Origin of the sequence: Halosubterraneus shenae, assembly GCF_050510935.1 — an archaeon.
Taxonomy (GTDB): domain Archaea; phylum Halobacteriota; class Halobacteria; order Halobacteriales; family Haloferacaceae; genus JBDGPU01.
Window position 1 is genome coordinate 273,202 of sequence record NZ_JBNLVO010000004.1, and the last position, 226,118, is coordinate 499,319.

Annotated in this window: 197 protein-coding genes, 6 tRNA genes and 1 pseudogene (2 of these 204 only partly in view); 102 read left to right on the forward strand and 102 right to left on the reverse strand. The window is 66.7% G+C overall.

Annotated elements, in window-relative coordinates:
- The 4 genes from ACQE3M_RS10465 to ACQE3M_RS10480 all read right to left on the reverse strand — a co-directional run.
- Nucleotides 1-82, reverse strand: partial view of an amino acid ABC transporter ATP-binding protein gene (locus tag ACQE3M_RS10465; protein WP_430505552.1) — the beginning only. Its footprint begins 746 nt before the window's first position; only the first 82 of its 828 coding nucleotides appear in the window; it begins with the start codon at nt 80-82; its stop codon lies beyond the left edge, outside the window.
- Nucleotides 79-786: an ABC transporter permease gene (locus tag ACQE3M_RS10470; protein WP_430505553.1), complete on the reverse strand. Its 708-nt coding sequence runs from the start codon at nt 784-786 to the stop codon at nt 79-81. The genes ACQE3M_RS10465 and ACQE3M_RS10470 overlap by 4 nt, the downstream gene beginning before the upstream one ends.
- Complete coding sequence (locus tag ACQE3M_RS10475; protein WP_430505554.1) at nt 786-1,799, reverse strand: ABC transporter substrate-binding protein; 1,014 nt, start codon at nt 1,797-1,799, stop codon at nt 786-788. Before ACQE3M_RS10475 ends, ACQE3M_RS10470 begins: the two co-directional genes overlap by 1 nt.
- Nucleotides 1,800-2,109: 310 nt before the next feature.
- On the reverse strand, nt 2,110-2,658 hold the full coding sequence (locus ACQE3M_RS10480; protein WP_430505765.1) for a DNA-3-methyladenine glycosylase family protein: 549 nt from the start codon (nt 2,656-2,658) through the stop codon (nt 2,110-2,112).
- A 156-nt stretch (nt 2,659-2,814) separates the two neighbouring features.
- Here ACQE3M_RS10480 and ACQE3M_RS10485 point away from each other — a divergent pair, with 156 nt between their 5' ends.
- The 3 genes from ACQE3M_RS10485 to ACQE3M_RS10495 all read left to right on the forward strand — a co-directional run bounded on the left by ACQE3M_RS10485 (nt 2,815) and on the right by ACQE3M_RS10495 (nt 5,519).
- Nucleotides 2,815-4,785, forward strand: coding sequence for a 3-hydroxyacyl-CoA dehydrogenase/enoyl-CoA hydratase family protein (locus tag ACQE3M_RS10485; protein ID WP_430505555.1), 1,971 nt, complete (start codon nt 2,815-2,817; stop codon nt 4,783-4,785).
- Between the two features lie 154 nt (nt 4,786-4,939).
- Nucleotides 4,940-5,014: transfer RNA gene (locus ACQE3M_RS10490), tRNA-Glu, on the forward strand.
- Nucleotides 5,015-5,135: 121 nt separating this feature from the next.
- The gene (locus ACQE3M_RS10495; protein WP_430505556.1) at nt 5,136-5,519 is read left to right on the forward strand and encodes a DUF5820 family protein; all 384 of its coding nucleotides are present in this window, start codon (nt 5,136-5,138) and stop codon (nt 5,517-5,519) included.
- Nucleotides 5,520-5,540: 21 nt separating this feature from the next.
- Here the strand turns inward: ACQE3M_RS10495 and ACQE3M_RS10500 are convergent, their stop codons facing one another.
- Together ACQE3M_RS10500 and ACQE3M_RS10505 are read right to left on the reverse strand one after the other, a co-directional pair.
- Nucleotides 5,541-7,403, reverse strand: coding sequence for an acetyl-CoA carboxylase biotin carboxylase subunit (locus ACQE3M_RS10500; protein WP_430505557.1), 1,863 nt, complete (start codon nt 7,401-7,403; stop codon nt 5,541-5,543).
- A gap of 1,038 nt (nt 7,404-8,441) precedes the next feature.
- Entirely contained in the window at nt 8,442-9,197 is a 756-nt protein-coding gene (locus ACQE3M_RS10505; protein ID WP_430505558.1) for an SDR family NAD(P)-dependent oxidoreductase, read from the reverse strand.
- 161 nt (nt 9,198-9,358) lie between these two features.
- Here ACQE3M_RS10505 and sdhC point away from each other — a divergent pair, with 161 nt between their 5' ends.
- From sdhC to ACQE3M_RS10530, 5 genes are all read left to right on the forward strand, one after another.
- Complete coding sequence (gene sdhC / locus ACQE3M_RS10510; protein WP_430505559.1) at nt 9,359-9,784, forward strand: succinate dehydrogenase, cytochrome b556 subunit; 426 nt, start codon at nt 9,359-9,361, stop codon at nt 9,782-9,784.
- 1 nt (nt 9,785) lies between these two features.
- Nucleotides 9,786-10,157 (forward strand): succinate dehydrogenase/fumarate reductase transmembrane subunit, encoded by a 372-nt coding sequence (locus ACQE3M_RS10515; RefSeq protein ID WP_430505560.1) that lies wholly within the window; start codon nt 9,786-9,788, stop codon nt 10,155-10,157.
- 2 nt (nt 10,158-10,159) lie between these two features.
- Nucleotides 10,160-11,056 (forward strand): succinate dehydrogenase/fumarate reductase iron-sulfur subunit, encoded by an 897-nt coding sequence (locus tag ACQE3M_RS10520; protein ID WP_430505561.1) that lies wholly within the window; start codon nt 10,160-10,162, stop codon nt 11,054-11,056.
- A 36-nt stretch (nt 11,057-11,092) separates the two neighbouring features.
- The gene (locus tag ACQE3M_RS10525) at nt 11,093-12,946 is read left to right on the forward strand and encodes an FAD-binding protein (RefSeq protein WP_430505562.1); all 1,854 of its coding nucleotides are present in this window, start codon (nt 11,093-11,095) and stop codon (nt 12,944-12,946) included.
- Nucleotides 12,947-13,156: 210 nt separating this feature from the next.
- The gene (locus tag ACQE3M_RS10530) at nt 13,157-13,387 is read left to right on the forward strand and encodes a TrmB family transcriptional regulator (RefSeq protein WP_430505563.1); all 231 of its coding nucleotides are present in this window, start codon (nt 13,157-13,159) and stop codon (nt 13,385-13,387) included.
- Nucleotides 13,388-13,619: 232 nt separating this feature from the next.
- On the opposite strand, the gene ACQE3M_RS10535 is transcribed toward ACQE3M_RS10530, so the two are convergent.
- Nucleotides 13,620-13,856, reverse strand: a complete 237-nt coding sequence (locus tag ACQE3M_RS10535) for a hypothetical protein (protein WP_430505564.1) — start codon at nt 13,854-13,856, stop codon at nt 13,620-13,622.
- Between the two features lie 1,094 nt (nt 13,857-14,950).
- Between ACQE3M_RS10535 and ACQE3M_RS10540 the strand changes: the two genes are divergently transcribed.
- Both ACQE3M_RS10540 and ACQE3M_RS10545 read left to right on the forward strand, forming a co-directional pair.
- Nucleotides 14,951-15,268: an antibiotic biosynthesis monooxygenase gene (locus ACQE3M_RS10540; protein WP_430505565.1), complete on the forward strand. Its 318-nt coding sequence runs from the start codon at nt 14,951-14,953 to the stop codon at nt 15,266-15,268.
- 44 nt (nt 15,269-15,312) lie between these two features.
- Nucleotides 15,313-15,948 carry a uracil-DNA glycosylase gene (locus tag ACQE3M_RS10545; protein WP_430505566.1) on the forward strand — a complete coding sequence of 212 codons (636 nt, stop codon included), beginning with the start codon at nt 15,313-15,315 and terminating at the stop codon, nt 15,946-15,948.
- A gap of 17 nt (nt 15,949-15,965) precedes the next feature.
- Here the strand turns inward: ACQE3M_RS10545 and ACQE3M_RS10550 are convergent, their stop codons facing one another.
- Entirely contained in the window at nt 15,966-16,160 is a 195-nt protein-coding gene (locus tag ACQE3M_RS10550; RefSeq protein ID WP_430505567.1) for a hypothetical protein, read from the reverse strand.
- Between the two features lie 67 nt (nt 16,161-16,227).
- On the opposite strand from ACQE3M_RS10550, the gene ACQE3M_RS10555 reads away from it, so the two are divergent.
- The 3 genes from ACQE3M_RS10555 to sod all read left to right on the forward strand — a co-directional run bounded on the left by ACQE3M_RS10555 (nt 16,228) and on the right by sod (nt 17,892).
- Complete coding sequence (locus ACQE3M_RS10555) at nt 16,228-16,983, forward strand: DUF2064 domain-containing protein (RefSeq protein ID WP_430505568.1); 756 nt, start codon at nt 16,228-16,230, stop codon at nt 16,981-16,983.
- A gap of 75 nt (nt 16,984-17,058) precedes the next feature.
- Nucleotides 17,059-17,142: transfer RNA gene (locus tag ACQE3M_RS10560), tRNA-Ser, on the forward strand.
- Between the two features lie 150 nt (nt 17,143-17,292).
- Nucleotides 17,293-17,892, forward strand: a complete 600-nt coding sequence (gene sod / locus ACQE3M_RS10565) for a superoxide dismutase (RefSeq protein WP_430505569.1) — start codon at nt 17,293-17,295, stop codon at nt 17,890-17,892.
- A gap of 65 nt (nt 17,893-17,957) precedes the next feature.
- On the opposite strand, the gene ACQE3M_RS10570 is transcribed toward sod, so the two are convergent.
- Nucleotides 17,958-18,377: a DUF7522 family protein gene (locus ACQE3M_RS10570; protein WP_430505570.1), complete on the reverse strand. Its 420-nt coding sequence runs from the start codon at nt 18,375-18,377 to the stop codon at nt 17,958-17,960.
- Nucleotides 18,378-18,490: 113 nt separating this feature from the next.
- On the opposite strand from ACQE3M_RS10570, the gene ACQE3M_RS10575 reads away from it, so the two are divergent.
- The 7 genes from ACQE3M_RS10575 to ACQE3M_RS10605 all read left to right on the forward strand — a co-directional run bounded on the left by ACQE3M_RS10575 (nt 18,491) and on the right by ACQE3M_RS10605 (nt 25,395).
- Nucleotides 18,491-18,820: a DUF5827 family protein gene (locus ACQE3M_RS10575; protein ID WP_430505571.1), complete on the forward strand. Its 330-nt coding sequence runs from the start codon at nt 18,491-18,493 to the stop codon at nt 18,818-18,820.
- Between the two features lie 5 nt (nt 18,821-18,825).
- Nucleotides 18,826-19,791 carry an ATPase gene (locus ACQE3M_RS10580; protein ID WP_430505572.1) on the forward strand — a complete coding sequence of 322 codons (966 nt, stop codon included), beginning with the start codon at nt 18,826-18,828 and terminating at the stop codon, nt 19,789-19,791.
- 53 nt (nt 19,792-19,844) lie between these two features.
- Entirely contained in the window at nt 19,845-21,731 is a 1,887-nt protein-coding gene (locus ACQE3M_RS10585; RefSeq protein ID WP_430505573.1) for an ATP-binding protein, read from the forward strand.
- A gap of 182 nt (nt 21,732-21,913) precedes the next feature.
- Nucleotides 21,914-22,936 carry a thymidylate synthase gene (gene thyA, locus ACQE3M_RS10590; RefSeq protein ID WP_430505574.1) on the forward strand — a complete coding sequence of 341 codons (1,023 nt, stop codon included), beginning with the start codon at nt 21,914-21,916 and terminating at the stop codon, nt 22,934-22,936.
- Nucleotides 22,933-23,526, forward strand: coding sequence for a dihydrofolate reductase (locus tag ACQE3M_RS10595; RefSeq protein WP_430505575.1), 594 nt, complete (start codon nt 22,933-22,935; stop codon nt 23,524-23,526). The genes thyA and ACQE3M_RS10595 overlap by 4 nt, the downstream gene beginning before the upstream one ends.
- 187 nt (nt 23,527-23,713) lie before the next feature.
- Nucleotides 23,714-24,487, forward strand: a complete 774-nt coding sequence (gene psmA, locus ACQE3M_RS10600; protein ID WP_430505576.1) for an archaeal proteasome endopeptidase complex subunit alpha — start codon at nt 23,714-23,716, stop codon at nt 24,485-24,487.
- Between the two features lie 56 nt (nt 24,488-24,543).
- Nucleotides 24,544-25,395: an MOSC domain-containing protein gene (locus tag ACQE3M_RS10605; protein WP_430505577.1), complete on the forward strand. Its 852-nt coding sequence runs from the start codon at nt 24,544-24,546 to the stop codon at nt 25,393-25,395.
- A gap of 29 nt (nt 25,396-25,424) precedes the next feature.
- Here ACQE3M_RS10605 and ACQE3M_RS10610 read toward each other — a convergent pair whose 3' ends face one another.
- Nucleotides 25,425-26,165, reverse strand: coding sequence for an SDR family oxidoreductase (locus ACQE3M_RS10610; protein ID WP_430505766.1), 741 nt, complete (start codon nt 26,163-26,165; stop codon nt 25,425-25,427).
- Between the two features lie 132 nt (nt 26,166-26,297).
- Between ACQE3M_RS10610 and ACQE3M_RS10615 the strand changes: the two genes are divergently transcribed.
- The 8 genes from ACQE3M_RS10615 to ACQE3M_RS10650 all read left to right on the forward strand — a co-directional run bounded on the left by ACQE3M_RS10615 (nt 26,298) and on the right by ACQE3M_RS10650 (nt 36,775).
- Nucleotides 26,298-27,449: a metal-dependent hydrolase family protein gene (locus ACQE3M_RS10615; protein WP_430505578.1), complete on the forward strand. Its 1,152-nt coding sequence runs from the start codon at nt 26,298-26,300 to the stop codon at nt 27,447-27,449.
- A gap of 158 nt (nt 27,450-27,607) precedes the next feature.
- On the forward strand, nt 27,608-29,035 hold the full coding sequence (locus tag ACQE3M_RS10620) for a helix-turn-helix transcriptional regulator (RefSeq protein ID WP_430505579.1): 1,428 nt from the start codon (nt 27,608-27,610) through the stop codon (nt 29,033-29,035).
- A gap of 104 nt (nt 29,036-29,139) precedes the next feature.
- Nucleotides 29,140-29,214, forward strand: a tRNA-Glu gene (locus ACQE3M_RS10625).
- A 155-nt stretch (nt 29,215-29,369) separates the two neighbouring features.
- On the forward strand, nt 29,370-30,485 hold the full coding sequence (locus ACQE3M_RS10630; protein WP_430505581.1) for a hypothetical protein: 1,116 nt from the start codon (nt 29,370-29,372) through the stop codon (nt 30,483-30,485).
- Nucleotide 30,486: 1 nt separating this feature from the next.
- Nucleotides 30,487-31,503 carry a hypothetical protein gene (locus tag ACQE3M_RS10635; protein ID WP_430505582.1) on the forward strand — a complete coding sequence of 339 codons (1,017 nt, stop codon included), beginning with the start codon at nt 30,487-30,489 and terminating at the stop codon, nt 31,501-31,503.
- A 3-nt stretch (nt 31,504-31,506) separates the two neighbouring features.
- Complete coding sequence (locus ACQE3M_RS10640; protein ID WP_430505583.1) at nt 31,507-32,196, forward strand: hypothetical protein; 690 nt, start codon at nt 31,507-31,509, stop codon at nt 32,194-32,196.
- The gene (locus ACQE3M_RS10645; RefSeq protein WP_430505584.1) at nt 32,193-33,932 is read left to right on the forward strand and encodes an ATP-binding protein; all 1,740 of its coding nucleotides are present in this window, start codon (nt 32,193-32,195) and stop codon (nt 33,930-33,932) included. Before ACQE3M_RS10640 ends, ACQE3M_RS10645 begins: the two co-directional genes overlap by 4 nt.
- Entirely contained in the window at nt 33,929-36,775 is a 2,847-nt protein-coding gene (locus tag ACQE3M_RS10650) for an outer membrane protein assembly factor BamB family protein (RefSeq protein ID WP_430505585.1), read from the forward strand. The genes ACQE3M_RS10645 and ACQE3M_RS10650 overlap by 4 nt, the downstream gene beginning before the upstream one ends.
- A 57-nt stretch (nt 36,776-36,832) precedes the next feature.
- On the opposite strand, the gene ACQE3M_RS10655 is transcribed toward ACQE3M_RS10650, so the two are convergent.
- The 13 genes from ACQE3M_RS10655 to ACQE3M_RS10715 form a co-directional block, all read right to left on the reverse strand.
- A complete protein-coding gene (locus ACQE3M_RS10655) occupies nt 36,833-39,565 on the reverse strand; it encodes a COG1361 family protein (protein WP_430505586.1) in 2,733 nt (910 codons plus the stop codon).
- Entirely contained in the window at nt 39,558-40,541 is a 984-nt protein-coding gene (locus ACQE3M_RS10660; RefSeq protein ID WP_430505587.1) for a hypothetical protein, read from the reverse strand. The genes ACQE3M_RS10655 and ACQE3M_RS10660 overlap by 8 nt, the downstream gene beginning before the upstream one ends.
- Before the next feature lies 1 nt (nt 40,542).
- Nucleotides 40,543-43,311 carry a carboxypeptidase-like regulatory domain-containing protein gene (locus ACQE3M_RS10665; protein ID WP_430505588.1) on the reverse strand — a complete coding sequence of 923 codons (2,769 nt, stop codon included), beginning with the start codon at nt 43,309-43,311 and terminating at the stop codon, nt 40,543-40,545.
- Entirely contained in the window at nt 43,311-44,528 is a 1,218-nt protein-coding gene (locus ACQE3M_RS10670) for an FtsZ/tubulin family protein (protein WP_430505589.1), read from the reverse strand. Before ACQE3M_RS10670 ends, ACQE3M_RS10665 begins: the two co-directional genes overlap by 1 nt.
- Before the next feature lies 1 nt (nt 44,529).
- Nucleotides 44,530-46,605: a hypothetical protein gene (locus tag ACQE3M_RS10675; RefSeq protein ID WP_430505590.1), complete on the reverse strand. Its 2,076-nt coding sequence runs from the start codon at nt 46,603-46,605 to the stop codon at nt 44,530-44,532.
- Entirely contained in the window at nt 46,602-47,723 is a 1,122-nt protein-coding gene (locus tag ACQE3M_RS10680) for a hypothetical protein (RefSeq protein ID WP_430505591.1), read from the reverse strand. Before ACQE3M_RS10680 ends, ACQE3M_RS10675 begins: the two co-directional genes overlap by 4 nt.
- Nucleotides 47,720-47,974, reverse strand: a complete 255-nt coding sequence (locus ACQE3M_RS10685) for a hypothetical protein (protein WP_430505592.1) — start codon at nt 47,972-47,974, stop codon at nt 47,720-47,722. The genes ACQE3M_RS10680 and ACQE3M_RS10685 overlap by 4 nt, the downstream gene beginning before the upstream one ends.
- A complete protein-coding gene (locus tag ACQE3M_RS10690; protein ID WP_430505593.1) occupies nt 47,961-49,130 on the reverse strand; it encodes an FtsZ/tubulin family protein in 1,170 nt (389 codons plus the stop codon). Before ACQE3M_RS10690 ends, ACQE3M_RS10685 begins: the two co-directional genes overlap by 14 nt.
- Before the next feature lie 132 nt (nt 49,131-49,262).
- A complete protein-coding gene (locus tag ACQE3M_RS10695) occupies nt 49,263-50,657 on the reverse strand; it encodes a hypothetical protein (RefSeq protein WP_430505594.1) in 1,395 nt (464 codons plus the stop codon).
- 2 nt (nt 50,658-50,659) lie between these two features.
- Complete coding sequence (locus ACQE3M_RS10700) at nt 50,660-52,258, reverse strand: cell division protein FtsZ (protein ID WP_430505595.1); 1,599 nt, start codon at nt 52,256-52,258, stop codon at nt 50,660-50,662.
- 82 nt (nt 52,259-52,340) lie between these two features.
- A complete protein-coding gene (locus tag ACQE3M_RS10705; protein ID WP_430505596.1) occupies nt 52,341-54,227 on the reverse strand; it encodes a hypothetical protein in 1,887 nt (628 codons plus the stop codon).
- A gap of 195 nt (nt 54,228-54,422) precedes the next feature.
- Nucleotides 54,423-54,674: a hypothetical protein gene (locus tag ACQE3M_RS10710; protein WP_430505597.1), complete on the reverse strand. Its 252-nt coding sequence runs from the start codon at nt 54,672-54,674 to the stop codon at nt 54,423-54,425.
- A 236-nt stretch (nt 54,675-54,910) separates the two neighbouring features.
- Nucleotides 54,911-55,423, reverse strand: coding sequence for a macro domain-containing protein (locus tag ACQE3M_RS10715; protein WP_430505598.1), 513 nt, complete (start codon nt 55,421-55,423; stop codon nt 54,911-54,913).
- 221 nt (nt 55,424-55,644) lie between these two features.
- On the opposite strand from ACQE3M_RS10715, the gene ACQE3M_RS10720 reads away from it, so the two are divergent.
- The 5 genes from ACQE3M_RS10720 (at nt 55,645) to ACQE3M_RS10740 (ending at nt 60,084) form a co-directional block, all read left to right on the forward strand.
- On the forward strand, nt 55,645-56,670 hold the full coding sequence (locus ACQE3M_RS10720; protein WP_430505599.1) for an NAD(P)/FAD-dependent oxidoreductase: 1,026 nt from the start codon (nt 55,645-55,647) through the stop codon (nt 56,668-56,670).
- A 127-nt stretch (nt 56,671-56,797) separates the two neighbouring features.
- Nucleotides 56,798-56,872, forward strand: a tRNA-Glu gene (locus tag ACQE3M_RS10725).
- A 332-nt stretch (nt 56,873-57,204) separates the two neighbouring features.
- Entirely contained in the window at nt 57,205-58,668 is a 1,464-nt protein-coding gene (locus tag ACQE3M_RS10730; protein ID WP_430505600.1) for a cytochrome ubiquinol oxidase subunit I, read from the forward strand.
- A complete protein-coding gene (locus tag ACQE3M_RS10735; protein ID WP_430505601.1) occupies nt 58,661-59,719 on the forward strand; it encodes a cytochrome d ubiquinol oxidase subunit II in 1,059 nt (352 codons plus the stop codon). The genes ACQE3M_RS10730 and ACQE3M_RS10735 overlap by 8 nt, the downstream gene beginning before the upstream one ends.
- Nucleotides 59,719-60,084, forward strand: coding sequence for a hypothetical protein (locus tag ACQE3M_RS10740; protein WP_430505602.1), 366 nt, complete (start codon nt 59,719-59,721; stop codon nt 60,082-60,084). Before ACQE3M_RS10735 ends, ACQE3M_RS10740 begins: the two co-directional genes overlap by 1 nt.
- Nucleotides 60,085-60,125: 41 nt before the next feature.
- Here the strand turns inward: ACQE3M_RS10740 and ACQE3M_RS10745 are convergent, their stop codons facing one another.
- The 3 genes from ACQE3M_RS10745 to sfnG form a co-directional block, all read right to left on the reverse strand.
- Nucleotides 60,126-60,728 carry a CinA family protein gene (locus ACQE3M_RS10745; RefSeq protein WP_430505603.1) on the reverse strand — a complete coding sequence of 201 codons (603 nt, stop codon included), beginning with the start codon at nt 60,726-60,728 and terminating at the stop codon, nt 60,126-60,128.
- 89 nt (nt 60,729-60,817) lie between these two features.
- Nucleotides 60,818-61,414, reverse strand: coding sequence for an NADPH-dependent FMN reductase (locus tag ACQE3M_RS10750; protein ID WP_430505604.1), 597 nt, complete (start codon nt 61,412-61,414; stop codon nt 60,818-60,820).
- A gap of 3 nt (nt 61,415-61,417) precedes the next feature.
- The gene (gene sfnG / locus ACQE3M_RS10755) at nt 61,418-62,581 is read right to left on the reverse strand and encodes a dimethylsulfone monooxygenase SfnG (protein ID WP_430505605.1); all 1,164 of its coding nucleotides are present in this window, start codon (nt 62,579-62,581) and stop codon (nt 61,418-61,420) included.
- Between the two features lie 362 nt (nt 62,582-62,943).
- Between sfnG and ACQE3M_RS10760 the strand changes: the two genes are divergently transcribed.
- Together ACQE3M_RS10760 and ACQE3M_RS10765 are read left to right on the forward strand one after the other, a co-directional pair.
- Nucleotides 62,944-63,276 carry a MoaD/ThiS family protein gene (locus tag ACQE3M_RS10760; protein WP_430505606.1) on the forward strand — a complete coding sequence of 111 codons (333 nt, stop codon included), beginning with the start codon at nt 62,944-62,946 and terminating at the stop codon, nt 63,274-63,276.
- Between the two features lie 43 nt (nt 63,277-63,319).
- Entirely contained in the window at nt 63,320-63,610 is a 291-nt protein-coding gene (locus ACQE3M_RS10765) for a hypothetical protein (RefSeq protein WP_430505607.1), read from the forward strand.
- A 26-nt stretch (nt 63,611-63,636) separates the two neighbouring features.
- Here the strand turns inward: ACQE3M_RS10765 and ACQE3M_RS10770 are convergent, their stop codons facing one another.
- The 6 genes from ACQE3M_RS10770 to ACQE3M_RS10795 form a co-directional block, all read right to left on the reverse strand.
- Nucleotides 63,637-64,260 carry a thymidine kinase gene (locus ACQE3M_RS10770; protein ID WP_430505608.1) on the reverse strand — a complete coding sequence of 208 codons (624 nt, stop codon included), beginning with the start codon at nt 64,258-64,260 and terminating at the stop codon, nt 63,637-63,639.
- A gap of 887 nt (nt 64,261-65,147) precedes the next feature.
- Entirely contained in the window at nt 65,148-66,185 is a 1,038-nt protein-coding gene (locus tag ACQE3M_RS10775; RefSeq protein ID WP_430505609.1) for an amidohydrolase family protein, read from the reverse strand.
- Between the two features lie 75 nt (nt 66,186-66,260).
- Nucleotides 66,261-67,493: an HD domain-containing protein gene (locus tag ACQE3M_RS10780; RefSeq protein ID WP_430505610.1), complete on the reverse strand. Its 1,233-nt coding sequence runs from the start codon at nt 67,491-67,493 to the stop codon at nt 66,261-66,263.
- A gap of 63 nt (nt 67,494-67,556) precedes the next feature.
- On the reverse strand, nt 67,557-68,738 hold the full coding sequence (locus ACQE3M_RS10785) for an HD domain-containing protein (RefSeq protein WP_430505611.1): 1,182 nt from the start codon (nt 68,736-68,738) through the stop codon (nt 67,557-67,559).
- Between the two features lie 125 nt (nt 68,739-68,863).
- A complete protein-coding gene (locus ACQE3M_RS10790) occupies nt 68,864-69,424 on the reverse strand; it encodes a helix-turn-helix domain-containing protein (protein WP_430505612.1) in 561 nt (186 codons plus the stop codon).
- A gap of 229 nt (nt 69,425-69,653) precedes the next feature.
- Nucleotides 69,654-69,738: transfer RNA gene (locus ACQE3M_RS10795), tRNA-Leu, on the reverse strand.
- A gap of 173 nt (nt 69,739-69,911) precedes the next feature.
- On the opposite strand from ACQE3M_RS10795, the gene ACQE3M_RS10800 reads away from it, so the two are divergent.
- Nucleotides 69,912-70,472, forward strand: a complete 561-nt coding sequence (locus ACQE3M_RS10800; protein ID WP_430505613.1) for a DUF420 domain-containing protein — start codon at nt 69,912-69,914, stop codon at nt 70,470-70,472.
- Nucleotides 70,473-70,529: 57 nt separating this feature from the next.
- Here ACQE3M_RS10800 and ACQE3M_RS10805 read toward each other — a convergent pair whose 3' ends face one another.
- From ACQE3M_RS10805 to ACQE3M_RS10815, 3 genes are all read right to left on the reverse strand, one after another.
- A complete protein-coding gene (locus ACQE3M_RS10805) occupies nt 70,530-71,225 on the reverse strand; it encodes a halocyanin domain-containing protein (RefSeq protein WP_430505614.1) in 696 nt (231 codons plus the stop codon).
- A gap of 177 nt (nt 71,226-71,402) precedes the next feature.
- Nucleotides 71,403-72,908 (reverse strand): amidophosphoribosyltransferase, encoded by a 1,506-nt coding sequence (purF, locus tag ACQE3M_RS10810; RefSeq protein WP_430505615.1) that lies wholly within the window; start codon nt 72,906-72,908, stop codon nt 71,403-71,405.
- A gap of 986 nt (nt 72,909-73,894) precedes the next feature.
- The gene (locus ACQE3M_RS10815; protein WP_430505616.1) at nt 73,895-74,956 is read right to left on the reverse strand and encodes a M20/M25/M40 family metallo-hydrolase; all 1,062 of its coding nucleotides are present in this window, start codon (nt 74,954-74,956) and stop codon (nt 73,895-73,897) included.
- Between the two features lie 135 nt (nt 74,957-75,091).
- Here ACQE3M_RS10815 and ACQE3M_RS10820 point away from each other — a divergent pair, with 135 nt between their 5' ends.
- The 3 genes from ACQE3M_RS10820 to ACQE3M_RS10830 all read left to right on the forward strand — a co-directional run bounded on the left by ACQE3M_RS10820 (nt 75,092) and on the right by ACQE3M_RS10830 (nt 77,218).
- Nucleotides 75,092-75,433: a hypothetical protein gene (locus ACQE3M_RS10820; protein ID WP_430505617.1), complete on the forward strand. Its 342-nt coding sequence runs from the start codon at nt 75,092-75,094 to the stop codon at nt 75,431-75,433.
- A 118-nt stretch (nt 75,434-75,551) separates the two neighbouring features.
- Nucleotides 75,552-76,511, forward strand: a complete 960-nt coding sequence (locus ACQE3M_RS10825) for a zinc-dependent metalloprotease (RefSeq protein WP_430505618.1) — start codon at nt 75,552-75,554, stop codon at nt 76,509-76,511.
- Nucleotides 76,512-76,711: 200 nt separating this feature from the next.
- On the forward strand, nt 76,712-77,218 hold the full coding sequence (locus tag ACQE3M_RS10830) for a phosphate-starvation-inducible PsiE family protein (protein ID WP_430505619.1): 507 nt from the start codon (nt 76,712-76,714) through the stop codon (nt 77,216-77,218).
- A 188-nt stretch (nt 77,219-77,406) separates the two neighbouring features.
- Here ACQE3M_RS10830 and ACQE3M_RS10835 read toward each other — a convergent pair whose 3' ends face one another.
- The 3 genes from ACQE3M_RS10835 to ACQE3M_RS10845 all read right to left on the reverse strand — a co-directional run bounded on the left by ACQE3M_RS10835 (nt 77,407) and on the right by ACQE3M_RS10845 (nt 79,919).
- Nucleotides 77,407-78,057 (reverse strand): ribonuclease HI family protein, encoded by a 651-nt coding sequence (locus tag ACQE3M_RS10835; RefSeq protein WP_430505620.1) that lies wholly within the window; start codon nt 78,055-78,057, stop codon nt 77,407-77,409.
- Between the two features lie 228 nt (nt 78,058-78,285).
- Entirely contained in the window at nt 78,286-79,515 is a 1,230-nt protein-coding gene (locus tag ACQE3M_RS10840; RefSeq protein WP_430505621.1) for a TIGR04347 family pseudo-SAM/SPASM protein, read from the reverse strand.
- Between the two features lie 20 nt (nt 79,516-79,535).
- On the reverse strand, nt 79,536-79,919 hold the full coding sequence (locus ACQE3M_RS10845; protein ID WP_430505622.1) for an Htur_1727 family rSAM-partnered candidate RiPP: 384 nt from the start codon (nt 79,917-79,919) through the stop codon (nt 79,536-79,538).
- 87 nt (nt 79,920-80,006) lie between these two features.
- On the opposite strand from ACQE3M_RS10845, the gene ACQE3M_RS10850 reads away from it, so the two are divergent.
- Nucleotides 80,007-81,119, forward strand: coding sequence for a radical SAM protein (locus ACQE3M_RS10850; RefSeq protein WP_430505623.1), 1,113 nt, complete (start codon nt 80,007-80,009; stop codon nt 81,117-81,119).
- Nucleotides 81,120-81,143: 24 nt separating this feature from the next.
- Here the strand turns inward: ACQE3M_RS10850 and ACQE3M_RS10855 are convergent, their stop codons facing one another.
- Nucleotides 81,144-81,764, reverse strand: coding sequence for a helix-turn-helix domain-containing protein (locus ACQE3M_RS10855; RefSeq protein WP_430505624.1), 621 nt, complete (start codon nt 81,762-81,764; stop codon nt 81,144-81,146).
- A gap of 237 nt (nt 81,765-82,001) precedes the next feature.
- Here ACQE3M_RS10855 and ACQE3M_RS10860 point away from each other — a divergent pair, with 237 nt between their 5' ends.
- Both ACQE3M_RS10860 and ACQE3M_RS10865 read left to right on the forward strand, forming a co-directional pair.
- Nucleotides 82,002-82,529: a halocyanin domain-containing protein gene (locus ACQE3M_RS10860; protein WP_430505625.1), complete on the forward strand. Its 528-nt coding sequence runs from the start codon at nt 82,002-82,004 to the stop codon at nt 82,527-82,529.
- A gap of 165 nt (nt 82,530-82,694) precedes the next feature.
- Entirely contained in the window at nt 82,695-83,363 is a 669-nt protein-coding gene (locus tag ACQE3M_RS10865; protein WP_430505626.1) for a helix-turn-helix domain-containing protein, read from the forward strand.
- A gap of 65 nt (nt 83,364-83,428) precedes the next feature.
- On the opposite strand, the gene ACQE3M_RS10870 is transcribed toward ACQE3M_RS10865, so the two are convergent.
- Both ACQE3M_RS10870 and ACQE3M_RS10875 read right to left on the reverse strand, forming a co-directional pair.
- The gene (locus tag ACQE3M_RS10870; RefSeq protein ID WP_430505627.1) at nt 83,429-84,079 is read right to left on the reverse strand and encodes a dienelactone hydrolase family protein; all 651 of its coding nucleotides are present in this window, start codon (nt 84,077-84,079) and stop codon (nt 83,429-83,431) included.
- 207 nt (nt 84,080-84,286) lie between these two features.
- Nucleotides 84,287-85,798: a phosphoenolpyruvate carboxykinase (ATP) gene (locus tag ACQE3M_RS10875; RefSeq protein ID WP_430505628.1), complete on the reverse strand. Its 1,512-nt coding sequence runs from the start codon at nt 85,796-85,798 to the stop codon at nt 84,287-84,289.
- A gap of 329 nt (nt 85,799-86,127) precedes the next feature.
- On the opposite strand from ACQE3M_RS10875, the gene ACQE3M_RS10880 reads away from it, so the two are divergent.
- The 7 genes from ACQE3M_RS10880 (at nt 86,128) to ACQE3M_RS10910 (ending at nt 95,852) form a co-directional block, all read left to right on the forward strand.
- Nucleotides 86,128-86,694 (forward strand): gluconate 2-dehydrogenase subunit 3 family protein, encoded by a 567-nt coding sequence (locus ACQE3M_RS10880; protein ID WP_430505629.1) that lies wholly within the window; start codon nt 86,128-86,130, stop codon nt 86,692-86,694.
- On the forward strand, nt 86,691-88,328 hold the full coding sequence (locus tag ACQE3M_RS10885) for a GMC family oxidoreductase (RefSeq protein ID WP_430505630.1): 1,638 nt from the start codon (nt 86,691-86,693) through the stop codon (nt 88,326-88,328). Before ACQE3M_RS10880 ends, ACQE3M_RS10885 begins: the two co-directional genes overlap by 4 nt.
- Before the next feature lie 117 nt (nt 88,329-88,445).
- Nucleotides 88,446-89,612 carry an alpha-1 4-glucan-protein synthase gene (locus tag ACQE3M_RS10890; RefSeq protein WP_430505631.1) on the forward strand — a complete coding sequence of 389 codons (1,167 nt, stop codon included), beginning with the start codon at nt 88,446-88,448 and terminating at the stop codon, nt 89,610-89,612.
- The gene (locus ACQE3M_RS10895; RefSeq protein ID WP_430505632.1) at nt 89,605-90,786 is read left to right on the forward strand and encodes an extracellular solute-binding protein; all 1,182 of its coding nucleotides are present in this window, start codon (nt 89,605-89,607) and stop codon (nt 90,784-90,786) included. Before ACQE3M_RS10890 ends, ACQE3M_RS10895 begins: the two co-directional genes overlap by 8 nt.
- Nucleotides 90,787-90,888: 102 nt before the next feature.
- Complete coding sequence (locus ACQE3M_RS10900; RefSeq protein ID WP_430505633.1) at nt 90,889-92,535, forward strand: ABC transporter permease; 1,647 nt, start codon at nt 90,889-90,891, stop codon at nt 92,533-92,535.
- Nucleotides 92,528-93,688 (forward strand): ABC transporter ATP-binding protein, encoded by a 1,161-nt coding sequence (locus tag ACQE3M_RS10905; protein ID WP_430505634.1) that lies wholly within the window; start codon nt 92,528-92,530, stop codon nt 93,686-93,688. Before ACQE3M_RS10900 ends, ACQE3M_RS10905 begins: the two co-directional genes overlap by 8 nt.
- Before the next feature lie 4 nt (nt 93,689-93,692).
- On the forward strand, nt 93,693-95,852 hold the full coding sequence (locus ACQE3M_RS10910) for an ArnT family glycosyltransferase (RefSeq protein ID WP_430505635.1): 2,160 nt from the start codon (nt 93,693-93,695) through the stop codon (nt 95,850-95,852).
- Nucleotides 95,853-95,904: 52 nt separating this feature from the next.
- Here ACQE3M_RS10910 and ACQE3M_RS10915 read toward each other — a convergent pair whose 3' ends face one another.
- From ACQE3M_RS10915 to ACQE3M_RS10925, 3 genes are all read right to left on the reverse strand, one after another.
- Nucleotides 95,905-96,603 (reverse strand): dolichyl-phosphate hexose transferase, encoded by a 699-nt coding sequence (locus ACQE3M_RS10915; protein ID WP_430505636.1) that lies wholly within the window; start codon nt 96,601-96,603, stop codon nt 95,905-95,907.
- A gap of 127 nt (nt 96,604-96,730) precedes the next feature.
- Nucleotides 96,731-99,286, reverse strand: a complete 2,556-nt coding sequence (locus tag ACQE3M_RS10920; RefSeq protein ID WP_430505637.1) for a sensor histidine kinase — start codon at nt 99,284-99,286, stop codon at nt 96,731-96,733.
- 182 nt (nt 99,287-99,468) lie between these two features.
- The gene (locus tag ACQE3M_RS10925) at nt 99,469-100,821 is read right to left on the reverse strand and encodes an erythromycin esterase family protein (protein ID WP_430505638.1); all 1,353 of its coding nucleotides are present in this window, start codon (nt 100,819-100,821) and stop codon (nt 99,469-99,471) included.
- Nucleotides 100,822-100,953: 132 nt separating this feature from the next.
- Here ACQE3M_RS10925 and ACQE3M_RS10930 point away from each other — a divergent pair, with 132 nt between their 5' ends.
- The 3 genes from ACQE3M_RS10930 (at nt 100,954) to ACQE3M_RS10940 (ending at nt 105,567) form a co-directional block, all read left to right on the forward strand.
- Entirely contained in the window at nt 100,954-101,580 is a 627-nt protein-coding gene (locus ACQE3M_RS10930) for a phosphoribosyltransferase (protein WP_430505639.1), read from the forward strand.
- 354 nt (nt 101,581-101,934) lie between these two features.
- A complete protein-coding gene (rdfA, locus tag ACQE3M_RS10935) occupies nt 101,935-102,546 on the forward strand; it encodes a rod-determining factor RdfA (protein WP_430505640.1) in 612 nt (203 codons plus the stop codon).
- A 1,074-nt stretch (nt 102,547-103,620) separates the two neighbouring features.
- Complete coding sequence (locus ACQE3M_RS10940) at nt 103,621-105,567, forward strand: archaea-specific SMC-related protein (protein WP_430505641.1); 1,947 nt, start codon at nt 103,621-103,623, stop codon at nt 105,565-105,567.
- Here ACQE3M_RS10940 and ACQE3M_RS10945 read toward each other — a convergent pair.
- The 4 genes from ACQE3M_RS10945 to ACQE3M_RS10960 form a co-directional block, all read right to left on the reverse strand.
- Complete coding sequence (locus tag ACQE3M_RS10945; RefSeq protein ID WP_430505642.1) at nt 105,540-105,695, reverse strand: hypothetical protein; 156 nt, start codon at nt 105,693-105,695, stop codon at nt 105,540-105,542. The genes ACQE3M_RS10940 and ACQE3M_RS10945 overlap by 28 nt on opposite strands.
- A 393-nt stretch (nt 105,696-106,088) precedes the next feature.
- Nucleotides 106,089-106,958 (reverse strand): succinate--CoA ligase subunit alpha, encoded by an 870-nt coding sequence (gene sucD / locus ACQE3M_RS10950; protein WP_430505643.1) that lies wholly within the window; start codon nt 106,956-106,958, stop codon nt 106,089-106,091.
- Nucleotides 106,955-108,100, reverse strand: coding sequence for an ADP-forming succinate--CoA ligase subunit beta (sucC, locus tag ACQE3M_RS10955; RefSeq protein WP_430505644.1), 1,146 nt, complete (start codon nt 108,098-108,100; stop codon nt 106,955-106,957). The genes sucD and sucC overlap by 4 nt, the downstream gene beginning before the upstream one ends.
- Before the next feature lie 171 nt (nt 108,101-108,271).
- A complete protein-coding gene (locus ACQE3M_RS10960) occupies nt 108,272-109,447 on the reverse strand; it encodes an inorganic phosphate transporter (RefSeq protein ID WP_430505645.1) in 1,176 nt (391 codons plus the stop codon).
- 303 nt (nt 109,448-109,750) lie between these two features.
- Between ACQE3M_RS10960 and ACQE3M_RS10965 the strand changes: the two genes are divergently transcribed.
- The 5 genes from ACQE3M_RS10965 to ACQE3M_RS10985 all read left to right on the forward strand — a co-directional run bounded on the left by ACQE3M_RS10965 (nt 109,751) and on the right by ACQE3M_RS10985 (nt 117,256).
- Nucleotides 109,751-110,617 (forward strand): hypothetical protein, encoded by an 867-nt coding sequence (locus ACQE3M_RS10965; protein ID WP_430505646.1) that lies wholly within the window; start codon nt 109,751-109,753, stop codon nt 110,615-110,617.
- Nucleotides 110,618-110,679: 62 nt separating this feature from the next.
- Nucleotides 110,680-111,384: an SDR family oxidoreductase gene (locus ACQE3M_RS10970; RefSeq protein WP_430505647.1), complete on the forward strand. Its 705-nt coding sequence runs from the start codon at nt 110,680-110,682 to the stop codon at nt 111,382-111,384.
- A 192-nt stretch (nt 111,385-111,576) separates the two neighbouring features.
- Entirely contained in the window at nt 111,577-112,986 is a 1,410-nt protein-coding gene (locus tag ACQE3M_RS10975) for a sodium-dependent transporter (protein ID WP_430505648.1), read from the forward strand.
- Nucleotides 112,987-113,065: 79 nt separating this feature from the next.
- Nucleotides 113,066-114,457: an NAD(P)/FAD-dependent oxidoreductase gene (locus tag ACQE3M_RS10980; RefSeq protein ID WP_430505649.1), complete on the forward strand. Its 1,392-nt coding sequence runs from the start codon at nt 113,066-113,068 to the stop codon at nt 114,455-114,457.
- Nucleotides 114,458-114,526: 69 nt separating this feature from the next.
- Complete coding sequence (locus ACQE3M_RS10985) at nt 114,527-117,256, forward strand: AAA domain-containing protein (protein WP_430505650.1); 2,730 nt, start codon at nt 114,527-114,529, stop codon at nt 117,254-117,256.
- Nucleotides 117,257-117,298: 42 nt separating this feature from the next.
- On the opposite strand, the pseudogene msrA reads toward ACQE3M_RS10985, so the two are convergent.
- From msrA to ACQE3M_RS11015, 6 genes and pseudogenes are all read right to left on the reverse strand, one after another.
- Nucleotides 117,299-117,933 (reverse strand): annotated as a pseudogene (gene msrA / locus ACQE3M_RS10990) (peptide-methionine (S)-S-oxide reductase MsrA).
- 61 nt (nt 117,934-117,994) lie between these two features.
- Nucleotides 117,995-119,113, reverse strand: coding sequence for a DoxX family protein (locus ACQE3M_RS10995; RefSeq protein WP_430505651.1), 1,119 nt, complete (start codon nt 119,111-119,113; stop codon nt 117,995-117,997).
- A 1,010-nt stretch (nt 119,114-120,123) separates the two neighbouring features.
- A complete protein-coding gene (locus tag ACQE3M_RS11000; RefSeq protein WP_430505652.1) occupies nt 120,124-121,779 on the reverse strand; it encodes an SLC13 family permease in 1,656 nt (551 codons plus the stop codon).
- A gap of 207 nt (nt 121,780-121,986) precedes the next feature.
- Nucleotides 121,987-122,232: a hypothetical protein gene (locus tag ACQE3M_RS11005; protein WP_430505653.1), complete on the reverse strand. Its 246-nt coding sequence runs from the start codon at nt 122,230-122,232 to the stop codon at nt 121,987-121,989.
- Nucleotides 122,233-122,316: 84 nt separating this feature from the next.
- A complete protein-coding gene (locus ACQE3M_RS11010) occupies nt 122,317-125,115 on the reverse strand; it encodes an ATP-dependent helicase (RefSeq protein WP_430505654.1) in 2,799 nt (932 codons plus the stop codon).
- Nucleotides 125,116-125,375: 260 nt separating this feature from the next.
- On the reverse strand, nt 125,376-127,496 hold the full coding sequence (locus ACQE3M_RS11015) for a PGF-CTERM sorting domain-containing protein (RefSeq protein WP_430505655.1): 2,121 nt from the start codon (nt 127,494-127,496) through the stop codon (nt 125,376-125,378).
- Nucleotides 127,497-128,082: 586 nt separating this feature from the next.
- On the opposite strand from ACQE3M_RS11015, the gene ACQE3M_RS11020 reads away from it, so the two are divergent.
- Nucleotides 128,083-128,835: a pirin family protein gene (locus ACQE3M_RS11020; RefSeq protein ID WP_430505656.1), complete on the forward strand. Its 753-nt coding sequence runs from the start codon at nt 128,083-128,085 to the stop codon at nt 128,833-128,835.
- A gap of 45 nt (nt 128,836-128,880) precedes the next feature.
- Here the strand turns inward: ACQE3M_RS11020 and ACQE3M_RS11025 are convergent, their stop codons facing one another.
- Nucleotides 128,881-129,330, reverse strand: a complete 450-nt coding sequence (locus tag ACQE3M_RS11025) for a UPF0179 family protein (RefSeq protein WP_430505657.1) — start codon at nt 129,328-129,330, stop codon at nt 128,881-128,883.
- Nucleotides 129,331-129,495: 165 nt separating this feature from the next.
- On the opposite strand from ACQE3M_RS11025, the gene tmcA reads away from it, so the two are divergent.
- The 3 genes from tmcA to ACQE3M_RS11040 all read left to right on the forward strand — a co-directional run bounded on the left by tmcA (nt 129,496) and on the right by ACQE3M_RS11040 (nt 132,531).
- A complete protein-coding gene (gene tmcA, locus ACQE3M_RS11030; protein WP_430505658.1) occupies nt 129,496-131,823 on the forward strand; it encodes a tRNA(Met) cytidine acetyltransferase TmcA in 2,328 nt (775 codons plus the stop codon).
- 3 nt (nt 131,824-131,826) lie between these two features.
- Nucleotides 131,827-132,303: a DUF456 domain-containing protein gene (locus ACQE3M_RS11035; RefSeq protein WP_430505659.1), complete on the forward strand. Its 477-nt coding sequence runs from the start codon at nt 131,827-131,829 to the stop codon at nt 132,301-132,303.
- 66 nt (nt 132,304-132,369) lie between these two features.
- Nucleotides 132,370-132,531 (forward strand): hypothetical protein, encoded by a 162-nt coding sequence (locus ACQE3M_RS11040; RefSeq protein WP_430505660.1) that lies wholly within the window; start codon nt 132,370-132,372, stop codon nt 132,529-132,531.
- 56 nt (nt 132,532-132,587) lie between these two features.
- Here the strand turns inward: ACQE3M_RS11040 and ACQE3M_RS11045 are convergent, their stop codons facing one another.
- The 7 genes from ACQE3M_RS11045 to ACQE3M_RS11075 all read right to left on the reverse strand — a co-directional run bounded on the left by ACQE3M_RS11045 (nt 132,588) and on the right by ACQE3M_RS11075 (nt 140,601).
- On the reverse strand, nt 132,588-133,319 hold the full coding sequence (locus ACQE3M_RS11045) for a GNAT family N-acetyltransferase (protein WP_430505661.1): 732 nt from the start codon (nt 133,317-133,319) through the stop codon (nt 132,588-132,590).
- A 101-nt stretch (nt 133,320-133,420) separates the two neighbouring features.
- Nucleotides 133,421-133,801, reverse strand: coding sequence for a hypothetical protein (locus tag ACQE3M_RS11050; RefSeq protein ID WP_430505662.1), 381 nt, complete (start codon nt 133,799-133,801; stop codon nt 133,421-133,423).
- Between the two features lie 25 nt (nt 133,802-133,826).
- Nucleotides 133,827-135,527: an FAD-dependent oxidoreductase gene (locus ACQE3M_RS11055; RefSeq protein WP_430505663.1), complete on the reverse strand. Its 1,701-nt coding sequence runs from the start codon at nt 135,525-135,527 to the stop codon at nt 133,827-133,829.
- Complete coding sequence (locus tag ACQE3M_RS11060; RefSeq protein WP_430505664.1) at nt 135,524-137,242, reverse strand: electron transfer flavoprotein subunit alpha/FixB family protein; 1,719 nt, start codon at nt 137,240-137,242, stop codon at nt 135,524-135,526. The genes ACQE3M_RS11055 and ACQE3M_RS11060 overlap by 4 nt, the downstream gene beginning before the upstream one ends.
- Before the next feature lie 2 nt (nt 137,243-137,244).
- The gene (locus ACQE3M_RS11065) at nt 137,245-138,096 is read right to left on the reverse strand and encodes an electron transfer flavoprotein subunit beta/FixA family protein (protein ID WP_430505665.1); all 852 of its coding nucleotides are present in this window, start codon (nt 138,094-138,096) and stop codon (nt 137,245-137,247) included.
- A 273-nt stretch (nt 138,097-138,369) separates the two neighbouring features.
- Complete coding sequence (locus tag ACQE3M_RS11070; protein ID WP_430505666.1) at nt 138,370-138,699, reverse strand: 4Fe-4S dicluster domain-containing protein; 330 nt, start codon at nt 138,697-138,699, stop codon at nt 138,370-138,372.
- 138 nt (nt 138,700-138,837) lie between these two features.
- Nucleotides 138,838-140,601 (reverse strand): glutamate--tRNA ligase, encoded by a 1,764-nt coding sequence (locus tag ACQE3M_RS11075; RefSeq protein ID WP_430505667.1) that lies wholly within the window; start codon nt 140,599-140,601, stop codon nt 138,838-138,840.
- A gap of 488 nt (nt 140,602-141,089) precedes the next feature.
- On the opposite strand from ACQE3M_RS11075, the gene ACQE3M_RS11080 reads away from it, so the two are divergent.
- The 5 genes from ACQE3M_RS11080 (at nt 141,090) to nirK (ending at nt 147,061) form a co-directional block, all read left to right on the forward strand.
- Nucleotides 141,090-141,305: a hypothetical protein gene (locus tag ACQE3M_RS11080; RefSeq protein WP_430505668.1), complete on the forward strand. Its 216-nt coding sequence runs from the start codon at nt 141,090-141,092 to the stop codon at nt 141,303-141,305.
- A 209-nt stretch (nt 141,306-141,514) separates the two neighbouring features.
- Complete coding sequence (locus ACQE3M_RS11085; protein WP_430505669.1) at nt 141,515-143,515, forward strand: ABC transporter ATP-binding protein; 2,001 nt, start codon at nt 141,515-141,517, stop codon at nt 143,513-143,515.
- Between the two features lie 87 nt (nt 143,516-143,602).
- Nucleotides 143,603-143,965 carry a DUF7522 family protein gene (locus ACQE3M_RS11090; protein ID WP_430505670.1) on the forward strand — a complete coding sequence of 121 codons (363 nt, stop codon included), beginning with the start codon at nt 143,603-143,605 and terminating at the stop codon, nt 143,963-143,965.
- 145 nt (nt 143,966-144,110) lie between these two features.
- On the forward strand, nt 144,111-145,676 hold the full coding sequence (locus ACQE3M_RS11095; protein WP_430505671.1) for an ABC1 kinase family protein: 1,566 nt from the start codon (nt 144,111-144,113) through the stop codon (nt 145,674-145,676).
- Nucleotides 145,677-145,957: 281 nt separating this feature from the next.
- On the forward strand, nt 145,958-147,061 hold the full coding sequence (gene nirK / locus ACQE3M_RS11100) for a copper-containing nitrite reductase (protein WP_430505672.1): 1,104 nt from the start codon (nt 145,958-145,960) through the stop codon (nt 147,059-147,061).
- A gap of 136 nt (nt 147,062-147,197) precedes the next feature.
- Here nirK and ACQE3M_RS11105 read toward each other — a convergent pair whose 3' ends face one another.
- From ACQE3M_RS11105 to ACQE3M_RS11120, 4 genes are all read right to left on the reverse strand, one after another.
- A complete protein-coding gene (locus ACQE3M_RS11105; protein WP_430505673.1) occupies nt 147,198-147,746 on the reverse strand; it encodes a hypothetical protein in 549 nt (182 codons plus the stop codon).
- Nucleotides 147,747-147,812: 66 nt separating this feature from the next.
- Nucleotides 147,813-148,280 carry a hypothetical protein gene (locus tag ACQE3M_RS11110; RefSeq protein ID WP_430505674.1) on the reverse strand — a complete coding sequence of 156 codons (468 nt, stop codon included), beginning with the start codon at nt 148,278-148,280 and terminating at the stop codon, nt 147,813-147,815.
- A 179-nt stretch (nt 148,281-148,459) separates the two neighbouring features.
- Nucleotides 148,460-148,879 (reverse strand): hypothetical protein, encoded by a 420-nt coding sequence (locus ACQE3M_RS11115; protein ID WP_430505675.1) that lies wholly within the window; start codon nt 148,877-148,879, stop codon nt 148,460-148,462.
- Between the two features lie 143 nt (nt 148,880-149,022).
- Complete coding sequence (locus tag ACQE3M_RS11120) at nt 149,023-150,531, reverse strand: hypothetical protein (RefSeq protein ID WP_430505676.1); 1,509 nt, start codon at nt 150,529-150,531, stop codon at nt 149,023-149,025.
- A gap of 90 nt (nt 150,532-150,621) precedes the next feature.
- On the opposite strand from ACQE3M_RS11120, the gene ACQE3M_RS11125 reads away from it, so the two are divergent.
- The 6 genes from ACQE3M_RS11125 to ACQE3M_RS11150 all read left to right on the forward strand — a co-directional run bounded on the left by ACQE3M_RS11125 (nt 150,622) and on the right by ACQE3M_RS11150 (nt 152,839).
- Nucleotides 150,622-150,855, forward strand: coding sequence for a DUF2249 domain-containing protein (locus tag ACQE3M_RS11125; protein ID WP_430505677.1), 234 nt, complete (start codon nt 150,622-150,624; stop codon nt 150,853-150,855).
- Between the two features lie 2 nt (nt 150,856-150,857).
- Nucleotides 150,858-151,202, forward strand: a complete 345-nt coding sequence (locus tag ACQE3M_RS11130; protein ID WP_430505678.1) for a cupin domain-containing protein — start codon at nt 150,858-150,860, stop codon at nt 151,200-151,202.
- A gap of 94 nt (nt 151,203-151,296) precedes the next feature.
- Nucleotides 151,297-151,560 (forward strand): DUF2249 domain-containing protein, encoded by a 264-nt coding sequence (locus tag ACQE3M_RS11135; protein ID WP_430505679.1) that lies wholly within the window; start codon nt 151,297-151,299, stop codon nt 151,558-151,560.
- On the forward strand, nt 151,557-152,210 hold the full coding sequence (locus tag ACQE3M_RS11140; RefSeq protein WP_430505680.1) for a hypothetical protein: 654 nt from the start codon (nt 151,557-151,559) through the stop codon (nt 152,208-152,210). Before ACQE3M_RS11135 ends, ACQE3M_RS11140 begins: the two co-directional genes overlap by 4 nt.
- Nucleotides 152,211-152,258: 48 nt before the next feature.
- Nucleotides 152,259-152,504, forward strand: a complete 246-nt coding sequence (locus ACQE3M_RS11145) for a DUF2249 domain-containing protein (RefSeq protein ID WP_430505681.1) — start codon at nt 152,259-152,261, stop codon at nt 152,502-152,504.
- A gap of 161 nt (nt 152,505-152,665) precedes the next feature.
- A complete protein-coding gene (locus ACQE3M_RS11150) occupies nt 152,666-152,839 on the forward strand; it encodes a hypothetical protein (protein WP_430505682.1) in 174 nt (57 codons plus the stop codon).
- Nucleotides 152,840-152,938: 99 nt separating this feature from the next.
- Here the strand turns inward: ACQE3M_RS11150 and ACQE3M_RS11155 are convergent, their stop codons facing one another.
- From ACQE3M_RS11155 to ACQE3M_RS11165, 3 genes are all read right to left on the reverse strand, one after another.
- Entirely contained in the window at nt 152,939-153,283 is a 345-nt protein-coding gene (locus ACQE3M_RS11155; RefSeq protein WP_430505683.1) for a hypothetical protein, read from the reverse strand.
- Complete coding sequence (locus tag ACQE3M_RS11160) at nt 153,280-153,420, reverse strand: hypothetical protein (RefSeq protein WP_430505684.1); 141 nt, start codon at nt 153,418-153,420, stop codon at nt 153,280-153,282. Before ACQE3M_RS11160 ends, ACQE3M_RS11155 begins: the two co-directional genes overlap by 4 nt.
- A 91-nt stretch (nt 153,421-153,511) precedes the next feature.
- Nucleotides 153,512-154,162 carry a helix-turn-helix domain-containing protein gene (locus ACQE3M_RS11165; RefSeq protein ID WP_430505685.1) on the reverse strand — a complete coding sequence of 217 codons (651 nt, stop codon included), beginning with the start codon at nt 154,160-154,162 and terminating at the stop codon, nt 153,512-153,514.
- A gap of 410 nt (nt 154,163-154,572) precedes the next feature.
- Between ACQE3M_RS11165 and ACQE3M_RS11170 the strand changes: the two genes are divergently transcribed.
- The 4 genes from ACQE3M_RS11170 (at nt 154,573) to ACQE3M_RS11185 (ending at nt 157,618) form a co-directional block, all read left to right on the forward strand.
- A complete protein-coding gene (locus tag ACQE3M_RS11170) occupies nt 154,573-155,757 on the forward strand; it encodes a multicopper oxidase domain-containing protein (RefSeq protein ID WP_430505686.1) in 1,185 nt (394 codons plus the stop codon).
- A 286-nt stretch (nt 155,758-156,043) separates the two neighbouring features.
- Nucleotides 156,044-156,370 carry a hypothetical protein gene (locus ACQE3M_RS11175; RefSeq protein WP_430505687.1) on the forward strand — a complete coding sequence of 109 codons (327 nt, stop codon included), beginning with the start codon at nt 156,044-156,046 and terminating at the stop codon, nt 156,368-156,370.
- Nucleotides 156,371-156,742: 372 nt separating this feature from the next.
- Complete coding sequence (locus ACQE3M_RS11180) at nt 156,743-156,904, forward strand: hypothetical protein (RefSeq protein ID WP_430505688.1); 162 nt, start codon at nt 156,743-156,745, stop codon at nt 156,902-156,904.
- A 144-nt stretch (nt 156,905-157,048) separates the two neighbouring features.
- Complete coding sequence (locus ACQE3M_RS11185; protein WP_430505689.1) at nt 157,049-157,618, forward strand: amphi-Trp domain-containing protein; 570 nt, start codon at nt 157,049-157,051, stop codon at nt 157,616-157,618.
- A gap of 142 nt (nt 157,619-157,760) precedes the next feature.
- Here ACQE3M_RS11185 and ACQE3M_RS11190 read toward each other — a convergent pair whose 3' ends face one another.
- Complete coding sequence (locus ACQE3M_RS11190; RefSeq protein WP_430505690.1) at nt 157,761-160,049, reverse strand: nitric-oxide reductase large subunit; 2,289 nt, start codon at nt 160,047-160,049, stop codon at nt 157,761-157,763.
- A 210-nt stretch (nt 160,050-160,259) separates the two neighbouring features.
- Here ACQE3M_RS11190 and ACQE3M_RS11195 point away from each other — a divergent pair, with 210 nt between their 5' ends.
- Nucleotides 160,260-161,120, forward strand: a complete 861-nt coding sequence (locus tag ACQE3M_RS11195) for a universal stress protein (RefSeq protein ID WP_430505691.1) — start codon at nt 160,260-160,262, stop codon at nt 161,118-161,120.
- A 210-nt stretch (nt 161,121-161,330) separates the two neighbouring features.
- Here ACQE3M_RS11195 and ACQE3M_RS11200 read toward each other — a convergent pair whose 3' ends face one another.
- On the reverse strand, nt 161,331-162,182 hold the full coding sequence (locus ACQE3M_RS11200) for a formate/nitrite transporter family protein (RefSeq protein WP_430505692.1): 852 nt from the start codon (nt 162,180-162,182) through the stop codon (nt 161,331-161,333).
- Between the two features lie 531 nt (nt 162,183-162,713).
- Between ACQE3M_RS11200 and ACQE3M_RS11205 the strand changes: the two genes are divergently transcribed.
- Together ACQE3M_RS11205 and ACQE3M_RS11210 are read left to right on the forward strand one after the other, a co-directional pair.
- Nucleotides 162,714-163,517 (forward strand): M48 family metallopeptidase, encoded by an 804-nt coding sequence (locus tag ACQE3M_RS11205; protein WP_430505767.1) that lies wholly within the window; start codon nt 162,714-162,716, stop codon nt 163,515-163,517.
- Complete coding sequence (locus tag ACQE3M_RS11210) at nt 163,518-163,751, forward strand: DUF6199 family natural product biosynthesis protein (RefSeq protein ID WP_430505693.1); 234 nt, start codon at nt 163,518-163,520, stop codon at nt 163,749-163,751.
- Nucleotides 163,752-163,828: 77 nt separating this feature from the next.
- Here the strand turns inward: ACQE3M_RS11210 and ACQE3M_RS11215 are convergent, their stop codons facing one another.
- Nucleotides 163,829-165,148 (reverse strand): phosphoribosylamine--glycine ligase, encoded by a 1,320-nt coding sequence (locus tag ACQE3M_RS11215; RefSeq protein WP_430505694.1) that lies wholly within the window; start codon nt 165,146-165,148, stop codon nt 163,829-163,831.
- Between the two features lie 105 nt (nt 165,149-165,253).
- Complete coding sequence (locus ACQE3M_RS11220) at nt 165,254-165,655, reverse strand: SNARE-associated domain-containing protein (RefSeq protein WP_430505695.1); 402 nt, start codon at nt 165,653-165,655, stop codon at nt 165,254-165,256.
- A gap of 121 nt (nt 165,656-165,776) precedes the next feature.
- Between ACQE3M_RS11220 and ACQE3M_RS11225 the strand changes: the two genes are divergently transcribed.
- Entirely contained in the window at nt 165,777-166,826 is a 1,050-nt protein-coding gene (locus ACQE3M_RS11225; protein WP_430505696.1) for a restriction endonuclease, read from the forward strand.
- Between the two features lie 249 nt (nt 166,827-167,075).
- Here the strand turns inward: ACQE3M_RS11225 and ACQE3M_RS11230 are convergent, their stop codons facing one another.
- The 3 genes from ACQE3M_RS11230 to ACQE3M_RS11240 all read right to left on the reverse strand — a co-directional run bounded on the left by ACQE3M_RS11230 (nt 167,076) and on the right by ACQE3M_RS11240 (nt 168,575).
- Nucleotides 167,076-167,684, reverse strand: a complete 609-nt coding sequence (locus tag ACQE3M_RS11230; RefSeq protein WP_430505697.1) for a hypothetical protein — start codon at nt 167,682-167,684, stop codon at nt 167,076-167,078.
- A 151-nt stretch (nt 167,685-167,835) separates the two neighbouring features.
- Complete coding sequence (locus tag ACQE3M_RS11235) at nt 167,836-168,243, reverse strand: hypothetical protein (RefSeq protein WP_430505698.1); 408 nt, start codon at nt 168,241-168,243, stop codon at nt 167,836-167,838.
- A gap of 209 nt (nt 168,244-168,452) precedes the next feature.
- Nucleotides 168,453-168,575, reverse strand: a complete 123-nt coding sequence (locus ACQE3M_RS11240; protein WP_430505699.1) for a hypothetical protein — start codon at nt 168,573-168,575, stop codon at nt 168,453-168,455.
- Nucleotides 168,576-168,683: 108 nt separating this feature from the next.
- Between ACQE3M_RS11240 and ACQE3M_RS11245 the strand changes: the two genes are divergently transcribed.
- Complete coding sequence (locus ACQE3M_RS11245) at nt 168,684-169,259, forward strand: MaoC family dehydratase (RefSeq protein ID WP_430505700.1); 576 nt, start codon at nt 168,684-168,686, stop codon at nt 169,257-169,259.
- Nucleotides 169,260-169,478: 219 nt separating this feature from the next.
- Here the strand turns inward: ACQE3M_RS11245 and ACQE3M_RS11250 are convergent, their stop codons facing one another.
- Together ACQE3M_RS11250 and ACQE3M_RS11255 are read right to left on the reverse strand one after the other, a co-directional pair.
- Complete coding sequence (locus ACQE3M_RS11250) at nt 169,479-170,216, reverse strand: MBL fold metallo-hydrolase (RefSeq protein WP_430505701.1); 738 nt, start codon at nt 170,214-170,216, stop codon at nt 169,479-169,481.
- Nucleotides 170,217-170,219: 3 nt separating this feature from the next.
- A complete protein-coding gene (locus ACQE3M_RS11255; protein ID WP_430505702.1) occupies nt 170,220-171,026 on the reverse strand; it encodes an MBL fold metallo-hydrolase in 807 nt (268 codons plus the stop codon).
- Nucleotides 171,027-171,897: 871 nt separating this feature from the next.
- Between ACQE3M_RS11255 and rdfA (ACQE3M_RS11260) the strand changes: the two genes are divergently transcribed.
- Nucleotides 171,898-172,533 (forward strand): rod-determining factor RdfA, encoded by a 636-nt coding sequence (gene rdfA / locus ACQE3M_RS11260; protein ID WP_430505703.1) that lies wholly within the window; start codon nt 171,898-171,900, stop codon nt 172,531-172,533.
- Nucleotides 172,534-173,415: 882 nt separating this feature from the next.
- Nucleotides 173,416-174,549 (forward strand): mandelate racemase/muconate lactonizing enzyme family protein, encoded by a 1,134-nt coding sequence (locus ACQE3M_RS11265; RefSeq protein WP_430505704.1) that lies wholly within the window; start codon nt 173,416-173,418, stop codon nt 174,547-174,549.
- 68 nt (nt 174,550-174,617) lie between these two features.
- Here the strand turns inward: ACQE3M_RS11265 and ACQE3M_RS11270 are convergent, their stop codons facing one another.
- From ACQE3M_RS11270 to ACQE3M_RS11290, 5 genes are all read right to left on the reverse strand, one after another.
- Nucleotides 174,618-175,487, reverse strand: coding sequence for a fumarylacetoacetate hydrolase family protein (locus ACQE3M_RS11270; protein WP_430505705.1), 870 nt, complete (start codon nt 175,485-175,487; stop codon nt 174,618-174,620).
- A 28-nt stretch (nt 175,488-175,515) separates the two neighbouring features.
- The gene (locus tag ACQE3M_RS11275) at nt 175,516-176,709 is read right to left on the reverse strand and encodes a CaiB/BaiF CoA transferase family protein (protein ID WP_430505706.1); all 1,194 of its coding nucleotides are present in this window, start codon (nt 176,707-176,709) and stop codon (nt 175,516-175,518) included.
- Between the two features lie 62 nt (nt 176,710-176,771).
- Nucleotides 176,772-177,674, reverse strand: coding sequence for an MBL fold metallo-hydrolase (locus ACQE3M_RS11280; RefSeq protein WP_430505707.1), 903 nt, complete (start codon nt 177,672-177,674; stop codon nt 176,772-176,774).
- Nucleotides 177,675-177,708: 34 nt separating this feature from the next.
- Nucleotides 177,709-178,491 carry an enoyl-CoA hydratase/isomerase family protein gene (locus ACQE3M_RS11285; RefSeq protein ID WP_430505708.1) on the reverse strand — a complete coding sequence of 261 codons (783 nt, stop codon included), beginning with the start codon at nt 178,489-178,491 and terminating at the stop codon, nt 177,709-177,711.
- A gap of 298 nt (nt 178,492-178,789) precedes the next feature.
- Nucleotides 178,790-180,028, reverse strand: coding sequence for a hydroxyacid-oxoacid transhydrogenase (locus tag ACQE3M_RS11290; protein ID WP_430505709.1), 1,239 nt, complete (start codon nt 180,026-180,028; stop codon nt 178,790-178,792).
- A gap of 554 nt (nt 180,029-180,582) precedes the next feature.
- On the opposite strand from ACQE3M_RS11290, the gene ACQE3M_RS11295 reads away from it, so the two are divergent.
- The 3 genes from ACQE3M_RS11295 to ACQE3M_RS11305 all read left to right on the forward strand — a co-directional run bounded on the left by ACQE3M_RS11295 (nt 180,583) and on the right by ACQE3M_RS11305 (nt 183,734).
- Nucleotides 180,583-181,416, forward strand: a complete 834-nt coding sequence (locus ACQE3M_RS11295; RefSeq protein WP_430505710.1) for a tripartite tricarboxylate transporter substrate-binding protein — start codon at nt 180,583-180,585, stop codon at nt 181,414-181,416.
- A gap of 129 nt (nt 181,417-181,545) precedes the next feature.
- Nucleotides 181,546-183,105, forward strand: coding sequence for a tripartite tricarboxylate transporter permease (locus tag ACQE3M_RS11300; RefSeq protein ID WP_430505711.1), 1,560 nt, complete (start codon nt 181,546-181,548; stop codon nt 183,103-183,105).
- Nucleotides 183,102-183,734, forward strand: a complete 633-nt coding sequence (locus ACQE3M_RS11305) for a tripartite tricarboxylate transporter TctB family protein (RefSeq protein ID WP_430505712.1) — start codon at nt 183,102-183,104, stop codon at nt 183,732-183,734. Before ACQE3M_RS11300 ends, ACQE3M_RS11305 begins: the two co-directional genes overlap by 4 nt.
- 114 nt (nt 183,735-183,848) lie before the next feature.
- Here ACQE3M_RS11305 and ACQE3M_RS11310 read toward each other — a convergent pair whose 3' ends face one another.
- Nucleotides 183,849-184,277 carry a universal stress protein gene (locus ACQE3M_RS11310; RefSeq protein WP_430505713.1) on the reverse strand — a complete coding sequence of 143 codons (429 nt, stop codon included), beginning with the start codon at nt 184,275-184,277 and terminating at the stop codon, nt 183,849-183,851.
- A gap of 131 nt (nt 184,278-184,408) precedes the next feature.
- Here ACQE3M_RS11310 and ACQE3M_RS11315 point away from each other — a divergent pair, with 131 nt between their 5' ends.
- The gene (locus tag ACQE3M_RS11315) at nt 184,409-185,167 is read left to right on the forward strand and encodes an IclR family transcriptional regulator (protein WP_430505715.1); all 759 of its coding nucleotides are present in this window, start codon (nt 184,409-184,411) and stop codon (nt 185,165-185,167) included.
- Between the two features lie 71 nt (nt 185,168-185,238).
- Here ACQE3M_RS11315 and dapA read toward each other — a convergent pair whose 3' ends face one another.
- The 3 genes from dapA to ACQE3M_RS11330 form a co-directional block, all read right to left on the reverse strand.
- A complete protein-coding gene (gene dapA, locus ACQE3M_RS11320; protein WP_430505716.1) occupies nt 185,239-186,150 on the reverse strand; it encodes a 4-hydroxy-tetrahydrodipicolinate synthase in 912 nt (303 codons plus the stop codon).
- A complete protein-coding gene (gene xacF / locus ACQE3M_RS11325) occupies nt 186,151-187,605 on the reverse strand; it encodes a 2,5-dioxovalerate dehydrogenase (RefSeq protein WP_430505717.1) in 1,455 nt (484 codons plus the stop codon).
- 142 nt (nt 187,606-187,747) lie between these two features.
- Nucleotides 187,748-188,710, reverse strand: a complete 963-nt coding sequence (locus ACQE3M_RS11330; RefSeq protein ID WP_430505718.1) for a C-terminal binding protein — start codon at nt 188,708-188,710, stop codon at nt 187,748-187,750.
- Nucleotides 188,711-189,230: 520 nt separating this feature from the next.
- Here ACQE3M_RS11330 and ACQE3M_RS11335 point away from each other — a divergent pair.
- Together ACQE3M_RS11335 and ACQE3M_RS11340 are read left to right on the forward strand one after the other, a co-directional pair.
- Complete coding sequence (locus ACQE3M_RS11335) at nt 189,231-190,910, forward strand: aldehyde ferredoxin oxidoreductase family protein (RefSeq protein WP_430505719.1); 1,680 nt, start codon at nt 189,231-189,233, stop codon at nt 190,908-190,910.
- A 1,096-nt stretch (nt 190,911-192,006) separates the two neighbouring features.
- Nucleotides 192,007-193,152 (forward strand): site-2 protease family protein, encoded by a 1,146-nt coding sequence (locus ACQE3M_RS11340; protein WP_430505720.1) that lies wholly within the window; start codon nt 192,007-192,009, stop codon nt 193,150-193,152.
- 34 nt (nt 193,153-193,186) lie between these two features.
- On the opposite strand, the gene ACQE3M_RS11345 is transcribed toward ACQE3M_RS11340, so the two are convergent.
- Complete coding sequence (locus tag ACQE3M_RS11345) at nt 193,187-193,909, reverse strand: hypothetical protein (RefSeq protein ID WP_430505721.1); 723 nt, start codon at nt 193,907-193,909, stop codon at nt 193,187-193,189.
- A 125-nt stretch (nt 193,910-194,034) separates the two neighbouring features.
- The gene (locus ACQE3M_RS11350) at nt 194,035-194,553 is read right to left on the reverse strand and encodes a CNNM domain-containing protein (protein ID WP_430505722.1); all 519 of its coding nucleotides are present in this window, start codon (nt 194,551-194,553) and stop codon (nt 194,035-194,037) included.
- 148 nt (nt 194,554-194,701) lie between these two features.
- On the opposite strand from ACQE3M_RS11350, the gene ACQE3M_RS11355 reads away from it, so the two are divergent.
- Both ACQE3M_RS11355 and ACQE3M_RS11360 read left to right on the forward strand, forming a co-directional pair.
- Complete coding sequence (locus ACQE3M_RS11355; RefSeq protein ID WP_430505723.1) at nt 194,702-194,836, forward strand: hypothetical protein; 135 nt, start codon at nt 194,702-194,704, stop codon at nt 194,834-194,836.
- Complete coding sequence (locus tag ACQE3M_RS11360) at nt 194,833-195,831, forward strand: YeiH family protein (RefSeq protein ID WP_430505724.1); 999 nt, start codon at nt 194,833-194,835, stop codon at nt 195,829-195,831. The genes ACQE3M_RS11355 and ACQE3M_RS11360 overlap by 4 nt, the downstream gene beginning before the upstream one ends.
- A 68-nt stretch (nt 195,832-195,899) precedes the next feature.
- Here ACQE3M_RS11360 and fdhF read toward each other — a convergent pair whose 3' ends face one another.
- Together fdhF and ACQE3M_RS11370 are read right to left on the reverse strand one after the other, a co-directional pair.
- Nucleotides 195,900-199,292, reverse strand: coding sequence for a formate dehydrogenase subunit alpha (gene fdhF / locus ACQE3M_RS11365; RefSeq protein ID WP_430505725.1), 3,393 nt, complete (start codon nt 199,290-199,292; stop codon nt 195,900-195,902).
- Nucleotides 199,293-199,295: 3 nt separating this feature from the next.
- Nucleotides 199,296-200,843, reverse strand: coding sequence for an NADH-ubiquinone oxidoreductase-F iron-sulfur binding region domain-containing protein (locus ACQE3M_RS11370; protein ID WP_430505726.1), 1,548 nt, complete (start codon nt 200,841-200,843; stop codon nt 199,296-199,298).
- A 134-nt stretch (nt 200,844-200,977) separates the two neighbouring features.
- On the opposite strand from ACQE3M_RS11370, the gene ACQE3M_RS11375 reads away from it, so the two are divergent.
- The 4 genes from ACQE3M_RS11375 to ACQE3M_RS11390 all read left to right on the forward strand — a co-directional run bounded on the left by ACQE3M_RS11375 (nt 200,978) and on the right by ACQE3M_RS11390 (nt 206,936).
- Nucleotides 200,978-201,157 carry a hypothetical protein gene (locus tag ACQE3M_RS11375; protein WP_430505727.1) on the forward strand — a complete coding sequence of 60 codons (180 nt, stop codon included), beginning with the start codon at nt 200,978-200,980 and terminating at the stop codon, nt 201,155-201,157.
- Nucleotides 201,154-202,149: a magnesium/cobalt transporter CorA gene (gene corA, locus ACQE3M_RS11380; RefSeq protein WP_430505728.1), complete on the forward strand. Its 996-nt coding sequence runs from the start codon at nt 201,154-201,156 to the stop codon at nt 202,147-202,149. The genes ACQE3M_RS11375 and corA overlap by 4 nt, the downstream gene beginning before the upstream one ends.
- Nucleotides 202,150-202,278: 129 nt before the next feature.
- On the forward strand, nt 202,279-203,178 hold the full coding sequence (locus ACQE3M_RS11385) for a proteasome assembly chaperone family protein (protein WP_430505729.1): 900 nt from the start codon (nt 202,279-202,281) through the stop codon (nt 203,176-203,178).
- Between the two features lie 638 nt (nt 203,179-203,816).
- The gene (locus ACQE3M_RS11390; protein ID WP_430505731.1) at nt 203,817-206,936 is read left to right on the forward strand and encodes a carboxypeptidase regulatory-like domain-containing protein; all 3,120 of its coding nucleotides are present in this window, start codon (nt 203,817-203,819) and stop codon (nt 206,934-206,936) included.
- Between the two features lie 162 nt (nt 206,937-207,098).
- On the opposite strand, the gene ACQE3M_RS11395 is transcribed toward ACQE3M_RS11390, so the two are convergent.
- From ACQE3M_RS11395 to ACQE3M_RS11435, 9 genes are all read right to left on the reverse strand, one after another.
- Nucleotides 207,099-207,173 (reverse strand) — tRNA-Val (locus tag ACQE3M_RS11395).
- A gap of 95 nt (nt 207,174-207,268) precedes the next feature.
- Nucleotides 207,269-207,532 (reverse strand): DUF7553 family protein, encoded by a 264-nt coding sequence (locus ACQE3M_RS11400; protein WP_430505732.1) that lies wholly within the window; start codon nt 207,530-207,532, stop codon nt 207,269-207,271.
- Between the two features lie 1,152 nt (nt 207,533-208,684).
- The gene (locus ACQE3M_RS11405; RefSeq protein WP_430505733.1) at nt 208,685-209,218 is read right to left on the reverse strand and encodes a cob(I)yrinic acid a,c-diamide adenosyltransferase; all 534 of its coding nucleotides are present in this window, start codon (nt 209,216-209,218) and stop codon (nt 208,685-208,687) included.
- Nucleotides 209,215-209,454, reverse strand: coding sequence for a glutathione S-transferase N-terminal domain-containing protein (locus ACQE3M_RS11410; protein WP_430505734.1), 240 nt, complete (start codon nt 209,452-209,454; stop codon nt 209,215-209,217). Before ACQE3M_RS11410 ends, ACQE3M_RS11405 begins: the two co-directional genes overlap by 4 nt.
- Nucleotides 209,455-209,526: 72 nt before the next feature.
- The gene (locus tag ACQE3M_RS11415) at nt 209,527-210,495 is read right to left on the reverse strand and encodes a carbohydrate kinase family protein (protein WP_430505735.1); all 969 of its coding nucleotides are present in this window, start codon (nt 210,493-210,495) and stop codon (nt 209,527-209,529) included.
- Nucleotides 210,496-210,659: 164 nt separating this feature from the next.
- Nucleotides 210,660-211,613 (reverse strand): bifunctional 2-dehydro-3-deoxygluconokinase/2-dehydro-3-deoxygalactonokinase, encoded by a 954-nt coding sequence (kdgK1, locus tag ACQE3M_RS11420; protein WP_430505736.1) that lies wholly within the window; start codon nt 211,611-211,613, stop codon nt 210,660-210,662.
- A 114-nt stretch (nt 211,614-211,727) separates the two neighbouring features.
- Nucleotides 211,728-212,966, reverse strand: a complete 1,239-nt coding sequence (locus tag ACQE3M_RS11425; protein WP_430505737.1) for a mandelate racemase/muconate lactonizing enzyme family protein — start codon at nt 212,964-212,966, stop codon at nt 211,728-211,730.
- Nucleotides 212,967-213,040: 74 nt separating this feature from the next.
- Complete coding sequence (locus ACQE3M_RS11430) at nt 213,041-213,961, reverse strand: dihydrodipicolinate synthase family protein (protein ID WP_430505738.1); 921 nt, start codon at nt 213,959-213,961, stop codon at nt 213,041-213,043.
- 296 nt (nt 213,962-214,257) lie between these two features.
- On the reverse strand, nt 214,258-215,502 hold the full coding sequence (locus tag ACQE3M_RS11435; RefSeq protein WP_430505739.1) for an HAD family hydrolase: 1,245 nt from the start codon (nt 215,500-215,502) through the stop codon (nt 214,258-214,260).
- A 106-nt stretch (nt 215,503-215,608) separates the two neighbouring features.
- Here ACQE3M_RS11435 and ACQE3M_RS11440 point away from each other — a divergent pair, with 106 nt between their 5' ends.
- The 7 genes from ACQE3M_RS11440 (at nt 215,609) to ACQE3M_RS11470 (ending at nt 223,078) form a co-directional block, all read left to right on the forward strand.
- On the forward strand, nt 215,609-216,670 hold the full coding sequence (locus ACQE3M_RS11440) for a glucose 1-dehydrogenase (protein WP_430505740.1): 1,062 nt from the start codon (nt 215,609-215,611) through the stop codon (nt 216,668-216,670).
- A complete protein-coding gene (gene gfcR / locus ACQE3M_RS11445) occupies nt 216,667-217,302 on the forward strand; it encodes a transcriptional regulator GfcR (protein WP_430505741.1) in 636 nt (211 codons plus the stop codon). The genes ACQE3M_RS11440 and gfcR overlap by 4 nt, the downstream gene beginning before the upstream one ends.
- A 78-nt stretch (nt 217,303-217,380) precedes the next feature.
- Nucleotides 217,381-218,430 carry an HTH-type sugar sensing transcriptional regulator TrmB gene (gene trmB, locus ACQE3M_RS11450; protein WP_430505742.1) on the forward strand — a complete coding sequence of 350 codons (1,050 nt, stop codon included), beginning with the start codon at nt 217,381-217,383 and terminating at the stop codon, nt 218,428-218,430.
- Between the two features lie 213 nt (nt 218,431-218,643).
- Nucleotides 218,644-219,990, forward strand: a complete 1,347-nt coding sequence (locus tag ACQE3M_RS11455; RefSeq protein ID WP_430505743.1) for an ABC transporter substrate-binding protein — start codon at nt 218,644-218,646, stop codon at nt 219,988-219,990.
- A gap of 12 nt (nt 219,991-220,002) precedes the next feature.
- Nucleotides 220,003-221,043, forward strand: a complete 1,041-nt coding sequence (locus ACQE3M_RS11460) for a carbohydrate ABC transporter permease (RefSeq protein ID WP_430505744.1) — start codon at nt 220,003-220,005, stop codon at nt 221,041-221,043.
- The gene (locus ACQE3M_RS11465) at nt 221,040-221,951 is read left to right on the forward strand and encodes a carbohydrate ABC transporter permease (RefSeq protein ID WP_430505745.1); all 912 of its coding nucleotides are present in this window, start codon (nt 221,040-221,042) and stop codon (nt 221,949-221,951) included. The genes ACQE3M_RS11460 and ACQE3M_RS11465 overlap by 4 nt, the downstream gene beginning before the upstream one ends.
- Entirely contained in the window at nt 221,951-223,078 is a 1,128-nt protein-coding gene (locus ACQE3M_RS11470; protein WP_430505746.1) for an ABC transporter ATP-binding protein, read from the forward strand. The genes ACQE3M_RS11465 and ACQE3M_RS11470 overlap by 1 nt, the downstream gene beginning before the upstream one ends.
- 92 nt (nt 223,079-223,170) lie before the next feature.
- On the opposite strand, the gene ACQE3M_RS11475 is transcribed toward ACQE3M_RS11470, so the two are convergent.
- Both ACQE3M_RS11475 and ACQE3M_RS11480 read right to left on the reverse strand, forming a co-directional pair.
- Nucleotides 223,171-224,364 carry an AGE family epimerase/isomerase gene (locus ACQE3M_RS11475; RefSeq protein WP_430505747.1) on the reverse strand — a complete coding sequence of 398 codons (1,194 nt, stop codon included), beginning with the start codon at nt 224,362-224,364 and terminating at the stop codon, nt 223,171-223,173.
- Nucleotides 224,365-224,547: 183 nt separating this feature from the next.
- On the reverse strand, nt 224,548-226,118 hold the 3' portion of the coding sequence (locus ACQE3M_RS11480) for a trehalase family glycosidase (protein ID WP_430505748.1). It continues 10 nt past the right edge of the window; only the last 1,571 of its 1,581 coding nucleotides appear in the window; its start codon lies beyond the right edge, outside the window; its stop codon occupies nt 224,548-224,550.

The window sequence follows — 226,118 nt, forward strand, 5'->3', positions numbered from 1 at the left end:
CGGGCTCGACCTCGATCGAGACGTTCTCGAGCACGCGGTCGTCGCCGAACCGCACCGAGAGGTCGGTGGCGGAAAGCGTCACGACCGATCACCTCGCCCCTGTCGGCGGAGCGCCGACCCGAGCCCGTTCACGACGAGCACGAGGATTACGAGGATCAGGCCGAGCACGAGCCCGATCTCGTAACGCCCCTGCCTCGCCTCAACGGTGATCGCGGTGGTCAGGGTGCGCGTGTATGACTCGCCGTCGCTGAACACGATGTTGCCGCCGACGATGAGGATCGACCCGACCTCGCTGATCGCGCGTCCGAAGCCCGCGAGGACGGCCGTCACGATCCCGTAGCGGGCCTCCTTGACGACGACGAGCCCGACGTCGACTTTCGTCCCGCCCATCGCGTAGGCCGCGTCGCGCACGGACTCCTCGACCCCCTCGACGGCGGAGAGGCTGACGCTCGTGATGACGGGCGTCGCGAGCACGAACTGCGAGGCGATCATCGCCTTCGGCGTGAACGCGAGGTCCAGGACCCCGAGCGGGCCGCTGTTCGAGAGCAGCATGAGGACCACGAGGCCGACGACGACGCTGGGGAACCCCATCCCGGTGTTGATAACGGCCGTGACGACGCGCTTGCCCGGGAAGTCGGTGAAGCCGACGAGCAGCGCGACCGGGAGGCTGAAGAGGGTGCTCAGCCCGACGGCGGTCAGACTCACCTGGAGCGAGACGACGACGATGCTCACGACGTACGCCCAGCCGCCCTCGGGTAGCTGTATCTGGAGCAGCAGCGGGTCCATCAGTAGTTTGCCGGCACCTCGTTCTCCACCCAGTACAGGTACTGCTTCTCCCGCGTCGTGAGCGACGACGCCTCGTTCGCGGAGTAGCCCTGCGGGACGTACTGGCCGAAGTTCGGTTCCTCCGAGATGGCGTTCGGGAAGAACAGCTGCGACCCGTTCGCGGTGTACTCGCTGATCATCGTCTGGGCCTGCGGGCTCGTGATGAAGCCGATGTACGCCATCGCCGCCTGGTAGTTCACGTCGCCGTACTTGGCGGGATTCACGGCCATGATGCCGTACGGGTTCTTCAGGAGCACCGGCCCGCCCTTCAACGGCCCCTGCACGTGGATGACGAGCCCGATCTCGTCTTGCATCGAAAGGTAGGTGCCGCGGTCGGCCAGCGTGTAGGCGCCGGTCTGGTCGGCCTGGACCAGCGTGTCGCCCATCCCCTTGCCGATCGCGCGGTACCACTCGCCGCTCGGGTCGACACCGGCCTCGTCCCAGACGATGAGCTCCTTCTTGTTCGTCCCCGAATCGTCGCCACGCGAGACGAACGTGGCCTCCTGCTCGGCGATGGTCGCGAAGGCCTCCGTCGCGCTCTCCATCCCGTTGATCCCGGCCGGATCGTCCTCGGGGCCGACGATGACGAAGTCGTTGAACATCACGTCGCGGCGGTTGACCCCGAAGCCGTCCTGCATGAACTGGTCTTCCGCGTTGCGCGCGTGGACTAGGATCACGTCCGCGTCGCCGTCGCGGGCGGTCCGGAGGCTGGCGCCGGTCCCCTTCGGGATCGTCTTCACCGTCACGCCGTACTGCTCCTCGAAGACCGGGTTCAGCTCGTCGAGCAGGCCCGTGTCGTACGTGCTCGTCGTGGTCGCTAACACGAGCTCGCCGTCGCCGATCCGTCTCGACCCCTCGGCCATCTCGGTCGGCGTTTCCGCGGCGCTCTGTCCCTCCTGTCCAGTGCATCCAGCCAGACCGATCGCGGAGCCGAGTCCCACTGCCTCGAGGAACCGGCGGCGTTGTATCGACATAGAAACATCGATGGACGACGACCACTTAACGATTTGGGAGCTGTCGGGTCCCCGGCGGAAGCGACGGCCGCCGGCAGTCGGCCGGCAGCGACAGCCCCAGCAGCAGGCCGACAGCGACGGCCCCAGGCAGCCGGCCGGCCGCGGGGGGGCGATCCGCCGCGAGTACGAGGATTTACATACGAACCCTCGGCCAACACCGCGCGTGACGTAGCCACTGACGACGCGGCGGCACGCGGGTGTCCGGTGTCACCGTCGCTGTCGACCGTGAAGCGACACCGGCTGTCAGCTCACCCACGACGAAAAACGGCTCTCAGCCCTCGTACTCGGCCCAGATGTAGCGCGTGCCGTAGCTCCGGTACGGCCGCCACGTCTCCGCCACCTCCCGCATTTCGTCCCGACTCATCCCGCCGTCGTTGCCGTAGACTGCCTCGATTCCCTTCCGGATCGCGAGGTCGCCGAGGGGGAGCACGTCCTCGCGACCCAGCACGAAGATGAGATACATCCGGGCCGTCCAGTCGCCGACGCCCCGGATCGCGGTCATCTCGTCGACGACTTCGTCGTCCGTGAGGTCGGCGAGGCCTTCGCGCGTCAGGTCCTGTGACCGGAACGCCTCGGCCGCCGAGCGGAGATAGTCGACCTTCGTCTCGCTCAATCCGGCGTCGCGGAGCGCGTCGGTGTCGGCCGCGAGCACCCGCTCCGGCGTTACCTCGTCGTCGAGCAGCCCGAACGTCCGCTCGCGGATGGCGTTCGCCGACGCCGTCGACAGCTGCTGGTTGATGATCGATCGGCAGAGCTGGCGGAACTCGTTGTCGGCCGGCTCGATGGTCAGCCGGCCGTGGGTCTCCACGAGCCGGTCCATCTGCGGGTCGCTTCGTAGGGTGCGCTCGATCTCCTCGTGCACGCTGTGATCGAAGCGACCGATTCTCAAGTGGGTTTCGTCCCGGCGTAAACTCGGCGATCGTTTCTCGTTCACAAAAGGGAAACGTTGAATCGGCCGGCTGCCGACCGCCCGCACATGGAACTCGACGACGTCGACCGAATCACCGTCCTCGGCGCGGGGAACATGGGTCACGGGATCGCCGAAGTCGCCGCCCTCGCGGGCTACGACGTGGTGATGCGGGACATCCAGGAGGAGTTCGTCCAGAACGGCTACGAGCAGATCGAGTGGTCCCTCGACAAGCTCGCCGAGAAGGACCGGATCAGCGAGGCCGAGGCCGACGACGCGCTCGACCGGATCACGCCCGTCGTCGACCTCGAAACGGCGGTCGAGGACGCGGACGTCATCATCGAGGCCGTCCCGGAGAAGATGGAGATCAAGAAGGACGTCTACTCCGAGGTGGGGAAATACGCGCCGGAGGAGGCGATCTTCGCCACGAACACGTCGAGCCTCTCGATCACGGAGCTGTCGGAGGAGACGGACCGCCCCGAGCAGTTCTGCGGGATGCACTTCTTCAACCCGCCGGTCCGGATGCAGCTGGTCGAGGTAATCTCGGGGGCGCACACCGACGAAGCCGTCCTCGACCTGATCGAGGACCTCGCCGAGTCGATGGGGAAGACCTCCGTTCGGGTCCACAAGGACAGCCCCGGCTTCATCGTCAACCGGGTCCTGGTCCCGCTGATGAACGAGGCGGCCTGGATCGTCGAGGCAGAGGACGCCACGATCGAGGAGGTGGACTCCACGACGAAGTACGGCATCGGGCTCCCGATGGGCGCCTTCGAGCTCGCGGACCAGGTCGGCATCGACGTCGGCTATCACGTTCTCGACTACATGCACAGCGAGCTGGGGGAGGCCTACCGACCGTGTCCGCTGCTCATTAGCAAGGTCGAGAAGGACGAGATCGGCAAGAAATCGGGGAAGGGGTTCTACGACTACGAGGACGGCGGTCCCGAGATCCCGGGCGACGCGATCCGCGACGACGTCCGCCGCCGACTACTCGCGATCATGGCGAACGAGGTCGCCGGGCTGATCGAGAACGACGTCGCCGACGCCGACGCGATCGACGAGGCCGTGATGCTCGGGGCGGGCTACCCCGAGGGCCCGGCGACGATGGCCGACGACGAGGGGTTGGACACGCTCGTGGAGACGCTCGAGGAGCTTCACGAACAAACCGGCGAGCCGCGGTACGAGCCAACCGACTACCTGCGTGAAGCCGCCGACGCCGGCGGGTTCTATGTCGAGACCGAGCCCGCTAACGGGGAAAGCGAGTTCGAGACGCTCGACGTGAGCGTCGAGGACGACGTCGCTCACGTCCAGCTCGACCGCCCGCACCGGATGAACACCATCAGTGAGGACCTGCTGGACGAGTTCGCCGTGGCCATCGACGAGCTCGCCGATGACGACGAGGTCCGCGCGGTGCTGCTGTCCGGCGCCGGCGACCGGGCGTTCTCCGCCGGGGCCGACGTCCAGAGCATGGCGACCGGCGGAAGCGACCCCCTGAGTGGGGTCGAACTCTCGAAGAAGGGGCAGTCGACCTTCGGCAAGCTCGAGGAACTCGACAAGCCGGTCGTCGCCGCCATCGACGGCTACTGTATCGGCGGCGGGATGGAACTCGCCACCTGTGCGGACTTCCGCATCGCGTCGACGCGCTCGGAGTTCGGCCAGCCGGAACATAACCTCGGTATCCTCCCCGGCTGGGGCGGCACCCAGCGACTCACACGCATCGTCGGCGAGGGCCGCGCGAAGGAGATCATCTTCACCGCCGACCGCTACGACCCCGAGACGCTGGAGGAGTACGACTTCCTCAACGAGGTCGTCGCTACCGAGCGACTCATGGACCGCGCGTTCGAGTTCGCCGAGGACATGGCTGCCGGCCCGCCGATCGCCCAGAAGTTCACCAAGCGTGCGATCCGTGCGGGGCGGACGGACAGCGAGGCCGGCCTCGAAGTCGAGTCGCAGGCGTTCGGGCACCTGATGAACACCGACGACCTCATGGAGGGTGTCACGGCGTTTATGAGCGACGAGGAACCGGAATTCGAAGGCAAGTAGGGTCGGATCGTCGCTCGCGCGTTCCCGTGATGCCTTCCCGGCAAAGCACCGGAATTCCCGCCGCGGATCGCAACCCGGGAGTGGACTGAGAGCCCATTGCACGGCCGAGTGAGTTGAAAAGGGTTAAACCGAACCAGCCAGAACCAGTTGATACGCTCGATTGGTGTAGTCCGGCCAATCATGTTGGCCTTTCGAGCCGACGACCAGGGTTCAAATCCCTGATCGAGCATCCTTCAGCAGTCACGTACCGGAGAGCGATGCCGCCGTCGTTCCGCGCTGAGATAGCTGCCGGCAGGACGCTGATCCAGCCGGAACGCGACGTTTTCAAGCGTCGACCGCGAACGGCCGCCATGAGTCTCCCGGACCTCCCGACCGGCTGGCAGGTGTGGAACGAGGAGCCCGACGGCCGCGTCATTCTCACGTTTCGCCCGGACGTGTTCACCGAGGACGAGTACCCCGCGGAGTGTCTCCCGACGATCTACGTTACGAACGGGTCGCGGAAGCGACGGCCAGGGGCCGGGCAGTATCAGACTGAGGAGTGGCACGTCGAGCTCTTCCTGGAGCCGGAGATTGAGGTCCTGACCGAAACGTTCGACACTCGCGACGCCGCGCTCGAGGGCGCGGTCGACGTCGCTGGACGGTTCGCCGACGGTGACGTCGATCCCCGAGCACACTACCAGATTCCGCGGGAAGACTACTTCGCGGCACTCGACCGACTGACTGGCGGCGACTGAAACGGACCCGTCGGTTCGGCGCTACTCCAGCACGATCAGCACGTCGCCCATGTCGACGCTGTCGCCCTCGCCGACGGCGACGTTCGTGACGGTGCCGCCGCGCTCGGCGACGACGTCGTTCTCCATCTTCATCGCCTCGAGGACGCAGACGACGTCGCCGGCGCCGACCTCGTCGCCCTCCTCGACGTTGACCGAGAGGATCGTCCCCTGCATCTCGGCCTCGATGGCCTCGCCGCCCTCGGCGACTTCGACCGCTTCGCCACCGCTTTCCTCCTCACTGCCGCCAGCTCCCTGCGGACGGCCGCCACCGCCGCCACCATCGGCTCCGCCGCCGGTTTCGGGCGTCGGGATCGACGGTGCGCCCTCCTCCTCGAGGGAGACGTCGAAGCGCTTGCCGTTGACCTCGACGGTGAACTCGCGCTCGGTAACTTCCGCTTCCGCTTCGCCCTCGGCCTCGAGGACGCCCTCGGTCCCCCACTTCTCCTGGGCGTCGACGAGGCGGTCCCGGTCGAGCTCCTCGTCGAGGTACTTCGTCGTGTGCGTGCCCGCGCGGAACTCGTCGTCGTCCAGCATGAGCCGATGGAACGGGATGATGGTGACGACGCCCTCGAGGTCGTACTCGGCGAGGGCACGCCGCGAGCGTTCGAGACACTCCTCGCGGTCCTCGCCCCAGACGATGAGCTTCGCGATCATCGAGTCGTAGTCGGTGACCAGTTCGTCGCCCTGCCGGAGGGCGTCGTCGACGCGGACGCCGATGCCGCCCGGCGCGTCGTAGACGTCCAGCGAGCCCTCGCTGGCGGGCTGGAAGTCGTCGGCAGCGTTCTCGGCGTTGATCCGGAACTCGATCGCGTGGCCGTCGAGGTCGACTTCGTCCTGCGCGATGGAGAGCTCGTTGCCGGCGGCGACCCGGAGCTGCTCCTTCACGATGTCGAAGCCGGTGAGCTCCTCCGTGACGGTGTGTTCGACCTGGATACGGGTGTTCACCTCGAGGAAGTAGAAGTTCGCGTCCGGCCCGAGCAGTTCGCCCGGCTCGCGGTCCTCCTCCTCGACGAGGAACTCGACGGTGCCCGCGTTGAAGTAGTCGGCCGCGCGAACGCCGCGGCGGGCGGCGTCGCCGATCTCCTCGCGGAGCTCGTCCGAGAGCGCGGGGGAGGGCCCCTCCTCGATCACCTTCTGGTGACGGCGCTGGAGCGAGCAGTCGCGCTCGCCGAGGTGGACGACGTTGCCGTCCTCGTCGGCGATGATCTGGACCTCGATGTGGCGCGGGTTCTCGAGGTAACGCTCAAGGTAGACCGAGTCGTTCGAGAAGTACGCCTCGCCCTCGCGCTTCGCGGACTCGAGCTGGTCCGCGGCCTCGTCGGCGGACTCGACGACTTTCATCCCGCGGCCGCCACCGCCACCTTCGGCCTTGATCGCGATGGGGTAGCCGTGCTCGTCGCCGAAGTCGGTGACCTCCTCGACGTCCTCGACGGGTTCGGTCGTGCCGGGGACGATGGGCACGTCGGCCTCCTCCATCACGCGGCGGGCGTGGGTCTTCTCGCCGAGGCGCTCCATCGACTCGCTGGAGGGGCCGACCCAGGTGAGGCCGTCCTCCTCGTGGACGCGCGCCGCGAAGTCGGCGTTCTCCGCGAGGAAGCCGTAGCCGGGGTGGATCGCGTCGGCGTCGGCCTTGTTCGCGGCCTCGATGATCGCCTCCTGGTCGAGGTAGGAGTCGGCCGCGCGGGCGGGGCCGACGTTGTACGCCTCGTCCGCGTACCGGACGTGGCCGCCGTGTTTGTCGGCCTCACTGTAGACGGCGACCGTGTCGATGCCGAGTTCCTCGCAGGCGCGCATCACCCGCACCGCGATCTCGCCGCGGTTGGCAACCAGAACCTTGTCGAACATTCTTGCGGGTCTCTTCCACCAACGGGTACCTCATTCTGTCGGTCCAAGCCGACGAGAGCGGGCAACGGATTCGCCGGTTTAGCGGGAGATTCGCTCCAGCAAGGGGTAATACAGCCACCCACACCCCGGTGAATAGACATTTATACCATTACCACAAATGATGGCGTAGCCGGATCTTGGGGGATCCTGGCGTTTCGCGACGCGGCATCCGTCTGGATGGCGCTCGCAGTGGAAGGAGGGAATGCGACGCGTCGGGCACCATCGTGCCCGTGATTCTCGTTTCCTTTTAAGTCAAGCTACCCAGGTACGGATCGGCGAGCAGTTGAGTGGTCGCGTTCGACGCGATAGAGAGCCGTTCTCGTCGCTCACCGAGAAGCACCCTGATGGTCCTACTTCGAGATCGGATGTACAGATTTGGACCCTAACTGCTCTTGACAGCACCGCAAACACCCAGAAAGCCCTCGGCCGCTCGCGGTCGCTGTCCCGAAAATCGGAGATTTTCGGGCTCCGAGAAATCTTCGATATCTCGCGAAGCAGGATATCTGAACCTCTCCGCACCGGTCGGTTCAGATAGTGCCTGTCTCAGCGACTCCCCTCCGGCGCGACCGGCCGTCGCCCTTTCAGTCCGCCAGGACAGCACCGCCCAGCCACCGCGACAGCGACAGCACCGCAACCGCAGACGCACCGCATGCCGGTTGTCCGGCGTACGGAGCTAGCCCGAGGGCCGCCGCGAGCGACGGCCCTGCCACCACTCACGGGCGGGACTGAAAGGGGCAGCCGCTGTGCGGGACGCCCTGCGACGCTAGCACCGCAATCCCGGCGAGCGACCGAACGAAGTGAGGGAGCGAGCCGGGTGAGGAGCGCAGCGAGCAGCGCGACCGCTCAGCGGCTGGGGCTTTCTGGGCATGCTGAGTGGTGTCTCCCGCCAAATCACCCGAACTTGTTTATAAACGCAACCGAGCAACAGCTGAGGCTTTCGAGGCATGCGGAGTGGCGTCGCCCGCGACGACGACCGATCAACCACAGAAACGGACTCGATCAGACCGCACTAAGCCCACCGTCGACGACGAGCTCCGCGCCGGTGATGTAGTCGGCCTTGTCGCTGGCGAGGAAGACGACGGCCTCCGCCACGTCCTCGGGGCTGCCGAAGCGCTCGGCGGGGATCTCGCCCTCGTAGCGCTCCTCGCGCTCGGCGCCGATGGTCGGGACGTCCTCCGTCGTCATCGCCGTCTCGATGACGCCCGGGAGGACGGCGTTGACGCGGATGTCGGGGCCGAGCGCGTCGGCCATCGACTTCGTGAAGTTGGAGACGGCGGCCTTCGCGCCGTCGTAGACGGGGTGGTTCTCGTTGCCGTGGAGGGCGGCGATGCTGGAGACGTTGACGACGACGCCTTCGTCCATGTGCTCGGCGGCGGCCTGCCCGCCGAAGAAGGCGCCCTTCGCGTGCGTGTCCATCATCTCGTCGTAGTCCGCCTCGTCGACCTCGACGTACTGCTCCGCGCGGAAGATGCCGGCGTTGTTGACGAAGACGTCGACGCCGCCGAAGCGGTCGGCGGTCTCGGCCGCGCGCCGGAGGTCGTCCGGGTTCCGGACGTCGCACTCGACGTGGACCGCGTCCTGGCCCGTGAGCTCGGTGACGACGACGTCCGTCGGCTCCTCGGCGATTCGCGGGTCGCGCCGCACGTCCGCGACGACGACGTCGGCGCCGTTGTGCGCGGCGGTCAGGCAGATCTCGCGGCCGATGCCGGAGGCGCCGCCGGTGACGACCACGGTGTCGCCTTCGAGCAGGTTCATGCTCGAGTGCTCGCGCGGGTGCGCCGTGAAAGATGTGGCCGAACAGGTGTTCGGCCGGTTTTGAGAGGCGGACGATTCAGGAGCGTCGCGGGACGGAAGTCGCCTCGCCGCTCGCGATGTTAGAAACTACTATACCACCGCGGGACTGACCCGCAAACGGCATGAGTCAGTCGTACAATCGTGGCCTCATCGAGGACTTCGGCCGCTGGCGGGAGTTCTCCGCGGGGATGTGGGCCTGGATCTTCCACAAGTTCACCGGCTGGGTGCTTGTGGGGTATCTGTTTACCCACATTGCCGTGCTGAGTACCGCGATACCGGCAGCGGGTGCGGGAGAGGCAACTCTGGCGGCGGGCAACGACGTCTTCACGCAGACGATCGTAACCCTCGAAGAGTTGCTCCTCGTCCGCATCCTCGAGGTCGGCCTCCTTGCAGTCGCCGTGTTCCATATTCTCAACGGCACGCGGCTGCTGTTCGTCGACCTTGGTATCGGATTGGAATCGCAGGACAAGAGCTTCTACGCGTCACTGATCCTGACCGGCGCGATCACGGTCGCCTCAGTGCCGACGTTCCTCGCGGGGGCGTTCTAACATGGCTGAACGATACAGCTCCTTCACGCCGGGCGGCACGTCGTGGCTGCTCCAGCGTATCACGGCGGCGTTCCTGATCGTCGTGTTGGCCTTCCACTTCTTCCTGCTGCACTTCGTCCACCACGCGGACGAGGTCTCGTTCCTGATGAGCGCAGGACGGATGGAACACTGGACGTACTACTCGCTGATGGTCCTGTTCCTGCTGACGGCGACGTTCCACGGCGTCAACGGCGTGTACAACGCGCTGATCAACCAGGGCCTCTCGGGCCGCAAGAAGACCGTCGTGAAGTACACCCTCGTGACGGCCAGCGTCATCCTGATCGTCCAGGGGATTCGCACGGCGAACGCCTGGGCCGGGATTCCCCTCTACTAACCATGAGCACGCAAGTTCCCGACCAGACCGACGAAGAGACCGAGACCGACGCGGCGGACGCCAAATCCCCCGGCGAGGTCCGCCGCGAGGAGAAGCGCGCTCGCGCCGCCGAGGCGGAAGCTGAAGCGGCCGCGGAGGAGGCCGAGGCCGCCGAGTCCGGGAAGGCAGGCGAGAACACGGTCGAACTGCAGGTGTTCCGCTACGACCCGGAAGTCGAGGGCAAACAGGAACCGCGGTTCGACGAGTTCCACGTCCCCTTCGAGAAAGGGATGACCGTCCTCGACGCGCTCATCTACGCGCGGGACCACTACGACTCCTCGCTCACCTTCCGGCACTCCTGCCGGCAGGCCGTCTGTGGCTCCGACGCGCTCTTCATCAACGGCTCCCAGCGACTCGGCTGCAAGACACAGATCTCCGAGCTTTCGGCGCCGGTACGCGTCGAGCCGCTCCCGCACGCCGAGGTCCAGAAGGACCTCGTCGTCGACATGGAGCACTTCTACGACCAGATGGAGGCAGTCGAGCCGTACTTCCAGACGGACGAGCTGCCCGACGAGGAGCTCGAGGAACAGCGCCAGAGCCGCGAGAACCGCGAGAAGATCAAGATGTCGACGCGGTGTATCTGGTGTGGCGCCTGTATGTCCTCCTGTAACGTTGCCGCCGGCGACAACGAGTACCTCGGCCCCGCCGCCATCAACAAGGCCTACCGCTTCGCGATGGACGAGCGCGAGGGCGAGGAGATGACGGAGAAGCGCCTGGAGATCCTCGAACAGGAACACGGCGTCTGGCGCTGTCAGACCCAGTTCTCCTGTACCGAGGTGTGTCCGAAGGACATTCCGCTGACGGACCACATCCAGGAGCTCAAGCGCGAAGCCGTGAAGAACAACCTGAAGTTCTGGTAACTCCCCGACCACCGAACACAACGAGACAAACACACTATGCACGAACACGACGTAATCGTGGTCGGCGCGGGCGGTGCCGGCCTTCGAGCCGCGATCGCAGCCAACGAAGCCGGTGCGGACACGGCGATCGTCTCGAAGCTCCACCCGGTCCGCTCGCACACGGGCGCCGCGGAGGGCGGCATCAACGCCGCGATCCGCGAGGGCGACTCGTGGGAAGACCACGCGTACGACACGATGAAAGGGTCCGACTACCTGGGCGACGCCCCGGCGATCGAGACCCTCTGTCAGGACAGTCCCGAAGAGACGATCCAGCTCGAGAACTGGGGGATGGCGTTCTCCCGCGAGGAGGACGGCACCGTCTCCCAGCGCCCGTTCGGCGGGCTCTCGTTCCCGCGCACCACCTACGCCGGCGCCGAGACCGGCCACCAGATGCTCCACACGATGTACGAGCAGGTGGTCAAACGCGGCATCGAGGTGTACGACGAGTGGCACGTGACGGACCTCGCGGTCACCGACGAGGACGACCCTAAGGACCGCTCCTGTCACGGGGTCGCCGCCTACGACGTCCAGACCGGGAAGGTCGAGGGCTTCCGCGCTCGCGACAGCGTCATCCTCGCGACGGGCGGCCTCGGCCAGGCGTTCGCCCACACGACCAACGCCATCGCCAACACCGGCGACGGCGTCGCCATGGCGTACCGCGCCGGCGCGCCGATGGAGGACATGGAGTTCATCCAGTTCCACCCCACGACGCTCCCCTCGACCGGGGTCCTCATCTCCGAGGGCGTCCGCGGCGAGGGTGGCATCCTCTACAACAGCGAAGGCGAGCGGTTCATGTTCGAACACGGCTACGCGAACAACGACGGCGAGCTCGCCTCCCGCGACGTCGTCGCTCGCGCCGAACTGACGGAAGTCGGCGAGGGCCGCGGCATCGACGACGAGTACGTCCACCTCGACATGCGCCACCTCGGGGAGGACCGCGTCCTCGACCGGCTGGAGAACATCCTCCACCTCGCGGAGGACTTCGAGGGCGTGAACGGGCTCGATGAACCGATGCCCGTCAAGCCCGGCCAGCACTACGCGATGGGCGGCATCGAGACGAACGAGAACGGCCAGACCTGTATCGACGGGCTGTACGCGGCCGGCGAGTGCGCCTGCGTCTCCGTCCACGGCAGCAACCGCCTCGGCGGCAACGCCCTGCCCGAGCTCATCGTCTTCGGCAAGCGCGCAGGCCGCCACGCCGCCGGCGAGGACCTCGGCGAGCCCCAGATCACGACCGGCAAGGAAGGCGAGTACGAGATGGGCGAGGTCGACTCCCCCGTCCCGCTCGGCGAACCCGAGGCCAGCGAATCCACCGAAGCCGCAACGGAGTCCGAGGGGTCCACCGCCGCTGACGGCGGCGCTGCCGACGGCGACGCCGTGCTCGAGGAAACCGTCGAGGAGCAGCGCGAGATGATCGAGGACCTCCTCGAATCCGACGGGATCAACCACGCGGAGGTGCGCTCGACGGTCCAGGAGACGATGACGGACAACGTCAACGTGTTCCGCGAGGAGGACGGCCTCAAGCAGGCCCTGCGCGACATCCGTGCGGCGCGCGACCGCTACGAGGACGTCGCCGTCTCGGACCCCTCGCGCACGTTCAACACGGACCTGACCAAGACGCTAGAGACGCGGAACCTCCTCGACATCGCGGAGGCGATCACGGTCGGCGCGCTCGCGCGCAACGAGTTCCGCGGCGCCCACTGGCGCAAGGAGTTCCAGGAGCGGCGCGACGAGGACTGGATCAAGCACACGATGCTGTCGTGGAACGACGGCGAACCGGAACTCTGGTTCAAGCCCGTGCTCCTCGAAGGGGAGTCGAAGACGTACGAGCCGAAGGTCCGCTCGTACTGAGCCGGAGTCACGGTCCCTGCCAACGCTTCCCAGTGCGACAGCGGTCGAACGTTTTGCCGTCTTTTCGTTCTTCGTGCGTCCAGTGTCGTCCTCGGTCAGTATCGCAGACTCGAAAACCGGCGGCCAGCGGCGGCCAACGTGCCGTCTTTCGGTTTTCGACAGCTGTTGAAATGGGGGTTTATTATCGTCGAACTACTCACTCCGCACACGATGATTGAGACCGATACTGTGGGTCCGGCAGGGCAGGCCGCGATGCCGCCGGAACTGCAGTCCCCTCGCGCGAAGCTCGTGTACCTGTATCTCTCGACGAACGAGGGCGGCACGGTGTCCGAGATGGCCGATTCGCTCGGGATGAAGAAGATCGCGCTGTACGGCGTTTTGAAGACCCTCCGAAAGCAGGACCTCGTCGACCGCGACGACGACCGATTCGTCCCCGCGTAATCCGATTTTGCGGTCGGTTGCTTAGATGTATATCCTGACGCCCTCGATAGCATTGCGAACAGGTGAAAGCCCTCAGCCGCTCTTTATCAGTAGCTGGAAATACAATTTCTTTATTCAGTGTGGATGACGAAACTGGCCCTCCAAATCGGTCAGTACATACTATTCAGCGACCGGTTTTCTCAGACAAAACCTTAGAAAAATGCGGTTTAAAAATAGTAGTCTCTCAGGAATTTTAAATAGCATGAGATATAAATATAGCATACAGGTCTTCTATTGGGATCTCATCTTGTTTCCTTACGTGTCTCTCGAATTTATCCTCCGCTTCCTGCTCTTGTCCGTAATCTGCCCCATCTATATCGAGGATCGCGACACTATTCCCGTCACATTCTGATATTTGTATCTCATTCTGAGTTTTACTTACGGACATCTTGTACTCTGTTCCATTCACGGTGATCCTCTCCTTGCTCATACGTCCTGCGTGGAATGGTAGGTAATTGGTTCTTTTGAACGACCATGGTTTGATATATTCCGACTGGACTGTGGTCAGTACGCAGTCAAAGAGTGATGGCCGTTTCACGATGTTTCTGAATAAAGAAACCGTATTTCTGACTACTGTTTCAAGCAAATTTAAGCAGGCGATCCGGTCTTGCGCTCGACAGCACCGCAAACGCCCAGAAGGCCCTCGGCCGCTCACGGTCGCTGAGCGACATATCTGAACCTCTCCGCACCGCCCGGTTCAGATAGGGGTCGACTCAGCGACTCCGTTACACCGCGACCGGCCGTCGCCCTTTCAGTCCGCCAAGACAGCGACCGCAACCGCTCAGCACCGCGACCGCAACCGCTCAGCACAACGACCGCAACCGCTCAGCACAACGACCGCAACCGCCCAGCAACCGCGACAGCACCGCCCAGCTACCGCAAGCCCCGGCCTCCCTCGCACGTGTCGCTCGTGCGCGCCGACCGCCCAAGGACCGCACGCTCGACAGCCGGCGAGCGACGATCGCCGAAGAGCCGCCGTGCGCGACGCCCCGGCCACCACTCCCGGGCGGGACTGAAAGGGGCAGTCGCTGAGCGGGACGCCCTGGGAAGTAAGCACCGCAACGGCGAACGAGCGAAGCGAGTGAGCCGTGAGGAGCGCAGCGAGCAGCGCGACCGCTCAGCGGCTGGGGCTTTCTGGATGTGCCGAGTGGTTTCAGAGGCGACGACAACCGACCAACCGACGAGGAGCGAACGCGAGCAGTTGGGAGCTTGCGTCCTGGAGGCGAACTGAGCGACACCACGAAGATAGCGATGGCTGACCTTTCGAACGCGGGTGGTTAAAATCGTAGTAAACCCTCGGAAATATTATCAGCCAGGCGTGTAAGAAGGCGGTATGGTTCAAACGGTTCCCCTTCGAATCCCGCTTGGTCCCGAAGTCCTCATCATCCTCCTCATGATACTGCTGCTGATCGCTGGGATATATATTCTGTTCGTCATGAACGAATGAGCTATCGCGGTTAATGTTCGTACACTGCCGATGCCGAGGATACTAATCACCTGGAGTGGAAATCCGGAGACGTACTCATGATCGTCCGAATCTGGCACGGCACGACGACGCCCGAGAACGCCGCGGAGTACGAGGAGCTGGTCACCGAGGAGAACTACGACAAGATCGAGGACAAGTCCGGGGATGGCTACGTCGGCTACGAGATGGCCAGGCGCGACGAGGGCGACCGGATCGAGTACGCCACCATCACCCGGTTCGAGTCGTGGGAGGCCGTCGAGGAGTTCGGCGGCGACGACTGGGAGCAGGCGTTCGTCCCGCCGAAGGCCCAGGAGCTGCTCACCGACTACGACGAGTACGCCGAGCACTACGAAGTCGCCCATAGCGAGGGCGTCTAACCGCGAAGCCTGGGTTTTTCACCCTCGATCCCCTGCGCTCCACTGTGGACGCGCACCAGATGGAGTTCGAGAACCCGTTCGGGATGGACGAGGACTGCGAGAACTGCGACGCCCTCTGCGGCTCGCGCGAATCGCTCGTCCACGGCTACGGCGACGTCGGCGGCGAGTTCCTCGTCGTCGGCGAGGCGCCGACCGAAGGCGCGGACCGGACGGGCATCCCCTTCACCGGCGACGCCGCCGGCGAGCGGGTCCAGTCGATCTTTGGCGACCTCGGCTTCGTGCGCTCCGAGCCGGACGCGACGGAGCCGGACGTCCAGAACCTCTTTTTCACCTACCTGACGCGCTGTCGCCATCCGGAGCGAACCCCGACCGACGAGGAAGTCGCCACCTGCGAACCGTTCCTCAACGCCGAGATCCGGATGATCAACCCACAGATCATCGTGCCGGTCGGCGACCGGGCGCTGGACGCGCTCGCGATCGACTACACGACGCGAAAACCCGACAGCTTCGACGTCGAGACCGAGCACGCGACGACGATCCGCGGTCGCGGCTTCGAGCTCGTCCCGATGAAGGAGCCAGCGGCGATGGACGACGCGGACGCCGACGCCTTCCGGGAGCACATGCGCGAGAACGTCCTGAGCCGGGACTATCGGCAGACGAAGGGCCGGCAGGAACGCTGAACTGACGCGGGTCCCTCCTACCAGTACGTCGTCCGCGGGCCGACGCCGACCCGGCCGGCGACGACGCCGATCAGCACGACCACGCCACAGACGCCGGCAACGGCGACGGTTCCGGGCGTCGCGAGCGCGGCGGGGAGGCCGGCCACACCGCTTGCGGTCACCAGCAGCACGACGAGCGCGGCGAGGAACGCGAGGAGTCGACGGAGTTGCATACCTCCCTCCACGACGGAGACGCACTAAAAACGGCGGCTTCAAGGCGCCGAGGCGCCGAGGGCGCGTATGACCGTCGTGGCCGTGCTGGCCGACCCACCCCGCGAGGGGCACGCCCTGTCCGCACTCGCCGAAACGAGCCCGCTCTCGGCGGCCGAGGCAGCCGAACTCTCGGAGGCCGCCCTCCGGGATACCGTGCTCGCCGTCGCCCGCTCGGGGAGCGACCTGCTCGTGAACTACCCGACCGACGACCAGCTGCCCGACGCGGCCGTCACCGACACGCCCGCTGCGGCCGAGCTCCGGGCCATCGTCGGTGACACCCTCGACTCGCTGGACGACGTGCGCTTCGAGAAGCAGGTCGGCTCCTCCTTCGACGCCCGCGTCGGCAACACCGTCACGCACCTGCTGCGCGAGGAAGGGGAGCGCTCCGTCGCCGTCGTCCGCCCGAACGCGCCGTTCCTCACCCGGACGCTGCTCGACGGCGCCTCGATGCAGCTCCGGTCGAACGAGGCCGTTCTCGGGCCCTCGACGGCGGGCCGCACCTACTATGCCGGCTTTACGGAGCCGATCGACTTCGACGGTGCGTTCGCGAGCCCCCCGCTGGAGACGCTGACGGCGCGGACCCGCGACGTCGACGGCGACGTCGAGTTCCTGGAAACGCAGCCGACGATCGCGACCGGCGCGGACCTGCTCGACGTGGTCCCCGAGATTCGTGCCCGCGTCGCCGCCGAGCGCAACGTTCCCGTCCACACGGCGGAGGTCGTTCACGACCTCGGGCTCGACGTCGTCGAGGAGGACGGCGAGCCGACGCTGGTTCGCGAGTGAGCAAGTAGCCGTTCTCCGGGACCGCCGTGCCGGACCGACATTCATTAGTCGGGCCGCAGGCAACGTCCGGGTGCTGGTGGGATGGCAGAGTGGCCTATTGCGCCTGCCTTGAAAGCAGGTGGCCTCACGGCCTCCTGGGTTCAAATCCCAGTCCCACCGCCTTTTCGTTCCAGTATCCTGACAGCGTGAGCGTCGGCGTCGAAATCGACGTTTGCGGTCCCAGCATGCGTCCCGTCGGCTGCCACGCGTTACCATTCACCTCATCAATCTTTAAGAAGTCTGGCAGCTAATAACGGAGTAGGTGATACAATGAGTCACGAACTCGATCCGCTTCCGTACGACTACGACGCACTCGAACCGCACATCTCCGAACAGGTCCTCACGTGGCATCACGACACCCACCACCAGGGCTACGTCAACGGTCTCAACAACGCCGAGGAGACCCTCGCGGAGAACCGCGAGGACCACGAGTTCGGCAGCACGCCGTCCGCGCTCGGCAACGTGAGCCACAACGGCTCGGGTCACTACCTCCACACGCTGTTCTGGAACAACATGTCCCCGAACGGCGGTGGCGAGCCGGAAGGCGAGCTCCGCGACCGCATCGAGGAGGACTTCGGGTCCTACGAAGCCTGGAAGGGCGAGTTCGAGGCCGCTGCCGGCGCCGCCGGCGGCTGGGCCCTCCTCGTCTACGACCCGGTCTCCAAGCAGCTCCGGAACCTGAAGGTCGACAAGCACGACCAGGGCGCGCTGTGGGGTGCGCACCCGATCCTGGCGCTCGACGTCTGGGAGCACTCCTACTACCACGACTACGGCCCGGCCCGCGGTGACTTCATCCAGGCGTTCTTCGAGGTCATCGACTGGGACGACGTGGCGGAGAACTACCAGAACACCGTCAGCAACCACGAGTAAGTCGACCCGGCGGTCGCCGGATCGTGTGCGGTTGCAATCCCGATTTCTTTTGGCCCCTCGTCCCGCTAGTCGTCCGACTCGGCGTCCAGTGCCGCGGCGAGCCCGGCGGGGTCGACGACACCCTCGAGTGACTCGGTCAGCGCGCGGAAGTCGCACGGCTCGACGTGACTGTCGAAGCTCGCGAAGAGCCCGACGCGGTCGGTCCCTTCGCCGAAGAACGTCCGATACTGGTCGTACTCGTCGAACCCGCGAACGGTGTACCAGTACTCGGCGTAGTGCAGGTCCTCGTAGCTCTCACGCGTGACGTAGCCGTAGCGCTCGACGTCGACGTACTGGCTCACGTCGACGTCGTCGATGGTCGCCGCGACGTCGTCACGCAAGAACAGCGACGCGTGCCGCTCCCCGTCGAAGATCCAGATGTCGCGCAGGCGTTCGCCGCCGAAGTATCGACACGCGTCGACTACCTGACTCGTCGGATCGGCCATCGATGTGTGCCCGTGGTAGGCACCCCCAATACGTGTTTCGCATGTGGGAACGAGCGTCGGCGCGAACCGTCCGGACCGCCAGCATTTACTCAACCGCTGCCGAACGACGAGTTATGCCGGAACCAAAGGACGCGTTCGACGAGATCTACCCCTGTGACTTCTACACGGCCGAGGAGCTGCTGGAGCCGGACAAGATGTACACCGTGCCGGAGATAGCCCGCCTGCTGCAGGGGCTCGACCCCGACGCCGAGGTCGACGAGGGGACCGAGGCCGTCCTCGTCGACTGGGCCATTCCGTGGGTCATGACGAACGCGGACGACCTCGTTATCGGTGAGCCGCTGGAGGAGGAGGGCCCGGGCTACTACGGCCTGGCCACGGACGCGACGGAATCTACCGAGGGAGCGGCCGACGAGGGGGCCAACGCGGACGACCCCGCCGAGTAGTTCGCGTGACCGAAATACCGACGGACGCGACGCTGCTCGTCGCGGGTGGCACGCGAGTCGATGCCGGCAAGACGACCTTCTCGACGGGGCTGCTGTCCAGGCTCCGGAGCGACGGCGCGGACCCGACGGGCGTGAAACCCCGCGCAGGCAACGACTTCTGGTTCGACCACGACGACGTTCGGACGGCGATCACCGACGGTCGCCTGTACGGCAAGGACGCACGTCGGCTCGCGGCCGCCAGTGCCGGGCCGCTCGGCCAGGGTGACGGCGTCGAGGGCGCCAACGGCGTCGAGGGCGCCAACGATGTCGGCGGCGTCGACGGCGTCGACGGCACCGAGAGCACCGAGAGCGATGCCGAGGAGTTCGCGCCGGAACGCATCAACCCGATCCATCGCCTCTGGCGGCCGACGCCCGGCCACACCGGCCTCCTCGGCGAATCGGATCGCACCTTCCTCGTCGACCGCGTGGCAACCAGCGGCGACCCCCTGTTCGTCGTCAACGGCGCCGCGGCGGACGCCGGGATCGTGCCGGAACCGGTCTTCGAACACCTGCCGCTCGAGGCGGCACCGCGCGTTCGGAGCGTCGACGAGTTCAACGAGCTGATGCGCGACTACCACGTTCCGGGGCTGACGCGGCTGGCCAACCGCGTCGAGGCCGCGCAGGGGCCGGTCGTCGTCGAATCGTACGGCGACGTCGCGTACCCGCTGGAGGTCGCCGTCGACGCCGTGGCGGTGGTCGACCCTGGCCGAGTCCGGGTGTACGAGGGCGACCGATACGAGACAGCCCGGGAAGTCGCCGCCGGGAGCGCCCGCGAGGGGCAACTGGAGGAACACACCGACGCCGTAACCGAGATGATCGAGCCGCTCGCGACGATTGGGTTGCCCGCGCTCACGAGCGAGGAACGGGAACGACCGGAGCGCATTGCTGACGCCTACGCGGCTGCGTACGACGCGCTCCTCGACGGGCCGTGAGGTTTCCCGGATCTCAACCTATTTCCGTATCGGACCGGATTACACAGTAACCGATGCGAGAGGGGACCCGGCGGTGGATCGGCGGCGCGCTCGTCTGTGCGCTCGGGCTTCTGCTAACGTCGCTGACGGTCGGCGACATGTATCAAGACGTCAGGCTCGGGGAGCCGGTGTGGACGACGGTCGCCGAGAACAGCATCCCGCTCCTGCTCGACCTCGGGCTGATCGGCGTCGGGGCCGCGATCGTCACCGGGTATCGACGATTCGAATCGCCGACGACGGTCGCGGCTGCCGTCATCGCCGGAAGCCTCACCGTCCTTCTCCTCGTCGGCTGGGTGTTCGCCTTCCAGCGCTTCCAGTCGTCGTCCCGACCGATGGTTCTGGTGACGCACATGACGACCCTCGGCGCGGTCATCGGGGGCGTGTTCGGGACCTACTACGGCCGCCAGCAGTCCCAGCGCGGGCAGCTGGAGGCCGAGCGCGACCGCATCTCGAGCCTGTTCGAGAACAGCACCGACTGCATCGCCGAAGTCGAGTTCGTCGACAGACAGCCCGTCGTCCGGGCGGTGAACTCGGCCTTCGAGGAGACCTTCGGAATACGCGAATCGGCGGTCGTCGGCGAACCGCTCGACAGGTACGTCGTCCCACCGGATCGCCGGGAGGGCTCCCGCGAGATCGTCGACCGGGCGATCAACGGGGAGCGGTTCGAAACCGAGGTCGTTCGCGAGACGATCCGCGGGGAGCGGACGTTCCACCTCCGCGCGATCCCCCTGAACGACTCCGAGATCGCCTCCGACGGCTACGCGGTGTACACCGACGTCACCGAGCAGAAGCGCTATCGTGAACGGACGGAGCTGCTCCACGACGCCACGCGAGCGCTGATGGAAGCCGAGACGTCGACGGAAGTCGCCGAGCGCGGCGTGACTGCCGCGGCCGACATTCTCTCGCTCGAGATCGTCGGCATCTTCCAGCACGCGGACGACGAACTCGTGCCGATCGGGACGACGGACGAGGCGGAAGAGATGTTCGGCGGGATAGCGAACCTCCCGATCGACGGGAGCATCGCGGGGGAGGCCTTCCGCAACGGCGAGGCCGAATACGTCGACGACGTCGGCGACGATCCGCGCTCGTACAGCAACGACACCCCTGCAAGCAGCGAACTGATCGTGCCACTCGGCGACCACGGCGTCCTCATCGCCGGCTCCCGCGCCCCCGACGACTTCGCCGAGTCGGAGCGCTCGCTGGTCCGGATCCTGGCCGCAAACGTCGAAAGCGCGCTCGAGCGTGCGGACCGGGAGGCCGCGCTCCGGGAGCGCGAGGCCGAGCTCTCCCGGCAGAACGACCGACTGGAGACGTTCGCCCGCGTCGTCTCCCACGACCTACGGAACCCGCTCTCGATCGCCAGGGGGTATCTGGACATGGCGCTGGAGGGCGAGGAGAAGGCCATCGACCGCGTCCGCGACGCTCACAGTCGGATGGACGACCTCATCGAGGACCTGCTGACGCTCGCCCGGAGCGGCGTCGCCATCGACGACCGGCAGCCCACCTCGTTCGAGGCGGTCGCCCGCGACGCCTGGAAATCGGCCGACGCGGACGGCCTGGAGCTGACTATCGAGGACGACTGGGAGCTCGACGCGGATCCGGACCGGCTCCGACAGCTCCTCGAGAACCTCTTCCGCAACAGTGCGGAGCACGCGGACGGCGACGAGACAATTTACGTCGGCATGCTCGCGGACGGGCCGGGCTTCTACGTCGAGGACACTGGCCCGGGTATCCCGGAAGCGGAACGTGACGACGTCTTCGAGTTCGGCTACTCGACGCGCGACGGGGGCACCGGTATCGGCCTCGCCATCGTCGGCGAGATCGTCGACGGCCACGACTGGGACGTCTCCATCGAGGACGGGCGCGCCGGCGGTGCGCGGTTCGAGTTCACCGTCGAGTAGCGGGCGGTCGCCGGCGCCGTCGATCTCCCGGTCACTGTCGCCTTCTCCGCCGCTGTCGCGTTCCTTGCCACCGTCGCGTCCGGCGATCGCGACGACCGACCGGTGTTCGGACGACACCCCCTTTCGGGCGATCGGCGGGATTTTTACTCCGGCACGCCCGTTCACTGGTAAGACCTCGACACATGCAACAGTACCTCGACGTCGTGCGCGACACAATCGGGTCGGGCGCGTACAAACCGAACCGGACCGGCGTGGACACGGTCGCTTCGTTCAGTCAGCAGTACACCGTCGACCTCTCGGAGGGGTTCCCGCTCCTGACCACCAAACAGCTCGACGGCTACCGCTGGAACTCGCTGATCCACGAGGTGCTGTGGTACCTCTCCGGCGAGGAGCACATCCGGAGCCTCCGCGAGGAGACGAAGATCTGGGACGCGTGGGCCGACGCTGAGGGGCGGCTCGACACCGCCTACGGCCGCTTCTGGCGGCGCTTCCCGGTTCCCGAGGGCGGCCTCGAGGGCGAGGCCTGGCCAGAGGACGCCAATCGCTGGGTCACCGTCGAGGAGGACGCCGAGGGGGACCGCCATCGCACGTTCGACCAGATCCAGTACGTCCTCGACACGCTGGCGGAGAACCCCCACTCGCGCCGGATGGTCGTCAACGCGTGGCACCCCGCCAACGCCGCGGTGTCGACGCTGCCGCCGTGTCACTACACGTTCGTCATCGACGTCATCGACGACGAGCTGAACCTCCATCTGACGCAGCGGTCCGGCGACGTCGCGCTCGGCGTCCCCTTCAACATCGCCGCCTACGCGCTGCTGGCGAAGGCCATCGCCCAGCAGACCGGTTTCGAGGTCGGCGAGTTCGGCCACACCATCGTCGACTCACACGTCTACTGCGGCACGGGCGAGCGCGGCGACTGGTACGCGGACGGGCTCGACGAGCTGCAGGCCCGGATGGCCGACGTCGACAGCAAGGAGGAGTACCGTGACGTGAAGGCGTGGCTGGAGGAGACCGCCCCGGCGGAGGCCGAGGGCGAGGAGGGGTACGACCACGTCCCGAACCTGCTCGAGCAGCTCGCGCGTGAACCCCGCGAGCGCCCGACGATCGACATCGCCGACAAGCCGCTCGACGAGCTGACGGCCGAGGACGTCCAGCTCCGCGACTACGAGTCGGCCGAGGGGCTCAGCTTCGCGGTCGCGGAATGAGCGGCGACGGTGAGGTGAGCGAAGCAAGCGGCGGCGAGGAGACCGACGCGGGCGATGGCCGTGAAACGCCCCCCAATCTCGACGTGCCCGAGGACCTGACGCTCGCCCTCATCGCCGCGGTCGCGGAGAACCGCGTCATCGGTCGGGAGGGCGAGATGCCCTGGCACTATCCGGCCGACCTCCAGCACTTCAAGGAGACGACGACGGGCCACCCCGTCATCATGGGCCGGCGAACGTACGAAAGCATCGTCGACGCGCTCGGCGAGCCGCTGCCGGAGCGGACCACCGTCGTGCTCTCTCGGTCGGCCCTGGACCTCCCCGAGAACGCCGTGCAGGCGACCGACCTGCAGGAGGCCGTCGAGACGGCGGCCGCGGCCGCGGACGACATGGGCGTCGACACCGTCTACGTCGCGGGCGGCGGAACGGTGTACGAGGCGTTCCTCCCGGTCGCCGACCGGCTGGTGCTGACCGAGATCCACGAGACGGTCGCCGGCGACACGCGATTCCCGGCGTTCGCCGAGGACGAGTGGACCGAAACCGCCCGCGACGACCGCGAGGAACTGTCGTTCGTGACCTACGAACGCGCCTGAACCGGCCGAAAGCAGAGTCGCTCTCGGTATCGGTGTTCTTGTGTCACAGCTCGCGGCTCTCACCCCGGTGGGCCGGCCGCCCTGCTGGCTGTTTGCATCGCTGTCCGTTTCGGGAGGCTTTTTCCCTGCTCGCCCGCTACAGTATCGTAATGATAATCGAAGGAGCTACGCGACGAGGTGGGCGCCGATGATGGGTAACGATCAGCAGGCCTACGACCGCGGAACGTCCCTGTTCTCGCCCGACGGGCGTATCTACCAGGTCGAGTACGCCCGCGAGGCGGTGTCGCGAGGGGCTCCCAGCGTCGGCGTGACCACGAGCGACGGCATCGTCTTCGCCGCGATGAGCCGTGCGTCGTCGCCGCTGATGGAGTCGGAGAGCATCGAGAAGCTCCACAAGCTGGACGACCACGTCGGCACGGCCTCCGCGGGCCACGTCGCCGACGCGCGCCAGCTCATCGACTACGCCCGCCAGATGGCGCAGTCGAACCGCCTGCGCTACGGCGAGCCGGTCGGTATCGAGACGCTGACGAAGTACGTCACCGACCACATTCAGGAGAACACGCAGCTGGGCGGGACGCGCCCGTACGGCGCCGCGCTCCTCATCGGCGGCATCGAGAACGGCGAGCCGCGCCTCTTCGGCGCCGACCCCTCGGGGACGCCCCACGAGTGGAAAGCGACCGTCATCGGCGGCGGCCGCCAGGAGATCCAGACGCTGTTCGAGGAGGAGTGGAGCAAGGACCTCTCGCTCGAGGAGGGCATCGAGCTGGCCGTCGAGGGCCTCCGCGAGCACGAGGAGGACCTCGAACCGGCCGAGCTGAGCGTCTCGACGGTCACCGAGGCTGAGGGCTACCGGACGCTCACCACCGAGGAGATCGAGGATCACGCGCCGGAGCTCCCCGAGGAAGACGAGGACGACGACGCTGACGCGGACGCCGACGAAGCCGACGGCGACGAGGAATAACGCCGCCGACGGCCGTCGAACTCTATCTTTTTATTAACTCCCGACAACCACCAGCCATGGTACACGTCGCGGAACTCGTCGCTTACCCGGTCAAGTCGCTCGACGGCTGCGAGCGTGAGCGCATCCGCCTCACCGGCGACGGCCCGCTCGTCGGCGACCGCGTCTACGCCCCCGTCGAGGGCGCCGTCGACCCCGCGGACGCGTCGGTCGGCGCCAACGGCGGCTACGTGAACGGCAAAAGCGAGCGGCAAATTCATCGGATCGACGCGAGCTACGAGACGGCGAGCCCCGCTGACGCGACGCCGACGGCGGTCACCCTCGATGCACCGGGGATGGACACCCGAACGTTCGAACTGCCTGAGCAGGCGGACGCCGCCGGCGACTGGCTCTCCGCGTTCCTCGGGTACGACGTCGACCTTGCCCGCGAGGATGGGCCGCACCAGGACCGGTCAGGTCGGTTCGGCCCTTCCGTTATCTCCGAGGCGACGCTCGAGGAGGTCGCGTCGTGGTTCGAGGACCCCGCCGTCGACGCCCGGGAGATGCGCCGTCGCTTCCGGCCGAACGTCGTCCTCGCGGATTGCCCGGCGTTCTGGGAGGACCGGCTGTTCGCCGGGCACGACGAGCGCGTCCGCGTTCGGGTCGGCGACGGCGAGCTGACCGGCGTCGGCCCGTGTGCCCGCTGCGTCGTCCCCTCGCGGGACCCGGAGACGGGCGCGGAGCTGCCGAACTTCCGCGAGACCTTCTTAAAAAGGCGCCGCGAGACGATGCCCGAGTGGTCCGGCGGGGAGCGGTTCGACCACAACTTCCAGCTGATGACGACGACGGCCGTCCCCGAGTCCGCGTGGGGGACCGAGGTCGCCGTCGGCGACGAGGTCGAGATCCTCGAAACCGTCGCTGTCGAGGCGTAGTCCCCGGGCCGCGGCGGCGGTCGCGACCGTCAGAGCCCGCTGTCGCTGTACTTGTCCCGACGGAAGAGGTCCATTTCGTGGATCGACGAGCCCTCCTTGCCGGCCGCGTAGGCGATCGCGTCGGCGACCTCCGCGGGCTCAGTTACCTCGCCCGGCTCGAAGCGCTCCTCGAACGGCTGCCCCTCCTCGCTCATGAACTCCGTTCGGACCTCGGAGGGGTTGATCACGGAGACGCCGACGCCCTCGTCGCCGACCTGCGCGGCGACGCTGTGGGCGAACCCGCGCGCCCACCACTTGGTCGCGGCGTACACCGGGTTGAAGGAGCGCGGGAACTTCCCCGCGAAGCTCCCGACGACGACGAGGTTGCCGCCGCTGTCGGTGAGGTGCGGTAGCGCGGCGCGCGTGAGGTAGAAGGTGCCGTCGACGTTCGTCTCCTGCATCGCCTCGTACTCCTCGTCGCTCATCGTCGCCACGTCGCTGCCGCGGCCCACGCCGGCGTTCGCGACGACGACGTCCAGCCCGCCGAGGCGGTCGACCGTGGCCTCCACGGCAGCCTCGACCTCGACGCTCTCGCGGACGTTGGCCGGGACGCTCGTCGCCTCGACGCCGTACTCGGTCCGGAGGTCGACCGCGATCGATTCCAGCTGCTCCTCGCGGCGCGCGAGGAGCGCGACGTCGGCGCCCTCGCGGGCCAGCGCGTGGGCGGTCGCCTCGCCGATGCCGGAGCTCGCACCTGAGACCAGTGCCGTGGCGGAGTTGAGTGCCGTCATGAGCGTCCCTGCGTCGGCCAGCACCGTGAGTGTACTCCCTGCAGGAAGATGGGTAGCCGGCCGTGTCGCGGCGCAACCGGTGGCCGCTGCCGGGACCCGACCATTAAGGCGGCCAGCCCTGCACCGATCCACATGCACATTCTACGAGGCGGCCGCGTGGCCGACGTTGACGGAACGCGAGAAGCGGACGTGGGGATCGAGGACGGCGAGATCGTCGCGGTCGGCGACCTCGGCGACGGGGACAGCGAGACCGACGTCTCCGGCCAGGTCGTCGCGCCGGGGCTGATCGACGCGCACGTCCACGTCTCGATGGACGGGCGCCCCGACGTGTCGACCGCCGTGGCGGAGTCCGACTACACGGCGGGCTATCGCACCGCGGCCAACCTCGAAGCTGCCGTCGAGGCCGGCGTGACGACCGTCCGCGATCTCGGTGCGCGCGACACGCTCGCGCTCGACGCCGCCGAGAGCGTCGCCGACGGCACCCTCCGTGGCCCGCGGATCCTCGCTGCCGGGCAGGCGGTCATCATGACCGGCGGCCACGGGCACTGGACCGGGCGCGAGGCCGACGGCCCGCACGAGGTCCGGAAGGCGGCCCGCGAGCAGCTCAAGCGCGGCGCGGACGTGGTGAAGTGCATGGCCACCGGCGGCGTGCTCACCGAGGGCGCAGTCACCGGCGCACCCGAGCTCACGGAAACGGAGCTCGCGGCGCTCGTCGACGCCGCTGCGCCGACGAACACGCCAACGGCCGCGCACGCCCACGGCGAGGTCGGGATCAAGAACGCGACGCGAGCGGGGATCACCAGCATCGAGCACGGCACGTTCATGGACGCGGAGGCGGCCGAGCTGATGGCCGAGAAGGGAACCTACTGGGTCCCGACCGCGAGCGCGCTTGCGGGCATCGTCGACCACGGCGTCGAGGCCGGTATCCCGGAAAGCGCCGTCGCGAAGGCGGAGGACGCCGCCGACCGCTTCGTCGAGGCGTGGGAGCACGCGCTCGACGCCGGCGTCACTATCGCGATGGGCACGGACGCGGGCACGCCGTTCAACTTCTTCGGGAACATCCCCGAGGAGCTGGAGCGCATGGTCGAGTACGGCCTCTCCCCGGAGGACGCGCTCGAAGCGGCGACGGTCAACGGCGCCGCCCTGCTCGGGCTCGAGGACGTCGGCAAGGTCGCCGAGGGCTACCAGGCCGACCTCGTCGTCCTCGACGACGACCCCAACGCGGACGCGACCGCCTGGCAGGAGCCGGACGCGGTGTTCACCGCGGGCGACCGGGTCGCGTAATCGACGCCGAGGACCGCCTCGCTTGTCCGGAATCGGCGGTGCGCGGTTCGCCCGGAACCGCCGATACTCGGCTCACCGGAGCCGCCGATGCACGGTTCGCCCGGATGTTGCCCCCGGTCGTAAGCGCTTTTTACGGCCCGGGACGCTGATACAAGTAGATGTCACGCGCAGCGCTCCTCGTGACCACCCTCGTCCTCGTCGCCGCGGTCGGCGCCGGGGTCGCTGGAACGGGGGCGGCCACAGCAGGATCCGGGTCGATGGGGAGCGATGCGACGCCGTCAGGGTCGCTCTCGGCGGACGGACCGCCAGCCGCGCTCCAGCAGAGCTTCGACCGCTCCGTCGTGCGGATCCGCGTCGACGCCGACGGGAGCGCACGCTGGACGTTCCGCTACAAGCGAACGCTGGAGACGGACCAGGAGCGCGAGGACTTCGCCGCCTACGCCGAGGAGTTCAACGAGAACGAGACGGCGCTGTACGACTCCTTCAGGTCCGATGCGACGGCGCTCGTCGCGGAGGGTAGCAACCAGACCGGCCGCAACATGACGGCGACGAGCTTCGCTCGCAACGCGGCGATCGAGTCCTCGCTCGGCAACGACGTCGGTGTCGTCGAGCTGTCCTTCACCTGGGAGTCGTTCGCCGAGGTCGACGGCGACACCGTCGTCGTCGGCGACGTGTTCGAGGGCGGCCTCTACGTCGGCCCCGACCAGGAGCTGGTCGTCGACGCCGGCGACGGGCTCGTCTTCGAGTCGGTGGCTCCCAACGGCACGCAGTCGAATCCCGAATCGCTCCGCGAGAGCGACACTGTGACCTGGACCGGCGAGCAGCAGTTCACGGACCAGCGGCCACGCATCGTGCTCGTTCCGGAATCGGCGGCGACCGCGACGGAATCGGGAGCGGCGTCGACGCCCGCGACCACGCCGTCGGAAACGTCGACCGCGACGGGCGCCGGAGACGGTGACGGCGGGGCGAACTGGCTGCCGTTGCTCGCAGTGGCACTCGTCACGCTAGTCGGCGCAGGCTGGTATCGGGAGCGATCCGGAACCGCCGGCTCCCCGCTCGCCGCCATCGACCCCCGGAGTACGGACGGGGGCAGCGCCGTCGGTGCTGGCGACGACGAGTCAGGCGGGACTGCCGCTCGCAGGGACGACCCCGGCACCGAAGGGACGGCCGGGGCCGGAACGGGCGCCGGGGACGGAACGGGCGCCGGGGCCGTCACTGACGCCGATACCGACGCCGCCGGCACTGCTGCGGCTGGCTCGGCCGCCGCTGGGGGGGCCTCGGACGACGAGTCAGGGTCCGGGGAGGCCGCCGAAGGGACGGCAAAGGAACCTGCAGTTCCCGACGAGGCGTTCCTCTCCGACGAGGACCGCGTCCGGAAGCTGCTCCGGGAGAACGGCGGGCGCATGAAGCAGGTCCGCATCGTCGAGGAGACCGGCTGGTCGAAGTCCAAGGTGAGCGTCCTCCTCTCGGAGATGGAGGACGAGGGCGTCGTCTCGAAGCTCCGCGTCGGCCGGGAGAACGTCGTGAGCCTCGACGGCCACGAGCCGGAAGCCGCGAAGTCGCCGTTCGACGACGAGGACGCCTGAGAGGGCCGGGGGCTCGAACGCTCCCCGGTCGGGCGAACCGAGCGTTCCCAAGTGGAAGCCTTATCAGTGATCGGTGGTTACGGGTGAATGCGACGACGACGCGTGCTCTGATGGTGTAGTCCGGCCAATCATATTGCCTTCTCGAGGCAATGACCGGGGTTCAAATCCCCGTCGGAGCATCACTTCCTTCGTCGCTTTCTCCTCTCGAAGCTACCGGAGGGTCCGAGACTCCGGCACCGCTCGTGAGTCGTGCGAGTTGCTGGCGGATGAATTCTGCTTCATCCGCCGGCGGTGTGCAGTACATTTACTATGATACATATTTGTTGATCAACCAATGCCACTGAGACCAGTCGATACCGATAAACTGGGTGATATCTGTATTTCGATTGCCCAGGAGAACTTCGGGTTCCTCTACCTCGATCGAGTGGCGAACCGTATCAAAGAGGAGTACGAAGCCTCGGAAACCGGTCTGACGAAGACCGGCACGCTCACCCGCGGGGCAATAAAGGAGTCCATGCAGGAGATCGCCGGCGCCGAGTACGAGAACCTCAGGCAGATCCGCTCCGGAGTGTACTACTACGACGTGTTCAGCGCGGGTCACGACAGGCGGATCCCGAACCAGCTGAAGGACCTGTTCGTCTCGACACAGCAGGTCGTCACGGCCGAGCAGATCCGCAACGAGTTCAACCTCGCCGTCGACGACGTCGACTTCTTCGTCGACAAGCTGGTCGAGAACGATATGCTGTTTCGGATCGCTACCGGCTCCCAGGAGTACTACTCCGTCGGGTCGTTGCTGAAGGAACAGACCGGACAGAACAGGCTCGAAGACGAACTTCGCGAGCAGGCGAAAAGCTCGGCACCGATCGGCGTGCTCGCACACGACGAGCTCGAACAGATCATCTCCGTGAACGCGACGTCCGACGTCATTCGCTATCTCGAGCAGCAGCTGGAGTTTCTGGCGGACCTCGACGGAGAGTACCTCGTCTGGGGCGCGCTCGACGAGTACGGCCGCTGGCTGGCCGAGGAGATAAGCGACGACGTGCTCGACGAGTTCGGGGCGGCCGGCCACGCGATGTCCGTCCCGGAGTACCGCGAGGTGGTCACCACAGCGATCGAGCAGCGCACCGACATTCTCGACAGCATCAGTCGACGGCGGCGTGACGACGTCGTCGACGCGGTGCAGGACGCCCTCGAGACAGTGGTGGGCATCGAGGTCGACGGCCGGATCGCCGCCCACCGCGAGCCGCTGGACGAGGAGATCGAGGCGCAGGCCGAGAAGGTCGTCGACCCCCTGCTGTCTGACCTGACCGCGGCGACTCCATCGGTTCTCAAGGAGGAAGCCGCCGAGGAGATCGAGGAGATGCGACTGGCGGAGACCGAAGAGGCCAACGACTACCTCCGGAAGCAGGTCCGGGGGCGTGCCGAGGAAAAGATCGAGGAGGCGTTCTGAGATGCGCAACAAATTCACCGAGTTCACGACGACGGAGCGCAACGGCGACAAGGTAGTAACCGCACAGCCGGCAAACGGCGTCGACGAGCCCGTCCGGTTCGACGGGAGCATCGCCGAGAGCGGGTCCAGCGAGGAGCTGGAGGCCAACTGGGAGGGGATCATCGCCTCGCTGGCACAGCAGCACCTCGGCGGCCAGCTCACCATCGACGACGGCCGCGGCGTGATGGATCGCGAGGAGGCCGTGCAGGCGCTCGTGGAGTCCGACGCCGAGCGCGTGAAGAACCAACACGCGGCACACGCAGTGATCGAGTACCTTGCGTCCGAGGACATCCTCCGGCTGGAGGACGACCAGGTCGTGTTGCTGATGTCCTCGGAGAACCTCCAGGACGAGAACGCCTACGCCATGCTGAACAACTGGGCGGCGACCCTCGACGCCTGCGTCGAGCGCATCGATGCCGCAGTCGATCGCGTCGAGCGCAACCAGGAAACCCTCGAGAAGCACGTCGAGAACCTCGAGGACACGACGTCCATCGAGCAGGATTACGCGCAGAAGAAGGAGGAAATCGAACAGGAGATCAAGGCGATGCTGGGTGGCCGTAGCCCCTCGGAGCTCGAGGGGGATGAACGAGAGCGGTTCAAGCGAATGCGCGAGCGGTACCACCGCTACGAATCCCTCGAGGAGAGCGTCTCCGGCGGGCCGAAGGGGCCGGAAATGGAGGGACCGCAGATGCTTGCGGAACTCGTCGAGGAATTAGAGAGCGTGAAGTTCGCACTCCAGGACCACAGCACGAAGTTCCGGACGCTGGCGGTTAGCAAGAACCTCCAGGACAGCGACGCCCGGGAGATGGTCCGGAACTTCACGGAAGTCGCCGCCGAGATCGGGGGTGCCACCGACCCGAAGGACAAGATGGAGGAGATCTCCGACGAGGAGTTCATGGACCAGATCTCGGAGGTTTCGGAACGCACCGAGGAGACGGAGCTCGCGGCCGAGGAGTCGACCACCATCACGGAACGGTAACGCATGCAAGCCTGTTCGTTCCTCGGAACGCTCGGTCGCGCGCGGGTCGTCGTCAGCGACCGCCGCGAGGTACGCGCCGTCGACGGGGACGCAGCCTGGGACCCGGTCGCGGACGTCCACGACTCGGTCCGCGATCTCGTCGACCTTTGCACGGCCGGGCTCCCGCTTCCCCCCCTCGACCACAGTCCGCCGAGCGAAGCGGACGACGCCGTCGCGGCCATCCTGGAGGACCGGTATCGCGAGCTGTCCGACCGCGAGGTGTGCACCGACGGCGGCGGAGAATGGGATCCCGATGAGGATACCTCCGAGCCGACCGACGACCCGCCAGGAACGCAGTACGACGTGTATCGCCGGATCGACACGGTCGACGGAGAGCCGGTCGTTCCACTGCGTCGGACAGGTCCGACGGCCGCGAACTGGTACGTGCTCGGCGACGTGCTGCCGTCGTACGCCTCGGCCGTCGCGGCCGACTGCCGAACCCTCGCGGATCGCCAGCGCCTCTGTGGGTCGCCCGCCGTGGGGAAGGAATGGACGGCGGTCGCGGACCTGCTGTCGGCAGTTGCATCGTTCGTCGACTATCAATCAGCACTCGCTCGCTGGATCCACGTCCCCGACCGGGATAGCGTGGTCGCCGCGGATCAGGCTCGCGACGTCGCCGACCGACTCACCAACGAAACGAGGAATCTCAGATGACAGGTGTCAACCTCAGACCGATTCAGAAGGACGACAGACCGACCTCCCACGTCCGCGTGGGCCAAAGTAAGATCGGTGGGGAGACGGACGTCGTCTGTGTCCGCCACCGCGGCCGAGAGGCGTACTTCCGCGCGGAGACGGAGGACGACAGGGTAATGGACAACGTCGGCAGCAGGGCGTATATCCACGAAAACGTCGCCGACATCTACGGTGGCGTGAGTTACGACGAACCGTTCTACGTCGATGCGGACGCGTCGAAGGCGTCGGTGCCGGCGGCCAACGAGGTGACCATCTATCCGAACGAGGTGGCGACGGACGCCCTCGCGGAGTTCCTCCGCGAGACGGAGTTCTTCGTCCACCGGATCGAGGAGGTCGCGGAGATCCGCGGCTCGCTCGTGCGCTTTACCGTTAACGACATGGCGCCGGACGCCTACGGCACGCTGCGCGTAACGGAGGAGACGGACCTGACCTTCGAGGACGAGCCAGCGACCCCGGAGCCGGCGTCGCGAGCTGGTGGTCGAGGCGGCCACGACGGGGCCGGCGGCGCCGGCGGCGCTGGGCGCGGCCCGGCCGACGGCGACGACGACGGCGCGACGGTCTCCGTCGACCCGACAGTCCCACAGGTAAACTTCGAGGACGACGTCGCGGGGCTCGACGAAGTGAAGCAGACGGCCCGCATGCTCCTCGCCCTGTTCGACCAGGACGTCCACGAGCAGGTCGTGGAGATGTACGGCGAGGAATTCGCTGACCGCGGCGGGAGCATGCTCCTCTACGGGCCGCCCGGCTGTGGAAAGACCCACGTCTCCGAGGCGATCGCCTACGAGGCGAAGTACAACGCGGGTATCGAGGAGCAGTACGGTGAGGTGACGTTCCTCGAAGTTCGTGGTAGCGACATCCAGTCGAAGTACGCGGGGGAATCGGAAAAGAACGTCAGGGCGGTGTTCGAGCGGGCACACTCGATCGCCCAGGACGGGTTCGCGGTGCTGTTCTTCGACGAGATCGAGACGCTGATCCCCGACCGTAGCGATGACAATCTCCAGCGGCACGAACGAGCCGTCACGAACGCGGTGCTCCAGGAGATGAACGACGTCGAGGACAACCTGTTCGTCATCGGCGCGACCAACATGCCGTTCAACATCGATCCGGCTGCGAGTCGTCGGTTCCCGATCCAGCAGTTCATTCCGCAGCCGGACGAGGACGTGATGGCCGAAGTGTGGCGGAAGCAGCTCTCTTCACTGCCGAACGCGGAGCGGATAGACTTCGAACGGCTGGGAGCGGAGAGCGTCGGCTACACGCCCGCGGAAGTCGCGGACCGTATCCTCGGTAGCGACCTCCAGCGGGAGCTTATCACCAGCGTCGTCGAGGGCGACCCGCAGGAGGTAACGACGGAGTACCTGCTCGAACAGGTGGCTGAGACGGAGCCGAAGACGATCCGTCAGTTCATTACGAGCGTCCGGAACCAGGTGGACGAACTCGAAGGATATCCACAACTCCGGTCGTACGTCCACGAACAGGCCGACCAGCTCGGGATCCCGCTCGACGGCGCGAACAACAACACCCTGGGCGACCTGTTCGCCGGGTCGAGTGAGGCGGCGGCTACGGACGACGACGACGACGCGGCACCGACCGGAGACGCCAGGGACGGACCGACCGGAGACGCCGGGAACGGACCGACCGGAGACGGGGCGGCTGCGCCGGGCGAGCACGACGACACCCGGTCGCCGGGAGACCGATGACCTCCGAGGGCCGGCGATACGTCCGACGGACCTCCTTCGAGATCGGGGACGTCGACGACTGGTCAGTGACGGAATCGACGGTCGCGCTACTCGCCGGGTCGACGATCCACCTCGTCAGCGACAGCGTCGATACTGTCGAACTCGACGGTCCGGCTCGTCAGGTGGGGCTGAACGACAAGCTCTTCGTGCTCTTTTCGGAGAAGGTCGCGGCCTACAGCACCTCCGGGACCCGGCTGTGGACCGCGGAGGTCGAAAACGCAGTAGGGGTGGCCGCACCGGTTGCCAGCGACTTCGTCGTCGTTCTCACCGATGACCGACTGCTCGGCCTCGACGCGACGGCCGGATACGAACGGTTCGCCGTCGAGCGACCCGACTCCGACGTCGCGGCGGTCCCCGAGATCGTCTGCACGGACACGTCGCTCGTCGTCGCGGCCTGGTCGTTCCTCACGATCCTCGAACCGACCGGCGCCACACAGCTCCGCACGACGCTCGACGGCGCGATCCACGGCATCGGTGTCGTCGGCGACACCGTCGTCTGCGTGATGAAGGACGATCGCCTTCTCGGGATCGACGTCGAGACGGGTGACGAGAAGTGGTGTCACGAGTGGGTGGTCGACCGCATCGACCCGTTCGCTCACCAGGAGCTGCTCGTTCGAACCGCGGAGGGGATCCGGATGGTCGACCCCGACGGGGAGTGGCACAACCCTTCCCTCGACGATGGGTTACCGATCGCCGCCGCTTCCGGCGAGCCGGTCTGCGTCGTCGTCGATTCGCTCGTGAACGTGTACGCGCGGACGACCGGCGAAGCGGACTTCGACGCCGCCGTTCCCACCGACGCGATCGAGCCCACGGCCAGTTCGCTCCCGGTCGTCGTCGAGAACGTCAGCGACACGCCGAGCGTCACTACTGCGTCGGTCGAGGCCGACGGGGCGACTATCTCGACCGGAGCCGAACAGCTTGCGCTCACGCCGGGTGAGCGGGAGCGGATCCGCGTCGGCATCGGATCGATCCGGGCCGAGGACGTCGACGTCGACGTGTATCTCGAAGACGAACTCGTGACGTCGGCAAACGTTCCCGTCGCCGGCGGTGTGGATGCACTTTCGGTGTCGACAGCGCCGGTCGCCGCCGACGCCGACGGCTGGACAGTCGAGGTAACGGTCGAGAACACCGCGTCCGTGCCGGTTCGGCAACTCGCTCTCGACCCGGGCGACAACGTCCGCGAGAGCCTCGAGAGCGGCGAGACGTGGGTCGTAACGGTTCCCCACCCCGACGAGGGGGAGATCGTCCTCTCCGTGGCCGACTCGAAACGTCGCGTCGAACCGTCGATTCCGGAGCACCCGCTCGTTGCCGAGGTCGAGTTCGAGGAGGGACTCGTCGTCGCATCCGTGTCGAACCGGACCACGGCTCGCGTGGTCGACACTGTCCGGATAGCGTCGTCGGCGGTGGCCCGAGAGTTCGAACACGAGTTCGACGGCGGCCCTGACTCCAGGCTCGTCGTCGCAACGCCGCCGGTCGAGACGGGCACGGCGACGGTTACCGTCTCGGGACGATTCGTGTCGGCACGTGAGACGGTCGAGATCCCGCCCAACTCGGTTCCGGCTCTCGGTTCCGGAGGGGCCACCGATGCGAACGCCGGCGGGCAGTCCCGGGCGGTGGATTCCGCCTCGCCACCGACAGCGGAGGGCCAAGCGCGGGGCGCCGACGCCGCCTCTCGGCGGACCGGTCGAGGGGACGACGAGGCCGATAGCGGGGGCGGTGGTTCCCGTGCCGACGCCCAGGGAGAGAGTCGGGCCAGCGGTGCTGATGCGGCGTTCCCGCTGGAACTCGACCGTCGCTGGGATTCCGAGCTCTCGAACACCGCGTCGAACGAACGCGCGAACGCCGTCACCATCGGCGACGTGCTCTTCGAGTACGTCGACGTCGCGAACGTCGGGTCGGAAGGGACGCAGGTCGTCCTCTCCAGCGAGGACGCTGACACGACCGAAGTGGTCGGACCGGGCGAGTCGGCGACGTTCGTCCGGAAGCACACGTTCACCGAGGAGGGCGGCCGGGTCCCGGGCGTCGCCGTCGAAACGCCGGCCGGCCGACGCGATGCTGACGCGGTCGAGCCCGCAATAGAGACGCCGGAGTGGTACTGTCTCGCCGCCGTCGTTCCGTCGGCGGACGGGCCGCTGCTTCGCCTCGAGATCGCCAATCGGAGCCAAATGCGGGTACAGGTCGCCGACCTTTCGCTGCCGTCCTTCTCGTTTACCGAATCGGTCGGGAGTTTCCAGGTGAGCCCACGATCGACGGTGGTCGAGACCATCCCCCTCTCGGGACCGCCGGCTCAGGAGCTGTCGGAGCCCGAGTTGCTCTCGTTCTCCGCCGGTCCCGACGTCGGTCAGCAGGACGAGTATCGGACGCTCGTCGCGCTCCCGTCCCCCGATCGCGGCTTTCAGGAACTCGACTTCGAGATCGACGACGAAACGGTCCTCGACGCGGAGGGCGGGACGGTAGTCGTCAGGTGCCGGAACACCGGCACGGAGCCGGTCGAGAACCTGTCTATCGAGGCGGACGGGACCCAGGTCCGAGAGATCCTCTACGACGCGTTGACCCTGGAATCACTGGCCGCCGGCGACACGGTGACTCACTACGTCGACGTCGGTGACACGGCCGACGAGCTCGACGTTTCGCTCTCGCTGGCGACGGATGCCGGACGGGCGGAAACGGTCCAGATCCGCGCGAGCGACCCCGAAGCGTCCGCAGTCGAAGTCGCTCGTCCCCAGCTGCCGAAGCCCGAGGACGTGTCGCTCCCACCGCGGACGTCGACGAAGTTCTCCGTCGAGCGGGAAGAAGACGCGTAAGGGTTCGGGCGGCTGCGGTCGGTGAACGCCCCCCTGACCGCAAAAAGTGTCGGACGGTTACCGGAGGAAGTCGCCCGTGCTGGCCTCGCGGACCTCCAGTACGTACGTTCTGGCGTTCAGCACCTCGCGGGTGACCAGGAGCGCGAAGCCGACGGCGAGGATGGCGCTGATCCCGTACAGCGTCACCATCGTGATCAGCAGCTCACGACTCGCGGCGGCGGCCTCGTTCTCCGTCGCGTCCGCCTCGCTCGTGGCACCGGCTTCCCTGAACCGCTCCTCGGCGGTCGCGTAGTCGCTCTCGATGGACGCGCGGAGGCGCTGCATCTCGTCGATCCTGGTGGGGTTCGCAACGATCGGCTGTCCGAGGAACGTCAACGTCGCGTTCGCTCGTAGCTCCGACCGGGCGTTACGGGCCTGCTGACGGCGTTCGATCCCTTCGTCGACGAGCCGCTGGTACTCCGCGAAGTGCTTCTCGGCGCTCTCCTCGTGAGCAGCGGCTTGCTCGTCCTTGCCTCGATGCGCGCTGAGCGTTGCGAGCCCGCTCGATGCGCGGTATCGGTCGAGTGCGGTCGCGTCCTCGTCGGCGAGGACCGACTCGTAGTGCTGCTCCTGCTCCGTGACGATCGTGTTTACCGGGTCGGCAGTTACCTCCAAGATCCGTTCGAAGTCGCTGGATAACTGGTCGTCCTCGATCTCGTCGACGTACTCCACGATCAGGTTTCGCGCGACGAGTGCGCTAACGACCCGTGGCTGCGCCGCCTCGTAGCTCCCGTTGGCCTGCTGTTGTTCGACGGTGTCGACCGATTCGAGCAGTATGACCGTGCTCTGGGCGATCGTGAGACTTCTCCGGAGGTCGGCCCCGCTGACGTCGTCACCCTCCCTGAGTCGTTCCTCCAGCGAACGGAGCCCGCTGGTGGCGCTCGATTCGGCTTCGCCTTGCCAGCCACTCCCGTCGGACTGCGAGTCGAGGTCCTGCGTGATGTCCTCGACGGAGAGCAGCCGGGCCGTGGCGGACACCGTTATCGTCACGGGCTCGACGCCGTCCGCGTCGACGCGGATCTTCCACTCGTACGTCTGGTAGGCCTCGGCATCGGTACCGAACTGGAGATCGAACACGAGCGAGTCGGATTCCCCCGCCGGTATCGTCGACGACGGTGTCGACGTGACCGAGAGCCAGCGGTCCGGTCCTTCGACGATGCTGACCTCGAGGTTCCGGAGGTCGTTGTACCCCAGCCGCTCGCCGACGTCGATACTCCGGGTCAACCGGTCGGTTATCGTCACCTCACCGAACTGCGCCTCCGTTTCGCTGACGGTCATCTCCGTGTCGTGGACGACCGTGACCTCGCGGGTGATGGTCTCCGTGCCGGCGTCTTCGGTTTCGACGGTGATCATGAGATCGTAGGTGCCCTCCGGGAGGTTGGAGTCAGCCGCGATCTCGATGGTGGCGTCCTCGCTGTCGGTGCCGGCGACCGTCGCCGGCGCGTCCACGACGGAAGCGGAAAGCGACGGGTTGTTTGCGGTCGCGTCCACCGACACGACGTTCATCTCGAGGTCACCCTCGTTGGGGATCGACACCGTCGTCTGCATGGTGTGTTCCGAAACCTGATCGCGTGGCTCGTCGAAGACGAAGTCCTTCGGCGAGCTACTGAGCCGACCCAGGTCGGCCGGATAGATGACTCGTGCGACGAACTCGACGCGCTGTGTCGGACTATCCTGGTGGTCGCCGCTGATCAGCACGTCGAACGTGAGCTCGCTGTGCTGTCCGGCGTTCTCGCTGGCGGTCACTGTCACGCCCACCTCGCCCGATCCGCCCGGCTCCGTGCTGAACCCGTATGGGACGTCGAAACTGATCTGTCCATCAGTGTCCCCGGATTCGACGGTCGTATCGAGCCCGTCTAGCCCCTGGTACCCGCCGATCTCGTCGACGATGAACGAGGTCGACACTCGCTCCCCGACGAGGACGTCGCCCAGGTCGACCGGTTCGTCGACCGAGGCGACAGGGGGTTTCGACACCTCGACGGCGACGGTGACCGTCCGAGTGTTCCCCAGCGAGTCCGTCACTGTGGCGTCGAAGTAGTGGGTACCCGCTGCTACCGAGTCGTCGACCGTGACGTCGATCTCGAGCGGTTCGCTGCTACCTGCGTCGATCCGGTCGGGAACCGAGTTCGCCTCGGGGGTGATTCCGGACGGGACGCCGGAGAAGGAAACGCCCTCGACGACCATCACTCCGTCACCGACGTTCGGAACGCTGGTCGTGACGGTCGTCTCCGCGGTCTGGTCGCCCTCGAAGACGACCGTGCCGGTCGGCGAGTCGATCGTACCGAAGGCGGGTTCGAGTACGTCGGCGTCGAGGTCCAGCCATTCCTCGGTTTCGTAGGTCCCGTCCTGATAGTAGACGTCGACGTTGGTGCTGTACGTCCCCTCAGTCACACCCGATTGGGCACGAGCCACGTATTCAACGACGTACTCTTCGCCAGCAACGACGTCCCACGTCGAATCAGTCCCGCTGGTGCCGCCGCCGGACCACTGGGAGAACTCGAACTGGACGTTACCGCCGTCCTTCTCGACGTAGTCGTCGCTGCCGAGGGTGACAGTCCCGTTCTGGCTCGCCACGAAGCTGAACTGCATGGTCGTCGCATCGCTGTCGTCGTCCAGTGCGGCCTCGACCTCGACCACGCCGGAGGCCGCTACTGCGGGCACCGTCCACGCGGAGAGCAACACCAGGACGGTAATCACCGCGACCGCCCCGTGTTTCCAGCTCAGTCCGTCCGGACCGCGCAACTCAGGCATTCTCCACCTCCTGGGGCGTGACGATCCGATCCCGTGCCGCTGCCTGGGCGTCCGCGGCCCAGATCGACAGCCGCCAGATAAGGACCCCGGCGACGCCGACCATCGCGGCCGCGTACGCGACCACCAGTGCTACCGTCGCGATACCTGCTGCGATAAGCGCGTTGCCGGCAGTGTCGCTTATCTCCGTTGCCCGACCATCGGCCGTGGCGACGCCGTGCTTCTCGGCGATCGACGCCGCCTCCGAGGCCGACTCACGGGCCCGTAGCGCCAGCGTGTACTCGGTGACGCTCCGGACGGGAGCGAGCAGCGCCGTGTTCACCCCCTCGCAAGCGACTCTGCACCTGTCGACGAACGCCGCGGCATCACCGACGAGCTCGTCGTGTCGGCGCATGTCGCTTTCGTACTGCGAGCGAAGCTGGTCCCGCTCCAGCTTGACCTCCGAGTAGCGATCGGTGTCGCCGGACCGGTTGTAGGCGTGGACGGCGGCGGACAACAGCTCGAGTTCCGCCGGGGTCGAGTTGGCCGTCTGGGCCGATTCGTAGATGCGTTCGCCCTGGACGGCGTAGAATCGGTCGAGGGCGACGAACCCGAACGCAGCGTAGCGCTCGCCACCGGCAGCTTCCAGCTGCTGCAGTGCCACGTACGCCTCGTCGGCGTGGTCGAGGCTCTCGACGGGATCCTGCTGGGCCGTGGTGTAAGCCCGCTCGAACGCGAGCAGGGCGTTCAGCAGGTTCGTCATCTGCGTTCTATCCTGCTGGGTGAACGCGTCGCTCGTCTGGGTCTCGACGACCGCTCGACTGCGTGCGAGATCGAGCTCCGCGTATTCGGAAAGCGCCTCCGAGTCACGGAGGTCGTTCAACGCCCGGATGAACTCCTCGGGCGACTCCGGGGAGCTCTGTGCCGCTGCGCCGCCGGCGACCGCGGCCATCAGCAGGACGCCGACGAGACACGCCGATAGCAGTGTTTTCCGGGACATGTTAGAATACCGTCTCCTCGAGTCGGTCGACCAGTTCGGGGTGCTCGAACAGCTCCTCGACCGCGTCGAGCTGTTTGAGGCCGACGAAGAAGTGAGCGCGCTGTTCGATCGGCGACGTATCACGACGCCCCGTCGCGTGTTCCCGGACTTGCTCGTACTGGGCCCGGGCCGGGGTAACCGTCGATACCTGGTCGCGCTTCTCGCCGAGCAGGTCGTTTATCTCCTCGAGGCGGTCGATCATTTCCCGCCGATGATTCGCCTTCTCGTCGGCAGTGAACGCGACGAGCTCGTCGACGCGAACGTCGCCGGTCCACTTCGTCCGGGTCTCGCGGAGCCCCTGACAGGCAGTGAATAAGTCGACGTTCTGCTTGTTCGTCATCGCGCGACGCGTGTAGCCGATGGCGTGGTCGACCGCATCCAGCACAGCGTCGACCACCGTGTTCGGGTCGACGTTGTACCGGAGGAACACGACGCCGCTGTCCTCGAACCGACCGATCGCGGACAGCACTTCCGAGAGGACGCTCGCGTAATAATAGGGGATGGCGCCGTCACGGTTCGACGGCGTTAGTTCCGAGATGTCCCGGTGAAGTTCGTCGATCCGCTCCCGTTGTGTCGGGCTGAGCTCGAACGTGAACGAAGCATCGATCGTTTCGGTCACGTCGTCGCCCCTCCGGACCGAGATGGCGGCCAAAGTCCCAGTGACAGGACCGTCCTCATCGAAGTCGACGCGAGCCTCGTAGTCACCGACCGGAAGCGAGCCGAAGGAGGCGATGCCGCCGTCGGTGGACGCCGTTCGAGTGCCGGCGGTTCGCCGGACGTGCTCGTCGGCCGGTTCGAGGACGACGTCGATCCCGGGAACCGGTTCGCCGTCGATCGCGGCCTGGATCGAGAGGTCGCCGGTCAGCGGTTCGAGCCGAACTGTGTCCGTAAGTGGCCCTGTTTCGACGTCGTACCGTTCGTGGTCCACCTCCAGTTCGCAGTCGGCGGCGTCGACGGTCCCCGGAACTTCGAAGTCCACCTGCCCGTTCTCGTCCGTCCCCTTTTGCTGGCTGCTCCCGTCGGGGAGCGTCAGCGTCGCGGTCGCGCCGGCGACCGGTCCGTCGGTCGCGTCGCTCGTGACGGTCAGCGTTCCCGACTGGGGCTGGACTCGCAGCTCGACGGTCGAATCGCCGGGTCGCACGTGCTCCTCCTCGCCGCCCGGCAACCTCGCGACGTAGTGCCCCTTCTTCAGCGTTACACTGTCCCTCCCGTCGATGTGTGCGCTTTGATGCTCGGGATCGTATCGGTCGCCCTTCGCCCGCTGTGGGTCGAAGGAGACGGCCCTCGTCCCGTCGACGAGTTCGCCGGTTATCGCGTCGACGATCCGAACTTCCGGCGACATTTTGGGTGTGGCTGACGCGGCCGATTTGCCGGTTCCGGACCCGCTTCGTATAACTATCACCCCGAGGACTAACAGCAGAGCGGCACCGCCGACTAGCAAGAGGGGAACGAACGGCGACTGAACGGGGTCCGTCAGCGTCTTTTTCACCCACGAGACGGCTTCGCCAACCATCGACCCCGGAGCGGAGCTCGACCCGTTCTCGACGGTTACCTCGACGGCGAACGCTTGCTTGTCCGCCGGATCGAGGACGACTCGGTCGACGTCGTCCCCGAACTGCTGGTTGAGGTCCCCGAAGCGGACGGTGCCGTTCTCGTAGCGCACGTCGGAGAAGTGGTGGGTTTCGCCGTCGGCTAGCGCGACTGTCGCATTGATGACCCCGTCGCCCTCGAGCCGATCCGTTGCGTCTTCGAGAACCAGCTTTCCGTTCTCGTAGGACCCCGTGAGTGTGGATCCGAACGTCAGTTCCCGCGCCTTCAGCACCAGATCACCGCGTTCGACCTCGATCCGGGTCGTGCTGTCGACTGTTCCCCCGTGCTCGAACGAGACGGAGCCGGACTCGGCGGTGACGCGTTTCGTCGTCAGCGTCGTCCCGCCGTCGTGCTCCGTGGTGATGGTAACGACGTAGCTCTCGCCGGTGAACAGCAGCGGGTGATGCAAGACGACGTTCGTTTCGGTGACCTCGGTGTCCTCGATGGGCGTCGCGAGGTCGACGGTGGCACCCCGGATCGTGAGCCTGTCGGGACTGCCGGTAACGGTCACCGTCCCGTTCTGGAGGGCCAGCCTGCGGAACGCGGCGTCGTGGTCGACGACGACTTTCCCGCCATCGGACCTACGGAACGTTCCGTTGAGAACCGCACTCTCGTCGCCGGCTGTCGCGTCGAGGCGAATCTTCGTTCCGTCGGTAACACCGACGGCGCTCCGCACGTCGAAGACGAGCCGATCGGTTCCGTCGAAGCTGATCCCGGCGTCGTCGAGTGCGATGTACTGGAGGTTTCGGTTGGTAACGGTCCCGCTCCTGTTCTGCTGAGTCGTCACCGTCACGTTAACTGAGTCGAGGGATCCGCCCGGCACCCTGTCGTTGTCCACCAGATCGACTCTGTAGACGTTCCAGCCGTCCTCGGTCGTCTCCGGATCGACCGAATCGGCGATCGGTTGCCCGTCGACGGCGACCGCTATCGAGTCGTCAGTGTCGTTGCCCTCGGGGAAGGCGGATTCCTGCACCTGGATCTCGAGGGTGCCAGCGTCGTGTTCCGCCTGGACGTCGAGATCGGACTCGTTCTCCTGGACGGCGTCGGCGGCGACGACGCCGGCGAGTGCCGTCATCGCGAGCAGCGCGGCGGCGAGAACGACGAGCGTGGCTGCCGTCCGTGAGGGGGCAGTCTCCGACATCACGTTTCGAGGAACCTCCGGTACTCGTTGAGATTCTCCTCGATACGCTCCATCTGCTCCGCGGAGATGGAGCCGTTCCCGAGGCGCCGACCCCGCTCGAGGCGGTCCCTGTGGGTTTCGTACTCGTCCCACGACGTGCTCAACAGCGGCTCGAGGTCGAACCCGCCGAACAGCAGCAACACGTCGACCTTGGATCGACCGCCCTCCTTGATCGAGACCGTCGACATCCCGGGCGCGTCGATCCCGCGGTCGCTTTTCCACGACTCGAACTCCGTCTTGACGTCGCTCTCGGAGATCTCGGAGCCGGCAAGCTTTCGCGGCGCGCGAACGATGGCGTACGCTGCCTTGGTCGTGGAGACGTCGAGCGGCACGTACGGGTTATCGGCCGCCACGTCGAACATGTACTCGAGGTCGTAGACGTTCGCGTCCATCTCCGTCGCCACGGCGGGGGTGAAGTGATACGCGCCGATCTGGGACGGGACGCTGATGTAGTCCTGGACGTCGATCACGCCCTGTGTTTCCCGGCCGGCGCTGATCATCAGGTCGAACGCCTCGATAAGCCGTTCGTTCACTACGTCGTTGGGGTGGTGGTCGGAATCGCCCGCCTCCAGGTTCGCGATGTGACTGTTCGCTCCCAGGATGACCATGTCGGCGTTCTGTGAGCCGTCCGGGCTCCGAAGCAGCCGGGAGAGTCCACAGACTGCGTTGAACTGCTGTTGGGGCGGCTCGTCCTCGTAGGGCCAGACCCCGAACGCCGTGTGGATCACGTCGTTCATCCAGCTCGGGTACTCGGCCGTGTCGACGCCCTCCTTCAGTCGTCGAATAGTGTAGGGAATAGAGCCGTTGCCGGTCCCGCCGCCGAGCGTCGCGATGTGCATGAACGCGTCGGCGGTCTCGACGTTGGAATCGATGCTCCGGAGGATCCGGTTGAAGCTATCGCGAGCCAGCCGCTCACCGTCCGCGAAGACGTTGCCGGCACCCTCGTCGTCGCCGAAAATCAGTACGCGGTCCTCGAACCCCTCGTCGCCGAAGGTGCCTTCCAGCCGCTGGATCGTGTTTCGAATGTCCGCCCTGTTCGTGTTCATCACGACGATCCGGTCCTCGATACCCGGGTTCGAGCGACGGGTGAAGAACTGCGAGGCGATCCGGCCTCCACCCTCCCCCGAGGCGATCACCGCCCATCGCGTAAACCGATCGTTGTAGGTCTGATTGTCCATGTTACTGTTTCGTAAGTTCCTGCGGTCCACACTCGACGTCCGTCGACGCATCCGAACTCCGGATGGTCTCGGTGATGAGTTCCTTCGTCGCCGGTACCGAGAGGTACCGGTTCCGGATCTCCTCGTAGCTCATCGAATCGCCAGCTGAAACGTTATGCTCGATGATGTTCGCCAGCCGATTCGCGAACTGCTCGCCGTCGTACACGAGTACGTCACCGTCGACGCGCCGGGCCGTGAGTCCTTCCTCCTCCGCCCACAGCGCGAGCATGCAGGGAACGTACTCCTCACTCATCGGCAGGTCCATCGCCGCCGAGAGGTACTCTTCCTCCTCGAACCGGTCCGCGAAGAGCGATTCGGCGTCCTCGAGCGCGTCCCGTGCATCGGCCTCGATCCCGTCACAGACCGACTCGCGAAGCGGCTGTTCGGTCAACAGCGCCTCCGCCTCGACGTCGTCTTCGACCACGACCTCCCGAGCGATCGGGGCATAGCCATCCTCGTCCGTGGACACTTCCAGGGAGTACTCCCCGTACGGAACGTCTTCGAACGTCACGACGTCGAGCAGATGTGTCCGAAACGTCTCCGACTCGGAGAACGCCGGGCCGTCCAGCGACACCGAAACGGGTCGTTCAGGGCCGCCCTCCTCGAACCCCGCCTGGACGGTCACGCCATAGGTCTCCCCGAAGTCGTCGGCGACGAGCGCCGGCGTGGTTGGCTCGTGGACGACACCATCGGTCTCCGCTGCGTAGAGCTCCATGAACTGTCCGGGCTGTTTCACCTTGAGGTCGCCTGGCTCGACGCGACCCTCCTTGCGAAGCGCCTCCTCGACGTCGTCGCTTACGGGACCGTACGCCTCGGCGATAGCTGCCTTCTCCTCGACGGCGTCGAGTGCCGAGGAAAGCTCGCCGACCGCGGTGAGCCACGTCCGACGGAACGATTCGAGGTCGCTGGCGGCGTCGAGCTCGCCGACGTACGCCTCGTCGTTAGCCGACTGATACTCGTAGAAGTCGTCCGGGACGGACGCCGTCGAGAGGGTGTTCAGGCAGTCGGCAAGCGTCTCGCTCATCTCCTCGACCATGGTCGTACAGCGGTCCCGGGCGCGCTCGGAGATCTCCTCGAGATCGGACAGTTCGAGCGCGCTATCGATCTCCGCGAGTTCCCGCTGGATCGCCTCGACGTCGTCGACCAGCGCGGGGGAGACGTACTCCGTGACGACCGACGACGTCACGGTGTCCAGCAGGGAGTCGAGCTCCTCCCGCTGGGCCTCGAAGCCAGCCGAGAGGTCGCGTTCGATCTCCGCCCGCGTATCGACCAGCACGTCCGCGGCTTCGGCGTACTCACCGCGGTCCAGTGCCGCCCTGGCTGCTCCTGCGCCACGATCGACCGCGTCACCGCTGTAGTCGTTCTCCGCGGCGAGCCTTTCGAGCTCGTCGACCGCTTCCGTCACGGCCTCGTCGAGCCGCTCGTCGTATCCATCGATCACGTCGATCAGGTCCGCCGGGTTCGCCGCCTCCGGCTGCGGTGGGTCGCGGATCTCCGACACGAGCCCGGCGTTCCGGAGCTCCTCCTGGGCTGTCCGGCAGGCGTCGGCCTCCTGCTCGACGTGCCGGACGGCGGCGTCGGTGAGTTCGCTTCGGGTCTCGTCGATCCGTTCGTCGAGTCGCTCGATTTTGCGGAGGTCACCCGGGCCGCTAACCGTGAACCGGTTCGTGGCGCGGTCGAACTCGACACCCGCCTCCGCAAGCTGATCGAGCACGTACGTTATCTCGTCGTTGGTTTCGGCGGCATCCCAGCCGTCGAGTCGGTCGCTCAACCGGTCGTACTGTTGCAGTAGCGTCCGCATCCGCTCACCGACGTTCTGTGCTTCCCGCTCGAAGTAGTGGGACGTCTCCTGGGCCGCGTCGGGACTCGACTGGCGTGCGTACACGACCGCCGCGGCGACGATCACGGAGGGGATGCCGATCCCGAGCGCGTACACTCCGGCGGTCGATCCCAGATACAGGAAGACTCCGAGACCGACGAGCGCCGTCAGGAGGACGATGCCACCGATTCTGATGGTGAAGCTCAAATCATCTCTCATACTACCACCTCGAACAGCAGCTCGATTCCGGGGCCAGCGACGAGGACGCCGAGACTACCAACGAGTGCGAGCACCGCGCCGAGGAAAACCTTCCAGAGGTTCCCCAGCCGGTAATCGACCGTCGAATCCCGGCGTCGCTTCCGGCGGATCCGTTTGAGGTCACGCAGCGACACTGCTCGTCCGATGACCCCGCCGACACCGATCCCGACGACGAAGGTGCCGAGGAGCACGCCCGTTACGGTCAGGCGAGCGGCTCCTGCCTGTTCCTCGACGGCGCCGAGATAGGCCGCGAGCGACTCCTCCAGTCTGCTCCGCTCTTCGGTATGATACTTCCGGTGTTCGAGATAGGCCGCCGTCGCATCGCCGTTGCCCCTGACGGCCGCCGTGAGGAGCGCGTCCTCGACGGTATCGCTCGCCGACTCCAGACTGGCGAGTCGTTCGTCGTACGCTACCAGGACCGATCTGTCGACAGCCGCGATCGGGTTCTCCGAATCAGCCCCCGCTTCGAGCGTTTTCGCGAGGTCGCGGGCGTTCGTGACGCTTCCCTCGTACTCGTCGCGACCTGTCTCGAACTGGCGTCTGGCCGCTTCGTCGAAGAAGTACACCGTCTCGGGCTGGCCGAGGTACCCGGTCGACGTGCCGCCGGTCGACCGCACTGCGACCGTCGGAGAGCCGGTGTTCTCTCCCGCGCGACCGTCGAGGTGCATCGAGAGGTCCGTCGAGTTCGTTCTCGCCGTCGCCCGCAGCTGGATCCAGTGGCTATCGACGGTTACCTGCTCGAAGGCGTCGAGGCCCGTGAGTCCCCACGCGTCGGTGGGTTCGGGCGTGCTCTCGCCCCCGTCCGCCGTACACAGCACGACGCGGAACGAGGTGCCCTCAAAGAGCGCGACCTCGTCGGTTTTGACGTCACCGTTCTCCAGCAGCACGACGAGCCGCTGGGGGTCCCCCGTACAGACGTTCTCGGGGGTGTCGTAGTCGGCTGCAGCGTCGGCAGACCCGATGGAGTGACTACCTGGGTCGGCGGCGACACTCCCCGTCCCGCCGGCGACGCTTCCCGGGACGACCGCTAGCGAGGTCGCCAACAGGAGCGCCAGCAGGAGGGTCGTGTTTCGGTTCATCGGTCCGCCACCTCCTCGTGATACGCCCGCAGTCCGCCGAGCGCGAGCCCCACGCCGATCCCGAAGACGAGTCCGCCCGCGGCTACGAAGCCGAGTGCGTCGCCCAGTTGGATCGCCGCCCGTGCCGTCTCGTAGCGGCTAACGGGGTCGTCGGCCGCCAGAGGGACATTCAGCAGTACCGCGACGACGAGCGCGCCGACCACGACGACGGCGGCGCCCACGCGATAGAGAGGGGGATCAGGCCGGGACATGTGCCTCCGCGATCTCTTCGATCTCGGACAGTCTGTCGAGATCCTCCCGCCCGAACGTGTACAGCGTCGTACACGAGACCAGGTTTCGGTTGGTCGGGACCATCCCGAGGTTCACCTCCGAGGTGTGTTCTCGAAGCCGACGACGGATCTCCGAAACGTCGATCCGCTGACTGCCGCTGATGTACTCCCGTGGCGCACGGATGTTGCCGAGGGCCTTCTCCGCATCGGCGAACGGGACGTTCTCCACCGTTTGCTTCGCCTGCGCCGAGTAGGTGAGCTCTACCGCATCGACCTCCTTGTCGCCGATCTTCGGGAGGAAATATCCCGGCAGCGACTTCGTCATCTGGACGGCACGCCCGATCGTTCCATACCCGATTTCGCCGCCGTTCGTCCCGTTGCGGGACAGCGACGTCACGATGTCCTGTATATCGATAATCGGTGCGTCGACGTCCTCGTACTCCCCGGGGTCGATCTGTTCGATGACGGGGCCGGCGACGAGGTCGACGAACGCCCCCGCAATGTACTCGTTGTACTCGGAGAACCGACCCTCGGCCGCGTTCTCGTATCCGAGACGCTGGTTGTCGACGAGGATGAGTCCGTCGGCCGTGTTCTCCAGCCTGTCGAGTCCGTACACCGTGTTCGCCGCCTGCCGGCCGGCGCTGACCTCGTCGTCGGAAACGTCGTGGACGGGGTCCTGCGTGTTCGGGAGCACGCCGACTGCGATAACCTTCACGTCGCCGCTCGCGTACTCCCTGATGGCTTCGATGACGTGGGGCGCGATCCCACAGCCGGTTCCACCGCCCAAGCCGAGAAAGACGAAGGCGAACGGAACGGTTCCCGCCTCGCCGAACCGTTCGGATAGCATCGAGACGAGCGTCCCCGAATGGTTCTCCATCGTTTCGTCGGCTCGCCGGGGCTGGCGTCCGAACCCACCTGTGACCAGCTCCTCGAACCCCGGCTCGGTCCCCGGGACGAGTCCCTCAGAATCGGAGACGCCGATCCATCGGTCGTCACCGATGTTCGAGAGGTTCTCGAGATCCCGAACAGTCGAGTTGAGCGCGAGCGGTGCGGCCTCGATCCGCATCCCGTCGTGGGCGAAGATGTCGTCCACGATCGCGCTCCCCGCCTGCCCGGCACCGATAAATAAGTAGACCATTAGTCTGTGTGATTTATAATCGACATGTGCATTCTAAATAATTGACGTGTGTGTTCGCCACGTGATTCGTGTAATAAACGTGACGAGGGACGGGTACCGCAGCCCCGGAACCGCCAGCGGTCGTCGTCCCCATCATCCGCGAAGGCTCCGTAGCATCACGCTGTACTGGTTCTGTTCATACAGCCCTTCCACGTGGTCGAGGACCGCGTCGAGCGACTCGATCGTTCCAGCGGCCCGACGGGTGTGACCGTCGTCGGCGTCGTCGGCTGCGTCCTCCAGCTCAGCGTCGACGAGCGAGAGGAAATACAGCGGAATGGAGTGGTTGTGGTCGGCCCGCTGGTCGACGTACTCGCGCTCGATCGCCGCTCGGCGCTGCCTGACACGTTCGAGTTCGGCGTCCAGGTCCGCCGCCTCGTCGTCGGCTTCCGGCGCTGACCCGTCGCCAAGCTGGTCGACCAGCTCCCGGCGGTAGAACTTCAGCTCCTCCCGAGCGGCGAAGGGAACGACTCGGTTCGTATCGTCGACCCGCTCCACGCGGGCGGAGAGGTCCGCGGCACGCTCCCGAACCGCTACCGCCGGGGGGGCCGTGGCGTCCTCGAGCTCCCCCCGAACCGCGTCCGCCAGCGAATCGACCTCCGCGGCGTCGAAGTCGGCAAGCAGCGCGTCTGTGGTCGCCGCGCGGTCGAGCCGTTCCACCACAGCTTCCAGCTCCTCCGCAGCTTCCCCCGCGTCGCCGGTCTCGAGGGCGTCCAGGAGCTTGCGGGCCCGACGACTCCGCGGCATCGCGGAGTGCCGGACCCGAGCCACTGCATCCTCGACCGCACTGCCGTCGCTCGTGTCGCACTCCTGTGACGACTCCCCGACAGTTCGTGTTGCTTTCCGAACGCGTTGCTCGACGGAGCCCTCGGCGTCGACGTCGAGCTCGTCCAGCAGCGTCTCCACGGCGTCCACCAGCCCGTCGTGTTCCGCCTCGTCCGTGTGGCGTTGCCGCTCGAGCGAGCGATAGCCGTCGACCAGTTCCGGGACGGAATCGACGTCGGCGTTCGGGCCCAGCTCAGTCATCGCCTGCTGACTCCGCTCCCGTTCGTCCAGCTGCTCGGCCGTCGACGTCAAGGTCTCTTCCAGCTGCTCGGTCGTTGCCGGCCGGGATTCGGAAAGCTGGTCGAGCAGTCGCTTTGCCAGCGGTGAGCTCGGCCGCACCTCCTCACGAACGTTCGTCGCCGCCCGAACGGGCGTCTCAGCCGCCATGTCGGTTCGTGCGTCACGCCTCGGCTGGCCGCGATCGACCGCCCGCTCGATGGCCTCGGCCTTCCGACGCGGCGCGGCGTCCGCCGGCACCTCGCCCGAACCGCTCAACTCGTCGCGGACTTGCGCGTACGTCTCGTCGATCGACGTCGCGAGCGACTCCAGCTCGCGCTCGACGGCGGCAGTCCGCGGATCGGTGCCAAGGATCGTCGCGATCGACTCGAGGTCGTCGTCGGAGCCGCCGAAGATCATGAACAGCAGCGGGACTGCGGTGGCGGTCATGGTCAGGCCATGTTCTCACGGCCGAGACAGGAGAACAGCAGGTCAACGTGCTCCCACACATCCCGGAGGTTCTCCGCCTGCTGACTGTTGCCTTCCTTGATCTCGGCGGCGTGTTCGTACATCCGTTCGATCGACGGCATCCGCGGGTTCCACAGCGTCCCCCACAGGTAGACGTCGTCGAGTGCGGGAGTGACGAGCTGTTCGACGTGGATGTCGACGGATTCGGTTCCCGGCTGATAGGACGCATCGAGGAAGTCCTCGCTGGCGAGCATTTCGCGGAAGGCACCGCTGGAAACGTGTTCATTAACGCGCTCCATCTTCGATTTCGGCCCGTACAGCAGGAACGTCCCGCCCCATGCCGATTCGGGGTCGAACTTCGCGAGCCGGTTCTGATACAGTGCGTTCGACGCGAGCGTCTCGAGCTGGGACAGCGACATCTCGTCACCGCGTGCCCGCCCGAGCACGGGCGCGAGGATCACCGCGGGTCGGCCGTCGCCATCGAGATCGAGCGGATACTTGTCTTCGACCGGCCGGAAACTATCCGCGACGTCGAACACGTCGCCGTGGATCGACATTTCCGCGTCCTGCTCCACGAACTGTGGGGTCGACGACATGGTGAACGCTTCGAGAAACGCGACGAGCGGTCTGTTCAGGTCGGCATACTGCGGCGGATTGTACTTCTCGAGTCCGTCTATCTGGGGCGCGATGTCCGCGCCGACGGCTTCGAGCCGCCCGTTGTCGAAGGGGATGATCGCGTCGACGGCACGCGACATTCGCGCGAGCCCCACGACGCCGTTAACTCGGGCCTTCCCGCCCACGCTCGAGCCGCCGTTCCCGCCGGACGGAATGACGACCGAGGAGAGCAGCGCCTTCGAGATGACGAAGTCGTCGTTCAGGACTTCCTCCCGGATTCCGTCCGCGAGGACGGGAGTGGACCCGCAACCCGTCCCCTTCGTCACGCTGTGAACGAACATCAGCGCCTGGGCGTCACGGATCTGCTGTGAATCCATGTCCCACCGTTCACGGAACGGGTTGCCGCCGTCCTCGAAGTCTCTTTCCATCACCTCCTTCCCAGCGTCCCAGCGCCGGCCCATTCCCTGGTAGTCGTGAGCACCTTGCCCAATGATGGAGTTCATCATCAGCTCCTCGCGGGAGTATCCCTGCTCCTCCTGCGCGTAGTAGGTCTGCTCGAGCTCGGCGATGTTCGTGTTGAGAATGCCGTATCCCGCGAGCCCACCTTCCCAGATCAGCGCCCGACCGTCGTTCTTCTGGCGCAGTGTGTCCCGTCGCATCAACACTGCGTCGAGGATGTTGTTCCCGGCCCCGCCCACGCCGATCAGGAACCACTTCTTTCCATAGGTGCCAGTCCCCACCGGGCTCGCCCCAGGGTCCGGACCCCCGTCGTTTCCGCCGTCGTCAGTCGGGTCGTCGCCCGCCGCTCCCGCGTCGACCGGTTCGTCGCCGTCGAAAAGGCGGTCGTACCGATCCGCGTACACCGCCCTGATCGCTGGTGTCTCGTCCGCGTGGCTTTGCAAGATGTGGTCGTCGAGCGATCCCTCCTCCCATTGGTCCTGGCTAAGCGAACAGATTTTACAGCGCATGTGGGCGGTTCTTAAACTGAATCTGTTTGAAGATTCCTTAAGTCTACCTGTCGCCTGCTTGGGAAATGGTCGGTCGCGTCGACTAATCGTATCGTTCGATGAATCGTTCGCGGGCCGTGCGAACCGCAGCAGGGGGTCTCGATCCGTCGGAGACGACGACCTCGAGGAACGCCGGAGGATCCGTGGACTGGAGAGTCACCTCGTCGAACAGGTCCGACTGGTGAGAGAGGAATCGCTCGACGTTCGACAGCGTGGACGGCGTCCCGATCCCCGGCGGCAGTTCGCTCGTCTGATACTGGATCCGGTCGTCGTCCGCCTCCCGGGCCTGTTCCTCGATCTCACGCAGCAAGTACAGCGCCGAATCCAGCACTTCAGCGGGCCGCTTGCTCGTTTCGTCGTCCCCGAGGTCGTCAGTCAGGTCGTCGGAACCGGTATCGGACGGGGAGGACGTGTCGTCCGCCGACCCGGTGTCGTGTGGGGGGTGTCTCGTCCCTGAGTCCTCCCCGGAACCGATCTCGACGCGGCCGGAATCGATAGCGACGTCGACGTCGTAGTGGGCCGCGAACGACGGCACCACCGCGGCGACGAGAGCTTCGTCGACGTCCTGCGGGATGTCGACGCTCGATCCACCGTGGCTGAGCCGGCCGTCCAGCGATCGGAGGAATTCGACGGCAGTGAGGAGCCGTTGGCTGCGCTCCTCGACCGTCTCGAGCAGCCTGTCGCAGTCGTCGAACTTGCACTCCTGGAGCGACGTCTTCGCGTCGCGAACCTGTCGCTCGATCGCCGCGGCTCCGTGGACGTCCTCGTCCCGGTTGTCGATCAGGACCTCCCGAATCCGTCGAGCCACGGGGTCCGGAAACCGGTCGAGCTGCTCCTCCACGGTATCGATCCGGGACTCGACGGTGCTGATCCGGTCCGCAGCCTCGTCCTCGCGCTCCCCGAGGAACGTCTCGACCTCGTCGCGATGCTCGACCGCCGTCGTCACCGCGTCGCCGATGGCGGCCAGCTCGGTTCCCTGGTCGAGTTGCCGCTCCAGCACGTCGCCCACGTCGTCAACGTGGACCGCACTCTCCTCGGGCAGCAAGGCGACCTCCCGATACTCGGTCGGCAGGTTCGACAGCGTGTACTCCCCGCCGAACCGGGAGGCGACGCTGATCCCGCCCAGCTCCGTTCTGACGCCGGACCGGACGCGCTGTCGGAGATCGCGAGCGATCCGGTCGACGCTCGTCTCCGGGTCGAGTTCGGCCAGCCGGGACTCGATCCGGGACACCTCCCCCTGCAGACGGGTTGCGTCCACTTCCCGCTCCAGCTCCTGTAGCTCCGAAGAAAGATCGTCACAGCGGTCGTGGAACGCCTCTTGCTCCGATCGCGCTTCCGCGACGCCGCTCGGAGCAACGTGTTCGAACTTCTCGAGGTCGCCGATTTGCTCATGGAACGTCGAGTCGAACTCCTGGCGAGCCGCTTCGATCTCCGCCTCGATATTACCGATCCGCCCGGATGCCTGGTTGATGACGTCCTGTTCCCAGTCGTGTGTCAAGGCGCCCCCGACGACTAACATCGAGGCAGCGATCGGGATCGAGAAGAATATGACGAGCTGACCGGTCCCGATCCCCTGACTGAGCAGCTCGGAGTAGACGCCAAAAAACAACACGAGATATGTAACCGCCGCGAAGCCGGCCGCGGCGACGGCGACGTCACGATTATCGAGCGTTCGCATTGCCAGCCCCTGTACCCCCCATGCGACAGCGATAAACAGAAACAGGAGAGTGACGAGAGCTGGTTGCTGTTTAAAAACCACTGCAGCTTCGAAAACGACGCCGACCTCGAACAGGGGGCCGAGTACCCCGTGGACGCCCACTGTTTTCGACGTCCAGTCCAGCAGCGCGAGGATCGTCTGCACGAACGTTACGACGAGGGGCAGGCCCGCGATCCCCCACGCGACGGTCGAAAGACCTCGATTTGTTTTCATTAGATAATGCACAACGTGGGATGCTCTTAATGGTAACTGCATCGGGAAACGAGCCGCGTGTACACGTAAACGTCCGGTCGCTCGTTCGAACGTTCTGACGGCGTCTGTCCCGTTCCGCTCGGTGTGAGCGAGGCCGGATCATTGACCACGTAGTTTTACCCAGCTCACCGGACGCCGATACGTCACAGCCCCTGGCTACCAGTGTCGGCCGACGTGATAGACGACCCCCCACAGGAACGACAGCGTGACCATGATGACGGCGATGCCGGCGAATTGTTCGTTCACCGGGATCGTCACCCCCGTGAGCGACCGGATCGTTTCGATGGCGAACAGCGATGCTTCACCGAGCGGCGGGGCGAACGTCCAGACGTATTTGGACAACACTGCGCCGATGAGCAGCGTCGCGAAGGACGTGAACGCGTGGGAACCCCCGGATTTGGCTGGCATGTGTGGATCAGGAACTGCCGGTGTCAGTTACGTTCGCCCTGCTCGATAGAGCCGTGAACGCGACCCCGCGCCGTCCGTTCAGCGGTAGCTTCCTCGGCATACACCTGCCAACTAACTAATAGTTGAAGAAGGTATGGTTCGGTGCGAGGGCGGAGTGGCGGCCGCGGTGCCGGGGGACCCGCGCACAGTGCGGAAGCCCGTCTGGCTTTCAGTCCCGGTGTCGCCGTCGAGGACATCTATCCGTCCGCACGAACTGCCTCGGCGACGCGCTCGACCGTTTCGTACTGGCCGTCGGTGTACGCGATGACTCGAACGTCACGCAGGCCGCTCGGGTCGTACGCGTCGACCGCCTCGCAGACAACCCGGGCACCCTCCTCGAACGCGAACCCCGCGGCACCCGTCCCCAGCACGGGGACCACGACCGACGCACAGCCGCGCTCGTCCGCGGCGGCGAGCGCGTTCCGCGTCGCCGTCCGGATACTCTCGGCCGTCGCCCGTCCGTCGCCGTAGTGGGGCATTACCGCTGCGTGGATCACGTACTCCGCGTCGAGGTCGTACGCGTCCGTGACGGCGACCTCGCCGAGGTCGACCGGGCCCTTCGAGACCGCCGCCTCGTTGATCGGACCGTTCGCGTCCCGCCGGAGCGCACCGGCCACGCCGCTGCCCATCCGGAGGGTCGTGCCGGCCGCGTTGACCAGCGCGTCCGCACGCTGGGCGGCGACGTCGCCCTGGATGACGCTGAACTCCATCCCCTGACTTCGACCTTCCGGCCCAAAAATCCGCAGTTCGGCTACAGCACGCCGCCGAGTCGAACCGGCGGAGCAGCCGGAATGTCGTCCTCGAGATGGACCCCCGGAGCGCGTGGCCCATGACCTTCCTTTGCCACACGATCCCACTCCCCTTTCGCGGTCTGGCGCAAGCGCCGCCAGCCGGCGATTACCCTTTTGAACGTCGGCACCACTGCTAGAATATGACCGATAACCAGACCGTCCAGGAGTACGAGGTCGTCGTCATCGGCGGCGGCCCGGCCGGCCAGACGGCTGCGCTTTACAGCACGCGACTGGGGCAGAAGACCGCGCTCGTCGACCGCGGCGGCGGCCGCGCGGCGATGATGCAGGACGTGCACAACGTCCTCGGCGTCACCGAGGAGACGAGCGGCCCCGAGTACCTCAACGTCGGCAAGGAGCAGCTTACGGAGTACGGCTGTGACCTCCACCGCGACGTCGTCACGTCCTGTACGCGCCGCGAGGACGGTACGATCGTCCTCGCCGGCAACGACACGGAGTACCGGACCGACTACGTCGTCCTCGCCACCGGGTTCAACGACGTCCGGCCGGACCCGCCGCTCCCGCGCACCGGCCGCGGGCTCCACTACTGTCTGCACTGTGACGCGCACATGTTCGTCGACCAGCCGACGTATGTGATGGGCCACAACGAGAGCACGGCCCACGTCGCGGCCATCCTGCTGAACTTCACCGACGAGGTCGACGTCCTCACGCGCGGCGAGGAGCCCGAGTGGAGCGAGGAGACCCAGACGATGCTCGAGAACCACCCCATCGACGTCGTCCACGCGGACATCACGGGCGTCAACAACGGGGAGGACGGCTGGCTCGACTCGCTGGAGTTCGAGGACGGGACGGAACGCGAGTACAAGGGCGGCTTCGCGATGTACGGCTCCAAGTACAACAACGGGCTGGCGACGGAGCTCGGCGCCGACGTCAACGACGACGGCACCGTCGCGGTCGAGGACCACGGCGAGACGACCGCCGAGAACGTCTACGCCGTCGGCGACCTGACGCCGGGCCACAATCAGGTGCCCATCGCGCTCGCGGACGGCGCGAAGGCCGGGATCTCGATCCACTTCGACGCCCGCGACTTCCCGCGAGCGCCCGAGGCCATCGAGGAGGCCGGCCCCGTCCGGGACGAAGAAGTGCCCGGCATCCCGGACGAGCTGCTCGAGCAGGCCATCGAGTTCCACACCTACGACGACGACTGACGACGCGCCCTCGACGGCGTCCTCGACAGCGAACCGACCGCCGCGCGGCACGTGAAAGCGCAACACGGCGAGGTGGAAACGGAACTGTTTTAATTCAACACCGGCTATCGTAGGATGCGTTAAGCCCGCTCTGATGGTGTAGTCCGGCCAATCATATTGCCTTCTCGAGGCAATGACCGGGGTTCAAATCCCCGTCGGAGCATCCCACTTTTCGAAGGGCGTCAGACTCGCCAGCGACGGCGCTGGTAGTTATCCGTCGCTAGCGACAGTGCTGCTATTCCTCCATCGCCAGCGACAGTACTACGATTCTTCCGTCGCTCGCGACGGTGAAACGCTCGGAGTCGCCGCCAGACACCCTCGCGTGAGGCGTTGCTATCGCGGCTATGTGCGTGAACCGCACTCAGTTTTTCCTAGCTGTTAGGAATCCGCCCAAATGGTTTTCAGAGTTGGCTGAGGACATCGATACGACCACTGAGTGCTAGCTTCGGTTCGCGAACCCGGCAATCGCGACCGAGAGCTTTCCCAAGATACACAATGATCGACCCAGTCGCCGCCAGTCGCTTCCAGTTCGCGGTCACCACCATCGTCCACATCATCTTCCCCGTGATGAGTATGGGGCTCGCGCCCTTCCTCATCTACTTCACGTGGAAGGACATCCGCGACGGTGACCCGGTGTACGAACAGCTCCGCCGGTTCTGGACGAAGATCTTCGCGATCAGCTTCGTCGTCGGCACCGTCACCGGACTCGTGCTGGAGTTCGAGTTCGGCACGAACTTCGCCGCCTTCTCCGTCTTCGCGGGCGAGCTGTTCGGCGGCCCGCTGGCGACTGAAGGGTTGATGGCGTTCATGCTCGAGGCGACGTTCCTCGGCGTGTTCCTGTTCGGCCGCGAGCGCGTGTCGGACGCGATGTACTTCGTCGCCACGCTGGCCGTCGCCGTCGGCACGTGGCTGTCGGCGGTCTGGATCCTCATCGCCAACTCCTGGATGCAGACGCCGCGCGGCTACGAGGTCGTCGTCGAGAACGGCCAGCGGGTCGTCCACCTCGTCGACCCGGTGGCGGCGTACCTCAATCCGCGGTTCCCCTTTATGTTCGTCCACATGCAGAACGCCGCGGTGGAGTCCGTGGCCCTGTTCATGTCCGGCGTCGCGGCGTACCACGTCTTCCGGCACCACGTCTGGGGCTACCCGGTCGAATCGATCGCGTTCTGGGAGAAGTCGCTGAAGGTCTCCCTGGTCGCACTGGCCATCACCGCGCCCCTGCAGGTGTTCCACGGCGACCTCTACGCCCGGCACGTCTTCGAGACGCAGCCGCAGAAGTTCGCGGCGATGGAGGCCGTCTGGGAGACCGATTCGTACGTGCCGGAGTACCTCATCGCCTTCCCGACCAGCATCGAGAACCTGCTGAACCCGCGGGCGAAGGACATCTTCGGCATCGGGATCCCGGGCGGCGCCTCCTGGCTCGCCAGCGGTGGCGACCCGCAGGCGACGATCACGGGGCTCAACGAGTTCGAGGGCTCCCCGCCGGTCGCAATCGTCTTCTGGGCGTTCCGCGCCATGGTCGCGATGGGCTTCTGGTTCATCACGCTGGCCTTCTGGGGCTGCTACCGCTGGTGGCGCGGCGAGCTGTTCGAGGACGACCTGCTCCACAAGGCGCTGATGGGCTCGTCCCTGCTCGGCATCGTCGCGGTCGAACTGGGCTGGGTCGTCACCGAGGTCGGCCGCCAGCCCTGGCTCGTCCAGGGCGTCCTGAAGACGAGCGAGGGCGTCTCCCCGGGTCTGACGGCTGCCGAGGCAACCGTCACCCTCGTCGCCTTCGTCGTCGCGTACACGCTCCTGTTGAGCCTCTACACCTACGTCGTCGCGCGGATCATCCGCGCCGGGCCGCCGACCGGCGACGAGCTCCGCTCGGTGACGGACGAGTCGCCGGACGGGATGGGACCGGGCGAGCCGACACCCGCCACGGACGCGGACTCCGGGGAGGTGACGGTCGATGACTGACACCGCCGTGCTGGCTGCCACGGTACTTCCCGACGCCGTCGGGGGCCTCCCCCTCGTCGCCGACGTCCTCGGCGGCGGGCCGCTTCTCGGGCTCCCGTTGACGCAGCTGTGGTTCGCGACGCTGTTTTTCATCCTCGGGATGTTCCTGTTCCTCGACGGGTTCGACTTCGGGACGGGCGTGCTGTACGCCCTCCGCGACGACGAACACGAGCGGGAGCAGCTGCTGGCGGCGATCGGCCCGTTCTGGGACGGCAACGAGGTGTGGCTCGTCGTCTTCGGCGGCGCGATGTTCGCCGCGTTCCCGCCGGTGTACGCCAACCTGTTCAGCCGGCATTACCTCCTCATGTTCGCCATCCTCGCGGGGCTGTTCCTCCGGGGGCTCGCGCCGGAGATGATCGAGCAGCGGGAGGACGAGGCCTGGCGGACCTGGTGGGGCCGGTCGTTCGTCGTCGGGAGCGCGGTCACGCCCTTCCTGGTCGGCCTGTTCGCCGGCAACTGGGTCGTCGGTGCGACGTCGCTGGTGTCGCTCCCGGGCGTCGTCGTCGGATTCGCGCTAGTGGCGCTGTGTGTCGTTACCGGCGTCGCGTTCGTCCGCCTGAAAAGCCGCGGCCCCTTGCGCGCGGAGGTTGCGCCGATCGGACTCCAGGCGCTGGTGGCGTACCTCGTCCTCGTGGTCGCCGCGCTCGGGTCCATCTACGTGACGACGCCGGCGCTCCAGTCCGAGATCCTTTCGCCCGCCGTCATCGGGCTCGTCGTGCTCACCGTCGCGCTCGCGGTCGGATACGCGGTCGCGACTCGTCGGGACCAGTACCACGCCGCGTTTACCGCGGGCGCCGGGCTCGTCTTCACGTTCGTCGTCGTCGTCGCCCGGCTGCTGTACCCCTACGTCGACCCTGCGGCCGACCTGACGGCCAGCGAGGCGATCATCTCCCCGCTCCCGCTCAACCTGATGACGATCATGGGCGCGATCATGATCCCGATCGTGCTCGGCTACTTCGTGATCCTCTACTCGACGTTCGCCGGCCCGATCGAACCGGAGGAGACCTACTGATGGGGGAGTCGGAACCCACAGCGGACTCCGAGGAGGACACCGAGGCGACGGAAGCCGACGAGTCCCCGTCGGAGAAGACTGAGTCGACGTCTGAGGTCGCGGAGTCGACGGAGCCGGCCACTGCGCCGACGTCGCCACCGGCCAGCCAGCCGCCCTCGCTCGGATCGCGGATCCTGATCACCTGGGCTGGCCTCACTGCGGTCACCGTGATCGGCGGCTTCCTCAGCGCCGCACTGTCGGGACCGGTCGGCTTCATCGTCTACCTCGCGACGTCACTCGCGGTCGTCGCCGTCCTGCTCTACAACGTGAACGAACTGGTGAAGGACTGGGTCGCTGCGAGTCAAGCCGGATCGACCGCGGACTGATCCGTCTCCGGCCTCGTGTACCGACCTCGCGAGGCCGATGCCTATTCGTGTTCCCGGATCGCGCCGACCAGCTCGGCGAGCGCGCACGTCGCGCTCTTCGCCTTGACCGTCGCGCGGTCGCCGTCGAGCTCGAACCGGCGGGCGCACGTGTACGACTCGTTCGTCCCCCACGGCGCGGCGAACGCGACGCCGACGTAGACGAGGCCGACGGGCTTGTCCTTGCGACCGCCGCCCGGCCCGGCGATGCCCGTCACCGAGACGCCCCAGGTCGTGTCCGCCCGGTCGCGGACGCCCTGGGCCATCGCGCGGGCGACGGGCGCGCTCACGGCCCCGTGGGCGTCGAGGTCCTCCCGCGGCACCGACAGCTCCTGCCGCTTCGCGTCGTAGGCGTAGGTGACGAGGCTCCGGTCGAAGTAGTCGCTGGAGCCGGGCACGTCCGTGATGCGTGACCCGACGAGCCCCCCCGTGAGCGATTCGGCGGCGGCGACCGTCTCCTCGCGCTCCCGGAGCAGGTCGCCGACGGCCTCCTCGACCGCGTTCTCGCCGGTCCACTCGCCGTCGACCAGCTCCGGGGCCGTTCCCGCGCCGTCCGGTTCCGCGCCGTCCGGTTCCGAGCCGTCCGAATCCGTCGTCTCGTCGCTCATAGCTGACGAGTCGCTCCCCAGCCGCTTGAAGCGTTGGGCTTCGCCGGCGAGCCGTCGATCTACTTATAAAAGGGCGTCGCGCGAGCGCGTCAGAACTGCGGACCGAGGCTGCCGAGCGTGTCCGCCTCGTCGACGGCGCGGTCGAGTTCGACCGTCGCGCGGCCGAGGTCCGCGAGTCGCTCGCGGACGTCCTCGTCGGCCACTCGCTTGTCGTCGTCGAACTGCTCGTCGTTGGCGTAGACGCTGCCGCCGACCGTGTTGGCGCCGAAGAAGCTGAAGATGGGGCGCAGCTCCTGGTCGATGGCGAGGTAGTGGTGGTTCGTCGCGCCGGTGGCGACGAGCCCGACCGCCGCCTCCTCGAAGGGAGCGACGTCGGCGGCCCACATGCCGCGCGGCACCATGTCGAAGAGGTTCTTCAGCGCGCCCGACAGCGATCCGCGGTAGACGGGCGTGCCGACGACGTAGGCGTCGGCCTCGACGACCTTCTCGAGGGCCTCGGCGGTGTCGCCCTCGTAGTTCTCGAGGCCGCGACCGTCGGCCGTGACGAGGTCGTACTCCGCGAGGTGCAGCAGCTCCGTGTCGACGTCGTGCGTCGCCGCCGCGGCTTCGAGGGCGACCTCGACCGCCGAGCGTGTCTTCGAGGGGTTCGAGACGCTGCCGACGATGCCGAGTAGCGTGTCCGCCATCGGTCAGTCGTCGCTCGGGCCGGTGGCGACTTCGGCGCCAGCGACCTCCTCGACCTCCTCCTGCTCGAGGTCCAGCTCGTCCTCGTCGAGGGGCTCGGCCTCCTCGACGGCCGGGATAATGTCCTCGCCGAAGATCTCCAGTTCGGTGTCGTAGTGGAGGAAGCCGGTGAGCACGATGTCGATGCCGATGGCGTCGAGCTGGCGGATGCGCTCGACGATCTGCTCTTTGGTGCCGATGAGGCCCGTCTTGAAGCCGTCGTTGTACTGGACGAGGTCCTCGAAGTCGGAGTCGTCCCACATGCCCTCGCCGGCGTCGGTGGCCTGGCCGGCCTCCCCGACCTGCTCCTTGAAGCCCTCGACGGCCTCCTCGGTGGCGTTCTCGATGATGCTCTCGAGTACGTCCTTTGCCTCCTCCTCGGTGTCGCGCTGGATGACGAAGGCGTTCGCCGCGAACTTCGGCGGCTCGGTGCCGAACTCCTCGGCGTACCCCTTCACGTCCTCGATGATGTCGTTCAGCTTCTGGAGGTCGCCGCCGTTGAGGAACAGCACGTCGGAGTGCTTGGCGGCCATTTTGCGGGCCGCCTTGGAGTTGCCGCCCTGGAAGACCTTCGGCGGGTTCTGCTTCGGCGCGGGCTTCGAGGGCGCGCCGTCGAAGCCGGTGACGTCGTGGCCGATCTGGTAGTGACGGCCGTCGTACTTGAGCGGGCCGTCGGACCACATGCCGCGGAGCACCTCGATGAACTCAGCGGAGCGCTCGTAGCGCTCGTCGTGTTCGAGCCACGGCTCGCCGAAGCCGGTGAACTCGTCTTTGAACCAGCCGGAGACGACGTTGATCGAGAAACGCCCGTTGCTGATGCGGTCGGAGGTGGCGATGTAGTTGGCCAGCGGCGCGGGGTGCCAGAGACCGGGATGGACGGCGCCGATGAGGTGGAGCTCCTCCGTCTCGGCGGCCAGCGCCGTCGCGATCGAGAGCGCTTCCAGCTGCTTGTTCGCGCCGTAGCTCCCGAAGAAGCGAGCCTGTGCGAGCGCGTAGTCGAAGCCGACGTCCTCGGCGGTCTGCGCGAGGTCGCGGTTGTACTCGTACGTCCAGTCCGTATCCATGTCCCAGTCCGTGACGACGAGACCGCCGCTCACGTTGGGAACCCAGTAGGCGAACTCCGTGTCCATACCCGAATGTGGACGCCCAGGCGTATATACACGTCCCAGCTGGTGAGTTCTGAAGCCTCTTGACGACGCCGGCAAGAACTGACGGGGACTGTTTGCGGCAGTTCGGGCGGTTGACAGTCCGATCGCACGCTCGTTCGTCCGGCCGTCGTCGGCCGGCGGCGGTCAGTTCTGGCGGTCAGTTCTGGCGGCGGTCAGTTCTGGCGGCGGTCAGTTCTGGCGGCGGTCAGTTCTGGCGGCGGTCAGTTCTGGCGGCGGTCAGTTCTGGCGGCGGTCAGTTCTGGCGGCGGTCAGTTCTGGCGGCGGTCAGTTCTGGCGGCGGTCAGTTCCGGCGGCGCGGCGACGCACCCCGACGTTTCAAATACGTGCCCGACGACTCCCCGACTGTGCAGATCGAGTGTCGATTCTTCGGCCCGTTCAGGGACGACGTCGGGGCGGAGCAGGTCGAGTTCGAGACCGACGCCGCCACCTACGGCGAGCTCCTGCGCGAGCTGGAACGGGAATTCCCGGTCCTCGAAGGCCGACTCATCGAGGAGGAGGGTGATAACGGGGCGAGCGAGGCCGACGAAGGCGCCGACCTCGCCGGCGAGGTCGCCGTCACTCGCAACCGGACGAACATCCGTCACCACGAGGGGCTGGAGACGCCCGTCGAACCGGACGACGTCGTCCGCATGATCCCCTCGGTGTACGGCGGCTGAGCTCGCCACATCGTTTATCGCACAGCCCCGCGTACGGACAGCCATGCGCAATCACCTTCGCTTGCTGGCCGGCGCCGTCGGGGTGCTGTACGTGCTCGCACCTCGGCAGACCATCGCGCTGTTGACCCGACTCGCCTACCGCGGTGGGGCCGACGTCGAACCGCGGGAGTGGGTCTACGACGCGGCCCGCATCGAGGGCGCGGTGCTCACCGTGCTCGCGCTCCGCTCGCTGTTCCGCGCCGCGGAAGCCGACGGCGTCGCGGAAGCCGACGACTCCGAGGACGCCGACGTCGTCGCGTCGCGAAGCGGGGCGAGTGAGAGCGACGAGGCATAGTCGACCTCGCGAAGCCGTCGCCGTCGTCAGTCCTGAGCCGCGTTCCGGTGCGACTCGGGGCGCTCGCCCGTCAGCAGCGTGTGGCAGTCCCGGCAGCGCGCCTCGTAGGACTCCTCGGCGCCGACGAGGATGGTCGGGTCGTCGACGTGGGCCGGTTCGCCTTCGATGAGTCGCTGGTTCCGCGCCGCGGGTTCGCCGCACTGCGAGCAGATTGCCTGGAGTTTGTCGACGTACTCCGCGACGGCCATCAGCTGCGGGAGGGGCTCGAAGGGTTCGCCGCGGAAGGTCTGGTCCGTGCCGGAGACTATGACGCGCGAGCCGCCGTTCGCGAGCGACTGGGCGACCTCGACGAGCGTGTTCGAGAAGAAGTTCGCCTCGTCGATGGCGACGACGGACTCGCCGTCGTGGTGGTCGAGGATGTCGCGCGGCCCGTCGCCCTCGTTGTCGACGACGACGGCGTCCCACTCGCGACCCGTGTGGGTCCCGATGGTCGTCTCCCCGTAGCGATCGTCGATGGCGGGCTTGTACACCGCGACGGACTGATCCGCGATCTCGGACCGCCGGAGGCGACGGAGGAGCTCCTCGGTCTTGCCGGAGAACATCGACCCGGAGATGACCTCGATCCACCCGGATCGAGTGATGGCGTGCATGTTCGAGTGGGTGGCCGGCCACCGCCTAAATCGTTCCCTTCCGCGATCAGTTTGTGGGTGTCCACCGGTTCTCTCGCGTTCGGTTCGACCATTGTCGACCGGGTCCGCCTTTAAAAGCAGGATATTACCGAAGTTGAGGAAGGGCCTGCTACAACACCGGAAAGTCTTCGACCGCTCTTGTTTACAAGCTGTATTTAAAGGTGCAGCCGCTGCTGCGCTCGGCAGCTCCACAGACTCCTCAAAAGCCCCCGGTCGCTCTTTATAAGCAGGTTTGAACAGGTGATACAGTCGTGCACTGGAAAGCACCGCAGACACCTCGAAAGCCCTCGTCCGCTCGCGGTCGCTCCGCGACATATCCGCGGCTCTCAGCACAGCCCGCCGCGGATAGGGGTCGCCGGAGCGACTCCGTTACACCGCGACCGGCCGTCGCCCTTTCAGTCCGCCAGGACAGCACCGCAACCGCGACAGCGACAGCACCGCAACCGCAGCTGCGCCGCGCGCCGGCTTCCCGGCATTCGTCGCTAGCTCGGGGGCCGCCGCACGCGACGCCCGGCAACCACTCCGGGCGGGACTGAAAAGGGCAGCCGCTGAGCGGGACGCCCTGCGAAGTAAGCACTGGAACCCGGCGAATGAGCGAACGTAGTGAGCGAGTGAGCCGGGTGAGGAGCGCAGCGAGCAGCGCGACCGCTCAGCGGCTGGGGCTTTCAAAACATGCTGAGTGGTATCGAGAGCAACGATAGCCGATCCTATTTATAACTGCGAGCGCTCAGCGGCTGGGGCTTTCTACAAGTGCCAAGTGGTGTCATTGGCGACGATTTCCGGAACCGCTTATAAGTGCGACCGCTCAACGGTCGGGGCTTTCGAAGCGAACCGATCGTCCGTACCGACTACTCCAGAATCACGTCCTTCACGTCCCCCTGCCCAGCACGGCGAACGACGGCGCGAACGAGGTCCTGCGCGCCGGCCAGGTTGTCCGAGTCACCGTCGAGGACGATCAAGCGGCCAGCTTTGCCTTCGTCGATGACGCCGCAGTCGAGGTCGGCGATCTCGGCGCCGTTGACTGTCGCCATCCGCAGGACCTCTTTCGCGGAGCGGTCCGAGAGCTTGGCCGCGAACTCCATCTCGCGGAACATCGAGGGGGAGTTGAGCATCACGTTGTCCGTGCCGAGCGCGACGGTGGTCGCCTCGGCCAGCTCGTCGATAGGTGGGACGCCGACGTCCGTGACGAGGTTCGAGCGCGGGCAGACGACGACCGGCGTGCCGCGGTCGGCGAGTCGCTCGAAGTGGATCCCCGTCGCGTGGACCATGTGGACGAGGAAATCGGGGTCGAGGTCCATCGCGGCGTTGATGTCCAGGTCGTCGCGCTCGCCGGCGTGGATGCCGAACAGCCCGTCTGCCTCGCGGGTCGCCGTGCGCTCGGCGTCGAAGTCGGCGTCGCGTGCGCCGGAGGCGCCGAAGCCGTCGGCGACGTCGAGGACGTCGGACCCCCCGCGGCCGAGGATCACCGATTCGATGTCGCGCTCGCCCAGCGCCGAGTCCTTGCCCGCGAGCGCGTCCTGGAGCGCCTCGACCCCAGCGACGCCGCCCTCGCGGAAGTCGATGAAGGCGCCGGTCCCGGTGTCCTCCATGAAGCGCATGGTGCGGGCCATCGCCGTCACCGTCTCCTCGCGGGACGCGGCCCGCAGGAGCTGGTGTTTACGGCCGTCCGGCGGCGCGACGAGCTCGTCCAGCGAGAGCCCGCCACCCGCCTCCTTGGCGATCGAGTCCCCGATATGCGTGTGTGCGTTGACGAACGCGGGGACGATGACGTCCTCGCTGTCCGTCGGCTGCTCCTCGATCGCGACGATCTCGCCGTCCGCGACGACCACCCGACCCTCGACCGGCTCGAACTCGGGGCCGATGAGGACGGTTCCCTCGACGTGCATACACGGTCCTCGCCGGCAGCCGGCTTGAAAGCGACGACGGAAGCGAAGGTGGGGGCGAGGGCCCCTCTCCGAGCGCTATCCCTGACCCATTCCGAACTGGTCGAGCGTCGTCGGGAGGCCGCGGCTGACGTCGCTCCGCAGGGCGTCCGGGTCGAGGCCGATGACGTCCGCGGCGACGGTGCCGACGTGGTCCGTCGCGGCATCGGGACAGTAGACGCCGAGCCGCCACTGGGTCCGCTGGGCGGTCCGGAGGGCGGAGACGAGCGGCGACTGGTCGCCGAGGCGCCGCACCTCGCCGCTGACGGTCACGCGCGCCGTCGACTCCTCCATCGAGGGCTCGGGCGGCACGTCGACGATTACCTCCTCGTCCGCGAGGCCGACCTCGCCGGCGATCTCGCGTTCCATCTCCCGGACGGCGTCGTGGTCCGCGTCGTGGATGCGGTCCGGGACGTCGTCGTACTCGGCCCAGACCGCGCGCTTGTAGAGGTCGCGCTCGTCGTAGCGGCGCACGAGTTCCCGGGTGTCCTCGGTCATCCGGAGCGCCCCGAGCAGGTCGTGGTCGTCCATCCGGCGGACCCCCTCGGCGGTGATGTCCGGCTGCTCGACGAGGAGTTCCGACGCCCGGCGCAGCATGGCCTTCGAGATCCGGGCGACGTGGTGGGTGTAGACGGCCGGGTTCATCAGCGCGCGGGCGAGCAGGAGGCTCTCGGCGGTCTGGACGTTCCCCTCGTCGAGCACGAGCTCGCCCTCGACGAAGGTGAGCTCCCGGACGAGGCGTTCGGTGTCGATGGTGCCGTAGGGGACGCCGGTGTGGTGGGCGTCGCGCACGAGGTAGTCCATCCGGTCGACGTCCAGCTCGCCGGAGACGAGCTGGCCGTACTTCCCCTCCCCGGCGACGATCGCAGCCACCTCGTCCGGGTCGAGGTCGTGGTCGCGCAGCACCTCGCCGACCTCGCCGGCGTGAAGCAGCTCGTCGACGTCGTCGTGGTACTTGCCCGTGAGGCGGTGGGTCAGCCGCTCGATGTTGTGGCTGAACGGGCCGTGGCCGACGTCGTGGAGGATCGCCGCGGCCTCGATGCGGTCGGCCTGCCGCCCCTCGATGCCGAGGTGGTCGAGCGCCTTCGACGCGAGGTGGTAGACGCCCAGCGAGTGCTCAAAGCGCGTGTGGTTCGCGGAGGGGTAGACGAGCTGGACGGTCCCGAGCTGCTTGACGTGGCGTAGCCGCTGGACCGCGGGGGTGTCGAGGAGGGCCGCCGCGACGCCCTCGATCTCGATGTGGTCGTGGACGCTGTCCTTGATCACGGTCATACCCCGGCGTTCGGCGGCCTGTCTTAAAAAGAGTCGTCGGAATCGGTCACCGGGAACCGTCGATTACCCGTGGTCCCGGATCCCGAGCACGTCCCGGGCCGCGCGCTCGACGTCGTCGACGTGGTCCGCCGGGCAGTAAACGCCCAGGCGCCAGCGACCGCGCTCCGCGGCGCGGAGGCCGGAGACGAGCTCGGAGGCGTCCTCTAACCGCTGGACGACGCCGTCGACCACGACTTTCGTCGCGGACTCCTTGAGCCCCGGCCGGGAGGGGACGTCGACGATGACCTCGACCGGGTCGACGCCGGCCGTCTCGGCGATCTCCCGCTCCGCGGCGCGCTCGGCCTCGTGGTCGGCGTCGACGGTGCCCGCCGGCACCGATTCGAGGCCGACCCACGTCGCGCGCTTGTAGAGCCGGCGGCGCTCGATGCGGCCCCCGAGCTCGGGGACGTGCTCGCGGAGCTCGACGAGCAGGTCGTGGTCGGCCATCCGGCGGAACTCCTCGGGCGTCGTGTCGGTCGTCTCCAGGTAGCGCTCCGAGGCGCGCTCCAGCATGGCGCCGGCGACGCGGGAGACGTGGTGGCGGTAGACGATGGCGTTCATCAGCGAGCGCGCGACGAGGAGGCTCTCCGCGGTCGCGACGTTGCCCTCGCCGAGGACCAGCTGGCCGCCGTCCTCGTCGCCGTCCAGCCGAAGCTCCCGCACGAGGCGCCCGTGGTCGACGGTGCCGTAGGGGACGCCGGTGTGGTGGGCGTCGCGCACGAGGTAGTCCATCCGGTCGACGTCGAGCTCGCCGGAGACGAGCTTCCCGACGCCACCCTCGCCGTCGACGATGGCGGCGACGCGCTCGGGGTCGAGGTCGTGGCGCTCGAGCACCTGACAGACCTCGCGGTCCGAGTCCGTCAGGAGCCAGCCGAGCTCGTCGTGGTCGCGACCCGTCTTCCGCCGGATGAGCCGCTCCGTCTGGTGGCCGTACGGCCCGTGGCCCGCGTCGTGGATCATCGCGGCCGCACGGACGTGGGCCGCAGTGTCCTCGTCGACCGCGAGGTGCTCGAGCGCGCGGTTCGCGAGGTGGTAGACCCCCAGCGAGTGCTCGAAGCGCGTGTGGTTGGCCGACGGGAACACCAGTCGCACGGTCGAGAGTTGCTTGACGTGTCGCAGGCGCTGGAACGCGGGAGTGTCGATCAGGTCGGCGGCGACGGGATCGAGGGTGACGTAGTCGTGGACGCTGTCCTTGATCGCCTTCATTGGCGGGGAGTCGCGGCCCCGGAGGATGGTCCTTTCGGAGCCCGTCGACCGCGCCGGGACCCGGCGGTCACTCGGCGACGACGCCGTCGCTATCGAGGTTGGACTGAGCGAAAAGTGGAGAGGCGCTACTCGTCGACGAGGTCGACGTCGAGTTCGCGCTCGAGCTTCTCGACGACGGAGCCGCCGACGCCGGCGGTCGCGGCTCGCGACTGCTCGACGGCGAGGAGGTCGTCCTCGGCGACGTCGAGCGTCTCGGCCAGCTCCTCGATGGTGTAGCCGGCGTCCTGGCGCGCCTGCTCCGCGCGGTCGCCGTAGCCGGAGACGAGGTACGGGAGCTGGTCCTTCTCGTAGTCGGTACCCTCCTTCTCCCAGTGTTCGGAGTCGCCCGTGGCGGCGTCGTACATCTGCGCCTGCTTCTGGGCGGCTCGCTTGGAGCGGCTCGTGCCGTTCCCGCGGTCGCCGTCGCTCGCGGCGCCCCCGCTCGCGCCACTTTCGCTGGCGCCGTGGCCACCGCCGGTTCCCGAGCGGCGCTTCGCGTTGTCGTCGTGCGGGCTACAGTCCGAGCAGACGAGCAGCTCCGCGCCCGCGACGTTCGCGAGCGAGAGGTTCGCCGTCTCGGTCCCGCAGAGCTCGCAGGCGTCGCCGTCGTTGCCGGCGCCGGACGAACCCGTCGAATACTTCGCCATACCCGAACGAACACGCTCGAAGCTTTTTAAACTCGCGGGTCCAACCCCGCAAAATTTGTCGGATCGGCGGGTTATCCCCGCGATCGGCGTCCAGTGAACCCGCGCGCAACAGAGACGAACACCATGCGACAGCGACGAGCACCACGCGCTGACGAGAGCGGGACTGGGCGCCGCGACCGGGGTTCAGTGCATAAAGCGCCGGCTAGAAGGTGTGAGTTCAGCGATGAAGTGCGTGGGACCGGATTTGAACCGGCGGACCTCTACAGGACAGCGCCCTCAACGCTGCGCCGTTGGCCTAGCTTGGCTACCCACGCGTGCTGCGTTTTGCTGCACCTGCACGTATCCCGTCGCCGATTAAAAGCCCTTCCATTCGATCACGGCGTGGTCGGCGTTCTCACCCACGGCGACGGGGTCGACACTGAGCCGTGGACCCACGCGGCGCTCAAACAGTCGAACGATTTTCCTGCCGCCGGGCCAACCGACAGACATGGTGTTCCGAGCCCGCGAGAACGTCCCGTTGTTGACGGCCCTGCTCTCGATCGTCTCGCTCGCACTCGTGTTTGGCGCGGTCGGCGGCGCGATCCCGGCGTCCGTGCTGCCACACCCCGGCGACGCCGTCCTCGCCGCCATCCCCCACGTCAACGCGGGGATCTCGGTCCTCGCCATCGGGACCATCTCGCTGGGCTGGCGCGCGATCCGGCAGGGCAACGTGACGCGGCACCGCGCGCTGATGGGTACCTCCTTCCTGCTGTTCGCGACGTTCCTCGGGCTGTACCTGTACCGACTGGTGATCGCGGGAACGACCACGTTCGACGGTCCCGGGGGGATCGTCACGACGGCCTACTTTGCGTTCCTCGCGATCCACATCCTGCTGGCGATCGTCTGCATCCCGCTGCTGTTCTACGCGCTGCTGCTCGCGAGCACGCGACCGGTCCCGGAGATCTACGAGACGGCCCACCGTCGCGTCGGGCGGATCGCGGCGCCGCTCTGGATTATCTCCTTCGCGATGGGGATCGGCGTCTACGTGATGCTCTACCACCTGTTCTGAAGGGAAAACGGCGAGGAAAGTCCGGGGGACCGGGCGGACCGGGCGGACCGGGCGGACCTATTCGGGGTCGAGGTCGACGATACCCAGTCCAACCGACAGCAGGGGGATCGCCGTCGCCAGCCCGAGCGCGGCCCCAATGAGGTCGTCGCGGGAGAGGTCGACTCCGCCGCTCCCGGCCTGGTCGCCTCCGTCGCCGCCGCCGTCACTGCTGTTTCCGCCGTCGCTGGCGTTGCCGTTCCCGGTTCCGTCGCCACCGCTCCCGGAGTCGCTCCCGCCCTCGGGGTCGACGAGCTCGTCGTCGGTGCTGCCGACGGCGACGACGCCTTTCATCCCGACGGCCTTGTGCGGGTTACAGAAGTACTTGAACGTCCCCTCGCTCTCGAAGGCGTGCTCGAAGGTGTGGCCCTCCTCGCCCGTGAGTTCGGACTCGAAAGCCCCGTCCTGGTCGACGACGTTGTGCTGGCCGCCCTGGCCGGACCACTGCCAGACGACGGTGGTTCCCGGGTCGACGAGGATCGCCACCGGGTCGAAGGAGAGCCCGTCGCCCGCGCCGACGGTGACCGTAACCTCGTCCTGCCCGGTGTAGTCGACGGTCCCCTCGTAGCCGTCGACGCCGTCGAGCCACCCGCCGTAGTCGGCCGCTGCCGTGCCGGTCGCGAGCGGGAACCCCGCCGCGGCGACCGCGGCGCCGGCGCCCGCACGGACGAACGTCCGCCTGCTGACCGCCTCGCTCTCGTCGGTTGACTGGCTCATAGGCGAATATCATCGCTTGAGGGCCCTATAAGGTCCGACCGTTCCAGTGAGCTGAGACCGGAACGCGAATTAGCCGAACACGTTCGGGTTGTTAAGAAGGACGTCGTATCTGACGGTCACCGGGCCGTTTTCCGGGCCGTTTTCCGGACCGTTTTTCCGGGCCGTTTTCCGGACCGCTCAGTCGTCCGCGGGGGTCGCGTCCGAGCCGACGACCGGGCGCTGGACGTCGCGGTCCGTCGCCTCCCCGTCGACGTCGAAGGGGTACTCGCCCGTGACGCAGCCGAGACAGAGGTCGGCACGGGAGCTGTCGAGCGCGTCGGCGACTGCGTCGATGGAGAGGTACGACAGCGAGTCGGCGTCGATGTGCTGGCGGATCTCCTCGGTCGTCTTGTCGGCGGCGATGAGCTCCTCGCGGGTCGCCATGTCGATGCCGAAGTAGCAGGGGGCGATGATCTGCGGGGCGCCGATGCGCATGTGGACCTCCTCGGCGCCGGCGTCCTTCACGAGCTTCACGAGCTGGTTCGAGGTCGTCCCGCGGACGATCGAGTCGTCGATGATCGTGACGGACTTCCCCTCGACGGTCGACTTGATCGGGTTGAGCTTCAGCCGGACCGCGCGCTCGCGCTCGTCCTGCGTCGGCATGATGAACGTCCGGCCGACGTACCGGTTCTTCATCAGGCCCTCCGCGAACTCGACGCCGTCGTCGTCCTGGCCCCTCGGCTCGCCGTCCGCGGTCGTCTCGCCCGCCGCGTCGGCGTAGCCGGAGGCGAACGCGCGTCCGGAGTCGGGCACGGGCATGACGACGTCCGTCTCGACGCCAGCTTCCTCCCAGAGCTTCCGGCCGAGGTTCCGCCGGACCTCGTAGACGAGCTCCTCGTCGATGACGGAGTCGGGGCGCGCGAAGTAGACGTGCTCGAAGAAGCAGTGCGCCGAGTTCTCCTCCTCGATGAGGTCGTAGGAGTCGAAGCCGGTGCCGTCGGGGTTCAGGACGACGAGTTCGCCCGGGCGCACGTCGCGGACGAGCTCGCCGTCGAGGGTGTCGATCGCGGCCGACTCGCTGGCGAGGACGTAGCCGTCCTCCAGCTTACCGATGCAGAGCGGGCGGTTCCCCTTCGGGTCGCGCACGCCGAGCACCGTGTCGTCGTGCATGATCGTCAGCGAGTAGGAGCCGTGGATGCGCCCCATCGTGTGCTTGACCGCGCGGACGAGGTCCTCCTCGAGGAGGTTCCGCGCGAGGTCGTGGGCGATCACCTCGGTGTCGCCGTCGGAGGTGAACGCGTGGCCGAGCTCCGCGAGCTCCTCGCGCACCTCGGCGGCGTTGACGAGGTTCCCGTTGTGCGAGAGCCCGAGCGACCCGGACTTGAAGGAGACCGAGAACGGCTGCGCGCAGCTCTCGTCGAGGCTCCCCGCGGTCGGGTACCGGACGTGGCCGATCCCCGTCGAGCCGGTGAGCGACTCGAGGTCCCCCTCCTCGAACGCGTCGCCGACGAGCCCGCGCTCGACGTGGCTGTGCTGCTGGAAGCCGTCGTGGGTGACGATGCCCGCCGACTCCTGCCCGCGGTGCTGGAGCGCGTACAGCGCGTAGTACAACGGCCGTGCGGCCGCCCGGTCCTCGAGCGTGACGCCGACGACGCCGCATTTCTCGCGCGGGCCCTCGGCAACCTGGTCGCCCCGGGATTCCATACGCGTACGTCTGGGTGTCAATCCTAAAAAGACTCGTGTTTGTGGCGTGATTCGGCTTATAAGTGGTGTTGGATATACATACTCGTGTACACCTTGGGTAGGATCGGCGATCGAGGGTATCCTGTCTCTGAGCAGGATCGGACGGTCGTAGACTTGCCCACAACGGCGGGAGACCGCTCAGCGGCTCTTTTTAAGCGAGTTCGGGAAGATGATACGGTCTTATTCTCGACAGCACCGCAAACGTCCAGAAAGCCCTCGGCCGCTCTTGCTTATAAACTGGAAGGACAGGTGCAGACGCTGCTATGCTTGACAGCACCGCAAACGTCCAGAAAGCCCTCGGCCGCTCGCGGTCGCTGAGCAGGATATCTGCGCTCTCCGCACTGCCCGCGCAGATAGTGCCTGTCTCAGCGACTCCCCTGCGGCGCGACCGGCCGCGCCCTTTCAGTCCGCCAGGACAGCAACCGCGACCGCAGCCGCGACCGCAACAGCAACCGCCCAGCTCCGCGACGGCAACGGCACCACGACAGCACAGCAACCGCAATTCCTCAGTCCTCCCCAGCCTCGGCCGGGGCGCGCCGGCTCCGCACCGCTCGGCGCGCCACCGCACCCGCGCCGCGACCGCTCGCCAGCCGCCGCGAGCGACGCCCCGGCCACCACTCCCGGGCGGGACTGAAAGGGGCAGCCGCTGAGCGGGACGCCCTGCGACGGAAGCACCGCAATCCGGCGAGCGAACGCAGTGAGCGAGCCGGGTGAGGAGCGCAGCGAGCAGCGCGACCGCCTCAGCGGCTGGGGCTTTCTGGGTGTGCTGAGTGGTGTCGTGGGCGACGAAACCCGGTTTTATTTAAAAATGCAACCGCCCAGTAGCCGCAGCTATTGCGAAGGTCGAAGCGCGGTCGTCAGCGACGACCACTCCGCAAGCGTGCACGTTGCTCCTCCTCAAACCGATTACCGGACCAAATCGGAGAAACTACGCGCTCGACCCCGACTCAGATCTCGACGTCGAAGTCCTCGTACTCGCCGGCCTCATCGGCGACAGCCGCGAGCAGGTCCGCGACCTCGACGAGATCGTCGGTGTCGACGACCTCGACGGGCGTGTGCATGTAGCGGTTCGGGATCGAGACGTTCAGCGACGGAATTCCGGAGCGCGAGGTGAAGAAGGCGTCCGCGTCGGTGCCGGTGCGCGAGCCCGCCGCCTGGAGCTGGACGTCGAGGTCCGCGTCGGCCGCGGCGTCTCGCGCGAGGTCGACGAGCTGTGGGTGGTTCGCGCTGCCGCGCGTGACGACCGGGCCCTCGCCGAGCTCGACGGGGCCGCGACGCTCGCGATCGACGTCCGGGTTGTCGGTGGCGTGGGTCACGTCAACCGCGACGAACGCGTCCGGGTCGAGGTCGTAGCCGACCATCTGCGCGCCCTTGAGCCCGACCTCCTCCTGGACGGTCGAGACGGCGTAGACGGTCGCGTCGACGTCGGCCGCGACCGCGCGGCGGAGCCCCTCCGCGGCGCACCACGTCCCGACGCGGTTGTCCATCCCGCGCGCGGCGAGCCGCGAGCCGGCGAGCTCCTCGATCGTCGTCGAGAAGGTGACGGCGTCGCCGATCTCGACGAGCTCGCGGGCCTCGTCCTCGCTCTCGGCGCCCACGTCGACGAACTGCGCCTCGATGTCCTCGTACTCGTCCTCGGTCTTGTCCCGCAGGTGGATCGCCGTCTGGCCGATGACGCCCTGCACGGGCTTGTCCGCGTGGACCGTCACGTGCTGGCCCTTCGAGACGGTCCGGTCCGAGCCGCCGACCGGCGCGATGCGCAGGAACCCATCCTCGAGTACGTCGCGCACGATGAACCCGATCTCGTCGGCGTGACCCGTGAGCGCGATTTCCGGACCCTCGCCCGTGCCCTCGTGGACCGCGACCGCGTTGCCGTACGCGTCCGTCTCGACGTCGTCCGCGAACTCGCGCACGTACTCGACCCAGACGCGCTGGCCGCTGGTCTCGAAGCCGGACGGGCTCGGCGTGGTGAGTAACTCCTCTAAGAACTCGCGGCGGGACTGGTCCATGTTTCCACCCTCCGAGCCCTCGATAATGAAACTCGCGTTCCACCGTGGCCGTTGCCTCGTTCGGATGGTGACCGAATGTCGGCCCCCCGGAACAGTGCCAGCACCATTAAGCCGAGTCGGCTCCAGAGGTGTACTATGAGCGAAAAGTCACTGACGCTACTGGAGCTTCACCTCGACGACAGCCACATTCAGCTCGGTCCGCGAACGATATCGACGGGGCGCTCGAGCTCGAGCGACGCGGAAAACGGCGTCGACGTGATCGACGGGGACGATGGGCCGGCCGACGCTGGGTCGACCGCCGACGCCGGGTCGACCGACGATGCAGCCGATGACGGCGACGAATCCGGACGCGTCGGCGGCGTGGCGAAGGGCGTGCTCGCCCTCCTCGTGGTCGGAAGCCTCGCGCTGGCGGCCTGGAAGCTCCTCGGTGACGGCGACCTCGAGGCCGCCGAGGAACTCGACGAACTGGCGGAGTAGGGAGCAGCACCTGTTTTTAAGGAGAGCCCTTCCGGCGAGGCGCCGCACAGCCGGGCGGAGTTCAGCGTTCCCTCGAATCCGACACAAATCATTTCCCCTGCCGTCCCCGAGAGCCGTCATGAATCTCTTTCGCAGCGTCCGGGCGATAACTGAGGCCTCCGGGGACGGCGTGATCGACTGGGAGAAAGCCGCGGAGTCGGCGAAGGCGGGCACCGACCCCGGTATTGTCGACCTCTCTACCGCCGAGCAGGAGGCGTACGCAACCGACGTCCGCGACGCGCGAGACCGCCTCCGCAGCGTCGCCGGTATCGAGTTCGACGTGCCGAACACCGTCCAGATCCAGAACCGCCACCACTGGATCGACGCGAACGTCGAGACGTTCCGGAACGTGATGGCGCCCATCGAGGACCGGGTGGCTCCCGCCGCGCCGACGCTCTCGCGACTCGCAAACACCGGCACGATGGCGGTGATGCTCGGGTTCCTCGGGCGGAACGTCCTCGGCCAGTACGACCCCCTGCTGCTCGCGGACGACCCGAACGCGGACCACGAGCTCTACTTCGTCCACCCGAACGTCGTCCGCGTCGCCGACGAGCTGGACGTCGACTACCCCCGCTTCCGACGATGGATCGCGTTCCACGAGGTCGCCCACGCCGCGGAGTTCGGCGCGGCGCCGTGGCTCCCGGACTACCTCGAAGCCCGCATGGAGGAGGGATTCGATGCGCTCACGGCTGGCCAGCTCGACCGCGAGGCGTTTCGCGAACTCGACGCCGCGATGACCGCCGTCGAGGGGTACGCCGAGCTGCTGATGGATCGCGCCTTCGACGAGGAGTACGCGGACCTCCGCCGGAAGCTCGACGAGCGGCGGCAGGGTGGCGGACCGGTCGCACAGCTCGTCCGTCGCCTGCTCGGGCTCGGGCTCAAGCGCCGCCAGTACGAGCGCGGGGCCGCCTTCTTCGAGGCCATCGAAGCCGAGCGCGGGGTCGAGGCCGCCGGTGCCGTCTGGGAGCGCCCGGAGAACCTCCCGACGAGCGAGGAGCTGGATGATCCGGCTGCGTGGTTGCGACGAGTCGAGTCGTAGTCAGCCGCTGTGTCGTCGGAACCGCTGGACCCGGCTCCACCATATGTAACGGTCGACAGGTGACGGGTCTCGACGTTTATACAACCGGGAACTCCTCGAAAGCCCCCGGACGAGTCCGGATCCTGGATCGGATCAACCCGAATCGGGTCAGAGATTTAAAATAGCCCCTGGGAGTACGGGGAGTTAGAGGAACCCGAGGGATGTCCGACGACCAAACACAGGGGTCCACCGAGCGGGACGGCGCCACCGACGCGCTCAGCCCCTCGGAGCGTTTTTCCCGGATCACGGACCGGTTCATGCACGGCGTCGAGCTGGCGGCCGCGGCGCTGTTCGCGCTGCTGTTCGCTATCGGCGTCATCGACCTGCTGCTCCAGATCCTCGACGCCGTCACGAGCGGCCGCATCACCGACCCGCTCGTCGTGATCGGGTTCATCGAAACCGGCCTGCTCCTGCTCATCATCGTCGAGGTGTACGAGACGGTCGTCGCGTACACCCAGCAGAGCGACACGCGCAAGATCGTCCGACTCGTCATCTACACGGGCGTCATCGCGATGGTCCGGAAGGCGATCATCTTCCGGACGGGCGAGTACGCAACGACGCTCGACGCGCTGTTCGCAGCAGTCGCGTACACCATCATCATCCTCGGACTCGTCGGCCTGCTCCTCGCGGAACGGGGGGAATCGGGGACCGTCCTTCCCGGACCCTGAGCATCCGTCCCGGATGACGGACTCGGGAAGCCAGCGAGGTCGTCGGGACACAGCTTTGCGAGCGTCGACGGCGACCTCGGCCCGGACCGGATCGACGAGGCGAGCCGTCGCCCGCGCGTCTACGAGGCCGTCGCCGGCCATAGCCCGCTCGCGCTGGAGCGCGGCAAGGAGGTGGCGTCCCGCACTTATCAGGGGCCGAGGGCGGCAATGTCCGCGCCCACCGTCGCCAGCGCGTCGGCGGGGTTCGGGTCGCTGTCGGCCAGGTGCGTGTAGTGATGGGTCGGAACGGCCTCCAGCGCCGCTGCGACCGCCTCGCTGTACGCCTCGACGCCCGATTCCGTCGGATCCTCGCCGCCCCAGACGTCCCGGATGACCGTCATCGAGTCGATGCGGACCTCCAGCTGCTGCGGGTCGTAGCGGGTCAGCAGCTCGGCGAGCCCGAGCTGGAGGGCGACGTACTCCGCGACGTTGTTCCCGGTCCGGGCGCCGACGGGACGGCCGAGTCGGGCGAGCTCCCGCTCCTCGCCGTCCATGATGACGGCGCCCGCACCGGCGGGCCCGGGGTTCCCGCGCGAGCTGCCGTCGACGTAGAGGACGAACGCGTCGCTCGCCGTCTCGGTGACGGCGGGGCGGGAGAGCCCCGACTCCAGGAGGCCATCGAGTGCGCGGCGCAGCTCGGCCGGCGTCGTATCGGGGTCGAACAGCCCGCCGTAGCCGGGGACCGCGTCGTCGACGGCGTCGGTGGCGGCCGCCAGCTCGTAGCCGACGCCCGCGAGCACCTCGTCGACGCGCGTCGCGAGCGGCGGGAGGTGTTCGACCGGGAGAGGGTCGTCGGTCACGCTGTCCCCACCATCTGGCTTCGGTCCCGGATCCTCCCATCCTCGCTTCCGGGGACTGTCGTCGGTTCGTCGCGCCACTGCATACTGGTCCTTGGGGGTCGAGCGGGATAATCGCTTCAGGTAGCGGGTCGCCTTAGACCACTCACTGACTCGCTGCCCGGCACGCTATTTATAAGTAGACCCCCGTCGGTGACCGACCAGGAACCGACGAAGTCCAGTGCCGTCCACTCAGTCCGCCGATCCGGGGAACTCCGACGTGTCGGCCGGGCCGGGCGGGAGGTCGGCGCCGCGTTCCTCTGCCGTGAGGTAGCACTGCGGGTCCGGCGCGCTGATCCCGTCGGTGGCGAGCGCGCGGAGCCGCGAGCCGCCGCGGCAGATGTTCTTATAAGCGCAGTCCGCACATTTGCCCGTCAGCCGGTCCTCGCGGTCGCGGAGGAAGTTCAGGAGCGGGTTCGTCTCGTCCTCCCAGATCTCGCTGAACGGGCGGTCGCGGACGTTGCCGAGGCTGTACCCCTGCCAGAACTGCGTCGGGTGGACGTTCCCCTGGTAGTCGACGTCGGCGACGCGCTCGCCCGCGGGGTCGCCGCCGTTGCGCTGGAGGTACTCGTGGACGCGGCGGGCGTGGGCCTCGCCGAACTCCTCGCGGGCGTACTCCACGAGGAACGCGCCGTCGACGTAGTTGCCGACGAGCAGCGTCTCGATCTCCTCGCCGGCGTCGTGGTACTCGCGCGTGAGGTCACAGAGCCGGCGGATGGCCGCGCGCTTCTCGTCCGGGTCGAGGTCCGCGTCGGCGATGTCGGCGCCGCGGCCGCCGTAATCGAGGTGGTAAAAGCAGAAGCGGTCGACGCCGACGTCGGTGAGCAGGTCGACGACGCCCGCCATGTCCGGCGCCGTGCGCTCCGTGATCGTGTACCGGAGGCCGGTCTTGATCCCGGCGTCGAGACAGGTCTCGATCCCCTCGACGGCGGCGTCGAACGCGCCCTCGCGCCCGCGGAAGGCGTCGTTGCGCTCGCGGCGCCCGTCGACGGAGACGCCGACGTACTGGAGGCCGGCCGCCTGGAGCGCCTCGACCGTCTCGGCGGTCAGGAGCGTCCCGTTCGTCGAGAGCACCGGACGGATCCCGCGGTCGGACGCGTACGCAACGAGCTCCGGGAGGTCCTCACGCATCGTCGGCTCGCCGCCGGAGAACAGCAGGACAGGGATCCCGTAGTCCGCGAAGTCGCGGATGAGTCCCTTCGCCTCCGCCGTCGACAGCTCGCCGGGCGCCGGTTCGGACTGCGCTGCGGCATAGCAGTGCTCGCAGTGGAGGTTACACCGCTTCGTCACGTTCCAGACGACGACCGGGCGTCGCTGCTTTTCCTCCCGGATCTGGGGCTTCGCGGACTCGTCGGCGGCGTCGTACCGGAGGCCGTCGCCCTCGGCGTCGAGGTCACAGAGGAGTTTGCTGATGGAGATCATGGATGGTAGTGGGTCGGCGATTACAGCTCCCGCACGCGCGGTTCGACGTTTTCGTCGTCGCGGTCGGCGTCGCTGTCGACCGGGACGTCGGTTCCCTCGTCCGTCACCGGCTGGTCGACGAGCTCTTGCTCGTCCGGTGTTACACCCTCCGAGTTCGCTGTTTCGCCCAGCTCGTGGTCGGAGAAACGGTGGACGGCCGCGGCCGGACAGACCCAGACGTCGGTCGCGTACCACGAAAAGAGCCGGCCGGCGTACTCGTGGGCCGCTTCCGGCGTCGGCGCGCTGACGCTACCGACGTGCCGGAGCCGGTCGTCGCGGTCCGAGCGGACGAACACCTCCCATTCAGCGACGTCGTCGCCGCGCGGTTCGCCGCCGTTCGCCGTGCGTGTAGGACGGTCGACCATATTCGGCATTCCTCGTGTAGCCGCTAAAGAGTCCGTAGCGTTCCAGCAACCCTGGAACTGGGGGCGAACACGTTCGGCAAATCCCCGATGGCCGAGGATCTGGAACGACCGGACGACTCCAGTATGCTGCCCACCGTCGACACCGACGACCGGCCGTTCGTGCTCATCTGGGAGCTGACGCAGGCCTGTGACCTCGCCTGCGACCACTGCCGGGCGGACGCGAAGCCGTCGCGGCACCCCGACGAGTTGACGACGCGGGAGGGCAAGCGGCTCCTCGATCAGGCCCGGGAGTTCGGGGAGAACCAGCTCGTCGTCCTCTCCGGGGGCGACCCCGTCAAGCGCCCGGACCTCGTCGAGCTGGTCGAGTACGGGACGGAGGCGGGGCTCAACGTCACGCTGACGCCCAGCGGCACCACCTCGCTGACGCGGGAGACCATCGCCGACCTTAGCGACGCCGGCCTGCGGCGGATGGCGCTGAGCCTCGACGGCGCGACGCCCGAGGCACACGACGCGTTCCGCGGCGAGGAGGGGAGCTTCGAGGAGACGGTCGCGGCCGCGGATCACGCGCGCGAGCTCGGGATCCCGCTGCAGGTCAACACGACCGTCTGCGCGGAGACGCTCGACCAGCTGCCGAAGATCCGCGAGCTGATCGCGGAGCTCGGCGTCGTCATGTGGAGCGTCTTCTTCCTCGTCCCCGTCGGCCGCGGCGTCCACCTCGACCCCATCGACCCCGAGACGGCCGACGAGGTGATGGCCTGGCTGAACGAGGTGTCCGACTCCGCGCCCTTCGGCGTCAAGACGACGGAGGCGCCACACTACCGCCGCGTCGCGATGCAGGAGGGCGACGGCGCGCCCGGCGCGGGCGGGCGGATGGGCATCGTCGCCGGCGACGGCTTCGCGTTCGTCAGCCACACCGGCGACGTCTACCCCTCCGGCTTCCTCCCGAAGGCCGCCGGCAACGTCCGCGAGACGCCGCTGCCGGCGATCTACCGCGACTCGGAGCTGTTCACCCGACTCCGCGACCGCGGGAACCTGAAGGGGAAGTGCGGCGCCTGCTCGTATAAAGAGGTCTGCGGCGGGAGTCGTTCGCGGGCGTACGCGACGACCGGCGATCCACTCGCGGCCGATCCGCTCTGTCCGCACGTGCCCGACGACTACGACGGCGAGTTGCCCTGGGACGCGCCACGGGTCGACGCCTGACCCCGAGACCGGGTGAGTCGAGGGCTACACGTCCGGCGCGTCGAACAGCTCCGTCACGATCTTCGACTGGGCGGTCCGGATCCGCTGGGAGAGCGCGGACTTGCTAATCGACAGCTCGTCGGCGAGGTCGCCCAGGGAGGTGTCCACGTCGTCGTCGAAGTAGCCGCGGACGACCGCCAGCTCCAGTGCCTCGCGCTGCTTCGCCGTGAGCGCGGAGAGGTCGAAGGTGGCCTGCTCCGTCGCGTTCGGCCCGTCGACGATGGTCAGCCGCGCCAGCGTCACGTCGGCGACGACGTCGCGGAGGCTCTCGACGAGCCCGCGGACGGCCGCCCGGTCGTCGACGTACGTCGAGACGGCCATCGTCCCTCCCTCGACGCTGCGCACGTGGGGAACGCAGTCGAACTGCTTGAACACGTAACAGAGGCAGTCCTCGCTGACCTCCCCCTCGGCGCGGATCATCGGCGCCTCGGCCTCGCTCGGCTGGATGTCCACGTTGCACTCGTTCCCGACCGCGTTGATCCGGACGCCGTCAACGTCGGCGTCGACGTCCGTGATGGGACAGGCGAACTCCGAGTCCGGTACCACGTCGAGGTCGACGCGGAGGCGCCGAGCTGGCCCATCGTCGGACGGGGCGGAGCGTGACATATCGAACACGTACGAGGCGCACCGCCCAAATATGTGGTGCCCTGGCCCGCCAAATCGGCCGCGCTCGACACCGACTACAGCCCGCACGTCGTTACCGATGGTTGCCAGTGGAACGAACGGTGACGGGCAGCGATGCCCACTCCTCCCCTCAGCCCGAACGTGTTCGGGTGTCGATCTCAGCCGGTTGGAACGCGCTCGACCGGTTTTAAAAGGGGAGTCCCAATCTGGAACTGTAGCATGACCGTATCCGACCTCGATCGACGGACGTTCGTGGCAACGACCGGAACCGCGCTGGCGACGGCGCTCGCCGGCTGCAGCGGCGGAGGCGGCGGGAGCGGCGGAGGCGGCGGCAGCGGCGGAAGCGACGGGAGCGACGGCGGCGACAACGGCGGCGGGGGCAGCGACGGCAGCGACACCCTCGACGAGGAGCCGAACTACGACGGATGGTTCGAGAACGTCGGCAACTACGACGCCACCCTCGACCGCACCGGCCAGGACAGCGTCACGGTGTCGGTCGGCGCGGGCGACGGTCTGAAGTTCGACCCGCCGGCGGTCGCCGTTTCGGCCGGCACGACGGTCACCTGGGAGTGGACCGGCCAGGGCGGTCAGCACAACGTCGTCGCCGCGGACGGCGACTTCGAGTCTGAACTCGTCGAGGAGGAGGGCCACACGTTCGAGTACACCTTCGAGGAGTCGGGCGTCCACAAGTACAAATGCAACCCACACGAGAGTGTGGGAATGAAAGGCGCGGTCGTGGTGCAGTAGGCCGTCGATCGGACGGTCGGCGCGGGAGGCCGCATCCACCCCGGTTGACGTCGACCGTCGACCGTCGACCGTCAACCGCCGACCGTCGACCGTCGACCGCCGACCGTCGACCGCCGACCGCCGGCGACCACCGTCGACCCGAGACCCCACGCGGACCCTACACCCATGACTCAAGCACGCCTCGTCGTCGACTTGCCGGAGGGACCGTGGATAGCCGACGTCTCGCGGGCCCACCCGGACGCGACGTTCCAGGTGCTCGCGGCGCTGCCCGGGGACGGTCCCGGCTTCGCGCTCGTCTGGATCACCGCACCGGACGTCGATTCGGTGCTCGTCGACATGGACGAGCACGACGCGATGACCGAGCTGTCGATCCTCCAGCGCACTGAGCACGAGGCGACAGTCCAGTTCGAGACCTCCGTCCCGCTGCTGCTCACCGCCGCGAAACGCTCCGGCGTCCCCATCGAGATGCCCGTCGAGATCGAGGACGGGGAGGCCACCATCGACGTCACGGGCGCCCACGACCGCCTCTCCGAGCTCGGGCGCCAGTTCCAGGAGCTAGGCTTAGCGTTCCAGGTCGTGTACATCCAGGAGCGCCTCCAGTCCAGCCAGCTGCTCACGGAGACGCAGCGGGAGGCCATCCTGACCGCCGTGGACGAGGGCTACTACGACACCCCCCGGACCTGCTCGCTCACCGAACTCGCCGACGAGCTCGGCATCGCGAAATCCACCGCGAGCGAAACGCTCCACCGCGCCGAGGGCGTCATCGTCAAGGAGTTCGTCGACGACCTGCCGCCACAGGTCGACGACGACGCCGACGCCGTCGCGGAGTACTGACGGCGCTCGCTGCCGACCCGTCGCCAACGGCGTCGACCGCGGCGGCTCGACCGCCTTTTAACCACTCAGTCGAGATAGTGGCAGAACCAGGCCGCGGCGAGCCCGGAGACGGCCTTCAGCTCCCCGGGTCCCTCGAACAGGTGTCCGGCGCCGGGGATCACGACAAGGTCCTTCTCGCAGGTGAGTCGGTCGTAGGCCTCCCGGTTCAGCTCGAGCACGTCGTCGTCCTCGCCGCCGACGACGAACAGCGAGCCGGCCGCGACCTCCGGGAGCACCTCGTCGGCCATGTCGACGCGGCCGCCCCGCGAGACGACGGCGTCGACGACGGCCGGGCGCTCCACGGCCGCCCGGAGCGCCGCGGCGGCGCCGGTGCTCGCGCCGAAGTAGCCGACGTCGAGGTCGCCGACGAACTCGTGGTCGCCGACCCAGTCGGTCACCGCCACGAGGCGCCGCTCGAGCAGCGGGATGTCGAAGCGGTTCTCCCGGACGACGTCCTCCTCCTCCGTCAGGAGGTCGAACAGCAGCGTCGCCAGCCCTTCCTCGCGGAGCTCCTCGGCGACGGCGTTGTTCCGCGGGCTCTTCCGGCTGCTCCCGCTCCCGTGGGCGAAGACGACGAGCCCGATGGGGGGTTCCGGGCCCTCGGGCACCCGCAAGTCGCCTTCGAGCGTCGTCTCCGCCAGTTCGATGTCCATAATCCCGGTCGCGGTTCGGCTCATAGCTGGTCGCTCGCCGGGCGCGGTAAAGAGACTGCTGGCGGCCGAAGGGCCACACGAGAAGGCGAACAACTGCTCTGGAGGGGCGACAGACACAAGGAGAGGTTCGTCGTTCGGAGACGAAGGGTGTGGTCCGCCGGTCGGAGACGAAGGGTGTGGTCCGCCGGTCGGAGACGAAGGGTGTGGTCCGTCGGTCGGAGACGACGGGAGTCAGTAGACGGCGTCGCTGATCCCGTCGTCGAGGTCGTCGAACTCCTCGAGGTACGCGAGTCGTTCCTCGCGGAGCTCCGCTCGTGCCGCCTCGAAGTTCTCGACTCGGTCCGGAACGCTGAACCGGTCGACGTCGATGCCCGGGACGTCGCTTGGCACCGTCAGGCCGAGCGCGTCGTCGTGCTCCCAGTCGATGCTCCCGCGGGCGACGCCTTCGAGGATGGCAACGGTCTCCTCGACGCCGACGTCGGCGGGATCGTCCGTGCCGACGACGCCCGTGTTGATGACGTAGCACTCGACGTCGAGGTCGTCGATGAGGTCCCGGAACCGGTTCCCCTCCTCGCCCTCGGATCCGACGATGAAGGGGTTCGTCCCGACGACGCGGATGGACTCGCCCACGCGGGACGGGTCACCGGCGCTGGTTTCGACGGACTCGCCGAGCATGAACGCGACGGCGGCCTGCTCGGTGCTGAGGCGTGCGACCGGCGGCATCAGCGGGTTGCGGGTGATGAAGAAGACCTGGTCGACGCTTTCCAGGTCGACGTCGTCCGCGGCGCTTTCGAGGTGGTCGCGGCGAACGACGGCGCGTGCGTTGCGGCCGTAGCGCGGCTCGTCGAAGTGGACGGTCCCGTCGTCGTCGACGGCCACGTTCTCTAGCACGGCGCTGTCGTCGGTCGCTGCACTGTGGAGTTCGGGCTGCTCGTCGGCGTCGAGGCCGATCGTCTTGATGTAGAGGCCGCCGCCCTCGCTCCCGGCAACCGTCCCCGATGGGAGCAACGCACAGACGTCGTCCTGGAGCATCTCGACGCTCTCGGGGTCGTCGAGCCAGAGGCCGTGGCTGGTCAACGTCGACTTGCCCGTCCCGGAAAGCCCGAGGAACAACTGCCCGACGTCCCGACCGCCGTTCTCGTCGAGGGTGACGCGCTTGCTACCGGCGTGCAGCCCGAGCCCACCCTGCTGTTTCGCGCGCAGCATGAACAGGCGCAGGAACGACTTCTTCGCTTCGCCCGTGTAGTCGCTCCCTAGCACCGTCGTGAGCCCGGCGTCGGGGAGCACCCGGATCTCCGGCGTGTCCCTCGCGTCGGGGAGCTGCACGGTGACGAAATCGGGGTCGACGCCCGCCGACGGTTCCAGCAGTTTCGCCCATGAGAGGGCGATGCGGCCGTACTCCCGCGGGAGGAAGAGCCGACAGACGTACGAGGAGTCGGGGTGGCGACCGACGACGCGATCGACGCAGATGACGTCGTTCTCCGGGTTCCTGACCCAGTCGAGCCCCTGTTCGAACACCGAGACGTCCGCGTCGTCGAAGGAGTCGTCGACGGCGTTGGCAGTCCGGTCGGCGCTGCGCGAGCGGTACTCGCTCGTGTAGGCCGGTGCGCCGAACTCGGTCGTCGTCTCCAGGTCGGCGGAGTACTCGCGGAGCGCCTCCAACGACGGATTATAGGTGACGTGCTCAGCTGTCTCCGGGTCCGGATACGCTGCTGGCGTCGGCCGCTCGGTAATGCCCTCCATCCTATGACGTGCTCAGGTAGAATGTTTCATAAGTATGTTGAACCACGAAGACCGGCGAATAAAATTTACTCACATATGTGTATCTTTCACCGACTTTCCGTGGGACCGACTGAACCGAACTGGCGTTTCTACAGTGTCAGCTCATCGCCGACCAGGACAGCGGATAAACCGGGCTAAGGTACTGGGTGGAGGGGGCGATCCGCTGGTGTCACTACGTCGAATGCCGTCCCCGAGGTGGACACAACGTGCTTGCAAACGGGTTCCCCAGCGGACTCCGGAACGGAGACGCAAGCCCTTTGTTTAGGCTGGCCTAATCCGGGCGGTAGCCAATGGAACTCTCACGGCGAGACGTCCTCTCCGCGCTGTCGGCCGCGAGCGCCGGTGCCGTTGCGGGCTGCTCGGCGCCAACGAGCGGGGACGAGACGGTCGCGAGCGAGGCGGCTGCGAGCGAGGTGGACACGACGGACGCGACCGTCGACGACCACGACGTCGACACGCTCGTCGCACTGGGGGAGGTCGTCTACCCCTCCGGGGTCGACGGCGTCGAACCCTTCGTCCGGGAGTACTCCGCCGAGCGCGTCCGGCGAGATCCGGAGTACGAGGCGGGCGTCGTCGACGCCGTTTCCCGCCTCGACGCGTACGTCGAGGAGTTCTACAGCGACCCGTACGCCGACCTCTCGGCCACCGAACGGCTGGCCGTTCTCGAACAGCTGTCCGTCGACGACGCGGACCCGGTTCCCGACGGCGAGGACCGCGAGCGGATCCGGTACTACCTCGTGAACGAGCTGCTGTACGCCTTCTACGCGACCCCGACCGGGGCGTCGCTGGCCGGGCTGGAGAACCCGCCGGGACATCCGGGGGGCACGACGTCCTACCAGCGGGGGCCGAACGCATGAGCGGGAACGGAGACAGCGTCGGCGACGACGGTGCTGTCGCCCGCGACGTCGACCGCAGTCCCTCCGAGCGCGTCGACGTCTGCATCGTCGGCGCTGGTCCGGCGGGCGGCATCGTCGCCGCCCAGCTGGCGGCGGCCGGCTACGAGGTCGTCGTCCTCGACGCCGGCCCACGGTTCGACCCGGGCGAGCGGGCACAGCAGATGGAGGACCACCTTCGCCCGGGGAGCCACGAGCCGATCTGGGACATGGGCGGCGAGCGCGACGCCTACAGCGCCAGCGGCGACCGCCACTACCCCCTGAACGCGGCGCGCGTGAAGGGGATCGGCGGCAGCACGCTCCACTGGCAGGGGATGGTGATGCGCCTGCACGAGCAGGACTTCGAACTCGACTCGGCGCTCGGCGTCGCCGACGACTGGCCCATCGACTACGACGACCTCCGCCCGTACTACGCCGCCGCCGAGGCGGAGCTCTCCGTCGCCGGCGCCTCCGACAACCCCTTCGCGCCGCCGCGGGAGGAGCCGCATCCCTTGCCGGCGTTCCCGCCCTCCTACAGCGACTCGCTGTTCGCGGAGGCCTGCGAGTCGCTCGGGATCACGACCCACTCGGTGCCGAACGCGCGCAACTCCGAGGCGACCGCGGAGGCCGGCGCCTGCGTCGGCTACGGCACCTGCAAGCCGGTCTGCCCCTCCGGCGCGAAGTACGACGCCACCCGGCACATCGACCGCGCGGAGGCGGCGGGCGCGCGCGTCCTCGACCGCGTCCCCGTCCAGCGGCTCGAGCACGACGACGCGGGCGACCGCGTGACGGCGGCCGTCTACGCGACGCCCGACGGCACGGAGCACCGCCAGGAGGCCCGCGAGTTCGTCGTCGCCGCCGGCGGGGTGGAGACCCCGCGGCTGCTGCTGCTCTCCGAGAGCGAGCAGTACCCGGACGGGCTCGCCAACACCTCCGGGGCGGTCGGCCGCTACTTCATGGACCACCTCTTCGCCGGGATGGGCGGCACGCTCGACGAGCCGACCCGGCAGAAGCACGTCGGCTTCAACACCACCGAGAGCCACCAGTTCTACGACCGCCCGGACGGATCCCGGACCGCGATCAAGCTGGAGTTCCTCAACTACGCCGGTCCCGCGCCGGCGGACGTGGCGCTCGGCGCCGACAGCTTCGGCGACGCGCTCCTCGAGGAGATCCGGGACGTGTACGGCACCCACATCGCCATGGGCGCACTGGTCGAGCAGTACCCCCGGAAGGAGAATCGGATCCGGCTTGACCCGACCCGGACGGACGACCACGGCAACCCGGTCCCGGACGTGGTCTGGAGCCTCGACGACCGCACGCGACGGGCCATCGAGCGCGCCAACGAGATCCAGCGCTCGGTGCTCGAGGAGCTCGGCGTCGACGTCGGCTGGACCGTCGGTCCCGACAACACCGGGCCGGCGTTCCACCACATGGGCACCACTCGGATGGGCACGGACCCCGACGAGAGCGTCGTCTCGCCGGAGCTCCGGACCCACGACCTCGAGAACCTCTCCATCGCCGGCAGCTCGACGTTCGTCACGGGCGGCGCGATGAACCCGACGCTCACTATCGCTGCCCTGTCGATCAAGGCGGCGACGCACATCGAGGAGCGGCTGTAGTGTCGCCCGGCGACACCTGCGAGTCGCCGATTGACGGATGATGAACGCCTTTTCGGTGTTTTAGGCCCCCCGAAACATCGATACTCTTTAGGCCGTCCTAAAACATCCTGGTAGTAGATGAGTTCACCACAGGACATCTGCGTCGTGGTCCCGACGATACGGGAGTACGAGTGCGTGCGGGCGTACGCCGAGAACGCGCGCCTGCACGGGTTCGACACGGACCGCCTCTTCGTCGTCCTCGTCACGGAGGACTTCTGTGACACCGACGACATGGAGGCGATGCTCGACGAGGAGGGGCTCGACGGGGCCGTCTTCGACGGGAGCGCCCGCGAGGACTGGTTCCGCGAGCGCGGCCTCGAGGAGTATAACTCGCTGATCCCCGAAGCCAGCCACGCACAGACCTCGTTCGGGCTGCTGTACATGTGGGCTAACGAGGGGTTCGAGTACGGCGTCTTCATCGACGACGACACGCTGCCACACGAGGAGGACGACTTCTTCGGCACCCACATGGCCAACCTCCAGTACGAAGGGGAAATCGAACGCGTCTCCTCGGACGAGTCGTGGGTCAACGTCCTCTACCAGACCGACAAGGATCTGTACCCGCGCGGCTACCCCTACGCGGCGATGGACGAGACCGTCGAGACCGACACGACCGAGGTCGACGACGTCGTCGCCTCGCAGGGGCTCTGGACGAACGTCCCCGACCTCGACGCCGTCCGCATCCTGATGGACGGCGACCTCGAGGGCCAGGCCCAGACCCGCACGACGCGCGAGGACTTCGAGCGCGACTTCGTCGCCGCCGACGGCGACTACCTCACCGTCTGCTCGATGAACCTCGCCTTCCGCCGCGAGGTCATCCCGGCCTTCTACCAGCTGCCGATGGACGACAACGAGTGGGACGTGGGCCGCTTCGACGACATCTGGTCGGGGCTCTTCTTAAAGCGTGCCGCCGACGTGCTCGACAAGCAGGTGTACAACGGCGGCCCGCTCTGTGAGCACAACAAGGCGCCGCGCTCGACGTTCGACGACCTCGCCAACGAGGTCGCGGGCCTCGAGCTCAACGAGCACGTCTGGGAGGTGCTCGACGACGTCGCCGCCGACGCCGACTCCTTCGAGGAAGCTTTCGCCGAGATGGCCGACGCACTGGCGACGGGCGAGTTCGACGAGTGGAACAACGGCGAGTTCCTCAACTACTGCGGTGACGCGATGCGCGACTGGATCGACTGCCTGAACGAGATCGACGCGACGACTGCGGACCCCGAAACGGTGATCGCCGATGACTGACACCAACTTCGACGACGACGCTTCCGGGAGTACCGACCGACAGTTCGACCGACGCCGCGTCCTCGCCGGGATCGGCACCGCCACGACGCTGTCGATCGCGGGCTGTACGAGCGACGAGACGGAAACGACCGCGACGCCGACCGAGCAGGGCGGCGACGGCTTCGGCGAGTTCCGCGGCTCCGGCGCGCTCGTCGAGGGCCGCGGCGAGCTCGGCGGCACCCGGATGAGCGAGCTCCCCGACCTCTCCGGCGAACTCACCGTCTACATCGGTGGCGGGGAGGGCGGGCTCTACCTCGACCTCCTCGACAAGCTCGAGAACCGCTACCCGGACTTCTCGGTCGCGCACCGCGAGTACGGCACCGCCGAGGGTGCGAACACCCTCGTCAGCGAGGGCGACGCAACGCCCGCCGACGTGTTCTGGTCGGTCGACGCCGGCTCGCTGGCCGCCGTCGCCAAGGAGGGACTGACCGCGACGCTGAACGACGAGACCGTCGAGCCGGTGCCCGAGGAGTTCCACCCCGACAAGCAGTGGGTCGGCACCGCCGGTCGCGCTCGCGCCGTCCCGTACAACACGGACGCGCTCAGCGACGACGACGTGCCGGACAAGGTGGCCGAGTTCCCGGACGTCGAGCAGTTCCAGGGCAGCTTCGGCTGGGCGCCGCAGTACGGTGCCTTCCAGTCGTTCGTCACGGCGATGCGGATCCTCCGCGGCGAGGAGGCGACGAAGGAGTGGCTCCAGGCGATGCTCGACGCCGGCGTCACGGAGTACAACAACGAGTTCCTCGTCGCCAACGCGGTCGCGAAAGGGGAGATTAACGCGGGCTTCGCGAACCATTACTACTCCCTGCGCGTAAAGGCGGCCCGACCGGACGCCTCGCTGGACCTCGCGTTCACGAACGGCGACGCCGGCGCGCTCATCAACGCCGCGGGCGCCGCCATCATGGGGCCGAGCAGCAAGCAGGACCTGGCGAACAACTTCATCCGCCACCTGCTGTCGGCGGAAGCCCAGGAGTACTTCGCCACGCGGCTGTACGCCTACCCGATGATCCCCGGCGTCCCGCCGGTCGGCGGGCTTCCCACCATCGACGAGCTGAACCCGCCGGAGTTCGACCTCACCAAGCTGTCGGACATCCAGCCGACGATCGACCTGATGCGGGACGTCGGCGTCCTGTAATCGGCGCCCGACCGTCCGGGATCGGGGTCCGAGCGTTCCACCCACGACCATGCACGCCCTACCCACGCCACACCGACCGTACGCCCAGGGAGGTGGCCGCTGATGGCCGCCCGAGAGCGCCTCGCCAAGCTTCGGTCGACCGCCGCGGACGACGAGACGCCGACGCCCGTCGTCCTCCTGGCGGCCGCCGTTGCCGCCGCGGTGCTCTCGCCCGTGGCCTGGCTCGTCTGGCGGGCGTCGAAGATCGGCGTCGACGAGGCTATCGGGCTCCTCACGTCGCCGACGGCGACGGAGGTCCTGCTCAACAGCCTGATCCTCACGGCCACGGTGACGGGCGCGTCCATCGTGCTCGGCGTTCCGCTGGCCATCCTGACCGTCCAGACCGACCTTCCCTTCCGTCGATTCTGGACCGTCCTCATCGCGCTCCCGCTGGTCATCCCGAGCTACATCGGGGCGTTCGCGTACGTTTCCGCGTTCGGGCCGAACGGCGCGCTCTCGAACCTGCTGGCGCCGCTGGGGGTCACCGTCCCAACCGTCTACGGCCTCGGCGGCACCACGCTCGTGCTGACGCTGTTCGTCTACCCGTACGTCTTCCTCACGACGCGCGCGTCGCTGCTTTCCTTCGACGAGACGCAGCTGGAGGCCGCCCGCACGCTGAACCACGGTTTCGCGTCGGCGTTCCGCCGGGTCATCTTCCCGCAGATCCTGCCGGGCGTCACCGCGGGGTCGCTGCTCGTCGCGCTGTACGCGCTCTCGGACTTCGGGACGCCGGCGATCATGCGATACGACGTGTTCACCCGCGTCATCTTCGTCGAACTCAACAGCCTCGGCCAGGGCCGGGCGAACGCGACGCTGCTCTCGCTGCAGCTGCTGGCCGTCACCGCGGTCATCCTGGCGCTGGAGTCGCGGGTCGGCGGCGCGGACTCGTCGGGCTACGGCGCGCCCGCCTCCTCGACGGCGATGGTGTCGCTCGGCCCGTATCGATGGCTCGCCGCCCTCGTGCCGGCCGTCGTCTCGCTGTTCACGCTCGCGCTCCCGGTCGGCATCCTCACGATGTGGCTCGTGCGCTCGGGCCCGGCTGCCGCCGGCGGCGGGACCGGGCTGGCGTTCCGGCTCGAGTTCGCCTGGAACTCCGTGTACGTCTCCGCGCTCGCCGCGGCCGTGACCGTCGTGCTGGCGCTGCCGGTCGCCTACTACGCGGGCCGGTCGGACGGGCCCCTGGCCCAGCTCGTCGAGCGCGCGACGTACGTCGGCTACGCGATGCCGGGCGTCGTTCTCGGCCTCGCCTTAGTCTTCTTCGCCAGCCAGTGGCTGCTGGAGACGCTGGGCGCGAGCGCGGTGCAGGTGGTCTACCAGTCGCTGCCGCTGCTCGTCTTCGCGTACGTCGTCCGGTTCCTGCCGCAGGCGGTCGGCTCCACCCGGTCGTCGGTGCTCGGCGTCGACCGGGAACTCATCGGCGCCGCGCGGGTGCTGGGGGCGAGCCCCGGGCGCGCGTTCCGGAAGGTGACGCTGCCGCTCATCGCTCCGGGCCTGCTCGCCGGCATCGCCCTCGTCTTCCTCACGACGATGAAGGAGCTGCCGGCAACGATCATCCTCCATCCGACAGGGTTTACAACGTTAGTGACCTACATCTGGCGAGTTCAGGAGGCCGGCTACTACGGGCGCGGTGCGCTGCCCGCCCTCGTGCTCGTGACGCTGTCCGGCCTCTCGATGATACCGCTGCTCCGACAGGAGGGGGACGATGGCTAATCGCTTGGAACAGGACCGCGACCCGACCGCCGAGACCGCGACGCCGCCAGCGCAGCCGAACGCCGTGTACGGCAGCGACGAGGCGTCGCTGGGCGATCCCGTGCTGGAACTCGAGGGCGTCGTCAAACAGTTCGGCCCCGAGACGGCCGTCTCCGGCGTCGACCTCACCGTCCACGAGGGGGAGCTGCTGACGCTGCTGGGCCCCTCCGGCTGTGGAAAGACGACGACGCTGCGGACCCTCGCGGGCCTCGAGGCACCGACTGCGGGCGAGATCCGCGTCGCCGACGAGGCCGTCGCCGGCGACGACGTCTTCGTCGACCCCGAGAACCGCGACGTCGGGATGGTGTTCCAGGAGTTCGCGCTGTTCCCGCACCTCACCGTCGCCGAGAACGTCGCGTTCGGGCTCACCGACGCCGACGAGACGGCGACCGAGGAGCGCGTCGCGGAGCTGCTCGAGCTCGTCGGGCTGGCCGAGTACGGCGACCGCTCGCCGACCGACCTCTCGGGCGGCCAGCGCCAGCGCGTCGCCCTCGCGCGATCGCTCGCCCCCGAACCCGACGTGCTGCTGCTGGACGAGCCGTTCTCCAACCTCGACGTCCGCCTGCGTGTCGAGATGCGCGAGGAGGTCCGCCGCATCCTGAAGGAGGCGGGCGTCACCGCCATCTCCGTCACGCACGACCAGGAGGAAGCCCTCTCGATTTCGGACCGCGTCGCCGTGATGAACGACGGGCAGATCGAGCAGGTCGCCGCCCCCGGCGAGCTGTTCGAGCATCCCGAGTCCCGGTTCGTCGCCTCCTTCATCGGCCAGGCCGCGTTCCTGCCCGCCCGCATCGAGCGCGACGGCATCCAGACGGCTATCGGCTCGTTCGACCGCTCCTTGCTGAAGGGGATGACCGACGAGTACGTCGATACCGACGTCGACGTGCTGGTCCGGCCGGACGACCTCCGCGCGAACCCCACCACGGAGGCGAGCGCCGACGGCGAGGTCGTCCAGCGGCAGTACACCGGCCCCTCCTTCGTCTACCACGTCGAGCTGGGCGACGGGAGCATCGTGCGCTGTCTCCACAACCACGCCGAGAACTTCGACGTCGGCGACTCCGTCGACGTCGAGCTCGTGGCTGACCACACCCTGATGTGGTATCCGGTGCGATAACTCGATGTCGCAGCACACGGACACAGTTTCGGACACCCTCATCGGCTACTTCGACCGCCCGCGCGTCGCGACGCTCGCGCTCGCCACCCTCGCGGCCGTCGTCGCGGTCCTCGTCGCGACGCGCGTCTTCCCGCACCACTCGCTGAACCACGACGAGGGAGTCTACCTCCAGCAGGCGGCGATGCTGCTGGCGGGGGAGCTATTCTTGAACCCCCCCGTCGACGGCCCGTTCCGGCCGTGGTTCTTCGTCGAGAGCGAGCGTGGGCTCTACTCCAAGTACGCCCCGCTGCCGGCGGCGACGTTCGCGCTCGGCAAGCTCCTGGGCGGGTACGTCGTCGCGCTCGCGGGCGTCGCCGCGTCGCTCGTCGCGCTGACGGTCGGACTCGGCCGCGAGTTGTTCGACGCCCGGACCGGTCTGCTCGCCGGCGCCTTCCTGCTCGCCTCGCCGCTGTTCCTCGTCCAGGCCGGCGTCTACCTCCCGTACGCGGTCACGACGGCGCTGAACCTGACGTTCGCGCTGGCGTACCTCCGCGCGGAGCGGCTGGGGAGCACGCGCATGGCCGCTGTCGCCGGCGCCGCCGTCGCGCTCGCGTTCTTCGCGCGCCCCTACACCGCGCTGCTGTTCGCGATCCCCTTCATCCTCCACGCCGTCTGGACGCTCGTCGCCGCGCGCGCCTGGCGGGTGCTTACTGCCCGCTGGTCCGCTGCTGCTTCCACCGGTGCCGACGCCGCCACCCGAAACCTCGTCGCTCGGCGCGTCCTGACGGCCGGGCTCGGCACCCTCGGCGTGCTCGTCACGCTGGGATACAACGCCGTCGTCACCGGCGACCCCTTGCTGTTCCCCTATCAGGCGTTCGCACCCGAGGACGGCATCGGCTTCGGCCATCGGCAGATCCTCGCGCACGAAGCGACCTACACCCTGGACCTGGCCCTGCGCTCGAACCGCCAGGTCGTCCGGCGGCTGTTCACGGACTGGGTGGTCGCCGGCACGCTGGGCACCGCGCTCGCGGCCGTCGGCGTTGGCGCACTGATCCGCGACCGGCTCTCGCTGGCGACGCGGTTTGGCGGGACCCCGGGCGCTCCGCGAAGCACGCTCAGCCACCGGACGCTGCTCGCCGGGCTGTTCCTCACCGTCCCGCTCGGCAACGTCGCCTTCTGGGGGAACTTCAACGTGCTCGGCAACCTCGAAGTCGAGACCGACGGACTGATCCACTACCTCGGGCCGTACTACCACTACGACCTGCTGGTGCCGACGGCGCTGTTCGCGGCCGCCGGCGCGGTGCTACTCGCGGGCCGGATCCACACCGCATCTCACCGCGCCTTTAAACCCGACCGCGCGCGTCGCGTCGCGCTCGCGGTGGTCCTCGTCGGCGGGCTGGTCGTCGGGGGCGCGGCGGCGACGACGGCCGCGGACCCGCTGGAGCGCAACGCGGGCGTGAGCGACGAACTCGAGAAGGGCTACGCGCCGTTCGTCGCCGAGGAGCCGCCTTCGGATGCCGTCGTCTTCCTCCCGCCGGTGTACGGCCGCTGGCTCAACCACCCGTTCCAGGAGCTGCGGAACGACCCCGATTTCGACGGCGAGCGCGTGTACGCGCTCGGAGACACGGCCGACCTCGACGTCGCCGCCGCGTACCCCGACCGCGACCTCTACCGGTACGTCCACACCGGGACCTGGGTCCCGGTCGACGACAGCAGCGTCGAGGCCGAACTCCGGCCGGTCGACCGTGCCGCGGGCGCGTCGGTGTCGCTGGACGCGACGCTGGGGATTCCGGACCACGCGCGCTCGGCGTCGCTGCGGATCACGACCGACGCGGGGAGCTCCACGGTCGGCCTCTCCGAGCTACCGTCGAACCTGGCCCTGACGGCGACGGCCGACGGCGACGCGGTCACCGTCGCCGGCGACGGGCTCGACGAGCCGGAGTCGGTCGCGCTCGAGGCCCGCGACGAGGTGGTCATCGAGATGTTCGTCCAGACCGGCACCAGCTCGGGATTCACCTACCGGCTCGCCTTCCCCGTCGCCAGCGAGGGTGGGGAAGTCCGTGCGCTCTCGCCGACGGAAGAGTGGTGCCGCGTGCCGACCGAGTGCGAGCCGATCGGGCTGGCCGGGACCGACGACGGCGTCTCCATCGAAACGGAGCTGGCGGCGGCCAACGAGTCTACTTAAAAGGAAGCTCGGTGCAGCGGGAACGCCGCCCGGGATCGGTCGGCGCCGGCTTTCAGTTCCGTCGTTCGCGCTCCTCGAGGCAGACCTTCACGATGGACTTCGCGATGGCGACGCCGCCCGAGAACGGGTCCAGCGTCGTCTCGCCGAGGCGCTCGTCGTACTCGATGGGCTCCTCGCGGACGTCGTAGTCGCGCATCACCGGGCGCAGGAGCAGCTCCGCCGAGAGGCCGGTGTTCTCCGTCCACTCGATGTCCTCGATGAGGTCGGCGCGGTACGCGCGCATGCCCGTGGTCACGTCGTGGACGCGCTCGCCCATCAGCCCGCTCGCGAGCGCGGCGAAGCCGTGGTTCCCGTAGCGGTTCAGCGTCGGCATCGTCTCGGCGCCGTGGTAGAGGCGGTCGCCGCTAACCACGTCGTACCCCTCGTTGACGTACTCGAGGAACTCGGGAATGCGCTCCATCGGATACGTACCGTCGCAGTCGGTCGTAATCCGGACCGGGCGCGTTGCGGACTCGAGCGCCTCGCGGACGGCCTCGCCGTAGCCGCGCGGCGGCTGCTCGATGACGGTCGCGCCGTGCTCGCGGGCGACGTCGGCGGTGCCGTCCGACGAGCTGTCGACCACGACGACCTCGGCCTCGCCGTTCGTGGCGTCCTCGATGTCCGAGAGGACCGGCCCGATGGCCTCAGCCTCGTTGTACGACCCCATCACGACGCTCACGTCGTCGAACCCATACTTCGTGGACTCGGTCATACCCCGACGTTGCTGTTGTGCCCTTTTTAGGCTTGCCAAAAACGCTCGAAATGGTACCGTTCACCTACACGAAGCCGGCTATTCGACCCCGAGCTTCGACGCGGAGCGGGAAGCGGGCGACCGATCATCACTCGAAGACGAACCTCGTCCCACCGCCGTCGGAGGTTTCGACCGTGAGGTTCCAGCCGTGGGCCTCGGCGATCTCGCGGACGATCGCGAGCCCGAACCCGGTGCCGTCGTCGTCGGTACTGACGCCGTAGGAGAGCGCTTCCTCGGGGTCGATCTCCATCCCCTCCCCGTCGTCGGCAACGTAGAACCCCCCGTTGACGGCGCCGACGGTGATCGTCACGTCGTCGCCCCCGTGTTCTACCGCATTCCTGAACAGGTTCTCCAGGAGCGTCCAGAGGCGCTCGGGGTCGGCCTCGACCGTCGGCGCCCCGTCGACCTCGAGGGTCGCGTCCTCCGTCTCGACGGTTCGCCAGCCACGTTCGGCGACCGACTCGAGGGACACCGGCTCCATCTCGTCGACGGTCCGGCCTTCGCGCGCGAGCGAGAGCACGTCCTCGACCAGCTGTTCCATCCGGTCGTGGGCCTCCGCGACGCGGTCGAAGTGGGACACGGCCTCCGGGTTCTCACAGGCCTGCCTGGCGAAATCGAGGTGGCCGGCGGCGACGGAGAGCGGGTTCCGCAGGTCGTGGGAGACGACGCTGGCGAACTTGTCCAGCCGTTCGACCTCGCGCTCCAGGCGCTCGTCCCGCTCCCGGAGCTGGCGGCTCCGCTCCGCTCGGTCGAGGGCGACCTCCACGTTCGAGGCGAGCACGCGGGCGAGTTCGACGTCCGAATCGTCGAAGTAGTTCGGTTCCGTCGCGCCGATGGACATGGTGCCGTGGTCCCCAACCGGCATGATCAGCAAGCTGCCGAGCCCCGGGAACTCCAGCGTCGTGTCGGCCGCGGCGAGGTCAGGAATGACGACGGGCTCCCCCGTCTCGAATGCCGTCCAGATCGGGTCGTCGCCCGGTCCGTGCGCGGGCCGATCGTCGAGGTGGTCCGTCGCCTCCTCCGCCAGATACGTCGGTTTCAGCAGGTTCTCTTCCGCATCGTACAGCCGAACGCCGCTGGTCGGGAACCCCAGCGTGTCGATGGCGGTCCGCGCGGAGATCTCGGCGACTTCGTCGGGGTCCGTCGCCCGGAGCATCTCCCGGGTCGCCTCGTGAAGATTGCGGAGCGTCCGCTCGATCCGCTTCTGTTCGCCGATGTCGGCGTAGACGGCATAGAGGAGCTGTGCGTCTTCCCCCTCCACCGGAATGATGGTCAAGCGGAACTCGCCCACGCCGTCGTTCGTCCGTCGCCGAACCTCGGTCCGGATCGACTCGTCCTGATCGGCGGCCTTCTCGACGTTGACACCCTTGCCGTCGTCCGGTATCCGCTCCTTCTGGAACTCGTCGGGGTCGTGCTCCTCGGCGCTGAGGCCGAAGGTTTCCTCGTAGGCCTCGTTGGCGGCGTCGAGTTCGACGGCGGTGTAGTCCTGGTCCTCGATCTTGAGCGAGTCGGTGGCCGCGCGGTTCTCGTCCCGCTCCTCGATCCGGACGCGCGCGGCCGGCTGCGGGATGTTCTCGAAGAGCGCCGCGAGCCGGTCCCGCTCCGTCCGGAGCCGCTGCTCGTTCTCGATGCGCGCGATCGCTTCCCGGGCGTGGGAGGCGACCAGTTCCGCGAACTCGACGTCGGTGTCGCCGAAGTCATGGGGCTGGCTCGACGTCGCCTGGAACACGCCGTACGGCCCGATGGGGACGCTGATCGCCGAGCGAATGCTGCTGGAAACCGGGTCGGCGTCGGCGGCCTCCCGCGTCTCGTCGACCACGATCGTCCGCTGCTGTTTGAGGGTCTGGCCGGCGACCCCTTCGCCGATCTCGAAGGGCCTGACCTCGGACGGGGCCACGTTACTTGAGCGAGCGACCGGGATCAGTTTGTCGCCGTCGCGCCTGTCGGCGGTACAGCGGTCGAACTCGAGGACGCGCTCCGCGGCGTCGACCGTCCGGTCGAACACCTCGTCGATCTCGTCGCAATCGCTCATCTCGACCGCGAAGTCGTGGATCGCGGTCACCTTCTCGTTCGTGATCCGGAGCTGGCGGTCCGCGGGAAGGTCCGAGGACTGCTGCTCGGTACGGTACCGCGATACCGCGTTCTCGACCCGGTTCACGAGCAGATCGAGGTGCGCCCCCTCCCCGCTCGGCACGGAGTCGGTGGCGCCGGCCTCGACGAGCTCCATCGCGATAGCGGCGTCGTCCGGCTCCGTACGGACCAGTATCGGGAGCGCCGGATCGATCGCACGGATGGCCTCCAGCCGCGTCCGGGCCTCCAGCGACGAGGGCGAGGCGTCGCCGTCGTCGCCATCGTCGCCTTCCTCGCCGTCGACGTTGCTTGCGACGTCGTCAGCGCCCTCCGTGTCGCCGGCGGGGGGACCCCCATCGCGAGACACGGGGTTCAGGTCGCTGGCGAGGGTTTTCGGGTCGCCGACGATGCAGTTCACGTCGGCCGTGCGGACGTGATCCAGCACCGGGGAGAAGTCGCTCTCGACAGTAACCGCACCCGAATCGAACGCCGCCTTGAGCCGGGCCCGAACCTCGTCGGTAGCGGACGGTTCGCCCGCGACGACGACCAGGGGGGTCTCGTCGTGGTCGCCCATGGTTACCGTCCAGCGAAATGGCGAACGCGTTCACCACGGGGAGACGAGTGTCCCCAGTTCGCTGGTTCCTCCACTCTCTCGGTCATGGTACCAACCTAATTGGAGACCCATATATGTGTTTTCATGCCAACATCACCAACGATAGCGCCGGTGCTGCCGGGCAGCCTCGACCGCCTCGCCAGCTACAGTCCGGTCGGGTAGAGATCGGGGACGGCGGTTCGGTCGGGGTGGAGATCGAGGGGGTGGAGCGCCTGCGTCTCGTCGACGTGCAGGTACACGTCGTAGCGCTCGCGGAGATCGGTCGGGACGTAGTTCCCGGATTCGAGCGCGGGGCGATAGACGACGCCGATCGCCCGGTGGCCGCGCGGTTCGGCGAGGCCGCCCCCGTCGGCGACGTCGTCGGTGTACAGCAGCCGGTTCTCCCCGCCGGCGCGGTGGAACACGTCCTCGTAGCTGCCTGCCTTCGCCTCCGGAACGCGCAGCTCCTTCATCTCCGCGCCCCACTCGTCGCCGGCGATGACGGAGCCGCGGTGGGTGCCGAAGCCGACGAGATCGACGTCGGCGGCGGGGTTGCGCTCGCGGACGAGCTGGCCGATGTTCAGTCGGTCGCGCTCGGCCATGTCCGTCGCGCGCGCGTCGCCGACGTGCGTGTTGTGCGCCCAGACGATCGCCTTCGCGTCGCCGCCGTGGTGCTCGACGAGGCGGTCGAGCGTGTCCGCCATGTGGGTGTCGCGGACGTTCCAGGAGTCCTGATGCCCCGAGGCGAGCGAGCGATAGTACTCCTCGGCGTTCCGCGCCACGAGCGCGTTCTGCTCCGCGGCGAAGTAGTCGTCCCGGGCCTCGGTTTCGTACGTCGGCGCCGACTCACGGAGTGCGGTGAGCACGTCGACGACCTCGCTCTCGCAGGACTTCGGGACCATCCGCGTCGAGCGGCCGTACTCGCGGGCGTCCTCGCCGTACGGCTCGAAGCAGCGATAGGCTTCCCGCGCCATGTCGGCGGCGTCCGGATCGATCTCCTCGAGGTAGTCGACGACGGCGTGCATCGACTCGAAGAGGCCGTAGACGTCGAGCCCGTAGAAGCCGACCTCGTGTCCGCCGACCTCGGCCCCCTCCGGCTCCCGATTGTACGACGCGAGCCACTCGAGGAACCCGTCGATCTCCCAGTTGGCCCACATCCACGTCGGCCAGCGGTCGAACGACTCGAGCACCTCGCGGGCGCTGTCGGCCGCGCCGGGGAGCCCCTTGAGATAGCGGTTGACCGCGTAACAGCTCGTCCAGTCACCCTCGACGGCGACGAAGTCGAAGTCGTACTCGGCGATGAGCCGGGCGGTCAGCTCGGCGCGCCAGCGGTAGAACTCCGAGGTGCCGTGGCTGGCCTCACCGAAGAGGACGAACGTCGAGTCGCCGAGATACCGCACGAGGTCGTCGAGTTCGCCCGGCCCCGACACGACGCGGCTGGATGCTTCGACGTCGTCGATCGCCGCCTCGACGCTCGACGGCTCGGACCACGAGCGACGGTCCTGCAGCGGTGGCATACTCGACGCTCCGCCGCGGGTCGGCAAAGGCGTACTGGCCGGGGAAGGCGAACCGAGCAGCGAGAGGCGTCCAGAACCCCGGCGAGTAGCTTTAACAGCGAGCCAGTTCCACTTTCGACCCAGTGATCACTCGTGTTCCAGGACCGAACTGACGCCGGGCAGCAGCTGGCCGACGTGCTCCGCGAGCGCGACCTCGACGCCGACCTCGTGTTGGGGATCCCACGGGGAGCGCTCCCCGTCGCGCGCCCCGTCGCCGACGCGCTGGACGTTCCGCTGGACATCGTCGTCGCGAAGAAGATGAGCGCCCCGGAGAACCCCGAGTTCGCCATCGGGGCTGCCGCCAGCGACGGCAGCGTGTACCTCGACGACGAGACGATAGAGCGGCTCGGCGTCGACAGCGAGTACATCGAGCGGGAACGCGAGCGGGCTGCGGAAACCGCCCGGGAGAAGGTCGAGACGTACCGACAAGGGGACCCACCGGACGTGGCCGGAAAGACGATCGTCGTCGTCGACGACGGCGTCGCGACCGGGGCGACCATGACCGCGTGCCTCCGCCAGCTCCGGGCGCAGGACGCCAGGCGGCTCGTCGTCGGCGTTCCCGTCGGATCCCCCCGGTCGCTCGCGGCACTCGAAGCGGAGGCGGACGAGGTGGTCGCCCTCGACGAGCCGGAAGGGTTCCGCGCGGTCGGCCAGTTCTACCGGGAGTTCGGGCAGGTCTCCGACGAGGAGGCCATCGCCTACCTCCGTGGCGAGGAGTAGTTGCTCACTGGCTGGCCTCCGCGGAGGACCAGTTACCTTTCAGATTGCAATACTGAGATTCAATTGTAATTTTATTTATAAGAGTTCGTAATAGCAAAGAATAGATGATAGAGTCGGTCCATAATGATCCACGGAGACTAGCTTATAGAATCGTATTTGCCGGTGATTTACTGTACTCGACCAATTAAAACCCACTACTATTCATTAGGTGACAATGATATGCCTATGATATTAACAGTAAATGGGTGAGAATAGTCGGTATACAGACAGTTAGAAATCGGCAGAGTCCGTCGGAACCGTGACCGCTATCCGTTACACCGATATCTTTGTAACGAACCAGTCCCGTGATCCACTATGAGTGGGGACGGGTCTCGACCGAACAGCAAAGTCGCTCGCGTCATCGAGGAGTACGAACTCGAGGGATGCGGCGCGGAGCTGGAGGCCGCCTGGACCGGCGAGGCCGGGGACCGGACGAGCCTCCGGGACCTCGCGGACGAGTTCAATCGACGGGTTCTCGACGCCGCGATCCGGCAGAGTGGCGGTGCGCCGGTGTCGACGGACGTCGAGAGCACCTACCGGACGCTCGCGAGCGACGACGTGCCCCAGGCGGACCGGATGCGGAAGCGCCGTGACCTGGAACGCGAGGGCGTCGACGTCGACGCCGTCCTCGACGACTTCGTGACGCACCAGGCGATTCACACGTACCTCACCGACTACCGGGAGGCGTCGCTTCCGGAGCGGTCCGCCGACGTGCTCGACCGGAAGGCCGAGACCCTCGAGCGCCTCCAGGGGCGGACGACCGCCGTCGCCGAGTCGACCCTGGAAACGCTGACCGAAGCCGACGAGGTCACCGACCGGGAGTACGAGCTGTTCGTCGACGTCCGCGTCGTCTGCGGGGACTGCGGGACGGACTACTCGATCGGCGACCTCCTGCGGCAGGGCGGGTGTGACTGCGACGCTGCGTGAACGTGTGGTTCCGAACTCGGAACGGTGGTTCGATCGTTCTGGGCATTTTGAATGACTAATTCTCGTCGCTAGCGACGCCGCTTCCGACGGCCTACGAGTTCCAGACACTGCGACGGTTGATCGGCTATCGTCGCGAGCGACACCACTCGGCACACCCAGAAAACCCCAGCCGGTGAGCGGTCGCGCTTATAAATAAGGCTGGCCGTCATCGCTGGCGACACCACTCGGTACACGTAGAAAGCCCCAGCCGCTGACCGGTCGCGCTGCTCGCTGCGCTCCTCACCCGGCTCGCTCACTACGTTCGCTCGCCGGGTTGCGGTGCTTACGTCGCAGGGCGTCCCGCTCAGCGCCTGCCCCTTTCAGTCCCGCCCGGGAGTGGTGGTCGGGGCGTCGTTCGCGGCGGTTGCTCGCGGTCGGGGCGCAGTTGCGGTCGGCGCGCGCGAGTAACGCGTGCGAGGGAGGCCGGCGCCGAGGCGGTGCGGTCCCGGCGCCGGCCGAGGCTGGGGAGGGCCGAGGCTCGCGGTAGCTGTGCGGTCGCGTTGCCGTCGCTGTCGCGGTTGCGGTCCTGGTGGACTGAAAGGGCGACGGCCGGTCGCGGTGTAACGGAGTCGCTGAGACAGGCACTATCTGGACCGGGCGGTGCGGAGAGGTCCAGATATCCTGCTCAGCGACCGCGAGCGGCCGAGGGCTTTCTGGACGTTTGCGGTGCTGTTAAGCTCAGCAGCGTCTGCACCTGAACTTCCGGTTTATAAGCAAGAGCGGCCGAGGGCTTTCTGGACGTTTGCGGTGCTGTCAACAGCAAGCCCGTGTCACCTGTGCAAACCTGCTTATAAAGAGCGGCCGAGGACCTTCGAGGAGCCCGCGATGCAGTAAAGAACGAGACCGAATCACCTTTTAAATCGACACGAAGTGCCGTCGAAAGGGGCCGCTTTATCCATCAATCGACCAAAAATAGGCGAATAGCCACCCGGAATCGCCGTGTTCGAACCATAGAGAACGACGGGTTTTCCGCGAGCGAATTCATTCACCCGGATCGACGTAACTTATATACGCATACTGCCACAGGTAAGCACGATGGCGCAAAAGCAGTCCGCCGAGGCCGAGGTGCGGATTTCCGCACGTAACATCGGCGGCATCGACGAAACGGACGTGACGCTTCCCCCCGGCGTGACGGTACTCAGCGGGCGCAACGCGACCAACCGAACGTCGTTCCTGCAAGCGATCATGGCCGGGCTCGGCAGCGAGCGCTCCACCCTGAAAGGCGACGCCGACGAGGGGGAAGTCCAGCTGGAGATCGGCGGCGACGAGTATCACCGCACGCTCCAGCGTCGCGGCCCGAACGTCGTCTACGACGGCGACCCCTATCTCGACGACCCCGAACTCGCTGACCTCTTCGCGTTCTTACTCGAGAACAACGAGGCCCGGCAGGCCGTCGCTCGCGGCGACGACCTCCGGGAGATCATCATGCGGCCGATCGACACCGACCGCATCGACGCCGAGATCGACGAGCTCGAACGCGAGAAGCGCGAGCTCGACGACCGCATCCAGGAACTCGACCGCAGCGAGGACCAGCTGACCGACCTCGAAGCACGCCGCCACGAGGTCGAGGACGAGCTGGCGGACGCCCGCGAGGAACACGCCGAGGTCCAGGCCGCGATCGACGACCTCGACGTCGACCTCGAGGAGAGCCGGTCGCGGAAGGCCGAGATCGAGGACGCGTTCGAGGAGCTTCGCGAGGCGCGCGCGGAGCTGGACGACCTCGAGTTCGACCTCGACACCGAACGATCGACGCTCCAGGAACTCGAATCCGAGCGAGCCGAGCTCGAGGAGCGCCTCGAAGAGGTCGACGACGAGGAGGCCGACCCCGCGCGGCTCGGCGGCCGGATCGAGGAGCTTCGCCGGCGCAAGCGCTCGCTCGACGACACGCTGAGCGAGCTCCAGAGCGTGATCAGCTTCAACGAGGAGCTGCTCGAGGAGGATGGCCTCTCCGTCGACCCCGAGGCCGACGACGACTCCGCGGGCGCCGACGCGCTCACCGACGAGCTGCTCGACGGCGACCGCACCGTCTGCTGGACCTGTGGCTCCGAGGTCGACCGCGAGAGCATCGCCGACACGGTCGACCAGCTCCGGGACCTCCGGACGGAGAAACTGGGCGAGCGCAACGAGCTGCGCGACGAGATCGAGGAACTCACCGACCGGAAAGCCGGGCTCGAGGAGCGGCGTCGGGAGCGGGAGCAGGCCGAACGACGGCTGGACGAGGTCGACGACCAGATCGCGGCGACCGAGGAGCGGATCGCCACCCTCGAGTCCGACCGCGAAGACCAGATCGAGCTGGTCGAGTCGCTGGAAGCGGACGCCGAGCAGCTGGGCGGGGAGTACGACGAGGTCCTCGAGAAGCACCGCGAGGCGAACGAGCTCGAGTTGCGCATCGAATCCCTCGAGGACGACCTGGCCTCGGTCGAGGAGGAGATCGAGGCACAGGAGTCGGCCGCGGAGCAGCAGGAGTCCCTCCGCGAGGAGCGGGAGGAGCTCACGGACCGCTTGCAGGAGCTCCGGACGCGCGTGGACCGCATCGAGGCGGACGCCGTCGAATCGTTCAACGAGCACATCGAATCCGTCCTCGACATCCTCGAGTACGAGAACATCGACCGGATCTGGATCGAGCGCCGCGAGCGCGAAGTCCGCGAGGGACGCCGAACCGTCGAGCGGACCGAGTTCGACCTGCACGTCATCCGCTCCAGCGACGATGGCGCGACCTACCGCGACACGGTCGACCACCTCTCCGAGAGCGAGCGGGAGGTGACCGGCCTCGTCTTCGCGCTCGCCGGCTACCTCGTCCACGACGTCCACGAGGAGGTGCCGTTCATCATCCTCGACTCGCTGGAGGCGATCGACTCCGACCGCATCGCCCGCGTCGTCGACTACTTCGAGGAGTACGTCGGCTACCTCACCGTCGCGCTGCTCCCCGAGGACGCCGAGGCGCTGTCGGACTCCTACGAGTACGTCAACGACGTGAACTGACCGGGAGTGACCGGGGTTGCGACGGCGACTGCGATCACGGCGGCGACGTTGGTCGCGACGGCAACTGTCTCGGCGACGACGACCTCGGCGACGACGACTTCGGTGACGACGACCTCGGCGACGGTCACGGCGACGGCAACGCGATACCCGGGCGGACTCCGTAAGACACGTTGCTTTATATAAGTATATAAATATACGACGGGATCTGACGATACGCACGGACCGGTCCGCGAACCCTCCTCGGAAATTCGCTTGCACACCGTTTAAAACGGCTGGAGGGAACGGTTCCCTTCGAGCACCGGTGTCGACGGCCGGATGTCCCAGTAGGTTGGGCACAGTGAGCAGTACAGCGGCTGAACACGGAGGACACTGCTATCGTGCTCGGGCAATAGACAGTTTACTCGCGTACTTTAGGGAATCACATTCAAATCATCTGTTTGACACAACAGATCGGCGTCGGCGCCGCGAGTCGGTTGCGGTTCGGATAACAGCAAAAGAACGGAGACCGTCGGCGGTCGTCGCTACAGGAAGTCCTCGATGTGGTCGGCGACTTCGTTCGGCGTGTCGCCGACGGGGACGCCGGCGTCGTTGAGGGCGCTGATCTTCGACTCCGCCGTACCGGTGCCGGAGCCGGAGACGATGGCGCCCGCGTGGCCCATGCGCTTGCCCGGCGGGGCGGTGCGGCCGGCGATGAAGCCGGCGACGGGCGTGTCCATGTGCTCGCCGATGTAGGCGGCAGCCTGCTCCTCGTCCTCGCCACCGATCTCGCCGCACATCACGACGGCGTCGGTGTCGGGGTCGGCCTCGAACGCCTCGAGGGCGTCGACGAACGACGTCCCGATGATCGGGTCGCCGCCGATGCCGATGGCGGTCGTCTGGCCGATGCCCCGCTCGGTGAGGTTGTCGACGACCTGGTAGGTCAGGGTGCCGGAGCGGGAGACGAGCCCGACGTTCCCCTCGGCGAAGATGTTGCCGGGGAGGATGCCGAGCTTCGCCTCGCCGGGCGTGATGATGCCCGGACAGTTCGGGCCGATGAGGCGCGTGTCCGTCTCCGAGAGGCGCTTGTTCACCTTCGCCATGTCCTGGGTCGGGATGCCCTCGGTGATGGCGACGGCGAGGTCGAGGTCCGTGTCGAGCGCCTCGAAGATGGCGTCGCCCGCGAACGCCGGCGGGACGAAGATGACGGAGGCGTCGGCGTCCTCAGCTTCGACGGCCTGGTCGACGGTGTCGTAGACGGGCACGCCGGCGACTTCCTCGCCGCCCTTCCCCGGCACCGCGCCGGCGACGACGTTCGTGCCGTATTCGATCATCTGGCCGGTGTGGAACTTCCCTTCCCCACCGGTGATGCCCTGTACCACCACGCGCGTGTCGTCGTCGACGAAGATGCTCATTGGTCCACCTCCTCCGCGTTCTTGACAGCACGCTGGACGGCCGCGTCCAGCGTCTTCTCGACCTCAAGCAGGTCGGTGTTCAGGATCTCCATGCCCTCCTCGGCGTTGGTACCGGCGAGACGCACGACGACCGGCTTCGGGATCTCGTCGAAGCCGGACAGGGCCTCGTTGATCCCCTTCGCAACCTCGTCGCCGCGGGTGATCCCGCCGAAGATGTTGAAGACGACGGAGTCGACGTTGGGGTCCGAGAACACCATGTCGAGCGCGTTGGTGACGCGTTCCGCCTTCGCGCCGCCGCCGATGTCCAGGAAGTTGGCGGGCTTGCCGCCGTAGTGGTCCACGAGGTCGAGCGTCGCCATCACGAGGCCGGCGCCGTTGCCGATGATGCCGACGTTCCCCGACAGCCGGACGTAGTCGAAGCCGTACTCGCCGGCCTTGCGTTCGAGGTCGTCCTCGTAGGACTCCTCCTCCAGTTCCGCGAGCTCCGGCTGGCGGAACAGGGCGTCCTCGTCGATGTTCATCACGGCGTCGGCCGCGACCACGTCGCGGTCGCTCGTGATCATCACCGGGTTGACCTCGATCTCCGAGGCGTCGTTCTCCTCGTAGAGGTCGTACAGCGTCGAGAGGATCTTCGCCACGTCGCCAGCGACGTCGCGGTCGACGCCGGCGTTGTAAACGACCTTGCGGGCCTGGTACGGGTGCAGGCCGAACGCGGGGTCGACGTGCTCGCGCGCGATGGCCTCGGGAGTCTCCTCGGCGACTTCCTCGATGTCGACGCCGCCCTCGGTGGAGACCATCAGGACCGGCTGGCCCTCACCGCGGTCCATCGTGACGCCGACGTAGAGCTCGTCGACGAAGTCGACGCCAGCTTCGACGAGGACCTTGTCGACAGTGTATCCCTTGAGGTCCATGCCGAGGATCTCCTCGGCGTACTGCTCGGCTTCCGCGCGGTCGCCGGCGATCTTGATCCCGCCGGCCTTGCCGCGGCCACCAACGTGTACTTGCGCCTTGACGGCAGCCGGGAAGCCGATCTCGTCGACTGCGTCGACGACCTCGTCGACGCTTTCGGCGAGTCGGGACTCCGGAACCGGGATCCCGGCATCGGCGAAAATATCCTTCGCCTGGTATTCGTGAAGCTTCATTTGCGTCTATATCGCTATTCGAAGGGCGCTTAAATCCAGTCTTTCGGATTGGTGACTCTCCACACCCCCGCGTGGTCACGAGCCCGGGGCTCGGAAGCTCTCTCGCCAGCAGTCGGTCGGCGATCACGACCAAAACGGGTCGCAACAAGAGGGACGCGACCGGCAGTCGGCCTACCAGACGAACGCGAAGAGCAGTCGGAACGCCGCGTACGCGCCGACCGTCGAGAGGATGGGCACGACGTTCTGCATCAGAATGACGCGCCCGGTCGTCGAGGGGTCGAAGAGGTCGCCCGCGGACGGGATGTCCTCCGGTTCCTCCTCGCCGATCTCCGGCACGTCCTCGCCCGGTTCCTCCGCGGTCAGCGCGCCGACGGAGACGTTCGGCTGCTCCTCGCCGCGGAGGCTCTGGGAGACCGTCACCGAGCGCGTCGCGCGCCCCCAGCCGAGGCCGACGATCGACATCGTCGCGATGATGACGAACGACGCGGGGATCCCGATCGAGGAGAGCCCCGTGACGATGACGGAGGAGACGACGGCGACGACGATGGCCGCCGTCAGCGGCAGGTCCGTGATGTCGTTCCCGAGCGTGTCGAGCGTCCGGCGGGCAATCGTGAACGCACCGACGGCGACGGCACCGCCGCCCAGCAGGATCAGCGGGTTCATCGAGACGCCCGCACCGACCAGCGGCGCGATGGCGTTGGCGATGTTCGAGGTGCCCGAGGAGAACGCCATCAGGCAACCGATGCCGACGACGACGACCGCGCCGCCGACCTCGCGACGGGTCGTGTTCGGGCCCAGCGTGGGGCGCGGCACGGCGCCGGAGCGATCGAACGTTATCAGCTCCCCGTCGGAGCTCTCGACCGCGACCCAGCGGTTGATCGTCGGGTAGAGGTACCGCCCGATCATCCCGGAGACCCAGAAACCGATGATCGGCGCGACGATCCACCAGACGGCGATCTCGCCCATGACGGCCCAGTCGAGGGAGTTCGACGCGACGCCGAGCCCCGCGATGGCGCCGACGGCGGTCATCGACGTCGACGCCGGCACGCCGAAGAAGTTGCCGACGAACAGCGCGATACCGATGAAGAACAGCACCACGATGCTGGTCTCGAGCGTGAAGATACCGGGCGTCGTCATGAGGTCCTTCCCGAGCGTCGACACGACGCGCCGGCCGAGCGTCCACGCGCCGACGAAGAAGAAGATCGACATCAGCGCCGCGGCACTCACCTTCGACAGCACGCCGGATCCGACTGCCGGGCCGAACGCGGGCCCCGTCGTCGAGCCACCGATGTTGTACCCGACGAACAGCGCGACGAGAAGCCCCATACCGAGTAAAAGTTCGACCATATGTGATATACGAGCGTGGTGGGGTTAAATAATCCGTAATGAGATGCGCGCGAGCGGGGAAGTTTATAAGGCCGCGCCCACCGCCTGCCGACCACGCCCGTGCAGCGACGACGAGGTCGGTCCTCGACGATGAGCGCCGAGCAGCCGGCGACGCCCCGAAATGTCGTCCAACGAGCTCGCGAACGTCCAGGTCCCGGAACGACGACCGAGACGGCGAGCAGCTTGGACGTTCGGATGAATGGGTATTACCCCATCGAACGCGTACCTGTTGCATAGACTCGTATTTATGATATACACACCCACATGGACGAGCGTGATGAATCGATGAACCCGAGCCGCGTCGATTTCCTCGTCGACATGGCGTACGGACTCATGATCTTCCTGGCGGTCGTGCTCATCGTCCTCGTCGGTACCACCGTCGGCGTCGCCTTCGGGCTAGGCGTGCTCATCTCGTACCTCATCCACGTCGGCTGGAAGATGGGTCGCTTCGACCCCGAGTGGATGACCGAGGAAGTGACCGAGAACGTCGAGGAGACGCTGACGAAGGAGGTCGACGAGGTCATCGACCGTCTGGAGGACGTCAACGAGCGCGTCGACCGTCGACCGCGGAAGGACGAGGTCGAGGAAACCGTCGAAGGCGTGACGAAAGACGTCGAGGAGACCGTCGAGGAAACCGTGGAGGAGACGGTCTCGGAGACGGTGGAGGATACGGTCGAGGAGACCGTTTCGGAGACGGTGGAGGATACGGTCGAGGAGACCGTTTCGGAGACGGTGGAGGATACGGTCGAGGAGACCGTTTCGGAGACGGTGGAGGATACGGTCGAGGAGACCGTTTCGGAGACGGTGGAGGATACGGTCGAGGAGACCGTTTCGGAGACGGTGGAGGATACGGTCGAGGAGACCGTTTCGGAGACGGTGGAAGATACCGTCGAGGAGACCGTCTCGGAAACAGTCGAGGACACCGTCGAGGAGACGATGGAGGAGACTGTCGAGGGGACGGTCGAGGAAACCGTCGAAGAGACCGTCGAGGAGAAGGTCGACGAGCTCTCGGAGAAAGGTGACGAGGAGAGTGACGAAGAGGGTGACGAGCAGGCCGACGACGAAAGCGACGACGAGAGCGACGAGTCCGAGACGGACGCGGCGGACAAGCAGAACTGGCAGGGCGAGTAGCCGGCCGCTCACCTCGGACGCGCGGCGACCTCTTTTAAGTACGTGGCGCGTCACCAACCCACATGAGCGTCGAGTTCGATTTCCGCGGTGAGGTCGCGCTGGTGACCGGAGCGTCGGGCGCGCTCGGGAGCGCGCTCGTGGCGGCGTTTCGCGATGCGGGCGCGGCCGTCGCGGCGGTCGACGTCCGGCCGCCGGACCACGAGGACGCGCTGCTGGAGCTCGACGAGTCGACGACGTTCTACGAGGCCGACTGCACCGACGAGACCGCGGTCGAGGCTGCCGTCGACCAGATTGTCGACGACCACGGGCGACTCGACCACGTCTGCAACGTCGCTGGCACCTGGCGCGGCGGCGACCCGCTCCACGAGACGGACGCCGACGTCTTCGACTTCCTCATGGACGTGAACCTGAAGTCGATGTTCCTCGTCTCCAAGCTGACGATCCCTCACCTCCGGGAGACCGAGGGCACCATCGTCTCCGTCTCCTCGCGCTCGTCGCTGGAGGGGGGCGAGGGCGACGGGATCTACCGCGCGTCGAAGGCGGGCGTCCGGATCCTGACCGAAACCATCGCCGAGGAGAACCTCGGCGTCGTCCGCGCGAACGCGGTGCTGCCGAGCGTCCTCGACACGCCGATGAACCGCGAGATGATGACCCCGAGCGAGGACTGGGTCGACCCGGCCGACGTCGCGGACGTCGTCCGGTTCCTCTGTTCGGACGCCGCGTCGGTGACGAGCGGCGCCGCCGTCCCCGTGTACGGGGAGGCCTGACCTCGAACGCCGGGGCGACGGAAAACTTCCGTGTACGTTCATGAATGACCGACGATCTTTCGGCCAGGACGGAATCAGTGGGGGATTCTCACGGCGAATTCCGAGTTTGAATGGCCGAACGACGTTATGTGTCGGTGATTGAAAGATCTACAGTTAGTAGCCCTTTTGAGCATCTGCCCTATTGATCAACTAATGACACGCGAAACGTGGGCAACCCGACTCGGGTTCATCCTCGCGGCGGTCGGGAGCGCCGTGGGGCTCGGGAACGTCTGGCGGTTCCCGTGGATGACTGCCCAGAACGGCGGTAGCGCCTTCCTACTGATCTACCTCGCTATCGTGATCCTGGTCGGCGTGCCGGGGCTGCTCGGCGAATTCGTCATCGGCCGGCGAGCGAAACGGAACCCGGTCGGCGCCCTCCGTGACCTGTCCGGGTCCCGCGGCTGGGCGCTCGTCGGCGCGCTCGGGGTCGCGACGGCGACGGTCCTGCTCTCCTTCTACAGCGTCGTCGGCGGCTGGATCCTCCGATACTTCCTGGAGAGCCTCTACGGCTTCGTCGGCACCGCACCGTACGCCGGTGAGCCCGGGGCGCACTTCTCCGCGATCTCCTTCGGCCCGGAGGCGGTCGCCTTCCACCTGGTCTTCCTCGGGCTCACTGCGGCCATCGTCGTGAGCGGCGTGCGCCGCGGCATCGAACTCGGGACGAAACTGATGATGCCGGCCATCGTCGTCCTCCTCGCCGGCCTCGCGGTCTGGGCCGGGACGCAGGACGGGGCCCTCGCCGGCTACGAGTTCTTCCTCTCGTTCGACGCCAGTACGGTCCGGGCCAACTGGCTCGACCTCCTCGCGCCCGCGGCCGGTCAGGCGCTGTTCACGCTCTCGCTCGGAGCCGGCACGATGCTCGTGTACGCCTCCTACCTCGGTGAGGACCAGTCGCTCCCGGCAGACGCGACGACCATCGCGGTCCTCAATACGGCCGTCGGTGTGCTCGCGGGCCTCGTCGTCTTCCCGCTGCTGTTCTCGCTCGGCGTGGAACCCGGCAGCGGCGGTCCCGGGGCGCTGTTCGTCGGTCTCGCGGGCGCTTTCGCCACGCTGCCGGCCGGCGCGCTCATCGGGACGCTGTTCTTCGGCGTCGTCCTCCTCGCGGCGCTGTCGTCGGCGATCAGCATCCTCGAGATCCCGGTCGCGTTCCTCGTCGACGAGTTCGCCCTCTCGCGGCGGACGGCGGTCGGCGCCGTGTCCGGCGTCATCGCGCTCGGCGGCGTCGCCAACGCGCTCCAGTCGTCGCTGTTCGGCTTCATCGCCGGCCAGGTCGTCGACACGCTCTTAACCCTCGGCCTGCTCCTCTTCCTCCTGTTCGTCGGCTGGCAGCTGGGTCCCGCCGCAGTCGACGAGTTCCGGAAGGGCGCAGGCGCGACGACCGCCCGGCTCGCGACGACGTGGCGCTACTTCGTCGGCACCGTCATCCCGGTGTTCCTCGCGTTCACGCTGCTGACCGGGGTCGGCCTCGACGGAATGATCGGCCGCTGGGCGGTCGTCGCCGTCGCCGTCGCCGTCACTGTCGTCGCAGCCGCAGTCTTCAACCGCTCGCGGACGGCGGCGTAGGGGCCGCCGAGTGAGGGTACGGGGGCCATCCCGGCTACATTTCCGTTGGTTTAATAGCGAAACGGCGTCGCTGTCGAGTATGGAACGCGTAGACGTCGCGATCGTCGGTGGCGGCCCGGCTGGCTCGTCAGCCGCGCACGCGGCCGCGGAGGCCGGTGCTGACGCCCTCGTCCTCGAGAAGGGCGTCCCGCGTGCGGACCGGGACGATCTCGGGCCGGACTCGACCGACGCCGCGGGCATCCTCGACTACTGGGTGGACATCATGGGGATCCACCCGGACGAGTTCGCCGACGGCGTCGTACAGAACGAGCTGAACCGGGCGGAGTTCCGCGGCCCCGAGGAGGCGGCCACCCTGTACGAGACGGGCATCGACTCCTCGTACGACAACTTCGGGTACACCTTCCAGCGCGCGCGCTTCGACGACTGGCTCCGCGACCGCGCGGAGGACGCCGGCGCCGAGTACCGCGTCGGGACCTCGGTGCGGGACGTCGAGACCGACGTGTCGCGGTCCCCGGGTGAGGACCCGCCGCGACACGTCCTCGAACTCGACACCGGGGACGAGGTCGGCGCGGACTTCCTCGTGCTGGCCGACGGCCCGCAGCGCACCATCACGAACCGGGTCCTCGACCGATACCTTCCGGACGACGCTCCGGCCTCCGAGCGGCTCGCCTCGCGGGACGCCAACCACATCGCCTACCAGGAGTACCGGAAGTTCCCCGAGGAGGTGTACGAGGACGTGCAGGACGCCATCGTCTTCTGGTGGGGCGTCATGCCCGGCGAGACGGCGTACCCGTGGGTGTTCCCGAACCAGGACCGCGTCTGCCGCGTCGGCCTGACGATGCCCATCGGGCTCGACCTCGACGACGTCGAGGACCGCGAGGACTACGAACTGCTCCGACCCGAGGACGAGACAGTCCCGTCCGGCGCCGAGTACATCGAGCGCCTGCTCGAGTGGCAGTACGGCGACGAGTACGACGTCGAGGAGGACTTCCCGCTCGTCGAGGACGCGGGCAAGCGCGGCGGGACGGAGACGTACTCCATCTCCTCGACCCAGCCCATCGACTCGCCGACCGACGCGGGCATCGCCGTCGCCGGCGGCGCCATGGGGACGACCTCCTCGTTCCACGAGGGCGGCGACCACGTCGCCGTCCGGACCGGCGCCATCGCCGGCGAGCTCGTCGCCGAGGGCGACCTCGCGGCGTACAACCGGCGCTGGAAGGAGGCCATCGGCGACGAGGTCCTGCGGAACGTGACGATGGCCGACATGGTCGCGGACTACACGCCGGCCGACTGGAACCGGGTCATCGGCGCCGCCGACGCGATGCTCGCCTCCGACTCCGGCACGGACCTGCTCCGGCGCGGCTACACCGCCGGCTGGGAGTCCGCGAAGCTGCTCCTCGCTTATAAGTGGAACAAGCGCCAGTGGCGCGACAGCTACACGCAGATCACCGAAGACGAGTACGTCTACTGAGCCGACCGACTCCTTCGTGAACCGGCACGCACCGACAGCGTTTTTCGCCGCCACCGACCAGGGATCACCGTGAATATCCGGGGCCCGGTCGTCGACGTCGGCGACGGACGCGAGGTGTCGACGCAGTACGGCGAGCGCGACCTGTGTGAGATAACGGTTCGGCCGGACGGCGGCGCGGGCGACCCCGTCCCCGTCACGCTGTGGGGCAAGTGGACCGAGACCGCCGATCACGCGGAACCCGGGATGGATCTCCTCGTCACGGACGTCGAGGAAGACGAGTATCAGGGCGAGACGACGTACGCAACGTCGGGCGAGTCCTACGTCGTCTTAGAGCCCGACTTCCTCGTCGACGTGACGAGCATCCGCTCGTGGGTGCAGTGCCCGCGGATGTACTACCTCAACAAGCTCAGCGGCATCCCGCTGAACTACCCGGTGGTTAAAGGGACCGTCGTCCACGAGGTGTTCGGCGACCTGCTGCGCGGCGTCGACCTCGAGGACGCGGTCGAGAACCGCGTCGCGGAGGCGGGCCTCGAACTCGGCCTGCTCGGGTACGAAACCGAGGAAGTCGCGGACGAGGTCCGGCGCAACGCCGCCGCCATCGAGGGCTGGCTCTCGCAGGGCACGCTCACCGAGGAGGACAGCTGGCGCTCGGAGTCGACGCTCATCTCCCCCACGTTCGGTATCAAGGGCCGCGCGGACGCGCTCAGACGCGGGACCCCGGTCGAGCTGAAGACCGGGAAGAACACGAAGCGCGAGCCGCGCTTCCACGACAAGATCCAGGCGGCCTGCTACGCGCTGATGTTAGAGGAGCGGGGCGTCGACGCCGACATCGGGACCCTGCTGTACACGAAGAACAAGGCGCTCGACCGCAACGAGGAGAGCGGCGACCTCTCGCCCGCCAAGGAGTTCACCGTCGGCGACGGCCTCCTCGACTTCGTCGTCCGCACGCGCAACGAGCTCGCCGCGATGGAGTGGCGCACGCTCAACGGCGAGGACGAGCAGGCCGGCATCCCGACCGGCTACGAGGCCGACGCCAAATGCGAGTACTGCTTCGAGCAGGACACCTGCATGGTCGTCTCCGGCCGGCTCGACCAGGAGTCGAAGGCGGGCCAGATCGGCCGCCCGCTCCCCAAGGAGGAGCGCGAGTACGTCGGCCGCCTCTACCGCGCCATCGAGGCCGAGCGCCGCGAGACCCACGCCGAGTACCGCAAGCTCTGGGAGCAGACCGCCGAGGAGCGCGCGGCCGACGACCGGGCGCTCATCGGCCTCGAACCGGTTTCCCAGACTGAGATCGACGGCGGGCGCTGGGAGGTCCGCGCGCTGAAGGACCACGAGGCCATCTCGAAGCTCCGGGAGGGTGACGTCGCGCTCGCGTCCGACGGCGACCCCGTCGGCGGGCACGCTGAACTCGGGCGGATCCGGACGCTGGACGGCGACCCGGCGGAGATCGAGGGGAACGTCCCCACCGACCAGGACCTCGTCGTCGTCGAGACCGACGAGCCGGTCGAGCTCCGGCGCCTCGACGTCTACCCCTCCGAGATCTCCGTCGACCGGATGTCGACGGCGCTGCACGATGCGGTCCTGAAAGGCGAGGAGCGGCGGAAGGACGTCCTCTTCGGGCGCCGCGAGCCCGAGTTCTCCGGCGACGAGCGGACGTACATCGACAACAACGACGCGCAGAACGAGGCGGTCAACATGGCCGTCACCGCCGACGACTTCGCGCTGATTCACGGTCCGCCCGGAACCGGGAAGACGTACACCATCGCCCGGACCATCCGCGCGCTCGTCGAGCGGGGGAACCGCGTGTTGCTCGCGGCGTTCACGAACCGCGCCGTCGACAACGCGCTGGAGGCGCTCCGCGAGCAGGACTTCGAGGAGGAGGCGGACGGGGAGGTCGTCCGCGTCGGCACCGAGCACGGCGTGCGCGGCGACATGCAGGACCTCCGGCTCGTCCGGAAGGGGGAGCCGAATCAGAAGGCCGCGGAGCTGGGCTCCGCGTCGGTCGTCGCGGCGACGACGGCGGGCTGTGGCTCCCGCGTCATGCGGGAACAGGAGTTCGACGTCGCCCTCGTCGACGAGGCCTCCCAGCTGACGGAGCCGAGCACGCTCGCCGCCATCAACCGCGCCGAGCGGTTCGTCCTCGTCGGCGACCACCAGCAGCTCCCGCCCGTCGTCCGCGCCGAGAACGACCTCCAGCGGAGCCTCTTCGAACGCCTCATCACGGAGTACCCGGACGCCGGCGTGATGCTCGACCGCCAGTACCGGATGGCCCAGCGCATCCAGGCGTTCCCCTCCGCGGAGTTCTACGACGGCGCCCTCCGCCCCGCAACGCCCGAGGTCGCGACCCAGTCCATCGCGGACCTCGGGGTCGACCCCGACGACCTCCCGCCGGCGCTCCGCGACACGGTCAACTTCGTCGACCCCGAGGGGGAACAGGATCGGAACCGGAACGTCGGGGAGGCCGAACGCGTCGTCGAGGTCGTCGAGGCTTATAAGGCGGCCGGCGTCGACGCCGACGAGATCGGCGTCATCGCCCCGTTCCGCGCGCAGGTCGCGGAGATCGGCCGGCGGACCGACGTCACCGTCGACACCGTCGACCGCTTCCAGGGCTCGAGCAAGGAGGTCATCATCGTCTCGTTCGTCGCCACCGGCGCCCTCGACGGGCCGATCTTCGAGGACCACCGCCGGAGCAACGTCGCCCTGAGCCGCGCGAAGAAGTCGCTGACGCTCGTCGGCGACCCCGCGGCGCTCTCCTCGGAGCCGTTCTACGCGCGGATGCTGGAGTGGGCGCGAAAATAGCGGGCTTCGACACGCGGGTCGGCTCCCCCGTCGATAACCGGCTTACTGCTCGGCCGTCGGATCCACGGCACCGCGTAGCTCCCCGGACAGGGAGACGTCCTTCCCGCCGGCCTCGGCGTTCAGCTTCGCCGCGGCGGGCGACTCCCGGATGTCCTCGTCGTCGTAGCCGGCTTCCTCGAACCCGTCGAGTATCGCTCGCTTCGACCGGAGGCTGTACTTCTGGTGGTAATCCTCCGCCGGGTAGAAGCGGGTGAGCTGCTCGATGCGCGTCTCGATGGCGTCCGCCGCGAGGCCCTTGCCGTCGAGGAACGAGTCGATAGCGCTCCGCTGGGCCGCGCTCGCGGCGAAGACGACGTTCTGGTACTGCGTGTTCCGGGTCTGCCGGTTCGGGTCGTGACTCCGGAAGACGACCTCGAGGAGGTCGGTGAAGGAGAGCTCGTCGAGGTCGTAGTCGACCTGGATCACCTCACTGTGGTCGCCGAGCGCGTGGTACGTCGGGTCGCGGATCGTCCCGCCGGCGTAGCCGACGCGGGTGCGGACGACGCCGTCCATCGCGCCGAACTGCTTGTCCGGCCCCAGAAGCAGCCGAGGCCGAAGGTCGCCGTCTCGGTCTCGCCGGGGTCGAGCGCGGCCGCGTCGTACGCCTCGATACGGTCAGCGAAGGAAGGAGAGGTCATATGATGGCTACGTGCCAGAGGGGATTAACCCTGTGCTGGCCGGGCGCCACGAGGTGCCGTCTCAGTCGCTCGGCTCGCCGGACCGGCCCAGCATCTCCTCGACCTGCGCGGAGGGCTTGCTCGCGCCGATGTAGTTGTCCAGCGCGTACGGCCCCGCGCCGGTGATCAGCAGCGCGGACGCGAGGCTGAACAGCCCGATGTGCGCGAGGACGGGGTCGTCCGGGATGCCGAACAGCGTCAGCGTGAAGACGAACATCGCCGTCAGCGCGGAGGCTCGAGTGAAGAAGCCAAACGCGATGGCCATGCCGAGCGCGAGCTCGGAGAGGCCGGCCCCGAGCACCCACAGCTCCGGGGAGACGGGAACGACCGCCGTGAGGTTGTACTTCTCGACGACGGACAGAGCCATCCCGGGGGCGAGCAGCTTCTCGAAGAGGCCGAGGAAGGCGAACGCGACGCCCATGCCGACCCGGATGATGAGCGGGACGTACTGCTCGTAGGGGTCGACTTTCTCGTTGAGCCAGCCCGCGGCGTCGTGGATGGGGTCGATCCGGCCGTAGAAGGTGCCCTCGGCCTCCGCGACGCGTTTGAACATCTGGTCCCCGCTCGGGCGCCCGCTCCCGATGAGCGCGATGGCGAGGAAGCCCGGGATCCACTCCAGCGAGAACAACAGCAGGGGCGCGACGGGTAGCGCGAGCAGGTACGCGAGCAGCCCGACGAGTGCGGCCACTCGCGTGGCGATCCCGAACAGCAGCGCGAAGCCGAGCCCGATCTGGAAGAGCCGGGCGATCGGCGGGGCGACCACGGGGTCGACGACCGGGTTCATGAAGTAGCCCGCGAAGCCGGCGCCGACGAGCGGGAGCCCGAAGCCGAGCCGGAGGAGCCACGAGAGCAGGTCGCTGTACCCGGTCATCACGTCGCGGAACACCTCGACGTCGCGCTGGAACGGTTCGACCTGAAGGTAGACGACGATGGCGACGAGGACCCCGACGCCGCCACCGCCCAGCAGGACGGCGTTGACCGGGTCCGTGAGCGCGTCCGCGAGGAACTGCAGCGCCTCCCCCACGTCCTCGGTGTCGGTCACGAACCGAACGTGGCCGGCGGCCACCCCGGACGCGACGACTACCCCGGCCAGCGACGCGACCACGAGCCGAACGAGCTGCCGTAACCGTCGCGATAACATATACGCGACATGGGGCCGTTTCCGCTTAAAACCGGGGGCGCATGTTTGCGGGTCGAGATCTGTTTCGCTTATAAATGGGAATAGCCGTACTTATCGGTGAGATCGGCGATCGTCGCCGGCGACACCACCAGGCGCCTTTAGAAAGCCCCAGCCGCTGACCGCTCGCGCTGCTCGCTGCGCTCCTCACCCGACTCGCTCACTGCGTTCGCTCGTCGGATTGCGGTGCTTACGTCGCAGGGCGACCCGCTCAGCGGCTGCCCCTTTCAGTCCCGCCCGGGAGTGGTGGCCGGAGCGTCGCGCGCGGCGGCTAGCTGGCGGTCGTCGCTCGCCGGCTGACCGGCGTGCGGTGCTGAGCGGTCGGCGCGCGCGAGCAACGCGTGCGAGGGAGGCCGGGGCGCGCCGACGCTGTGCGGTCCCGGCGCGCCCCGGCCGAGGCTGGGGAGGACTGAGGAACTGTGGCTGCGGTGCGGTCGCGGTCGCGGTTGCGGTGCGGTCGCGGTCCTGGCGGACTGAAAGGGCGATGGCCGGTCGCGGTGTAACGGAGTCGCTCCGACGACCCCTATCCACGCCGGGCGGTGCCTTCGTGAGCGGAGCGAACGAAGGCCAGAAAGTCGCAGCCCGGCAGCCCGCTACTGCAGGCAGCCCGGACCGTCTTTCGTGGCGGAGAGGCGCGGATATGTCGCTCAGCGACCGCGAGCGGCCGAGGGCTTTCTGGGTGTTTGCGGTGTTGTCAAGCATAGCAGCGTCTGCACCTGTGCATCCAGTTTATAAGCAAGAGCGGCCGAGGGCTTTCTGGGTGTTTGCGGTGTTGTCAAGCATAGCAGCGTCTGCACCTGTGCATCCAGTTTATAAGCAAGAGCGGCCGAGGGCTTTCTGGACATTTTCGGTGCCGTCAATCCCACAGCATTCATTTAAATACTATAGAAAGACCGAGACCTCCGCTGACGAGCTTCAAACACTTACCGAAAATCCGCGAAAACCCGAATCCGCCACTCAAAAACGCCGCCGATCTACCAGAGCACGACGGGCCAGACGAACTTGAACAGCAGCCAGATGAAGCCGGTCAGCACGGCCGTCATGATGACGTTCAGGATGACGCCGGCTTTCATCATGTGGCGCTGCTCGATGTAGCCCGAGCCGAAGACGATGGCGTTCGGCGGGGTCGCGACGGGCAGCGCGAAGGCGAAACTCGCGGCGATGGCGCCGGAGACGGAGAGGAACACGGCGGCCGCGACGTCGGTGAGCCCGAGCGTCGCCGCGAAGACGCTCCCGATGCTGATGAGGATGGGGATGATGATCGTCGCCGTGGCCGTGTTCGACGTCATCTCCGTGAGGAAGATGACCAGCAGGACGACGGCGGCGACGACGAGGATGATCGGGGCGCCCGTCAGCGAGTTGAACACCGAGTCCGCGATCCACTTCGTCGCGCCGGTGTCAGCCAGCGCGTCGGCGAGCGCGATGCCGCCGCCGAACAGCAGGATGGTGCCCCAGTCGATGTCGACGAGGTCCTCCCACTCCATCGTGTCCGAGAGCACCAGGGCGGGGATAGACAGCATGCCGACCATCACGTAGTAGAGCAGCCCCTGGTGGCCCTCGGTGCCGAAGACGGTCGTGCCGGAGCCGCCGAAGATGGTGGTCGCCCACGCGTCGGGGAGCATGGGACCGATGAAGCTTCCGAGCCCGCCGAGCACCCACAGCCCGGCCGTCGCGGTGAAGATGTACGCGACGCGGCTCCCCTTCGGCCCGAGGTCGCCCTCCTCCTCGAGGTACTGCTGGGCCTGCGCCCGCGCGTCGCCGACGTCGGCGAGCTTGGGCGGGTACAGCTGGTAAACGAGCAGGTACCAGACGATCGGGAGCGTGACGACGACGATCGGGAGGCCGATGAGCAGCCACTGCGCGAAGCCGATCTCGTAGCCGATGAGCGAGTTGAGCTGGCCGGCGAGGATCGCGTTCGGCGGCGTGCCGATGAGCGTGCCGACGCCGCCGACGCTGGCCGCGTAGGCCGTCCCGAGCAGCATCGAGATCTGGATGTTCGTGTAGCCGTCGCGGTCCGTCGTGGCCGCGTCGACGGCGTCCGCCGGGCCCGCGCCGCCGAGGCCGCCGTCCGCGGAGACCTCCGAGTCGACGTCGGCGGGGGCCGCGTCCGCGACCGCCTCGATCTCGTCGCGACCGATGACCTGCGCGAGCACGCCGAGCGCGATGGGCAGCATCATCGCCGTCGTGGCCGTGTTCGAGACCCACATCGAGAGGAACGCCGTCGACAGCATGACGGAGAGCACGAGCTTCCGCGGTGAGGTGCCCATCCTGGACATCATCCGCAACGCGATCCGCCGGTCGATGTCGTACTTCTGCAGCGCGTTCGCCAGCATGAAGCCGGCGATGAACAGGAAGATGAGGTGGTCAGCGAACCCGCGTAACGCCATGTCCATGTTCGGGTATACCCCCATCCCGGTCAGCAGGACGGGAATGGACAGTGCCGTCACCGGCAACGGGAAGGCGCCGGTCACCCAGAGCAGCCCAGCGAAGAACATCGTTGCAAGCGCGTACTTTCCTTTCAGAGGCAGCCCTTCCGGGGTGGGAGCTGCCGAGATGGCCGCAACGCCCAGAAGCGCGACGGCGAACACGAGGACACGCTTCCGAGCGGCCGACATGTGAGGCCGTATCATTGATACACTCCCTTCTTCGGTAGTGCACGATTAATACTTTCGAACGGAGATGGGATTGCACGGCCGCCGCCAGAGAGACGCGCTTAGACCAGTAACTCGGACGCTTCGGTGGGAAGACGGGGCACCGCGGCTCTCACCGGCGGCTCGGCGACCAGTGTAGCTATCGCTGGGGGCTTCAGTCGGAAAGGGGGTCTGGTCCCACGCGCGCTAGAAGTAGTCGCTGAGCGCCGCGACCTGCTCGTCCGTCAGTTCGGCCGTATACAGGTCGAACAGCTCGCGACGGCGCTCCATCGAGAGGCCACGGCTCCCCGATTCGAGCATGGAGACGTGCGCCTGCACGACGCCGTCGACCTCGCGCTCGACGGCTCGTTGTTCGTAGCCGGCAGCGACGCGAAGCAGTCGCCAGGCCATCGGCGACAGGTCTGCGAGGTCGTCCGGTTCCAACGTGGCCATCGACTGTCGATTGTCCACGATCTATATAAACACACCGCCGCCCCACGTGGATCGCCCCATTCGTCGGCCGGCCGACCGCGACGGTCAATCGGTGTTGGCCACGGCGCCGTCGCCCTCGCCGTCGATCGTCTCCAGCACGTGGTCGTGGAACTGCTGGAGGACAGCTGACTCGTCCTCCGCCAGCACCGTGTCCGAGGCCATCAGGGTTGCCAGCCCGAACGAGCGCGGCGTCGGCGAGTCCACAGTGTACCCCTGCACGTCGATTTCGCCGGCCTGGACCGCCGCGAGCACCTCGCGGATGCCGTCGACGTTGAGCCGATCCTCCAGGATCTCGCGGTACGTCTCCTCCATCACGGAGAACTCCGGCAGGTCGTCGGCGAAGGAGAGCAGCATCTCGGAAGAGACCTGCTGCTGGGCCGCGCTCTTCTCGTGGCCCTTGTAGCGTTTCAGGATCATCAGCGCCCGCGTCGCGTTGATCCGGAAGTAGCGCTGGAGCAGGTCCGTCCCGTCCAGCGCGGCGCGGAGGTCGCGCTCGACGTCTTCGGGCCGGATCGACTCGAGGACGTCGACGACGTCGATCTTCCGGTTCAGCGGCAGCGACACGGTGAAGCCGTTGTCGGCGACGGCCACCTTCACGTTCGCGTCCGCGCGCTGAGCACAGCGATAGGCGACGAGCCGCGAGAGGCCGTCGTTGAACCGGCGCCCGTAGTTCGAGTGGACGTAGTAGCGCCGCCGGTACTCGTCGCGGTCGAGCTCCTGTTCGACGGCGATGCGGGTGTCCGTCGAGACACTCTCCGGGCCCGCGTAGCGCACTTGCTCGTCGAAGATGCGCGTGATGGCGCGCACGGCGTTCTCGTCGAGGGGGAACTCTCGGAGCCAACGCCTGACCGCGGGCGGCCCGTCAGCCTCGAGGCGTTCGAGGAGCTCGCGCTGGAAGGCGAGCAGCTCGCGGGCGAGGTCGTACGAGAGCGGCAGGCGCTCGGAGAACCAGGAGGGGACGGTCGGGCGCTGGGACGTCCGGTCGACGTACACCTTCGCCCCGCGGCGATAGCGGAACGCGAAGCGGTCGCCGCCGAGGACGAACACGTCGCCCGCCTCCAGCGTGTCGAGATACTCCTCGTCGAGCTGGCCGACCCAGTCGTCGCCCGAGCGCGTGTACACGTCGCAGGTGAACGAATCCGGAATCGTGCCGATGTTCGTCATGTAGATGACGCGGGCGAGCCGGCCGCGCTTGCCGACGAGCCGCTCGCCGACGGGGTACTCCTCGTGGTGGTGCTCGCCGTCCGGCGGGTCGTTCGCGTCGCGCCACACCTTCGCGTAGACGTGCTTCTCCTCCATCCCCGGATAGTCCGCGGTGAGGTATCGCATGAGGCGCTCGTAGTCGTCGGCGTCGTGATTGCGGTAGGGGTACGCGCGCCGAAGCACCTCGCGGACCTCCCGATCCGGCCGAACCCGGTTTATCGCCATCCCGTAGACGTGCTGGGCGGCGACGTCGGCGGCGTTCTCCGGGAGGAACACGCGGTCGACAAAGCCGTCCTCGGCCTTCCGGAGCATCACCGCACACTCGATCAGCTCGTCGCGGTCCAGGGCGACGACGCGGCCCTCCACCGTCTCACCGAGCTGGTGGCCGGCCCGGCCGATCCGCTGGAGCAGCGAGGCGACGGACTTCGGGGAGCCGACCTGGACGACGAGGTCGAGGTGGGGCATGTCGATGCCGAGCTCGAGGCTCGTCGACGTCGTGACGACGTCGAGCTCGCCGGCCTTCAGTCCCGACTCGATCTCCCCGCGGCGCTCCTTCGAGAGGCTCCCGTGGTGACAGCCGGAGTTGGCCTCGTCGTAGGCGGCGAACCGCTCGCGGAGGTTGTGAAGGACGCGCTCGGCCCCGGAGCGCGTGTTCGTAAACACCAGCGTGTTCTCGTGGTCGGCGATCAGCTCGTGGAGGCGGTCGTAGAAGCGCTCGGTGACGACCTCGCCGGGCGTGTTGATGAGGTCGTCCGCCGGCGCTTCGAGCTGAATGTCGAAGTCGCGGACGAACCGCGTGTCGACGATCTCGTAGTCGCGCGGCGCGAACCCGTCCGGGTCACCGACGTCGCCGGCGACGCGCTCGCGCCCGACGAGGAACTCCGCGACCTCCGCGAGCGGCTCGACCGTCGCCGAACAGCCGATCCGCGTCGGACTCGTCTCCGCCAGCTCCTCGAGACGCTCCAGCGACACGGAGAGATGCGTCCCGCGCTTGTTGTCCGCCAGCGAGTGGATCTCGTCGACGACGACGTACTCGACCGAGCGCAGTTTCTCCTTGAACTTCGGCGAGTTGAGCAGGATGGCGAGCGTCTCGGGCGTCGTGTTGAGGATGTGCGGCGTCTCCGCTAACATTGCCTGCCGGTCCGCGTCGGAGGTGTCGCCGTGCCGGATGGCGTGGCGAACCTCCGTCTCGTGGCCGCGTTCGGCGAGGATTTCCGAGATGCCGTCGAGGGGTTCGGCGAGATTGCGGTGGATGTCGTTCGCGAGCGACTTCAGCGGGGAGACGTACAGGCAGTAGACGGCGTTGTCGAGGCCCTCCGGTTGTGTCCGCTCGCGCCGAAACAGGTCGTCGAGGATCGCACAGAAGGCCGACTGCGTCTTCCCGCTTCCGGTCGGGGAGGCGACGAGGCAGTTCTCGCCCTCGTCGATGAGCGGGATGGCCTCGCGCTGGGGCGGCGTGAAGAAGCCGCCGTTGCCGGGGACGTACTCGCCGAACTCCCGGGCCCACCACTCGCGGACGGCGGGATCCAGTCGGTCGAGCACGTCGGCGTCCGCGATGGCGACGGTCTCGGGGTCGTAGCCGAGGCCGTCGCTCTCGGCGACGTCGTGGAGGAGCTCGCGGGCGGCGCGGTCGGCTGGCATGAACTGGGGCCTCCGGTTCTGTTGGTGTTCGAGCCACCCGACGGCCGAAGCGCGTCGACCCTATCGGGCGGTCCGAGCGTATCTACTGGGTGGGTACGCGGCCGTAAGTGGATTGTGCTGGTCGAGGGCGTTCAGGAGAGCCATCAGGGGAACGGGGGCGTTCAGGAGAGCCATCAGGGTCCTGTCCGCGCTGGCGCCGGCGCTGTGGGCGCAAGCGGCGAGCGAAAAAAGCCGCAAGGGGGGGAACGTCGGCGGGAGCGTCAGCGTCGGCGCCGGGCCAGCAGCGCGGCGGCCAGCAGCGCGACGAGCGCGACGACCGCGCCGAATCCGGGCGTCTCACCCTCCGCAGTCGTCTCCGTCGTCTCCTCGGTCGCTTCCGTTTCCGTGTTCATCTCCGTCTCCTCGGTCTCGTCGGCGGCTTCGTCCGCATCGGTGTCCTCGTCGACGTCAGCTTCGTCGTCCACGTCGTCGTCTTCGTCCACGTCGTCCGCGTCGCCGTCCAGTTCGATGTCCGGATCGTCCTCCTCATCGGGCTGGATCGCGATCGGCGTGGAACCGGTCGAGTCGCTCACGTCGGCTTCCGGACCGTCGACGTCGACGTCGTCGTCGACGTCCGTCTCGTTGCCGTCGACGTCCGACTCGTTACCGTCAGTGTCCGCATCGTCACTATCGGTGTCCGAATCGTCGTCGTCAGTGCCGGCGTCGTCCGAGTCGTCATCGTCGCCGAAGTACCCGCCTGGGCTGTCGTCGGTGTCGGAGTCGGAATCGTCTCCGTCCGAGTCGGAGTCAGTGCCGGAGTCGTCTCCATCCGAGTCGTCGGCGGAATCGTCGGAGTCGTCACCGTCAGAAACGGTGTGGGTCACCGACGCCGACTGCCCGCTGGCGCCGTCGTTCCCGTCGACGTCCTTGGCGGTCTCCAGCGTCGCCGTGTAGTTCCCCACCGCACCTGGGTCGAACGACGCCGTGTAGGTGCCGCTCGAGTTGGTGAAGTCGGTCTCGTTCAGCGTCACGTCGGCGTCGCCGGTGACGTCGACCACGATCTCCGTCAGGTTCTCGGTGGAGTCGAAGCTCGCTTCGAGCGTCGACCCCGAGGTGTTCGTCAGCGTGAAGTTGCTGACGTCCGGACAGGGATCGTCCGTGTCGGAGTCGTCACAGGGAATGTACGCGGAATCGGACGGGCCGTCCGTCAACTCGTTCCCGCTGTTGTCCTGCGCGTACTCCATCTTCACGGTGAAGTTACCCAGCGTGTCGGTGTCGAATGTGGCGCTGTAGTTGTACAGGTCCTCGACGTCGTCGTCCTCGTCGAAGTTGGATTCGTCCAGCTCTTCGTAGACGTCACCGGTAATGACGATGTCCAGCTTCGAGAGCGTCACGTCGGAGTTGAACGTGATGTCGAGGTTCGTTCCCTCCGCTTTGGTCACGTTGAAGTTGGTGATCGTCGGCGGATCGTTGACGAGGATGGTCTCGACCTCTTGCTCGTCAGTTTCACCGGTATCGCTGTCGACGATCTCCGTGTCGATGCTGTACGTGGTCCCGGCCGAGTCGCTCGGGTAGGCGACGTCGGCCTCGATCTGGAGGACGACGTCGTACGTCTCCTGCGTGGAGTTGTTGTAGTTCAACTCCACCATCATCGTGTCGTTCTTGCTGGAGTCGTCGTCCGGGTCGTTCTCGAGGGTGATGTCGGAGACGTTCACGCCATCGGGGCCGGAGATAACGGTCGCGCTCTCCGGCTCGAACTGGTCCCCGAGTCTGTCGTCGAGTCTAACTCTGAAGGTATCGTTCTTCCCGTCGGCGCTCAGGTTGTGGATCTCGAACTCGAAGGTCTGGTTCGAGACGTTCTCGCCCGGCTTGACCTCTGCGGGGTCGACGTCGACGACGCCGACGTGCGTCCCGGGCGTGTCCTCCTCAATGTGAAGGTCGACCTGGGACGGGTGGTCGGTCGACTCGACGTTGACGGCGATCTGCGTCTGGTAGTCACCCGGCTCGTTCGGATTGACCACGTCGCCGTACTCCACAAGAACTTCTTCGTCCTCTTTGATCTCGTGCGAGCCGTCGAAGTAGAACGTGATGGTACCGAAGTTGTTGTCGTATTTGATCTCGGTGAAGCTATCGGAGAGGTTGATATCTATCTCTCCGTCCTCATTGTTGTCGATGCCAATCCGCTTGACGTCGTCCTTTCCTACCTTCTCGACGTTGGACGGTTCCTCGGCGCTGTTGTAGTCGATCTGGATGCTCTCGAGGCCCTGTCCCCTGTCCTCGTCCTCGGGCAGCGCTGTCGCGGTGTGCGTTGACGTCACGGCAGTCGTGTTGGGATTCGCTGTAATCGTCGCCGTGTCCGCCGCCGCCGCGGTCCCGGCGAACGTGACGACCCCCGTCGTCATGCCCACCACGATCACGACGCTCAACACGATGGCGCGTACGGCCTCCGCCCTCGGTAGCGCGATGGTTGTCGCTCGATTCGACCCTGTGTCGTCGGTCCGTGAGTTTCGTTCGGTTAGTTGCATTGGCCTGGTGTTCCGCATCGGTCCGACGCCGAGCGTTCGGCGTCGGCCACCACTGGAGCACCCACCCTCGAGCCGGGCGTCGGCCCGGCCACCCACTACCTGCGGACACCGTTGGGACGCGTCGACGCCGACCGCGGGCACGACGCGACCGACCGTCCACGAGGTCGCTGAGAGGGGGTAGTTCGTCCGTAACTCCACTCGTGACAACCCCGGGTCCGCTATTGAAGGTGTAAAGTCATTGAGCTAAATTCGGTCTATTCCCTGCATATTACGACCGTTTTCACCGATTTTCACCCGTTTTCGGAGGTCTCTCGGAATGTGAGAACCGTTCGAGAACTGTCGAGGATACCCCGTACAACCGTGGAACCGCGGTCGCACGCGTTCACGACCCGGGGAAAGGGCGGAACGGCGCTTTTACTGACGACACCGACCGTATATCTGCACGCAGACCGTAGCGCTGTCAATGGAGTCGGACACCACGGCGGCGCTTTATAAGGCGCCGCGGACGGACGTCACCCAGGACCAGGGGAAGTTCCGCATCCACCTCAACTTCCCCGGGCGCAACCACCCCGACCACGCGGACCACGGCTACGGGCCGCTCGCGACGGTCGTCGAGTCGTTCATGGACCCGGACACGTTAATCTCGATGCACCAGCACCGGAACGAGGAGATCATCTCCTGGGTCCCGGCCGGCGTGATGCGCCACGACGATCGACAGGGGAACGAGCTCGTCACCGACGCCGACCACCTGATGGTGATGGGCGCGGGCAGCGGCTTCTGGCACGAGGAGCGGACGCTCGCCGACGATCCGCCGCTCCGGATGCTCCAGATCTTCGTCCGACCGCACAGCCTCGGCCTCGAACCGACGATCCAGCACGAGCCGATCCCGGCACCCGTCGACGGCGAGTGGCGCCACCTCTTCGGCCCGGCGGGTTCGGACGCGCCGCTCACGGTGCGGAACGCGGTCGACTGCTACGACGTCGAGCTGGCGGCGGGCGACAGCGTCGAGCTTCCCGCCAGGAAGGGCTGGGACACCTACTTCTACGTGTTCGACGGCGCCGTGACGGCAGACGGGACCGAGTTCGGGAAGACGGAAAGCGGGCTCCGCGTCGGCGACGGGACCACGACAATCACGGCCGACGTCGACTCGCAGCTGGTCGCGTTCGTCATCGACCCCGACGCGCCGGTCACGCGGCAGGGAACGGTCGGGAGATAAGGGGGCCACACCGCGAGCCCGGTCGGGAGCAACGCGGGGCGGAACTCACTCGCCTTCGGCCGCGAACTCGACGAGCGTCAGGTCGCGGTCGAGCTGGCAGTGGTCGTGTGGCGGGTCGCCAAGGACCTGCTGGACCTTGCGCTCCTCGTCGAAGTCGGCCCCGTCCGGGACGCAGTACTGGTGGCTCGGGCACTCGGTATGCGGGCACGGTCCAGCCAGCGACGCCTTGCTTCCGGCGTAGGCCTGCCGCGAGGGAACGTTCGCGGGGACCGAGGTCGGCTCGACCTCGACGGCGCGGACGCCGCTGTCGTGGACGGCACAGTCCAGCGTCTGGGCGTTCTCCCGGAGGCCGGTGATCTCGTAGCGGGTTCCGACGGAGAGGTTGAGGCACTGTCCGCGGTAGGAACAGCCCTCGCAGGCGTCGGACTCGCCGCGATAGACGAACTCCCGGCCCTCCTCCGCGAGCCGGGTTCCGACGAGCGTGATGGTCGACATAGTCGGAGGAACGGGCTGGGCGGCCGTAAGGCTCCCGGCCTGCGTCCGCCTGGCGGGCGAGTCCGACCGCGACGCGACGACCCGCTCCGCACCGCGCTGGCTCAAGCGGGACGCGCCGACTCGATCCCCGAAGACACATACGACGAGCCGACCAACCCCGACCGAATGATCGGCGATCTCGTCGCCCAGCTGCGAGCGGAGGCCGAGCGGAGCAACGAGCGACGCGTCCTCGTTCTCGCGGGCGACCGCGACGCCGGGATCGACGCCGCGTTCAGCGCCGTCGAGGCCGCCGAGATCGACGACGCGGACGCCACCATCGTCTCGACCCGCGAGGGGTTCCGCTTCGAGCGCGTCTCCCCGCGGTCGGCCACGGAGGTGCTGGGCCGCACCCGCGACGCGGTGATCGTCGACTGCTACGACTACTTCGCGCCCAACACGCTCGGGCAGGTCGTCGGCGCCGTCGACGGCGGCGGGCTCCTGATCCTCGTTACGCCCGACCTCGAGGAGTGGCCGGACCGCCGCAACGAGTTCGACGAGTCGCTCGCCGTCCCGCCGTTCGACGTCGAGGACGTGACCGGCCACTTCCGGTCCCGCTTCGTCGACACGCTCCGCCAGCACCCGGGCATCGCCATCGTCGACATCGTGGCCGACGTGGACGGCGACCGCGACGGAGACGGCATGGTCGTCGAACGCGACGGCCTCACCGACCCACCCGAACGGACCGGTCACGTCCCGCAGTCGCCGCCGGAGTCGGCGACGTTTCCGACGCTGGCGTACGAGGCGTGTCTCACGCGGGACCAGGCCCGGACGCTGCGGTCGTTCGAGCGCCTCGCCGAGCCCGGCAACGCGGTCGTCGTGGAGGCGGACCGCGGGCGCGGGAAGTCCAGCGCTGCCGGCCTCGCAGCCGCATCGCTCGCGGCCGACGGGAAGGACGTGCTCGTCACCGCGCCGAACTTCCGGAACGCGACGGAGCTGTTCGACCGCGCCCGCGAGCTGCTCTCCGCCCGCAACGAGATCCGGACCGTCCGGGAGGACGGACGCTGCTTCGAGACGGGAACCGGCGGGGCCGTCCGGTTCGCGTCGCCAGCCGACGCCGCGGACCTCCCCGGCGACCCGGACGTCGTCGTCGTCGACGAAGCGGCGGCGATCCCGGTGCCGCTGCTCGAGGCGTTCCTCGCGGCCGATTCGGTCGCGTACTGCACGACGATCCACGGCTACGAGGGCACCGGCCGGGGCTTCTCCGTCCGGTTCCGGACGCGCCTCGACGAGAGCGACCTCGACGTGCAGGAGCAGCGCCTCGAGGAGCCGATCCGCTACGCGCGCGAGGACCCCGTCGAGGGGTGGGCCTTCCGCGCGCTCCTGCTGGACGCCCGCCCCGCCGTCGACGTCGCCGTCGAGGACGCGGAGCCCGAGTCGGTCGAGTACAGGGAGCTATCGACGGCGAAGCTGCTGGCCGACGAACACCTGCTCTCGGAGGCGTTCGGCCTGCTCGTGTTAGCCCACTACCGGACCGAGCCGAACGACCTGGCCCGGCTGCTGGACGCCCCGAACCTCTCGACGCGCGCGCTGCTTTCCGACGGCCACGTCGTCGCCGTCGACCTCCTGGCTCGCGAGGGCGCCCTCCCGGCCGACCTCCGCGAGTCGATGTACGAGGGCTCGCGGGTCCGCGGGAACATGGTGCCCGACGTGCTGACGAGCCAGCTCCGCGACGAGGACGCCGGCGCGCCGCTCGGGCTCCGGACGATGCGCATCGCGACCCACCACGCCGTGCGGAATCGGGGTCTCGGGACCCACCTGCTGGAGTCGGTCCACGACGAGTTCGCCGACGAGATCGACTACTTCAGCGTCGGCTACGGCGCGACCCCGGAGCTGCTCCGCTTCTGGGACCGGGCCGGCTACCGCACGGTCCACGTCTCGACGACCCGGAACGAGGTCTCGGGGGAGTACTCGGCCGTGATGATCGCGCCGGCCAGCGAGGTTGGCGGCGACGGTGGCGGCGCCAGCGACGCCGTCGGCGAGGGTGGCGAGGCCAGCAACGCCGGCGCGGGCCTGCTCGACCGCCACGCGCGAGCGCTCCGGGACCGCATGCGCGACGGGCTCTCGGACGCCCAGCGCGACCTCGACGCCGACGTCGTCAGGGCCGCGCTGGGCGCGTGCCCCGCCGAGCGCGAGGTCGACCTGACGCCCTACGGCTGGCGGTCCGTCGTCGGCGCCTCCTACGGGCCGGGGATGTACCACGCCGCCCCGGGCGCGTTCCGGGACCTCGCGATGGCCCACCTGATCGACGGGCGCGTCGACCTCTCGGACCGCGAGGAGCGCCTCCTGGTGCGGAAGGTGCTCCAGGGTCACCCCTGGGAGCAGGTCGCCGACGAGCTCGGCTACCAGTCGACGGGCCAGTGCATGCGGAGTCTCGGCGAGGCCGCTAAACCCCTCGTCGACGAGTACGGCAACGAAGTCGCTCGCGCCGAACGCGAGCGGTTCAGGGGGGACTGACCCGTGGAGCTCGTCCTCGCGGTCGCCCTCGCGCTCCTCGTCGCCGGTGTCGCCGGCAGCATCGTCCCCCTGGTGCCGGCAGGGGTCCCGTCGCTTGCCGGTATCTACCTCTATGCGGCCTTCGGCGCCGAGCCCCTCAGCGTCGGCACGCTCGTCGCGTTCACGGTCGTCGGCGTCGTCGCGGCCGCGCTCGAACTGCTCGGCGGCCCGCTCGCGGCGCGCGGGTCGGGCGCGTCCACGCGGACGATGCTCGCGGCCGCCGGCGTCGGCTTCCTGCTGTTCTTCGTCACCGGGCCGGTCGGTATCGTGATCGGCATGGTGCTCGTGGTGTTCTACGCCGAGTACAGCCGCGGGATGACGCCGGAGCTGGCTGCCAGGCGTGCCGGCTACACGGTCCTCGGCGTGCTCGTCGCGGCCGCCGCTCAGCTCTTCCTGACGCTCGCGATGCTGGCCGGGTTCCTCTGGCTCGTCTACTTTTAAATACGAGCCCGGATCGAGCAGCCGATCGCCGGAAACGCGAAGTGGGCCGGCCGAAAAGGCGAGCGTATGGAGTGTGCGGAGGCTGACTGTTCGGACGACGCGGCCGTGCGACTGTACGTTCCCTGGAGCCAGAACCGCGCGGTCTGTCCGGCGTGCGCCCGTGGCCTCGTCCAGCAGGACGGCGTCGTCGCCGAACCCCTACCGGGCAACGAGGACGCCTGGCCGTAAGCGGTCGAGGAGTCGCCAGCCGCAGCGACGGACACGGATCAGATCGACGCCGCCAATCAAATCGTCGTCGCGAGCATCACCTCGTCGACGTAGTCGCCGTCGATCTTGTAGTGGTCCTCGCGGCGACTCTCGGTCTCCCAGCCACGGGATTCGAGGAACGCGATCGCCGTCTCGTTCGTCGCCGGGACGCTGTTGTACAGCTTCTCGAAGCCGTTCTCGCTGGCCCAGTCGACGCCGCGTTCGAGGAGTGCGGTCCCGATGCCGTCGCCGCGGTACTCGTCGAGGACGCCGACGGTGAGCACGGCCGTGTGGCTCAGCTTGTCCGTTTCCGGGAGATCGAGGTGGACCCAGCCGACGACCTCGTCCTCGATGGTCGCGACGAAGAACATCCGGGAGCTGACCTCGTTGTGCCGGAGGAGGATCTCCTCGTAGTCGACGAGGTCGGCGACGCTCTCCGCCTCGATGTACGTCCCGTCCTTCGCCACTTGCCGGATGACGCCGACCAGCCCCGAGAGATCGTCCTGGCGTGCCGAGCGGATCGTGTACCGCAGGTCGCCCGCTTCGTGCTCCTCGCCGGGCTCGAAGTCGAACGCGATCTCGATCTTCCCGTCCGTCTTCCGGAGGTAGCCGTCCCGCCGCAGCACGGCGAGGTGGTGGCCGAAGGCGGTCCGGTCGAAGCCGAGCGCCCGCTGGATCTCCTCCGGCTCCACGGCCCCGCGTCGCTCGACGTATTCGTAGATGTCCTTGCGGTCACGGTCGTCGAACTCAAGCCGTGTTTCCATTTCCATGGGTGACGGTACCACGCCTCACTATTTAAGCGTTGGTCACGATCGGCGGATTTCGCCCTCTCGGGGAGTCAGATGGGCAATATCGGTCGACGGGGGCCCACTTACTCCGCCGGCAGCCCCACGAGCTGGGCTGCGACGTCGACGACGTCGTGCGTGTCGACGAGGAGCTCGGCCGCCTCGCGGACCGTCGCGTCCGGGTCGACGTCGGCACCGCGCTGGCGAGCGTAGACGACGAGCCAGTCGTTCGTCGCGCGGTGGAGCAGGTCGAGTTCCGCCTGGCTGAACTGCACCGGTTCGTCGCTCGACCGAGCTTTCACGTACACCGCGAGCACCGGGCCGAGGCCGTCGCGCGCGGCGGACAGCGGCGTGATGTCCACGCCGGCATCGTCGCAGTCTCTGTCGTCGCTCGCTACCGTTGCGTCGCGGACGTCTCGCGCTTCCGTCGCGAGCTGTCGGATCCGGGGTTCCAGCGGCGAGCTCATGGTCGCAGATAGGGGGCCACCCGAGTCACCCCTCCTCGAACGCGACGCCCTTGCCGCCGCGCGGGTGCTCCCAGTCGGTGTCGGCGACGACGGCGCAGGTGCCGCACTCGACGCAGGGCTGGGTGTCGAGGCTGACGACGCGCTCCTCGTGGCCGTTCACCTGCACCGTCTCCTCGCGGTAGCAGCCCCCGCCGAAGTCGGTTGCGCTGACCGGGCAGGCCGTGACCGCGACGCCGCTGGCGTCCCAGGAGTCGTCGCGCACTTCGATGTGGGGGTTCCCGACGTCGGTGTCGTAGGTGAGCTCGCCGATGCGCTCCTCGAGGTCCGGCGGGATGGTCGCGTTCTCCGTGTCGACCTCGCTGCCGAGCTCCTCCGCGATAACGGTCGGGAGGGTGACGTACGGCGTCCGGGTGTCCGGGATTATCGCCGCCAGCGACGGCGAGCTGTACAGGTCCTCCAGCCGGTCGCCGAGCACGCGCACGCCGAAACGGCCGACCGGCGAGTCGAGGACGGCGTCGGTGAGGCTCGTGACGAGGTCGTTCTCGCCGACCGTGCTGGCGACGTCGTACGAGCGCGGCCGGAGCTTGGCCATCACGCCCTCGCTCTCGAGCTTCCGGGCGTAGAGCTGCCCGGTGCCGTCGGTCGCGCCGCGCGAGCGGGACTCCACGAACGCCTCTGCGGCGAGCGCGCCGGCCGTGACCGCGTGGTTCATCCCCTTGATGATCGGGCCCTGCGCCTGCATCTGGCCGGCGGCGTCGCCGACGAGCACGAGCCGGTCGCGATGCGGTGACTCGTGGGCGACCTTCTTCGAGTCGGGCACGAGCTTCGCTGAGTACTCGCGCTCGTGATACGTCTCCGGGAGCCAGTCGCCGAGCGCGGGGTGCGTCAGCAGCGCGTCGAGCAGTTCGTGCGGCTCCGCGCGCTCCGCGGCGAGGCTGTCGAGGTGGAAGACGGTCCCGATCGAGAGCGAGTCCTCGTTCGTGTAGACGAAGCCGCCGCCGCGGACGCCCTCGAACAGGTCCCCGGAGAAGAGGTGGGCCGCGCCCTCGTCCGGGCCGACGTCGAAGCCCTCGTTCACCTCCTCGGGCGGCACGTCGACGACGGCCTTGACGCCCTGGAACCACTCCTCGGGGTCGTCCCAGTCCATGAGCCCGGCCTCGCGCGCGAGCTCCGAGTTGACGCCGTCGGCGGCGACGACGAGGTCCGCGCGGATCGGGTCGATCTCGTCGCAGGTGACGCCGACGATCTCGCCGTCCTCCCAGAGGAGCCCGTTGACGCGGACCTCCGTCAGGAGGCCGCCCCCGGTCTCGCTCGTCTTCTCGTGGACGCGCTCGGCGAGCCAGGAGTCCATCCGCCGGCGCAGGACGGCGTCCGACCAGGCGGTGTCGTGCTCGTGCAGGTCGGTGATGTCGAACGTCTTCACCTGCCGCCCGGAGACGTTGTGGATGTGGTAGTCGGTCACCGGGCGCTCAGTGGCTTCCTCGCGGAAGTCCGGGAACAGGTCGTCGATGGTGTACGGCGACGACTCCTCCGCGTAGAGGAGCCCGCCGGAGACGTTCTTCGCGCCGGCGTCGACGCCACGCTCGAGGACGAGCGTCTCGACGCCGTTGTCCGCGAGCGTGGCTGCGGCCGCAGCTCCACCGGGCCCGCAGCCGACGACGACGGCCTCGTAGTGTTCGGCGGCCTCTGCGTCCGTGGACTCATCCCCATTACCGAGGGCGCTCACTGCGACTCACCCCCGTCGGTCGCGGCGGCGACGTCGACGTCGCCAGTCTCGGCCGCTTCGATGAACCGCGGCAGCACCTCGAAGAGGTCGCCCTCGACGAAGTAGTCGCACCAGTCATGGATGCGGGCGTCCGGGTCAGTGTTGACCGCGACGATGGTGTCCGCCTCGTCGCAGCCGACCTTGTGCTGGACCGCGCCGGAGATGCCGGCGGCGATGTACAGGTCCGGCTCGACCTCCTGGCCCGTCTCGCCGATCTGGCGCACCTCCTCGAGGTACTCCTCGACGTGCGCGTCGACGTTGTACGAGCCAGTGACGAGCCCGCGGGAGACGCCGACTTCGGCATCCTCGAAGGCGTCCGCGAGCTCGACCGCGAGCTCGATGCCGCGGGTCGGGTCCTTACCGATGCCGCGGCCGACGGCGACGATGACGTCGTGGCCGGTGAGGTCGATGCCCTCCTCCAGGCGGTCGAACTCCTCGACGTCGACGCGGAGCCAGTCCTCGTCGAGGTCGGTCTCGAACGCGACGACCTCGCCCTCGCGTTCGGGGTCGGGCTCCGGGATCGCGAAGCTGCCCGGGATGACCGAGCCGCCCTGCGGGTGGAACTCGCGGTTCGGGTTGTCCAGACAGAGGATCGTCGAGTACTCGAAGCCGGAGAAGTCCGGCCGCTTCATGTGGAGGACGCGCCGGAACGTCCGGCTGCTGCCTGGTTCGCCCGTCTTGACGGGGTTGGAGATCTCCGCGGACTCGATGTAGAGCCCCGAGCAGTCGGAGGCGAGTCCGGAGTCGAGCTCGGCCTGGACCATCGCGGAGAGGTCGCGGCCGTTGTTCGTCGCCGGAAAGAGCACGTAGCGAGGCTCGTCGTAGACGACTTCCTCGGCGTCGCCGCCGCGCTCGTCGGCCGCGCCGGTCTTCCACTCGGCGTCCGCGCGCGCCATCTCGCAGAAGAGCTCCGTGAAGGGCTTGTGCCGGAAGCGGTCGAGGCGGTCGTCCTCGGCGGTGACGACGAGGTCCGCGCCGTACTCGATGCAGGTGTCGGCGTGGCCGGCCACGTCGTCGCCGATGAGGACCGCGACGACGCGCTCGTCGGCGTCGTAGTCCGCGTTGTACTCGTCCATCAGGTCGCGCGCCTTCCCGAGCATCTCGAGGGAGACGTTCACCAGCTCGCCGGCCTGCGTCTCGCAGTAGACCCACATGTCGCGGTAGACGCCGTCCTCGAGCTCGCTGACGTACTGCTTGTCGGCGGTCGGGTGGTCGAGCTCGGGGTGTTTCTCCGCCGGCGGGAGGTCGGGCTCGGGCTCGCCCTCGCCGCCCTCCCCCTCGCCACCCGCTCCACCGGGGCCACCTTCGCCCTCCTCGTCCTCGGTGACGGACTCGATGCGACTCTCGATGAGGTCGATAACGCTGTCGCGGTTCTCGCCAGCCTCTTCCTCCTCGAGGAGGGCTTCGAGCTCCGCGGGCTCGTCGATGTCCCGGACGGCGTTGCCGACGTCGGCGATGCTCATCTCCGCGAGGTCGCGCTCGTCGCCCTCGTCCTCGCCATCCTCGTCCTCGCTGAACTGCTCGATCCGGCTCTCGATGAGCGTCTTCGCGCCGGCGCGGTCCTCGCCCGCTTTCTCGGCCTCGAGAATCTCGCGGAGTTCGTCGGGGTCCTCGACGTCCGAGATTGCGGGTCCGAGCTCCGCGATGGTGTACTCGCCGGGGTCGAAATCCGTCACGGTCAGTCACCCCCCGCGTGCGCGGTGAGTTCGTCGACGACGCGGCCGAACGCCTCGGGGTCGTCGGGGTCGACGTCGACCGCCTCGCGGTCCGACGGGGCCTTCGGGATGGGGTCGACCGACGAGACGATGGTCGGGGAGCCGTCGAGGCCGACGAAGTCGGGGTCAAGGTTCAGGGCCTCGTGGTCGACCATCTCGAGGTGGTCCTCGTACTCCTCGGCGCGCTCCTGCGTCTCGGCGCGGAGGCGCTTGTGCTCGAGCCGCTGGCTCGCGGTCCGGTAGCTCGGCTCGAACTCGGGGTCGGCGACGACGACGGCCGGGAGGTCGGTCTCGACGGTCTCGACCTCCGCGACGTCTCCCTCGACGAGCCGCTTCGCGCGGAGCGTGCGCTCCTCGGGGTCGACGTCCATCGCGACGACGTGGGTGACGATGGGCCAGTCGAGACACCAGCACGTCTGCGGGCCGGTGTGGCCGGTCTCACCGTCGGCGGTCTTGAACCCCGCGAAGACGAGGTCCGGTTCGCCGACGTGCTCGATGGCCGTCGCGAGCGTGATCGCCGTCGCCCAGGTGTCGGCGGCGGCGAACTCGCGGTCGGAGACGAGCGTCAGGTCGTCCGCGTAGACGGACTCCATCGCCTCCCCGAGCACGTCCTTGTAGCCCGGCGGGCCCATGCTCATCACGCTCACGCGGCCGCCGTGCCGGACGCGCGTCTGGAGCGCCGCCTGGAGCGCGAACTTGTCGTTCGGGTTCATCACCGTCGGCGTCTTCCCCCGCTCGAGGTGGCCGTCCTCGTCGAAGGAGACCTGCCCCTCGCGGAAGTCGGGAACGCCTTTCGTCAGGGCAACCATGTGCATAGGTGTCAATCCTCACTGGACGAACAGTAGCCAACCCTAATAGTCTTTTATTAGGTACGGGGTCGCGGTCGCGGGCCCGCGGCGACGGACTCCCCGCCTCGTCGCCGGCGCTGCTCGCTGACGATAATGCCTTCAAAAACCCGCCGAGGCGGGACCTCGGCTCGTCGCTCGGCTGCGGGAATCGTCTAAAACGGCGTCGACCCGTCCGGGAGAAACCGGGAAGCGATTCGGCCGCTCAGATCCTGCCGGCGCGTTCAGCTCCGGAGAGCGCGTTCAGATCCGGCCGGCGCGGCCGGGGTCGACGTCGATCGCGTCGACAGGGCAGACGTCGACGCAGAGCATGCAGTCGATACACTGGTCCTCGTTGGTCGGGTTCGCCTTGATCTCCGACTCGGGGTGGCCCGGCGTGTCGACCCACTCGAACACGTCGACCGGGCAGTCCTCGAGACACGCGCCGTCGGCCAGACAGATGTCGAAGTCGACGGCGACATGCGTGCCGCGGATCCCCTGTTTCTCCGGCGGGTCGACGGGCCCCCACACCGCGACGCCGTGCTCTTCGCCCTCCTGTTCCCGGTTCTCCTCGAAGTTCGGGTCGATAGCCATCGGTATACGTAAAATTCGCCTCTCGATATTTAAATAGTCCGGGGAATAGCGACCGGGAGCGGTCGCGCGCTCGTCGAGCCGTCCCGCTCGCCAGTCAGCCCCGCGCGTCAGTCGCCCCCGCGCTCGCCCGTCCTCGCTTCAGGGATGCGTGTAGTAGACGACGAGGTCCTCCTCGCCAGTTGGCCCGTAGTCGACAGGCGCCGGCGCGGGCTCGAACTCGTCGACGCGGACGAAGCCGACGCGCTCGAACTGGACGATCTCGTCGACGTCGAGGTCCGCGACGGTGGGCTCGGCGTACCCCGTCACGTCGCCCTCGATCGTCCGCATCATCGTGTCGAGGTTGTCGGCGGCGGGGACCCAGTGGACGACCGGCACGTCCTCCTCGCGGACGAGGTCGATGTCGTCGCTCACGAACTCGAAGGCGTCGCGGGTGTGGCGCACGCAGCCGTACCCCTTCAGCCAGACGCGGTCGCCGTGGTCGGGCAGGTCCTGCTCCTCGACGAGGACGCCGCCGTCGACGGAGATGTCCCGCGTGCCGCGGTCCTCGTGGTCGGGGTGCAGCGGCGGGTGGCCGACGTCCGGGCCGCCGGTGATCTGGCGCTCGACGGCCGGGGTCTCCTCGGTGTCGCGGACGAGGAAGTAGCGGTTGGCCTCGTCGTCGACCAGCTGGCGGTTGTTCGAGTAGACGGAGGACATCGCGAGGTCGACGTCCGAGGTCGAGAGGCCCAGTTCCGTCATCGCGTCGACGATGGCCTGCCCGCGGATGCCGCGGCGCTGGATCGACTTGAGGGTCGGCGCGCGCGGGTCGTCCCAGCCCGTGAGCTCGCCGTTCTCGATCTTCGCCTTGATCGTCGAGGTCGACATCTTCACGTCGTAGGCGTCGACCTGGACGTGGCCCCAGTGGAGCACCTCGGGGTACTCCCAGTCGAAGTAGTCGTAGACGAAGCGCTGGCGCTTCGCGGAGTCCTGCAGGTCGATGCCGCGGATGATGTGCGTGACGCCCGTCAGGTGGTCGTCGACGCCGGACTGGAAGTCCAGCATGGGCCAGCAGTCGTAGTGGGCGGCCTCCTCGCGCGGGTGGGCGGCGTCGACCATCCGGAAGGCGACCCAGTCGCGCAGGGCGGGGTTCTTGTGCTCGATGTCGGTCGCGACCCGGAGCACCATCTCGCCGGCGTCGTACTCACCGGCGATCATCGCCTCGAACTCCTCGCGGACGACGTCCGGGTCCTTGTCGCGGTGGGGGCACGGCTCCGCGTTCGCCTTCAGCTCGCGGAAGTCCTCGGCCGGGCAGGAGCAGGTGTATGCGCCACCCATCTCGATGAGCTCGCGGGCGTGCTCGTAGTAGGTCTCCAGCCGGTCGGAGGCCTTCAGGACGACGTCGGGCTCGAAGCCAAGGTACTCGATGTCGTCGAGGATCATGTCGTAGGCGTCGAGGTCCGGTCGCTTCGTCTCGGGGTCGGTGTCGTCGAACCGGCAGATGAACTCGCCGTCGTAGCGCTCGGCGTAGGTCCCGATGACCGACGGCATCCGCGCGTGGCCGATGTGCCACGGGCCGTTCGGGTTCGGCGCCGCGCGCATGACGACCTCGCCCGCCTCGGCGTTCGGGAGGTCGGGAAGGACGTGTTCGTCCTCCTCGGCTTCCGCCTCGAGCTCCTCGACCTTCTCCGGGGCCAGTTCCTGGAGGCGCTCGCGACGCTCCGCCTCGTCCATCGATCCGACCTTCGAGACGATCGGTCCGATGATCCCCGGGATCTCGTCGCCGTGCGGGCGGAACTCGGGGTTCTCGCCCATCAGTGGGCCCATGATCGCCCCGACGTCGGGGTCGCTGCCGTGTTTGAGCGCGTTGTACAGCGCCGCCTCCTCGGCGGCCGCCTCGACGCGCTCGCGAAGTTCCTCGTCCATACTGTATCCGTCACACCGGACTCTTAAAAAGCGCCGCGGAACGGAAGGGGCATCGGCACTCCGACGGGGCCCGGCCCATCGGTCGTCCGCCGGAGTGCCAGGGTAGGGGCACTAACACGTTAGCCGTTGACACGGATAAACAGTCGAGACGTTTCACGGGGGCGACGAGCGCCGTATCGGTAAAACGTCGCGAGGTTTAAGCCGTTCAGCCACGATATTTCCGTGATCGGTCTCCCGATCGACAGCCTGGAGACCCGGCTTGCGGCGTCGCCTGCGACAGCACGGCACTGCCTGCGCTGATACGGGGCTGTCCCGCGGTGCGTGGCCCCGGAGCCGCGTCCCGCGGTGCGTGGCCCCCGGAGCCGCGTCCCGCGCGTCTCCACGGGGTTCAAGCCTCGCGAGTACCTTCCACGTCGTATGCAGACGGACCTGACGACGTCGCTGGCGACGATCTCCGGACGGGGGCGAGCCTGACCGTGGTTACACCGATGAGCGAGGCGGAGCGTGACGAGGGGAACCGGAAACTGAAGGTCGTTTTCGTCGTCCTCGTGACGGCCTCAGCCGGCCTGATCACGCTTCAGGTGGACGCGACGCCGGCGCAGACCGCCGCGGCGCTCGGCGCCGGTTTCCTCGTCTCGCTACCCCTGACCTGGTACCTCTCCAGGACGCTCGCCGAGTTCGGGAGCCGGCCACGGCAGCGGTAATCCGCTCCTTCGGGATTCGTCCAGCGCTCGTACTTATAAATAGCGTCGGCCGTCGTTGCCTGCGACACCACTCGACGCCCGAAAGCCCCGGCCACGGTAGCGCTCGCGTTGCTCGCCTTAGCACCTCACCCCGGACAGTCCGACACGAAACCGGCCCCAGCGTTCCCCGACGGTAACGCATAACCGGCAGCGGCCCGCACGAGTAGCAAATGGCGGACGAACACGGCGGCTTCGAGAACGTCCGCGAGAACGTCGACGGCAACCCGATACGACGGCTCCTGGCGTACGCGAAGCCCTACTGGCTGCGGTTGACCATCGGCGTGATCGCCTCGTTCTGCACCCGCTTCGCGCGGCTCGTGCCCCCCATCATCGTCGCGACGGCGATCGACCGGGTGGTCCTCGGGTCCGGCGAGCCGGGGCTCCTCGCGGACGCGGGCATCGTGCCGGTCGACCCGATAACCGGGCAGGTGGCCCGGTTCGCGCTGCTCCAGCGGCTGGTGGTGATCGCGATCCTGGCGTATCTGATACGCTCGGCGACGCGGTTCGCGTCGCGGTACCTCATCCAGTCGGCGGCCCAGAAGATCCAGCGGGACCTCCGGAACGATACGTACGACCAGCTCCAGCACCTCTCGATGAGCTTCTTCGCGAACCACCAGACGGGCGCGATGATGTCCGTCCTCAACAGCGACATCAACCGCTTAGAGCAGTTCCTCAACACGGAGTTCCGGCAGCTGATCCGCGTCGTCGCGACCGTCGGCGGGATCGGCATCGTGCTGTGGTTCTACTCGCCGAAGCTGGCCGCGATCGCGCTCGCACCGGTGCCGATCATCGGCGTCGCCAGCGCGATCTTCCTGCGCTGGATCGAGCCGAAGTACAAGGCGATCCGCGAGACCGTTTCCCGGCTCAACACGCGCTTAGAGAACAACCTCGGCGGCGTCGCCGTCGTCAAGGCGTTCAACCGCTACGCGTTCGAGCGCGACCGCGTCGCGGCCCAGAGCCAGACGTACCACGACGAGAAGGTGAGCGCGCTCCGGATCCGCCGCGGGTTCTTCGCCGCGCTCCGGCTGCTCACCGGCGTCGTCTTCGTCGTCGTCCTCTACATCGGCGGGCGCGACATCATCTTCAACGCGGAGGGCGCGCTCGGCGCCGGCGCCCTCGCGGCGTTCTTCCTCTACCTCCGCCGGCTCTACTCCCCGATGCGCCGCGTCGGCAAGTCGGCGAACAAGTACCAGCTCGCCGAATCCAGCGCCGAGCGCGTCTTCGGCCTGCTCGACCAGGAGTCCGAAGTGACGAACCCCGAGAACCCGCACGCGCCCGAGACGATCGAGGGCGACGTGGAGTTCGACGACGTCACCTTCGGCTACGACGACCACGAGCCCGTCGTCCGCGACGTTTCGCTGGATGTCCCGGCCGGAACGACGGTCGGGCTCGCTGGCGCGACGGGCGCCGGGAAGTCCACGCTCGTGAAGCTCGTCGCTCGCCTCCACGACGTCGACGAGGGCGCCGTCCGCGTCGACGGCGTCGACGTGCGCGAGTACGACCTCCGGACGCTCCGAGAGGAGATCGCCATCGTCGAGCAGAACCCGTACCTCTTCTCGGGGACCGTCGCCGAGAACATCGCCTACGGCGACCGCGAGGCGCTCGACGTCGAGAGCGGCCAGATGGACGACGCCGACGTCGTCGGCGAGGCGTTCGCCGACGTCGACGCCGCGGGCGAGCCGAAAGCCGCCGTCGACGCCGACGGGAGCGACACCGTCGACGCCGACGCCGTCCGCGAGCGCGTCGTCGAGGCCGCCAAGGCCGCCGAGGCCCACGAGTTCATCGAGGACCTGCCGGACGGCTACGACACGCAGGTCGGCGAGCGCGGGATCAAGCTCTCCGGGGGCCAGCGCCAGCGACTCGCCATCGCCCGCGCACTCCTGAACGACCCCGCGATCATCATCTTCGACGAGGCGACCTCCGACGTCGACACGGAGACGGAGGACCTCATCCAGGAGAGCCTCGACCGCCTCATCGCCGACCGCACGGCGTTCGTCATCGCGCACCGGCTCTCGACGATCAGCGGCGCCGACCGCATCGTCGTCATGGACGACGGCGAGGTGATCGAGACCGGCACGCACGACGAGCTGCTCGACCGCGACAGCGAGTACGCCTCGCTGTGGGCGTCGCAGGCGGACGCGACGACGGCGACGCCGACCGCGGACGACTAGGCGAGACCCCTTCTCCGTCCGCGGGGTCGGGCTTCCGGCGCCTTCTCCGAACAGTAAATTTACGACGCGACAGTCGCATGGTATCGTATGCCTCGTCGAGCGAAGCGACTGGCCGAGTACTGCGAGGACCGGCTTGGCGACGGCCTCCGGGCGGTGGGGTACCATTCTGACACGGCGATAGAGGTCGTCTACGTCCGGGAGGATCTGAAGGAAAAATACCCGCCGGATCGGGTGGAACGTTTCATCGACGCCTCGCGGTCGGTCCACCGGGACGTCGCCGGGATGGACGATCGGATGGGGACGCCGGAAGCGAGCCTGCACATGCTCGAAGAGGGGCTCATCATCCAGTTCCACTTGCCCGACGACGACGTGGTGTTCCTGTCGATGGACCGCGACGTCGGCCGCAATTTCACCAGGTTCATCCGCGAGTGCATCGAGGAGATGTCCTGAACAGGGGGTGCCGGTGCCGTTCCGCGGCGGGCGCTGAGCCGGCGACGCACTGGCGGGCGCTGAGCCGGCGACGCACCCGTGAGCGTCCCGCCAGTCCGGGGAGCCATCACCATCAAGACGCTGCCCGTGGACGTTCCGAGTACTCGTGGTCGGATTCTATCGTCGCCTCGTCCGGATCCTTCGACACTTCCTCCCCTTCATCGTCGCGTATCTGCGTGACCGCCGGCGGTTCCTGCTGTTCGGCCCGCCCCGGCAGATCCCCGAGGAGCGGCATCGCGAGCGGGCGACGCGGCTCCGCGAGACGATGCTGTCGCTCGGGCCGACGTTCGTCAAGATCGGGCAGGTGCTCTCCGTCCGGCCGGACCTCGTCCCGAAGGTGTACCGCGAGGAGCTCTCACAGCTGCAGGATACCGTGCCGGCGGAGACGACCGGCGATCCGCGCGAGGTGCTCGACGCCGAGTTCGAGGGCGACCCTTTCGGGGATATCCGGGAAGTCGCCGGCGGGTCGCTCGCGTTCGTCTACCGGGCGACCTACGAGGGCAACGACGTCGCGATCAAGGTTCGCCGGCCCGGCCTGGAACCGCTGATCGACACCGACCTCCGCGTGATCAACTGGCTGTTGCCCGCCTTCGTGCGCTTCGTCCCGGAGCAGTACGAGTACTCGTTGCGCAACCTCGCCGACGACTTCGAGCGCGTCATCTTCGAGGAGCTGGACTTCGCCCGCGAGCGACGGATCATGACGGAGATCCGCGAGGACTTCGCCGACGACGAGCGCGTTCGGGTTCCCGAGGCCTACGACGACGTCTCCACGGAGCGCGTGCTGACGATGGACTACCTCGACGGGACCAAGATCACCGACACCGATGAGCTGCGTGCTCGCGGGTACGACCCGAGCGAGTACGCCCGCCGGATCCTCAGGGTGTACCTGGAGATGGGGCTCGTCCACGGCGTCTATCAGGCGGACCCGCACCCGGGCAACCTCGCGGTCAACGAGGACGGGCAGCTCGTCATCTACGACTTCGGCATGAGTGACCGCCTCGGCCCGGAAATGCAGTCGACGATCATCGACCTCTATCGCGCCGTCGTCCACGAGGACGTCGACCTGCTGATGGACGCGCTGGTGGACCTGAACGTGCTCGACCCGGACGCCGACCGCGCCGAGGTCGGCCGCGTGCTCTCGCTCGTCGTCGAGGAGCTGAAGGCCCGCGAGGGGCTCACCTGGCGGGACATCGTCGCCGAGCTCGGCGAGATGATGTACGAGCTGCCCTTCCGCATCCCGCCGTCGGTGATGCTGCTCATCCGGGTCGGCACGGTCGGGGAGGGCGTCTGCCGGCAGCTCGACCCCGAGTTCGACTTCGTCGCCGAGGTTCGCGAGTACCTCCGCGAGCAGGGCTGGCTGGAGCGCGGCTTCGAGGAGCTCGTCGAGGAGCGCCGCGAGCAGCTCGCCGACGCGCTCGAAGCATCGATCCGATTGCCCGAGAAGGTCGAGTCGCTGGTCGAGGCGGCCGAGTCGACCCACGAGAACGTCGGCGTGCGCCGCGAGCGGGAAGCCCGGATCCGGGGACGACTGGTTGGGGACAGCGTGATCGTCGCCTCACTGTTCGTCGCCGCCGCACTGCTCGCTGCTATCGACGAGCGGTACGGGCTGGTCGGCTTCCTCGTCGCCGCCGTTGCCTGGGCGCTCGTCGCTCGCAGCAGGGCGGGGGACTGAGTCCGGACGGGGAGCGGGACTGACCCCGGACGGGGCGAACTGGTTCACCAACCGCGGGCATCGAGGACCGATACGAACGGTCGCAGGTCGGAACCGAACGATGGTTCGGCCCCGCGGTCGACGACGACCGAATCCCGCACACGTTCGGGGAGTCGAATCACGGACGGAAGCTCTATTTATATACTTTGGACCAGATATGTTCCCGCTTTCTCCCGAGAAGTTGGAATCTTCTAACCGATATTAATGATAGTTGCCCGTATGCTCAACTGGAGGGAACCCCAATGTCCCAGCGCAATCACTCCGGACGGCGCCAGTTCCTGAAAACCGTCGGCGTGGGCGGTGCCGCCCTGCTCGCAGGGTGCGCCGGCCAGGCCGCGGACGCCCCGACCGCGTCGGAGACAGCCGGCGGCGCCACGGAGACGGCGGCGCCGAGCCTCGAGCCCGCCAAGTCCGTCGACGTCGACCGGGTCGCGGCCGACCCGACGGATATCCCGGACCCGATCGACCGGGACGAACCGCGCGATCTCGAGTTCACGCTGACGGCTGAGGAGGTGACCGCCGAGATCGAGCCGGGCGTCACCTTCGACTACATGACCTACAACGGCCGCATCCCCGGCCCGATGCTCCGCGTCCGCCACGGCGACCGGGTCCGACTCCGGTTCGAGGTGCCCGCGGAGCTGAACGACGCGCCGCACAACGTCGACTCCCACGCCATCTACGGGCCCGGCGGCGGCGCGGAGGCGACGACGCTCGCCCCCGGTGACGAGGTCGCGGAGATCGAGTTCACCGCCTCCTACCCCGGCGCCCACATCTACCACTGTGCGGTGCCGAACATGGACATGCACATCAGCGCCGGCATGTTCGGCTCGCTGCTCGTCGAGCCGAAGGAGGGCCTCCCCGAGGTCGACCGGGAGCTCTTCTTCGGCCAGCACGAGCTGTACACCACCGGCGAGGTCGGCGAGCAGGGGCACCACGAGTTCGACATGGCGGCCATGAAGGAGGAGGACCCGACGTACGTGGTGTTCAACGGCGAGCCCTACGCCTTCACGGGCGACCGCTACGGGCCGGTGACCGTCCAGAAGGACGAGGACGTCCGCGTGTTCCTCTCGAACGGCGGCCCGAACCTGCTGACGTCCTGGCACGCCATCGGCAACGTCTGGTCGAAGCTCTACCGCGACGGCGACCTCGTGAGCGAGCCGGCCCGGAACGTGGAGACGACGCCGGTCGCGCCCGGCACCGTCGCCGCCGCAAAGATGGACACGCCGGTCCCCGGCCCCATCAAGATGGTCGACCACTCGCTGTCCCGCGCCGGCCGCCGCGGCGCGCTGAGCGTCATCCAGGTCGAGGGCGAAGAGGAACCCGAGGTGTACGACGAGGATCCGTGACGTAACGACGGAGGCCCAGCATTGCGCCCCGAACACCTTCGGTCCACCTTCTTCGCCCGTTCGCCCGATTCTTCCCACCGGGACCAGCCTGTCGCCTCTGTGAGCTGCCGACCGGCGAGCGCCCGTCGCCGGCGACTCACTCGTACTGGACGACCAGGTCCTGGACGAAGGCCGAGAGTTCGCAGGTGTGCTCGAAGTCGCCGAGCGTCACGGTCGTGCGCGAGGACTCCGGCGTCGCCTCCCGCACCGCCTCGAACGTCACGTTCGGCGCCGAGAGCACGTCGCCCTCGCGGTCCAGCACGACCTTTCGGTAGACGTGCAGTTCGCGCTCGTCGGGTCTGACGCCGACCTCGCGGACGCCGTCCGGGTCGTCGAGTCGCGTTCGAACACGGTCTTTCACCGGTCGTCTGGCGACGTACGGACACCTGGCGGCGAGCCACTCGTCGGCCGGGCGATACTCGTCGGCTGGGCGCACGACCTCCCGGTCCGGATAGAACTCGACCTCGTCCTCGAGGTCGATCGTCGTTTTCACGCCGTCCGCGAGTCCCCGGGCGGGGCGCTCGTGCCACTCGTCGGGGACGTGCTCGTCCAGATCCGGCGTCCCCGAGCGCCCCGGAAGCGGATCTCCGGTACAGCCGGAGAGCGCGACCGCCGCGCTGGCGACGACGGCGCGTCTGGAGGGCATGGAACTATCGCGGTGCTGATTTGTTAAATACTTTCTCCGTCCCTCACCGGGCTCGGTCGCTCCGGTTCAATCGCCGTGAGACGCGTGGACCTGCAGGCGTCCGTCGTCTTCGATGTAGACAGAGATCGCGTCCACGGCCACGCCGCCGCCCGCTGACTTATAAAGACCGACCCACACGCTGTCGTGGGTCCCGTCCTTGAGTCGCGCTTCCAGGTAGAACGCGCCCGTTTCGGAGAGAAAGTCCTGCTCCGTCACTCGTTCTCCGGACTCGACCTGAAACCGATCCTCGCGCTCCCAGACCGGGGTCGTCTCGGGCGCTGGCGTTTCGTCTCGCGGGCGGGTATCGTCCTGGTCCTCGCTCGTTTTCGTGACCGTGACGGTGACAGCGTGGTCCTCGGAATGGTCGTTGGTGATCGCAAGGCTCCCGGGGTCCTGTTCGGAACCGGCGCCGAAGAGACACCCGGCAAGGGCGCTACTGCCGATCGTCGATCCAGCAGCCTGGAGGAGCGCTCGCCGCGACCGAACGGGGGACATAGTCACTCCTGACAGGGACCCTGCATGAATCTTCTGCCGTATCGGGAGCCGGGTCGTACTCCGGACCGATTCATCGGTTCGGCAGTCGTCCGTCGATCCGTCCGTGGTACGACGAACGCGGAGGCTGCCCCTCATCCCGAGTGAGGGGTACAGGAAATTCGCCCGAAAAGCGACCGGCGCTACGCCTCGACAGTGCGGACGCACCGCCGGTGCGTCTCGTCCTCCGCGTTCCGCAGTTCGACGACGTACTGCCTGCCCGTCGCCCCCGACGCCAGTTCGTCGCGCGGCGCCTCGGCGCGATATGGCTCCTCGGCGGCGCGGTCGAGCTCCTCGCCGCCGGAGACGAGGACGACGTGGTCGACGCCGCGCGATTCCTCCTGGTGGCAGGTGACGGTCTCCGAACCGGCGTTGCAGGCGACCTCGGCGCCGACGGTGGACTGCGCGGCACCGAAGCCCGGGGTGAAGTCGAACAGCAGCAGCCCCGGCGTCCCCGTGCCGACCAGGAGGACGACCGCGAGGAAGACGCCGGAGTTGAGCTTCGAGCCGTGCTCGACGAGCCGCCGGAGGACCGGGTCGCTCGCGCGCCGTCGCAGTCGCACGATCCCCGGCACGACGACGAGGTTGGGCTCACGGATCCGGATCGTCGGAGTCCCAGACTGTGGATTACTGCGTACATGTTCGGCGCCCGCTTCCGCGGGCTGAGAACGCCCCCGAACCGATTCACCGAACCGGCGGAGAGCCGTCAGTCGGACCGCCCGCCCCGGCTCGAGAACCACTTGGGCAGCCCCGTCGCCGACGGCGCGTGGACGACGACCGTCCGCACCATGTTGCCGACGAAGAGGACGACGCCGGCGACGGTCGCCGCCATGCCGACGACCAGGGCGACCTCGACGGCGCTCGCGCCGCTCACGACCGGGCGACCAGCGACGGACGGCGCCGCGAGAGGCGCGGCGACCGCGAGGCCGACCACGAGCAGTCCGCCGACGGTCGCCGCGAGGTCGAGGGCGGCGAGCCGCTCGTCGTACAGGTCCTCGATGGTCGGGACGGCTTCGAGCCCGACGCGGTCGCTGTAGCGGTGGACCCAGATGAGGAACGGGACGACATGATACAGCGTCCCGAGGACGACGAAGCCGATCGCCGCGAACAGGAGGAAGGGGCCCAGGCCGGGCGCGCCGAACCGGAGCACGGCGTCGCCTGCGACGGAGGCGGCACCGCCGGCGACGGCGCCACTACTGGCGACGGAGGCACCACCACCGGCAACGGCGCCTCCGCTGCTGCCCGTGCTGACTCCCGGGTGTAGCGCCGCGGAGCCCCAGGCCAGGCCAGCGGTGACGGCCCACGCGACGAGCGCAACGGCGACGAGCGCGTATCGGCGGGTCATCGGCGACGGGGCGACGCTCGCGTCGCGGACGCGACGTGCAAGGACCCAGCCCACCGCGAGCACGCCGCCGGTGACGAGGACGCCGCCGACCGACGCGAGGCCGTCGTGCCCGAACAGTCGCCCGACCGCGAGGGTGGCGACCCCCGTCGGAAGCGCGACCGTCTCGACCGCCTCGAGCCCGCGGTCCAGCGGTCCCGGGTCGCTCTGGGTGAACATCGGTCCCAGCTGGGAGAGCGCGCCGGCCACCGTGACGAGGACGCCGCCGAACACCGCCAGCGTGGCGTGGGCCGCGACCGCGTTCGGCCTGCCGACCGGACCCACGGGGAAGACGGCGTACCGAAAGTCGAGCGCGAGGGCAGTGGCGACGGTCACCGCCGCGACGAAGAACCCGAGCGCGAGCGCGAAGTGCGTCTCCGTCACGTCCCAGGGACGGGCCGCCATGAGCGTCCGGCCGACGTTGTAGCTGAAGACGACGAGGCCGACGACCATCGCGAGCGCGAACGGAACCCCCGTAGCCGGGACCCCGACCCACAGCGCAGCTGCGAAGCCCGGGACCCCAACGCCGACGAGCGCGAGCTGGAGGCTCCCGAGCCGGTTCGAGTGGAGCGGGACGCCGGACCAGACCGGGACGAACTGCGTCACGGCGCCGAGGATCGTCAGACCAACCCAGCCAACGAGCAGGAGGTGCGCGGCGGCGACGCGCGCAAAGCCAGCTGTTCCGGCGGCGACGCCGACGACCTCCGGCAGGGCCAGCACGAGCGCGGCGAGGCTCCCCGCGAGCAGGAACCCGAGGCCGACGAGGAAGTGCCGGAGCGGGATCGAAAGCGGGGGCTGTACCTCCGTCGAGAGATCTCCCGGGACCGCGCTCATGGCTGGAGCAACGCGACGCGCCGGCCTCCGTCTGGCGTCGAACATGTTCGGGCAAACGTGGATGGCCACGACGCGGGGAGTGTCGTGCGCATGCCTACACTCGACGTGCGCGACATCGCGCCGGTGAACCGCCACGACAGGATCCACGACGAGTTCGACGCGCTGGAGCCGGGCGAGAGCCTGGTCATCGTCAACGACCACGAGCCGAAGCCGCTGTTCTACGAGATGGCGGCGGAAGTCCCCGAGTTCGACGAGGAGGCGTACAGCGTCGAGCAGGAGGCGCCGGACCGGTTCGTCGCCGAGTTCCCGAAGACGGAGGCGTAGCGATGGCGGACGCTGAGAATCGGGAGGTGTCCGCGGGCACGGACACCGAGCACGTCACGCTCGCGGAGCTGACGACCGAGCCACAGGCGACGGCGTTCCCCGACCACGAGCCGCGAACGGTCCGGCTCTCGCTGGACGCCGGCGAGGGGGTTCCCGAGCACACCCACCCGGGCCGGGACATCGTCTTCCACGTGCTCGAGGGCCGCATCGAGCTTGGACTCGACGACGAGACGCTCGACGTCGCCGCCGGCGAGCTGGTCCGCTTCCCCGGCGAGCGGCGCGTCAGCCCGTCGGCGCCCGAGGACGCGACGGCGCTCGTGCTGCTCGCGCCGCGGGCCGACGAGTAGCGCCGGCCCGCTTTGCCGTCCCGCTTTTCACAGCCCCTTTCCGCGAACACGTTCGGGACAACCGACCCCCGGCTGGCGCTCGTACGATTCGGTGATGCAACGCGACACCGACCGCTTCGCGGAGGCACCGACCGACGGGCCGACCGAAACGCTCGACGTTCGGAACCTGGGCCCGCCGAACCCGCTGACGGAGACGCTGGAGCTGCTGCCCGAGCTCGACGACGAGACGGTACTGGTGCAGCGCAACGACCGCGCCCCCCAGCACCTCTTCCCGAGGCTCGAGGACCGGGGGTATACGTTCGAAACGGTCGAGGTCGACGACGGGTTCGTCACCGCCATCTGGCGGGAGGAAGCATGATCTTCGGCGACGACGGCGAGGGCGCCGAGTTCGACGCGCCCGGGGAGTTCGTCCCCAAGAACGTCCCGGCGCCGGGGGCCTTCCTCGACGGTCACGCGGTCCTCGCGGGCGACGCCCACCTCGCGGTGCACGCGGAGTCCCGCGACCGCTTCGAGCGCTTCGGCGTCTACGACGCCACCTTCGGCTACAACCTGGCGAAGCTGAACCGCGACCCCCGGCATCCGGAGGCGGGCTTCCGGTACGGCGTCGATCCGGAGCGGCCCGAGGTGCTTCGCGTCGAGTTCACGCCGACGACCGCGTTCTGCCCGCAGAGCACCACGCTCACCCGCGGGATCTTCCGGGCCTGGAACGCCACCGACTCGGCGTTCCGGCTCGTCTCCGTCCGCGTCGACCCCATGCACCAGCGCAGCGAGGCGACGAACGACCGGCTCCGCGAGCTCGAGGCGCACTACGAGGAGACCGGCGAGATCGTCGACGAGGCGGGCGCGTCGGACGCCGGTGAGGCAACCGGCTTCGATCCCGGCGACCTCGACGACGGTGGGTTCGACGCCGACGGGTTCGACACCGACGACCTCGACGAGGAGGCCGACGCCGCCGACACCGCCGACGATGCCGGCTCGGACAGCGGCGGCCTCTCGGCGCCGTGGTGAACACGTTCGGACGAACGCGTTTGCCGGTCGGTCCCCTCTTTCCGATCGATGTCGACGAGCGACGACACGACCGAGACTACGGAGCATCGCCTGGACGTCCGCGACGTCGACGGGCCGCCGTTCACGGTCATCGACGACGCCCTGGGCGACCTGCCGGCGGGGGAGTCGCTGACCCTGATAAACAGCTTCGAGCCGGAGCCGCTGTACGAGGTGCTCGAAGCCCGCGGGTTCAGCTACCGGACCGAGCAGGTCGCGGCCGACGAGTGGCACGTCCACATCGAGGACGTATCGTAGCGCACGGCGCGCTTTTCGGTAGCTGCCGGCGAAGATTCTCTATCCAGCATTAGTGGTGAAGCCGAACATTCGAATCGGCCAGTGCAGAAGAGGAATATAGCGACTATTTGGTTTGATACCCCGGCGTTAAATATAACATCAATGACGGATACAGACACCACATGGCATTGAAAGATATCCAGTGTGCCGTGGACGGATGTGGGGGGATGGTACAGGTGACGATTGATTCCAACGAGGAGATAACCGATGTTAGGGAAGGGAAAGTTGGCTATGATCGCGATTCTGTACAGACTTGTCCGGAATGCGGGGAAAGAATCAGTGTTTGGGCTGAGTAAGGTCAAATAGTTCCGAGAGGCAGTATATAACCGGCTATTTTGTGATAGCTGCTTCAGCCGGGTTCTGAATACCGAAACCGCATTTCCGCCCACGCTCTTTTAAATCCCGACCGCCTCCACGACCACCGCGACCAGCAGACAGCCGAGGTACGCGTTCGAGGCGTGGAAGCTCCGGACCGTCGCCCGATCGCTGTCGACGCGGTACTGCCGGACGACCGTCGCGACGAACACCCCGCGGAGCACCGTCGACGTGACCGCGTACAGCAGGCCGAGGTCGGTGACGGCGCCGAGCCAGCTCGCGGTCAGCAGCGTCGCACCGAGCCAGCCGAGGATGCGCCGGCGCGTCAAGCTGACGCCCTGCACGACCGGGACCATCGGGTACGACGCCGCCGCGTAGTCCTCGCGGTAGACGATGGCCAGGTTGTAGAAGTACGCGGGCGTCAAGCAGCACACGACCGCCGCGAGCAGCAGCGCGGGAACCGCCACCTCGCCGTGTACTCGAGCTGGGCGCCGAGCGCGACGAGGAAGTAGGTCCCGACGACCGTCCAGGTGAGCAGGGAGGTGAGCCGCGGCGGTTGCACACCCAGGGCTCGCCGCTCGTCGGGGTCGGGTATTACCCCGAACGTGTTCGCCCCGGATGGCTGCGCACGCGATCGACGGACGCGGGCGACGCTACTGCGCGACGACCGGCGCGTCCGGCGTGTCGCCCATGAACTGCTTCATCACGGACTCCTCCGCGCGCTGGAGGATCTCGCTACACGTCGACTTCGCGATGTCCTGCTTCTCGGCGAGCTCCGTCAGCGTGCAGTCGCGCGGGTTGTCGTAGTACCCCTCCTCGATGGCCGCCGTCAGCAGCTCCTCCTGGGTGTCCGTGAGCAGCGTGTCGGCGTACGGGCCGTGGCCGATGAACACGACGTCGACGCCGACGTCGAGCGCCTCGAGCTGGCGCACGAGCTCGGAGAGCCGGCCGTGGTCGCCCTCGACGTCGATGGTCGCGTGGCCCTCGCTGATGACCACCGGCGGCTCGATCGGCAGCCCGGAGCGGCGAGCGGCGCGGAGCAGGGTCGGCTGCGTGGTCTCGATCTGGACGGTGAGCGAGCCCTCGTCCCGCTGGAGTTCGACCACGTCCGCGAGCGCGGGGTGGTCCCGCATCGCGGCGAGGACGGCGTCGAGCTCGTCCGCGTCGACGGCGACGAGCGCGTGGCCGGACTCCTCGCCGGGCACGTTCGCTCGCACGGTGAACTCCGCGGCGTCGAACGCCCGAGAAACGTCGCCGACCCACTGCCCCTCCGGGATGTCGAGCCGGAACCGGGCACAGGTCATCGGCCGTCACCTCCGCTCGGGACAGCACCGGTCGGGACGGTCGTCGTGCAGCGGTGGACCGAGGGACGGGTCGGGCCTACTGTTGGCCCCCTGTCGGAACGCGTCGGCGATTGGCTCGTCATATCTACGGGTTGGCGGGCTACCGGCCAGACCCTGACCCTTCATGGTTTCACTCTTTAAGTACCTCGGCCGAACATCGACGGGTCGATCGCTCCACTGACAGGGTGGCCCACCGGATCACCCCTTTATATAGTCCGAGCATAACATGTTCGTTTGTGTTCTCAAACTCCGATAAGCGTTATCTTCGGAATGTCTGTAGCGTTTTGGTGTATATATGTCTAACCCCGATTTTGATCGGCTGGAAATTCGGTCGGGTATTTAGGGTGGTGTCGACCCGACTCCCACATGTGATGACCCGGAACGATCGCTCCCGGACACTGTCGCGTCGTGGCGTGCTCAAGGCGGCCGGTCTCGCGGGTCTCTCCGGCCTCGCAGGCTGTCTCGCCCCGTCGGACACCGGTTCGGGCGGGGCGAACGCGGCGACGCCGACCGCGACGCCGACGACCGGAGAGAACGCCTGGGACGGCGACCCGACCAGCGTCGAGACGGACCACGACTACACCGGTTCGCCCCAGGTCGTCGACCTCGACGAGCAGGACGGGCAGGTGACGATCCGGACGGTCCCCTGCCGACACGAGCTCGTCGGCGCGGAGGCGAAGGGGGAACCGCTCGAGCTCCCCGAGGTCTGGGCGTTCCAGGCGGACGACCGCGAGCCCAGCGTCCCCGGCCCGACGCTCCGGGTCACCGAGGGGACGACGATGGAGGTCACCTTCGAGAACACGGCGCACAACCGCCCACACACGCTCCACATGCACGGGATCCGGAAGGACTGGGAGGACGACGGGGTCCCGTCCACGACGGGGATTACCGTCGGGCCCGGCGAGACGCACACCTACGAGCTGGAGGCCAACGTCCCCGGAACGCACTTCTACCACTGCCACTTCCAGACCGACACGCACCTCGATCTCGGGATGTACGGCATCCTCCGGGTCGACCCGAAGGACTACGAGGAACCCGACAGGGAGTACTTCATGACGGTCAAGGAGTGGGACACGCGCCTCTCCGCGATGACGGCCGGCGCCGACGTCGAGTACAGCACCGAGGACCGCGACCCCGACGAGTACACGATCAACGGACGCGCGGCGCCGACGACGTTCCACCCCGAGAAGGGGACGCCGATCGTCGTCTCCGAGGACGACGACGTGCGCGTCCACATGGTCAACGCGGGCTACATCAACCACGCGATGCACCCCCACAACCACCGGTCCACCCTCGTCGCCAAGGACGGCGGTACGATCCCGGAAGCGAGCCGCCACAAGGAGGACGTCTTCGACGTCGCACCGGCCCAGCGGTACACCATCGACTTCCCGGCGGACGCCGACCCCGGCATCTACCCGTTCCACTGCCACCGCGTGAACCACGCGCTCACCGACGGCCAGTACCCCGGCGGGATGCTCACGGGGATCGCCTACGAGAGCGAGATGGACTCCGAGGAGTTCGCGAGCCTGATGGACGCCGCGGGCTACGAGGGCTGAGCGGCGTCGACGTTCGTTCTCTCGAAGTTCCCCTTTTAAAGTAGCTAAAATCTGATTTCAGTATTCAGTGTCGGTGGGGAAGCTAAATCTCCCTATCGTCCAATACAGAGAAGTCCCGCCACTCTATTCTTGCAATTATTCATAACCTGTCAAGAAGACCGGGTGAGGTACAGAAGATGGGTTTTGCCGCAGTGTTGATTAGATGAACCAATCTCAACCCGGCAAAGGTATACAATCATATAATTCAGCACAATAGATATTTATTGCTAGGCCCAAATTTCCGATTATGACAGACATTGATGAAGAAGAGATCACGTTCGTCAATGAATTTGAGTGCGCTGACTGCGAGGAGGAACTAACATTACTTCAGCTCAAAGGAAAATACATGACGGTTAATAGTATGGCCGTGCCCGCCCTGACCGGTGCAGGCCTAGGTTCAATAGGATCAGGGATAGCAGCTTTTGGAACAGCTATATCTGGAACTTTACCCTTTGCAGCTGTTGGTGCATTGGCAGGAGGTGCAGGAGTCAACGTAATGGGTGACACAAAGGATTCGTTACAATGTCCTGAGTGTGAGTCCGATCTACACATTGGGGAAGGAGATAGCCGATAATGTTTCCATCCGGTTAAAGCCTGTTCTGGGGAGGTAAGCACTATCATTTCGATTCTGGGAATCAGGCTTTGGATTGATGAAACTCTCTTAGACCAATCCGAATCCGTCCGTGATGGCTGTTTCAGGTGAGTACTGAACAAAGAGACCACGTTGCCAACCACTATCCACCAAGGGCCATCCCAGCCGTTTCTGTTCGCATTTCGTTGCTGATACCGGAGTTGTCGCCGTCGACGGCGTCGCGCGGGCTACGGACTCCAATCTCCATTTATAAACGGGCGTCCGAACTCCTTCGGGCGGTTCTCGCACCGAATCGGAACCCGCTCGACCCCTTACGTGGTCGCCTCGCCTATCCACAACTGGAGGCACCGACCCATGTCCGTCACCGAACTCGAGCGCCGCCACTTCGGAGAACCGGTTCCGAGCCCCGTCCGCGCCATCGCCGGCCTCGTCGTCGCCGTCGGCCTCGCGGGCCACGCCGCACTCGCCGGCGCGGCGCTGACGTTCCTCGCGGAAGTGCTCCCGACGCTCCTGTAGCCGGCGGCTGGAAGCGGTCGCCGCCACGACCGCGCCGCCGCCTGCAAGGCTGACCGCAGTCCCGGCTCCAGCCTCCGTTTCGCGACGCTGCTGCCAGCGCCTGCCGCACCTCCTTTTATAATCGCTGCCCGCCTCGATGTCCGTGTGACACAGGAGTACGAGTCAGAGCTGACAGCCACGCGGGAACAGGTCGCCGCGGCGCTCTCCGGCGTCGCTGACGGCGTGCTCGCCGGATCCATTCGCCTCGGCGACGGCGACGACGCGGTCGCCGTCGACGCGCCCGAGGAACTGGACCTGGAGATCGAGCTGGAAACCGAGGGCAACGAGGTGAGCCTGGAGGTCGAGCTGGAGTGGGAGGCCGCCGACGCGGACGACGCCGAACCGTCGGCCATCGACGAGGTCCCGCCCGAGGACGTCGAGGTCCCGCCGGCGGCCGACGCCGAGAGTGCGGCCGACGACGCCCCCGCCGCCGATGCGGCCGCCACGGAGGCCGCGGCGCTCGTCGGCGCGACCGACGCCACGCAGTCGCTCGCGCGGTTCGAGGTGTACCGCGACCGCGGCGACGAGTGGCGCTGGCGGCTCCGCCACCGCAACGGCAACGTCATCGCCACGAGCGGCGAGGGGTACACGCGCAAGCACAACGCCTGGAAGGGCCTGCGCAGCGTGATGGGCAACGCTCCGGCTGCGGACGTGACGGAGCTGGAAGAGACGTAGCCACAGCCGGTCGCGTCGGCGACGCCTTTTTAAAAGAAAAGGTCCGGAAGCCGCCAGCGATGGCGACTTCGGTGAGTCGCCGTCGGTCAGTCGTCGTTGCTCAGTCGTCGTCGCTCAGTCGTCGTCGCTCAGTCGTCGTCGCTCAGTCGTCGTCGCTCATGATCCCCTCGGCGACGGCCATGTCGTCGACGCTCGGGTCGTCCTCCGACCGGCGGAGGGCGAAGCGCTTGCGGACGAGGTCGGCCGCGTAGATGGCGGTGCCGAGGATGATCAGGGTGTCGCCGGGGAGCCGCGCCCAGAAGAGATCCTGGACGAGCGGCCGGTTGTAAAAGGCCAGATTGCGTGCGGCGTCGTAGCTCCCCGTGAAGACGGCCTCCAGCTGGAGGAAGCCGACCGGGAGCACGGAGACGAACACCATCAGCGCGAGGCCGACGTTCCAGCACCAGAAGGACGCCCGGAGCCAGGAGCCGTCCCAGCGCTCGGGCTCGATGGCGATCTGGAGCATGTACGCGACCATGCCTAAGGCGAGGAAGCCGAACGCGCCGAACATCGCCGCGTGGGCGTGGCCGACAGTGAGGTAGGTGCCGTGCTCGTAGTAGTTGATCAGCGGGAGGTTGATGAAGAAGCCCAGCACGCCGGCGCCGACGAAGTTCCAGACGCCGCTGGCGACGATGAACATGAAGGGGAGCCTGTACGGGAACTCGCCCGTCTCCGACATGGCGGTGTACTGCCCCAGCGCCTCGTAGAGGATGAAGACGAGCGGGATGAGCTCCAGCGTCGAGAAGACGCTCCCGATGGGGATCCACGCGTCCGGCATGCCGATCCACCAGTAGTGGTGGGAGACGCCGATGACGCCGCTACCCATCACGAGCAGCGCCTGCAGCATCACGGCCTTCTCCGCGCTCCGGCGCGTGAGGAGGTTCATCGACACGAGCGTCAGCCCGATGATGGCGACGATGAAGAACTCGAAGGCGCCCTCGACCCACATGTGGACGACCCACCAGCGCCAGAACTCCGTGACCGCGATGTTCGTGCTCGGCGTGAACATGAAGCCGGCGACGAACAGCAGCGCGATGGAGCCGCCCGCGTAGAGGATCATGTGCGCGAGCCCGAACACCGGCTCGCGGTCGAGCAAGGGCTTGAGCCCCCGGATCGTCAGCACGGCCCAGAGTCCGAAGCCGACGAGGAGGCCGAACTGCCAGAGCTTGCCGACCTCGAGGTACTCCAGCCCCTCGTTGCCGAGGATCCACCAAAGGCGCCCGTCGATGTAGCCGTTCGCGCCGAGCCAGATCCCGCTGAGACCGCCGACGGCGACGACGACGATGGCCCCGAGTAGCACGTTGATGTACGTCGCCTGCCGGTCGGGTTCGTGCCCCGTCAGCAGCGGCGGGAGGAACAGCCCGGCCGCGAGCCACGTCGCCGCGATCCAGAGGATCCCGAGGTCGATGTGCCACGTCTTCGCGATGGCGAACGGGAGGATCTGGAGGATGTGGACGCCGAAGATCTCCTCGATCCCGAAGAACCCGGCCCGTTCGATGTAGAAGTGCGCCAGCAACCCGCCCAGCATGACCTGCGCGAGGAACAGCCCGGCCGCGACGGGGATAAAGCGCAGCGCCGCGCGCTGGCTCGGGAACACGCTCACGTCGCCGGGTTCCGGCACCGTCACGTCCGCGGCGGACGGCTCCGGGAGCTTGACGGACTGGTAGAGCCAGATACCGAAGCCGGCGCCGGCGACGAGGAGGATCATCGCGATGACGCTCCAGGTCATCGCCGCGCCGGTGGCGTCGTTGCCGGCGGCGGGCGAGTACGGCCAGTCGTTCGTGTACGAGTGGCTGGCCTCGGGCCTGTCGGTGTGGGCGAACCAGGCCGTCCAGAGCGCGAAGTCCGCGAACTGCTCCGCGTCCTCCTCCGTCGCGATCATGCCCGCGGGGATCCCGCGGTCGTGGTCGCCCTCGTGGTAGCGCTCGACGTAGTCCTGGGTGACCTGCTCGTGCGCGTACACCTCGGCGGCCGAGTACTCGATGTTGCCGCCGTCGTACGCGCCGTCGAGGTCCTGTTTCACGACGGAGTCGACCGCGGCCTGTTCCTCGGCGGCGAGCGCGTCGTAGTCGTCGCCGTAACGTTCCTGCGCGTAGTACTCGCGCATGTACTCCGTTTTCAACTCGAGCGCGTTGGCGGTGTAGTCCACGCCGTAGTACGCGCCGTTACCGAGGATCGACCCGTGGTTCATCAGCCCGTTCTTCTGGAACGCCCGTTTCCCGTCCCGGATCTCCGCGTCGGTGACGATCGTCTCCCCGTCGGGTCCGACGACCTGCTCGGGGATCGGTGGCGACTCCTGGTACGCGAACCACGCGCCGCCGCCCATGACGACCAGGTTGAAGATGAACGCGACGGTGATCACCTTCGCGATCGTCTTGCGTTGTATCTCCATACAGGTGCTGCTTGGCGTTTCAGGCCCTTTGAACGCCTGTCGGTTCCCAGACGACGGGGAGGACCCAAAACATGTTCGGCCGATCGCCGGCTGGAGGCGAACGTTTCCGGAGCCGACAGACGAGTGGGCCAACCGCTCCCCCGACCGGCGTCGGGACGAAGCGCCCACCGGAGGGAAAACCATTAGCCGCCACCCCACCTGGGTCCGGGCATGTACGAGGACATCCTGCTCCCGTACGACGGGAGCGACGGGGCAGCGGCGGTACTCCACCACGCCAGCGAGATCGCACACTGGGCCGACGCGACCGTTCACGTCCTCTTCGTGGCGGACACGACCCGGGACTCCGTCACTGTCGTCGAGGGGCGGACCGTCGACGCGCTCGTGCAACAGGGTGAGGACGTCGTCGAGGAGGCGACGAAGACTCTGGACACGCTCGGGGTCGACTACACGTCGACGGTCCTCCAGGGGAACCCCGCGCCGACCATCGTCGAGTACGCCGACGAGACCGACCAGGACCTGGTGGTCATGCCGACCCACGGCCGGGAGGGCATCTCCGGGCAACTCATCGGTAGCGTCACCGAGAAGGTCGTCCGGCTCTCCTCGGTCCCGGTGCTCGCCGCCCGCATGCAGCCCGACGAGGAGCTCGCGTTCCCGTACGAGGACGTCCTCATCCCGACGGACGGCAGCCCGGCGGCGACCGAGGCGGTCCGGCACGGCCTCTCGCTCGCGTCGACGCTCGACGCCACCGTCCACGCCCTCTCCGTGACGGACGACACGTCGCTGCTGCCCGACTTCGGCGGCGACGAGATCGACGACGCGGCCGCGACCGAGGCCATCGACGACCTCGTCGCGGCCGCGGACGACTACGACGTCCCCGAGATCGTCCGCCACGTGGAACAGGGCGATCCGGCCGAGCGGATCCGCGAGTGCATTGAGGCGAACGACGTCGACGTCGTCGTAATGGGGACGACCGGACGGCGCGGTACCGACCGGATCCTCCTCGGGAGCGTCGCCGAGAAGACCGTCCGGTCGGCGCCGGTGCCGGTCATTACCGTCGGTAAATCGGACTGATCGGCTGCTCCGCGCGCTTCGAGTCCTGCGCTGTGGCCGTCTCAGTAGTTGACCAGGTCATCTTTTTATAAGTAACCTGAGATAGCCGTTCGACGTAACTTCGAATCCAGCGTTGCTTCCTCCGCCAAAAGCGGGAGATGTACCGTGTCGAGTATAAACCGATTCTCAGTACTGGTCGCTTCCTCGTCTCAGCAGTAGACGACACTGCCATCACTCTTCGATGCCACCGGTTACATAGCCATATTTCAGTAATGAGACAAAAATAATGCCGCCGGTGACGTTCCCGACAGTCGCGATCAGGAGAAAACGAACGTAGTCAGCAACCGTAATCGACGGGGACGCGAGCAGGCCGGCGAACACTTCGACGTTACCGGCGATAGAGTGCGGCAGGTGACCGAATCCGATAATCGTGGTGATCGCGACGACCAGGAGGATCCGAGCAGTCGAACCTTTGACCGACGTGACCATCCACGAGAGCAATCCCATCAGCCAACCGGCCAGGACCGCAGCGAAAAACGTCGACGTGACGGAGTGCGAGAGGAGCGGCTCGGCCAGACGGACGAACGCTGTCGGGGCAATTATCCCGTATTCCGTGCCGAACGAGACCATCCCGGCGGCGAAAACGGCCCCGCCGAGGAGGTTCGTACAGTAAACCACACCCCACAGTCGAGCCAGGTCGGAAATCGTCGAATCCCCGTTCAACACCGGCAGGACGGCGAGAGTGGTGTGTTCCGTGAACAGCTCCGTGCCACTGAGAACGACGAAGACGAACCCGAGAGAGTAGACGAGCCCAGTCGCGATCCGTAAGGTCGGCTCGCTCCACACCCCAGCGGCAGCAGTGATGAGTGCCGTCATAAACAAGGGGCCGAACCCGATGTCGAGTCCGGCCGAGAGCCCGGAGAGCGCGAGTCCACGCGTCGGTCGCGAAAGCTCCTCCTGGCCGATCTCCAGTTGGGCCCGCAGTGCGTTTTCCTGCGAAACAGGGGTATGTTCGGCTTCGGAACTCCTCTCGGCTATTGATTCAGCATCGGTGGTTCCCGCTTCGCTGGGCTGTGGAGTCATGAATCAAACAGTCCGTGAGAGGACACAGGTGGTTGCCCCCGACGACGGGAAAAATCCGTGCTACCGTTCGCACATGAAGCGGCTCGCACGATTCCCGATGCCCTCGCGTTCAGGTAAACTGGCTGAACTGAACGCAGGCTCGTGATCGATACGACCTCCGCAGGAATCGACACGCACTCGGTGGGGTGACGGCTCCCGTCGGACACCAGCCACAAACAGCTTGAACCCGAAATTACCCACGATGCGAACGTCCACAGCTATCATGGCTCTCGGCGCCGTACTGTTCGCGATTCCCTTCCCGGGAACGTTCGTTCTCGGCGGAGCAGTCGCTCTCTTCGGCACCCTTCTGCGCTGGTCCGGCATGTGATGGCACGTCGGGCTCTCTCCGGCCTACTCGCTCCCCTCGCTCGCTCCTTGAGAGTGGAGGCCACACCTTGCAGTACGCTGACTCGAGGTATCACGTAGTGACCGAGTTTATAAGTGTGAGTTCGTAACGACCCCCACATGAGACATTTCGGGCTCAAGGTACGGATGGCCGTCGTCGGCGGCATTCTCGCGGCCTTCTACCTCGTCGCGGTCGCCGCGGCGATGGTCGTGTACGGAACGGGTATCTGGCCGCTCGCCGTCGTCGGGAGCGTCCTGCTGGTCGGCGTCCAGTACAAGGTCGGCAAGTGGGGCGCGCTCCGGAGCGTCGGCGCGGAGGACATGCCCGAAGCACAGTACGGCACGATCCACCGACAGGTCGAGCAGCTCTCCCGGGACATGGGCATCGAGAAGCCCGACCTCAAGGTCGCCCGAATGGGCGTCCCGAACGCGTTCGCGGTCGGACGCAAGGGCGCCGGCGTCGTCGTCGTCTCCGAGGAGCTCATCCAGCTGCTCGACCAGGACGAGCTCGAGGGCGTGCTGGCCCACGAGCTCGCGCACATCGCCAACCGCGACGTCGTCACGATGGTCATCGGCCAGGGCATCGCGTCCATCGTCGGCATCGCCGCGCAGTTCGTCGTGCTGATGACTGGCGACAACGACCTCGCGGACTTCTTCCTGGCCATCGTCGTCGGGAACCTCGTGCAGTTCCTCGTGATGATCTTCGTGCTGGCTATCTCGCGGTACCGCGAGTACGTCGCGGACGCCGACGCGAAGCGCGCCATCGGCGGCGGCGACCCGCTGGCCCGCGCGCTCGAGAAGATCCAGCAGGGGAACCAGCGCGCGCAGCGGTCGGAGATCGACGAACAGGTGGGCGCGCTCTGCATCTTCGGAAGCGACCGCGGGCTCCTCCAGAAGCTCGTCTCCACGCACCCGCCCGTCGAGGAGCGCATCCAGCGGCTCCGCTCGTAGATGGCCGGGCTCCGCGAACTGCTCGCCGTCGCGCTCGGCGCGCTCCTCGGACTCCTGCTCGTCGCCGCGCCGCGGACGGCGCTCCAGCTCTCCGTCGTCGGCGGGCCGCAGCGCCCCCGCGGTGACTACGGGAGCGACGGCGACGTCGGCGATACGTGGGTCTGGCTGGTCCGGGCTCTCGGGGTCGGCTGCCTCCTCGTCGCGGCGGTCATCGGCTACGGAGCGTTCTTTTAAAAGCGGGTCGTCGCCTACCGGGCATTCTTTAAAACCGAGTCGTCGAAGCACCGTCGAGCGCGAGGCTGCTTCGGCCGCTACTCGTCCGCGGGGCCGAGGTAGCCCCACGACTGCAGTCGGTCGCCCTCGCCGTCCAGCCAGCGCTCGCCGACGTCGTCGCGGTAGTAGAGGTTCGGGATCACGATGTCCTCCACGCGGCCGTAGCACTGCTCGCGGGCCTCGCGCATCGTCTCGCCTTTCCCGGTGACGACGATGGGCATCCCGTTCTCGCCGGCGACCCGCCACTGCCCCTCCACGTTCTTCGCGTCCTCGATGTGGACCCCCTCCCGGCTGTCGGTCTCGAAGACGACGGCGGCGTTCCGCGAGTTCTCGTCGTAGGTCTTCTCGTCGTCGAACGGGAACGGCGGGAGCACGACGCGGATGCAGACCTGGAAGCCGTCGTGGACGTCGAGTTCGGGGTCGCGGCCGTGCGCGAGGTCGTCGAAGAACTGCCCCGTGCCCGATTCGAAGGACTCCTCCTGGAGCGTGATCGTCGGGTAGCCGAACCGGGGCGTGAACTCCAGCGGGTAGATGCCCGAGGCGTTGACGATGCAGTTGAGGTCGATGCTCCCGACGTACCCCTCCGCAGCGAGCCAGTCCTCGAGCTTGCCGAGCGTCTCCGCGAACAGCTTGTTCTGCCCGGACCAGAACATCGAGGTCCCCATCTCGCCGGTCTGCGGGCCGATGTTGCCCGGGAAGAGCTTCTTGTGCTCGAAGTTGAAGTTCACCTGGTCGATGAACTCCTCGCCGTCGAAGAAGCCGCAGACGGCGACCTCGACGCCCTCGACCTTGCGCTGGAGCTGGAACCCCTTCATCCGGTGGCCCCAGGCCTTCTCGTAGGCCCGCAGGACGTCGACCACGTCGCTGCCGTCGTCGTCGCGGCCGACGTACAGCAGGCGCTTGACGTTCTGCACCTCGCCGAGCGGCTTGATGACGTAGGCCGCCGGGTTCTGCTGGACGAACGCGATGCCCTCCTGGAAGTCGTAGAACTCCCGGTGCTCGATGGTGTTGACGCCCTGTTCCTCGAGCACCTCCATCGCGTAGCCGCGGTCCTCCTCCAGCCGGTCGGTGTTCGGCGTGCCGCCGACGACGGCCTTCCCCTCCGCGCGGAGCTCCTGGGCGAGCTCGCCGGTGCCAACGTCGCTGCCGACCCAGATGTCGTCGAAGACGATGACGTCCGCCCAGTCGACCTCCGCGCGCCAGTCGTCCGTCTTCGGCACGAAGCCGTCGCCGATCTCCTGGTCGCTGTCCGCTTCGATGTAGTACTTCACGTCGTGGCCCTCGCGGTGGACCTGCCACGCGAGGTCGGTGATGAGGGCCGCGTCCGCCGAAACGAACAGAAAGCGTCTGGTGTCCATGGATCCCCATCGACGGCTGCCGACTTGAGTGTGCGTGCCGCCGCCCCGCACGACGACCTGTCGACGGACGGTGTGCCAGCTACTTATCGACGGACGGTATGCCAGCTACTCGGCCGCGCGAACCGCCGCGATCGCCCGCTGGCGCTTCTCGACGATCTCGTGGACGCGCTCCTTCTTGTCCTCGACGTCCTGCTGGTCCTGCAGCCAGTAGAGGTCGGTATAAAAGGCGACGAGCGCCTCGACCTCCTCGCCCGAGAGGTGGCCGACGTCGTCGGCGTTGCTCTCGTAGACGACCGGCCGCTCCACGGTCTGAGTAAGCTGCTCGTACTCGCCCCGCTCCGCCATCTCGTCGACGTACGAGAGCGCGTCCAGCTCCGTCTCGAACGCGCGTCGGAGGTGGTTGCGCGCCGCGCGCCGCCGCCGCCAGAACAGGAAGTACGATCCGGCGATGGTCGCGACTGCGCCGATGATGCTCCCGAGGACGAGCCCAACGAGTGCTCCAGCCACGGCAGCGAGTTGGGTCGTTCGGGGGAAAGGTCTCTCGGCCGGCTCGAGTCGACGGTCCGCGACAACGTTGGCCGCCCCGGTCCACGAACACTTTTGCCCGCGCCCGATCTCGGTCAGCGTGATGCAGGCTTCGACGGCGAGGGACGAGGTGCTCGACCGGGCGCTGTCGATCAGTCCCACGCAGTTCGAGAACCTCTGTCGGATCCTGATCCGGCGGTCCGAGCCGACGCGGGAGCTCGAGCTGACGCCACGCTCGGGCGACGACGGCATCGACGTCCACGCCGTCGTCGACCGCGACGTGTTCCAGGCGCGACTGGGCGTGCAGGCGAAGCGCAACGACGAGTCGAACACCGTCTCCTCGAACACGATGCGGACGTTCAAGGGGTCGCTCCGGGAGGGCGGCTACCACGTCGGGACGTTCATCACGACCGCCTCGTTCAGCGCGCCCGCCGTCGACAGCGCCAGACAGGCGTCGATCCGACTGCTGGACGGCCCAGACCTGGCCGAGCTCATGGTCGAGAGCGAACTCGGAGTCGAGGAGCACGACGGCGACTTCGCGACCGATCCCGAGTTCTGGGACCTCTTCGAACTCGAGGACGACGACCGCGTGCGCTCGGACGCGGTCCCGCAGGCGGACGTCGTCGGCCATTTAAATACCGTCCTCCGCGGCATCGACGAGGGGTACGACGTCAAGCCCCAGATAACGGAGCTGCTGGAGCGGGAAACCGGCGAACCCTGGGACCCGAGACAGGCCGACTACTACCCGCACGCCGCCTGGCCGCTCGGGTTCGTCCACAAGGACACGACCGTCGAGTACGAGGGGTACGAGCGCCGGCAGTGGGTCCTCTCGCGGATCGGCGCCGAGTACGTGGAGTACCTCGAAACGGGCAACGAGGCAGCCGCCGAGGCGCTGCTGGAGGAGCGCATTCGCGAGATGGCTATCGCGAAGCCGATCCTCCGGACACTCCGACAGGAGGGCAGTATCGACCACGCCGAGCTGCAGGCGTTAGTGATGGAGCACACCCTGCCGCCGGAACACGAACACGGCCTGTCGAAGAGCACGGCCGACAGGCGCGGGAACACGCTCGGCCGCTGGCTCGAGAAGCTGCCGGAGGTCACGCGGCACGGGCCGTCGCTGTCGCGGTCGACGTACGTGTACAACCGCTCGTAGCAGAGACGGACCACTAAGGGGGTCGGCCTGGCTCACTATCTATACCCATAGAGCCCCTGAGCCATAGCTAACTTGACGAGGAGACGGTATCCGGGTAGCCTCTATTATGAGACTCTCGAGCAATACTGGTCAAATATACCTATCTGATCAAATGAGCACGATATACTTAGTTTTCAATCACTACTGCGACAACAAAATTTCGTGGAAAATCTGGTCTGCGGCCGATATTTCTGGTAGAAACTGTTAACCCTACATTACGGACAGTAGTATCACATAAGGTGCTGACAAAATGATCATATTGAGAAACTCATTTTGGAATATCGGATTATTCTCTACCAAGAATAGTAGGGCTCTTTTATGTAACTCTTCTGAGACTGCAGTAATATTTCTAGCGCAGGTTAGGAAAATGAACCCAGTTACAAATACTACTCCGCCGACTATAATCCGGTTCCTGAATGCTAAGCCATCCATTATTGGGACAACTGAGTGCAGAAGCTCCAACAACCCCAACGGCGAATTCTGAATCAACTCAATCAAAACGGAAACATCCGTGGCTCCGTCCAAATTCCCGCTGATCACTAACCAGGAAAATATCACACCACTCAATGAGAAGCCAAATACTGAGACTAAAAAACCCCAAAATGAGTAGACCAAATAAGGAAAAACCGGGGTTCGTTCATGATTTTCTATGGGTCGTACATTACTTTCATGTGCAAATAATACTCTCCATGATAAAATGAGAAAACCTTGCCAATAATCTGAGTAGTCCGGGCCGAGAGGAGAATTATTCTTCCGCTTTTCCAATCCCATACGGAGTATATTCACCGTCCTCGTGAGCGCCACGTAGAGGAACGTCATTATAACAGTGTATGTGTATAAAAACTCCAAAGTACCAATTTTGGCGGAGACAAAAAGGACGGGAAGCAGGATTAGAGCACACGTAACAGGTGCCAGGGTTTCGAAAATATTCTCCCGAATCTCATACCAAAACCTCATATCAAGGGAGTCATCAGCCTAATTTCCGCACTTTCAAACTGGCAATTCGATAGCGCGGTAACCTTACTCGGGCGCGATACGCATTAAATATCGGAAAAATCAGAAATATGCAAAGGGGCGCGAACCACTGAAGTCGCCGATAAGGGTCCGTCAGGATGTCGTGCAGATCGAGAGCAAGCCCTGCCGTGAAAATGAATGAATATGCGATAATTACATAAAAACCAAGAGTTCCCCAAATCCCTGAAAGGGTTTTTAATAACATAAACTCAGGGTACATCTTCAAACCGTCATCAATTGATATTCCCTGTTTCCAATCAGCTAGTGCTGCAATCAAACTCCCACCAGCAGGGGCAAACCAGCTAACGAGAATAATTACTACGCCGCAAAATACACTTGATAGCGAGTTGCGGTCTGTCCACATCCGTTTACCTACAGCATATATTTAATCCCGGTTGTAAAAAAGCGTGAGTATACCGGAGTGAAAGTAAAGCGGAGACCACTGAAACCGTTTTGTGTCTTGGTAGTAAGAGGAGTTCTGTAACAAATTGCCATATCCCACAGATATGGTATAGACCCAGATCTCCCGAATACAAACCGTCTCAAAGGCCTGCGAACCCGACATATACCGGATTACACACAGTCGGACTCCCGAAACTGGCTGAGACAGTCGAACGACGCGTCGCAGTCGGTACACTCCCACTGGTCCGTCACAGTGTGCTCGCCGATCTCGCGCGGCCACTCGGATGCGCTCATGCGCGAGGATCCGACTGGTGTCCCAATGAGTGTTCCGCCGAGCCCGACGAGCCGATGACGAGCGGCGGCCGACCGGGCTTTTATACGCCATCTCGCGGACCTGTGACCATGAGCAACGACGACACCCGTTCAGGGAGCAGCGACGCGGACCGACGCCTCGTTACCGGCTGGCAGGGCCGATACTACGAGGACTTCGAGGTCGGGGATATCTACAAGCACCCGTACGGGCGCACCGTGACGGAGACGGACAACGTCTGGTTTACGAACCTCACGATGAACGTGAACCCGATGCACTTCAACGAGGCGTACGCCGCGGAGACGGAGTTCGGCGAGCGCCTCGTCGACGGGACCTTCGTCATTGCGCTCGCGGTCGGGATGAGCGTCGTCGACGTCTCCGCGAACGCGACCGCCAACCTCGGCTACGACGATATCCGCCACCACGCGCCGGTCTTCCACGGGGACACCATCTTCGCGGAGAGCGAAGTGGTCGACAAACGCGAGTCCGACTCCCGGGACCACGTCGGCATCGTCACCACGGAGCTCCGCGCGTTCAACCAGCACGACGACCTCGTGCTCTCCCTGGAGCGCACCCCGATGGTGCTCAAACGCGAGCACGCCCAGCCGTCGGCCGCGAAACCGACCGGCTGGCCCGAGGGCGTCGGGACGCAGCCCGACGATTTATAAGGGGATGACGACGCGACGCCGCTTCTCGGTGAGTGGAGACTCTGACTGGTCCGGGATCGGTCGGTAACTGCGGATGAGGAATGGACGGCTTCGTCGATGAGGAGCCACCGGTGTTCACCGTCCGGCCACAGCACGGCCACAGCACGGCCACAGCACGGCCACAGCACGGCCACAGCACGGCCACAGCACGGCCACAGCACGGCCACCACACGGCCCCTCTCACACCTCGTATTCGTCCGCGATCCGGCTCATGGCGTCGAAAAGGCGTTTGCGGTAGACGTCGACGTCGTCGCCCTCGATCGGGTTGCCGTGGATCGGCGCGATGGCGTCGACGGCGAACTCGTCGAAGATGGCGTCGAGCGTGGTCTGGACCTTTTCGGGTGCGACGTAACGGAGCCAGACCAGGTTGTCGCGGTGGTACTCGTATATCGATTCGGCGGGTGTCGCGTCCGCGAAGTCGCTCGAGAGGTAGTCGCACTGGCCCGGCTCGTGGTAATTGCCGAAGCCGTCCGCGGTGAAGAGGACGCCGTCGCCGTGGTCGTAGATCCAGGTCGTATGTGAGCGGTCGGCCAGCGGCGGGTCGATGAAGCTGAAGGTCCGCCCTTTCACCTCGAGCTGGCCGCCGATCTCGCACTTCCGGGCGTCCGGGAGGCCCTGCTGGCCCGGTGAGCCGGAGGAGGCGACGAGTTCGACCTCGTCCGTCTCGGCGCCGAGCGGGGTCACGTTCCCCGCGTGCGGGTAGTCGGAGTGCGAGAGGACGATCGCGTCAGGGCCCTCGCCGTCCGTCGCGTCCTCGATAGACTCGGTGATCCCCTCGCGGTGGTAGAAGGAGCCCGAGTCGATGAGGATGACGTCGTCGCCCTCGCGGACGAGGTACAAGGAGACGTGTTCGTGCTCGCCGTCGTGCTCGTAGCACTTGTTCACCCATTCGACCGTCTCAGTTACGTGTACAGTCATGGATTACCCCAGCGTGCCGATCCGGCCCTCCTCGTCGAGGGTCCGGGTCACGTCCTTCATCATCGCCATGTACTCCGTCGGGTTCTCCCGGATCACGAGCCCGTGGGCGGGCGCGATGATCGCCGGGTCGAACTTCTCGATCAGGTTGTCGATCTCCGCGTTCGTGCGGTCGACGTCGACGTACTGGTACCAGAAGAGGACGCGGCCGTGGAACTCCGTGAGCCGGCTCGTCTCGAACTCGCCGTCGAGCTCGTCGACGAACGCGAGCGCCTCCTCGTCGAGGTGGGGAAAGCCCATCCAGTCGACGGGGAACAGCGTCTCGGTCTCGCGCTCGGTCATCCAGACGGAGACCGGCGCATCGAGGAACGTGGCCTCGTGGAAGTCGACGACGCGGTCGCCGAGGTCGATGCTGTCGCCCTCCGCGACGTGTAACCCCTCGTCGAGCCGGTAGAGCTCGTGGTCGTTGCCGTACGCCGGCGCGACGAGCGTCGCCTCCGGATACGCCTCCAGGATGGGCTTCGTGTTGCCCGCGTGGGGCACGTCCGGGTGGGAGACGACGAGGTAATCGAGCCCGCGGTCGCCGACGACATCGTCGACCGCATCGAGGATCTGCTCCGTGCTCGCGGGCGAGAGCGTGTCGAACAGCAGCGTCTCCTCGCCGCCGTCGACGAGGTACGCACACTGGGGGATGTACGCCTCGCGCCCCGCCTCGTACCAGTCAGGCTGACGTTCGGACAGGTTCAATTTCTCCGCACGGTCAGGTCCGGATTCGTATATCCAGTGAATGCCGGGCACGATTTCGCGATTCACAATCGTGGGTTGTTCGACGTTCACAAAAACCTCGCGACACCCACAAACGAGGGGTGCCTGGTGTCACGCCCGGTCGGGCCAGTACGGAGTCGATTCCCACGGGGCGGTGAAAACCGCGGTCAATACGGTGCGTCCACGAAGTTACTTTATCGAAAAAGTATCGAATCTAGATGTTGTGTCTAATTATGATATTTATGCTGGTGTCGTGTTATCGGCTTCGGGTTCTGGAGGCTGGCTATAGCACATCTGGAGGACTAAATGCTTATCAAACTGCGCTCGTGGAAGGGGGTCCCAGTTCACCGAACAAGCGATTGAATGTAGTTATATAGTAGTTACAAATGAAATCATCCTATTTTTAAACTATTTTTGTCAAAACTTATGTTTTTATCGTGCTATCCGATGCCACCATTGTGCTTCTCACCTACCTCAATTGAGGCTCCAAAACAGGAGATCGTTCACTCGCCGCGTCTCGTTTGTCGACCAGATATTAGTTATATCCTTTGATAGTAGGAATATACCATACTATTTTAGATATATTCACAAAACCTGTCTGCAACCCCAGGCTGGCTCTTTCGCCAACTAACGCAGTCCGAAGGGGGGAGGCGCACAGATCGATTTCGACGGGCACAGCGATACCTACTCTCCACACGCGTTGAAACAGGGTTTACCGGTCACACGTTCGAGAAGAGTACCCCCAACCGAGCTGCAAAGTCGGTCGAGACGTGGCGAGCCGTCGAAAGTTGACCGAGAGGCTTACAACTGTACGCTTGTTATTACTACAGAGCCGAAGAACCAGTCCTCGACGAGGACCGAGTGACGAACGGGGTATGGAGAGAAAAGAACTATTGGCAATGATCCCGACGCATGACGTATGACTGGGGCTGACACCGGCGACGGGAACTCGACCGGCCGGCGGGGCAAGGTCGTCCGCCTTATCGAAGAGTACGACCTCGACGACGTCGGAGCCGAGATGGAGCACCTATGGACGGCGGACGACGACCGCCGGAGCCTCCGATCGCTGGCGACGTATTTTAACAAGGAGCTTCTCGCAACAGCGATGGCTGACGCGGGAACGCAACCGTTCGATGACGAAGTCGAGACCGCTTACGAGCTCCTCACAGGTGACGACGTGAGCAACGCGGAGCAGACACGGCTTCGTCGGCGACTGGAACGCGAAGGCGTCGACGTCGAGGGGCTGCTAACGGATTTCGTGACGTACCAGGCGATCCGGTCGTACCTGAAAGGTGATCGCAATGCGGAGTACGAACGGGATGACCGCGATCGGACCGTCGTGGAGGCGGAACATATCCAACGACTCCGCGGGCGCACCGAGAGCGTCATCGAGAGCAAACTCGAACAGCTCCGGAAGAGCGAGGAACTTGTTCTGGGGGAGACGCAGCTGTTCGTCGATATCAACGTTCTCTGCAATGACTGCGGACGACAGTTTACGATCGACGAACTCCTGGACCGCAGTGGCTGCGAGTGTTCAGGGAACGGCACCGAGTAGCCCCCCAGCGTCCGTGTTCGGGGGCCGTCGACGCACGGCTTGCTCGTTCACACGTTTTCCACCACTCCGATCGCGAACGAGATTACCGGTCGGAAACGCCGTTTCGACCAACCACCCGAGCCTAGTATAACAACAGTACGTTTGTTATTCTGGTTGCGAGCCAGTGACGACGGACAAGGCGAGGCGCCGCGAGATTCCCCGATAGCCGCCGACTTCGAGTAGAATCACGTTCTTCCCGTTCACGGGAGCTGCGTCCTGATACGACGATCTGCTCGCCAAGGTGTTCCTGTTTCTCCGGCCATTGCGATCACATTGAAAACTCCGTTAATATATACAGAATGCAGAATTCGGCGTGATTGACGAGACATCGGCTCGGGCTATCGCCGCAACGGACGGTTTGACCGACCGAGACCCAATTTAACCCGTCTATCGGGTTGTTTAAAAGATAGACGGGCGAAATCTGTCGATGGATATCTCGCCATCGTTATGATATAGAGAACAGTTTTGTCCCTATATCAGCGCTGAAACGGAACAAGCGGGTTGACGTTCCATCCGTGTACCCAGATGGAACGAGTCCCTCACTGTGCCTCGATCACGTGTTAGGAGATACCATCTGTTCGACGTAGTATCGGGGGTACCGTCGAACGAGACTCGGGTTCTATTATGTGGAACACGTGTTCCAAGGAACATCCGTGGAGACGACCACATGACCGTGACCACATACGAGCAAACGAGGTGATGGGGCGGAGATCTACGGTGCCGGAGGTCTCACGGGTGGTTCAGGTAGGATACCGTTTTGAGGAAAACAGGTTCGACTGACAGGCTGTCCGAAGCGGTTGTGTGATCCCCCAATATTATTTTCCAGCACTCCACTCAAGCAGTATGGAAATCACAGACGTTGAGGCCATCCCACTTGCCAGTCCCGTTGATAGCGTCGAGATGAAATTGGGAGAAAACGACCAGTCAGTCGCAGTTCTGCCCGTCCTCGTGAAGGTCCACACCAGTTCCGGTATCACCGGCCTCGGCGAGACACTCACCTACGATCCAACCGGGGAGGAAGCTCGGTTCATCGCGAAGGGCGTCTCATCGCTTGCGACCCACCTCGAAGGCAGGGACCCGGTCGACGTTACCCAGCGATGGACGGACCTGTATCAACACGTGAAACGCTCGGGGGCGTTCAAACCCCTGTCGGCTATCGACGAAGCCCTGTGGGATATCGCTGGAAAGGACGCGGGGAAACCACTCTACGAACTCCTCGGCGGCTCCGCAGGCGACGTCGCCGCCTATGCGACGTTCCCGCACCGCAAGCCGACCGACCGTCTCATCGAGGACGGGAGTTGGCTCGCCGACGCCGGCTTCGATTCGATGAAGATCACCGTTGGAACGGACCTCGAGGCGGACCGAGAACGGATCACGACTATCGCGGAGTCGCTTCCCGACGACTTCGGCCTCTCGATGGATGCAAACACGTCGTACGGGTTCTCGGATGCACTCAGTCTCGCGCGCACCGCGAGCGACCTCGGAATGGAATGGTTCGAGGAACCGATCGCGCATACGGATATCGACGGCCAGGCGGAACTCAACCGGCGGACCGGCGTCCCGATCGCGGCGTACCAGTCCCATTACCCACACTATCCTGCTGTCGATCACCTCACGGCCAACGCGCTCGAGGTGTACCAGCCGTCCCTCTACATCAGTGGCGGCGTGACCGCCGCAAAGCGGGTATCCACCCTCGTCGAAGCGTTCAACAAGCGCTTCGTCCCGCACGCGTTCGGGCCGCTCGTCAATTACGCTGCCAGTCTCCACGTCTCTCTCGCCAGTTCCGCCTGCGACCTGATCGAGTTCGCAGTGTACGACGACGAGGCGACCGATCCCGGGGAGTACATCGCGAGTCCATACGTCGCCAACCAGTCGGAGTTCAGCCTCGACGCCGACGGAACCATCTCTCCCCCTGAACGGCCGGGGATCGGGGTCGAACTCGACGACGCGAGAGTCGAGGAGCTCCGTCTGGACTAGGGAAAAACGGGATTCGGAACGACGAGGGCGTTTTTCGAGCTGCCTTTCCGGACGACAGGACCGACCGATCAAACGGTCGTGACGGGATTACCGAGCGTCCCGACGTCGTCGACGTGAATCCGGATATCATCGTCGGCCTGAAGCGTGAACGAGTCGGGCGGCACGAGCGAGGTCCCGGTCAGCAGAACGCTCCACTTCGGGACGGTGTTGTGCTTGACGTAGTAGTCCACGAGCTCCTCGCAACTGCGCTTCATCTCGCCCGTGTTCGTCGTGTCGTCGAAGACCGTCTCGCCGTCGCGCTCGATCTCCATCCGAATCTCGAGGTCGGCCGGATCGATCTCGTCCCAGGAGACGACGCACGGGCCGAGCGTGCAACACCGCTGATAGACCTTTGCCTGCGGGAGATACAGCGGGTTCTCGCCTTCGATCGCGCGGCTACTCATGTCGTTTCCAGCCGTGACGCCGACGATCTCCCCATGTCGTAACACCAGCCCGAGTTCGGGTTCGGGGACGTTCCAGTCGGAATCACCGCGGATGCCGACGGGTTCGCCCGGCGCGACGAGTCTACTCGGCGTCGCCTTGAAGAAGATTTCCGGACGTTCGGCGTCGTAGACGTCCATATACATCTCCGGCATCGTGCTTTCCTCCTCGCGAGCCGCTTCGCTGATAGAATACGTGACGCCGGCGCCCCACACTTCCTCCGGGACGACCGGAAGTGCCGCATTCTCGGTGAGACGAGACGCCTCGACTGGCTCGGCTTCACCCAGGTAGGATTCGGCGATGTCGTCGGGATCACCACCAGTGATGGCGGCAGCATCGGCGAGATCCGTGAACGATGTGAGATTGCTGTTCGCAGCTGTGAGATCGTATGCGCCATCACCGTCCGAAACGGCGAGCCTATCGCCGTCCGGTCCGACGCGGAAGTACTTGAGTGACATTAGTTGTGGGTGCAGGTGTCGTTAACAGCTATTCCTGGTCTCCGAACGCGCCGCCGTGACGCAGTTCCTCGAGCCTGTCGTCGTCGTCGACTGCCTCGGCAAACACGGAGTCGGTATGTTCGCCCAGCTCGGGTGCCGGCTCGTCGATGGAGGTATCGTGGTCGGGGAAGTTGATCGGATGGCCGGGGAGAACGCACGATCCCCAGTCGGGATCGTCGTGGTCCTCGACGAGCCCACGGGCCTCACTCTGCTCGTAGTTAACCACGTCTTCGACGTCGTTGAGCGGCCCGTTCGGGAACCCGTATTCGGTCAACTGTTCGAGCCAGTAGTCGGCTGGCTTCGCCGCGAACTCCTCCTGGATGATGCCGATGACCTCCTCCCTGTTCTCCAGCCGATCCTCGTTAGTCGGGTAGTCTCGAAGTTCCTCGCGCCCCAGCATATCCACGAAGTCGTCCCAGCGCTCGTCGCTCGGAACCCCCGTCACGATACGGTCGTCGGCCGTCTCGAACATCTGATACGGTACGGTGAACTGATGGGAGGTCCCCTGTGGCCCCGGCACGTCGCCAGTCATCGAGTGGCTCGTCAAGTACTCGTTCATCAGGCTCACGATCGCATCGTACAACCCGACGTCGAACTGACCGCCTTCCCCGGTTCGGTCGCGCTCGTGGAGCCGTGACAGGACACCGATGGTTGACAGCAACCCGGCGGTCAGGTCGCCGATCGCCTGGCCGACCTTTACAGGAGATCCGTCCTCGGGGCCAGTAACGCTCATGATTCCCCCCTCCGCCTGGAGGATCAGATCGAGGCCCTTCTTCTCCTTGAGCGGCCCGGTTTTTCCGTATCCTTTGATGCTCGCGTACACGAGGTCGTCATTGACCTCGGACACCTCGTCGTACCCGACGCCGAGTTTGTCCGCAACGCCGGAGCCGAAGTTCTCGAGAAACACGTCAGCGTCCGCAAGGAGTTCGAGGGCGGCTTCCTGTCCTGCTTCGGTCTTCAGATCGAGCGTCACCGACTTCTTGTTTCGATTGTTCGCCATGAAATATGCCGACCTGTTCTCCGGGCCGACCCCCTGTGTTCGTGCTGGGTCGCCGACGTTGGGGCGTTCGACCTTGATGACTTCCGCACCCATGTCCGCCAGCAGCGCACCGCAGAACGGGCCGGCACGGTGGACGCTCATTTCGACGACTTTCAGATCCGATAGTGGTCCCTCTGATACCATGGTCTGCTGTTGCATACCGGCTGTTAAAAAAATTGGCCATCCAACAAACTGCTTCCGGCGAGTTATCGACTCGACTTCACGTATCTGAGGGCCCCGCTCACGTCCATCCGAATGACCTCGCGGGCTGTCTCCGGCTTCCAGACGTCGTATTTCGGGTGATCCGAATCGACAAAGGAGTCCACGACGGCCGATTCGTCCTGGTGCGTCTCCCAGCTGGCTTCGACTTCCGCCACCCACGCCTGCAATTGCTCGGCGTAGTCGTCGAACGTCGACTCGGGATCGGATTTCGGTCCGTAGTGGGGGTACAGGAGCGTCTCGATCTCGAGCTCCCGGAAGCGTTCCAGACTTCGAAGATTCGCGGCCAGGTCGAAGTCCGGCGGCGGTGTCGTCGGATACAGGTCGCCGTCGAGGAACTCTCCGCACTCGTCGGCCACGAAGAGCGCTTTGTTCGTCCGGTCGTAGAGGCACATCTGGTGTGGCGCGTGGCCAGTCGCGTGGAGCACCTCGAACGTCCGGTCTTCGAACGCGATCGTGTCACCGTCGGTGAGTACACGGACTCGGTCGCGAGGAACCGGCGTGGCTGTCCCGTACTGATCGGCTAACTCACCGACCGCCTTTTTAACCCCGCTCAGCAACCGCTCGAGTTTCGCCTCGTCCGTCAGGAAATCGACTCCCGCCTCGTGGCAGAGAACGGTGGCCTCCGGGTACTCCTCGGCCAGGTAACCGACCGCACCGGCGTGGTCGAGGTGGACGTGCGTTACCGCTATGTAGTCCAGGCCACCGTCGTCGATTCCGAGCGACGCCAGCGCATCGATGAGCCGTTCGAGACTCGTCGAGAACCCCGGATCGACGACGATCGACTCCTCGCCGTCGACGATGTAGGTCGCCACGTGACCGTGGTTCTCGAAGGATCCCGTATCGGTATAGTAGACGTCGTCGACGTTCTGCACAGTGTTGAGTGTCATATTGATAAGGAGGCGTCAGCTACGAGTTCGGTTCTCAGTCCTCGATGAACTCGTCGACGAGTTCGCGTCGCTCCTCAGTGGCGAACTGCTCCCACCAGACTTCGGCCTCGAACTCCCTGGCCGTTTCCAGGTCGGGTGCCTGGGCGCTGTAGTTGATCGCGCGCTTCGAGTTCTTCACAGCCTGCCGACCCGTGTCCTTGATGGCCTGAACGATCCCGTCGACCTCGGCGTCGAGTTCGTCGCGTTCGACCACGCGATTGACGAACCCAATATCCCGAGCTTCCTGCGCGTCGACCATACCGGCAGTGTAGACGAGTTCCTTTACTTTGGCCTCGCCGATCAGTTGTTCCACGCGGTAGGTGGACCCGCCACCCGGGATCTGTCCGATGTCCGTGGTCGGGACGCCGAACTTCGCCTCGTCGACGGCGATACGCAAGTCACAGAAGGACGCGAGGATGAGACCGCCGCCGACACAGTATCCGTTGATCTTCGCGATGACCGGCGCGTGGAGATCGTAGGCCTTCGTGTACACTTCCTCGTAGAACTCGTCCTGTCGGTCCTTCTGTCGCGGATCGTGATCCTCCGCCGGACCGGCGTACTGGTCGATGTCCGCACCACTACAGAAGGCGTCGTCCCCTTCGCCGGTGATAACGACTGCATCGATGTCCCGGTCCAGCTGGATTTCGGAGAACGCCCTGGAGAGGTCGAGATACACCTCCGTGCTGAGCGCGTTGTACTTCTCCGGACGGCGGAACGTGATCGTCGCAACGTCGTCGGATACGTCTACTGTGATACTCTCGTAAGCCTCGTATGGCATACTCAACCAGAGTTCGAACAGCAATTTAAAACCCAGTGATCGGGGGATTTTTACGTGCTCTCCGGGCGCTATCCCCGACTTCCTCGATCGAGAGAACCAGCAGCACGGAACTGGGTCCCACGGACTAGCGAGCCCATTGCTGAGCGCCGACGTCGATAACTGGAGTACCTGCAAGCAGTCGAGGGTGTCTCGACACGACCAGCTTCGAGGCCGAATCGGACACGAATCAAAACGACGACCCACACACCGTCTGGACAGAGCGGCGCAGTCCGCGCCGACCGGTTTTATCGCGGCGCGGTCAGAGCGCGTCCCGGTAGAGTTCTTCGAGGGCCGCTTCGTCGGTTCGGCGTGAGTTCCCGGCGAGCAATCGCTCCATCTTCTGTGTTTTCGCTGCCAGGTCCGGGACTGCGTCGACAGTTATGCCGAGCTCGCCGAGGCCGGTTGGGAGATCGACGTCCGAAACCAGCTTCTCCACTCCGTCGGCTGCTTTGCGCGCAGCGACATCGCGGTCCAACCCCTCCACGTCCTCCCCGAGCAGTTCGGCGACGTTTCGGTACCGATCCGGACAGGCCGTCGCGTTGAACCGTATCACGTCCGGGAGGACGGCCGCGACCGTCGCACCGTGCGGTGAATCGAACTCGGCCCCGACAGTCATCGCCATGGCGTGGGCTGCGCCGAGACCGGCGTTCGTAAACGCAACACCGGCCATGAAGCTTGCGAGGGCCATGTTTCGTCGGGCCTCGATGTCCGCTCCGTTGTTGACGGCCGTCCGAAGGTTATCGGCGATGAGCTCGATCGCCGAGCGCGCGAACTGGTCGGTGACCAGGTTGCGGCCGTTGTAATCGGGACGCTCTGCCGGCGTCTCCGGGCTCGGTTTTGCATCGAACCGGCGGGTCGTGTACGCCTCGATCGCGTGAGTGAGCGCGTCGACCCCTGATGAGGCCGTAACCGCTGGGGGAAGCGACACGGTCAACCCCGGATCGATGAGCGCGGTATCCGGATACTGATATCGGCTCGAAATACCGACCTTGAGATCCTGCTCCGGTAACGAAATGACCGAAACCGGCGACGTCTCCGAGCCAGTCCCGGACGTTGTTGGGATGGCGACTGTCGGAACCGCCTTCTCGGTAACGGATTTTCCGTCGCCGGTCGGCGGCGCGACGTAGTCGAGTATCTCGCCGTCGACCCCGAGGAGAACGCTCGTTGTCTTCGTGACGTCGATCGCGCTCCCGCCACCGAGCGCCACCAACGCGTCCGGCTGCACGTCGCGGGCGCGGGACAGGGCGTTCGCGAAGACGTCTTTCGAGGGGTCCGGCTCGACCCCGGTGAAGACGTGAGTCTCCAGATCGGTGCCGAGTGTGCCGAGCAGTTGATCGACCAATCCAAGATCCTCCAGCTCGGAATCGGTGATCAGCAGTACCGAATCGGCATCGAATCCATCCAGGACCTCCGGTAGTTCCTCGCTCGCACCGGTTCCGAACTTCACACGGTTCACCGTCTCGAATTCCCAGACTGACTCGGGCGTGAACGTTGACATCGACACCGATGATGGAGAACAGAGGAACATAATACTGGTGTCCTTACGGAATACTATCCACCTCTCCACAGCGGAACCCTCCCCCCACCTGGTTCTCTCCCCGAATCAGTGGTGTGGGCTCGGACGGGCCATACGCTGTGACCCTGTACCGATTCGCGATGGTCTCCCAGGAAGCGCTCGAACGTCACCGGCGTTCCGCGGAGCGATCGATGCGCACAGCACTGAATTCTATAGAGAAGCTCTCGTATGGTGAGAGGTAACAATTCTGCACCTACCCCAATTATTAATAAGTATGGTCCGAACACGTGTGATGGACGACACCAATGAGCGACCACAACTCGATCTCGAGTAGACGGCGGTTCGTGCAGACAGTCGGAGCAAGTGCACTCGTCGGCATTGCCGGATGTAGCAGTAGTGAAGGCAGTAGTAACGGCGGCGGCAGTACGAGCACCAGCAGTGGCGGGAGCGACGATGGCTGGACCCCGGAGCGGAATCTGTCGGTTATCGTTCCCTGGGGCGCTGGCGGCGGGACCGATACGATGACCCGCGGGGTAATGAAGCCAGCCGAGGACATTCTCGCGGAGCGCGGCGTCGACGTCAGCATCAACGTGGAGAACGTGACGGGTGCTGGTGGGCTGAACGGCGCACGTCGCGTGCTCAGCAAGCCCGCGGACGGCTACACGATATTCGCGAGTACCAACGCGATCACGCCGAACGTCGCGCTGGACAAGGCGGATTTCACGCTCGACGACTGGGCGGGCATTGCCCGGGTCCAGCACGACACCAGCTGGATCTATTCGAGCGGTCGCGACGGCGTCGGTCACAAATCCGTCGACTCGCTCCTCGAAAAAGCCAAGAATGAGGGTATCCAGCTGGGGGCTGTCGGTGGTGTCCTCGGTGGCGCCTTCACTATCCAGTTCGCCAAGGCAGCCGGTATCTGGGAGAACACCCAGATCGTTACCTACAACGACGCTGGTCGGATGCGGACGGACGTCATTTCGGGCGAGATCGACGGGGCCTTCGGCGAGATTCAAGAAATGAAGTCCGCGTATCAGGACGGGGAAGTCAGCCTCCTCGTGGTCGGGACTGAGGACTCCGTCGAAGACTTCCCGGACGTCACCGCCGCCGGTGAACGCGGCTGGGACGCCACCTTCGGAACCATGCGTGGATTCAACGCCAAAGCCGGGACGCCAACCGAGGCACTCGATTACTGGTCGCAACTGGTCGAGGAAGCCATGCAGACCGACTCCTACCAGCAGCTGGCCGAGGAGACGATGGTCGACCTGCGGCCCGGGTATCTGGGTCGGCAGGAGTGGATGAACCAGATGGAGGAGAACCTGGAGTTCTACAACAAGATGGAGAAGCTCTACAACGAGAAGACTTCGTAGCTGTTCCTGTCAGAAACCTATTAGCAGGGTTTAATAGACCCGGTCAAAATTTTTCGTACGCGAACTAGTACCATCAAATATGAACTACAGTACCAAATGGACTATGCGCTATACGGCAGGTGACCGGCAATGGTAATCAGCGAACTCGCTGCTGGGTTCGCCAACATCCTCACTCCGTTCAACATGGTGGTCTTCATCGGGGCGTTGATACTCGGGATGCTCAGCGGGGCGATCCCGGGGATGAACGGCACGATGACGGTCGTCCTCCTGATTCCACTGACGTACGTCATGGACCCGGTAACCGGGATCATGATGCTTGCAGTCATCTACGCTGGCGCAGTGTACGCGGGGTCGCTCAGCGCGATACTCTTCCGTGTCCCGGGTGCTCCGGAGGCGATCATGACCACCCTCGACGGGTACCCGATGAATCAGCAGGGGAAACTCCGTGAAGCGATCAGCACCGCAGTGTTCTGCTCCGCGTTCGGCGGCATCGTCGGTACGCTCTTCCTCATTTTCTTCTCACCGATGCTCTCCCAGTGGGCATACCAGATCTCCAGCGCGGAGTTCTTCGCCGTTATACTGCTGGGCCTGGCCCTCATCTCCACCGTCGGCTCGGGGAACGTCCCGAAGGCCACGATGATGATGGCTGGGGGTGTGTTCATCGGCGTCATCGGACTGGACCCGATGACCGCCCGTACGCGGTTCACGTTCGGGAGTAACATCCTGATGAGTGGCATCAACTTCATCCCCGTCATCCTGGGCGTGTTCGCGCTCTCGGAGGTCTTCAAACAGGTCCAGGACAACGACCAGATGGTCGGCGGCGGCGGTGATGGCGACAGCGGGATCGACATGGACGAGGTCAAAGGTGGCGGAATTTTCCCGCCGATCAATTACATCAAACGGTTCTCCAGGATCCTCGGCCTCAACTCGGTCTTCGGAACGCTGATCGGCGTGCTGCCCGGTGCCGGTGCGACGACAGGTGCACTGTTCGGGTACACGTTCGGTCAGCGAATCGTACCGGAGAAGATCCGGAAGCAGTTCGGCACCGGCGTTCCGGAAGGAGTCGCTGCACCCGAGACGGCCAACAACGCCGCCGCTAGCGGGGCATTCGTCCCGCTTCTCACGCTCGGCATTCCCGGTAGCGCTACGACGGCAGTGATCCTCGCCGCGTTCATCCTCCATGGGATCCGTCCTGGACCGGGAATGATCCAGCAACAGTCGGAGCTCGTCTATACGATTTTCGCAGCGCTCCTGCTGGCGAACGTCGGCATCCTTCTCGCCAACAAGCTGATCGTCCGGTCGTTCATCAAGGTCCGCCATATCCCCGAGCCGTTGTTGCTATCGCTGATCGCCATGTTCGCAGCTATCGGCGCATATGCGACCCGGACGATCGTCTTCGACCTCTGGGTCATGCTCGTGTCCGGCGTCGGCGGATACTTCCTCGAGAAGTACAACTATCCGATCGCACCGCTCGTCATCGGGCTCGTCCTGGGTCCGCTCGCCGAACCGTCACTACGACGCGCCGTCATCAAATCACAGGGGGACTTCATGGTGTTCCTGACACGGCCGATATCGGCAGTTCTCGTCGTCCTCGCAGCGCTCGCGTTCTTCATCCCGCTGTTCCAGGACACGGAACTCGGTCAACGTGTCGTCGATAAACTGTTCGGCTCTCCGGAGGTGAAGTCATGAGCAATCCCGAGGGCGACGCCGGTAATTCGACGGACGAACAGAGGGCGATCGAGGACCTCAAAGACAGCGAGGTCCCCAGCTACTACGTCGACGCACTGATCACGCTCGGGTTCCTCGTCGGTACTGCCCTCTTCCTCTACCTGTCTACCGACCTCGCCGGGATGCGGTCGAACAAGTTCGATCCCGGTACGGCCTTCTGGCCACGCGTTGCCCTGTTAGCAGTCGCTATCGCCGCTATCATCAACGCGGTATTCCTGTTCTATCGACTCCGCGAGGCCGGACCCGTCATCCCGCCAGTCGAACGCATCTCGGACAGTGTTCGCGACGCTGTTAGCGGCATGTCCGAGGAGGAACAGATGTTCTACCTATCGATCATTTCGGTCACGCTGTATCTGGCCGCGCTCAAACCGACCGGGTTCGTCTTCTCGACCCCGCTGTTCCTGTTCGTCTTCGCCTGGATCGCTGGGTATCGGAAACCAGCGAAGCTGGTGGTGTTCAGTCTCGCTACCACTGTCTTCCTCTTTGGAGCATTCCGGACAGTAATGAACATCGCGCTTCCGTACGGGGACGGCATATTCCGAGAGCTCAGCCTCTTCGTCGAGATCGCTTTCAACTCGATTCTGCCGTAGCGGTTCTTCCCCGGTTTCCGGGTTTTAACTCGCGACCGACCGCGAGCCACTGAAGCTTCACTTCACCGGTAAACGACGAGTAATTCTCCCGTATCGAGGCCCGCGGAGACGGGCCTACTCCTGCAGGATGGTTACGACCGGCCGACCCGCGCTCAAAAGCACCGACTGTGTTACGCTGCCGAAAATCACCTTCCCGACCGAGGACGTTTGCCTTCCCCCGAGAACGATGTACATCGCGTCCTCGTCGCTTGCGTGAGTGACGATCTCCTCGGCGGGTTCGCCGACGAGACCCACAGGCTGTGCCTCGGGAGCCACAGCCTCGCTCTGTTCACGAGCAATGTCGGCGGCCAGTTCCTCGACACGGTTCATCTCGACCGCCTCCCCCGTCTCATCGAACGAAGTACGCTCCAGGTCACGTAACTCCGCTCTGCTCAGTACGTGAGCGACCTGAAGGGACTCGTCGAACGCGTCGGCCAGTCGCTTCCCCTCTTTGACGATTTCAGTGGAATCCTGGTCTCTGTCTACAGCTACAAGTACGACCATAGGTGCGTCACAATCGTTACAGGGTGAGTGATTAAAGTTTGTGCCGCCGGTGTGGTGCCTCCTGCGGCTCGAATCGGTCCGGACCCCGAAATAGGGAAAAGTTTTTGGTAAAAGTTAACGAGCCATGTGTTATGATGAAGGAAGCCAAGAATCCGGTCGAGACGACGAAGAAGTCGTTCCGTCTCATCGAGGAGCTCATGGAGCGCGATTCCGCCGGCGTGACGGAACTGGCTACCGATCTGGGGATGAGTAAAACGGTCGTCCATAACCATCTCAGCACGCTCGTCGAGGAGGGGTACGTGATCGGCGACGACGGCGACTACTCGCTAAGCCTGAAATTTCTGGAGCTCGGGGGATACGTCCGGACCAAACACCCCCTTTACGAGGTCGCCGAACCGAAGATCCACAAGCTTGCCAAGGACACGGGGGAGTTAGTTAACCTCTCGACCGAGGAGTACGGAAAAGCCGTCTATCTCTATCGAGCGAAAGGCGATAACGCGGTCGACGTCAACACCTCTGCCGGTCTTCGAACGTACATGCACTGCACCGCGCTCGGGAAAGCGATGTTGGCGTACTACCCCGAAGAGCGGATCGATGAGATACTCGATAGATACGGGATGCCGGAAATGACGCCGAACACGACCACCGATCGCAACGTGCTGTACGAGGAGCTGGCCGAAGTGAGGGAGCGCGGTTACGCGCTCGACATGGCCGAGCGTCTCGAGGGATTACACTGCGTCGCAGTGCCGATCCAGGACGACGAAATCCCGATCGGCGCGATCAGTATCTCCGCGCCAGCCAGCCGGATGTCGAGAGAAAAGATCGAGACGGAAGTCCAGGAGTCGATCAAAGACACCGCAAACGTGATCGAGCTCAACCTCAGATACTGATCGACGGAACCACCGCCCCGGTTCCCGGGCCGGACTCCGAAGCGGGACCGGCGATTAGAAACCGCGACGGTTCACGTCGAGAGCACGTCTTCGATCAGCGCAACCCCCTCCGTGCTCGTTTCGATGAGCGGAGGACGGACGTGGTGGGATGACAGCCGACCGCTCGCGACAGCAGCCGTCTTGAGCACGGGAGCGAACCCTTCTTCGAGCCCGACGTCGAAGATCGGCGTGATCGCCGTCTGCTGGAGTCGTGCCGCTCGCTCGTAGTTCCCCTCCACGATCGCCGTCGCCACGTCGAGGAAGATTTCCGGGGTCGCGTTCGTCAGACCACAGATTCCACCAGTCGCGCCGATCTGAACGCTCTGAACGAACTGGGTATCGAACCCCTGGTATACGTCGAAGTCATCCGGCGTCGCCCGAAGTACAGCTGAGAAATGCTCGTAGTCACCGCTGGAATCCTTGAGGCCGACGATATTCGGATGAGAGCTCAACGCCTCGGTCACTTCCGTCGGGATCTGCTGTCCCGTACAGGACGGAATATCGTACAGGTATATCGGAAGCGCAGCGTCATCGGCGACGGCCGCAAAGAACTGCTTCAACCCGGCCGGGCTGTTCGGGGCGTGGTAGTAGGGGGAAGGAAGCAGCGCGGCATCTGCCCCGGCCGCAGCTGCGGACTCGATCCGCTCCACCGCCGACCGAACCGCCGTGGCCGCGGCACCGGCTATCACCGTCTGTCCGTGAGATGAATTCTCGACGGTCGTCTCGATTACTCGTCGCCGCTCCTCGGGAGTGAGACTGGCGACCTCCCCGCTCGTCCCGCAGGGTACGAATCCGTCGATACCCGTCGCAGCCAGCGATTCGACCAGCTGACCGAGCGCATCGGTATCGACCGTTTCGTCGGTAAACGGAGTGACGAGCGGACAGAGTAACACTGGATGTGACGTCGTCGTTCTGTGTAGATCGTTTTGGTCGGGTTCCTGCATCTAGTAGCCCTCGTAGACGGTCTTGGAGATCGTATAGAAATCCATCGCTGCCTCTCCCTGTTCCCGGAACGTCTCGCTGGACGATCGCTTGCACCCGCCGAAGGGAACGTGGAGCTCCAGACCCGTCGTTTTCTCGTTGACCTTGACGACACCCGCCTCGACTTCGTCGACGAACCTGTTCGCTTCGCTGTGATCGTCAGTGACGATGCTGGCCGAGAGCCCGTACTCCACGTCGTTGGCAACCTCGACGGCTTCCTCGAAACTGCCGACTTCGATGATCGACAACACGGGACCGAAGATCTCCTCTCGAGCGATGCGCATGTCGGGAGACACGCCGGAAAAGACGGTGGGTTCGACGAAGTACCCGTCCGCGTATTCGTCTCCCGTCGGACGACCGCCGCCCGCCTCCAGGGTTGCTCCCTCCTGTTTACCGACGTCGATGTACTCGAGTGTACCCTGCAGTTCGCTCTCGCTGACGTGTGGCCCCATCCCCGGATCCTCCACTCCGGGGCCGACGTCGATGTTCTCGGCATAGTCGACGATTCCGGAGCGGAACTCCTCGGCCACGGCTTCGTGGACTATCGCCCGTGAGCAGGCTGTACACGCCTGGCCGGTGACGCCGAACGTCCCCGCGCCGACGATATCGACTGACTGCTCGACGTCCGCGCTCGGCATGACGACCGTCGGGTTCTTCCCACCCATCTCCGCCTGAATGCGCTTTTTGCCATCCGTCGCGCTGTCGTAGACGTGGGATCCGACCTCCGCGCTGCCGGTGAACGAGACGGCGTCGACGTCGTCGTGCTGAACGATGGTCTCGCCGATCTCGCTGCCGGAGCCGGTAACGAAATTCGCGACCCCGTCAGGAACCCCCGCCTCGTCCAGGCATTCGAACAGCTTTCGAGCGACGTTCGGGGCCTGTGAAGCCGGTTTGAGGACGACCGCGTTGCCCGCCGCGAGCGCCGGCGCGAGCTTCCACGCCGGGATCGCGATCGGGTAGTTCCAGGGCGTGATCAGTGCAGCCACGCCGACCGGTTCCTGAACCGTGTACAGGTTGCTGTCCGTCCCGCTGGCGGCCTTGACGGTCCCACGGTAGTCGCGGGTCTTCTGTGCGTAATAATAGAAGATGTCGATCGCGCGCTGTACCTCGGGTCGCGCTTCGCTGAGCGTCTTGCCCTCCTCCCGACTGAGCGTCTTCGTCAACTCCTCCTTGCGGTCTTCGAGCCGTTTGGCGGTCTCTTTGAGGATATCACCGCGTTCCGGCGCGGGAACCTCCGCCCACCCGGGCTGTGCCGCGGTCGCCGCCTCGACCCCCGCATTGGCGTCCGCAGTCGTCGAATACTGGAATCGTCCAATGACCTCATCGGGGTCGGCCGGGTTTCGGAGTTCGAAGGTGTCTCCGGAATCCGATTCGGTCCACGTACCATCAACGTAATTCCCGTAGGCATCGCTGGGCATACCAATCCAGTAATCCCCGGCACCGCTCACTAATGTTTTGGTTCGGGCGGTATCTGGCTCCGCAATGACGGCAGGTCCACAGTTCCGGATACAGGTACTCGCGTCCCCGAGACGAGTCCCTGTTCGCCGGAACCGGTCGTTACTACTCCAGGACGCTCGGGTTAACGACGTTGTCGATCTCGTCGCCCGCCAGGACGTCGAACACGCTCTCCGTCGCGGAACGGCGCAGGACGTCGATCGATTCCTCGGAGTAGAACGCGGTGTGTGGCGTCAGCACCGCGTTTTCGCAGTCCTTGAGGGGGGTGTCCTCGGGCGGCTCCTCCGGAAGCACGTCGAGGCCGGCCGCCCCGATCTCACCGCTCCGTAAGGCCGCCGCGAGTGCGTCCGTATCGACAATCCCCCCTCGTGCCGTGTTGACCAGCGTGGCGTTCTCGGACATTCTCGCGAACGCGTCGGCGTCGAAGAGGTCACGCGTCTCCTCGGTAAGCGGCGTGTGGATGGAGACGACGTCCGCCCGGTTCAGCATCTCCTCGAAGGAGACCTTTTCAACCCCGCTCTCGGCGAATTCCGCTTCGGAGACGTAGGGGTCGTAGCCGACGTACTCGAAGCCGAGCGCCCGTGTTTTCTCGACGAGGCTCCGCGGAATCATGCCGAACCCGGCGAGTCCCAGGGTCTGTCCCCGAAGTCGATGCATCGGTTTCCCCTCTTTCCAGTCCCACGTCCCGTTCCGGATCGCTGCGTCGAACGACCGAATACGTCGCTCGCAGGCCATGATCAATGCGAGAGCGTGTTCCGGGACCTCGTCTTTACAGTAGTCCGGGACGTTAGTGACGGCGACGTCGTGTTCGGTCGCGCTCTCGATATCGACGTTGTCAACGCCGATACCCAGTCGAGCGACGACGGAGAGGTCGTCGAGAGCCTCGAAGACCTCGTCGGTAATCGGGGCATAGGTCACGACGAGTCCGTCAGCACCGTCGGCCGCGTCGATGACCTCCGCTGGCGTCTCGGCCTGGGCCTCGACGATTTCGGCGCCGTGCTCGGCGGCGAGCTCCTGTTCGATGGCGAGGTCCGGCAGTTCGTGATCCGTGATGACAACCTTCGTCATTACCAGTAGGCTCTGTCTGACCCACTCGAAAAAGCGTTGGGTTGTGCGCCGGGGAGAGTATCCACACGGGTCGCGGAGCGAACCCGCTGGTTCGGAACGGTATATCCGGCAACGGATCGCTCCGGGAACTCGATGCCGTCCCTGGAACTCGACGCCGTCCCTGGAACTCGACGCTGGCGTTCGGCTCGGGGGCGCCTCCGGGAGCTCCAGCTGCGGAGAGCAAGGTCGACGCGTGGGCGTCTACGGTATCGGCGGCCTCCGGCCGCAGAGAACTACTGCTACGGACACACCCATAGAGATGCCCGCGTACACCATCGCAGAGAAGTGCTGCAGGAGCTATCCACTGTGCGACCGCGGCAGGCCTAACACGGAGCTATCACCTGGCGTGAGTTTCCGATATGTTGTTCCCCCAGTGGTATCCCATGTCGTCGGTATCGACCCGAAACGGAGTTTCCGTCGCGTCGGACACGACAGTAACCGGACACTAACTCTTTAGGGGGTGTGAATGGAAAGAGCTGTTGTGCTTCACAATAGCGGGTCACTACTGACGGTGGACCTGGCCGATCGAGATACCTCGCAGGAGGATATCGATCCGATCAACGAGCGGTACATCGGTGGCCGTGGTGTCGGGACACGATTGGCTCACGAGCGCATCCCGTTCGACGCCGATCCGCTCGGATCCGACAACAGACTCGTGTTCACGACTGGTCCGATGCAGTCGTCGAACATGAGTTTCACTGGACGGATGAACTGTACGGGGGTATCGCCGCTGACCGATGGTCTGTTGTCCTCGAACGCCGGGGGATTCATGTCCCGGAACTTCGCCGATACTGGATACAGCGCTGTCGAGCTGACCGGGGCCAGTGACGAACTGATCGCCGTACACGTCCGAGACGACGGCGTCGAATTCGAGCCGGTTCCACAGCTCGCTGGAGCGACGGTCACCGAGACGACCGACTATCTCACGGCGGACCGGGACGTCGGCGTCGACCAGACTGCGGTGATCGGGCCGGCTGGTGAAAACCAGGTTCGGTTCGCCTCCATAATGACCTCCGAGGAACGGGCCTTCGGCCGAGGCGGGTTAGGCGCGGTCCTCGGCGCGAAGAACGTCAAGGCGATAACGTTCGGCGGCGACTCACCGCCGGACGTCGATATTCCGGCGGCACAGATGGAGATCCATCAGGAGGCCGCGACGGACGACCACATTATGAAACGACAGGGAACCGTCGCGGTGATGGATCTCGCCAATGAGGTGAACGGGCTCCCTTCGTACTACTTCTCCGAGCAGTCCTTCGACGGCGCGGACGGGATCAACGGCGACGCCGTGGAGGAGAAAAAGTACAAGAAGGGGACCTGCTCGGCCTGTGCGTTCGCCTGCAAGCTCCCGACCAGAGACGAGGTGTCGGGCGTCGAGACGGAGGGCCCGGAGTTCGAGGTTGCGATGGCGTTCGGTTCGAACTCCGGTATCGACGACATCGTCGACGTGATGCAGTCGAACGAACTCTGTGACCAATACGGTCTGGACGCCATCTCGGCCGGGAATACGGTGGCGGCGTATCTCGCCGCGGAAGAGGAGTTCGGCAATCAGGAACTCATCGAGGAGACCGTCGAGAAGATCGCCCATCGGGAGGGGATCGGCGACGTGCTCGCCGAGGGCATCGACCGCGTCCACGACGAACTCGGGGTCGAGAATTGGACGGTCAAGGGGATGGACTTCGCCGCTCACGAAGGTCGTGTACTTCACGGACAGGGGCTCTCGTACGCCGTCGCCAACCGCGGTGCCGACCACATGTACGCGACGTTCTATTCGGTGGAGTATCCCCTGGTCGGCGACGAACAGGCGCTCGATCCGACCGGAACCCGTGGGAAGGCCGAACGACTCCAGCACCGCGAGAACCTGATGGCCCTCAACGACAGCGGGGTCGTCTGCAAGTTCTCCCGTGACTACATGAACCGGGAGCGCTACGAAACGCTGTTCGGCGCGGACTTCGAGGATTTGCTTGCCGTCGGCGCTCGGACCGTTACGCTCGAACGTCACTTCAACAACCAGCGTGGCTTCGACCGCGAGGACGACCGCCTCCCCTACAGCATCCCGGACTTCCAGCAGGCGCTCGACGAGTACTACGATATCCGCGGGTGGCAGGACGGTGTCGTTCCGGATGCGGAACTGCCCGACGAGTACCGACTAGCTGACGGCTGAGGTGGTCACGTTCCACCCGACGCAAAATCGCCCCTCCACAGTACCGGTTAATGGCGAGCTGCCGGGGAGGGCAGATGCACCGGGCGACGTCGACGGCCGCCGGACGAACGAGCCGCGACTGCGTCGGGACAGCCTCCGGCGTCGTCCTCCGCGAACTCGCTGGAACGTAACCGGAAGCGAACTACCCCTCGAGTCCAGGTGGCCAAGGCTTTCGAGTAACGGACCTTTCTCCGACGATGTGATCGAGTCTCCATCCGGTTCAGGGAGGAACTTCGAGTAAACCGAAACGAAGACTAACCCTGTGAATGAGATATTTTACATATAATTCTGTCTGGTACGTTCGTTTCACCGGCAGGGGCCGTAGTTCCGCGACAATAATCCGTAATCCATGTTCCAGCCTTCAACTAGGGGAATAAAGCTGATGTCTAGTTGCTCGGCGCGAGAACAAATACAAGTTGGAAAAATGGTCCTAATAAACCTATTCCCGGATATATGAACGAATATACGACGAGATCGCTCTAAAAACTCTCCGAATATTACTCAAATTGGAGAAGTATCCGATTTATGCTGACCTCGCCTATTCCTATATAAATCCCGATAGTATAGTAATCCTACTCAATTGTAGACCTTTATTCAGCTCCCAAGCACCCACTTTGCAAGCCTCTGGAAGATGAAGAACCCGGGACATCGGTCGCCTCGTCCGGATCCAGGCGTCTGACGAACGACCGAAGCTGGGCGGCGTCCACGTCGGCGACGAGCGATTCCTCGACGGCGTCCGGTAGCTGGAAGAAGACCTCCCGGCGAGCGATACCGGGAGGTCCTCGAACGCCGCGGCCGGCGAGGGCGAGGCCGCGAGTTCCTGCTGGAGATCAGCGAGTACCGTGGCCATGGAACCCCTGTTACGGGAATTCTGCGAAAATCGGGAAAGAGCCGCTGGACGTCGTGGGTCGCCCCGGATCGTTCAGCGTTCGAGCGGTTGCGAACGGACAGCTACGCCGGGCGCAACCGATCGCCATCGATCCGGGTTACGGTCTCCGGAAATTCCCCAAACGGTGGATGCCATTTTATAAGGGGTTGCGAACCAAACCGGTTGAGTATGCGGAATTATACGATTACGGAGATCTGGGACATTCCGATCCGGATCAACACGTCGCTTTTGATCTTCCTCCCGATCCTCGCGTGGCTGATCGGGGGCGGCGAGCAGATCGCACTGTACGCCGGCTTCATCACCGGGTTCACGGGCGTCGGCTTCGACCTTGCCGTCCTCCGCGCGGGCAACATGCCGTGGCTCATCGGCATTACCGCGGCCGTCGGGCTGTTCGTGAGCGTCACGCTGCACGAGCTCGGCCACTCGTGGGTGGCGCTCCGGTACGACATCGAGATCGAGTCGATCACCCTGTGGATCCTCGGCGGCATGGCGGCGCTAACGTCGATCCCGAAGGAGTGGAACCGCGAGTTCCGGATCGCCATCGCCGGGCCGATCACGAGCGTCCTCGTGGGCGCCGTCTGCTACGCGGCCGTGCTCGTCTCGCCGGAATCCCTGCAGGCCACCCGGTTCGTGCTCGGCTACCTCGCCATCACGAACGTCGTGCTCGCCGGGTTCAACCTGCTTCCCGCGTTCCCGATGGACGGCGGTCGGATCCTGCGCGCGCTCCTCGCCCGGAATCGGCCGTACGGGAAGGCGACCCAGATCGCAGTGCGCGTGGGCGTCGGCTTCGCGTTCCTCTTCGCCATCGTCGGCGTCCTGAACTTCCATATCATCCTGATCCTGCTCGCCGTGTTCATCTACGGCGCCGCGACGACGGAGTCGCGGACGGTCCTCCTCGACGAGCTGCTGGAGGGCATCACCGTCGACGACATCATGACGCGCGAGCCGGCGACCGTCCCCGCGACGACGACGGTCGAGGCGTTCGGCGACCGACTGCTCCGAGACCGCCAGTCCGTCCACCTCGTCACAGACGAGTCCGGCGCCGTCGTCGGCGTCGTCGCGCTCGAGGACCTCAAGAAGGTCGAGGAGGGTGCCAGAGCGACGACCGAGATCGGTGAGGTCATGCGCGAGGTCGGTCGCGTGGCCCCCGAAGACGACGCCTTCGACACGCTCGCCGTGATGAACCAGTCCGGCAGCTCGACGGTGATCGTCGAAGCCGACGGCGAGGTCGTCGGCGTGCTCACCCAGTCGGACTACGCCCACGCCATGACGATCCGGCGGGGCTTCCAGGGCGCCGCGACCGGCGCGTTCTAACCGTTAGTCTTCGGAGGACTGCTCGCAGTCAAGTTCACAGGTCGATCCGTTCGAGGTCCTGCTCGAGCGCCGCGACGTGGTCGTTGTACGCCCGCACGAATCCGCGGAACCGGGGCAGGTATTCACGGATGTCGGCGGCCGATGGCGGCCCGTACTGCGACAGTAGATAGAGGCCGTTGGACCCGCCAGCTCGCAGGTACGTCGCGCTGTCGCGTTCCCACTTCAGCTCCCAGCGGATGCCGTCGACGCGCGTCGTGAACGTGCCGTACTCGTCCCCCTCGTACCGATGGAGTTCGCCGGCGATCACGGTGCAGATCTCCTCGACGCGGTCGAGGACCCGGTCGCGTTCGGCGACCACGGTCTCGGTCGTTTCCACGGTCGGAAAATTGGTAGCGACGTCGTCGAGAGCCCCTTCGAGCGACCGGACGTGCTCGTTGTACGCCGCGACGAAGTCGTCGTAGTCGTCGAGCGCGGTCGCCAGCGCCGCCGGTTCCGGTGGCCGCTTCGTCGAGACGACGTAGGTCGCGGACCCGGACGCCGGTGAAAAGCGGAGATACTCGAGGGCGCCCGCCTCGTACTTGACCGTCCACTCGCCGCCCGGCGTGTCGAACGTTTGCTGGCCGTAGTCGCCGCCGTACAGCGTCGCTAGCTGGTAGGCAATCTGCCCCGCGTGGTCGCGTACCTCCTCGAGGACCTCGTCGCGCTCGGCCGCAACGGCGTCGACGTCAGTGACGTCGAGCGCCGACAGATCGGTCATGGGCGACCCAGGACCCGAGAGCGGTTAATCTGCGCGTTCCGCATCCCGGACGGACCGGTGACCTCGAGTGGTCTCCGGAAACGGCCCCGGGTGACGTCGACTATCGTTTGGAGTCAGTCGCGGCGTCACTCCTCGACGTAGGGGTCCTCGATGTCGACGTCGCCACCGATCCAGGCGCTCAGGCGGCGCGTGACGACGTCGAAGACGACGACGAGCGGGTACAGCGAGCGCTCGACGAGCGATATCGGGCCGGCGACGGTCGGTGCCCACTCTCTGGCGTGGCCGAGCCCGTAGGACTTCGGCACGATCTCGCCGAACACGAGGACGATGAAACTGGCGAGCACCGTCGCCACCGTGACGGCGCCGCCGGCGGGCAGGAACTTGATGACGATCACGGTCGTGAGGCTGGCGATGGCCATGTTGACGACGTTGTTGCCGACGAGGATCGTTACGAGCAGTCGATGGGGGTCGCTTCGGAGCTCCTGTAAGACCGCGATCCGGGCGTCGCCGAGGGATTCCTGTTCGGTGATCCACTCGTCCGACAGTGTGAAGATCGCCGTTTCACTGCTCGAGAAGAACGCGCTCAGTGCCACGAGGCCGGCGATCGCCGCGCTGCCGGCTAGCGTGAACGTGTCGAGTGCCATACGGAGCCACCGTCGCCACGACTGAAAAAGGGTCACGCTGTCGGTGGCCGGACTGGCCAGCCCGACAGCGGTGCCGACACGGCCCGGTCGGCGGACGAGAGGCGAATAGTGGGTTATAAACTGCCGACGCGGCCACGTCCACGTATTCGTGGCTCACGAACGTGTCCCGACTCGTCGCCGCGGCTGGGCAGCCGGTCCGCCGTCGGACGGCGCGGTCACGGTATCGGACGGCGCGGACACGGTGTCGGACGGCCCCGTCTCGCTGCTGGAGGCGACGCCGTGATCCCGGCGATCCGCCGGCTGGTCCCGGGACTCGCCCTCCTCGGAGCCGTCGCCGGCGGGGCCGCGGTCGTCGGGACCGCGCTGCCGGTCGTGACCCCGCTGCTGCTCGCCATCGGGCTCGGAGCCGTGGTCGCCAACACCGTCGGCGTCCCGCGTCGCTTCCGCCCCGGCGTCGCGACGCACTCGCGACTACTCGAGGTCGCCATCGTGTTGCTCGGCGCCCGCCTCTCGCTGGACGCTATCGTCGCCGCGGGCCCGCGACTGGCCGCGCTGGTGCTCGGCATCGTCGGGTTCGGGCTGGTCGTCGTCACTGCGCTCGCCAGGATCGCGGACCTGAACGACCGACTGGGCACGCTGCTGGCTGCCGGGTCGTCCATCTGTGGCATCTCCGCGGTCGCGGCAGTCGCCCCGATCTGCGAGGCCGAGGACTCGGAGGTCGCCCACGCTGCGGCGACGATCCTGTTGTTCGACGCGGTGACCCTCCTCGTCTTCCCGGCCGTCGGCCGGGTGCTGGGGCTCGACTCGACGGTCTACGGCGTCTGGATCGGGCTCTCGATGTTCTCGACCGGACCAGTCGCAGCTGCCGGGTTCGCGCACTCGGCAGTCGCCGGCGAGTGGGCCACCGTGACGAAACTGGCCCGGAATGCCCTGATCGGCCTCGTCGCCGTGGGGTACTCGGTCCGGTACGTCGGAGGCGTGGGCAACGCACACCAGCGCGTGCCGCGGGCTCGCCGGATCTGGACGGAGTTCCCGACGTTCCTCCTGGGGTTCCTACTACTCGCAGTGATAACGACGCTCGGCGTGGTGCCCGCAGCGGTCGTCGACGCCCTCGTCGCCACCTCGGACGTGCTGTTCCTGCTCGCGTTCGCCGGCCTCGGGTTCGACATCTCGCTGGCGGCGATGCGGAAAACCGGGGTCGTGCCCATCGCGGTGGTCGGTACCTACCTCGTCGTCGCGAGCGGCCTGGCGTACGTCCTCGTTGCTCTCGCGTTTTAAAAGAGGGGCCCGCGTTCCGGAAGGAGGCCACGCCACGTTGCGAGTGCCGCTGGAAAGCGCGTGGCCGGTCAGTCGTCCGACGACGCTGCTGTGTCGTCGAAGCCACGTGGCTCGTCCAGGCCGTCGGCGCCGTCGCCGCCGGTGGCGCCCGGCGGACGTAGGTCGTCGAGGGCGACGGGGTCAGCCTCCCCGTCCAGCCCCTCGATACGGACGCTGGCGACCTTGTACTCCGGGATCCCCGAGGTCGGGTCGAACGCCTCCTGGGTCAGCTCGTTGACCGCGCCGGCGGCGAAGTGCATCGGGATGAAGACGGTGCCGACGCCGACCCGGTCGGTCACCTCCGCCCTGACGGCGATCTCGCCGCGGCGCGACGAGACGCGGACGTAGTCGCCGTCGGCGACGTCGAGGGCGTCGGCGGTTTCGGGATGGATCTCGACGAACGACTCGCCGACGTGGTGCATCAGCCCCTCGACGCGGCGGGTGAGCTGCCCGGTGTGCCAGTGGTAGAGGACGCGCCCGGACGTGAGCGTGAGCGGGTACTCCTCGTCGGGCAGCTCGTTCGGCTTGCCCATGTCGGCCGGGACGAAGCGGGCGAGCCCGTCGTCGAAGTTGAACTCGCCGTCCTCGTAGTCGTAGAGGTACGGCGTCCCGGGGTGGTCCTCGTCGGGTACCGGCCACTGGAGCCCGTGCTGCTCGCCGCCCTCGAGACGGTCGTAGGAGACGCCGCCGTAGATGGGCGCGACGTCGGCGATCTCGTCCATCACCTCGCGCGGGGCGTCGTAGTCCCAGTCGGCGCCCAGCCGCCGCGCGAGCGACTGCGTGATCGCCCAGTCCTGTCTGGCCTGGCCGGGCGCGTCGGCGGCGCCGCGAACGCGCTGGATCCGGCGCTCCGTGTTGGTGAACGTCCCGTCCTTCTCGGGCGAGGTGGCCGCGGGGAGGATCACGTCGGCGTGCTCGGCGGTCTCCGTCTCGTAGATGTCCTGCACGACGAGGAAGTCGAGCGCCTCGAGGGCCTCCTCGGCGTGGGAGACGTCGGGCTCGGAGAGCGCCGGGTTCTCGCCGACGACGTACATCCCGCGAAGGTTTCCGGCGAGGGCCTCGTCCATCATCTCGGGCACCTTGAGACCGGGCCCCTCGGGCGGGCGCTCGCCCCAGGCGTCCGCGAACTTCTCGAGCACGTCCTCGTCCTCGACGGACTGGTAGCCCGGGAGGCTCCCCGGCAGGGTTCCCATGTCGCCGCCGGCGCCCTGGACGTTGTTCTGGCCACGGAATGGTGAAAGGCCCGCGCCTGGCTTGCCGAGCTGCCCGAGGACCAGGGCGAGGTTCGCCAGCGCGAGGCAGTTCTGCGTGCCGTGGCTGGACTGGGTCATCCCCATCGCCCAGCCGATGATGAGCGAGTCGGCGGTACACACCGTCTCGGCAGCCTCGACGAATTCGTCCTCGGGGATGCCGGCGAGCTCCTCGACGCGCTCCGGCGTGAACGGCTCGACCTTCTCGCGGAGCGCCGCGAAGTTCTTCGTGTTGCGCTCGATGAACGCCTCGTCGTGGTGGTCGTGCTCGATGGCGTAGCGGATCAGGCCGTTGATCCACGCCACGTCGAAGCCGGCCTTCGTCCGGCAGAAGTGGTCGGCGTGCTCGGCGATGCCGACCTTGCGCGGGTCGAAGACGGCGAGGTCGGCGCCGTCGCGGACGTTCCGCTTGATACGTGTCGCCAGCACCGGATGCGACTCGGTTGTGTTCGAGCCCGTGATGAGGTAGGCGTCCGCCTCGCCAACGTCCTCGTTGATGCGGTTCGTCATCGCCCCGTAGCCGACGGTCTGCTGGAGCGCGGCGACCGTCGAGGAGTGACAGAGCCGCGCGCAGTTGTCGACGTTCCGCGTCCCGAGCACCTGGCGGGCGAACTTCTGGACCAGGTACGCCTCCTCGTTGGAGCCCTTCGAGGAGGCCAGGGCGGCCACGGCGTCGGGGCCGGACTCGGCCTGGATCTCCCGGAGGCCCTCGGCGACGCGGTCGAGCGCCTCGTCCCAGGAGACCTCGTGGAGGTCGCCGTCGTCGTTCCGGACGAGCGGCGCGGTGATCCGCTCGTCGGAGTTGGCGAACTCGTGGCCGAACTTCCCCTTCACGCAGGTCGAGAAGTCGTTGGCCGGCGCGTCGCTCGGGTCGTCGAGCGCCTCGACGCCCCGGTACTCGCCGTCCTTCGCGGTCATCTCGAAGCGGCAGCCGACCGCACAGAAGCCGCAGGTCGTCTCCTCGGTGTCGACGCTCGCGAGCCGGGCGTCGCTGACGCGGTCCGCGACGTCGAACAGGCGACCCTCCGAGAGCGTCTTTGCCGCCAGCGACTCGGCCGCGTGCTCGCCGGCGAGGAACGCCTCCTTCCCGTATGACTCGAGCGTCTCCGTCGCCGACCGCTTCGCCTTCGCCATGAAGCGGGCGACGCCGGACTTCGACTCGGGGTCGGCGAGGTCGTCGGCGTCGACGACGTGGTCGGCGTCGCCACCACGTGCCTCGGCGACGTGGTCCGGCCGGCCGTCGCCCGCCTCGACGCCGCGGTTCGGCGCGGGCGTGTCGTCGAGCGTCTCGACAGGTTCGTGCTCGACGGCCTCCCCGATGGAGTTGCGATGGTTGAAGCCCGGGATCGGAAGCGTCGCCATGCCAGCCATTCCCTTCTCCGTAATCGAGCCAGTCGGGCAGACCGTCGCGCAGTGGCCACAGGAGACGCACTCGGAGTCGGCCATCGTGTCGGCGTCCGACTGGAAGCCGATCCGGGTGTCCTGCCCGCTGCCCTCGATCCGGAGGACGCCCTCGGCCTGTACGTCGTTGCAGGCCTCGACGCAGCGGTTGCAGGTGATACACTTGTTCCGGTCGATCTGCATGAACGGCGAGGTGTCGTCGAGCGGCTCGTACGCGTCGCGGTCGTCGAAGACGCCGTAGCGAGGCTCCTCGACGTCGGTCTCGATGGCGGCGTCCTGCAGCTCGCAGCGCCCGTTCTGGTTGCAGGTCGTACACCGGAGGTTGTGATTCGAGAGCACGAGGTCGAGATTGACCTCGCGAGCCTCCGCGGCGTCGGGCGCGTCCGTCCGCACGGAGAGCCCGTCCTCGACGGGATGGGAACACGCCGGTACGAGGCCCTCGGCGTCGGTCTCGACCATGCAGGTCCGGCACTCGCTTCGCGGGCCGATCTCGTCGCCGCACTCGGAGTCCCGGTCGTAGTGACAGAGCGCGGGCACGTCCTCGGCGGCGCCAGTGGCCTCCAGCGCCTCGATGACCGTCGCGTCCGACGGGACGGTGATCTCGTCGCCGTCGACGGTGAGAGTCGCCGGCGATGGGCTTCCGTCTCCGACAGCCGGGTCGTTCGCGGTGCCGTCGTTGAAGTCCTCGGTCAACGGCGTCTCGTGGGTCGGGTTCTCGGTGTCCGGCACGCTCGGGAGCGAGCGATCCGGGGTAGATTCGTCTGTGCTCATGGGTTAGATCTTACAGGTACCGCTGGGACAGCGACCGTTCGCGTGGGCGCGGAACTCCGGTTCGAAGGCCGCGAGCGCGGTCCGGACCGGGCGGCCCGCCGTGACGCCGAACGTGCACGTCGACGACCGGGCCATCACGCGGGCGAGCTCGCGAAGGCCCTCCGCATCGTACTCGCCGTCGTAGACGGCCCGGAGCTTCTCGACGAGCTGGGTCGTCCCCTCGCGGCACGGGACGCAGCGGCCGCAGTTGGATTCGCTCGCGAACCGACTCCGCTCGCCGACCTCGGCGACGACGCAGCGCGAGTCACCGAGCAGCTCGACGACGCCGTTCGTCCCGAGACCGGCGCTGTCGAGCGAAGGGGCACTCGCCGGCACGTCCAGGTCGGGCGCGAACCCACCGAACTGCCCGCCCACGACGGCCGTCTTGAACTCGTCGCCGGTGACGGCGTCCGTGACCGTCGCCAGCGAGCTCCCGGTCGGCAGTTCGACGGTCGCCGGAGCGTCCACGTCGCCGGCGACGGTGACGAGGCGAGTTCCCGGGTCGGCGTCGGCCGGTTCGAACGGGGCCGCCGAACCGACCGCGTCCGGGGCTTCGAGCGCCCGGTACACCTGCGCCAGCGTTCGCGGCGTGTGGACAACCGTCGGACGGCCGTAGAGCCCGTGTTCGGCGGGCCCTGGCGGGCGGATGCGCGCCTCGATGCGGTCGGCGCCCTCCAGCGCCTCCAGCGCCATCGTCTCCTCGCCCGCGGTGAACGTGTCCGGGCCAGCGACGACCTGTGGGACGACCGCGAACTCGTCGCGAGCAGCGTCGATAGCCCGGGTGAGACGGTCGTGGAGGCCCTCGGCGGACTCGTTGCAGTAGACGATCACGTCGCTCGCGTCGACGAACTCGGCGACGGCGACGGCCGCGTCGAGGACGGGGTACGGCGCGCCGCCGAGGAGGGTGTCCGCGGCTCGCGAGCGCTCGTCGGCCTCGTTCGCGTTGACGACGACGACCGGCTCGCCATCCGCGTCCCGGGCCGTCGTCCACTCGTCGAACACCGGGGCGTCAGTGGCGGCGTCGCCGCGACCGCGCCCGAGCAGTCCCATTGACTCGACGGATTCGAGCTGAGCATCGGAGAGGAATGCGTGGTCCGCCGGCTCCGCCGGGTCGACCCAGCCGCACGGTCCCAGCGCGAGCCGGTCGCCGACCGAGAGCGGGCCCGATTCGGGCACCGGGAGTCGGTCCGGTTCCGGGTCGTGGTCGACGACGGCGTCGGCCTCGTCGGTCGGAAGCGTGCCGGTCGCGACGTCGTCGACGAACCGCGTGACAGCGTCGGCCGTTGGCGTGTAATGGAAGGTCGTCGTCCCCTCCTGCGTGCAGAGGACGAGCGGTTCGATGGCGTCGATCCCGGTGGGTCCCGTCTCGATGACGGGAACGTCGCTGGTCGCGGCCCGGGCTGCCTCCACGAGTCCCATGGCCTCGGCTTCTGCGGCGGCGTCGGCGGCAGCGGCGGCGGTCGGACTACCAGCCACGCGGACGGTGCCGGCGGACCCCCTGTCCCGATTCATGTCCGAAACAGGTGGGTGGAGATACAAGAAGACAGCGCTCGATACGTCCTGCCCGGGGGAGATCCCTGCCCGAGGGAAGCCGGGGACCACTCGCGGACCCCTACACCTTTCTCGCCGTGGTCGGATGTCGAGGTATGCACTGGCAACGACTGGCCGGGCTCGTCCTCAGCGGTGTCGGCGTCGGAGGGTACGTGATCGGGGTGTACGTCCCGTACACGGGTCGCGCATTTTCGATCACGGTGCTCATGGTCGGCGTCGCGCTGGCCGCGATCGGTAGCCCCGATACCACGGAAGCGACGGAGGCAGCGGAATGACCCTGGACGCCATCGTCTACACGCCGGACGGCGTGGAACGACACCAGAACGTCAACGTCGAGGCCGTTGCCGGCGCGGTCGCCGGGAAACCGTGGCGGCAAGCCGAGGAAGCCGAGACGACCGGGATGCGAGCCCTCAGGGAACGGTTCGACATCCACCCGCTCGCGGTGGAGGACGTGCTGGACGACCAGACGCGGCCGAAGACCGAGGAGTACGATGGCCACACGTTCGTCCTCATGAAAACCACGCAGCTGAGCCAGCGGGAGGAGGTGGAGTTCAAAAAGGAGGTCCGCACGCACTCCGTCGGCTTCTTCATCGGGCAGGACTGGCTGGTCACCCTGTCGCCGACCGAGAACGACGCGATCGACCCCACGGACCCGAAGTGGGAGCGGTACGGCGAGCGGAGCCTCGACCGCGGCACGGACTTCCTCGCCTATCGGCTCATCGACGGCATCGTCGACGACTACTTCGGCGTGCTCGACGAGATCGAGGACGACATCGAAGCGGTCGAGGAGCGGGTCCTGACCAGTCCCGACCCGCACATGCTCGAGGCGCTCAACGAGATCCGGCGCGACCTCCTCGCGTTCCGCAAGGTGGCCTGGCCCGCCCGCGAGGCGATATCGGCGCTCTCCCGCGGTGACATCCCGCAGGTGGCCGACGAGAACGAGAAGTACTTCCGGGACGTGTACGACCACCTCGTCCAGGTCGTCGACCTCATCGAGACGTACCGCGACCTGACCGGTGGGTCGCGGGACATCTACCTGAACGCGGTCTCGCAGTCGACGAACGACGTGATGAAGACGCTCACCGTCGTCGCAACCATCTTCATCCCGCTCACGTTCGTCGTCGGCGTCTACGGGATGAACTTCGCCGACACGCCGTTCGCGATGCCGGAGCTCTACTGGACGTACGGCTACCCCGCGACGATGCTCGGCATGATCGTGCTCGCCGGCATCATGCTCATCCACTTCCGGCGACAGGACTGGATCTGATCGCCCGCGATCGGGGTGGGGCGACAGCTGGCCCCTGGACCGACGCCGACGCGCTCGGCGACGGCCTCGACCCATCCGGCGACCGACGGAGCGCCCAAGAGTCATTAGGGAACCGCCGTATCGGACACCATGGACGGAGCACCAACCCTCGACGTCGAGATCACGGCCCAGGCGCCGCTGGGCGACGTGCTGGTCGTCGGCGTCGCCGACCCCGGCGTCGCCGGACTGTCCGCGACAGACCACCTCGTGTCCGCTCTCGAGACCACGCAGGTCGGCCACGTGTCGACGCGGCACCTCCCCGACCTTACCCCCTTCTCCGAGGGTCGCCCGCGGCATCCGATTCGACTCTACACTGCACCCGCGGCCGACCTGACGATCCTCGTCGGCGAAGTGTTCCTGCCCGTCGGCATCGCGGACCAGTTCGCTGACGCCCTCACGGAGTGGGTCGCCACGACCGGGATCGACGAGATTACCGTAGTCCACGGCGCGCCGTTCCAGCACGCCGAGACGGACCACGTGGTCTCCCACGTCGCGACCGACGAGTACCGGGCGCGGCACTTCGACAGCGACGGGACGGCGGTCGGCGACGACGCCGCGGAAGCCGGCGCGTCGGGTCACGAGGACGCTGAAGCCGGCACGTCGGGCGAGGACGTACCGGGTGAGGACACGCCCGGAGACGACACGCCCGGCGACGACGCCCCCGGCCAGGAGATACCGCCGCTCTCGGGCGGCTTCTTCGACGGCGTCCTGGGGGAGCTGCTGGTCCGGGGGATGGAAGGCGACCTGCCGCCGGTCGGCGTCCTGGTGACCCCGAGTCACCCGCCGGGTCCCGACCTCGACGGCGCGCTCAGGCTCCTGGGGAGCCTCCGGACCGTCTACGGGGTCGACGTCGACGAAACCGACCTCCGACGGCGCGCCGACGAGATGCGACAGTACTACCGCGAGCTCTCCGAGCGAATGCAGTCGCTCCGGGACGGGGAGGAGGGCCGGCGAGGTGAGGAGTACCCGCACGACCGGATGTACATGTGACACCGCCGGTGTTCCGATCCAGCTCTGCGGCGGGAGCTCACGCGTTCCATCCCTCTTAAATAAGGTCGGTTGGGCGGGGCCAGCCGATGGGTTGGGACGGACGACGAACGCGTCCGACAGTAGTCGCGACTCGTTCACGCCCCGTATGAAAGGGTCCGAGTGCCAGCCCCGCCCGCGACGACGGCTCCGATGGCAAAGCTTCGCCCAGGTCTCAGGTACTCGTCCGGATACAGTTACCTTCGAAAATCGGCCCCTAATTTCAGACGACTAACTAAAAGAGAGAATATATAGCACGAATGTTCTAGAGATTTTCATAACTCCGTTTATTTTATCACACCCGAAAATGAGCACTCACGCACATGTCGTTGGATCTAGTAGATCTATCGGGAAACACCTCAGCTTCGCCCAGTAAACGAAATGTAAGAAAGGTATTATGTCTTGTTACCGTCGCGATCGTCGCTCTCTCGGCTTTTGCTGGTCCGGCGACAGCGACCGGTAATGTTGCGGTAGACGTCGAGGACGACGGCGTCGACGCCGAGACGAATCACAACTGGTCGATCACGGTCGGCTCGTCCGTAAGCGAGAACCTCACCCACGTCAAACTGAATTATACCAATAACAACACCTCGGTCGCCGCCGTGACTGCCGACGACGTCGTCGTGACAGTCAACGGTAGTCAGGTCGGAACGATCGACTCCGTCACCGCGGAGAACGGTGGAGAGGTGCTGAACGTCTCCTTTGCCAGCGGCGACCAGCCCGTTCTCACTGGTGACGAAACGGTGGCCGTCAACACGACCGGGAACAATATCACGAACCCGAGTACCGCCGGCACCTACGAAGCGAGCGTCGAACTGTACAACCGGACGGAGTTCGCGTCCGGAACGACGTCCTTCGAGGTCGTCTCCGGCGAGTTCACCGGCACTGTATTCAATGCGAGCGATGGAAGCGTACTCGACGGTGCGACGGTTTACGTGCTCAACGGCTCGGAGTTCGTGACGTCCACCACGACAAACGGAACTGGCGAGTACGCTCTCGAACTCGCTCCCGGAACCTACGACGTTGTGATCGATCGGAAACACTACGAATCCGAGTACTTCCCCGATCTTGAAATCAACGCCAGCGAGACCAAGGAGATTAACGCGTCGCTCGACCCGACAGGGACGCTGAACGGAACCGTCACGAACGCGAGCGACGGGAGCCAGATAAGCGGGGCGAACGTCTCGATCAAGAACAGTACTTCCGGTGCGTTCTACCGGAATACGACCGACAACAACGGTGACTACAACGAGACGGTCGCTGCCGGAACGTACGAGGTCGTCGTCGACGCCGACGGCTACGTGTCGAACACGACCACGAACGTCTCCGTCGGGGTGAACGAAACCGCGACGTTCGACGTCGAGCTTACGCCCGCGGCCACGCTGAACGGAACGGTCGTCAACGAAAGCGACGGGACGCCCATCGAAGGCGTTAGCGTACTGGCTATCGATCCCGACGACGGCTCCATCGTTACGTCGAGCGAAACTGGTTCCGCGGGAGAGTACCAGCTCGACGTCCCCCCTGGGACCTACGACGTCGTTGCGACCGACCCGAAGAGCCGGTACGAGGATAGTTTCGAGGTCGACGTCGACGTGTCCGGCGAGGGCGCGCAGCTCGACCTTGCGATGGCTGAGGCGCCCGAAACCGGCACGATCACCGGTCGCGTCGTCGATGACGACGGCAACGGCGTCGCGAACGCGAGGGTAGAGGCCATCGACAGCACGTACACCTATTTCAATTCGACGACGACCGAGGAGGACGGAACGTTCACCCTGAAGGTGCCTGCGGGAACCTACGAGGTTAGCGCGGACGCCGAAGGGTATGCGGAGGGCATAGACACCAACGTCACCGTCGACGGGAACGCCGACACCACGGCCGCGATCGAACTCGCGGAACCGGCGTACATCAACGGGACCGTGACGAACGCGAGCGGCCCGGTCGAGCGAGCCTTCGTCGTCGCCGAGGGCGACGGACGGATGCTGTACGACGTCACCGACAGCGACGGCAACTACAACGTCACCGTTCCGCCGGGCAATTACTCGGTGACGGTCTTCGAGCAGGGCGCGACGGCGTCGACGGAGTTCGTCGACCTGACTGCCGGCGACCGCTCTCAGGCTGACTTCGAGCTGAAAGCGACGGAAGTGACCCACAGTTCGGTCGAAACGTCGAATTCCGGCGTCGACACCGCGAACCTCTCGATGACCGCGGACGTGCGGGCCGGGATGATGCACGTCCAGCTGCTCAACGAAAGCTCGAGCACACCCCGTGGGTACCCGAACGACCTGGAGGGTCTCGGGGTCGATCGCGACACGGAGTTCGTCATCAACATCACCGTGACGAACTACACCCCGAATTCGCTCCTGTGGGGCGCTCGTGGTGTGGAATGGGAAACGACCCAGAACGAGACCAACCAGAACGCGACCGATATCACGATCCGCACGAAGGCCGTCAATCTCCAGGCGATTACCAACAAGTCGACCCCCGTCGGGCCGCTCATGACGCAGGACCCGAGCGAGGTCCAGTGGCCCTCGGGGGCCGACGACCGGGCGGACCTCGGGTGGAACAGGACGGTCTACTTCGGCCTCTTCGACATGTCCACCGCTCCGAAGGAGGTCCGTGACCGGTTCGACGGCATGACGGTAACGACCAACGCCCAGACGTTCTCGCCGCCTCGGATCGAGAACGGCTCCCTCCGGGTCTGGGTTGCCGGCCCCGGGACGACGGTGAACGGCAACCAGAACGACGGGTTCTACCGGGCCTTCATCCCGGACGCCCAGCTGAACGAGTGGAACATCGACGACCCGGAGACGGAGCTGACGGCCCGATACAAGGGTGAAAAGTCGGATTTCTCCGTGAACGAGACGAGCGAGGGTGCCTGGATCGAGCTCAAGAACCTCTCGTACTCCGCCGGTGTCGTCGAAGTAGTGGCTGACCCGAAGGAGTCGACGACTGATTCCACCGACGACTCCACGACCGACGACAGTACGACCACGTCCGACGACAGCTCGACCGACGACAGTTCGACCGACGACGACTCGGCCGACACCACTGACGAGACAACCGACGACACGACCGAACCGGACCAAAACACCGGTTTCGTCGAAACCGATCCCGCCGAGGCCGCGTACACTCGGATCGAGCAGCGACCCGTCGTGACCACCGACAACCGTTCCGTCGTCGAGTTCACGGCGGAGACCGCCGTCGATACGATCGTCTTCGAGGACGACGTCGGCGGGAACGTGACCGTCAGGGAACGGACGGAGCCTTCGGAGAGCCTGGAGTCACCGGCACTCCTCGCGCTCGAAATCGAGGTTCCCGAGGAGGAGCGCGAGTCCCCGGCGACGATCCAGCTGGCGGTCGATTCGAGCCGGCTCGACGAGGCGAACACGGAACCCGAGGAACTCGTTCTGGCACACCACTCCAATGGGGAGTGGACGACGCTGGAAACGGAGGTCGTCGAAGTGACGGACGAGGAGGTGGTACTGGAGGCCGAAACGCCCGGCTTCTCCGAATTCGCGGTGACCGTCGACGAAACGACGACCGAGGAAACGGCGACCGAGACCGCGAGTGAAACGGCGACCGCGACGTCGACCGAGACGACGACGCAGACGGCGACGGAGACCGGGACTGCAACACAGTCCGAAGGGAGTACCCCAGGGTTCGGTCCTGCACTCACCCTCCTGGCGATAGTGTCCACTGCAATGCTGACACGGCGCCGCTAACCGCTGGAGTCCCCTTTTCAAGTATCAGTTACCGTCTCGCCGCTCTCTTTCCGAACGAAAACACGCGGCGACGTCTCGAACCAGCTACCCGATGGTGAGAAACAGATCCCAAGTCGAATGACGGTAACAGAGGTGGTCCTTCAGAAAAACCAGGGTACTGTATGGGTCGGGGCGGATTCGAACCGCCGGCCTGCTCCGTGTGAAGGAGCCGTCATAACCGAACTAGACCACCGACCCGCTCGCCTCCACGTATCCGACGTTCGGACTTAAGGGTTGCTTTGTCGGGTGCGCCGCACCGGCGCCGAGTTCGAAAAAACGCTGACCGACCGGAGTTAGGCCGAGTCGTTCCCGCCACGGAGGCCGCTAAGCCTGCGTCGCCCGTCGTCGACGGCGGAACGGACCGTCACCCGGGCGCGCTCGCCGGCGGTCCGCAGTCGGGTCTCGACCCGCTCACGTCGGGACACCTCCTCCTTCTCCAGCCCGAGTCGGGTCCGGACGGCGTCCTCGACGGGCGCCAGCTCCGTCTTCACGCCGGCGACGAGCTTGGTTGCCGTGCGACCGAGGTAGTACCGCGCGTCTTTGAAGTGCGGGTTCATATCTGTCCTTTCGCGTGCAACGGATATATCTGTTGTGGTGAAAAGGACAGAATTAGTTTAAAAGGGAGTTACTGGGAACGCCTCAAACACTCGGTACGCTATGCAGTGTGCAGGTGACCCAGACTTGCCTTGGACCAGAACAGCGAGAAAGCCCTCGGCCGCTCTTGCTTATAAACTGGAAGGACGGGTGCAGACGCTGCTACACTTGACAGCACCGCAAACAACGGGAAAGCCCTCGGCCGCTCGCGGTCGCTGTCCTCGAAAATCGGAGATTTTCGGGCTCCGAGAAATCTTCGATTTCTCGCGAAGCGACATATCCGCGCCTCTCCGCCGCGAAAGACGTTCCGGGCTGCCTGCAGTAGCGGGCTGCCGGGCTGCGACTTTCTGGCCTCCGCTCGCTCCGCTCGCGAAGACACCGCCCGGCGCGGATAGGGGTCGGCTCAGCGACTCCGCTTCGCCGCGACCACTGGAAGACGGTCCGGGCTGCCTGCAGTAGCGGGCTGCCGGGCTGCGACTTCCAAGCTCTCGTTCACTTCGTCGCCGGCGCGGCGACGGCGCGCCGGCTGCCCGAGAGACCTCCGGTCTCTCGCTGTTCACGAGACCGCCCATCGCCCTTTCAGTCCGCCAGGAACGCGACCGCACAGCAACCGCAACCTCGACAGCGACAGCACCGCAACCGCAGTTCCTCAGTCCTCCCCAGCCTCGGCCGGGGCGCGCCGGCACTGCACCGCAACGCGCGGCGCGCCCCGCCCTCCCTCGCACGCGTTGCTCGCGCGCGCCGGCCGCTCAGCACCGCACGCTCGACAGCCGGCGCACGACGACCGCTCAGCAGCCGCCGCGAACGACGCCCGGCCACCACTCCCGGGCGGGACTGAAAGGGGCAGTCGCTGAGCGGGACGCCCTGCGAAGTAAGCACAGAGCCGACGAACGAGCGAAGCGAGTGAGTCGGCGAGGCGCGCAGCGAGCAGCGCGACCGCTCAGCGGCTGGGGCTTTCAAGACATGCTGAGTGGTCTACCGAGCACCAACGACCGAGTCTATTTATAAGCACAACCGGTCAACAGCTGCGAGTTTTAAGGCATGCCAGGTGGTCTCACAATCGATGGTGACACCAGATCGACCGAACAAAGACAAACCAAAATCCCCAACGAGACTCAGTACGTCGGCGACTCCTCGGGTTCGCCGTCGCGAGCGTTGACGACGCGAGCGATGGTGAACAGCGCGTCCGAGAGGCGATTCAGGTAGGCGACGACCTCCTCGTTGATCGCCTCCTCGCGGGCGAGCGCGACGGCGCGGCGCTCCGCGCGGCGCGTGACCGAGCGCGCCTGGTGGAGCGCCGCGCCGGCCTCGCTGCCGCCGGGGAGGATGAACGACTGGAGCGGTTCGAGCTCCTCGTCGAACTCGTCGATCCAGTCCTCGAGCTGCTCGGTGTGGCCCGGCTCGATGGTGGGGTCGCCCTCGTCGGGCTCGGGGTTCGCCAGGTCGGCCTGCGCCACGTGGAGGTGGTTCTGGATGGCCGAGAGGATCTCGTCGACATCGTCGTACCCCGAGGGGCGGACCGTCCCGACGACCGCGTTCGCCTCGTCGACGGTCCCGTAGGCCTCGATCCGGGGGTGCGTCTTCGAGACGCGCTCCATCGTCCGCAGGTCGGTCTGGCCCTCGTCGCCGCGACCGGTGTAGATGGTCATGCGAGTGTGCGCTCCACGTACTCGAGGATGTTGGCGCTCTCCGCCATCGTGACGCCGCGTTCCTCGTCCACGAGTACCGGTACCGCGCGCTGACCGCTCACGTCCCGAACCTCGTTCCGCCGCGAGTGCAGCGCCTCCACCCACTGCGTCTCGTACTCGATGCCGGCCTCCTCGAGCGCGTCGTGTACCTTCTCACACCACGGACAGCCGTCGAGCGCGAACAGCGTGATCGACATGCCCGAGGATTCGTGAGACGGGGCTATGAAAGTTGCCTCGTACAGGTCGGGTTCGGCCCCGGCGAGTGACCTTCACCTGTCGTCGCCGGCGACGCCCTCCGAGCGGAACTCGGCGACCGTCTCGCGGTCCGGCAGGGCCGTCATCGCGCCCTCGCCGGTCGTCGTGACGGCCGCCACGGCGCTCGCGAACGCCAGCACCTCCCCGAGCGGTTCGCCCTCGTACAGCGCCAGCAACGCGCCGGCGGTGAAGGCGTCCCCGGCGCCGGTGGTGTCGACCGGTTCCACGTCGAAGCCGTCGTAGGTCACCGTGGCCGGCCCCCAGGGTGCGTCCGCCGTCGCCGACGCGAACGCGCCGGATGCGCCCATCGTCAGGAACACCGTATCGGGACCCAGTTCGTGGAGTGCCTCGGCCAGTTCCGCCGGCGAGTCGCCCTCGATGCCGGCCGCGGCAAGGTCCTCCTCGGAGGCCTTCACCACGTCGGCGTGGCCGAGCATCTCGGCGAACAGCGCCGGGAAGTCGTCCTCCCACAACTCCGGGCGCGCGTTCGGGTCGAACCAGACCTTCGCGCCCTGCTCGCGGGCGCGCTCCGCGAGGTCGAGCGTCGCCTCGCGCGAGGAGCCGGACGCGAGGGCAACCCCGCCGACCGAGACCCAGTCGAGGTCGGCGAGCACCGCGTCCGGGACCGCTCCGGGTTCCAGTCGCGTATCTGCGGTGCCGTTCCGGTAGAAGGAGAACTCGCGGTCCGCGTCCTCGTCGTGCGCGACGAACGCGAGCGACGTCTTCGCGTCGGGGTCGCTGACGAGGAATCGCTCCGGTAGCCCCTCGTCGACGAGGGTTTCGAGGAGGTCCTCGCCGAACGGGTCGGCGCCGACGCGCGTCCAGAACCACGGGACTTCGCCGAGCCGGGAGAGGGCGACCGCGACGTTCGCGGGGGCCCCACCAGGTCGGCGCGTAAACGTCTCTACCGACGAGAGCGGGCCCCGACTCCCGGGGAGAAAGTCGACGAGCGTCTCGCCGGCGACGAGAACGGACGGGTGCATATCCGATCGTGGCACGGGCAGTTCCTAAAACCTCCGCGGCTTCCGGTCGTCGCGACCACCGTCGCTGCGGCAGCCGGTCGGCGCGACCACCGTCGCTGCGGCAGCCCGTCGGCGTGACCCTCGTCGCCGCGGCAGCCCGTCGGCGCGACGACGTGTCGTGGTCGCTACCGCGAGATGCCGTCGCCTTCGTCGGCGACGACGGCCCGGACCTCCGCGGGCGTGACGACGGCGACGTCGCCGGCGATGGTCCGCTTGAGCGCCGCGGTGGCCGCGGCCCACTCCAGCGACTCGGGCACGGAGCCGTCCCGCAGCCGCCGGGCGAGGAACCCGCCGACGAAGGCGTCGCCGGTGCCGACCGCGTCGTGCGTCTCGGTCGGGAACGACTCCTGCTCGTGGACCGAGCCCTCGTGGAGCGCCAGCGCGCCGTGCTCGCCGCGCGTCACGACGACCGTGTCGTGGTCGAACTCGTTGCGGAACTCCGTCGCGACCTTCGTCGGGTCGCCGGTCAGGTCGAACAGCGTCTCCGCGTCGCGGCGAGCCACGACGAGGACGTCGACGCCGGGTAGCAGCTGGGTGAGCGTCTCGCGGGCCTCCTCCGGCGTCCAGAGCTTCGCGCGGTAGTTGACGTCGAGGACGGTCCTCGTGTCCGCGTCGCGCGCGACGGCCAGCAGGTCGGCGGTCGTCTCCGCGAGCGTCCCGCTGAGTGCGGGCGTGATGCCGCTGACGTAGAACACGCCGGCGTCGCGGACGCGCTCGACGGCGAGCTCGTCGGCCGTCGCCGTCCGGACCGCGGCGCCCTCGCGGTCGTAGACGACGTTGGTGCCGCGGGGCTCCCCGCCATCCTCGAGGTAGTAGGTCCCGACGCGGCCGTCGTCGCTCCACGCGACGGCGGGGTCGACGCCGTGCGAGCGCACGTCGGTGGCGACCCGCCGGCCGAGCGGCGAGTCGGGGAGCTTCGAGAGCCACGCGCTGTCGACGCCGAGGTGCGCGCCCGCGGCGGCGACGTTGCTCTCGGCGCCGCCGACGTGGAGGTCGAGGCTGTCGGCCGATTGAAGGCGATCGCCGTCCGGGGCCGCGAGTCGCAGCATCGACTCACCGAAGGTAACGAGGTCGGTCATGGTCGGTCGTCGCAGGCCGGCCTGAAGACTCTCCCGGACGCAGCGCTGGAGGCTGGACTCCTTATAAACGCGGCGTCCGTGGCCACGAGATTCCCCTCGGTCATCGTCGCGGAATCAGGCCGGGTCGAACAGCGTCTCGCCCTCTACCATGTGGTCCTCGACGGTGTCCAGGTCGAGCGTGACGCCGATGCCGGGCTCTTCCGGGATCTCGATGTAGCCGTCCTCGATGACGTCCTCCTCGACGAGGTCGCTCCACCAGCCGAGCTCGTAGGAGTGGAACTCGACGGCCAGCGAGTTCGGGATGGAGGCCCCGACGTGGGCGGACGCGACGGTGCCGACCGGGGAGGCGACGTTGTGCATCGCGACGGGGACGTAGTACTGGTCCGCGACCTGGGCGATCTTCCGGGTCTCGCGCATGCCGCCGACCTTCGGCATGTCGGGCGCGACGACGTCGACGGCCTGGTTCTCGATGAGCCGGCGCAGCTCCGTCACGCGGTAGCGGTTCTCCCCGACCGTGATGGGCGTGAGCGTCGACTCCGTGACCGACTCCTGGACTTCGAGGTTCTCCGGCGGGACGGGGTCCTCGAGCCACCAGACGTCGTACTCCTCGATCTCGGCCGCGAGCCGCTTCGCGCTGCCGCCGGAGAACGTCCAGTGACAGTCGAAGGCGACGTCGGCTTTGTCCTTCACGCGCTCCGTCACCTGCTCGACGATCTCGGCCTTGTGCCGGATCTCGCCGGGGCGCAGGTGGCGGTTCGCGCGGTCCTTCTCGTGGCCCGAGGGCACGTCGAGGTCGAACTTCAGGGCATCGTAGCCGAGCTCCTCGACGACGCGCTCGGCCTCGTCGGCGCAGGCCTCGGGGTCGGCCTCGGCCTCGGTGTGACAGTCGCAGTACACCCGCATCTCGTCGCGGTACTTGCCGCCGAGCAGCTGGTAGGCGGGGACCTCGAGGATCTTGCCCGCGAGGTCGTGCAGCGCCACCTCGATGCCCGAAATCGCCGTCACCGTGACGCCCTCGACGGACCCCTCGCCGGACATCTTCTGGATCAGGTGCTCGTAGAGGCGGTCGATGTCCAGGGGGTTCTCGCCGACGAGGAACGGCGTCATGCGCTCGATGAGCTCCGGCACGCCAGCGCCCCAGTACGCCTCGCCCGTGCCGACGACGCCCGCGTCGGTGTACACGCGGACGAGCGTCCACGGGAAGTTCCCGTCGACCATCGTCGTCTGTACGTCCGTGATCTCGACGTCCCGACCGCCGCCACGTTTGGCCGTCACGCCCATGGTCTCCGCGGAGAGATCGCGCATCGTGTACTCCGCGTTCGGGTCGTGAAGGCTCTCGTAGTCCCGGCTCATGACTCCGTATTTAACTACGTTTGAAGTAAAAGTTTCGTAGATTCGTGGGCTCGGCCGCGCGGCGCCAGCCCAGCCTACAGCAGGTCCAGATCCTGCAGGTCGGCTTCGAGCGCCTCCCGGTCCGCGTCGTCCATCCCGCGGAGCGGCTCCCGCAGGGATCCGACGTCGAAGTCGACGTTCCGGAGCGATAGCGCGGCTTTCACGCCGGCCATGTAGGGGCCGCGCTTGAGCGCCGACCGGACGTCGTACACTCGGCTCTGGAGCTCCGTCGCCCGTTCCCTGTCGCCGTTGTCGTAGGCCTCGTACAGGTCGACCACGAGCTCCGGGAAGACGTTGGCGACGGCCGACACCATCCCCGTACAGCCCACGTCAAGCCCGGGTTTCAGCAGCGAGTCCGACCCAACGAGGAAGGTGAGGTCGGGGTTGTCGTCGATAGCCTGGCCGAGCCACGGCACGTCCTTGCTGGAGTCCTTCAGCCCCGCGAGGCCGTCGAGCGCAGCGATCTCGGAGAGCGCCGACAGCGACAGCGAGTTCCCGGTCTTGCTCGGGATGTGGTAGACGTACACCGGCAGGTCGACCGCCTCGACGACGCGCCGATAGTGTGCCACCGCGGCCTCGTCGTCGAGCGGAAAGTAGTAGGGAGTGACGACGACCACCCCGTCCGCGCCCGCGTCGGCCGCGCGGCGCGCATGCGAAACGGTCTGTTTCGTCCCGGGCGCGCCGACGCCCGCAATGACCGGGACCTCGTCGCCGACCTCCTCGACGACCGCGCGAACGACGCGTTCCCGCTCGTCGCCGGAGAGCAGCGGGAACTCGCCGTTCGTGCCGAGCGGAAAGACGCCGTCGACGCCGCCGTCGACGACGAACCGTGCGTGGGCCGCAGTTCCGGCCTCGTCGAGCGTGCCGTCCGCCTCGAACGCGGTCACCGTTGGGGGAACGACGCCCGCGAGCGAGAGCGGGTCGTCACGCCCCGGTGACGGTGCAATGTCTGGCATGCTTCCGGGTTCTAACGGTCCGGTCTTAACGATTCCGACGCCGGTACTTCGGATCTGTGTAAAAGTTCCGACGACGAGCCGAACCGGAGACAGTCCATATATTTAAATCAGAATCCGCCACCAACGGCGCTATGCCCTGATCAGCCGCCGCGGGACCGGTCGAGACGGGAGTCGTGGCGAACCGTCCCGCGTCCGAAGCGTCGTCGCCGGCGGCATCGCCAGCCGCGATCGCCGCCCAACATCGCCGCCCAACATCGCCGCCCGCCGTCGACGGCGACCGTTCAGCCACCTGTTCGCTACTCGAGAGACGCCAGTCGGTTGAGTGCGTACGTCATCCGGAGGGGATCGCCGGCGTTGCCGCGGTCGAACACCAGCTCGTCCGTGTTCATCACGTGGTCGAGGACGTCGCGGGAGGCGTGCTCGGGAGCCGCGGCGAGCCCGGCGTCCGCCTCGTCGATCCACCGCATCACGCGCAGGTCGCTCTTCGAGTCGCCCATCACCAGCGCGAACGGGTCCTCGATGTCGAGCACGTCGAAGGCGGCCTCGACGCCGACGACCTTGTTCAGCTCCAGCGAGCCGATCTCCGCCGCGTCGGCCTCGTAGTAGGCGACGTCGATACGCTCGAAGACGTCCGTTACCGCGTCGGGAATCGCCTCGGCCTGCAGCTCGGGCTGGCCGCCCTGCTTCTCGAGGACGCCGCGTATCTCCGGGTCCTGCGCGGCGTAGTAGGCACGGCTCCAGTTCTCGAACGGGCCGTCGACGGAAAGCGCCTCGGCGACGGCCTCGCCGAGCAGGTCCAGCTGATAGACGAGCGCCTCGTCGATGATCTCGCGGGCCCGGCCGCTCCCGGTCTCGAAGTTCGGCTTGAGGGTGACGTTGAACTCGTTGCCCTGGAGGTGACAGCCGTGCCGAACCGTCTCGGGCGCATCCGGGAGGATCCGCGAGCGCACGCGGTCGAACACGCCACGGATGTTATCGTCGAGATCGTCGTACAGCAGCTGCTTCGTGTGCCGGCCGTGCCCCGGCGTGAACACACCTGTCCCGGCTTCGTAAACGATGCTCAGGTTCCCCGAGTGGACCATTTCGTTGCCGAGCCCCTGGATCATGAATCCCTTGACGTTCTCCAGCGTCTGTCCCGTGCAGACGACGATGGGAATCCCGTCCTCGTGAAACTCGGTCAGCAGGTTGAGCGTCTCGCGCGGGATCTCGTTGTCGGTGCTCCCGGCCGAACGGAGCGTCTCGTCGACGTCGAGGACGAGCACGTTGACGCCGCGGTCGTGTTTGCCGAGCAGATCCAGCGCGGTGAACGCCTGCTCGCGGGTCGCGTACGACGCCAGCTCGGCGAACGTCTCACCCGTCTCCGGGAACGCCCGCCGGATCTCCGCGCGCCGCTCGTCGAGTTCCTCGCTCGCGTTCTGCCAGTGCTCGAGCGCGACGCGCGAGTCCACCGGCGGGAACACGTCGACGAAGTCCTGGTACGCGCGCAGCGTCTCCGCGTCGAACTCCTCGTACAGCCGATAGAGCTGGTCGTGGCGTCCCATAGGTGAAACAGGACCGGGAGCGACAAAGCCGCTCCGGCGAGAGTCGGTTCGAGAATTTACTCAGTTCACAATAAATCTTTTGTCGGTGCGGATAGAAGAGTCGGACATGAAGGCTATCGTGGTCCGTCGCGGGTCCGAAACCCCGGCGGTCATCGAGAAACCTCGACCGGACCCCGGGCCGGGCGAGGCGCTGGTGCGGACGCTCCGCGTGGGCGTCGACGGAACCGACCGCGAGGTCATCGCGGGAAGCCACGGGGAATTCCCCGAGGGCGAGGACCATCTGGTGCTGGGTCACGAAGCGGTCGGGGTCGTCGAGGACCCGAACGGGACCGATCTCGAGCGGGGCGACGTCGTCGCGCCGACCGTCCGCCGCGAACCGAGCGGCGGCGGCAACGGCTACTTTGAACGCGGCGAGCCGGACATGGCGCCGCCGGAGGACGCCCTCGAACGAGGGATCGCGGGCGCCCACGGGTTCATGGCCGAGTACTTCACCAGCCCCGCGGAGTATCTGGTGGCGATGCCGCGGGAGTTCGCTGCCGTCGGCTTCCTCGTCGAACCGATCAGCGTCTCCGAGAAGGCACTGGAGCTCGCCGCCGCCTCGCGGTCGTCGTTCCAGTGGGAGCCGGAGACGGCGCTGGTGCTCGGCAACGGCTCGCTCGGCCTGCTGACGCTCGCGATGCTGGACGAGTACGACCGCACCTACTGTCTCGGTCGCCGGGACCGACCGGACCCGACGATCGACCTGATCGAGGAGCTGGGGGCGACGTACGTCGACAGCCGCGAGACGCCGGTCGACGAGATCGCGGCCGTCCACGAACCGGCCGACCTCGTCTACGAGGCCACCGGCTACGCGCGCCACGCCTTCGACGCCGTCGAAGCACTCGCCCCGAACGGCGTGCTCGCGCTCCTCGGCGTCCCCGAGTCGTGGCAATTCGAGGTCGACGGCGGCGACCTCCACCGCGACCTCGTGTTGCACAACAAGGCGGTCGTCGGCAGCGTCAACTCCGGCGTCGGCCACTTCGAAGCGGCCGTCGACGCCCTCTGTGACATCCCCGGCTGGTTCCTCGACGCGTTCGTCACGGGCGTGTTCGCCCCGGAGAACTGCGAGGAAGCATTCGTCGACGACGAAACGACCATCAAGACCGCGGTCCAATTCGACACACTATGAAGAACGTAGACGACCTCATCGACAGCGCCGCCGGACTGGCCGAGCGCGGCCTCTCCAAGGGCGAAATCGCCGACGAACTGAACGTTTCCCGCGAGACCGCCTCGTGGCTGGTCGAGCGCGCCGACGGGACGCAGACGGAGCGGGAACCGGTCGAAACCGCGAGCCCCCACGACATCCACGTCGACTGGTCCGCACTCGGTCGCGACAGCGACCGGCTCGCACACACCGGCGCGTCGATGGCGGACCTCCTCTCGAAGCGTGGCGAGGACGTCGACCTCACCGTCGGCATCGAGAAGGCCGGTGCGCCGCTCGCGACCGTCGTCGCCCGCGAGCTCGACACGGATCTCGCGACGTACGCCCCACGGAAACACCAGTGGGAGGAGGGGGACATCGAGGAGCTGGGTGGCTCCTTCTCCCGCAACTTCGCCGGTATTCGCGAGCGGGAATGCTACGTCGTCGACGATACCATCACGTCCGGGACGACGATGGAGGAGACGGTGAAGGCGATCCGCGAGCAGGGCGGCACCCCCGTGGCCTGCGTCGTCCTCGTCGATAAACAGGGCGTCGACGAGGTTGCTGGCGTTCCCGTGTACTCGCTCCTCCAGGTGCTTCGCGTCGGCAACGGGGAGTGATCGGGGATCGACGTGCGGGACCCGGCGAGCGTAGGGAGTGACGAGAGTATTAAATGGTGGCGGGAAGGTGGTTCGTGTATGAGCAGCGACCTCCGCGAGGAACTCGAGCACGTCGGGTCGGTTTTCGACCTCGGCGAGTACGAGGTCGAGGCGTATCTCACGATCCTCGAACACGGCGAGATGACGGCTTCGGAGATCGCTGAGGGGACGGACATCCCCCAGCCGCGGGTGTACGACACCGTCCGTGACCTCGCCGACAACGGACTCGTGGAGATCCGGGAGTCTCGCCCGATGAAGGTACTCGCGGTGGACCCGGAGGAGGCGTTCGGCAGCATTCGGGGCTCGCTCGACCAGCTCGTCGACGACCTCGAGCAGCGATACACGGCGCCGACGCGCGCGCAGGAGGCCGTCTCCCTCGTGAAGTCGCGGTCGACGATCCTCCGATACCTCGGCGAGATCATCGAGTCCGCGGAGTACGAGCTCGTGCTCTCGCTTTCCCCCGACCTGATGGGGCGGTTCGAGGAGGAGCTCGCCGAGCGGCGCGAGGCCGGCGTCACGATCGACCTCCTGCTCTCGCCGGCTCGCGAGGTCCCGGACGCCGACGAGTTCGATTACGAGTCGGTCGCGACGCACGCGCGAGTGCGACGGGGCGTGACGACGCCCATCGTCGCCGTCGCCGACGGGACGTACTCGCTGTACACGACCCAGCAGGCGCTCCGGAACGACCAGAACCGCTACGGCGTCATCTTCAATCGCTCCGAGCTCGGCTTCCTCGTCTCCGGCTTCCTCAACACGGTGGTCTGGACTTCCGCGACGACGCTCACGCGGACGACGGACGAGCGCCCCTGGCCGCGACGCTACGCGACGATCCGGCGGTGCGTGGCGGATCTGGAGGCGGAGGAAGGCGACTTCTACGCGACGATCCGCGGACGAGACGTCGAAACGGGCGCGAACCGGACCGTGTCGGGCCGCGTCGTCGACGTTTCCGTGGGGACGAACCGCGAAACCGCGGCGATGACCGTCGATACTGACGGCCAGCGCATCGACGTCGGCGGGCAGGTCGCCGCGCTCGAGGCGGTCGAGGCCCACGAGATCGCCATCGATCGTGAGAAGCCTCCCGACTTATAAAGGGAGCTGCCTACCTGTCCAGTTGACCAGGAGTCAACGCCACAGGTCGAAGTAGGTTGTTGCGGGCGGCCTGCGGGCACCGTATCGGACTGATTGGGGCACAAAATCGGCCACCAGGGACCACCTCGCGAGTATTAACTCAATATATAATTAACATTCGGTAAGTTTAAGGTAGTAGTCACACACCATCGAACGAAGCAGAATCCCCTGATAATGACTCACGACGACACTCCACTTTCACGGCGAACGATTCTTAAAACGACTGGCGCGGCCGGAGCGGCCGGCCTCACCGGTCTCGCGGGCTGTGCAGGCGATGGCGGCGAGGGCGGCGACGGCACGGCGACGGAAGACGGCGGCGGCAGCGACGGTGATGGCGGCAACGCCCTCGAGATCGTCCACTGGTGGACAGCCGGCGGCGAGAAGGAGGCGCTCGACGCGCTGCTCTCGGGATTCAAGGAGGCCTACCCCGACGTGGAGGTCGAGAACAACCCGGCCCCCGGCGGTGCCGGCAGTGCGCTGGACACGGTCATCAAGAACCGCGTCCTCAACGAGGACCCGCCGTCCACGTTCCAGATCTGGCCCGGCAAGGCGCTGTTCCCGTACACGGACGCCGACCTCTTGAACGACATCTCCGAGAGCGTCTGGGGGAAAAACGACATGAAGTCGGCCTACCTCGACGGTGTGCAGGCCGCCGCGAAGGGCGGGACCGAGAACTTCGTCTCGGTGCCGATCAACATCCACCGGCTCAACAACCTGTTTTACAACAAGTCCGTTGTCGAGAGCGCGAACGTCGACCCCGAGAGCATCAACGACCCGAACCAGCTGCTCGACGCGCTGGACACGATTGCCCAGGAGACGGACGCGACGCCGATGGCTCACCAGACCCAGGCGCCGTGGTCGACCGTCCAGCTGTGGGAGACCGTCTTCATCGGCGAGCAGGGCGTCGGCGAGTTCGAGGACTTCATCGCCGGCAACGTGGAGTCCCTCGAAAGTGAGGTCAAGTCCTCCCTCGAACGCGTGAAAAGCTACAGCGAGTACTTCCCGGACGACGCCGGCTCCATCTCGTGGGACACGGCCAACTCCGCGGTCGTCGAAGGCGAGGCCGCCTTCATCCACCAGGGCGACTGGGCCGCCGGGCAGTACAAGGCGTCCAGCGACTTCGAGTACGACACCGACTGGGGCAACACCGCGTTCCCCGGCACGAGCGGCGTCTACTCGCTCGTGATGGACTCGTTCGTCTTCCCGACGAACAACCCGTCGCCCGAGGCGACGCGGAAGTTCCTCACCTACGCCGGCACGAAGGACGCCCAGCGCCGCTTCAACGCGAAGAAGGGCTCCATCCCGCCGCGCACTGACGTCTCGATGGACGAGTTCGGTCCCTTCCTGCAGGCGCAAAGCGAGGACTTCGCGAACTCCAACGAACAGCCCACCACCATCGCCCACGGCACGGCCGTGCGGCCCTCGGTGAAGAGCAACATCGAGAGCGCCTTCTCGAGCTTCCTCGAGTCGTGGGACGTCGACGCGACCTACGACGAGCTCGTGTCGGCGTTCGACGTCTAATCGCTCCGCCAGATGCTCCGCGCCGTTTTCAATTTCTTTCGCCGCTCGGACAGCGACGGCCACGCCGGGTCGGGGACCGCCGAGACCGACGGGCTCCGAACCGACGGCGGCACCGCGGAGGCGCCGCCCGAGCCGACAACCGGAGGTGACGCCGCCGTGAGCCGCCTGAAGGACGCCGTCGACGGCGAGTTCGCGCGCTCCATTCCGTTCTGGGGGCCGCCCGCGTTCCTCGTCACGCTGTTCGTCTACGGCGCTATCGGCTGGAACACGATCATCTCGCTGACCGACTGGAACGGGCTCGGCCAGCCCCAGTACGACTCCTTCGACCTCTCGATGTACACGCAGCTGCTGGCGGATCCGACGTTCCGCGTCGCCGCGCGCAACACGGTCGTGTTGCTCGTGGCGTTCACCGTCGTCACGCTGGCGCTGGGCCTGTTCCTGGCGATCCTCGTCGACAGGGGCGTCCGCTTCGAGAACGGGTTCCGGACCATCTACCTGCTGCCGATGAGCCTCTCGTTCGTCGTGACGGCCATCTTCTGGTCGTGGATGTACAACCCGGACATCGGGCTCATCAACGAGCTGCTGCGGTTCGTCGGCCTGGGCGCGCTGACGACGGCGTGGATCTCCGACCCGACGACGAAGCTTGGGGCCGTCGTCTTCGCGCTCACCTGGCAGTTCTCCGGCTACGCGATGGTCGTCTACCTCGCGGGGTTACAGGCGATCCCGCGCGACCAGTACGAGGCCGCCCGCATCGACGGCGCCAGTACCGTTCGGATGTACTGGCGAGTCATCATCCCGCAGCTCCGCTCGGCGACGACCAGCGCTGCCGTCGTCCTGATGGTGTTCGCGCTGAAGGCGTTCGACTTCATGTTCGTCATGTTCGGGACCCAGCCCGGTCCCTCCGCGGACATCCTCGCCGTGATGATGTTCCGCGAGGCGTTCGCGAAGACCAACTGGGCGTACGGCTCCGCCATCGCGATGGTGCTGTTCCTGATGACGCTTGGCGTCATCGGGCCGTACCTGTTCCGGCAGCACCAGCGAGGTGAACTATGACCGAGGACTCCACACACCGCGCGGACGACGACGACCGGTTCGCCCCGACCCTCTCCGAGATCGACCTCGGACAGGTAAGCATCTACGCGACCCTCGTTGTGATGGTCGCGTTCTACCTCGCGCCGCTGGAGACGGGGCTGATGACGGCGTTCAAGACGCAGGAGGCGTTCTTCGCGACGTCGCCGTTCACTCCGCCCGGCCCCGGCCAGTTCGCGTTCGACCCGTGGCTCCAGGCGTGGGACCGACTGGCGCCGGGGCTGGTCAACAGCCTCCTGTTCGCCGTCCCGGCGACGGTGCTGTCGGCGCTGCTCGGCTCGATGGCCGCCTACGGCCTGACGAACCTGAACTGGCGCCACCAGATCCTCGTGCTGCTGCCGTTCGTCGCCGGCGTGTTCATCCCGTACCAGTCCGTGCTGGTGCCGCTGACGCAGTTCTGGTCGGCGGTCGACCTCGGCACGTTGCTGGCGGGCGTTCCGTTCCTCGCCGACCGCACGGGGCTCATCGAACTCGCGATCACGCACACGGCCTACGGTATCCCGATCTGTACGGTCCTCTTCCGGGGATACTACCTCTCGCTGGACGAGGAGATGCTCGAGGCGGCGCGGCTGGACGGCGCGACGCCCCGGCGCATCTATACGAAGATCGTCCTCCCGCTGTCGAAACCCATGTTCGCGGTCGCGCTCATCTACCAGTTCACGAACATCTGGAACGACCTGCTGTTCGCGCTGGTGCTGGTCAGCGACCCGAGCAACGCACCGGTCACCATCGCGCTCAACACGTTGAAGGGGTCGATGGTCCAACAGTACAACGTCCAGATGGCGGGCGCGTTCCTCGCGGCGCTCCCGACGCTCGCTATCTACGTCCTGTTCGGCGAACAGTTCGCGAAAGGCGTCGCAGGTGACACATAATGGCACAACTCAGCCTCGATTCGGTCACGAAGCGCTTCGGCAACGTCCTCGCGGTCGAGGACGTCACCATCGACATCGACGACGGGGAGTTCCTCGTGCTCGTCGGGCCCTCCGGCTGCGGGAAGTCGACCACGCTCCGGACGATCGCCGGCCTGGAGACGGCCTCCAGCGGCGACATTCGGCTCGGCGACACGTCGCTGACGGGCAAGCGCCCGAAGGAACGCGACATCGCGATGGTGTTCCAGTCGTACGCGCTGTACCCGCACATGACCGTCCGGGAGAACATGGCCTTCGGCCTCGAGGAGTCGACCGACCTCGCCGCCGACGCTATCCAGCGGAAGGTCGAGGACGCCGCGGAACTGCTCGACATCACGGAGCTGCTCGACCGGAAGCCGGGCGAGCTCTCCGGGGGCCAACAGCAGCGCGTCGCCCTCGGCCGCGCCATCGTCCGCGACCCGGAAGTCTTCCTGATGGACGAGCCGCTCAGTAACCTGGACGCGAAGCTCCGCGCGGAGATGCGGACGGAGCTCCAGCGCATCCAGGAGGACCTCGACACCACGACCGTGTACGTCACCCACGACCAGACGGAGGCGATGACGATGGGCGACCGCATCGCCATCCTCGACGAGGGACAGCTCCAGCAGGTGGGCACCCCGCTGGAGGTGTACCACCAGCCGGCCAACCAGTTCGTCGCCGGCTTCATCGGCGAGCCGTCGATGAACTTCTTCGAGATGGAGGTGCAGGGCGACCGCCTCGCCGGCGAGCAGTTCCCGTACCCGCTCTCCGCCGAACACCGCGAGGCCGTCGGCGACGCGACGCGCGTGACGCTCGGGATCCGCCCCGAGGACGTCGAGCTCGTCCCCACCGTCGAAACCGACCACGACTTCGAGACGGTCGTCGACGTCGTCGAACCGATGGGCGACGAGAACGTCGTCTACCTCTCGTTCGCCGCCGACGAGGAGCATGCCTTCGTCGCGACCGTCGACGGGATGCGCTCCATCGACGCCGGCCAGCCGGCCGTCGCGCGCTTCCCGGAGGAGGCCATCCACCTGTTCGACACCGTGACCGGCGAAGCCCTCGCCAACCGGTCGCTCGACCGACTCGAAACGACCGAGCCGGAACTGTAGGCGGACGGTCGCGACGCTCCATGGGCGGTCGCGACAGTCCGGCGGTCAGTCCTCGACGGCGTACTTTAAAAGGACCGGACCACAGAGCGCCGCTACTCGAAGGCCCGCAGCCCCTCGTAGCAGGCTCCGATCGGGTGATAGCCCGGTTCGACCGCCGGTCCCTCGTCGGCCGGCACGCGCTCGTTCTCCGCTGTCAGTTTCGCGTACCAGTTGCCGCCGGGCGCGACGAGGTGGGAATCGGCGTAGTCCCAGAACTGGTTGTAGCGCTCGTGGTACTGCCGTTCGTCGGTGTGCTCGAATAGCGCGGCCGCCGCACCGATGGCCTCGGCGACGGGCCAGCCGTACTTGTCGGCGATGACCGGCTCGCCGTCGAAGTCGAGCGTGTAGTAGAACCCACCGCGCTCCGCGTCCCAGCCGGTGAGCGCCTCGTCGAACAGCTCGCGGGCGCGCGCCAGCAGCCAGTCGTCGTCGCGATGGCGGGCCAGCCCCGCGAGCAGCTTCGCCCACTCGGCGTGGTGGCCGGGCTGGAACCCCCACGGCCGGAACTGGTGTTCGGGGTCGTCGCGATTGTAGTCGTGATCCGGCTCCCAGTCGGCCGTGTAGTGCTCCCAGATCCGGCCCTCCGCGTCCGCGAGGTCGACGGTCATCCGGCGGGCGATCGCCAGCGACCGGTCGAGGTACGCAGCGTCGTCGGTCGCCTCGTACGCCGCGAGGAACGCCTCGCAGGCGTGCATGTTCGGGTTCTGGCCCCGGTAGGATTCCCGGGGCTTCCAGTCCGGTCCCTGCACCGGTCCGAGCAGCCCGTTCTCGTCGCGGAACCGGTCGTCGAGCAGCGTGGCGACGCGGTCGGGGTCGGCGCCGTCGACGCCGGCGGCCGCGGCACGGGCGTGCGCGAGGAGCACGAACGCGTGACCGTACGGCGATCGACGGTCGTCGACCACCTCGCGACCGTCGAGGAGCCAGGCGTAGCCGCCGCCGGTGTCGGCGGCGCCGTCGCTCGCGCCGCCGCCCGCGGACTGTCGGTGGGCGGATTCGAGGAACTCCAGCCCGTGTCGGGCCGCCGAGGGACACCAGCCCGGACCATCGAGGGTCGCCCCCAGCGCGAAGTTGCTCACGAACCGGCAGGTGGCGACGAGATGCCGGGAATCGGGGTCGTACACCGCCCCCGTCTCCTCGTCAAGCTGTGCGACGTGGCCGCCGACGGACTCGTCGCGGCAGGTTGGATAATAAAAGGAGAGCACGTCGAACAGCCGCTCGCGAAGCGCTTCGGGGTCGTCGTGAGCCATCGTCGAACTCTCCGTGGGCGGGCGAGTTATAATCCCCGACAGCGACGAGCGGCGGCGTCGCCGTCGATCCCCTCGAAGTTTCGACCCGTGACTGTTCCGGGTGCGTCGATCACTGTCGCGTACGCCCCGCTTGGCGTCTCCTCGCCGACCCGCTACAGCCGCCCGTTGAAGCGAGCGATGCCCTCAGATCGATTCCGACAGCGCGACGACGATGCCATTGGTCCACCCGAACCCGTACTGGAGCGGGTACTCCCCGCTGTCCGCCGCGGTCGAGACGGACCGAACGTCGTACTTCTCCGCCATTCGTCCCGTCTCCTCGAACGCCGAGCGGGCCAACTCGACCCACCGTTGGGCGATCTCGTCCGCAAGCTCGTCGTGGCCGTACCGGCGCAGGCCCTCGACCGCCATCCAGTGGAGAGGGGCCCAGCCGTTCGGGGCGTCCCACTGCTCGCCGGTCTCCTCCAGCGTCGTCACGAGGCCGCCCGGATGCAGGAAGTCCTCGCGGAGCCGCTCCGCGACCATCTCGGCCCGGGCCGGGTCGGCAGCCCCGGTAAAGAGGGGGACGACGCCCGCGAGCGTGAGCCGGTCGACCGGCTCGCCCGCGGTCCAGCAGTAGTCCACGTAGAACCCCTGCTCCTCATTCCAGAAGCGATCCTCGATAGCCGCCTGCCGGCGCTCGGCGGCGGCCACGTATCGGTCGGCGGCGTCGCTCCGGCCGGTTCGGCGGAGCCACTCCGCGAGCGTGGACTCCACGCCGTACAGGACGGCGTTCAGGTCGATCGGCGCGAGGTTGGTCGTCCGGATCGACGACAGGTCGTCGCTGTCGGTCAGCCACCGGGAGCTGAAGTCCCAGCCCGACTCGCAGGCCGCCCTGACGTCCCGAAACAGTTGCGGGCGCTCCTCGACCGGCACTTCGCTCGCGAGCGCGCGATCCTCACGGTAGGACTCCGGACGGGGACGGGCCCTGTCGTCCCAGAACCGGTTCACGACGGTTCCGTCCGGGAGCGCGACCGTCCGCCGGTCGCTCCGACGGCCGGCGTCCGGGTCGAGTCGGTCGCGGCCGTCCATCCAGAAGGCGTACTCCGTTTCGAGGGCTTCCACGTGCGGCTCGACGGCCTCGAAACCGCGCTCCCGTTCGAGGACGCGGAGCATGCGGTAGAAGAGCGGCAGCTGCGACCGGCTGTCGTAGTAGACGCGGTTCCCCAGGGGGACGAAGCCGAAGCGGTCGATCAGCGACCGGAAGTTTTCGACCATGCCCGTCACGACGTCCAGTCGGTCGCTTTCGGCCAGCCCCTCGATCGTGAAGTAACTGTCCCAGTAGTACGACTCGCGGAAACGGCCGCCCGGAACGACGTGCGGGTTCGGCAGCGGGATCAGCGTCGAGCGAGCGTCGTCGAGCGGCGCCGCGTCGCCGTCCTCGTCGCCCTCCCGAGACGGACCGGTCGCGGCGTCCTCGTCGAACTCCCGAGTGAGTGGACCCCAGAGCGCGTCGACGTACTCCCTCATGGTCAAGTCGGGGTCGAGGTCGGGATCGGCGGCGACCTGTCCGGGGACGCGGAAGTGCTCCTCGACGAAATCGTCGAGGTCGAACGTCGCTTCACCACGATCGGCGAGATAGTGCTCGAAAACCAGACTGGAGTCGCCACGAAGCTCGGCGTCGACGAGCCGCTTGCTGTCCTCGAAGGTCCCGTGCTCCTGGACAGCCCGGAACAGTTCGCCGGAGATCTGCAGGTAGCGACTATAGTCGAACTCGC

What these genes read in the sequence shown, in the direction of transcription:
- ACQE3M_RS10470 (WP_430505553.1), bottom strand. Translation starts at nt 786, where the DNA reads ATGGACCCGCTGCTGCTCCAGATACAGCTACCCGAGGGCGGCTGGGCG.
- ACQE3M_RS10475 (WP_430505554.1), bottom strand. Translation starts at nt 1,799, where the DNA reads ATGTCGATACAACGCCGCCGGTTCCTCGAGGCAGTGGGACTCGGCTCC.
- ACQE3M_RS10480 (WP_430505765.1), bottom strand. Translation starts at nt 2,658, where the DNA reads ATGGACCGGCTCGTGGAGACCCACGGCCGGCTGACCATCGAGCCGGCC.
- ACQE3M_RS10485 (WP_430505555.1), top strand. Translation starts at nt 2,815, where the DNA reads ATGGAACTCGACGACGTCGACCGAATCACCGTCCTCGGCGCGGGGAAC.
- ACQE3M_RS10495 (WP_430505556.1), top strand. Translation starts at nt 5,136, where the DNA reads ATGAGTCTCCCGGACCTCCCGACCGGCTGGCAGGTGTGGAACGAGGAG.
- ACQE3M_RS10500 (WP_430505557.1), bottom strand. Translation starts at nt 7,403, where the DNA reads ATGTTCGACAAGGTTCTGGTTGCCAACCGCGGCGAGATCGCGGTGCGG.
- ACQE3M_RS10505 (WP_430505558.1), bottom strand. Translation starts at nt 9,197, where the DNA reads ATGAACCTGCTCGAAGGCGACACCGTGGTCGTCACCGGCGGCGCCTCC.
- sdhC (WP_430505559.1), top strand. Translation starts at nt 9,359, where the DNA reads ATGAGTCAGTCGTACAATCGTGGCCTCATCGAGGACTTCGGCCGCTGG.
- ACQE3M_RS10515 (WP_430505560.1), top strand. Translation starts at nt 9,786, where the DNA reads ATGGCTGAACGATACAGCTCCTTCACGCCGGGCGGCACGTCGTGGCTG.
- ACQE3M_RS10520 (WP_430505561.1), top strand. Translation starts at nt 10,160, where the DNA reads ATGAGCACGCAAGTTCCCGACCAGACCGACGAAGAGACCGAGACCGAC.
- ACQE3M_RS10525 (WP_430505562.1), top strand. Translation starts at nt 11,093, where the DNA reads ATGCACGAACACGACGTAATCGTGGTCGGCGCGGGCGGTGCCGGCCTT.
- ACQE3M_RS10530 (WP_430505563.1), top strand. Translation starts at nt 13,157, where the DNA reads ATGATTGAGACCGATACTGTGGGTCCGGCAGGGCAGGCCGCGATGCCG.
- ACQE3M_RS10535 (WP_430505564.1), bottom strand. Translation starts at nt 13,856, where the DNA reads ATGAGCAAGGAGAGGATCACCGTGAATGGAACAGAGTACAAGATGTCC.
- ACQE3M_RS10540 (WP_430505565.1), top strand. Translation starts at nt 14,951, where the DNA reads ATGATCGTCCGAATCTGGCACGGCACGACGACGCCCGAGAACGCCGCG.
- ACQE3M_RS10550 (WP_430505567.1), bottom strand. Translation starts at nt 16,160, where the DNA reads ATGCAACTCCGTCGACTCCTCGCGTTCCTCGCCGCGCTCGTCGTGCTG.
- ACQE3M_RS10555 (WP_430505568.1), top strand. Translation starts at nt 16,228, where the DNA reads ATGACCGTCGTGGCCGTGCTGGCCGACCCACCCCGCGAGGGGCACGCC.
- sod (WP_430505569.1), top strand. Translation starts at nt 17,293, where the DNA reads ATGAGTCACGAACTCGATCCGCTTCCGTACGACTACGACGCACTCGAA.
- ACQE3M_RS10570 (WP_430505570.1), bottom strand. Translation starts at nt 18,377, where the DNA reads ATGGCCGATCCGACGAGTCAGGTAGTCGACGCGTGTCGATACTTCGGC.
- ACQE3M_RS10575 (WP_430505571.1), top strand. Translation starts at nt 18,491, where the DNA reads ATGCCGGAACCAAAGGACGCGTTCGACGAGATCTACCCCTGTGACTTC.
- ACQE3M_RS10585 (WP_430505573.1), top strand. Translation starts at nt 19,845, where the DNA reads ATGCGAGAGGGGACCCGGCGGTGGATCGGCGGCGCGCTCGTCTGTGCG.
- thyA (WP_430505574.1), top strand. Translation starts at nt 21,914, where the DNA reads ATGCAACAGTACCTCGACGTCGTGCGCGACACAATCGGGTCGGGCGCG.
- ACQE3M_RS10595 (WP_430505575.1), top strand. Translation starts at nt 22,933, where the DNA reads ATGAGCGGCGACGGTGAGGTGAGCGAAGCAAGCGGCGGCGAGGAGACC.
- psmA (WP_430505576.1), top strand. Translation starts at nt 23,714, where the DNA reads ATGATGGGTAACGATCAGCAGGCCTACGACCGCGGAACGTCCCTGTTC.
- ACQE3M_RS10605 (WP_430505577.1), top strand. Translation starts at nt 24,544, where the DNA reads ATGGTACACGTCGCGGAACTCGTCGCTTACCCGGTCAAGTCGCTCGAC.
- ACQE3M_RS10610 (WP_430505766.1), bottom strand. Translation starts at nt 26,165, where the DNA reads ATGACGGCACTCAACTCCGCCACGGCACTGGTCTCAGGTGCGAGCTCC.
- ACQE3M_RS10615 (WP_430505578.1), top strand. Translation starts at nt 26,298, where the DNA reads ATGCACATTCTACGAGGCGGCCGCGTGGCCGACGTTGACGGAACGCGA.
- ACQE3M_RS10620 (WP_430505579.1), top strand. Translation starts at nt 27,608, where the DNA reads ATGTCACGCGCAGCGCTCCTCGTGACCACCCTCGTCCTCGTCGCCGCG.
- ACQE3M_RS10630 (WP_430505581.1), top strand. Translation starts at nt 29,370, where the DNA reads ATGCCACTGAGACCAGTCGATACCGATAAACTGGGTGATATCTGTATT.
- ACQE3M_RS10635 (WP_430505582.1), top strand. Translation starts at nt 30,487, where the DNA reads ATGCGCAACAAATTCACCGAGTTCACGACGACGGAGCGCAACGGCGAC.
- ACQE3M_RS10640 (WP_430505583.1), top strand. Translation starts at nt 31,507, where the DNA reads ATGCAAGCCTGTTCGTTCCTCGGAACGCTCGGTCGCGCGCGGGTCGTC.
- ACQE3M_RS10645 (WP_430505584.1), top strand. Translation starts at nt 32,193, where the DNA reads ATGACAGGTGTCAACCTCAGACCGATTCAGAAGGACGACAGACCGACC.
- ACQE3M_RS10650 (WP_430505585.1), top strand. Translation starts at nt 33,929, where the DNA reads ATGACCTCCGAGGGCCGGCGATACGTCCGACGGACCTCCTTCGAGATC.
- ACQE3M_RS10655 (WP_430505586.1), bottom strand. Translation starts at nt 39,565, where the DNA reads ATGCCTGAGTTGCGCGGTCCGGACGGACTGAGCTGGAAACACGGGGCG.
- ACQE3M_RS10660 (WP_430505587.1), bottom strand. Translation starts at nt 40,541, where the DNA reads ATGTCCCGGAAAACACTGCTATCGGCGTGTCTCGTCGGCGTCCTGCTG.
- ACQE3M_RS10665 (WP_430505588.1), bottom strand. Translation starts at nt 43,311, where the DNA reads ATGTCGGAGACTGCCCCCTCACGGACGGCAGCCACGCTCGTCGTTCTC.
- ACQE3M_RS10670 (WP_430505589.1), bottom strand. Translation starts at nt 44,528, where the DNA reads ATGGACAATCAGACCTACAACGATCGGTTTACGCGATGGGCGGTGATC.
- ACQE3M_RS10675 (WP_430505590.1), bottom strand. Translation starts at nt 46,605, where the DNA reads ATGAGAGATGATTTGAGCTTCACCATCAGAATCGGTGGCATCGTCCTC.
- ACQE3M_RS10680 (WP_430505591.1), bottom strand. Translation starts at nt 47,723, where the DNA reads ATGAACCGAAACACGACCCTCCTGCTGGCGCTCCTGTTGGCGACCTCG.
- ACQE3M_RS10685 (WP_430505592.1), bottom strand. Translation starts at nt 47,974, where the DNA reads ATGTCCCGGCCTGATCCCCCTCTCTATCGCGTGGGCGCCGCCGTCGTC.
- ACQE3M_RS10690 (WP_430505593.1), bottom strand. Translation starts at nt 49,130, where the DNA reads ATGGTCTACTTATTTATCGGTGCCGGGCAGGCGGGGAGCGCGATCGTG.
- ACQE3M_RS10695 (WP_430505594.1), bottom strand. Translation starts at nt 50,657, where the DNA reads ATGACCGCCACCGCAGTCCCGCTGCTGTTCATGATCTTCGGCGGCTCC.
- ACQE3M_RS10700 (WP_430505595.1), bottom strand. Translation starts at nt 52,258, where the DNA reads ATGCGCTGTAAAATCTGTTCGCTTAGCCAGGACCAATGGGAGGAGGGA.
- ACQE3M_RS10705 (WP_430505596.1), bottom strand. Translation starts at nt 54,227, where the DNA reads ATGAAAACAAATCGAGGTCTTTCGACCGTCGCGTGGGGGATCGCGGGC.
- ACQE3M_RS10710 (WP_430505597.1), bottom strand. Translation starts at nt 54,674, where the DNA reads ATGCCAGCCAAATCCGGGGGTTCCCACGCGTTCACGTCCTTCGCGACG.
- ACQE3M_RS10715 (WP_430505598.1), bottom strand. Translation starts at nt 55,423, where the DNA reads ATGGAGTTCAGCGTCATCCAGGGCGACGTCGCCGCCCAGCGTGCGGAC.
- ACQE3M_RS10720 (WP_430505599.1), top strand. Translation starts at nt 55,645, where the DNA reads ATGACCGATAACCAGACCGTCCAGGAGTACGAGGTCGTCGTCATCGGC.
- ACQE3M_RS10730 (WP_430505600.1), top strand. Translation starts at nt 57,205, where the DNA reads ATGATCGACCCAGTCGCCGCCAGTCGCTTCCAGTTCGCGGTCACCACC.
- ACQE3M_RS10735 (WP_430505601.1), top strand. Translation starts at nt 58,661, where the DNA reads ATGACTGACACCGCCGTGCTGGCTGCCACGGTACTTCCCGACGCCGTC.
- ACQE3M_RS10740 (WP_430505602.1), top strand. Translation starts at nt 59,719, where the DNA reads ATGGGGGAGTCGGAACCCACAGCGGACTCCGAGGAGGACACCGAGGCG.
- ACQE3M_RS10745 (WP_430505603.1), bottom strand. Translation starts at nt 60,728, where the DNA reads ATGAGCGACGAGACGACGGATTCGGACGGCTCGGAACCGGACGGCGCG.
- ACQE3M_RS10750 (WP_430505604.1), bottom strand. Translation starts at nt 61,414, where the DNA reads ATGGCGGACACGCTACTCGGCATCGTCGGCAGCGTCTCGAACCCCTCG.
- sfnG (WP_430505605.1), bottom strand. Translation starts at nt 62,581, where the DNA reads ATGGACACGGAGTTCGCCTACTGGGTTCCCAACGTGAGCGGCGGTCTC.
- ACQE3M_RS10765 (WP_430505607.1), top strand. Translation starts at nt 63,320, where the DNA reads ATGCGCAATCACCTTCGCTTGCTGGCCGGCGCCGTCGGGGTGCTGTAC.
- ACQE3M_RS10770 (WP_430505608.1), bottom strand. Translation starts at nt 64,260, where the DNA reads ATGCACGCCATCACTCGATCCGGGTGGATCGAGGTCATCTCCGGGTCG.
- ACQE3M_RS10775 (WP_430505609.1), bottom strand. Translation starts at nt 66,185, where the DNA reads ATGCACGTCGAGGGAACCGTCCTCATCGGCCCCGAGTTCGAGCCGGTC.
- ACQE3M_RS10780 (WP_430505610.1), bottom strand. Translation starts at nt 67,493, where the DNA reads ATGACCGTGATCAAGGACAGCGTCCACGACCACATCGAGATCGAGGGC.
- ACQE3M_RS10785 (WP_430505611.1), bottom strand. Translation starts at nt 68,738, where the DNA reads ATGAAGGCGATCAAGGACAGCGTCCACGACTACGTCACCCTCGATCCC.
- ACQE3M_RS10790 (WP_430505612.1), bottom strand. Translation starts at nt 69,424, where the DNA reads ATGGCGAAGTATTCGACGGGTTCGTCCGGCGCCGGCAACGACGGCGAC.
- ACQE3M_RS10800 (WP_430505613.1), top strand. Translation starts at nt 69,912, where the DNA reads ATGGTGTTCCGAGCCCGCGAGAACGTCCCGTTGTTGACGGCCCTGCTC.
- ACQE3M_RS10805 (WP_430505614.1), bottom strand. Translation starts at nt 71,225, where the DNA reads ATGAGCCAGTCAACCGACGAGAGCGAGGCGGTCAGCAGGCGGACGTTC.
- purF (WP_430505615.1), bottom strand. Translation starts at nt 72,908, where the DNA reads ATGGAATCCCGGGGCGACCAGGTTGCCGAGGGCCCGCGCGAGAAATGC.
- ACQE3M_RS10815 (WP_430505616.1), bottom strand. Translation starts at nt 74,956, where the DNA reads ATGGACCAGTCCCGCCGCGAGTTCTTAGAGGAGTTACTCACCACGCCG.
- ACQE3M_RS10820 (WP_430505617.1), top strand. Translation starts at nt 75,092, where the DNA reads ATGAGCGAAAAGTCACTGACGCTACTGGAGCTTCACCTCGACGACAGC.
- ACQE3M_RS10825 (WP_430505618.1), top strand. Translation starts at nt 75,552, where the DNA reads ATGAATCTCTTTCGCAGCGTCCGGGCGATAACTGAGGCCTCCGGGGAC.
- ACQE3M_RS10830 (WP_430505619.1), top strand. Translation starts at nt 76,712, where the DNA reads ATGTCCGACGACCAAACACAGGGGTCCACCGAGCGGGACGGCGCCACC.
- ACQE3M_RS10840 (WP_430505621.1), bottom strand. Translation starts at nt 79,515, where the DNA reads ATGATCTCCATCAGCAAACTCCTCTGTGACCTCGACGCCGAGGGCGAC.
- ACQE3M_RS10845 (WP_430505622.1), bottom strand. Translation starts at nt 79,919, where the DNA reads ATGGTCGACCGTCCTACACGCACGGCGAACGGCGGCGAACCGCGCGGC.
- ACQE3M_RS10850 (WP_430505623.1), top strand. Translation starts at nt 80,007, where the DNA reads ATGGCCGAGGATCTGGAACGACCGGACGACTCCAGTATGCTGCCCACC.
- ACQE3M_RS10855 (WP_430505624.1), bottom strand. Translation starts at nt 81,764, where the DNA reads ATGTCACGCTCCGCCCCGTCCGACGATGGGCCAGCTCGGCGCCTCCGC.
- ACQE3M_RS10860 (WP_430505625.1), top strand. Translation starts at nt 82,002, where the DNA reads ATGACCGTATCCGACCTCGATCGACGGACGTTCGTGGCAACGACCGGA.
- ACQE3M_RS10865 (WP_430505626.1), top strand. Translation starts at nt 82,695, where the DNA reads ATGACTCAAGCACGCCTCGTCGTCGACTTGCCGGAGGGACCGTGGATA.
- ACQE3M_RS10870 (WP_430505627.1), bottom strand. Translation starts at nt 84,079, where the DNA reads ATGAGCCGAACCGCGACCGGGATTATGGACATCGAACTGGCGGAGACG.
- ACQE3M_RS10875 (WP_430505628.1), bottom strand. Translation starts at nt 85,798, where the DNA reads ATGGAGGGCATTACCGAGCGGCCGACGCCAGCAGCGTATCCGGACCCG.
- ACQE3M_RS10880 (WP_430505629.1), top strand. Translation starts at nt 86,128, where the DNA reads ATGGAACTCTCACGGCGAGACGTCCTCTCCGCGCTGTCGGCCGCGAGC.
- ACQE3M_RS10885 (WP_430505630.1), top strand. Translation starts at nt 86,691, where the DNA reads ATGAGCGGGAACGGAGACAGCGTCGGCGACGACGGTGCTGTCGCCCGC.
- ACQE3M_RS10890 (WP_430505631.1), top strand. Translation starts at nt 88,446, where the DNA reads ATGAGTTCACCACAGGACATCTGCGTCGTGGTCCCGACGATACGGGAG.
- ACQE3M_RS10895 (WP_430505632.1), top strand. Translation starts at nt 89,605, where the DNA reads ATGACTGACACCAACTTCGACGACGACGCTTCCGGGAGTACCGACCGA.
- ACQE3M_RS10900 (WP_430505633.1), top strand. Translation starts at nt 90,889, where the DNA reads ATGGCCGCCCGAGAGCGCCTCGCCAAGCTTCGGTCGACCGCCGCGGAC.
- ACQE3M_RS10905 (WP_430505634.1), top strand. Translation starts at nt 92,528, where the DNA reads ATGGCTAATCGCTTGGAACAGGACCGCGACCCGACCGCCGAGACCGCG.
- ACQE3M_RS10910 (WP_430505635.1), top strand. Translation starts at nt 93,693, where the DNA reads ATGTCGCAGCACACGGACACAGTTTCGGACACCCTCATCGGCTACTTC.
- ACQE3M_RS10915 (WP_430505636.1), bottom strand. Translation starts at nt 96,603, where the DNA reads ATGACCGAGTCCACGAAGTATGGGTTCGACGACGTGAGCGTCGTGATG.
- ACQE3M_RS10920 (WP_430505637.1), bottom strand. Translation starts at nt 99,286, where the DNA reads ATGGGCGACCACGACGAGACCCCCCTGGTCGTCGTCGCGGGCGAACCG.
- ACQE3M_RS10925 (WP_430505638.1), bottom strand. Translation starts at nt 100,821, where the DNA reads ATGCCACCGCTGCAGGACCGTCGCTCGTGGTCCGAGCCGTCGAGCGTC.
- rdfA (WP_430505640.1), top strand. Translation starts at nt 101,935, where the DNA reads ATGAGTGGGGACGGGTCTCGACCGAACAGCAAAGTCGCTCGCGTCATC.
- ACQE3M_RS10940 (WP_430505641.1), top strand. Translation starts at nt 103,621, where the DNA reads ATGGCGCAAAAGCAGTCCGCCGAGGCCGAGGTGCGGATTTCCGCACGT.
- sucD (WP_430505643.1), bottom strand. Translation starts at nt 106,958, where the DNA reads ATGAGCATCTTCGTCGACGACGACACGCGCGTGGTGGTACAGGGCATC.
- sucC (WP_430505644.1), bottom strand. Translation starts at nt 108,100, where the DNA reads ATGAAGCTTCACGAATACCAGGCGAAGGATATTTTCGCCGATGCCGGG.
- ACQE3M_RS10960 (WP_430505645.1), bottom strand. Translation starts at nt 109,447, where the DNA reads ATGGTCGAACTTTTACTCGGTATGGGGCTTCTCGTCGCGCTGTTCGTC.
- ACQE3M_RS10965 (WP_430505646.1), top strand. Translation starts at nt 109,751, where the DNA reads ATGGACGAGCGTGATGAATCGATGAACCCGAGCCGCGTCGATTTCCTC.
- ACQE3M_RS10970 (WP_430505647.1), top strand. Translation starts at nt 110,680, where the DNA reads ATGAGCGTCGAGTTCGATTTCCGCGGTGAGGTCGCGCTGGTGACCGGA.
- ACQE3M_RS10975 (WP_430505648.1), top strand. Translation starts at nt 111,577, where the DNA reads ATGACACGCGAAACGTGGGCAACCCGACTCGGGTTCATCCTCGCGGCG.
- ACQE3M_RS10980 (WP_430505649.1), top strand. Translation starts at nt 113,066, where the DNA reads ATGGAACGCGTAGACGTCGCGATCGTCGGTGGCGGCCCGGCTGGCTCG.
- ACQE3M_RS10995 (WP_430505651.1), bottom strand. Translation starts at nt 119,113, where the DNA reads ATGTTATCGCGACGGTTACGGCAGCTCGTTCGGCTCGTGGTCGCGTCG.
- ACQE3M_RS11000 (WP_430505652.1), bottom strand. Translation starts at nt 121,779, where the DNA reads ATGATACGGCCTCACATGTCGGCCGCTCGGAAGCGTGTCCTCGTGTTC.
- ACQE3M_RS11005 (WP_430505653.1), bottom strand. Translation starts at nt 122,232, where the DNA reads ATGGCCACGTTGGAACCGGACGACCTCGCAGACCTGTCGCCGATGGCC.
- ACQE3M_RS11010 (WP_430505654.1), bottom strand. Translation starts at nt 125,115, where the DNA reads ATGCCAGCCGACCGCGCCGCCCGCGAGCTCCTCCACGACGTCGCCGAG.
- ACQE3M_RS11015 (WP_430505655.1), bottom strand. Translation starts at nt 127,496, where the DNA reads ATGACGACGGGGGTCGTCACGTTCGCCGGGACCGCGGCGGCGGCGGAC.
- ACQE3M_RS11020 (WP_430505656.1), top strand. Translation starts at nt 128,083, where the DNA reads ATGGAGTCGGACACCACGGCGGCGCTTTATAAGGCGCCGCGGACGGAC.
- ACQE3M_RS11025 (WP_430505657.1), bottom strand. Translation starts at nt 129,330, where the DNA reads ATGTCGACCATCACGCTCGTCGGAACCCGGCTCGCGGAGGAGGGCCGG.
- tmcA (WP_430505658.1), top strand. Translation starts at nt 129,496, where the DNA reads ATGATCGGCGATCTCGTCGCCCAGCTGCGAGCGGAGGCCGAGCGGAGC.
- ACQE3M_RS11040 (WP_430505660.1), top strand. Translation starts at nt 132,370, where the DNA reads ATGGAGTGTGCGGAGGCTGACTGTTCGGACGACGCGGCCGTGCGACTG.
- ACQE3M_RS11045 (WP_430505661.1), bottom strand. Translation starts at nt 133,319, where the DNA reads ATGGAAATGGAAACACGGCTTGAGTTCGACGACCGTGACCGCAAGGAC.
- ACQE3M_RS11050 (WP_430505662.1), bottom strand. Translation starts at nt 133,801, where the DNA reads ATGAGCTCGCCGCTGGAACCCCGGATCCGACAGCTCGCGACGGAAGCG.
- ACQE3M_RS11065 (WP_430505665.1), bottom strand. Translation starts at nt 138,096, where the DNA reads ATGCACATGGTTGCCCTGACGAAAGGCGTTCCCGACTTCCGCGAGGGG.
- ACQE3M_RS11070 (WP_430505666.1), bottom strand. Translation starts at nt 138,699, where the DNA reads ATGGCTATCGACCCGAACTTCGAGGAGAACCGGGAACAGGAGGGCGAA.
- ACQE3M_RS11075 (WP_430505667.1), bottom strand. Translation starts at nt 140,601, where the DNA reads ATGGACGAGGAACTTCGCGAGCGCGTCGAGGCGGCCGCCGAGGAGGCG.
- ACQE3M_RS11080 (WP_430505668.1), top strand. Translation starts at nt 141,090, where the DNA reads ATGAGCGAGGCGGAGCGTGACGAGGGGAACCGGAAACTGAAGGTCGTT.
- ACQE3M_RS11085 (WP_430505669.1), top strand. Translation starts at nt 141,515, where the DNA reads ATGGCGGACGAACACGGCGGCTTCGAGAACGTCCGCGAGAACGTCGAC.
- ACQE3M_RS11090 (WP_430505670.1), top strand. Translation starts at nt 143,603, where the DNA reads ATGCCTCGTCGAGCGAAGCGACTGGCCGAGTACTGCGAGGACCGGCTT.
- nirK (WP_430505672.1), top strand. Translation starts at nt 145,958, where the DNA reads ATGTCCCAGCGCAATCACTCCGGACGGCGCCAGTTCCTGAAAACCGTC.
- ACQE3M_RS11105 (WP_430505673.1), bottom strand. Translation starts at nt 147,746, where the DNA reads ATGCCCTCCAGACGCGCCGTCGTCGCCAGCGCGGCGGTCGCGCTCTCC.
- ACQE3M_RS11110 (WP_430505674.1), bottom strand. Translation starts at nt 148,280, where the DNA reads ATGTCCCCCGTTCGGTCGCGGCGAGCGCTCCTCCAGGCTGCTGGATCG.
- ACQE3M_RS11120 (WP_430505676.1), bottom strand. Translation starts at nt 150,531, where the DNA reads ATGAGCGCGGTCCCGGGAGATCTCTCGACGGAGGTACAGCCCCCGCTT.
- ACQE3M_RS11125 (WP_430505677.1), top strand. Translation starts at nt 150,622, where the DNA reads ATGCCTACACTCGACGTGCGCGACATCGCGCCGGTGAACCGCCACGAC.
- ACQE3M_RS11130 (WP_430505678.1), top strand. Translation starts at nt 150,858, where the DNA reads ATGGCGGACGCTGAGAATCGGGAGGTGTCCGCGGGCACGGACACCGAG.
- ACQE3M_RS11135 (WP_430505679.1), top strand. Translation starts at nt 151,297, where the DNA reads ATGCAACGCGACACCGACCGCTTCGCGGAGGCACCGACCGACGGGCCG.
- ACQE3M_RS11140 (WP_430505680.1), top strand. Translation starts at nt 151,557, where the DNA reads ATGATCTTCGGCGACGACGGCGAGGGCGCCGAGTTCGACGCGCCCGGG.
- ACQE3M_RS11145 (WP_430505681.1), top strand. Translation starts at nt 152,259, where the DNA reads ATGTCGACGAGCGACGACACGACCGAGACTACGGAGCATCGCCTGGAC.
- ACQE3M_RS11150 (WP_430505682.1), top strand. Translation starts at nt 152,666, where the DNA reads ATGGCATTGAAAGATATCCAGTGTGCCGTGGACGGATGTGGGGGGATG.
- ACQE3M_RS11165 (WP_430505685.1), bottom strand. Translation starts at nt 154,162, where the DNA reads ATGACCTGTGCCCGGTTCCGGCTCGACATCCCGGAGGGGCAGTGGGTC.
- ACQE3M_RS11170 (WP_430505686.1), top strand. Translation starts at nt 154,573, where the DNA reads ATGACCCGGAACGATCGCTCCCGGACACTGTCGCGTCGTGGCGTGCTC.
- ACQE3M_RS11175 (WP_430505687.1), top strand. Translation starts at nt 156,044, where the DNA reads ATGACAGACATTGATGAAGAAGAGATCACGTTCGTCAATGAATTTGAG.
- ACQE3M_RS11180 (WP_430505688.1), top strand. Translation starts at nt 156,743, where the DNA reads ATGTCCGTCACCGAACTCGAGCGCCGCCACTTCGGAGAACCGGTTCCG.
- ACQE3M_RS11190 (WP_430505690.1), bottom strand. Translation starts at nt 160,049, where the DNA reads ATGGAGATACAACGCAAGACGATCGCGAAGGTGATCACCGTCGCGTTC.
- ACQE3M_RS11195 (WP_430505691.1), top strand. Translation starts at nt 160,260, where the DNA reads ATGTACGAGGACATCCTGCTCCCGTACGACGGGAGCGACGGGGCAGCG.
- ACQE3M_RS11200 (WP_430505692.1), bottom strand. Translation starts at nt 162,182, where the DNA reads ATGACTCCACAGCCCAGCGAAGCGGGAACCACCGATGCTGAATCAATA.
- ACQE3M_RS11205 (WP_430505767.1), top strand. Translation starts at nt 162,714, where the DNA reads ATGGCCGTCGTCGGCGGCATTCTCGCGGCCTTCTACCTCGTCGCGGTC.
- ACQE3M_RS11210 (WP_430505693.1), top strand. Translation starts at nt 163,518, where the DNA reads ATGGCCGGGCTCCGCGAACTGCTCGCCGTCGCGCTCGGCGCGCTCCTC.
- ACQE3M_RS11215 (WP_430505694.1), bottom strand. Translation starts at nt 165,148, where the DNA reads ATGGACACCAGACGCTTTCTGTTCGTTTCGGCGGACGCGGCCCTCATC.
- ACQE3M_RS11225 (WP_430505696.1), top strand. Translation starts at nt 165,777, where the DNA reads ATGCAGGCTTCGACGGCGAGGGACGAGGTGCTCGACCGGGCGCTGTCG.
- ACQE3M_RS11230 (WP_430505697.1), bottom strand. Translation starts at nt 167,684, where the DNA reads ATGACGTTCCTCTACGTGGCGCTCACGAGGACGGTGAATATACTCCGT.
- ACQE3M_RS11235 (WP_430505698.1), bottom strand. Translation starts at nt 168,243, where the DNA reads ATGTGGACAGACCGCAACTCGCTATCAAGTGTATTTTGCGGCGTAGTA.
- ACQE3M_RS11240 (WP_430505699.1), bottom strand. Translation starts at nt 168,575, where the DNA reads ATGAGCGCATCCGAGTGGCCGCGCGAGATCGGCGAGCACACTGTGACG.
- ACQE3M_RS11245 (WP_430505700.1), top strand. Translation starts at nt 168,684, where the DNA reads ATGAGCAACGACGACACCCGTTCAGGGAGCAGCGACGCGGACCGACGC.
- ACQE3M_RS11250 (WP_430505701.1), bottom strand. Translation starts at nt 170,216, where the DNA reads ATGACTGTACACGTAACTGAGACGGTCGAATGGGTGAACAAGTGCTAC.
- rdfA (WP_430505703.1), top strand. Translation starts at nt 171,898, where the DNA reads ATGACTGGGGCTGACACCGGCGACGGGAACTCGACCGGCCGGCGGGGC.
- ACQE3M_RS11265 (WP_430505704.1), top strand. Translation starts at nt 173,416, where the DNA reads ATGGAAATCACAGACGTTGAGGCCATCCCACTTGCCAGTCCCGTTGAT.
- ACQE3M_RS11270 (WP_430505705.1), bottom strand. Translation starts at nt 175,487, where the DNA reads ATGTCACTCAAGTACTTCCGCGTCGGACCGGACGGCGATAGGCTCGCC.
- ACQE3M_RS11275 (WP_430505706.1), bottom strand. Translation starts at nt 176,709, where the DNA reads ATGGTATCAGAGGGACCACTATCGGATCTGAAAGTCGTCGAAATGAGC.
- ACQE3M_RS11280 (WP_430505707.1), bottom strand. Translation starts at nt 177,674, where the DNA reads ATGACACTCAACACTGTGCAGAACGTCGACGACGTCTACTATACCGAT.
- ACQE3M_RS11285 (WP_430505708.1), bottom strand. Translation starts at nt 178,491, where the DNA reads ATGCCATACGAGGCTTACGAGAGTATCACAGTAGACGTATCCGACGAC.
- ACQE3M_RS11290 (WP_430505709.1), bottom strand. Translation starts at nt 180,028, where the DNA reads ATGTCAACGTTCACGCCCGAGTCAGTCTGGGAATTCGAGACGGTGAAC.
- ACQE3M_RS11295 (WP_430505710.1), top strand. Translation starts at nt 180,583, where the DNA reads ATGAAGCCAGCCGAGGACATTCTCGCGGAGCGCGGCGTCGACGTCAGC.
- ACQE3M_RS11300 (WP_430505711.1), top strand. Translation starts at nt 181,546, where the DNA reads ATGGTAATCAGCGAACTCGCTGCTGGGTTCGCCAACATCCTCACTCCG.
- ACQE3M_RS11305 (WP_430505712.1), top strand. Translation starts at nt 183,102, where the DNA reads ATGAGCAATCCCGAGGGCGACGCCGGTAATTCGACGGACGAACAGAGG.
- ACQE3M_RS11310 (WP_430505713.1), bottom strand. Translation starts at nt 184,277, where the DNA reads ATGGTCGTACTTGTAGCTGTAGACAGAGACCAGGATTCCACTGAAATC.
- ACQE3M_RS11315 (WP_430505715.1), top strand. Translation starts at nt 184,409, where the DNA reads ATGATGAAGGAAGCCAAGAATCCGGTCGAGACGACGAAGAAGTCGTTC.
- dapA (WP_430505716.1), bottom strand. Translation starts at nt 186,150, where the DNA reads ATGCAGGAACCCGACCAAAACGATCTACACAGAACGACGACGTCACAT.
- xacF (WP_430505717.1), bottom strand. Translation starts at nt 187,605, where the DNA reads ATGCCCAGCGATGCCTACGGGAATTACGTTGATGGTACGTGGACCGAA.
- ACQE3M_RS11330 (WP_430505718.1), bottom strand. Translation starts at nt 188,710, where the DNA reads ATGACGAAGGTTGTCATCACGGATCACGAACTGCCGGACCTCGCCATC.
- ACQE3M_RS11340 (WP_430505720.1), top strand. Translation starts at nt 192,007, where the DNA reads ATGCGGAATTATACGATTACGGAGATCTGGGACATTCCGATCCGGATC.
- ACQE3M_RS11345 (WP_430505721.1), bottom strand. Translation starts at nt 193,909, where the DNA reads ATGACCGATCTGTCGGCGCTCGACGTCACTGACGTCGACGCCGTTGCG.
- ACQE3M_RS11350 (WP_430505722.1), bottom strand. Translation starts at nt 194,553, where the DNA reads ATGGCACTCGACACGTTCACGCTAGCCGGCAGCGCGGCGATCGCCGGC.
- fdhF (WP_430505725.1), bottom strand. Translation starts at nt 199,292, where the DNA reads ATGAGCACAGACGAATCTACCCCGGATCGCTCGCTCCCGAGCGTGCCG.
- ACQE3M_RS11370 (WP_430505726.1), bottom strand. Translation starts at nt 200,843, where the DNA reads ATGAATCGGGACAGGGGGTCCGCCGGCACCGTCCGCGTGGCTGGTAGT.
- ACQE3M_RS11375 (WP_430505727.1), top strand. Translation starts at nt 200,978, where the DNA reads ATGCACTGGCAACGACTGGCCGGGCTCGTCCTCAGCGGTGTCGGCGTC.
- corA (WP_430505728.1), top strand. Translation starts at nt 201,154, where the DNA reads ATGACCCTGGACGCCATCGTCTACACGCCGGACGGCGTGGAACGACAC.
- ACQE3M_RS11385 (WP_430505729.1), top strand. Translation starts at nt 202,279, where the DNA reads ATGGACGGAGCACCAACCCTCGACGTCGAGATCACGGCCCAGGCGCCG.
- ACQE3M_RS11400 (WP_430505732.1), bottom strand. Translation starts at nt 207,532, where the DNA reads ATGAACCCGCACTTCAAAGACGCGCGGTACTACCTCGGTCGCACGGCA.
- ACQE3M_RS11405 (WP_430505733.1), bottom strand. Translation starts at nt 209,218, where the DNA reads ATGACCATCTACACCGGTCGCGGCGACGAGGGCCAGACCGACCTGCGG.
- ACQE3M_RS11410 (WP_430505734.1), bottom strand. Translation starts at nt 209,454, where the DNA reads ATGTCGATCACGCTGTTCGCGCTCGACGGCTGTCCGTGGTGTGAGAAG.
- ACQE3M_RS11415 (WP_430505735.1), bottom strand. Translation starts at nt 210,495, where the DNA reads ATGCACCCGTCCGTTCTCGTCGCCGGCGAGACGCTCGTCGACTTTCTC.
- kdgK1 (WP_430505736.1), bottom strand. Translation starts at nt 211,613, where the DNA reads ATGACCGACCTCGTTACCTTCGGTGAGTCGATGCTGCGACTCGCGGCC.
- ACQE3M_RS11425 (WP_430505737.1), bottom strand. Translation starts at nt 212,966, where the DNA reads ATGAGCCGGGACTACGAGAGCCTTCACGACCCGAACGCGGAGTACACG.
- ACQE3M_RS11430 (WP_430505738.1), bottom strand. Translation starts at nt 213,961, where the DNA reads ATGCCAGACATTGCACCGTCACCGGGGCGTGACGACCCGCTCTCGCTC.
- ACQE3M_RS11435 (WP_430505739.1), bottom strand. Translation starts at nt 215,502, where the DNA reads ATGGGACGCCACGACCAGCTCTATCGGCTGTACGAGGAGTTCGACGCG.
- ACQE3M_RS11440 (WP_430505740.1), top strand. Translation starts at nt 215,609, where the DNA reads ATGAAGGCTATCGTGGTCCGTCGCGGGTCCGAAACCCCGGCGGTCATC.
- gfcR (WP_430505741.1), top strand. Translation starts at nt 216,667, where the DNA reads ATGAAGAACGTAGACGACCTCATCGACAGCGCCGCCGGACTGGCCGAG.
- trmB (WP_430505742.1), top strand. Translation starts at nt 217,381, where the DNA reads ATGAGCAGCGACCTCCGCGAGGAACTCGAGCACGTCGGGTCGGTTTTC.
- ACQE3M_RS11455 (WP_430505743.1), top strand. Translation starts at nt 218,644, where the DNA reads ATGACTCACGACGACACTCCACTTTCACGGCGAACGATTCTTAAAACG.
- ACQE3M_RS11460 (WP_430505744.1), top strand. Translation starts at nt 220,003, where the DNA reads ATGCTCCGCGCCGTTTTCAATTTCTTTCGCCGCTCGGACAGCGACGGC.
- ACQE3M_RS11465 (WP_430505745.1), top strand. Translation starts at nt 221,040, where the DNA reads ATGACCGAGGACTCCACACACCGCGCGGACGACGACGACCGGTTCGCC.
- ACQE3M_RS11470 (WP_430505746.1), top strand. Translation starts at nt 221,951, where the DNA reads ATGGCACAACTCAGCCTCGATTCGGTCACGAAGCGCTTCGGCAACGTC.
- ACQE3M_RS11475 (WP_430505747.1), bottom strand. Translation starts at nt 224,364, where the DNA reads ATGGCTCACGACGACCCCGAAGCGCTTCGCGAGCGGCTGTTCGACGTG.